At 69.1% G+C, this 228,353-nt stretch carries 202 protein-coding genes, 4 tRNA genes and 4 pseudogenes (2 of these 210 only partly in view); 132 read left to right on the top strand and 78 right to left on the bottom strand.

Going from position 1 to position 228,353, the window contains the following annotated elements:
• Positions 1-10 carry the 3' end of an acetyl-CoA C-acyltransferase gene (locus KVY00_RS08215; RefSeq protein WP_223042515.1) on the top strand. 1,229 nt of this gene lie to the left of the window's left edge, so 10 of the gene's 1,239 nt are visible here — the last part of the coding sequence; its start codon lies beyond the left edge, outside the window; its stop codon occupies positions 8-10.
• A gap of 1 nt (position 11) precedes the next feature.
• Complete coding sequence (locus tag KVY00_RS08210) at positions 12-413, top strand: PaaI family thioesterase (RefSeq protein WP_223042514.1); 402 nt, start codon at positions 12-14, stop codon at positions 411-413.
• A 165-nt stretch (positions 414-578) separates the two neighbouring features.
• Here the strand turns inward: KVY00_RS08210 and KVY00_RS08205 are convergent, their stop codons facing one another.
• Positions 579-1,598: a dihydrodipicolinate synthase family protein gene (locus tag KVY00_RS08205; protein ID WP_223042513.1), complete on the bottom strand. Its 1,020-nt coding sequence runs from the start codon at positions 1,596-1,598 to the stop codon at positions 579-581.
• Positions 1,599-1,614: 16 nt separating this feature from the next.
• Positions 1,615-2,628: an ornithine cyclodeaminase family protein gene (locus tag KVY00_RS08200; protein ID WP_223042512.1), complete on the bottom strand. Its 1,014-nt coding sequence runs from the start codon at positions 2,626-2,628 to the stop codon at positions 1,615-1,617.
• Positions 2,629-2,765: 137 nt separating this feature from the next.
• Between KVY00_RS08200 and KVY00_RS08195 the strand changes: the two genes are divergently transcribed.
• The 11 genes from KVY00_RS08195 (at position 2,766) to KVY00_RS08145 (ending at position 15,330) form a co-directional block, all read left to right on the top strand.
• Positions 2,766-3,689 (top strand): LysR family transcriptional regulator, encoded by a 924-nt coding sequence (locus KVY00_RS08195; RefSeq protein WP_223042511.1) that lies wholly within the window; start codon positions 2,766-2,768, stop codon positions 3,687-3,689.
• Between the two features lie 84 nt (positions 3,690-3,773).
• The gene (locus KVY00_RS08190) at positions 3,774-4,817 is read left to right on the top strand and encodes a VOC family protein (protein WP_223042510.1); all 1,044 of its coding nucleotides are present in this window, start codon (positions 3,774-3,776) and stop codon (positions 4,815-4,817) included.
• 98 nt (positions 4,818-4,915) lie between these two features.
• The gene (locus tag KVY00_RS08185) at positions 4,916-6,418 is read left to right on the top strand and encodes a bifunctional 3-(3-hydroxy-phenyl)propionate/3-hydroxycinnamic acid hydroxylase (RefSeq protein ID WP_223042509.1); all 1,503 of its coding nucleotides are present in this window, start codon (positions 4,916-4,918) and stop codon (positions 6,416-6,418) included.
• 30 nt (positions 6,419-6,448) lie between these two features.
• Positions 6,449-7,462: a fumarylacetoacetate hydrolase family protein gene (locus KVY00_RS08180; RefSeq protein WP_223042508.1), complete on the top strand. Its 1,014-nt coding sequence runs from the start codon at positions 6,449-6,451 to the stop codon at positions 7,460-7,462.
• Positions 7,459-8,295 (top strand): ABC transporter substrate-binding protein, encoded by an 837-nt coding sequence (locus KVY00_RS08175; RefSeq protein ID WP_223042507.1) that lies wholly within the window; start codon positions 7,459-7,461, stop codon positions 8,293-8,295. The genes KVY00_RS08180 and KVY00_RS08175 overlap by 4 nt, the downstream gene beginning before the upstream one ends.
• Positions 8,296-8,334: 39 nt before the next feature.
• A complete protein-coding gene (locus KVY00_RS08170) occupies positions 8,335-9,540 on the top strand; it encodes an FAD-dependent oxidoreductase (RefSeq protein WP_223042506.1) in 1,206 nt (401 codons plus the stop codon).
• 131 nt (positions 9,541-9,671) lie between these two features.
• A complete protein-coding gene (locus KVY00_RS08165; protein ID WP_223042505.1) occupies positions 9,672-10,685 on the top strand; it encodes a fumarylacetoacetate hydrolase family protein in 1,014 nt (337 codons plus the stop codon).
• A gap of 5 nt (positions 10,686-10,690) precedes the next feature.
• On the top strand, positions 10,691-11,299 hold the full coding sequence (locus KVY00_RS08160; protein ID WP_223042504.1) for a cupin domain-containing protein: 609 nt from the start codon (positions 10,691-10,693) through the stop codon (positions 11,297-11,299).
• Positions 11,296-13,281: an acetoacetate--CoA ligase gene (locus KVY00_RS08155; RefSeq protein ID WP_223042503.1), complete on the top strand. Its 1,986-nt coding sequence runs from the start codon at positions 11,296-11,298 to the stop codon at positions 13,279-13,281. Before KVY00_RS08160 ends, KVY00_RS08155 begins: the two co-directional genes overlap by 4 nt.
• Before the next feature lie 52 nt (positions 13,282-13,333).
• Positions 13,334-14,716, top strand: coding sequence for an MFS transporter (locus KVY00_RS08150; protein WP_223042502.1), 1,383 nt, complete (start codon positions 13,334-13,336; stop codon positions 14,714-14,716).
• 32 nt (positions 14,717-14,748) lie between these two features.
• Positions 14,749-15,330 carry a TetR/AcrR family transcriptional regulator gene (locus tag KVY00_RS08145; protein WP_223042501.1) on the top strand — a complete coding sequence of 194 codons (582 nt, stop codon included), beginning with the start codon at positions 14,749-14,751 and terminating at the stop codon, positions 15,328-15,330.
• Between the two features lie 61 nt (positions 15,331-15,391).
• On the opposite strand, the gene KVY00_RS08140 is transcribed toward KVY00_RS08145, so the two are convergent.
• Positions 15,392-16,768, bottom strand: a complete 1,377-nt coding sequence (locus KVY00_RS08140; RefSeq protein WP_223042500.1) for an MFS transporter — start codon at positions 16,766-16,768, stop codon at positions 15,392-15,394.
• 117 nt (positions 16,769-16,885) lie between these two features.
• Entirely contained in the window at positions 16,886-17,809 is a 924-nt protein-coding gene (locus KVY00_RS08135) for a LysR substrate-binding domain-containing protein (protein WP_223042499.1), read from the bottom strand.
• A gap of 114 nt (positions 17,810-17,923) precedes the next feature.
• Between KVY00_RS08135 and KVY00_RS08130 the strand changes: the two genes are divergently transcribed.
• The gene (locus tag KVY00_RS08130; RefSeq protein WP_223042498.1) at positions 17,924-20,899 is read left to right on the top strand and encodes a cytochrome P450; all 2,976 of its coding nucleotides are present in this window, start codon (positions 17,924-17,926) and stop codon (positions 20,897-20,899) included.
• A gap of 123 nt (positions 20,900-21,022) precedes the next feature.
• On the opposite strand, the gene KVY00_RS08125 is transcribed toward KVY00_RS08130, so the two are convergent.
• Positions 21,023-22,216, bottom strand: a complete 1,194-nt coding sequence (locus tag KVY00_RS08125; RefSeq protein ID WP_223042497.1) for an NAD(P)/FAD-dependent oxidoreductase — start codon at positions 22,214-22,216, stop codon at positions 21,023-21,025.
• A gap of 1 nt (position 22,217) precedes the next feature.
• The gene (locus tag KVY00_RS08120) at positions 22,218-22,538 is read right to left on the bottom strand and encodes a 2Fe-2S iron-sulfur cluster-binding protein (RefSeq protein ID WP_223042496.1); all 321 of its coding nucleotides are present in this window, start codon (positions 22,536-22,538) and stop codon (positions 22,218-22,220) included.
• A gap of 130 nt (positions 22,539-22,668) precedes the next feature.
• Here KVY00_RS08120 and KVY00_RS08115 point away from each other — a divergent pair, with 130 nt between their 5' ends.
• From KVY00_RS08115 to KVY00_RS08105, 3 genes are all read left to right on the top strand, one after another.
• The gene (locus tag KVY00_RS08115; RefSeq protein WP_223042495.1) at positions 22,669-23,637 is read left to right on the top strand and encodes a LysR substrate-binding domain-containing protein; all 969 of its coding nucleotides are present in this window, start codon (positions 22,669-22,671) and stop codon (positions 23,635-23,637) included.
• Positions 23,638-23,775: 138 nt separating this feature from the next.
• Positions 23,776-24,978, top strand: a complete 1,203-nt coding sequence (locus tag KVY00_RS08110) for a cytochrome P450 (RefSeq protein ID WP_223042494.1) — start codon at positions 23,776-23,778, stop codon at positions 24,976-24,978.
• Positions 24,979-25,042: 64 nt separating this feature from the next.
• A complete protein-coding gene (locus tag KVY00_RS08105) occupies positions 25,043-26,419 on the top strand; it encodes an MFS transporter (protein WP_223042493.1) in 1,377 nt (458 codons plus the stop codon).
• A 125-nt stretch (positions 26,420-26,544) separates the two neighbouring features.
• Here KVY00_RS08105 and KVY00_RS08100 read toward each other — a convergent pair whose 3' ends face one another.
• Positions 26,545-27,210 carry a potassium channel family protein gene (locus KVY00_RS08100; protein ID WP_223042492.1) on the bottom strand — a complete coding sequence of 222 codons (666 nt, stop codon included), beginning with the start codon at positions 27,208-27,210 and terminating at the stop codon, positions 26,545-26,547.
• Complete coding sequence (locus KVY00_RS08095) at positions 27,203-28,576, bottom strand: TrkH family potassium uptake protein (protein WP_223045237.1); 1,374 nt, start codon at positions 28,574-28,576, stop codon at positions 27,203-27,205. Before KVY00_RS08095 ends, KVY00_RS08100 begins: the two co-directional genes overlap by 8 nt.
• Positions 28,577-28,813: 237 nt before the next feature.
• On the opposite strand from KVY00_RS08095, the gene KVY00_RS08090 reads away from it, so the two are divergent.
• From KVY00_RS08090 to KVY00_RS08075, 4 genes are all read left to right on the top strand, one after another.
• Positions 28,814-29,296: an ArsR/SmtB family transcription factor gene (locus KVY00_RS08090; RefSeq protein ID WP_223042491.1), complete on the top strand. Its 483-nt coding sequence runs from the start codon at positions 28,814-28,816 to the stop codon at positions 29,294-29,296.
• 112 nt (positions 29,297-29,408) lie between these two features.
• Positions 29,409-29,507: a 30S ribosomal protein bS22 gene (locus tag KVY00_RS08085; RefSeq protein WP_005504750.1), complete on the top strand. Its 99-nt coding sequence runs from the start codon at positions 29,409-29,411 to the stop codon at positions 29,505-29,507.
• 133 nt (positions 29,508-29,640) lie between these two features.
• On the top strand, positions 29,641-29,931 hold the full coding sequence (locus tag KVY00_RS08080) for a glutaredoxin family protein (protein WP_223042490.1): 291 nt from the start codon (positions 29,641-29,643) through the stop codon (positions 29,929-29,931).
• A 115-nt stretch (positions 29,932-30,046) separates the two neighbouring features.
• Positions 30,047-30,349: a Dabb family protein gene (locus KVY00_RS08075; RefSeq protein ID WP_223042489.1), complete on the top strand. Its 303-nt coding sequence runs from the start codon at positions 30,047-30,049 to the stop codon at positions 30,347-30,349.
• 16 nt (positions 30,350-30,365) lie between these two features.
• Here KVY00_RS08075 and KVY00_RS08070 read toward each other — a convergent pair whose 3' ends face one another.
• Positions 30,366-31,169: a helix-turn-helix transcriptional regulator gene (locus KVY00_RS08070; protein WP_223042488.1), complete on the bottom strand. Its 804-nt coding sequence runs from the start codon at positions 31,167-31,169 to the stop codon at positions 30,366-30,368.
• 122 nt (positions 31,170-31,291) lie between these two features.
• Between KVY00_RS08070 and KVY00_RS08065 the strand changes: the two genes are divergently transcribed.
• The gene (locus KVY00_RS08065; protein WP_223042487.1) at positions 31,292-31,795 is read left to right on the top strand and encodes a VOC family protein; all 504 of its coding nucleotides are present in this window, start codon (positions 31,292-31,294) and stop codon (positions 31,793-31,795) included.
• 111 nt (positions 31,796-31,906) lie between these two features.
• Here KVY00_RS08065 and KVY00_RS08060 read toward each other — a convergent pair whose 3' ends face one another.
• The 8 genes from KVY00_RS08060 to KVY00_RS08025 form a co-directional block, all read right to left on the bottom strand.
• The gene (locus tag KVY00_RS08060) at positions 31,907-32,377 is read right to left on the bottom strand and encodes an SRPBCC family protein (protein WP_223042486.1); all 471 of its coding nucleotides are present in this window, start codon (positions 32,375-32,377) and stop codon (positions 31,907-31,909) included.
• On the bottom strand, positions 32,374-32,736 hold the full coding sequence (locus KVY00_RS08055) for an ArsR/SmtB family transcription factor (protein WP_223042485.1): 363 nt from the start codon (positions 32,734-32,736) through the stop codon (positions 32,374-32,376). The genes KVY00_RS08060 and KVY00_RS08055 overlap by 4 nt, the downstream gene beginning before the upstream one ends.
• Before the next feature lie 60 nt (positions 32,737-32,796).
• Complete coding sequence (locus tag KVY00_RS08050) at positions 32,797-33,258, bottom strand: hypothetical protein (protein WP_223042484.1); 462 nt, start codon at positions 33,256-33,258, stop codon at positions 32,797-32,799.
• An 87-nt stretch (positions 33,259-33,345) separates the two neighbouring features.
• A complete protein-coding gene (locus KVY00_RS08045; protein ID WP_223042483.1) occupies positions 33,346-33,975 on the bottom strand; it encodes a hypothetical protein in 630 nt (209 codons plus the stop codon).
• 153 nt (positions 33,976-34,128) lie between these two features.
• Entirely contained in the window at positions 34,129-34,530 is a 402-nt protein-coding gene (locus tag KVY00_RS08040) for an arsenate reductase ArsC (RefSeq protein ID WP_223042482.1), read from the bottom strand.
• Positions 34,531-34,625: 95 nt separating this feature from the next.
• Positions 34,626-34,907 (bottom strand): YetF domain-containing protein, encoded by a 282-nt coding sequence (locus KVY00_RS08035; protein ID WP_255572852.1) that lies wholly within the window; start codon positions 34,905-34,907, stop codon positions 34,626-34,628.
• Between the two features lie 208 nt (positions 34,908-35,115).
• Positions 35,116-35,754 (bottom strand): CueP family metal-binding protein, encoded by a 639-nt coding sequence (locus KVY00_RS08030; protein ID WP_223042480.1) that lies wholly within the window; start codon positions 35,752-35,754, stop codon positions 35,116-35,118.
• A 108-nt stretch (positions 35,755-35,862) separates the two neighbouring features.
• Positions 35,863-36,420 (bottom strand): helix-turn-helix domain-containing protein, encoded by a 558-nt coding sequence (locus KVY00_RS08025; RefSeq protein ID WP_223042479.1) that lies wholly within the window; start codon positions 36,418-36,420, stop codon positions 35,863-35,865.
• Positions 36,421-36,487: 67 nt separating this feature from the next.
• Between KVY00_RS08025 and KVY00_RS08020 the strand changes: the two genes are divergently transcribed.
• Complete coding sequence (locus KVY00_RS08020; protein ID WP_223042478.1) at positions 36,488-38,110, top strand: bifunctional NAD(P)/FAD-dependent oxidoreductase/class I SAM-dependent methyltransferase; 1,623 nt, start codon at positions 36,488-36,490, stop codon at positions 38,108-38,110.
• A 38-nt stretch (positions 38,111-38,148) separates the two neighbouring features.
• Here the strand turns inward: KVY00_RS08020 and KVY00_RS08015 are convergent, their stop codons facing one another.
• The 6 genes from KVY00_RS08015 to KVY00_RS07990 all read right to left on the bottom strand — a co-directional run bounded on the left by KVY00_RS08015 (position 38,149) and on the right by KVY00_RS07990 (position 45,069).
• Complete coding sequence (locus KVY00_RS08015; RefSeq protein WP_223042477.1) at positions 38,149-40,122, bottom strand: choice-of-anchor G family protein; 1,974 nt, start codon at positions 40,120-40,122, stop codon at positions 38,149-38,151.
• Positions 40,119-40,868 carry a hypothetical protein gene (locus KVY00_RS08010; protein WP_223042476.1) on the bottom strand — a complete coding sequence of 250 codons (750 nt, stop codon included), beginning with the start codon at positions 40,866-40,868 and terminating at the stop codon, positions 40,119-40,121. Before KVY00_RS08010 ends, KVY00_RS08015 begins: the two co-directional genes overlap by 4 nt.
• Entirely contained in the window at positions 40,865-41,521 is a 657-nt protein-coding gene (locus KVY00_RS08005) for a signal peptidase I (protein WP_223042475.1), read from the bottom strand. The genes KVY00_RS08010 and KVY00_RS08005 overlap by 4 nt, the downstream gene beginning before the upstream one ends.
• Positions 41,522-41,550: 29 nt before the next feature.
• A complete protein-coding gene (locus KVY00_RS08000; RefSeq protein ID WP_255572556.1) occupies positions 41,551-42,252 on the bottom strand; it encodes an acyl-CoA dehydrogenase in 702 nt (233 codons plus the stop codon).
• A 345-nt stretch (positions 42,253-42,597) separates the two neighbouring features.
• A complete protein-coding gene (locus KVY00_RS07995; protein WP_223042474.1) occupies positions 42,598-43,914 on the bottom strand; it encodes a flavin-containing monooxygenase in 1,317 nt (438 codons plus the stop codon).
• Between the two features lie 213 nt (positions 43,915-44,127).
• Positions 44,128-45,069: a LysR substrate-binding domain-containing protein gene (locus tag KVY00_RS07990; protein WP_223042473.1), complete on the bottom strand. Its 942-nt coding sequence runs from the start codon at positions 45,067-45,069 to the stop codon at positions 44,128-44,130.
• Between the two features lie 165 nt (positions 45,070-45,234).
• Here KVY00_RS07990 and KVY00_RS07985 point away from each other — a divergent pair, with 165 nt between their 5' ends.
• The 9 genes from KVY00_RS07985 to KVY00_RS07945 all read left to right on the top strand — a co-directional run bounded on the left by KVY00_RS07985 (position 45,235) and on the right by KVY00_RS07945 (position 56,836).
• Positions 45,235-45,666: a RidA family protein gene (locus KVY00_RS07985; protein WP_223042472.1), complete on the top strand. Its 432-nt coding sequence runs from the start codon at positions 45,235-45,237 to the stop codon at positions 45,664-45,666.
• On the top strand, positions 45,663-46,343 hold the full coding sequence (locus KVY00_RS07980) for a DUF1028 domain-containing protein (protein ID WP_223042471.1): 681 nt from the start codon (positions 45,663-45,665) through the stop codon (positions 46,341-46,343). The genes KVY00_RS07985 and KVY00_RS07980 overlap by 4 nt, the downstream gene beginning before the upstream one ends.
• Complete coding sequence (locus KVY00_RS07975; protein WP_223042470.1) at positions 46,336-47,484, top strand: M20 family metallopeptidase; 1,149 nt, start codon at positions 46,336-46,338, stop codon at positions 47,482-47,484. The genes KVY00_RS07980 and KVY00_RS07975 overlap by 8 nt, the downstream gene beginning before the upstream one ends.
• A gap of 50 nt (positions 47,485-47,534) precedes the next feature.
• On the top strand, positions 47,535-48,926 hold the full coding sequence (locus KVY00_RS07970) for an MFS transporter (RefSeq protein ID WP_223042469.1): 1,392 nt from the start codon (positions 47,535-47,537) through the stop codon (positions 48,924-48,926).
• The gene (locus tag KVY00_RS07965; protein WP_223042468.1) at positions 48,923-50,413 is read left to right on the top strand and encodes an aldehyde dehydrogenase family protein; all 1,491 of its coding nucleotides are present in this window, start codon (positions 48,923-48,925) and stop codon (positions 50,411-50,413) included. Before KVY00_RS07970 ends, KVY00_RS07965 begins: the two co-directional genes overlap by 4 nt.
• 203 nt (positions 50,414-50,616) lie before the next feature.
• Positions 50,617-52,053 carry an aspartate aminotransferase family protein gene (locus KVY00_RS07960; protein WP_223042467.1) on the top strand — a complete coding sequence of 479 codons (1,437 nt, stop codon included), beginning with the start codon at positions 50,617-50,619 and terminating at the stop codon, positions 52,051-52,053.
• 141 nt (positions 52,054-52,194) lie between these two features.
• Positions 52,195-53,601, top strand: coding sequence for a purine-cytosine permease family protein (locus tag KVY00_RS07955; RefSeq protein WP_223042466.1), 1,407 nt, complete (start codon positions 52,195-52,197; stop codon positions 53,599-53,601).
• A gap of 30 nt (positions 53,602-53,631) precedes the next feature.
• Positions 53,632-55,263, top strand: a complete 1,632-nt coding sequence (locus KVY00_RS07950) for an amidohydrolase (RefSeq protein ID WP_223042465.1) — start codon at positions 53,632-53,634, stop codon at positions 55,261-55,263.
• A gap of 184 nt (positions 55,264-55,447) precedes the next feature.
• Positions 55,448-56,836, top strand: a complete 1,389-nt coding sequence (locus KVY00_RS07945) for a purine-cytosine permease family protein (RefSeq protein ID WP_223042464.1) — start codon at positions 55,448-55,450, stop codon at positions 56,834-56,836.
• Positions 56,837-56,944: 108 nt separating this feature from the next.
• On the opposite strand, the gene aspS is transcribed toward KVY00_RS07945, so the two are convergent.
• Positions 56,945-58,288: an aspartate--tRNA(Asn) ligase gene (gene aspS / locus KVY00_RS07940; RefSeq protein ID WP_255572554.1), complete on the bottom strand. Its 1,344-nt coding sequence runs from the start codon at positions 58,286-58,288 to the stop codon at positions 56,945-56,947.
• Positions 58,289-58,615: 327 nt separating this feature from the next.
• On the opposite strand from aspS, the gene KVY00_RS07935 reads away from it, so the two are divergent.
• The 17 genes from KVY00_RS07935 to resB all read left to right on the top strand — a co-directional run bounded on the left by KVY00_RS07935 (position 58,616) and on the right by resB (position 75,688).
• A complete protein-coding gene (locus KVY00_RS07935) occupies positions 58,616-58,864 on the top strand; it encodes a hypothetical protein (RefSeq protein WP_223042463.1) in 249 nt (82 codons plus the stop codon).
• A 124-nt stretch (positions 58,865-58,988) separates the two neighbouring features.
• Positions 58,989-59,846 (top strand): MurR/RpiR family transcriptional regulator, encoded by an 858-nt coding sequence (locus KVY00_RS07930; protein WP_223042462.1) that lies wholly within the window; start codon positions 58,989-58,991, stop codon positions 59,844-59,846.
• Between the two features lie 199 nt (positions 59,847-60,045).
• Positions 60,046-61,257, top strand: coding sequence for an ABC transporter ATP-binding protein (locus tag KVY00_RS07925; RefSeq protein ID WP_223042461.1), 1,212 nt, complete (start codon positions 60,046-60,048; stop codon positions 61,255-61,257).
• A 72-nt stretch (positions 61,258-61,329) separates the two neighbouring features.
• On the top strand, positions 61,330-62,682 hold the full coding sequence (locus KVY00_RS07920) for an ABC transporter substrate-binding protein (RefSeq protein WP_223042460.1): 1,353 nt from the start codon (positions 61,330-61,332) through the stop codon (positions 62,680-62,682).
• Positions 62,683-62,787: 105 nt separating this feature from the next.
• Entirely contained in the window at positions 62,788-63,543 is a 756-nt protein-coding gene (locus KVY00_RS07915) for a tyrosine-protein phosphatase (protein WP_223042459.1), read from the top strand.
• A 103-nt stretch (positions 63,544-63,646) separates the two neighbouring features.
• Positions 63,647-64,561 (top strand): metallophosphoesterase, encoded by a 915-nt coding sequence (locus tag KVY00_RS07910; RefSeq protein WP_223042458.1) that lies wholly within the window; start codon positions 63,647-63,649, stop codon positions 64,559-64,561.
• Positions 64,561-65,562: a carbohydrate ABC transporter permease gene (locus KVY00_RS07905; RefSeq protein WP_223042457.1), complete on the top strand. Its 1,002-nt coding sequence runs from the start codon at positions 64,561-64,563 to the stop codon at positions 65,560-65,562. The genes KVY00_RS07910 and KVY00_RS07905 overlap by 1 nt, the downstream gene beginning before the upstream one ends.
• 9 nt (positions 65,563-65,571) lie before the next feature.
• A complete protein-coding gene (locus tag KVY00_RS07900; protein WP_223042456.1) occupies positions 65,572-66,471 on the top strand; it encodes a carbohydrate ABC transporter permease in 900 nt (299 codons plus the stop codon).
• 444 nt (positions 66,472-66,915) lie between these two features.
• On the top strand, positions 66,916-67,776 hold the full coding sequence (locus KVY00_RS07895; protein WP_223042455.1) for a transporter substrate-binding domain-containing protein: 861 nt from the start codon (positions 66,916-66,918) through the stop codon (positions 67,774-67,776).
• 4 nt (positions 67,777-67,780) lie between these two features.
• Positions 67,781-68,626 carry an amino acid ABC transporter permease gene (locus tag KVY00_RS07890; protein ID WP_223042454.1) on the top strand — a complete coding sequence of 282 codons (846 nt, stop codon included), beginning with the start codon at positions 67,781-67,783 and terminating at the stop codon, positions 68,624-68,626.
• Positions 68,623-69,384: an amino acid ABC transporter ATP-binding protein gene (locus tag KVY00_RS07885; RefSeq protein ID WP_223042453.1), complete on the top strand. Its 762-nt coding sequence runs from the start codon at positions 68,623-68,625 to the stop codon at positions 69,382-69,384. The genes KVY00_RS07890 and KVY00_RS07885 overlap by 4 nt, the downstream gene beginning before the upstream one ends.
• Before the next feature lie 10 nt (positions 69,385-69,394).
• The gene (locus KVY00_RS07880) at positions 69,395-70,591 is read left to right on the top strand and encodes an LLM class flavin-dependent oxidoreductase (protein WP_223042452.1); all 1,197 of its coding nucleotides are present in this window, start codon (positions 69,395-69,397) and stop codon (positions 70,589-70,591) included.
• On the top strand, positions 70,588-71,799 hold the full coding sequence (locus tag KVY00_RS07875) for a GNAT family N-acetyltransferase (RefSeq protein ID WP_223042451.1): 1,212 nt from the start codon (positions 70,588-70,590) through the stop codon (positions 71,797-71,799). The genes KVY00_RS07880 and KVY00_RS07875 overlap by 4 nt, the downstream gene beginning before the upstream one ends.
• 65 nt (positions 71,800-71,864) lie before the next feature.
• On the top strand, positions 71,865-72,509 hold the full coding sequence (locus KVY00_RS07870; protein ID WP_223042450.1) for a histidine phosphatase family protein: 645 nt from the start codon (positions 71,865-71,867) through the stop codon (positions 72,507-72,509).
• Positions 72,510-72,523: 14 nt separating this feature from the next.
• The gene (locus KVY00_RS07865; RefSeq protein ID WP_223042449.1) at positions 72,524-73,261 is read left to right on the top strand and encodes a TlpA family protein disulfide reductase; all 738 of its coding nucleotides are present in this window, start codon (positions 72,524-72,526) and stop codon (positions 73,259-73,261) included.
• A 5-nt stretch (positions 73,262-73,266) separates the two neighbouring features.
• Positions 73,267-74,040, top strand: a complete 774-nt coding sequence (locus KVY00_RS07860) for a cytochrome c biogenesis CcdA family protein (RefSeq protein ID WP_223042448.1) — start codon at positions 73,267-73,269, stop codon at positions 74,038-74,040.
• Positions 74,024-75,688 (top strand): cytochrome c biogenesis protein ResB, encoded by a 1,665-nt coding sequence (resB, locus tag KVY00_RS07855; RefSeq protein WP_223042447.1) that lies wholly within the window; start codon positions 74,024-74,026, stop codon positions 75,686-75,688. The genes KVY00_RS07860 and resB overlap by 17 nt, the downstream gene beginning before the upstream one ends.
• A gap of 55 nt (positions 75,689-75,743) precedes the next feature.
• On the opposite strand, the pseudogene KVY00_RS07850 reads toward resB, so the two are convergent.
• Positions 75,744-76,538 (bottom strand): annotated as a pseudogene (locus KVY00_RS07850) (ISL3 family transposase); the annotation flags it as partial.
• A 119-nt stretch (positions 76,539-76,657) separates the two neighbouring features.
• On the opposite strand from KVY00_RS07850, the pseudogene KVY00_RS07845 reads away from it, so the two are divergent.
• Positions 76,658-77,904, top strand: a pseudogene (locus KVY00_RS07845) (IS256 family transposase).
• A gap of 53 nt (positions 77,905-77,957) precedes the next feature.
• On the opposite strand, the pseudogene KVY00_RS07840 reads toward KVY00_RS07845, so the two are convergent.
• Positions 77,958-78,476, bottom strand: a pseudogene (locus tag KVY00_RS07840) (transposase family protein); the annotation flags it as partial.
• 171 nt (positions 78,477-78,647) lie between these two features.
• Between KVY00_RS07840 and KVY00_RS07835 the strand changes: the two are divergent.
• Positions 78,648-79,895, top strand: a complete 1,248-nt coding sequence (locus KVY00_RS07835) for an IS256 family transposase (RefSeq protein ID WP_223042444.1) — start codon at positions 78,648-78,650, stop codon at positions 79,893-79,895.
• Between the two features lie 408 nt (positions 79,896-80,303).
• Positions 80,304-81,551: an IS256 family transposase gene (locus tag KVY00_RS07830; RefSeq protein ID WP_223042444.1), complete on the top strand. Its 1,248-nt coding sequence runs from the start codon at positions 80,304-80,306 to the stop codon at positions 81,549-81,551.
• Between the two features lie 48 nt (positions 81,552-81,599).
• Here KVY00_RS07830 and KVY00_RS07825 read toward each other — a convergent pair.
• Positions 81,600-82,124, bottom strand: a pseudogene (locus KVY00_RS07825) (transposase family protein); the annotation flags it as partial.
• A 171-nt stretch (positions 82,125-82,295) separates the two neighbouring features.
• Here KVY00_RS07825 and KVY00_RS07820 point away from each other — a divergent pair.
• Positions 82,296-83,543 carry an IS256 family transposase gene (locus tag KVY00_RS07820; protein ID WP_223042444.1) on the top strand — a complete coding sequence of 416 codons (1,248 nt, stop codon included), beginning with the start codon at positions 82,296-82,298 and terminating at the stop codon, positions 83,541-83,543.
• Between the two features lie 60 nt (positions 83,544-83,603).
• Here the strand turns inward: KVY00_RS07820 and KVY00_RS07815 are convergent, their stop codons facing one another.
• Both KVY00_RS07815 and KVY00_RS07810 read right to left on the bottom strand, forming a co-directional pair.
• The gene (locus KVY00_RS07815; protein WP_223045107.1) at positions 83,604-83,801 is read right to left on the bottom strand and encodes a hypothetical protein; all 198 of its coding nucleotides are present in this window, start codon (positions 83,799-83,801) and stop codon (positions 83,604-83,606) included.
• Between the two features lie 42 nt (positions 83,802-83,843).
• Positions 83,844-84,788 carry a hypothetical protein gene (locus KVY00_RS07810; RefSeq protein ID WP_223045106.1) on the bottom strand — a complete coding sequence of 315 codons (945 nt, stop codon included), beginning with the start codon at positions 84,786-84,788 and terminating at the stop codon, positions 83,844-83,846.
• 52 nt (positions 84,789-84,840) lie between these two features.
• Between KVY00_RS07810 and KVY00_RS07805 the strand changes: the two genes are divergently transcribed.
• Positions 84,841-86,088, top strand: coding sequence for an IS256 family transposase (locus KVY00_RS07805; protein WP_223042444.1), 1,248 nt, complete (start codon positions 84,841-84,843; stop codon positions 86,086-86,088).
• Between the two features lie 25 nt (positions 86,089-86,113).
• Here the strand turns inward: KVY00_RS07805 and KVY00_RS07800 are convergent, their stop codons facing one another.
• Both KVY00_RS07800 and KVY00_RS07795 read right to left on the bottom strand, forming a co-directional pair.
• Entirely contained in the window at positions 86,114-86,296 is a 183-nt protein-coding gene (locus KVY00_RS07800) for a hypothetical protein (protein WP_223045105.1), read from the bottom strand.
• Positions 86,297-86,961: 665 nt separating this feature from the next.
• Positions 86,962-87,597, bottom strand: coding sequence for a CHAP domain-containing protein (locus KVY00_RS07795; RefSeq protein ID WP_223045104.1), 636 nt, complete (start codon positions 87,595-87,597; stop codon positions 86,962-86,964).
• 189 nt (positions 87,598-87,786) lie between these two features.
• On the opposite strand from KVY00_RS07795, the gene KVY00_RS07790 reads away from it, so the two are divergent.
• From KVY00_RS07790 to KVY00_RS07780, 3 genes are all read left to right on the top strand, one after another.
• Positions 87,787-87,874: transfer RNA gene (locus KVY00_RS07790), tRNA-Ser, on the top strand.
• A gap of 295 nt (positions 87,875-88,169) precedes the next feature.
• Positions 88,170-90,455 (top strand): ABC transporter substrate-binding protein/permease, encoded by a 2,286-nt coding sequence (locus KVY00_RS07785; protein ID WP_223045103.1) that lies wholly within the window; start codon positions 88,170-88,172, stop codon positions 90,453-90,455.
• A gap of 8 nt (positions 90,456-90,463) precedes the next feature.
• Entirely contained in the window at positions 90,464-91,240 is a 777-nt protein-coding gene (locus KVY00_RS07780; protein ID WP_223045102.1) for an amino acid ABC transporter ATP-binding protein, read from the top strand.
• A gap of 234 nt (positions 91,241-91,474) precedes the next feature.
• Here the strand turns inward: KVY00_RS07780 and KVY00_RS07775 are convergent, their stop codons facing one another.
• The 5 genes from KVY00_RS07775 to KVY00_RS07755 form a co-directional block, all read right to left on the bottom strand.
• Positions 91,475-91,843: an FAD-dependent oxidoreductase gene (locus KVY00_RS07775; RefSeq protein WP_255572851.1), complete on the bottom strand. Its 369-nt coding sequence runs from the start codon at positions 91,841-91,843 to the stop codon at positions 91,475-91,477.
• Between the two features lie 59 nt (positions 91,844-91,902).
• Positions 91,903-92,712, bottom strand: a complete 810-nt coding sequence (locus KVY00_RS07770; protein WP_223045100.1) for an ABC transporter permease — start codon at positions 92,710-92,712, stop codon at positions 91,903-91,905.
• Between the two features lie 16 nt (positions 92,713-92,728).
• The gene (locus KVY00_RS07765) at positions 92,729-93,613 is read right to left on the bottom strand and encodes an ABC transporter permease (RefSeq protein WP_223045099.1); all 885 of its coding nucleotides are present in this window, start codon (positions 93,611-93,613) and stop codon (positions 92,729-92,731) included.
• A 101-nt stretch (positions 93,614-93,714) separates the two neighbouring features.
• Positions 93,715-94,902 carry an extracellular solute-binding protein gene (locus tag KVY00_RS07760; protein WP_223045098.1) on the bottom strand — a complete coding sequence of 396 codons (1,188 nt, stop codon included), beginning with the start codon at positions 94,900-94,902 and terminating at the stop codon, positions 93,715-93,717.
• A gap of 45 nt (positions 94,903-94,947) precedes the next feature.
• On the bottom strand, positions 94,948-95,961 hold the full coding sequence (locus KVY00_RS07755; RefSeq protein WP_255572830.1) for an ABC transporter ATP-binding protein: 1,014 nt from the start codon (positions 95,959-95,961) through the stop codon (positions 94,948-94,950).
• A 371-nt stretch (positions 95,962-96,332) separates the two neighbouring features.
• On the opposite strand from KVY00_RS07755, the gene KVY00_RS07750 reads away from it, so the two are divergent.
• The 3 genes from KVY00_RS07750 (at position 96,333) to KVY00_RS07740 (ending at position 98,960) form a co-directional block, all read left to right on the top strand.
• On the top strand, positions 96,333-97,148 hold the full coding sequence (locus KVY00_RS07750; protein ID WP_223045097.1) for a FadR/GntR family transcriptional regulator: 816 nt from the start codon (positions 96,333-96,335) through the stop codon (positions 97,146-97,148).
• A gap of 23 nt (positions 97,149-97,171) precedes the next feature.
• Positions 97,172-97,882, top strand: coding sequence for a cache domain-containing protein (locus KVY00_RS07745; protein WP_223045096.1), 711 nt, complete (start codon positions 97,172-97,174; stop codon positions 97,880-97,882).
• 244 nt (positions 97,883-98,126) lie between these two features.
• Positions 98,127-98,960, top strand: coding sequence for an endonuclease domain-containing protein (locus KVY00_RS07740; RefSeq protein ID WP_223045095.1), 834 nt, complete (start codon positions 98,127-98,129; stop codon positions 98,958-98,960).
• Positions 98,961-99,052: 92 nt separating this feature from the next.
• Here the strand turns inward: KVY00_RS07740 and KVY00_RS07735 are convergent, their stop codons facing one another.
• Positions 99,053-100,183, bottom strand: coding sequence for a mannose-1-phosphate guanylyltransferase (locus KVY00_RS07735; protein WP_223045094.1), 1,131 nt, complete (start codon positions 100,181-100,183; stop codon positions 99,053-99,055).
• 228 nt (positions 100,184-100,411) lie between these two features.
• Between KVY00_RS07735 and sdhC the strand changes: the two genes are divergently transcribed.
• From sdhC to KVY00_RS07700, 7 genes are all read left to right on the top strand, one after another.
• Positions 100,412-100,828: a succinate dehydrogenase, cytochrome b556 subunit gene (gene sdhC, locus KVY00_RS07730; protein WP_223045093.1), complete on the top strand. Its 417-nt coding sequence runs from the start codon at positions 100,412-100,414 to the stop codon at positions 100,826-100,828.
• 16 nt (positions 100,829-100,844) lie between these two features.
• Positions 100,845-101,291 carry a succinate dehydrogenase hydrophobic membrane anchor subunit gene (locus KVY00_RS07725; protein ID WP_223045092.1) on the top strand — a complete coding sequence of 149 codons (447 nt, stop codon included), beginning with the start codon at positions 100,845-100,847 and terminating at the stop codon, positions 101,289-101,291.
• Between the two features lie 45 nt (positions 101,292-101,336).
• Positions 101,337-103,169, top strand: coding sequence for a succinate dehydrogenase flavoprotein subunit (gene sdhA / locus KVY00_RS07720; protein WP_223045091.1), 1,833 nt, complete (start codon positions 101,337-101,339; stop codon positions 103,167-103,169).
• Between the two features lie 3 nt (positions 103,170-103,172).
• Positions 103,173-103,964, top strand: a complete 792-nt coding sequence (locus KVY00_RS07715; protein WP_223045090.1) for a succinate dehydrogenase iron-sulfur subunit — start codon at positions 103,173-103,175, stop codon at positions 103,962-103,964.
• 35 nt (positions 103,965-103,999) lie between these two features.
• On the top strand, positions 104,000-104,998 hold the full coding sequence (locus KVY00_RS07710) for a YihY/virulence factor BrkB family protein (RefSeq protein ID WP_255572829.1): 999 nt from the start codon (positions 104,000-104,002) through the stop codon (positions 104,996-104,998).
• A gap of 77 nt (positions 104,999-105,075) precedes the next feature.
• The gene (locus KVY00_RS07705; RefSeq protein ID WP_223045088.1) at positions 105,076-106,380 is read left to right on the top strand and encodes a thymidine phosphorylase; all 1,305 of its coding nucleotides are present in this window, start codon (positions 105,076-105,078) and stop codon (positions 106,378-106,380) included.
• Positions 106,381-106,501: 121 nt separating this feature from the next.
• Complete coding sequence (locus KVY00_RS07700) at positions 106,502-106,777, top strand: DUF2277 domain-containing protein (RefSeq protein WP_223045087.1); 276 nt, start codon at positions 106,502-106,504, stop codon at positions 106,775-106,777.
• A gap of 24 nt (positions 106,778-106,801) precedes the next feature.
• Here the strand turns inward: KVY00_RS07700 and KVY00_RS07695 are convergent, their stop codons facing one another.
• From KVY00_RS07695 to KVY00_RS07680, 4 genes are all read right to left on the bottom strand, one after another.
• Positions 106,802-107,737 carry an ADP-dependent NAD(P)H-hydrate dehydratase gene (locus tag KVY00_RS07695; protein ID WP_255572828.1) on the bottom strand — a complete coding sequence of 312 codons (936 nt, stop codon included), beginning with the start codon at positions 107,735-107,737 and terminating at the stop codon, positions 106,802-106,804.
• A complete protein-coding gene (locus tag KVY00_RS07690; RefSeq protein ID WP_223045086.1) occupies positions 107,734-109,602 on the bottom strand; it encodes a phospho-sugar mutase in 1,869 nt (622 codons plus the stop codon). The genes KVY00_RS07695 and KVY00_RS07690 overlap by 4 nt, the downstream gene beginning before the upstream one ends.
• Positions 109,603-109,876: 274 nt before the next feature.
• Positions 109,877-111,025 carry a PucR family transcriptional regulator gene (locus KVY00_RS07685; RefSeq protein WP_223045085.1) on the bottom strand — a complete coding sequence of 383 codons (1,149 nt, stop codon included), beginning with the start codon at positions 111,023-111,025 and terminating at the stop codon, positions 109,877-109,879.
• 47 nt (positions 111,026-111,072) lie between these two features.
• On the bottom strand, positions 111,073-112,338 hold the full coding sequence (locus tag KVY00_RS07680; protein WP_394358276.1) for a flavin monoamine oxidase family protein: 1,266 nt from the start codon (positions 112,336-112,338) through the stop codon (positions 111,073-111,075).
• Positions 112,339-112,604: 266 nt separating this feature from the next.
• Between KVY00_RS07680 and KVY00_RS07675 the strand changes: the two genes are divergently transcribed.
• Genes KVY00_RS07675 through KVY00_RS07660 form a run of 4 tightly spaced genes read left to right on the top strand, consistent with a single transcriptional unit; the run spans position 112,605 to position 116,607 of the window.
• Positions 112,605-113,735 (top strand): extracellular solute-binding protein, encoded by a 1,131-nt coding sequence (locus KVY00_RS07675; protein ID WP_223045083.1) that lies wholly within the window; start codon positions 112,605-112,607, stop codon positions 113,733-113,735.
• A 3-nt stretch (positions 113,736-113,738) separates the two neighbouring features.
• The gene (locus KVY00_RS07670) at positions 113,739-114,638 is read left to right on the top strand and encodes an ABC transporter permease (RefSeq protein WP_223045082.1); all 900 of its coding nucleotides are present in this window, start codon (positions 113,739-113,741) and stop codon (positions 114,636-114,638) included.
• A complete protein-coding gene (locus KVY00_RS07665; protein WP_223045081.1) occupies positions 114,635-115,420 on the top strand; it encodes an ABC transporter permease in 786 nt (261 codons plus the stop codon). The genes KVY00_RS07670 and KVY00_RS07665 overlap by 4 nt, the downstream gene beginning before the upstream one ends.
• 5 nt (positions 115,421-115,425) lie before the next feature.
• Positions 115,426-116,607 carry an ABC transporter ATP-binding protein gene (locus tag KVY00_RS07660; RefSeq protein ID WP_223045080.1) on the top strand — a complete coding sequence of 394 codons (1,182 nt, stop codon included), beginning with the start codon at positions 115,426-115,428 and terminating at the stop codon, positions 116,605-116,607.
• A gap of 156 nt (positions 116,608-116,763) precedes the next feature.
• Here KVY00_RS07660 and KVY00_RS07655 read toward each other — a convergent pair whose 3' ends face one another.
• Entirely contained in the window at positions 116,764-118,173 is a 1,410-nt protein-coding gene (locus KVY00_RS07655; RefSeq protein WP_223045079.1) for an MFS transporter, read from the bottom strand.
• Positions 118,174-118,480: 307 nt separating this feature from the next.
• Between KVY00_RS07655 and KVY00_RS07650 the strand changes: the two genes are divergently transcribed.
• The 4 genes from KVY00_RS07650 to KVY00_RS07635 are packed head-to-tail and all read left to right on the top strand — an operon-like array spanning position 118,481 to position 123,162.
• Complete coding sequence (locus tag KVY00_RS07650; RefSeq protein WP_223045078.1) at positions 118,481-119,851, top strand: NAD(P)/FAD-dependent oxidoreductase; 1,371 nt, start codon at positions 118,481-118,483, stop codon at positions 119,849-119,851.
• 35 nt (positions 119,852-119,886) lie between these two features.
• Positions 119,887-120,243, top strand: a complete 357-nt coding sequence (locus KVY00_RS07645; RefSeq protein WP_223045077.1) for a cupin domain-containing protein — start codon at positions 119,887-119,889, stop codon at positions 120,241-120,243.
• Between the two features lie 11 nt (positions 120,244-120,254).
• The gene (locus KVY00_RS07640; RefSeq protein WP_223045076.1) at positions 120,255-121,421 is read left to right on the top strand and encodes an FAD-dependent oxidoreductase; all 1,167 of its coding nucleotides are present in this window, start codon (positions 120,255-120,257) and stop codon (positions 121,419-121,421) included.
• 40 nt (positions 121,422-121,461) lie between these two features.
• On the top strand, positions 121,462-123,162 hold the full coding sequence (locus tag KVY00_RS07635) for an amidohydrolase (RefSeq protein WP_223045075.1): 1,701 nt from the start codon (positions 121,462-121,464) through the stop codon (positions 123,160-123,162).
• Between the two features lie 52 nt (positions 123,163-123,214).
• On the opposite strand, the gene KVY00_RS07630 is transcribed toward KVY00_RS07635, so the two are convergent.
• The 5 genes from KVY00_RS07630 to KVY00_RS07610 all read right to left on the bottom strand — a co-directional run bounded on the left by KVY00_RS07630 (position 123,215) and on the right by KVY00_RS07610 (position 129,163).
• Entirely contained in the window at positions 123,215-123,643 is a 429-nt protein-coding gene (locus KVY00_RS07630; protein ID WP_223045074.1) for a PIN domain-containing protein, read from the bottom strand.
• Positions 123,640-123,912: a FitA-like ribbon-helix-helix domain-containing protein gene (locus KVY00_RS07625; protein WP_223045073.1), complete on the bottom strand. Its 273-nt coding sequence runs from the start codon at positions 123,910-123,912 to the stop codon at positions 123,640-123,642. Before KVY00_RS07625 ends, KVY00_RS07630 begins: the two co-directional genes overlap by 4 nt.
• A gap of 114 nt (positions 123,913-124,026) precedes the next feature.
• A complete protein-coding gene (locus tag KVY00_RS07620) occupies positions 124,027-125,346 on the bottom strand; it encodes a flavin monoamine oxidase family protein (protein ID WP_223045072.1) in 1,320 nt (439 codons plus the stop codon).
• A 150-nt stretch (positions 125,347-125,496) separates the two neighbouring features.
• A complete protein-coding gene (locus KVY00_RS07615; RefSeq protein ID WP_223045071.1) occupies positions 125,497-126,303 on the bottom strand; it encodes a purine-nucleoside phosphorylase in 807 nt (268 codons plus the stop codon).
• Positions 126,304-126,313: 10 nt separating this feature from the next.
• A complete protein-coding gene (locus KVY00_RS07610; protein WP_255572825.1) occupies positions 126,314-129,163 on the bottom strand; it encodes an aminotransferase class I/II-fold pyridoxal phosphate-dependent enzyme in 2,850 nt (949 codons plus the stop codon).
• Positions 129,164-129,426: 263 nt separating this feature from the next.
• On the opposite strand from KVY00_RS07610, the gene KVY00_RS07605 reads away from it, so the two are divergent.
• Together KVY00_RS07605 and KVY00_RS07600 are read left to right on the top strand one after the other, a co-directional pair.
• On the top strand, positions 129,427-130,863 hold the full coding sequence (locus tag KVY00_RS07605; RefSeq protein ID WP_223045070.1) for an NAD(P)H-quinone dehydrogenase: 1,437 nt from the start codon (positions 129,427-129,429) through the stop codon (positions 130,861-130,863).
• 86 nt (positions 130,864-130,949) lie between these two features.
• Positions 130,950-131,333 (top strand): cupredoxin domain-containing protein, encoded by a 384-nt coding sequence (locus tag KVY00_RS07600; protein ID WP_223045069.1) that lies wholly within the window; start codon positions 130,950-130,952, stop codon positions 131,331-131,333.
• A 147-nt stretch (positions 131,334-131,480) separates the two neighbouring features.
• On the opposite strand, the gene KVY00_RS07595 is transcribed toward KVY00_RS07600, so the two are convergent.
• The 3 genes from KVY00_RS07595 to KVY00_RS07585 all read right to left on the bottom strand — a co-directional run bounded on the left by KVY00_RS07595 (position 131,481) and on the right by KVY00_RS07585 (position 134,264).
• A complete protein-coding gene (locus tag KVY00_RS07595) occupies positions 131,481-132,809 on the bottom strand; it encodes a class I SAM-dependent RNA methyltransferase (RefSeq protein WP_223045068.1) in 1,329 nt (442 codons plus the stop codon).
• A 60-nt stretch (positions 132,810-132,869) separates the two neighbouring features.
• A tRNA-Gly gene (locus KVY00_RS07590) sits at positions 132,870-132,943 on the bottom strand.
• A 70-nt stretch (positions 132,944-133,013) separates the two neighbouring features.
• Positions 133,014-134,264, bottom strand: coding sequence for a serine hydrolase domain-containing protein (locus tag KVY00_RS07585; protein WP_223045067.1), 1,251 nt, complete (start codon positions 134,262-134,264; stop codon positions 133,014-133,016).
• Positions 134,265-134,386: 122 nt separating this feature from the next.
• On the opposite strand from KVY00_RS07585, the gene KVY00_RS07580 reads away from it, so the two are divergent.
• A complete protein-coding gene (locus KVY00_RS07580) occupies positions 134,387-135,340 on the top strand; it encodes a biliverdin-producing heme oxygenase (RefSeq protein ID WP_223045232.1) in 954 nt (317 codons plus the stop codon).
• 9 nt (positions 135,341-135,349) lie between these two features.
• On the opposite strand, the gene KVY00_RS07575 is transcribed toward KVY00_RS07580, so the two are convergent.
• Together KVY00_RS07575 and KVY00_RS07570 are read right to left on the bottom strand one after the other, a co-directional pair.
• Positions 135,350-136,645 (bottom strand): ATP-dependent DNA helicase, encoded by a 1,296-nt coding sequence (locus KVY00_RS07575; protein ID WP_223045066.1) that lies wholly within the window; start codon positions 136,643-136,645, stop codon positions 135,350-135,352.
• Between the two features lie 24 nt (positions 136,646-136,669).
• Positions 136,670-138,013 (bottom strand): MFS transporter, encoded by a 1,344-nt coding sequence (locus KVY00_RS07570; RefSeq protein ID WP_223045065.1) that lies wholly within the window; start codon positions 138,011-138,013, stop codon positions 136,670-136,672.
• Between the two features lie 243 nt (positions 138,014-138,256).
• Here KVY00_RS07570 and dnaK point away from each other — a divergent pair, with 243 nt between their 5' ends.
• The 9 genes from dnaK (at position 138,257) to KVY00_RS07525 (ending at position 147,546) form a co-directional block, all read left to right on the top strand.
• The gene (gene dnaK / locus KVY00_RS07565; protein ID WP_223045064.1) at positions 138,257-140,107 is read left to right on the top strand and encodes a molecular chaperone DnaK; all 1,851 of its coding nucleotides are present in this window, start codon (positions 138,257-138,259) and stop codon (positions 140,105-140,107) included.
• 2 nt (positions 140,108-140,109) lie between these two features.
• Positions 140,110-140,808 carry a nucleotide exchange factor GrpE gene (locus tag KVY00_RS07560; RefSeq protein ID WP_223045063.1) on the top strand — a complete coding sequence of 233 codons (699 nt, stop codon included), beginning with the start codon at positions 140,110-140,112 and terminating at the stop codon, positions 140,806-140,808.
• The gene (locus tag KVY00_RS07555) at positions 140,801-141,763 is read left to right on the top strand and encodes a DnaJ C-terminal domain-containing protein (protein ID WP_223045062.1); all 963 of its coding nucleotides are present in this window, start codon (positions 140,801-140,803) and stop codon (positions 141,761-141,763) included. The genes KVY00_RS07560 and KVY00_RS07555 overlap by 8 nt, the downstream gene beginning before the upstream one ends.
• Positions 141,764-141,770: 7 nt before the next feature.
• On the top strand, positions 141,771-142,193 hold the full coding sequence (locus KVY00_RS07550; RefSeq protein ID WP_223045061.1) for a heat shock protein transcriptional repressor HspR: 423 nt from the start codon (positions 141,771-141,773) through the stop codon (positions 142,191-142,193).
• Positions 142,181-143,380, top strand: a complete 1,200-nt coding sequence (locus KVY00_RS07545) for a class I SAM-dependent methyltransferase (protein WP_223045060.1) — start codon at positions 142,181-142,183, stop codon at positions 143,378-143,380. The genes KVY00_RS07550 and KVY00_RS07545 overlap by 13 nt, the downstream gene beginning before the upstream one ends.
• Positions 143,381-143,418: 38 nt before the next feature.
• Positions 143,419-144,669: an MFS transporter gene (locus KVY00_RS07540; RefSeq protein WP_223045059.1), complete on the top strand. Its 1,251-nt coding sequence runs from the start codon at positions 143,419-143,421 to the stop codon at positions 144,667-144,669.
• 121 nt (positions 144,670-144,790) lie between these two features.
• Positions 144,791-145,969 carry a glycosyltransferase gene (locus KVY00_RS07535; RefSeq protein ID WP_223045058.1) on the top strand — a complete coding sequence of 393 codons (1,179 nt, stop codon included), beginning with the start codon at positions 144,791-144,793 and terminating at the stop codon, positions 145,967-145,969.
• A gap of 2 nt (positions 145,970-145,971) precedes the next feature.
• The gene (locus tag KVY00_RS07530; RefSeq protein ID WP_223045057.1) at positions 145,972-147,234 is read left to right on the top strand and encodes a glycosyltransferase; all 1,263 of its coding nucleotides are present in this window, start codon (positions 145,972-145,974) and stop codon (positions 147,232-147,234) included.
• A gap of 220 nt (positions 147,235-147,454) precedes the next feature.
• Positions 147,455-147,546 (top strand) — tRNA-Ser (locus tag KVY00_RS07525).
• Between the two features lie 144 nt (positions 147,547-147,690).
• Here KVY00_RS07525 and KVY00_RS07520 read toward each other — a convergent pair.
• Entirely contained in the window at positions 147,691-148,104 is a 414-nt protein-coding gene (locus KVY00_RS07520; RefSeq protein ID WP_223045056.1) for a hypothetical protein, read from the bottom strand.
• A 256-nt stretch (positions 148,105-148,360) separates the two neighbouring features.
• Between KVY00_RS07520 and KVY00_RS07515 the strand changes: the two genes are divergently transcribed.
• The 3 genes from KVY00_RS07515 (at position 148,361) to KVY00_RS07505 (ending at position 151,259) form a co-directional block, all read left to right on the top strand.
• Complete coding sequence (locus KVY00_RS07515) at positions 148,361-148,639, top strand: hypothetical protein (protein ID WP_223045055.1); 279 nt, start codon at positions 148,361-148,363, stop codon at positions 148,637-148,639.
• Complete coding sequence (locus KVY00_RS07510) at positions 148,636-149,832, top strand: baeRF2 domain-containing protein (protein ID WP_223045054.1); 1,197 nt, start codon at positions 148,636-148,638, stop codon at positions 149,830-149,832. The genes KVY00_RS07515 and KVY00_RS07510 overlap by 4 nt, the downstream gene beginning before the upstream one ends.
• A gap of 185 nt (positions 149,833-150,017) precedes the next feature.
• Complete coding sequence (locus tag KVY00_RS07505; RefSeq protein ID WP_223045053.1) at positions 150,018-151,259, top strand: carboxylate-amine ligase; 1,242 nt, start codon at positions 150,018-150,020, stop codon at positions 151,257-151,259.
• A 28-nt stretch (positions 151,260-151,287) separates the two neighbouring features.
• Here the strand turns inward: KVY00_RS07505 and KVY00_RS07500 are convergent, their stop codons facing one another.
• Positions 151,288-152,676 (bottom strand): aldehyde dehydrogenase family protein, encoded by a 1,389-nt coding sequence (locus KVY00_RS07500; RefSeq protein WP_223045052.1) that lies wholly within the window; start codon positions 152,674-152,676, stop codon positions 151,288-151,290.
• A 159-nt stretch (positions 152,677-152,835) separates the two neighbouring features.
• Between KVY00_RS07500 and KVY00_RS07495 the strand changes: the two genes are divergently transcribed.
• Positions 152,836-153,804, top strand: coding sequence for a zinc-binding dehydrogenase (locus KVY00_RS07495; RefSeq protein WP_223045051.1), 969 nt, complete (start codon positions 152,836-152,838; stop codon positions 153,802-153,804).
• 234 nt (positions 153,805-154,038) lie between these two features.
• Here the strand turns inward: KVY00_RS07495 and KVY00_RS07490 are convergent, their stop codons facing one another.
• From KVY00_RS07490 to KVY00_RS07465, 7 genes are all read right to left on the bottom strand, one after another.
• Positions 154,039-156,381: an FAD-dependent oxidoreductase gene (locus KVY00_RS07490; RefSeq protein WP_223045050.1), complete on the bottom strand. Its 2,343-nt coding sequence runs from the start codon at positions 156,379-156,381 to the stop codon at positions 154,039-154,041.
• 179 nt (positions 156,382-156,560) lie between these two features.
• Entirely contained in the window at positions 156,561-157,610 is a 1,050-nt protein-coding gene (locus tag KVY00_RS07485; protein ID WP_223045049.1) for a LacI family DNA-binding transcriptional regulator, read from the bottom strand.
• Between the two features lie 73 nt (positions 157,611-157,683).
• Positions 157,684-158,985, bottom strand: a complete 1,302-nt coding sequence (locus KVY00_RS07480) for an ABC transporter substrate-binding protein (protein ID WP_223045048.1) — start codon at positions 158,983-158,985, stop codon at positions 157,684-157,686.
• 29 nt (positions 158,986-159,014) lie between these two features.
• Positions 159,015-159,893: a carbohydrate ABC transporter permease gene (locus tag KVY00_RS07475; protein WP_223045047.1), complete on the bottom strand. Its 879-nt coding sequence runs from the start codon at positions 159,891-159,893 to the stop codon at positions 159,015-159,017.
• Entirely contained in the window at positions 159,890-160,810 is a 921-nt protein-coding gene (locus KVY00_RS07470) for a carbohydrate ABC transporter permease (protein WP_223045046.1), read from the bottom strand. Before KVY00_RS07470 ends, KVY00_RS07475 begins: the two co-directional genes overlap by 4 nt.
• A 261-nt stretch (positions 160,811-161,071) precedes the next feature.
• Positions 161,072-161,206 carry a hypothetical protein gene (locus KVY00_RS15560; RefSeq protein ID WP_255572824.1) on the bottom strand — a complete coding sequence of 45 codons (135 nt, stop codon included), beginning with the start codon at positions 161,204-161,206 and terminating at the stop codon, positions 161,072-161,074.
• Positions 161,207-161,793: 587 nt separating this feature from the next.
• Positions 161,794-161,867: transfer RNA gene (locus KVY00_RS07465), tRNA-Arg, on the bottom strand.
• 211 nt (positions 161,868-162,078) lie between these two features.
• On the opposite strand from KVY00_RS07465, the gene KVY00_RS07460 reads away from it, so the two are divergent.
• The 4 genes from KVY00_RS07460 to KVY00_RS07445 all read left to right on the top strand — a co-directional run bounded on the left by KVY00_RS07460 (position 162,079) and on the right by KVY00_RS07445 (position 168,846).
• Positions 162,079-162,618, top strand: a complete 540-nt coding sequence (locus KVY00_RS07460) for an adenine phosphoribosyltransferase (RefSeq protein ID WP_223045231.1) — start codon at positions 162,079-162,081, stop codon at positions 162,616-162,618.
• Between the two features lie 39 nt (positions 162,619-162,657).
• Positions 162,658-165,819 carry a hypothetical protein gene (locus KVY00_RS07455; protein WP_223045045.1) on the top strand — a complete coding sequence of 1,054 codons (3,162 nt, stop codon included), beginning with the start codon at positions 162,658-162,660 and terminating at the stop codon, positions 165,817-165,819.
• Positions 165,820-165,839: 20 nt separating this feature from the next.
• Complete coding sequence (locus tag KVY00_RS07450; RefSeq protein ID WP_223045044.1) at positions 165,840-167,573, top strand: AMP-binding protein; 1,734 nt, start codon at positions 165,840-165,842, stop codon at positions 167,571-167,573.
• A gap of 64 nt (positions 167,574-167,637) precedes the next feature.
• The gene (locus KVY00_RS07445) at positions 167,638-168,846 is read left to right on the top strand and encodes a cobalamin-independent methionine synthase II family protein (protein ID WP_223045043.1); all 1,209 of its coding nucleotides are present in this window, start codon (positions 167,638-167,640) and stop codon (positions 168,844-168,846) included.
• A gap of 152 nt (positions 168,847-168,998) precedes the next feature.
• On the opposite strand, the gene KVY00_RS07440 is transcribed toward KVY00_RS07445, so the two are convergent.
• Complete coding sequence (locus KVY00_RS07440; RefSeq protein WP_223045042.1) at positions 168,999-170,156, bottom strand: o-succinylbenzoate synthase; 1,158 nt, start codon at positions 170,154-170,156, stop codon at positions 168,999-169,001.
• A 38-nt stretch (positions 170,157-170,194) separates the two neighbouring features.
• Here KVY00_RS07440 and KVY00_RS07435 point away from each other — a divergent pair, with 38 nt between their 5' ends.
• From KVY00_RS07435 to KVY00_RS07415, 5 genes are all read left to right on the top strand, one after another.
• Positions 170,195-170,545, top strand: coding sequence for a TfoX/Sxy family protein (locus tag KVY00_RS07435; protein ID WP_223045041.1), 351 nt, complete (start codon positions 170,195-170,197; stop codon positions 170,543-170,545).
• Between the two features lie 201 nt (positions 170,546-170,746).
• A complete protein-coding gene (locus KVY00_RS07430) occupies positions 170,747-171,706 on the top strand; it encodes a 1,4-dihydroxy-2-naphthoyl-CoA synthase (RefSeq protein ID WP_223045040.1) in 960 nt (319 codons plus the stop codon).
• Between the two features lie 294 nt (positions 171,707-172,000).
• Positions 172,001-173,425 (top strand): MFS transporter, encoded by a 1,425-nt coding sequence (locus KVY00_RS07425; RefSeq protein WP_223045039.1) that lies wholly within the window; start codon positions 172,001-172,003, stop codon positions 173,423-173,425.
• 45 nt (positions 173,426-173,470) lie between these two features.
• A complete protein-coding gene (locus KVY00_RS07420; protein ID WP_255572823.1) occupies positions 173,471-174,757 on the top strand; it encodes an AMP-binding protein in 1,287 nt (428 codons plus the stop codon).
• A complete protein-coding gene (locus KVY00_RS07415) occupies positions 174,754-175,707 on the top strand; it encodes a 1,4-dihydroxy-2-naphthoate polyprenyltransferase (protein WP_255572822.1) in 954 nt (317 codons plus the stop codon). Before KVY00_RS07420 ends, KVY00_RS07415 begins: the two co-directional genes overlap by 4 nt.
• Positions 175,708-175,844: 137 nt before the next feature.
• Here KVY00_RS07415 and KVY00_RS07410 read toward each other — a convergent pair whose 3' ends face one another.
• Both KVY00_RS07410 and KVY00_RS07405 read right to left on the bottom strand, forming a co-directional pair.
• A complete protein-coding gene (locus KVY00_RS07410; RefSeq protein ID WP_223045038.1) occupies positions 175,845-177,599 on the bottom strand; it encodes a bifunctional 3'-5' exonuclease/DNA polymerase in 1,755 nt (584 codons plus the stop codon).
• Between the two features lie 159 nt (positions 177,600-177,758).
• Positions 177,759-178,136, bottom strand: a complete 378-nt coding sequence (locus tag KVY00_RS07405; RefSeq protein ID WP_223045037.1) for a DUF4229 domain-containing protein — start codon at positions 178,134-178,136, stop codon at positions 177,759-177,761.
• A gap of 260 nt (positions 178,137-178,396) precedes the next feature.
• On the opposite strand from KVY00_RS07405, the gene KVY00_RS07400 reads away from it, so the two are divergent.
• From KVY00_RS07400 to KVY00_RS07390, 3 genes are all read left to right on the top strand, one after another.
• Positions 178,397-178,801, top strand: a complete 405-nt coding sequence (locus KVY00_RS07400; RefSeq protein ID WP_223045036.1) for a PLDc N-terminal domain-containing protein — start codon at positions 178,397-178,399, stop codon at positions 178,799-178,801.
• On the top strand, positions 178,798-180,621 hold the full coding sequence (gene menD, locus KVY00_RS07395; RefSeq protein WP_223045035.1) for a 2-succinyl-5-enolpyruvyl-6-hydroxy-3-cyclohexene-1-carboxylic-acid synthase: 1,824 nt from the start codon (positions 178,798-178,800) through the stop codon (positions 180,619-180,621). Before KVY00_RS07400 ends, menD begins: the two co-directional genes overlap by 4 nt.
• Before the next feature lie 81 nt (positions 180,622-180,702).
• Complete coding sequence (locus KVY00_RS07390) at positions 180,703-181,572, top strand: PPK2 family polyphosphate kinase (protein WP_223045034.1); 870 nt, start codon at positions 180,703-180,705, stop codon at positions 181,570-181,572.
• Positions 181,573-181,629: 57 nt separating this feature from the next.
• Here the strand turns inward: KVY00_RS07390 and KVY00_RS07385 are convergent, their stop codons facing one another.
• A complete protein-coding gene (locus tag KVY00_RS07385) occupies positions 181,630-182,931 on the bottom strand; it encodes an isochorismate synthase (RefSeq protein WP_223045033.1) in 1,302 nt (433 codons plus the stop codon).
• 220 nt (positions 182,932-183,151) lie between these two features.
• Here KVY00_RS07385 and ubiE point away from each other — a divergent pair, with 220 nt between their 5' ends.
• From ubiE to KVY00_RS07370, 3 genes are read left to right on the top strand one after another with little or no spacing between them, the layout of a single operon-like run.
• Positions 183,152-184,006, top strand: a complete 855-nt coding sequence (ubiE, locus tag KVY00_RS07380) for a bifunctional demethylmenaquinone methyltransferase/2-methoxy-6-polyprenyl-1,4-benzoquinol methylase UbiE (RefSeq protein ID WP_223045032.1) — start codon at positions 183,152-183,154, stop codon at positions 184,004-184,006.
• Positions 184,007-184,047: 41 nt separating this feature from the next.
• Complete coding sequence (locus KVY00_RS07375) at positions 184,048-185,061, top strand: polyprenyl synthetase family protein (RefSeq protein ID WP_223045228.1); 1,014 nt, start codon at positions 184,048-184,050, stop codon at positions 185,059-185,061.
• A gap of 2 nt (positions 185,062-185,063) precedes the next feature.
• On the top strand, positions 185,064-186,440 hold the full coding sequence (locus tag KVY00_RS07370; protein ID WP_223045031.1) for an FAD-dependent oxidoreductase: 1,377 nt from the start codon (positions 185,064-185,066) through the stop codon (positions 186,438-186,440).
• A 15-nt stretch (positions 186,441-186,455) separates the two neighbouring features.
• Here the strand turns inward: KVY00_RS07370 and KVY00_RS07365 are convergent, their stop codons facing one another.
• Entirely contained in the window at positions 186,456-187,208 is a 753-nt protein-coding gene (locus tag KVY00_RS07365) for a FadR/GntR family transcriptional regulator (RefSeq protein ID WP_223045030.1), read from the bottom strand.
• A gap of 85 nt (positions 187,209-187,293) precedes the next feature.
• Between KVY00_RS07365 and KVY00_RS07360 the strand changes: the two genes are divergently transcribed.
• Positions 187,294-188,190 (top strand): carbon-nitrogen hydrolase family protein, encoded by an 897-nt coding sequence (locus KVY00_RS07360; RefSeq protein WP_223045029.1) that lies wholly within the window; start codon positions 187,294-187,296, stop codon positions 188,188-188,190.
• Positions 188,191-188,249: 59 nt separating this feature from the next.
• Positions 188,250-189,608: an APC family permease gene (locus KVY00_RS07355; RefSeq protein ID WP_223045028.1), complete on the top strand. Its 1,359-nt coding sequence runs from the start codon at positions 188,250-188,252 to the stop codon at positions 189,606-189,608.
• 51 nt (positions 189,609-189,659) lie between these two features.
• Here KVY00_RS07355 and KVY00_RS07350 read toward each other — a convergent pair whose 3' ends face one another.
• Positions 189,660-190,586 carry a LysR family transcriptional regulator gene (locus KVY00_RS07350; RefSeq protein WP_223045027.1) on the bottom strand — a complete coding sequence of 309 codons (927 nt, stop codon included), beginning with the start codon at positions 190,584-190,586 and terminating at the stop codon, positions 189,660-189,662.
• 84 nt (positions 190,587-190,670) lie between these two features.
• Here KVY00_RS07350 and KVY00_RS07345 point away from each other — a divergent pair, with 84 nt between their 5' ends.
• A complete protein-coding gene (locus KVY00_RS07345) occupies positions 190,671-191,714 on the top strand; it encodes a YeiH family protein (protein WP_223045026.1) in 1,044 nt (347 codons plus the stop codon).
• On the opposite strand, the gene KVY00_RS07340 is transcribed toward KVY00_RS07345, so the two are convergent.
• Positions 191,695-192,612: a LysR family transcriptional regulator gene (locus tag KVY00_RS07340; RefSeq protein WP_223045025.1), complete on the bottom strand. Its 918-nt coding sequence runs from the start codon at positions 192,610-192,612 to the stop codon at positions 191,695-191,697. The two genes, KVY00_RS07345 and KVY00_RS07340, sit on opposite strands and share 20 nt — an antisense overlap.
• On the opposite strand from KVY00_RS07340, the gene KVY00_RS07335 reads away from it, so the two are divergent.
• From KVY00_RS07335 to KVY00_RS07325, 3 genes are read left to right on the top strand one after another with little or no spacing between them, the layout of a single operon-like run.
• Complete coding sequence (locus KVY00_RS07335) at positions 192,613-193,707, top strand: MFS transporter (protein WP_255572821.1); 1,095 nt, start codon at positions 192,613-192,615, stop codon at positions 193,705-193,707.
• A 38-nt stretch (positions 193,708-193,745) separates the two neighbouring features.
• Positions 193,746-194,966: an FAD-dependent monooxygenase gene (locus KVY00_RS07330; protein ID WP_223045023.1), complete on the top strand. Its 1,221-nt coding sequence runs from the start codon at positions 193,746-193,748 to the stop codon at positions 194,964-194,966.
• A complete protein-coding gene (locus KVY00_RS07325; protein WP_223045022.1) occupies positions 194,963-195,583 on the top strand; it encodes an NAD(P)-binding domain-containing protein in 621 nt (206 codons plus the stop codon). Before KVY00_RS07330 ends, KVY00_RS07325 begins: the two co-directional genes overlap by 4 nt.
• On the opposite strand, the gene KVY00_RS07320 is transcribed toward KVY00_RS07325, so the two are convergent.
• The gene (locus KVY00_RS07320) at positions 195,553-196,908 is read right to left on the bottom strand and encodes a PucR family transcriptional regulator (protein ID WP_223045021.1); all 1,356 of its coding nucleotides are present in this window, start codon (positions 196,906-196,908) and stop codon (positions 195,553-195,555) included. The two genes, KVY00_RS07325 and KVY00_RS07320, sit on opposite strands and share 31 nt — an antisense overlap.
• Before the next feature lie 83 nt (positions 196,909-196,991).
• On the opposite strand from KVY00_RS07320, the gene lysA reads away from it, so the two are divergent.
• Positions 196,992-198,329: a diaminopimelate decarboxylase gene (gene lysA / locus KVY00_RS07315; protein ID WP_223045020.1), complete on the top strand. Its 1,338-nt coding sequence runs from the start codon at positions 196,992-196,994 to the stop codon at positions 198,327-198,329.
• Positions 198,330-198,339: 10 nt separating this feature from the next.
• Here the strand turns inward: lysA and KVY00_RS07310 are convergent, their stop codons facing one another.
• Entirely contained in the window at positions 198,340-199,176 is an 837-nt protein-coding gene (locus KVY00_RS07310) for a Sir2 family NAD-dependent protein deacetylase (protein ID WP_223045019.1), read from the bottom strand.
• A gap of 284 nt (positions 199,177-199,460) precedes the next feature.
• Between KVY00_RS07310 and pyrE the strand changes: the two genes are divergently transcribed.
• Positions 199,461-200,015, top strand: coding sequence for an orotate phosphoribosyltransferase (pyrE, locus tag KVY00_RS07305; protein ID WP_223045018.1), 555 nt, complete (start codon positions 199,461-199,463; stop codon positions 200,013-200,015).
• A gap of 83 nt (positions 200,016-200,098) precedes the next feature.
• Here pyrE and KVY00_RS07300 read toward each other — a convergent pair whose 3' ends face one another.
• The 4 genes from KVY00_RS07300 to KVY00_RS07285 form a co-directional block, all read right to left on the bottom strand.
• Positions 200,099-201,022 (bottom strand): arginase family protein, encoded by a 924-nt coding sequence (locus tag KVY00_RS07300; protein WP_223045017.1) that lies wholly within the window; start codon positions 201,020-201,022, stop codon positions 200,099-200,101.
• 8 nt (positions 201,023-201,030) lie between these two features.
• Entirely contained in the window at positions 201,031-201,834 is an 804-nt protein-coding gene (locus tag KVY00_RS07295) for an amino acid ABC transporter ATP-binding protein (protein WP_305069219.1), read from the bottom strand.
• Positions 201,831-202,640, bottom strand: a complete 810-nt coding sequence (locus KVY00_RS07290; protein WP_223045016.1) for an amino acid ABC transporter permease — start codon at positions 202,638-202,640, stop codon at positions 201,831-201,833. The genes KVY00_RS07295 and KVY00_RS07290 overlap by 4 nt, the downstream gene beginning before the upstream one ends.
• Positions 202,641-202,701: 61 nt before the next feature.
• Positions 202,702-203,583, bottom strand: coding sequence for an ABC transporter substrate-binding protein (locus tag KVY00_RS07285; protein WP_223045015.1), 882 nt, complete (start codon positions 203,581-203,583; stop codon positions 202,702-202,704).
• A gap of 279 nt (positions 203,584-203,862) precedes the next feature.
• On the opposite strand from KVY00_RS07285, the gene KVY00_RS07280 reads away from it, so the two are divergent.
• The 3 genes from KVY00_RS07280 to KVY00_RS07270 are packed head-to-tail and all read left to right on the top strand — an operon-like array spanning position 203,863 to position 206,947.
• Positions 203,863-204,585 carry a FadR/GntR family transcriptional regulator gene (locus KVY00_RS07280; RefSeq protein ID WP_255572820.1) on the top strand — a complete coding sequence of 241 codons (723 nt, stop codon included), beginning with the start codon at positions 203,863-203,865 and terminating at the stop codon, positions 204,583-204,585.
• Entirely contained in the window at positions 204,582-206,120 is a 1,539-nt protein-coding gene (locus KVY00_RS07275; protein WP_255572819.1) for a gamma-glutamyltransferase family protein, read from the top strand. The genes KVY00_RS07280 and KVY00_RS07275 overlap by 4 nt, the downstream gene beginning before the upstream one ends.
• Positions 206,121-206,173: 53 nt before the next feature.
• Positions 206,174-206,947 carry a sulfite exporter TauE/SafE family protein gene (locus tag KVY00_RS07270; RefSeq protein ID WP_223045013.1) on the top strand — a complete coding sequence of 258 codons (774 nt, stop codon included), beginning with the start codon at positions 206,174-206,176 and terminating at the stop codon, positions 206,945-206,947.
• Positions 206,948-206,962: 15 nt separating this feature from the next.
• Here the strand turns inward: KVY00_RS07270 and KVY00_RS07265 are convergent, their stop codons facing one another.
• Positions 206,963-207,952, bottom strand: coding sequence for an Lrp/AsnC family transcriptional regulator (locus tag KVY00_RS07265; protein ID WP_223045012.1), 990 nt, complete (start codon positions 207,950-207,952; stop codon positions 206,963-206,965).
• 176 nt (positions 207,953-208,128) lie between these two features.
• Here KVY00_RS07265 and KVY00_RS07260 point away from each other — a divergent pair, with 176 nt between their 5' ends.
• The 3 genes from KVY00_RS07260 to KVY00_RS07250 are packed head-to-tail and all read left to right on the top strand — an operon-like array spanning position 208,129 to position 211,355.
• Positions 208,129-209,550, top strand: coding sequence for an amidase (locus KVY00_RS07260; RefSeq protein WP_223045011.1), 1,422 nt, complete (start codon positions 208,129-208,131; stop codon positions 209,548-209,550).
• Positions 209,551-209,601: 51 nt separating this feature from the next.
• Positions 209,602-209,910: a hypothetical protein gene (locus KVY00_RS07255; RefSeq protein ID WP_223045010.1), complete on the top strand. Its 309-nt coding sequence runs from the start codon at positions 209,602-209,604 to the stop codon at positions 209,908-209,910.
• Positions 209,907-211,355 carry a sodium:solute symporter family protein gene (locus KVY00_RS07250; RefSeq protein ID WP_223045009.1) on the top strand — a complete coding sequence of 483 codons (1,449 nt, stop codon included), beginning with the start codon at positions 209,907-209,909 and terminating at the stop codon, positions 211,353-211,355. Before KVY00_RS07255 ends, KVY00_RS07250 begins: the two co-directional genes overlap by 4 nt.
• Positions 211,356-211,468: 113 nt before the next feature.
• Here the strand turns inward: KVY00_RS07250 and KVY00_RS07245 are convergent, their stop codons facing one another.
• Positions 211,469-212,449, bottom strand: a complete 981-nt coding sequence (locus tag KVY00_RS07245) for an AsnC family transcriptional regulator (protein WP_223045008.1) — start codon at positions 212,447-212,449, stop codon at positions 211,469-211,471.
• A gap of 168 nt (positions 212,450-212,617) precedes the next feature.
• On the opposite strand from KVY00_RS07245, the gene KVY00_RS07240 reads away from it, so the two are divergent.
• From KVY00_RS07240 to KVY00_RS07205, 8 genes are all read left to right on the top strand, one after another.
• Positions 212,618-213,631, top strand: coding sequence for an ABC transporter substrate-binding protein (locus KVY00_RS07240; protein WP_223045007.1), 1,014 nt, complete (start codon positions 212,618-212,620; stop codon positions 213,629-213,631).
• 22 nt (positions 213,632-213,653) lie between these two features.
• Positions 213,654-214,445, top strand: a complete 792-nt coding sequence (locus KVY00_RS07235) for an ABC transporter permease (protein WP_223045006.1) — start codon at positions 213,654-213,656, stop codon at positions 214,443-214,445.
• A 1-nt stretch (position 214,446) separates the two neighbouring features.
• Complete coding sequence (locus KVY00_RS07230) at positions 214,447-215,298, top strand: ABC transporter permease (protein WP_223045005.1); 852 nt, start codon at positions 214,447-214,449, stop codon at positions 215,296-215,298.
• 40 nt (positions 215,299-215,338) lie between these two features.
• Complete coding sequence (locus KVY00_RS07225; RefSeq protein ID WP_223045004.1) at positions 215,339-216,148, top strand: ABC transporter ATP-binding protein; 810 nt, start codon at positions 215,339-215,341, stop codon at positions 216,146-216,148.
• A 9-nt stretch (positions 216,149-216,157) separates the two neighbouring features.
• Positions 216,158-217,570: an amidase gene (locus KVY00_RS07220; protein ID WP_223045003.1), complete on the top strand. Its 1,413-nt coding sequence runs from the start codon at positions 216,158-216,160 to the stop codon at positions 217,568-217,570.
• Between the two features lie 72 nt (positions 217,571-217,642).
• Positions 217,643-218,854: an amidohydrolase gene (locus KVY00_RS07215; protein ID WP_223045002.1), complete on the top strand. Its 1,212-nt coding sequence runs from the start codon at positions 217,643-217,645 to the stop codon at positions 218,852-218,854.
• A gap of 101 nt (positions 218,855-218,955) precedes the next feature.
• On the top strand, positions 218,956-220,146 hold the full coding sequence (locus KVY00_RS07210; protein ID WP_223045001.1) for a CaiB/BaiF CoA transferase family protein: 1,191 nt from the start codon (positions 218,956-218,958) through the stop codon (positions 220,144-220,146).
• Positions 220,143-221,693 (top strand): carboxyl transferase domain-containing protein, encoded by a 1,551-nt coding sequence (locus KVY00_RS07205; RefSeq protein ID WP_223045000.1) that lies wholly within the window; start codon positions 220,143-220,145, stop codon positions 221,691-221,693. Before KVY00_RS07210 ends, KVY00_RS07205 begins: the two co-directional genes overlap by 4 nt.
• Positions 221,694-222,070: 377 nt before the next feature.
• Here KVY00_RS07205 and KVY00_RS07200 read toward each other — a convergent pair whose 3' ends face one another.
• Positions 222,071-222,316 (bottom strand): FtsB/FtsL family cell division protein, encoded by a 246-nt coding sequence (locus tag KVY00_RS07200; RefSeq protein ID WP_223044999.1) that lies wholly within the window; start codon positions 222,314-222,316, stop codon positions 222,071-222,073.
• 143 nt (positions 222,317-222,459) lie between these two features.
• The gene (locus KVY00_RS07195) at positions 222,460-223,257 is read right to left on the bottom strand and encodes an HAD-IIA family hydrolase (protein ID WP_223044998.1); all 798 of its coding nucleotides are present in this window, start codon (positions 223,255-223,257) and stop codon (positions 222,460-222,462) included.
• A 242-nt stretch (positions 223,258-223,499) separates the two neighbouring features.
• On the opposite strand from KVY00_RS07195, the gene pgm reads away from it, so the two are divergent.
• The 4 genes from pgm to KVY00_RS07175 form a co-directional block, all read left to right on the top strand.
• Positions 223,500-225,149 (top strand): phosphoglucomutase (alpha-D-glucose-1,6-bisphosphate-dependent), encoded by a 1,650-nt coding sequence (pgm, locus tag KVY00_RS07190; protein WP_223044997.1) that lies wholly within the window; start codon positions 223,500-223,502, stop codon positions 225,147-225,149.
• A 48-nt stretch (positions 225,150-225,197) separates the two neighbouring features.
• The gene (gene pheA / locus KVY00_RS07185) at positions 225,198-226,160 is read left to right on the top strand and encodes a prephenate dehydratase (RefSeq protein WP_223044996.1); all 963 of its coding nucleotides are present in this window, start codon (positions 225,198-225,200) and stop codon (positions 226,158-226,160) included.
• 130 nt (positions 226,161-226,290) lie between these two features.
• Entirely contained in the window at positions 226,291-227,028 is a 738-nt protein-coding gene (locus KVY00_RS07180) for an SDR family NAD(P)-dependent oxidoreductase (RefSeq protein ID WP_223044995.1), read from the top strand.
• Positions 227,029-227,053: 25 nt separating this feature from the next.
• Positions 227,054-228,353, top strand: partial view of a peptide MFS transporter gene (locus KVY00_RS07175; RefSeq protein ID WP_223044994.1) — the 5' portion only. The gene runs 218 nt beyond the window's last position; 1,300 of the gene's 1,518 nt are visible here — the first part of the coding sequence; the start codon lies at positions 227,054-227,056; its stop codon lies beyond the right edge, outside the window.

The following is a 228,353-nucleotide window of genomic DNA, read 5'->3' as shown; positions in this document are numbered from 1 at the left end:
GCTGGCGTGAGATGAGCATCGATCCGTACGTGCAGCAGCTGCTGGCGGCCGAGCGCAGCGGCCAGTCCCTCGGCCTGAAGGTGACGAGCGCGAGCGGAGGGCAGGCGACCGCCGAGCTGGTCGTCTCGGCCGAGATGGCGAACGGGCACGGGGTCGCGCAGGGCGGATACACGTTCACGCTCGCGGACCAGGCGTTCGCCTGCGCGGCCAACTCGCTGCTGCCGGGCGCCGCGACGGCGGAGGCCTCCATCACCTATCTCGCGCCGGCGGAAGTGGGCGCCACCCTGGTGGCCGAGGCGTCGACGTTCTTCGTGGACGACCGCAGGATGGTGGTCGACGTGATCGTGCGCGCCGACGGTCGGGAGATCGCGCTGTTCCGGGGCACGGGGCGCGTGATGCGACCGAGAGTTTAGTCCACGGGCGGGGGTCTGAATCCGCCGAAGGTATGGGATCTGCCGTAGATATGCCGGATCACGCGGATCCGGCATATCTACGGCAGATCCCATACCGTTTGCGCGTCTCACAGGCGGCAGGTCGCCGGTGCCGCTACGCCGCGGTGCCGCTACGCCGCGGTGCCGCTACGCCGCGGTGCGCCCGCGGACGAACTCTTCGTCGAGGGAGTCGGTCACCGGCAGCCCTGAGGCGATGAGCGCCTGGCGAGCCTGCTTCATGAAGCGATCCGGCATCTTGGACGACGGCGGCCGCAGGGCGCCGCCGTTGAAGCCCGCCAGCCACTCCTGGTACTTCCACTGGGTGCGGTTGATGGTGCTGGTGCCGGGCGTCGAGGTGCTGGAGATGGCGGTGTTGGCCTGGCGGGCCGGGTGCACCTGCCAGTACAGCTTCATGGCCTCCTCCCAGCGCCCGGTGCGGGCCAGCTCGAACGCGCGCGGATAGTAGTCGCCCATCCAGTTGGTGTTGCTGGTGCCCGAGAACTGGAAGTCGAGCACCGACATGAGCGGGATCGTCTCGGCCTCGATGGGGCAGGAGATCACGACCTCTTCGTGGAAGTGGTGGTACATCTCCATCACGCCGGGGATGCCCGGGTAGCCCTGTTCGGCCTTGATCGCGACGATGCTGGGCAGTTCGTCGAGCACGCGGCGCACGAACTCGACGCTCATGCCGGCGGGGTGGATACGCTCGAAGCCCCACGCGGGAAGCGGGAAGAGCATGGTGGCCAGGTCGGTGCCCTCGGTGAAGGCCCTGGTGTACTCGAACACCTCGTCGTACGACGTCGGCCAGAACGCCGCGGGATAGGCGAGCAGCGCGCGGTCGGCGCCGGCCGTCGTGGCGAGGTTCGCGGCCCGGATGTTCTCCTCGAGCGTGCCGAAGATCGCGTGGAAGAACAGGGCGAAATCGGGTCCGGCGGCCTCGCGCGCGACGGCCGTGATCCGGGCGTTCTCCTCGGGGGTGACGTTGACCTCCGCCACGATCAGGGTGCCGGCGAAGCCGAGCTCCTTCAGCCGGAGGACGTCGTGGCGGATCGCGTTCTCGTTGATCCCGCTGAAGTCCGGTGTGTACGAGGGGTGCGTCACCGCCACCGTGCCGCGGAAATTCTGCCGCGCCCAGGCCCGGGCCTCTGCTTTGGTGTAATCGACCATCTGCGTTCTCCTTCGTTCATTTACGGCTGGTCACGATGCCCACGGGCAGGCGGGTGCCGGTTCCGGCCCGCTGCGCCCGCTCGACGAGCATCTCGGCGACAGCGATGTCCTGCAGCCCCGAGCCCGTCGACTTGTAGATGCGGATGCCCTGCTCGGGATCGACGCGCTGCGTCTCCGTGAGCACCGCGTTCAGGGTGACGGTCTTGTGCTCGACCGCCACTCCGGCTTCGGCGGCGGCGAGCATGTCGCCGCTGCCGTGGACGACCTCGTCGAACGTGTCGACGACGATCGTCGCGGCGCGCTCCAGGAGTTCGACGGGCAGTTCTCGCTGCGCCGGCGTGGTGGAGCCGATGGAGAGGACCGTGGCGGAATCACCCACCCACTCGGCCTGCACGGTCGGGCTCTCGTCGCGGGACCTGGCGGCGCACAGCAGCAGGTCCGCGCCTCTCGCGGCGGCCTCCGCGCTGGCGACCGCCCAGGCCGGAGCGCCGTAGGCGCCGTCGACCTCGGAGGCGAAGCGCTCGCGGTTCGCCTCCGTCGGGCTGAAGATCCGGATCTCCGAGACTTCGAGCACGCGGGAGAGCGCCTCGAGGTGGGATCTCGCCTCGAAGCCCGAGCCCACGATCCCGATGCTCAGGGGGCCTCCCGGTGTGATGGCGGCCGCGGCGACGGCGGTCGTCGCCGCGGTGCGGAGCCCGGTGACCCGGTTGCCGTCGATCAGCGCGACCAGTGCGGCGTCCGACTTGTCGAAGAGGGAGATCAGGTAGCTCACCTGCAGGCCGTCGGCGAACGAGCCGACGATCGCCTTCGAACCGAACAGTCGCCCGCTCGCGGGGATCGACGGCATGATGCGCGTCCACTCCCGGGAGGTCTGCGCGAAGATCCGCCCGGGGGTGCGCCCGTCGTCTTCGGGGGCAGCGTACGCGGCGCGGATGGTGGCGATCGCGTCGTCCCAGTCGGACAGCTGCTGCACGTCCGCATCGGTGAGGAAGAGCGGCGGCGCGGGCGGTGGGGTATCTTCTGAACTCACGGCACTCCTTTGTGGTGCTCCGCCCCGGGTTGCGCGGATGCCTGCGAGTCTATCCTATCCGAAACGGATCGTATCTAATAGACTCTACCGGATAGAACGTCCGTCTCTCGAGCGTCGGGGTAGCTACGATCATGAGCATGGTCAGTGTCGACTACAACCTGCTGCGCCCACTGCGCGCGCTGCTCGAGGAGCGCAGCGTGACGCGGGCCGCCGAGCGGCTGCACGTCGCGCAGCCCACCATGTCCATATCGCTCTCGCGTCTGCGATCCCACTTTGGCGATCCGCTGCTCGTTCGCAAGGGCCGGCAGCACGAGCTCACCGTGCTCGGCCAGCAGCTGCTGGCCGAGCTGCCTGCGATGATGGGCGAGCTCGACCGGGTGCTGCAGCTGGAGGCGACCTTCGACGCGGCCGCGAGCACCCGCACGTTCGAGATCGCCGGCGTCGACTACGCGATCGCGCGGATGGCGCCGGCGCTGAACCGCATCGTGACGGCCGAGGCGCCCATGATCCGCCTCGAGTTCGTGCCGGCCTCGTCGCAGCTGGTGAACGAGCTCCCCGACTCCCTCCGCTCGATCGACGGGCTGATCCTGCCGCACGGATACCTGGCGGACGAGGATCACCTCGACCTGTACGTCGAGGACTGGGTGTGCATCGTCGACGCGGAATCGGAGATCGGCGAACAGGTCACCGTCGAGGAGTTCTCGCGGCGGCGCTGGGTGCACACGCTCGCTCCGCGGGACGGAATGACCCCGGCCCGTCGGCAGCTGCAGGCCCAGGGGGTGGATCTGACGACCGCGGTCGTGACCCCGCACTTCCTCGTGGTGCCGTCGCTCGTGGCGGGCACGGACCGGGTCGCCCTGCTCCCAGACACGCTGGCGCGGCAGGCCGAGGCGCGGGGAGAGGGGGTGCGGGTGGTGAGGCCGCCGGAGCCGCTGGACCCCATCCGGGATGCCTTCTGGTGGCATCGGGACCGCTCGCACGACGCAGGGCATCTCTGGCTGCGCGAGGTGCTGAAGCGTGCGCATGACGACACTATTGCGAAACACAATATTCATCATTGACAGGTCGGGATTCCCCGCATCATCTTGTTCGATCAGAGTGGAGCACGAGGCACGAAGTCGTGCACCTGAAGAAAGGGAATGTCGATGAAGACGTTGAATCTGCTGTCGCAGCTCACCCACCTCGAGATCTACGCGCTCGACCTCGAGGAGAGCGTCCGCTACTACGTGGAGGAGGTGGGCCTCCGGGTGATCGACAAGGACGATGAGAAGGTCTACCTGCGCGCCTGGGGGGACTTCTACACCTACAGCCTGGTGCTGAAGAAGGGCGTCGCGCCCGGACTCGTCTCGATGGCGTGGCGCACGACCAGCGACGAGGCGCTCGACGAGGCGGTCGAGCGGATCGAGGCCGCCGGCTACGGGGGCGAGTGGAAGGAGCCGGGGGCGCACCTCGGACGCTCCTACGTCTTCACCGGACCGTTCGGTCACACGATGCAGCTCTTCTGGGAAGCCGAGCGGTATCACGGCACGGGCGAGTTCGCGTCCGAGTTCCCCGACCGTCCGGAGAAGCGCCGCGCGGTGGGAATCGCGGCCCGTCACCTCGACCACGTGACCATCGCCTCGCGAGACGTCGAGGGGTTCGCGAACTGGTACAGCGAGACGCTGGGGTTCCGGCGCATGGGATACTCCGGGTTCGAGATCGAGGGCAAGGATGTGACCTTCTTCGGCGTGCTGACCACGAACGAGAAGTCGCACGACCTCGGGATCCTGCTCGACGGATCGAACGACGGCTCCGGTCGCATCCACCACTACGCGTGGTGGGTCGATACGCGCGCCGAGCTCGACCGGGCCGCCGATCTGCTGATCGAGCGCGGCACTCCCATCGAGTACGGCCCCGGTGTCCACGGAGTGGGGGAGCAGGCCTTCCTCTACTTCCGCGAGCCGAGCGGGCTCCGCATCGAGCTGAACACCGGCGGCTACCGCAACTACGTGCCCGACTGGGAGCCCTTCCGCTGGCACCCGTCGCAGGGCAACGACGACTTCTACCGCAACCGGGTGCTGCCGCAGACGATGCTCGAGGCGTTCCCCCCGGCGTCCGGCCCGACCGCCACCGAGCAGGGCCTGGTCGAGGGCTCGGAGGAGGCGATGGTCGCCGCTGCGGTGCGCGTGAGCGATCCCGACCAACGCTGAGAGACGCCCCTCGGAGGCTCGCGGACAGCAGTTGTCAGCGGGCCTCAGGGCGGTTATCATAATTACGATACGATACGTACTGCACACAAAGGAGTGACATGCGGGAAATATTCGACGCCGACGTCATCGTGGTCGGCGCGGGGCCGGTCGGCACCGTGGCTCTCGGTCTGATGGGACGAGCGGGGCTGCGAGCGATCGGGATCGACAAGGACCAGCAGATCTGGCCCACGGCCAGGGCCGTGCACTTCGACGGCGAGACCTTCCGCACCCTGCAGTCGCTCGGCGTCACCGACGAGTTCCGCAAGGTCACCATCCCGATGGCCTCGATGCACATGGAGAACGAGGCTCGCGAGATCCTCCTCAGGCTCCCGACCGGTCAGTTCGGCTCGCAGGGGTGGCACGACGATCTCAACTTCCACCAGCCCGACATCGAAGCGCTGCTGCGCGACGTCGTCGACGGCCTTCCGAACGTCGACCTCCGCGTGGGAGTGGAGGCGCTCGCGGTGCGCAACACCGACATCGGGGTCGAGGTCGACATCCGTGACGCCGACGGCTCCGAGACCACGCTGCGAGCGCGCTGGGCGATCGCGGCCGACGGCGCCAGATCCGCCGTTCGCCAGTCGTTCGGCATCGAGGCCGACCGGTTCGGCGAGGACCGGCAGTGGGTCGTCGTCGACGGTCACCTCGTCGACAGCCCGGGGTACGAGGACGACATGATCTTCCTCGGACACCACACGCGCCCGGCGCTCTGGGTGCGGCTGCCCGGCAGCCGCGTCCGCATGGAGTTCATGGTCATGCCGGGGGACGACCCCGAGGAGATCGTGACGCCGGAGGGCATCGAGCGCATCAGCCACGGCGTGCTCCCGGCCGACAGGTTCACCCCGGACCGCCAGGTGCTATACACCTTCCGCGGCCGCATCGCCCGGCAGTGGCGGATCGGCAACGTCTTCCTCGCCGGAGATGCGGCGCACCTCGCTCCGCCCATGTTCGGGCAGGGGCTGTGCGCGGGGATCCGCGACGTCGCCAATCTCTCGTGGAAGCTCGACCTCGTGGCGCGGGGGCTCGCCGACGACGGTCTGCTCGACACCTACGAGACGGAGCGCAAGCCGCACGCGCGCGCCTGGGTGGAGCAGGCGGTGCAGGCCGCGCTGTACGTGCAGACGACCGACCCGGCCGTGGCCGCCGAACGGGACGCGGTGATCCGGGCCAACCCGGCCTCGCTCGCACCCGTCTCGCCGCGCCTCGGTCCGGGGATCCACACCGGCGACGTCGACGAGCGCGCCGGCGCGCTCAGCGTGCAGCCGATCCTCGAAGACGGCACGAGGCTCGACGACCTCGTGGGGAGGCGCTTCGTCGTCGCCGCCGCGCGGGAGGCGTACGATGCGCTGGACCCCGATCTCAGGAGCCGGCTCGAGGACGATCGCGACGTCGCCGTGCTGCTCGACGAGTCGCAGACGCGTGGGCTGCTCGAGGCCTCGGGCGGGCTCGGCGTGGTGGTGAGGCCCGACAGGTACGTGCTCGGGGTCGCGGATTCCGCCGCGGAGCTCGCGGCGCTCATCCAGCGCCTCCCCTCCCAGAGTCGGCCGGCCGTCGCCGTCTGATGAACAACCACGAACGCTCGGAGCTGCCCCATGGTCGATAACGTGAACGCCCCCTTCGTGCTCGGCACCGTCGGGATCGGCGGTGAACGGGTGCCCGTCGCGGTGGCCGGAGACCAGCGGTACGACCTCCGCGGGCTGCTCCCCGGCATCGTGCAGACCTCGGATCTCTTCGAGGATTGGGACGCGAACCTCGACCGGATCGAGGCCGCGCTGGCGGATCCCGGCGCGCGTGGCCGGATCCCCTCCGGACCCGTGGACTCCGGCAGGATCCTCCCGCCGGTGCAGCCGATCGGTCCGATCCTCGCCGCGGGCGCGAACTACCGAGAGCACATCCTCCAGATGAGCGTGGCGCACAGGCTCGGGAGACCGGGCGCGAACGACGCGGAGCTCTGGGCCGAGGCGGCGAAGGAGAACGACGAGCGCCGGGCGCACGGCGATCCCTACGTCTGGACCGGCATCCCCTCGGCGGTGAGCGGCGCCTTCGACGACGTGCAGCTCCCCGAGGTCGGCGACGACATCGACTGGGAGCTGGAGCTCGGCGTGGTGATCGGCCGGGCGGGCCACCACATCCCGATCGAAGAGGCCTTCGACCACATCGCCGGGTACACGATCGTGAACGACGTCTCCGCGCGCTCGCTGATCCCGCGCCCGGACGTCGCCAACATCGGCACCGACTGGTTCCGCGGCAAGAACCAGCCGACCTTCTTCCCGACGGGGCCGTGGCTCGTGCCGGCGCGCTACGTGGAGGATCCGGGCGATCTGCGGATCACGCTGAAGCTGAACGGCGACGTGATGCAGGATGCGAGCACGGACGACCTGATGTTCGACGTGCCGAGCCTGATCTCGTACGTTTCGTCGTACGCGATCATCCAGCCGGGGGATCTGCTGATCACCGGGTCGCCCGCGGGCAACGGCTCCCACTGGCAGCGGTTCCTCCGAGACGGGGACGTGATGGAGGGCGCCATCACCGGACTCGGCTTGCAGCGCACTCCCGTTCGCGGTGCGAAGGGCGTGCCGCCGCCCTGGCAGCGCTCCCGGCGATGACGCTCCGGCAGAGCCACTTCGTCGAACCGGTCCCGCTCGTCGTGGCCCGGGAGCGGGGTCTGCTCGCGGGCCTCGACATCGGCCTCGAGCGGACCAGGGGCAGCGCCGCTCAGCTGCGGGGCCTGCTGAGCGGCGAACTCGACCTCGTGGTCTCGGCGATCGACAACCTCTTCGAGTGGACGGCCGCCGGAGCCGATGTGCGGCTGGTCGCCCAGATGGAGCGCACCACGCCGCTGCACCTGTACGCGCGCCCGGGGCTCGACGCGCTCGAGGCGCTCAGCGGTGCCGGCTTCGCGGTCGACGCCTACGCGAACGGGTTCTCGCTCATCGCCCGGAAGCTGTTCGCCGACGCCGGCATCGACGTGCGGTACGAAGAGGTCGGGGGCGTGCAGGAGCGCATGGAGGCGCTGCTCGCCGGGGACGTCGACGCGACGCTGCTCGGCCCCCCGTTCGATCTCCTTGCGGCCGAAGAAGGGGCGGTGCGGGTGCTGGACCTCTCCGAGCGGTTCCCGGAGCTGCCGGGCCAGGGGCTCATCGTCCGCACCGAGCTCGTGCGCTCCCCAGAACTGCTCGACTACCTGCGCGCGCTCGTGCGGGCCGTGCGGCTCGCGGAGTCCCTGCGTACCGAGGCGGGCGTCGCTCTGATGGAGCGGGCGGGATTCGGGGCTGCGGCCGCGTCGCACTGGGGCGCGCGTCCGCTCAGCCTCGACGTCGAGCCGCGCGGTCTGACGTTCGTGAGCGAGGTGCGGCGAGGGCTCGGCCTGCTGCGGGGCGCCCCCCTCGACGAGCTGCACGATCCCGAACCGATGCGAGAGGCGCGAAGAGGCGTCTGACAGCGGTGCGACGACGCACCACCCGAAGGGAGCGGAAGTATGGCGAAACACACCAAGACACCGAGGGCGGGGATCATCGGCGCCGGTCCGGCGGGACTCGCGGCCGCACTCGCCCTGACCAGGCTGGGCTGGGAGGTGCGGCTCTTCGAGCGGTATCCGGAGATCCGCGCGGCGGGCAACATCCTCAATCTGTGGCCCGCGCCGCAGAAGGCGCTCCGCGCGCTCGGCGTGGACGTCACCGAGCTCGGCGCCCCGGCGTTCACCCAGCTCCGGCGCCACGATGGTCGATTCCGAGCCGAGTTCTTCGTCCCCGACGACGTCGCCGCGGAGTACAACGGCGGGTTCATCGGGCTGATCCGGTGGGGCCTCTACAAGCGCATGGTCGACGCGCTCGCCGACGGCGTGCTGCAGCTCGACCGCAGGTTCACCGAGTTCGTCGACCGCGGCGACAGCGTGGAACTGCGCTTCACCGAGGGCGAACCCGAGCACGTGGACCTGCTGATCGGCGCCGACGGCGTCGAGTCCGCGGTGCGAACGCAGCTGTGGGGGCCGTCTCCGAAGCGGTATCACGGTATCCACCTGCTGGGGGGCTGGTTCCTCACCGACGAGGAGATCGGCACTCGAGGAGTGTTCGCCCACGATCGCAAGGTGCAGGGCTCGTACACCCCCATCAGGCACGAGGGTCGGGACGGTTACGAGTGGTGGGTGATCGAGAAGTGGGAGCCCGGAGCCCCCTTCGAGGTCGAGGACATCCGCTCCTACGCCCTGAACCTCGTCGGCCACTTCGACGAGCCGCTGCCGAGCTTCATCGCGCGGACCGAGCCCGAGAGCACGCACCGCTGGGAGATCCTCGATCGCAAGCCGATGGAGCAGTGGTCCAAGGGCCGGGTCACGCTGATCGGGGACGCCTCGCACGCGACCTCCCCCTACGCGGCGTACGGCGCGGGAATGTCGATCGAGGACGGGTACTTCCTCGCGCGTCATATGAAGGGCGTCGACATCTCGGATCTCGCCGCGGTGCGGAGCGCGCTGCAGGCGTTCGAGGACGAGCGCAAGCCGCACACGACCGCGGTGAAGGAGCAGGCCTACTTCACGGGCAAGATATTCCATCACGTGCCCGCACCGCTGCGGGATCTGGTCTTCGACCACACGAAGTTCCTGCAGAAGAACCAGGGCGACGGCACGATGAAGCAGACGCTCTCCCAGCTGGCCGATATCGGCGACGGGAGCGAGATCACGGCGTAGCCGCGCTGGAAGCGCCGATCTCCGGAGGCATTCCGGAGATCGGCGCTTCGTTTCCCGGCGGAGTGGACACTCCGATGGAATCTCTATACGATACTAAACGTACCGTATGCAAAGAAGCCTAAGGAGGCCTCATGAAAATCGGACGGATCTCGGTTCCATCGCCCGACGGCGAAGTGACGCGGGTCGTCGCGGTCGAGCCCGAGGCCGGGCGCGTCATCGACCTCGCCCGCGCCTACTCGCTCGCGCTGCAGCGCAACGGGGCCACGCCCGACCGCGCGCGCGAGGTCTCGCTCGCGCTCTTCCCGGCCAGCCTGTCGAACGCACTGGCGGCGGGAGACGCCTTCCTGGACAGGGCCCACGAGGCCCTCGCCGCCGCCGACGACGCATCCGCCCCGATCGACTCCGTGTCGTGGCGAGCGGCGATCGATCCGCCGGTGATCCGCGACGGCCTCACCTTCGGCACCCACATCGAGAACTACTTCAAGAACGTGGTGCACGGCAAGCCGGTGCGCGCCGTCTACGAGCGCCCCGGGTTCTTCAAGGGCAACACGGCGACGGTGTACGGGCACGAGGAGGAGGTGCCGTATCCGAGCATCTCCGAGAAGCTCGATTACGAGCTCGAGATCGGCTACATCATCGGAAGGCCCGGCCGCAATCTCACTCCGGACGACGCGCTCTCGCACGTGTTCGGCATCACGATCTTCAACGACTGGAGCCTGCGCGACGTGCAGGCGCTCGAGAGCCCGATCGGCATGGGGGCCCAGCACAGCAAGGACTTCGCCTACGGCATCGGCCCGTGGATCACCACCCTCGACGAGATCGAGTCGATCGAGGGGCTGACCGGTCAGGTGCGGGTCAACGGCGAGGTGCGATCCGATACCCGCGTGGAGAACTTCGTCTACACTCCGGCGGAGCTGGTCGCCTACGTCTCGCTCTACGGGCAGCTGCAGGTCGGAGACCTCATTGGCTCCGGGACCATGGGCTTCGGCGCCGGTGTCGAGATCAACCGCCTCATCGAACCGGGCGACGTCGTCGAGCTCGAGCTCGAGGGCGTCGGCACGCTGCGCAACCGGCTCGCCGGCCAGAAGGAGACGACTCCCTGGTGGCCGGAGCCGCGCCCCTACCCCTACGAGGACGGGGAGTGAACCCCGTGGCCCGCGCAGCCGTACGCAGGGTCGTCACCGGTCACGACGACGACGGGAAGGCCGTCATCCTCTTCGACGGGCCCGCCCCGCACCATTTCGAATCGGACACCATCCCCGGCTTCGGGGCGACCGTGCCGTGGATGACGCTCGACCCCGAGATCGACCACGTCACGGACGTCGACGCGGCGGCGGGCGACGCCGAGGTGCCGTCGTTCCCGGGCCCCGGGCAGACCATCCTGCGCATCGCGGACTTCCCGCCCGACTCGGTGTATCCCGACGACGCGAGCTCGGTCATCTTCACCGAGCTCGACGGTCACGACGAGGCCCGCGCCGGCCACGACAGCAGCGGCGGCAAGCACTTCTGGTTCCACCGCACCGACTCGCTCGACTACGCGGTGGTGCTCGACGGCGAGGTCGTGCTGATGGTCGACGATGGCGAGACGGTGGTGCGGCCCGGCGACATCGTCGTGCAGCGCGCGACGAGCCACGCCTGGTCGAATCGCACCGACCGGCCGGCGCGGATGCTGTTCGTGCTCATCGGCACCCCGGCCCTCTCCGCCGGCGAGATCGCCGAGCGGCGTCGGGCCGGGGCCACCGCCCGGAGCGTCGCGTGATCATCGACCCCGCGGCCGGCGACGGCGAGGTGATCTGGGCTCCGGATGACGCGACCGCGGCGGCCGCCCACGTGACGCGCTTCGCCGGGCTCGCGAGAGCGCGGGGCGCCTCGTTCGGCGACGGCTACGACGAGCTCTGGCGCTGGTCGGTCGACGAGCCGGAGGCGTTCTGGGAGCTGTTCGCGGAGTACGCGGGGGTGGAGCTCGCGGGCGAGGCAGGGCCGGTGCTGCCGGACCCCGCCATGCCGGGGGCGCGGTGGTTCCCCGGCCGCACGGTGAACTTCGCGCGGCACCTGCTCGCCGGGCGCGACGGCGTCGCGCTCATCGCGGTCGACGAGAACGGGACGACCACTGAGACGAGCTGGGAGGAGCTGCGCCGCCAGACGGCCGCGCTCGGTGCGTATCTGCGCAGTCAGGGCGTCGGTGCCGGGGACCGGGTCGTGGGGGTGCTGCCCAACGTCGCTGAGGCGGTGGTGGGGCTGCTCGCCACCGCGGCGCTCGGGGCCACCTGGTCGGTGTGCGCACCCGAGTTCGGACCCGGTGCGATCATCTCGCGGTTCGCGCAGCTGGATCCGAAGGTGGTGATCGCCGCTCCCGGCTATCGGCTGTCGGGTCGGGATCGCGACCGTCGGACCGAGTTGGGCGAGGTGCTCGCGGCACTGCCCGGGGTCGATCGCGTGATCTGGGCGACGGGGCACACCGAGGTGCCGCCGCCCGCGACGGCGCAGCCGAGCGTCGTGTGGGAGGAGGCCGTCTCGGGTCATCACGAGCTGCGCTTCACCGATGTCGAGTTCAGCCATCCGCTCTGGGTGCTCTTCTCGTCCGGTACCACCGGCAAGCCGAAGGGGATCGTGCACGGCCACGGCGGAGCCCTGCTCGAGACTCTGAAGATGCTGCTCATCCACTCGGATCTGAGGCCGGGGGACCGGTACCTGAACGTCGCGTCGACGAGCTGGGTGCTCTGGAACTCCCTGGTCTCCTCCCTCGGCGTCGGCGCGACCGCGGTGCTGCTCGACGGCAACCCCGTCTACCCCTCGGTCGACCACGTCTGGGAGGTCGCCGCCGAGACGCGGGCCGCCGCCGTCGGGGTCAGCGCAGGGTTCATCCACGCGTGCGCGAAGACGGAGCTGCGTCCCAGCGAAGACCACGATCTCTCGGCGCTGCGCTGCGTGCAGGTCACCGGCTCCCCCCTGTCGAGCGACGGGTACCGATGGGTGTACGCGAACGTCGGGGACGTCTGGCTCAGCTCGATGAGCGGGGGAACCGACATCGCCTCGGTGTTCGTCGGCGGCACGCCGACGCTCCCCGTGCGCGTGGGGTACATCCAGGCCCCGGCGCTCGGGGTGCGGGTCGAGTCCTGGGACGAGAACGGGCAGCCCGCGCGCGGCAGGGGCGAGCTCGTCGTCACGGCGCCGATGCCGTCGATGCCGCTCTTCTTCTGGGATGACCCCGGATCCGAGCGCTACCGCGCGAGCTACTTCGAGACGTACCCGGGCGTCTGGCGTCACGGGGACTTCGTCGAGTTCGCGAAGGAGGGAATCCTCATCCACGGCAGAAGCGACTCGACGCTCAACCGCAACGGACTCAGGCTGGGCTCCGCCGACATCTACGCGATCGTCGAGGCCCTGCCCGAGGTCGTCGAGGCGCTCATCGTCGGCGCCGAGATCGGCGACGACGGCTACTACATGCCGCTGTTCGTGAGACTCGCCGAGGGCGTCGACGAGTCGGCGGCGCGAACCGCGATCGTCGCGGCGATCCGCACGCATCTCTCGCCGCGGTACGTGCCCGACGACATCGTCGTCATGCCCGGGATCCCGCACACCCGGACCGGCAAGAAGCTCGAGGTCCCGGTGAAGCGGCTGATCCAGGGGGCCTCCCTCGCCGAGGTGGCCGACCTCGGGGCCGTCGACGATCCCGCACTGCTCTCGGCTTACGCGCGCTTCGCCGAGGAGCGGGAATCCGCGGTGCTGCCCGCGAGCTGAACGACCCGGCGATCCCCGTCCACGACATCCTTCGACGAAGCAGGAGACCCCCATGACGCACACCGATGCCCAGCGACTCACCGGCACCCGCGGCTCTTCCGGAGACCCGCGACTCACCCCTCGCCAGTGGGTGGCGTTCCTTCTCATCGCGCTGGTGCTGCTCGCGGACGGCATGGACGTCACCATCGTCAGCCACATCTTCCCCTCGCTCATCGAGCAGTGGGGCGTGTCCATCGGGGGCGGGATCGCCGCGCTCGTCTCGGCGGGGTTCATCGCGATGGGGGTAGGTGCGCTCGTGGCCGGTCGGGCGGCCGATCGCTGGGGGCGCAAACCCGTGCTGGTGACGACCACCCTGCTCTTCGGGGCGGGCACCGCGCTGGGGGCGAGTTCGACCGACTTCGCGTCCTTCTCCGCCTGGCGCCTGCTCGCCTGCCTCGGGATGGGAGCCGCGATGGCGACGGGCAACACGCTCCTCGCCGACCTCATGCCGCCGAGGCGCCGGTCCGCCATGCTCGCGACCGCCTACGCGTTCGTGGGCCTCGGCACCACCGTCGGCGCGACGCTCGCCGCCGTCATCATCCCGACCGCTGGGTGGGAGGGGCTGCTGATCGCCGGAGGCGCGATCCCGCTGGTCATCGCCGTCGTGCTGGCCCTGGTGGTGCCGGAGGCCCCGCCCTTCCTCGTCGCCCGAGGCGATCTCGAGAGGGCGGCGCGAGCCGCGGCCAGGCTGGACCCCCGCTCGGTGGGAGCCCTGTTGGAGGGAGCGGCGCAGCCGAGAGGGACCGCGGATCACGGCGCCTGGCGGCAGCTCTTCTCGAGGCGCTTCGCCCCGCGGACGATCCTGCTCTGGGCCTTCGGGTTCTTCTCGCTCGGCACCCAGCTGATGGTGGTGCAGTACCTGCCGACCATGCTGCAGCTTCCCGAGCCGGGACTCGATACCGTGCAGAGCAGCACCATCGTCGGGGCGTACGGCTTCACCAGCGTGCTGGGCGGTCTGCTGCTCGGCGTCGTCCTGGTGCGGGCCTCGCGGTTCGCGACGATCGGGATCGCGCTCGCGCTGACGGCGATGGCCGTGCTGGTGATCGGGCTCGCGCCGTCACCGGGCTACGGCGCGCTTCTGGCGCTCCTCTCGGTCACCGGCTTCCTGCTGCCCTCGGCCTGCGGCCCGACGCGCTCGGTGCTGGCCGCGGCGGCGTATCCCACCGACGTGCGCGGCACCGGGGTGGGATCGACCGAGTTCAGCGGGCGGCTCGGATCGGCGGCGGGCGGTGCGGCGGGCGGAGCGCTGATCGGCGCGGGCCTCGGTCTCAGCGGGTTCTTCTCAGCGCTGCTCGTGCCCGTGTTCATCCTGCTCGCCCTGCTCGCCGGCCTCCGCGCCGTCTCCCGGCACTCGGATTCGGCGGTCGAACCGCAACCCGCCGGGGCCGCGGCCTGAGCCGGGGCGCCGAAAGCGCGTATCCTCGAGAGATGGCAGTACGAAGCGAGCAGAGCCATCGCGCGATCCTCGAGGCGACGATGAGCCTGCTGGACGAACACCGGCCCGATGCGCTCAGCGTGCGAGAGCTCTCCATCGAACGCATCGCCCGCGAGGCCGGGGTGAGCAAGACCACCATCTACCGGTGGTGGCCGAGCAAGACCGAGCTGATCATCGACACGTTCCTCGACAATCACGTGGCGCGCACCGCGATCAGGGAGGATCTCCCGGCGATCGACGCGCTTCGAGAGCACATGGTGTCGCTCGCCGAGATCTATTCGGGGCACGAGGGGCGCCTGATCGCCCAGCTCGTCGCCGAGTGCCAGTTCCAGAGCGCTGCCATGACCGCGTTCAAAGAGCGGTTCTGGTACCAGCGGAGAGACGTCGTTGCCGAGCTCATCCATCGGGCGGTGCGCGAAGGCAGCCTACGCGATGATCTCCGACCCGATGAACTCGTCGAGATGCTGTACGCACCGATCTACTTCCGTCTGCTCTGGCACGAGGGCGAACTGGACCGTGCGACAACGGAGCGTCGCCTCTCCTCGGCGCTGGAGGGCATCCGCGCCCGACCTTGAGGCCGATAGGCGCCCGGAGCAAGAGGGGTGCGGAGCCGGGTCGGCTCCGCACCCTTGCCGGTCAGCCCTTGGCGCCGTAGATCGGCATCCTGGCCTGCTCCTCCTCGTTGTCGGGCCCGAGGGGGATGCCCATGCGATCCTTCACCAGCAGCGTCGAGATGAGCGCGAGCACCACGATCGTCGACAGGTAGATCTGCACCGACACCGTGGTGCCGGTCGCCTGGACGAGCGCGGTGGCGATCATGGGCGCGAACGCCCCGCCCACGATCGCGCCGATCGCGTACGAGATCGACACGCCGGAGAAGCGGACCGAGGCGGGGAACAGCTCCGAGTACAGGGCGGCCTGGGGACCGTAGGTGAGGCCGAGGCCCAGGGTCAGGAGCGCCAGCCCCAGGAACAGCATGCCGATGCTGCCGGTGTTCACGAGCGGGAACAGCGCCGCGATCCCGATCAGCAGCGAGACCCAGCCGATGATGTAGGTGGTGCGGCGGCCGATCTTATCGCAGAGCCAGCCGCCGACCCACGTGAAGATCAGCCAGGTGGCGGCGGAGCCGGTGACCGCCAGCAGCACCGGCGCGGGCTCCATGCCGAGCGGACCCTCGGGGTCGGTCGCGTAGCGCTGGATGTACCCGCCCGTCGACATGTAGCCGACCGCATTGTTGCCGGCGAAGATGAGGGCGGCCAGGATGACGAGCGGGGTGTAGCGGCGGAAGAGCTTGCCGACCGGGTTCTTCGTCGCCTCCGCGCGCTCGGCGATCTCGGTAAAGACCGGGCTCTCCTCGACGCGGCGCCGGATGTAGAAGCCGATCAGGATCAGCACGAAGCTGAACAGGAAGGGGATGCGCCAGCCCCAGGAGAGGAAGAACTCCTGCCCGGGAAGTGCGACGAGCGCCATGACACCCGACGCGAGCAGCATGCCGAGGGGCACGCCGATCTGCGGGGAGCAGCCGTAGAGACCGCGCTTGGTCTTCGGTGCGTGCTCCACGGCCATCAGCACGGCGCCGCCCCACTCGCCGCCGGCCGAGACGCCCTGCAGCACGCGCAGCAGGATCAGCAGCACGGGAGCGGCTGCTCCGATGGTCGCGTATGTCGGCAGCAGGCCGACCAGCGTGGTCGCCGCACCCATCAGGATGAGCGTCCACATGAGTACGACGCGCCGGCCGTACTTATCGCCGAAGTGACCGGCGAGGAACGCCCCGAGCGGACGGAACAGGAAGCTGATGCCGACGGTGAAGAACGACAGGATCTGCGCCATCCCCGCCCCGGCCGGCTCGAAGAAGAGCGCCGCGAAGACGAGGGCGGCTCCCTGCGCGTAGATGAAGAAGTCGTACCACTCGACGGTCGTGCCGACCACGGTGGCGAAGACGACGCGTCGTCTGTCGGTCTCTGTGGCGATCGTTCCCGTCGGTGTGAGACTCGATTCTGCGGACGTACTCATATCGATTCGACTCCTTCGTCTATCGTGATCGAGGGCAGGCTCTGAGAAGCGCGCTTGCCGAGCATGTTACTTGCCCGGAGACCCCGACGCGCGACAGGGTGCTCGCGGGGGCCCTTCTCACGACGGCCAATCGACCCCTCGAGCGAACTCGATCAGCGCTCGGGTTCGCGCGGGCACCGGTCTGTCGACCGCCCAGACCATGTCGACCGCCACGGGTCGCACCTGCGGCACGATCGTCTTCGCCACCAGCGGCAACCCCTCGTAGCTGTTCGGATTCGCCACGCGGGAGACGAGGACGCCGTAGCCCAGGCCGCGTGCGACGAGTGTGCGCACCACCTCGTAGCTCGCGGTGCGGTGCTTGATGCGGGGGCGGAGGCCCCGCTCGGCGAACACCGAGAGGGTGTGCTCGCTGGATGGCGGCGCGTCGAGCAGGATGAGGTCGTCGCCGGCCAGATCCTCCAGCTGCACCGTCTCGCGCGCGGCCAGCGGGTGACCGGCGGCGAGCAGTGCGTGGGCCTGCAGTTCGTACAGTCTGGCGCGTTCGGTGTCGACCGGCACGAGCATGTCGTAGACGACCGCCACATCGATGCGGCCGGATGCGAGGTCGTGGGCCAGACGGTCCTGCGTGGACTCCCGGATCGAGAGCTCGATGCCGGGGTGGAGCGCGGCGAAGTCCTGCAGCAGCGGGGGAAGGATCGTGGGGGCGAGGGTGGGGTAGCAGCCGAGCACGACGGGGCCCGAGAGCCGCCCCTCGCCTCCCACGGAGCGGTGCAGCTCCTCGGCCTCTGCCAGCATCCGCCTGGCGTGCTGCACGAGTCGGCGGCCGGCCGGGGTGAGCGTGAGGCCGTGGGCGCGCCGACGCACGCAGAGCCGCTCGCGCATCGCGGACTCGAGTTCCGTGATGGCGTCGGACATGGCCGAGGGTGAGACCCGGAGCGTCTCCGCCGCGCCCGTGATGGTGCCCTCGTCGGCGGCCGCGACGAAGTACGCGAGCTGCCGCAGGGTGAACGACGGCAGCGGGGCGGAGGAGTTCGCGGGCATGCGGCAATTCTCACACGTATCCGAATAATCAATGCAGATAATTCCGTTTTTGTTTCGTTATGCACCGCGCGCATACTCGAAGACATACTGCAGTTCAGAACAACGAGGTGTGCAATGACGAGCAACGAGGCTCCGGTCGCCGACTGGGTCACCATTCCCGACCTCTACCGCGATCCCTTCCCGATCTACGAGCGGCTCCGCGCCGAGGGCGGCGTGCACTGGGTGCCGCAGGTCGGCCGTTACCTCATCACCTCCTACGAGGCGGTGCACGAGACCGAGCTCGATCAGCAGATCTTCTCGGCCGATGAGCAGGGGTCGCTGCAGATCCGGGCGATGGGCCACTCGATGCTGCGCCGGGATGATCCCGAGCACTACATCGAGCGGAAGGCCTGGCAGCCCGCGCTCCGGCCCGGCGCGGTGCAGCGCATCTGGAAGGCGAAGTTCCAGCGCAACGCCGAGCGCTACCTCGAAGAGCTCATCGCGAAGGGGCCGGGAGCGGATCTGATCTGGGATTTCTCGGCGCCCTTCGCGGCCGAGAGCCTGCGCGAGCTCATCGGCCTGCACAATGCCACGCAGCAGGATCTGCAGCGCTGGTCGCAGACCATGATCGACGCGACCGGCAACTACGCCGACGATCCGGAGGTGTGGGCGCTCGGCAAGCAATCGTTCGACGAGGTCGACGCGGCGCTCGACGAGATGCTCGCGTGGCACGCCGCGAATCCGAACGAGTCGCTGCTGTCGCAGCTGCTGCAGATCCCCGACTACAAGATGCCGATCGAGCGGATCAGGGCCAACGTGAAGATGACGATCGGCGGCGGTCTCAACGAGCCGCGCGATGCGCTCGGCGTGGCGGCCTGGGCGCTGCTCACCCACCCCGAGCAGCGTGCCGCGGTCGAGCGGGACCCCTCGCTCTGGCAGGCCGTCTTCGACGAGACGATCCGCTGGGTCGCGCCGATCGGGCTGTACTCGCGCCAGGTCACGCGGGACACCGAACTCGCGGGTGTGCGCCTTCCCGCCGGCGCCCGGCTGGGCATCTGCATCCTCTCCGCGAACCGCGACGAGCGAGTCTGGAACGATCCCGCGGCCTTCGACATCCGCCGCGAGGCGAAGCCCCACCTCGCCTTCGGCAAGGGCGTGCACGTCTGCCTCGGAGCCTGGGCCGCGCGGGCCGAGGTCGCCGAGGTGGCGCTCCCGCTGCTCTTCTCGTCGCTGGAGGGACTGTCGCTCATCGACGAGGATCCGGCGGAGATCGGCGGCTGGGTGTTCCGTGGCATGCTGAAGCTGCCCGCGACGTGGAGCGGGCGTCGATCAGGATCCGGAGTCTCCGACAGCCGGGCCGCCGAAGCGCGCACCGACGACGCCCCCGCGCCCCGCGTGGCGATCGTGGGATCCGGACCCGCCGGCAGCTTCACCGCGCAGGCTCTGCGGCGCACCTTCCCCGCTGCGCCGATCGAGGTGTTCGACGAACTGCCCACGCCCTACGGGCTCGTGCGCTACGGCGTGGCGGCCGACCACCAGGGCACGAAGGCGGTGGCCCGGCAGTTCGATCGGCTCTTCACCGAGGAGGGCGTGCGGTTCAGGGGCAACTGCCGCCTGGGAGTCGACTTCGCCCTCGAGGAGCTCGAACGGGCCTACGACGTCGTGGTGCTCGCCACCGGTATGCACCGCGACGCCGAGCTGCCGGTGCCCGGCGCCTCGCTCCCGCGCGTGCGCGGTGCGGGAGCGGTCACCCGATTCCTCAACACCCACCCTGACGAGCAGGCGCCCGAGCCGCTGGGGGAGAGCGTGGTCGTGGTCGGGCACGGCAACGTGGCGATGGACGTCGCCCGCCTCGTCGCTCGAGACGCCGCGGGCCTCGAGGGGTCCGATATCGACGATGCCGCCCACCGGCGCTTCACCGAGCGGGTGCGCACACTGCATCTCGTGGGGCGCAGCGCCCCCGCGTCGGCGAAGTTCGACCCCGTGATGGTGCGCGAACTGGCCGGGCTGCCCGGGGTGCGGCACGTCGTGCACGGCGCGGGAGAACTGCCCGACGACGGACGCGACGCGCGCATCGACGCGGTGCGGGCGCTCCTCGCGGATCCCGTTACCGACCCGCGCGTCACCCTGGAGTGGTGGTTCGGCCTCTCGCCCGAGCGGCTGGAAGGGATGGAGCGGGTCGAGGCCGCGGTGTTCAGCGGCGCGGAGGGGGAGGTGCGGATCCCCACCTCCGATGTGATCACCGCAGTCGGATTCGCCTCCGACACCGGCGCCCCCGTCGAACCGGGCGCCCACCCCGACGGCCGGGTGAAACCGGGCCTCTACACCGCGGGCTGGCTGCGCCGCGGGCCCCGCGGCACGATCCCGGATCAGCGGGCCGACGCACGGGACCTCGCGCTCATCGTTGCCGCGGACCTGCAATCGGGCGCCGTGACGGCCTCCGCACCCGGTTTGCCCTCGATCGACGGGGAGACCGACTTCGACGGCTGGCGCCGCATCGACCTGCGGGAGCGCCTCACCGCTGCCCCCGGCCGCGAGCGGGCGAAGCTGCAGAGTCGCGAAGCCCAGCTCGAGGCCGCGGGCGACGCGAGTCTCGAACTGCCGCCGCTCGACGCGGGCGGCGTCGCGGAGATCGGAGCGGAGGTGCCGACGACGATCCTCTTCGGCACCGAGTCGGGTGGTGCGGAGCTCGTGGCCGACGAGCTCTCGCGCCTCTTCGGGGAGGCGGCGGATGTGCGGGTGCGGGACCTCGGAGACGTGCGCGCCGACGAACTCGATCCCGCGCGGATGCACCTCATCGTGTGCTCGACCTACGGAGACGGCGAGGTGCCGAGCTCGGCCCAGCCGTTCGTGCGCCGACTGCTCGAGGAGCGCCCCGACCTCGCGGGTGTGCGCTATGCGGTGTTCGGCATGGGCGACCGCAGCTACGAGCGCACCTACTCGCGCGGCAGCGAACTCGTCGACGAGGCGCTGCAGGCGTGCGGAGCCTCGCGGCTGGGGGAGTACGGCCGGCACGACGCAGGCGGGTCGATCCCGGCGGCGGAGGCGGCCCGCGACTGGGCGGCGGGCGTCTTCGCCGAGGTGGCGGCCGCGACGGTCTCCCGCGCGTGAGGGGCCCTCGGGCCGGCGTCGGGCGGAAACGCGGAGTCTCAATCTGCTGTCTCACCCATCGGTGAAGCAGCAGATTGAGACTCCGCGTTCAAGCAGCGGGCGATTCGGGACGCGAACCCGAGATCAGGTGACCGCGGCGGCCGCAATCGCCTGATCCGGGAACGCCGCGAGTGCCCGGCGCGCACGCATGTGGGCGCCGGGCGCGTTGATCGTCTCGACGGCCGATACGCGACCATCGCGCACCCGCTCGACCACGAGTTTGCCTCCGTCGCCGCGCTCGACCACTCGCGCGGCATCTCCCGGCATTGCGATTCCCGCGATCTGCAGCCGCCGTTCCCCCTGCGTGCTCCAGAACCAGGGCACCGCACGGTATCCGCTCTCCGGCCCGCCCGTCAGCAGACCGGCGACGTAGCGCGCCTGGTCTGTGGCGTTCTGCACCGATTCCACGCGCATTTCGCACTCCGCGAAAGGGCTGGGATAGCGTGCGCAGTCGCCGATCGCGAAGATTCGGGGATCGCTGGATCGCAGGTTCACATCGACCTCGATCCCGCCTGCGATCCTGATCCCCGCCTCCCGCGCGAGTTCGTCGCGCGGTTCTGCGCCGATCGATACGACGACTCGTGAGGCGGGGATCGCGGTCCCGTCCTTCAGCTCGACCGCACTGACGCGGCCTCGGTCGCCCGTGATTCCGGCGATCTCGACTCCGCAGCGGATCTCGATGCCGAGGCCCGAGTGAAAGTCGGCGAGGGCCTCAGCGCTCTCCCGGCTCAGTACACGACCAAGGATCTGGGGTGCGACCTCGAGTATCGTCACTCGGCCGTGCTTGGAGGCTTCTGCGGCTACTTCTAGGTTCAGGAAGCCTCCGCCGATGAATACGGTATCCCCGCCGCGCTCGAGGTCCTTGCGCAGGGTGTCGGAGTCTTGCACGGTGCGGACCGAGTGGATGCCGGAGAACTCGCTCCCGGCCAGCGAAAGCCGCCTGGGTGTGGATCCCGTCGCGAAGATCAGAGCGTTGTAGGCGAGTGCCGTCCCATTGCTCAGCGCGACTCGCTGTCGCACGGTGTCGAGCGACACCGCCGCGACACCCAGGTGCGTCGCAATCTGATCGCGTTCCAGCGATTCAAGGCTTCTGAGCAGCAGATCATGCTCAGATTCGACACCAGAGAGGTATCCCTTCGACAGCGGTGGGCGCTGATACGGCGCGCGGTTCTCCTCTCCGACGAGATGGATCGCGCCGACCCAGCCGCGCTCTCGCAGCGTCACTGCCGCAGTGAGGCCTCCCTGGCCCGCCCCCAGGATCACGGCGTCGCCGTTCACGTCACACCTGCCTCTCGGGGAGGCGCACCACGAGCTCGTCGAAGTGATCACCGGCGCGCAGCTGGCATCCGAGGCGGCTGTTCTCGAGGCGCTCGTCGGCGGTGCACTCCAGCATCTCCTCCTCGTCGTCGCCGACCTCGGGCAACTCGCCATCGGTGCGCTCCACGAAGACATGGCAGGTGGCGCACATCGCCTGTCCGCCGCACTCTCCGATGATGCCCTCGACGCCGTTCAGGATCGCGGCGCGCATCACCGAGACCCCCGGTTCCACCTCGACGTCCCGGGAGTCCCCGGCCGGCTCCACGTAGCTGATCCTCGGCATCCTTGCCTCCTTCGATCGTCCTGTCACGACCCGCGCTGCGGGCGTCTCCACCGATGATGACGGATCGCCTACCCCTATGGAAGCGGAAAAAGTCGTAGTGCTTCCCCGGCTAACCCGGGATAATGCCGTCATGGATACTCGTGAAGCGCTCGACCTCTCTCGCCGTCTTCCGTCGCTGCCCTTCACTCTGCGTCAGATCGAGTGCTTCCTCGCCGTCGCCGACTCCGGTTCGATCTCGGGTGCCGCTGCCGCCCTGCACGCCTCCGACTCGGCGGTTTCCGACGCGCTCACGGCAATGGAGCGCGCGCTCGGCGCCTCGCTCTTCAAGCGGCAGAGATCGCGCGGCGCCACCCTCACCTCGGACGGGCTGACGATCCTTCCGCTGGCCCGAAGAATCGTTACGGACGGTGCAGAACTCACCGCTTCGGTCGGGCGCGAGCAGTCCTCGATCGTCGGCCCGGTGCGTATCGGCCTCATCAATACGCTCGCGAGTCTCATCCTCCCGCGTCTGCTCATCGCGACCCGCCAGAACTACCCCGGTGTCCACATCGAGTACCGGACAGGCGATCTGGGCACGATGCTCTCTGCAGCCGAGGGTGCTGAACTCGACCTGGTCGTCACCTTCGACATCGAGGTCCCGCCGGAGTACGAGCGCGTCGCGCTCACCACCACCGAGGCGATGCTCGTCGTATCGGAGGAGCATCCGCTCGCATCCCGCGACAGCGTCGATCTCTCGGAGGTCGCGGAGGAGCCGATGATCATGCTCGATATCGCGGCCAGCCGCACTCACACGCTCGAGATCATGTCGAGCCGGGGCATAACCCCTCGCATCGCTCACCGGACCGCCGATTACGAGCTGTGCCGAGCGCTCGTGGGGCGCGGGCTGGGGTACACACTGCTGATGCGGCGCAATGTCTCGCCCGAGACGTGGGACGGACGCCGTGTCGTCTACCTGCCCATCGTGCCGGCTCCCAGACCCGTCGAGGTGCTCGTCGCCTGGCCGCAGAACCCTCTGCCCCCCAGGGTCGCCGCGGTGGTCGACTGCGCGAAGCAACTGCGAGGAGAGATGATGACGAGCTTGGGCGACCGTCTGGGGTGAGGATGCCGGCTGATGGACTCGACGAGGCAATCCCCGGATTATCCGTGATCAAAGACCGGAAAGCACCGTTTGAGGCGAGGTTGTTTCGTATGCAGGATGATCCGTGAGCAACGAACACGGATCTGCAAAGGAGCAGCCATGCCCGGCACTGCACTCGCCGCCGTCGAAGTCCCGGTGGCCGACTGGTTCGATCCGCGGGAGGCGATGCGCGATCCATACCCCAGCTACGAGCGGCTTCGAGAGACGGGACCAGTGGTCTTCGCGCCCGCCGTCCAGCGCTACTTTCTCACCACGCACGCGGCGGTGAGCTGGGCCGAGCAGCACCCGGAGCGCTTCAGCTCCTACTCGGAGCAGAACCTCACCATGATGCGCGCGCTCGGCGGGCGTCCGATGCTGAGGAAGGACGATCCGGCTCACGCGGCAGAGCGCTCCGCCATCAACCCCACTCTGCGACCCAGGGCCATCAAGGAGGTGTGGTCGCCCAGCTTCGAGAAGAACGTCGACCGCTGGATCGCTCGGCTGCTGGAGATCGGCCCGGCGCACGCCGATCTGAACCGCGACTTCGCGGCGCCGGTTGCGAGTCAGAACCTCATCGACCTGCTGGGCTTCCCATCGGACGTGCACGTCGACGACATGCGCCGCTGGTCCACCGACTACATCGCCGGAATCGGCAACCTGCTCGACGACGCCGATATCTGGCGGCGCTGCGATCGGAGCCAGGCGGAGGTGAACACGATCCTCGATTCGCTGCTGCCGGTGCTGCGCCGCACCCCCGACGGGTCGATCACCTCCCACCTGCTCCAAGTCGGTCTCCCGGAGGAGACCGTACGCGCGAACGTCCACCTGACGATCTCGGGCGGGATGAACGAGCCGCAGCACATGATCACGAACATCGTCTGGGCGCTCTCCACGCACCCGGACCAGCGGGCCGAGGTGCTGGCGGGCGAGGTCGCCTGGGGCGACGTCTTCGAGGAGACCGTGCGCTGGCAGTCGCCGATCGGAATGATTCCGCGTGAGCTCGTCGACGATACCGAGCTAGAAGGATTCTCGCTGCCCGCCGGCGCGAACATGGGTCTCCTGCTCGCGAGCGCCAACCGTGACGAAGCGGTGTTCCCGCACGCAGCGCACTACGACGTGCGCCGGCGTGCGCGCGGACACCTCGGCTTCGGCGCGGGAGTGCACATGTGCGCCGGCCGCTGGGCCGCCAAGACCGCGGTGGGAGAGTACGCCTTGCCGCGCCTCTACGAGCGGATCCCCGGTCTCGAACTCGCGACCGACCGCGACACCCGCTGGGACGGCTGGGTGTTCCGCGGGATCACGGCCCTGCCCGTGACGTGGTGACGGATCCCGTACCAATCCGCCGCGTCTTCTCACCCACCCAACCATCAGACAAGGACGTCGAACTATGACCAGCACCGCCTCAGCCGACCTCGGAACCGAGAGTACCGGCCGCGAACGCCGCAAGGTCGTCGCGGCATCGATGATCGGCACCACGATCGAGTGGTACGACTTCTTCATCTACGCCTTCGCCGCGAACCTCGTGCTGGCGAAGCTCTTCTTCGAACCCGCAGGCCCGGGCATGATGCAGATCCTCTCGCTCGTGACCATCGGCCTCTCCTTCCTCTTCCGCCCGCTCGGCGCGTTCCTCGCCGGGCACTTCGGCGACAAGCTCGGGCGTCGGCCGATGCTCGTCATCACACTGCTGCTGATGGGGGTCGCGACGGTCGGGATCGGACTGCTGCCCACCTACCAGACCATCGGGATGGCCGCTCCCGCGATCCTCATCTTCTTGCGCATCCTGCAGGGCATCTCCGCGGGCGGCGAGTGGGGCGGCGCCGTGCTGATGTCGGTCGAGCACGCGCCCACGGGCAAGCGCGGTCTGTACGGCATCTTCCCGCAGCTGGGTGTGCCGTTCGGCATGCTGCTCGCCTCCGCCATGCTCGCGCTCATGGGGGCGATCGCTCCGGGAGAGGCGTTCGAGGTGTGGGGTTGGCGCGTGCCGTTCCTGTTCTCGGTCGTGCTGATCGTGGTGGGCTTCGTCATCCGCCGCACCGTCGACGAGTCGCCGGTGTTCAACGAGATCAAGGAGACGCGTCAGCAGGAATCGGCGCCGATCGTGCAGGTGCTGAAGCAGCACCTGCCGCTCGTGATCGTCAGTGCGCTGTTCTTCGCGGGCAACAACGCCGTGGGCTACATGCTCACCGGAGGCTACGTGCAGGGACTCGCCTCGCGCCTCGAGGATCAGGGCGGCCTGGGCTACAATCCCGTGCACGTTCAGCTCGCGGTGCTCACCGCTGCCGTCGTCTGGGCGGCCTCCACTCTCGCGGCGGGCGCTCTGACCGACAGGTTCGGCCGTAAGCCCGTCGTGACGGTCGGTTGGTTCGTGCAGGCCGCGGGCATCATCCCGCTGTTCCAGTTCGTCTTCAACGGCGGCGTCGGCGGAGTGCTCGTCGGTACGTGTCTACTCGCCGTCGGCCTCGGGCTCACCTACGGGCCGCAGGCCGTGTGGTACTCCGAGACCTTCCCTGCATCCGTGCGCTATTCGGGCATCTCGATCAGCTACGCCCTCGGCGGAGTGCTGGGCGGCGCGTTCGCTCCCACGATCGCGCAGATCCTGCTGCAGTCCTTCGGCACCACCTGGGCCATCGTCGTCTACCTGCTCACCATGACGGCGATCGGGCTGCTCGCGACGTCGCTGCTGAGAGATCGTACGGGTGTCCCGCTCGACCTCGACTTCGAGCGGAGCGGCGAGTGGAAGGACTGGAGGCCGGCGAAGCGCTAGCTCCGGGCTGAGCTCGTCTCTCGAAAGGTGGGAGTCGCGACACGCGGTCTCGTGTAGCGCGAGTGCGCTGCGAGGCAGCATGTCGCGACTCCTGTTCCGCGCCTCGGCGACTCGGGACGCGAACCTCAACCGATCGTCGCGAAGCGCTCCACATCGGCGGCCGTACCGCTCACGATGATGAGGTCGTGCGGCGACACCACCGTGTCCTGAGTCGCGTGGGTGAACGGCTGACCCGGAGTCTTCACACCGACCACCGTGACGCGGTAGCGGGTGCGCACCCCGCTCTCGGAGAGCGAGCGACCGCGGATCGAGCGGGGCGGGTACATCTTCGCGATCACGTAGTTGTTGTCGAACTGGATGAAGTCGAGCATGCTGCCGCTCAGCAGGTGTGCGACGCGCTCGCCGGCCTCCCGCTCGGGATAGATGACGTGGTTCACGCCGATCCGCTCGAGGATCTTGCCGTGCGAGAGCGAGATCGCCTTCGCCCAGATCTGGGGGATGCCGAGATCAACGAGGTTCGCGGCGATCAGCACGCTCGCCTCGATCGATGCGCCGGTGGCGACGACCGCGATCTGGAACTCGTCGGCGCCGATCTGGCGCAGCGCTTCCATGGAGCGGGCATCGGCCTGCACGGCGTGGGTCACACGATCCGCCCACTTCTGCACGAGCTGGGGATCGGTGTCGACGACCAGCACCTCGCGGTCCTGTCGGTCGAGCTGTCCTGCGGTCGCGGCGCCGAACCGGCCGAGGCCGATCACGATCACCGGGGCGTCACTGCGAATATCAACCAACGATCGGCCTTTCCTCGGGGAGTTTGAACAGGCGGGAACGGCTCGACGCCGCAACGGCCGCGGCAAGCGTCACCGTTCCCACGCGGCCGGCCCACATGGTGGCCGCGAGAATGTATTTGCCGGGATCCGAGATCTCGCTCGACAAGCCGGTCGATAGCCCGCAGGTGCCGAACGCCGAGATCACCTCGAAGAGCACGATGTCGAGCGGGCGGCCGGTGAAATGCAGCAGCGCGACCGTCGAAACGAGGATGATCGTCGCCCCCCAGATGAGGATCGACACCGACACGCGCAGCACCTCGTCGGGGATGCGGCGGTCGAAGACCTGGATGTCGCGGTACCCGCGAGCCTCGGCGTAAGCGGCGAGGAACAGCACGGCGAGCGTGGTGACCTTGATGCCGCCGGCGGTCGACGCCGATCCCCCGCCCACGAACATCAGCATGTCCATGGCCAGCAGCGTCGATCCGTTCATATCGACCGGGTCGATGATGCCGAGGCCGCCCGAGCGCGTCATCACCGACATATAGCCGGAGCTGAGCAGCGTCTCCCAGAACCCGTGACCGCCCAGCGTGTCGGGGTTCGCGAACTCGAGCCCGCCGATGGCGACCCAGCCCACGATCACGAAGATGAGGGTGGTGGTGAGGGTGAGCTTGGCGTGCAGGCCGAGGCGCTTGTGCGCGCGCCAGCCGCCGCCCGTCACGTAGCGGTAGAGCGCGAAGATGACGGGGAAGCCGATCGCGCCCAGGAACACGCCGATGGCGAGCACGGTCAGCAGGTAGACATCGGTGTCGAAGGGGGCGAGCCCCCCGGGCAGCGGTACGAAGCCGGTATTGGTGAAGGCGGATGCGGCGAGGTAGAAGCCGTTCCAGAGGGCGTGCCAGAAGTCGTATCCGGCGACCATCAGCCGCGGTGTGATGAGTATGGTGAGGGCGGCCTCGATCACCACGAGGCTCGCCGCCACCGCGACCAGCAGGCCGCCGATCTCGCCGAGACCGACGGCCTGGCTCTCGGATACGTCGCGGCCCATGCGCATCGGGTTGGTGTCGCCTGCGGCGAGCAGTCGCTGCCGCAGGCCGAGGCGGCGGGTGACGGTGAGGCCGAGGATGCTCGCGAGGGTGAGCACGCCGATGCCCCCGATCTGCAGGCCGGCGAGGATCACCAACTCGCCGAACAGCGACCAGTTCGATGCCATGTCGACTGTCGAGAGCCCCGTGACGCAGATCGCCGAGACGGCGGTGAAGAGCGCGTCGGCGAGCGGGGTCATCGTGCGCGAGTTGCTCGCGATCGGCAACGAGAGCAGGGCCGTCCAGAGCAGGATGAGGCTGGTGAAGACCATCAGCGCGAAGCGGGCGGGCGAGGAGTGGATCATCGCGTTGATCCAGGATTTCTGCGGGAGCGGGGCGGCAGCCCGACGGCTCAAGGCGCGTGCCCTCACGACTCCTTCTTTCCCTGCTTCGTTCCCTGGGACCCGCGGCGCCGGACGATGCGCCGGACCGCTTTCAATAGCAGTCATGCTACACACGCCGGGCCGTTCCGGCACGGGGTAGACGAGCTCCGGCTCGGCACGGGCGGGCGAGAAACGCCCTGGCCGACTAACCTTGAGGCTATGCCAGATATTTTCGGAGTCATCGCCGACGCGACCCGGCGCGATATTCTTCGTGTGCTGCTCGAGCGACACCAGCAGGACGCCGAGATGAGCGTCTCCGAAATCGTCGCCCAGTTGGAGATCAGTCAGCCGACGGTGTCGAAGCACCTGAAGGTGCTGCGCGAGGCCGAGCTGGTGACCGTGCGCGAGGAGGGACAGCATCGCTTCTATGCGCTCGATCCCGAGCCGCTCGAGATGGTCGAGGACTTCGTGATCCCGTTCCTCTCGGCCGGTTTCGACACCGAGGTGACGGTCGAGTATCTCTCCGAGGACGGGGATCGGGTGCCCGGCCCCGACGGGGACGACCCGTTCGGCGACCCCCTCGACGAGAGCGAGGTGCTCTCGGAGGAGACCGCCGCGGCGGCCGAGCGGATCGGTCGCGCCGCGGCCCGAGCCGAGCATCGGGTCAAGGAGCTGGTGGCACGCTTCAAGCTCCGTTCGTAGGGCTGTCGGGCGACGGGGTCGCCGGTCGTTTCGCGCTCATCGGCCTGACAGAGTAATATAAGTGTTTTGTGGGCCGCGATACCTTCGGCCCGAGAGACGTTGTGAGGTAACCGTGGGTTCAGTAATTAAGAAGCGCCGCAAGCGCATGTCCAAGAAGAAGCACCGCAAGCTGCTTCGCAAGACGCGCCACCAGCGCCGCAACAAGAAGTAATCGCCCCCTGCGCTGCCGTTCCCTTGGCCGCGCAGGAGCGCGAGGTACGGAGGGCACCGGGCTGCGCCCGGTGCCCTTCCGTCTTTTCGCTGACGCGCGGTTCCGCGTGCGCGGCCTCGTAGAATGATCGATCGTGACGAACGTCGAGCTCACCCTCATCGGCAAACCCGGTTGCCACCTCTGCGACGATGCTCGCGAGGTGATCGCCGCTGTACGCGGTGAGCTGGCGGAGCGCGGGATCGCCACCTCCCTCCGGGAGCTCGACATCTTGCAGGACCAGCAGCTCGCCAGGCTCCACTCCGAGAACATCCCGGTGGTGTTGATCAACGGCCGCCGCCACGCGATCTGGCGCGTCGATCCCGACCGGTTCAGCGCCGCAGTGGAGAAGGCTTCGCGTCGACCGCGGCTGTTCTCGCGTAAGTGAGCAGGACGCAGCGCAGCGCAGTGTTCTCGCCATCCCGCTCGCACCCGGCGTCCTGCGTGCAGTCGCAGGATCTCAGTCGACTCCCCTGCCGGCCCGTTCAACCCGAAGGAACCCCATGACCCTGCGCCACATCGTGAGCTGGAAGTTCGCCGGCGAGACCCGTGACGAGCGCGACGCCCAGGCAGCCCGAGCCGTCGACCTCATCGAACCGCTGCGGGAGCGCGTCGCCTCGGTGCGCGCCCTCACCCTGCACCGGAATGAGCTGTTCGACGGCGCCAACTACGACCTGACCCTCATCGCCGACTTCGACGACGCCGAAGGCCTGGCCGCGTACGCGCAGCACCCCGAGCATCTGCCGGTCGTCGACTACATGAAGACGGTGACCTCGGCGCGCGCCGCGACCGATTTCACGGTCTGAGTGATCGGAGGCGGCTTCACGGTCGCGTTCCCGCTCTCGCGCGGTACTCGCTCGGGGTGACACCGAGCAAGCGCCTGAAATCGGTTGTGAAGTGCGCGTGATCCGCGTAGCCGAGTTCGTTCGCGAGTGCGGCGATGGTGAGTTCGGGCTGCTCTCGCAGGCGCTCAGCGCCCTCCTGGATGCGCCGCCGCCGGATCATCGAGTGCAGCGAGAGGCCGAAGAAGCGATCGGCGACGCGCTGCAGGGTGCGGACCGAGACGTGCAGACGATCCGGAAGCTGGTCGACGCGCGTCAGCGCGGGATCCCCGAGTTCCTCCGCCAGTCGATTCGCGAGTGCGCCGTCACCCGGTGTGCTCGGTGCGGGAATTCGCTCCCGGATCCACTCCGAGAGCAACGAGACAGCCCGCTCGCGGCGTGCGGCGCCGGAAGACTCGGGATCCTCCATCGCTCGGTTCACCTCGGCGAGCAAGCGCGGAGCTTCGACGATGCGAGTGGCGTCGCGGATCGTCGCGGGATCCGGCGCCAACGACGGCACCGCAGCGGGTCTGAGCAGCGCTCCCACCGCCCAGCCGCGCCCCGTCAGCACTCGCTCTGAGCGCCGCGTCGCCGGACCGACCGCGGTCACCGCTGCGGGCTCCACGACCAGATTGCAGACGGGAAAGGGCAGCAGCTCTTGCCGGGACTCCTCACCGTCGGCGAGATCCCACTCGGGGATCCAGAACCAGCGCACCGCGTGCTCCAGTTCGCGGCGCGGTGGCATCCGATGGAACTCGGGCAGGCGGTGCGGGTAGAGCACACCGCGCCGTTCCTCGTCGACCATTCCTGTGCCCGCCCTTCCGACCGCTCCGGCGCGTCAGCCCGTCCCCGCGACCCGGCCGCGAACCGGCGCGATCTGGCGCGAATCTGCAAGCCGTTCGCGAGGCACGATCCTACGCTGAGGGCATGAACGCACATGAGAGCCGCGCCGCGAACGGCGCGCACACGACGGACGGAATGCCCCACGGCTCGACCAGTCTCACTCCCTTCCTCGCGATCCCGAGGGCGGGCGAGGCGATCGAGTTCTACCGCGATGTCTTCGGCGCCCGGGTCGTCGACGTGACCGAGATGGGCGGGGTGGTGGCGCACGCCGAGCTCGACTTCGGCAAGGGGCACCTGCAACTCGGTGAGCCGGTGTCGGACTATCACCTCGTCGCCGCGCCGGAGGGCGAGGACGACTGCTACTCGATGGGTCTGTACGTGCCCGACGTGGACGCGGTCGTGGAACGCGCGGTCGCGGCCGGTGCCGTGGTGCGCGAGGCGCCGAGCGACTTCGTCTCGGGTGACCGCTTCGCGAGCATCCGCGATCCGTTCGGTGTGCGCTGGTCGGTGATGACGCGCGTCGAGGATCTGTCGGAGGAGGAGAGCGCCGCCCGCGTGAGGGAATGGGCGGGATCCTTTGAAGGTTGAACGCGGCAGCGTTCAACCAAGGATCGCGCTGGCCCCACAGGGTCGGGAATTTTCAGATCTGAACGCGGAGCGTTCAGCAAATTCTGCGCCGGGCCTACTGGCCCGTAGACCTCAGCCCAGCTCTTCTCCGGCGAGATGGCGGCCGAAGTTGGTGAGGGCCTCGTCCCAGCCGTCGTAGACGAAGCCGTCGCTGGGCTTGCCCTCGATGCCGCGCAGGTGGAAGACGAGTTCGGTGCGCTCTCCCTGCGGGGTGAGGGTCAGTGTGATGACCGGAGCGGTGGCGACGGCGGCGTCGGGCTCGCCCCAGGTGAAGACCAGTCGTTCGAAGGGCTCTACCTCGAGGTACTCGCCTCCGGTCGGGTACTCCTCGCCGGTCTCGTCATTGGTCATCGTGTACCGGTAGCGGCCGCCGACGCGGACGTCGAAGGAGACGCGGTCGGTGGAGACCCCGAAGGGGTGCAGCCAGTGCGCGAGTTCGGCTTCCTCGGTCCAGGCGCGCCATACGAGTTCGGGCGGGGCGTCGAAAACGCGGGTGATCGAGAACTGAGGGGCCTGCGCGGTTGAGGTGTCGGTCGTGTTCATGATGCTGTTTCTTGTCTGTTGTCGGTGCTCGGACGGGTCTTCATGGTCTGCAGGTGCTCCTCGAGGGCGTCGAGGCGCAGGTTCCATTCGCGGCGTTGCCGCTCCACCCAGGCGGAAGCCTGGTCGAGGGGCTCGGCCCGCATCGTGAGGGTCCGCCACTGAGCCTGGGTCGTGCGGGTGACCAGCCCCGCGCGCTCCAGCACTTTCAGGTGCTGAGAGATCGCGGGAGCGCTGACCGCGAACGGCTCGGCCACCTCGCCGACGGTCGCCGGGCCCTGAGCGAGCCGCGAGACGATCTCGCGCCGTGTCGGGTCGGCGAGTGCCGCGAATACGAGGCTCAGGGGGTCCGATGCAGGCATTTCAACTCTTTCTTAATTAAGGAATAACTTTATTAAGCCACAACACCGAGCGCCAGAGAGTCAGCTCTCCTTCTGGCGCCACCTGAAGAGCCCCGATCCGGCATCCGGTTCCTGCTGCTCCCAGACCGCGGGCTCATCCCAGACGCGCACTCGATCCGTGAGCCAGAACGTCTGGTCCGGATTCCAGCCGGCGATCACGCTCGCCCGTGGGTTGTGGGCGGGATCCGGGGCCGAAGGATCGCCGAGGTCGATCGCGCGCCCTGCCGCGGTGAGGTAGGCGTGCGTCGTCAGATGCACGCCGTCGTAGTGCCCGGCGACCTGCTCCCAGTCGGGCATCACCCATTCCCCGGCGCGGCCGGTCGTGCGGTACCAGTCCTGCCGCTTCTCCGCGGTCACGGCGAGCGGGAACTCCCGGCAGAGATCGGCCCAGTCGTCAGCCGTGCGGATGACAGCGATCTCGAGCCCCGGAGGAATCCCCACCGGGCGCGCGACTGCGCGATCCCACCCGAAATCGTCCTCCACCAGGTACAGGCCGACAGGCCCGAATCCGTCCAGCTCGCGGGTCGAAGTGGCGAGATCGTACGGAGGGACCGACCACCACTCCCCGCTTCAGTTCGCCGCCGGATCGAGTGGCCGCTCCCGGCGCGACCGCTCCTCGCAGGCGCGCACGTGCTCGCCCCACTCCCGCAGGACTCCGGAGACGGGACGCTGCACGGGTCCGGTACCGTGATGCGCCTCGTCCTCCCAGCCCACGGCCCACTGCCGCGGTGGCCCCGATCCTGCATCGCCGAAGGCGTCGAGCCACCAGGCTACGGCGGGCGATGCGACGATGGCCCCGGCGGCGCGCAACAGGGGCCCGCGCAGCTCGGGGTCCGCCGCGAGCATGTCTTCACCGTCCGGCGGTTGCCAGTAGGCAGCGCGACTCACCGTCATCGTCAGCGCTGCCAGCAGGTCGGCGTCGCCGAGCCGGGCCAGCGGTATTCCGGTCAACGCGTCCGCCGGTGAACCGGTGCTGCTCTCCCGGCGCGGCCGGGGCATCTCGCGAGCGCCCCAGCCGAAGTACGCGCGGGCGACCGGCCTGTCGGGATCAGCCTGACGGGCGGCGTGGCGAACGGTGCTCGCGCGCCATTGCTCGCGCGCATCCGCCTCGATCATGCGCTCGACCGCCGCCATCGCGACCTCGAAGCACAGCCTGCGACCGCGCGGGCCGGCGAGCAGTGTGTCCGGCTCGAAGAACATGCCCTCAGCCTAGGCGAGGGCTACGAGGCTTTCGTCATCGAGATGACGCTTCCGGCCCTTCGCCGGTGCTGACGAAGGCCGTAGGTGTCATCTCGATCACGCGGAGCGCTGGGGCGCGGGCGCGGGTGAGCCCTCTCGCCGCAGCGACCCCGATCACTGCGGCGAGAGCTCCGCGATCAGAGCTTCGACCCGGCTCTTGATCTGGTCGCGGATCAACCGCACCGTTTCGACGCCCTGCCCCGCGGGGTCGTCGAGCTTCCAATCCTCGTAGCGTTTACCCGGGAAGAAGGGACACGCGTCGCCGCACCCCATCGTGATGACGACGTCCGAGGCCTGCACCGCCTCCGGCGTGAGCACTTTGGGCTGCTCGGTCGTGATGTCGATGCCCTCCTCGAGCATGACCTCGACGGCGACGGGATTGATCCGGTCCGCCGGCACGGAACCCGCCGAGCGGACCTCGATGCGGTCGCCCGCGAGCTGCCGGAGGTACCCGGCCGCCATCTGAGAGCGCCCGGCGTTGTGAACGCACACGAACAGTACGGAGGGTCTGGTCATCGGGGGCTTCTTTCGTCGATCGAGTGAGCGTGGCATCGAGCTTACGGGCCCGGAACTCGGGCTCATCGCGGATTGGGAGACCTGTCACCGATTGTTCATCTCGCCCCGGTTGACCCCGTGGGCTCCGCGCCCGAACCGAACAGGTGCTCGTCTGCTCCGGCGATGTGGGCGAAGAGCTCGGGATCGAGCGGGGCTCCGGTTCGGATCACGGAGTAGTCGCCGTGCGGCTCGAGGATGATGCACTGCACCTTGGATGGGTGGCCGATCCCGGCGCGGCGCATCGACGAGTGCAGGTCGGCCTGGGAGGTGTGCGTTCTGCGGCAGGCGGCCTCGATCGACCGACCGTGCGCGAACACGAGCGTGGGCTGGGCGCTGATGAGCTTGCGCGAGGCCCAGGTGCGTTCGATCGCGCCGAAGATGGCCTCTTCTCGCCGAGACGGCCTCTTTTCATCGAGCAGGGCCGAGATTCGCGCGAATTCTAGGCCGACTCGACGCTTCCAGGCCGACTCGATATCCGGCGATGCAGAGGCCGGCGTCGGCCGTGAGGGCCTGGGGCTGTTCGGCAGCTAAGTCGATGCCCCCTGGTCAGGCGAGCTCGAGGGTGGTGAGGCAGGTGGGATCCTCGCCGCCCGTCGAGAGCTGCGCGGTCGCGGTCCGGCCGTCTCGCTCGACGGTGAGCGTGGCGTCGATGCCGCGGGGGAGCCAGACGCCCGCGAAACCGTTGTCGTAGGTCTGCCGGCTCTCATCGAGGATCACGCTGCCGTCGGCCTCGTCGGTGACGGTGATCTCGATGTCTTCGCCGCTGAGCTCGCCCAGGCAGGTGGTCAGGCTGTGGAAGTAGCAGTCGTGGGTCTGGTCGACGTAGGGAGCGAAGGAGACGTAGAACTCGTCTTCGGGCATCTCGAATACCGTCTCGTTCTCGGCGGTGTCCGTGAGGAGGAGGGTGTCGGGCTGAACCGAAGCGATGAGCCCCGCGGGGCGCTCGGCGACGGGCATCGTGTCGAGGCGCTCGATGATCTCGCGTGCGTCGAGCCCGTCGAGGTCGTATTCTTCGAGCCAGGATGCGGAGGCCTCGGATCCGGAGCTTCCGGAACCTCCAGAGCTCGTGACGTCGCTCCCCGGCCTCCCCGGCGCCGCCGTGCCGACCTGTGTGCAGGCGGTAAGCAGCGCGATCGCGCTGAGCGTCGCGAGGGCGGCGGAGAGGGGGCGTGCGATGGTGCGCAAGGGCGTTGCTCCTCGGGGTCGGAACGCGAGTCTGCGCAGCAGCTTACCGGCCGTCGCTGACCGCCGCCGGTCTGCTCGGAAGGGTCGGAGCGTGTGCTCGCGGCACCCCTACTCCGCATCCCACGAGCGCAGATGCAGGCGCTCGCCCACCGTGTTGAAGATGCTGATCACCTCGGCTGGTCGATTCCCGGCTGCGCGCATGCGGTGCGGGGTGGTCGTGTCGAACTCCGCCGCCTCGCCTCGTGAGAGCACGAGCTCCTGCTCCCCGAGGGTGAGCCGCAGTCTCCCCGACATCACGTAGAGCCACTCGTGCCCGTCGTGCGTCTGCGGGGCGCACTCGAGGGCGTGCGGGTGGTAGGTGATCTTGAACGCGCGCACCTCTGATTCTTCGCGGGTGAGCGGCGCGATGGTCATGCCCTCGCGGCGGATCGTGTCGCGGTGCACGCGCGGGTCGCGATTACGGGGCTCGAGGAGATCATCGATGCGGATCCCGAGCTGCCTGGTCAGCGGCAGCAGCAGCTCGAGGCTCGCTTGGCGCTTGCCCGATTCGAGTCGGGAGAGCGTGCTCGCCGACATGCCGGCGCGCTCCGCGAGGTCGTCGAGCGTCCAGCCCCGTTCCTGCCGGGCCGAGCGCAGTCGTGCCCCGAGCTGCCGAAGTTCGTCCATGGCGCAACTCCTTGCTATTTTTGCAAACTGTATTGCAAGTATCGCATAACGGGACGAACATGGTCCCATGACTCATACCGCTTCTCACCGCTGGGACGCCATCGTGATCGGCGGCGGCGCCGCCGGACTCAGTGCGGCTCAGGCCCTCGGGCGCTCCCTGCGCCGCACTCTCGTGATCGACTCGGGCAGCCCACGCAACCGGTTCGCCTCGCACATGCACAACGTGCTCGGGCTCGACGGCACACCACCGGCCGAGCTGCTCGCTCGCGGCCGCACCGAGGCCGAGCGCTACGGCGTGGAGTTCCGCCGCGGATCGGTACGAGACGTGCTCGAACCCGAAGAGTCGGAGACGGGTTCGGGATCGCCGAATCCCGTGCGCATCGTGCTCGACGGCGGTGAAACGCTCGACGCGCGCGCTCTGGTCATCGCGACGGGCATCACCGACGAGCTGCCGCCGATCGCCGGACTCGCGGATCGCTGGGGGAGCACCGTGCTGCACTGTCCCTACTGCCACGGATGGGAGGTGCGGGGCCGGCGCCTGGCGGTGGTGACCACGTCACCGCTGGGGATGCATCAGGCGAGGCTGCTCAGGCAGTGGACCGAGGATCTGACGGTCTTCACCGCGGGCCTCGGCGAGCTGAGCGACGAGACCCGACGCGAGTTCGGGGCGCGAGGTGTGCGGCTCATCGACGATCCGGTCACCGAGATCGTGGGCGACGGATCACGGATCTCCGCAGTACGCACGCTGCGCGAGGAGATCGAGGCGGACGCGATCTTCACCGCGGGCGCGCTCGTGCCGCACGACGGCTTCTTGCAGGGGCTCGAGCTCGATCGCTCGGAGACGCCGATGGGGTCGTTCATCGCTGTCGACGCCACGGGGCGCACGAGCCACCCGCGCATCTGGGCCGCGGGCAACGTCGTGAATCCGGCGGCGACGGTGCCCATCGCGATGGGCAGTGGCACGCTCGCCGGGGCGGCCGCGAACGCGGCGCTCGTGGAGGAGGACTTCGCGCTCGCCGTCCACGGCCCGGCTGCGCATACGCCGAAGCCGGGCGAGGATCCGGCCCTTTTCTGGGAGCGGCGCTACGCGGGTGCCGACGCGGGCCGGATCTGGTCGGGGCGGGTCAATCGAACGCTCGCGGACGTCGTCGATTCGCTTCCGACGGGCCGATCCCTCGATCTCGGCTGCGGGGAGGGCGGCGACGTGATCTGGCTCGCGGAGCGGGGTTGGAAGGCGGTCGGGATCGACCTCTCCGAGACCGCGATCGCCCGGGCGGTGCGGTCGGCGGAGGACAGTGGGATCCCGCATGCACGGTTCATCGCCGCGGATCTCGGTGAGTGGGCCCGTGATCCCGAGCGGATCGACGGCTCCGAGCGGCGCTTCGACCTCGTGACAGCGAGTTTTCTGCAGTCGCCCGTGGAGCTGCCGCGGGAGCGGATCCTGCGCGCCGCAGCCGAGCGGGTTGCGGTGGGCGGCCGGCTCGTGGTGATCTCGCACGCAGCCCCGCCGCCGTGGGCGCAGGGGCATCACTGCGAGTTCCCGAGCCCGGAGAGCGAGCTGGTGCTATTGCGGCTCGACCCCGAGCACTGGGAGGTGAAAGCGGATGTGCGCCGGCGCCCGGGCACCGGACCCGACGGAGTCGAGGCCATGCTCGACGACACCGTCGTGGTCGCCCGCCGCCTCGGGTAGTGCCCAGGCCCAAGCGGTGAGTCATGGGCGGGATGCGCTCAGTACCCCGCGCACCCGCCCGCCGCGGCTTCGGCCGGCGAGCAACCGGGACCGACCGATGCGCGCCCGAGATAGAGGCGCACCCCGTTGGGGCCGAGTCCGTCGAGCACCCCGATGCGCAGCGCCGCGACCTCGTACTGACCCTCTGGCGGTGCCGTCGGCTGGCCCGGCGCCCAGTCGGGAGGCGGGGGACCGCCCGTTGCCGGGGCGTTCTGCGCGTTCACCGTGATCGAGACGATATTCGAGAGGAACAGCCCGTTGTAGAGCCGGGAGACCAGTGAGATCAACGGGGCCGTCACCATCGTCAGCTTTGCGGGAAGGCCGGTCACGGCCGGAAGGACGCCGTCGACGACGCCGCTCACGACTCCGCCCACGCCGGTGAGCAGGGTGTTCAGCAGCAGGTCGAGCACCGGTTTGAGGAGTCCCTTGGTGAGGAGATCCGTCAGCGCACCGAGCAGACCGCTGAGCAGCTTCACCTCCGTGCTCACGGTGCCGGGTTTGTTGGCGCGCAGCTCGGCGAGCGTTCCGTCGATGGAGACCGCGATGTGCCCGACGTCGATGAACGGGGTGATCGCGAGAAGGCGCGCGCGGAGGTCGATCGACAGCGTCGAGGTGATCCGGATCCCGTCGACGGCGGCGACCAGCTGACTCTCGACATGGCTCAACCACTCGGTGAGCGCCCCGGTCAGGCTCTGAGTCAGAGCGTTCAGGATCGCCTCATCGGCGAGCAGATTCGTGTTCGGAGGGAGGCCGTTGAGACCGTCACCGAAGCGGTCGGGGTAGGCCTGTTGCAGCAGCGCGCTCGTGTCGACGGAGACGGTCCCTGCGGTCGCGTCGATCGTGAGTACTCCACCGCTATCCGAGAACTCCGTGTCGATGAGCGCACGCACCGGTGCCAGGTCGATATTGGCGGTGAGCGTGTTGAGGCGGATAGCGCCCAGTGTGAGGAGGGGGTTGTCGAGCACCGCATTGAGCAGATTCGCGACACCCGACTCGATGCCGGTCTTCACCCCCTGCGTGCCGAGGAGGCCGTTCACGGTGCCTTCGAGCCCGCCCAACAGGTTGTTCAGCTCCCCGGAGAGCGCTCCGACCGTGGGTGAGGAGAATGTGAGGTCGGCCGACGCCGTGAGGTATCTCCGGTCGAGCCCGGCAACGATGTCTTCCGCGGCCGACGCCGCGACCGAGCGCTGGGCGACGGCGGTGCCCTCGCCCCATGCTTCTGCGCAGGTGTCGAAGCTCGCCTGGCCGGCCACCGCTCCGACCTCGAGCTCGAGGTCGGAGACGCCCGAGAGGGTATCGCCGAGGCCGATGTCTCCGAGCAGCGGCGAGTTCAACAGGTTCGAGAGGCGCAGCGTCGCGAGCCCCGGGTACTCACCCGTCTGATCGTCGGCGAGGTCGATGCCGCCGGAGTTGTCGACGTAGCCGCTGGCGCCGAGAGCCTCACCGGTGCTCCGAGCCTGACCGAACTGGCCGACGACCCCCGTGCTGTTGTCGGCCGGCAGCTCGAGCAACCCGGTGAGGGGGAGCTGGATCGCCGAGAGCGCGTTCACCGTGAGCGGATCGGCGAACGCCGAGTCGATGCCCGTCACCGGTTGGCCGGCGGTCGCGGTCGCGGTGCTGCCGTCATTGGTGACCTGCACGCCCTCGGCCTCGGCCAGCGTGTCGAGATTCACGCCGAGCAGGTTGCCGCTGAGCGCGCGCCCCTCGGCCCGGTTGAGGAAACCGGCACCGTCCGGCCCGCACTCCGAAGTGCCGACCGCGGGTGCGTGCGCCCACTCCGTGTCGTTCCAGCTCGCGTCGGTGGTGATCCCGCCCTGGGTGACGAGCGCGCTCGACACCAGCACCGCGGCGGCGGTGGCGCCGATCCCGCGCCGCCTCAGGGCGTCACCCGGAATCAGCCCGCGCTTCGCTCCGCCCGTTCGCGAGTGCGAAGCGGCGGAGTGCCTGCCGCGACGAGATCCCCACCACTTCATCGGGGGTCTCCCGGGAGCGATGCGTCCGCGGTCGACGTGCGGGAAACGGCGCGGGATCGGGCGCGCCCGCGCAGCGCGGCGGCCGCACCGAGCCCGGCGAGCCCGGCGGCGAGCAGGCCGAGTGCGAGAGCATCGGAGCCGGTCACGGGGAGCGGGGGGCGCTCGGCGGGCGGCACCGGGGTGACGGAGGCGTCGCCGCCCGCCGAGTGCACCCCGAGCCCGACGTTCGCTGTGCGCCCCTCGACCGCTGCCGCGGAGGTGGTCGAGGGGATCCCGAGCGTCACCAGCACCTCTCGCGGCTCGCCGCTGCGCAGCTCCGCGAGTTCGTACAGCGCCCCCTCCTGCGCGACCCGCGCGAGCGGGGTAGCGGGCAACACGGTGGTGCGGGATCCGCCGCACCGAGCCGGCGCGGCCGAGAGATCGAAGGATCCCGAGCAGGCCTCGACCTCTGCCGTCATGCCGGACGCGGCGACCAGGTCGCCGTCGGCGCGCAGCTCGACGGCGAGGGTGCCCGCGTCGGCGTCGCGCAGCGAGGCCTGCACCAGCCAGCGCATCGACTGACCGGGTTCGAGTTCGGCGCGGAGCGCGGACTGCGAGTCGAGCGCGAGCGTGAGGTAGCCCGGGCGGCCGGTCTCGGAGAGCTCGTGGAACACCGCCGAAGCGCGGGCGGCGGTGAACCCGATGCCGGCGCACGTCACCGCTGCGAACACGAGGGCGAGGGCTCCGGAGACCGCGCGGGCGCTCATCGCAGCACCCCCTCGGCGTGGCGGGGTTCGGCGTGGCGGGGCTCGGCGTGGCGGGGGCGATGATCGGCGCCGTCTTCGGCGTTCGTCTCTGCAGCGTCTTCCCCCGTAGCCCGCGGCCAGAACGCCCAGACGACGAGCGCGCCGACCAGCAGCACGAGCGCCCCCATCGCGATCGGGGTCTGCACCATCATGAGCGCGGTGCCGAGGTGCGGAACCGCGAACACCACCCTGCGCGCATCGGTGAGGGCGTAGGGCAGTTGGTCGGGGGTGTCGTTGTCATCGCCCTGCATGACGATCTGGCGCGCTGCGGGGCTGTCGAGATCGGGTGGGCCGGATCCGGGCGCGGACGCCCTGATGTCGGCCGCGTTCTCGGCCTGCGGCTGCACCGGGCCGATCTCGACGATGCGATGCGTGACCGGCATGGACTCGCCGGCCCTGCGCACCGTGACGACATCACCGACCTCGAGCTCGGAGGCCTGCGCCGGCACGGTCACCGCGACCGCGCCCTGCGGCATGGTCGGGCTCATCGAACCGGTCCGGAAGGTGATGAGCGTCGCCCCGGTCGTCGCCGCAAGCACGAACCAGCAGGCAAGGCCGAGCGCCGCCACGACCACGAGGGTCGTGACGGCGCCTCCGGCGATCCTGCGGATCATGAGCGGGGGACTGGGAGCGCGGTCGAAGCTCAGTCGGACTCTGCCGCGAACTCCCAGGCCGGTGCGATCGTGCGGCCCTGGAGGTCGACCCCCGCGGACTCGGCGACCTGCTGCGCATCATCGGGGAGCGCGATCACGAAGCAGTAGTGCTGCGGCGCACCCGGATCGGTGGTCGTCGCCGCGGCAAGGGTCTGCGCGCCCGTGCCCGGCGTCGCACCGGTGCCGAGCGGGGAGGAGCCGATGCCGGGCACCGCGGTCCAATCGCCGGCCGTGACCGCCGCTGCGGAGCAGCTCGGTGCGGTCGCGTCGGCCGAGGTATACACCGAGAGCGCGACCGCGTCCCAGAGCTCGTTGCCGGCGTCCTCGACGGCGACGCCGGCTGCTGCGACCGCGCCCTGGAGCTCGACGGAACCGCCGATGGAGTTGGTCTTCGTGCGCAGCGACATCGGTGCGTACACCGTGTCCCCGGGAGTGAGGGCGAGCGCGGCCGTCGTGAAATCGAGCGCGCCACCCGGGTTCGTCTCGTCGTCGTGCCAGGCGCCCTCGGTGAACTGCTCGACGTCGAAGCGCTCGGTGCCGATGCCCGGCCCGCCGTCGGCGCCGCCCCAGACCCACTCGGAGTCGTTCCAGGTCGCGAGCGTGTAGGTGGCGCCGAGGCCGACCACGAGGGCTCCCGCGGCGATGGCGGCGATCTTGCGGGTCTTCCGCGATGAAGTGTGCTGCTTGGACAATGTCGTCCCTTTCCCCTGAATCCGCGGGTTCGACCGTGTATGCGTGAGCACGATCGCCCCCTGCTCGGCATCCCCCTGTGACCTCCGTGACCGCTGAGAAACACTCGTCGGTTAGTCCACGGTGAGCACACGATAACAGGAGAAAAACTCCTGACCAAAAGCGCTCTTCTCGTTATCGGGGGGTGTGGGGACAGAGTTCAGTGAAGGACGCTTCGAAATTCAGTAGGCAACAACCGAAACGCAGTAGTCCGTGCTCTCCGGAGTGGAGAGCACGGACTACTGGAGGACCGCATCCGCCGCGATGACGGGCACGGTGTCTGGGCCGCTGTACCTGGGCCGCCGCGCCTAGGCCGCCGTGAGTCGGGCCGTCGGCCGCGCCGGCAGCCCCGCCTTCGGGGTGCCGTCTCCCTCGTAGGCGAGGTAGCTGCGCTGGATCTCGATCTTGTCGGCGATGAACTTCGCGTCGTGCCACACGCCCCAGATGAACGTCGAACCGCGGTGGGACTGCCAGGGCAGGCCGAGGAAGTAGACGCCGGGTTCGGCCGAGACGCCGCGCACCTGCTTCGGGCGACCCTGCTCGTCGAGCGCGTCGACCTGCAGCCACGAGTAGTCGGAGCGGAAGCCGGTGGCCCAGATGATCGAGGTGATGCCCGCCTCGGCGAGGTTCAGCTCGAGGATCGGGTCGGTGACGCAGGCGGGCTCGGGGCCGAGCTCGCGCGCCTCGGGCTCCTCGGGGAGGTCGATCCCGGTGCGGGCGACGTAGGCGTCGGCATGGTCGAGCACAGAGAGGTAGTTCTCGTCGCCCCGGCGGATGTTCGCGGCGAGGTCGTCGCCGAAGCGCATCACGCCGTCGTCGTAGGCGTTGGCCCGGCCCACGAGGGTGATGCCGTCGGCCGCGAGGTTGCGGAAGTCGATGGTGTGACCGCCGTGCGCGCCGCTCACCGCGATGGTGACGTGCTCGGCGCCGGCGGCGGGGGTCGTCTTCTCCCACAGGCCCAGGGTGCCGAGCCACCACACGAAGCTGCGCCCGCGATAGCGCTGCGGGGGGCGGTCGTGCGGGCCGACCGCGAGGAAGACCTCGCGCCCCGACTGGCGCAGCTCGTCGGCGATCTGGACCCCCGAGGAGCCGGCGCCGACCACGAGCACGCCGCCCTCGGGCAGCTGCTCCGGGTTGCGGTACTGGCTCGAGTGGAGCTGCTCGATGCCCGCGTCCGGCGGCACGATGGGCGGGATGGACGGGAGCTGGAAGGCGCCCGTCGCCGCGACGACGTAGCGCGCCTCGACGGGGCCGGCGCTCGTCTCGGCGCGGAAGAAGCCCGGCCGCTGCGGATCGCGGCGCACGGAGGTCACCTCGACGCCGGTGCGGATGGGGAGGCCGAACTTCTCGGCGTAGGCCTCGAAGTAGGCGGCCACGCGCTCCTTTGGCGCGAACTCATCAGGGTCGAGGTCGTCGAACTCGAGGCCGGGGAAGCGGTCGTGCCACGCGGGGCCGTTGGCGACGAGCGAGTCCCAGCGCTCCGAGCGCCAGCGCTCGGCGATGCGGTGCCGCTCGAGCACGACGTGCGGGATCCCGCGGGCGGTCAGGTGCTCGCTCATCGCGACGCCGGCCTGGCCGCCGCCGACGACGAGAACCTCGGTGGTCTCGGGTGCTGGGCTCGACATAGACTCTCTCCACTCCGCTCTGATGGGGCTCCCAGGGCGCGGGTGCGGGTGCGGTCTCGCCGATCCGTCGACTGCGACGGGCGGCGGCCGTGCGGCCCGGCCGGGGTATGACCAGCAAAGCTCATGGAGCGCTCGGAGCGCCAATAGTGCTTCGCGCTGTTATCTATCTGAAATCGAGATTCAGTGGGTGGTTCGAATCTGAATAGGGCATGACTAGTCGTGGCGCGGTGCGCGGGAGAGGCCCGGCTGCTCGGCGATGATCTCGTGCACGGCGGAGGCGACGGCGTGGGCGCGAGCCGAGCGGTTCACCTGCGCGAGCGACGAGATCACCATCTCGAGCGCCGGCACGTCGTCGCTGATCTCGATGGCGGCCAGCTCGGCGCCGGTGTAGCTGCCCGAGATGCGCGGGCGCTGGTTGAGGATCGAGTAGCCGAGCCCCATCGCCACCATCGATCGGACCGTCTCGTAGCTCGAGGCGCGGTACTTGAGCCGGGGCGCGATGCCCGCGCTGCGCAGGATGTCGAGGAAGTAGCCGCGGCTGTCGGGGAGGTCGAGCAGTACGAGGGGCTCGTCGGCGAGCTCGGCGAGGGCGATGGTGCGGCGTCCCGCGAGAGGATGGTCGGTGCTCAGGACGACGTGGGGCGGCACATCGCCGACGTGCTCGCTGCTGATGCCCTCCGGGTCGCTGAGGCGGTAGTTGACGGCGATCTCGGCGCGCCCGCTGCGCAGGGAGGTCAGGGTCTCCTCGTGGTCGCCCTCGATGAACTCGACCGAGAGCTCGGGGTGTCGCTCCTGCAGGCGGCCGATCAGCAGCGGCAGGAGGAACGGTGCGAGCGTCTTGAAGCACGCGACCGTGACGGATCCGCGCACCTCGCCCCCGTCGGCGCGGATCGAGTCGATGCTGTCCGAGAGCATGCCGAAGATGCGGTGCGTGTCCTGCAGCAGCTGCTCGCCCGTGCGGGTGAGGACGAGGCCCTTCGCGTGCTGGCGGATGAAGAGCGAGGTGCCGAGCGTGCGCTCGAGGTGGGAGATCGCCGTCGAGATGGCCGACTGCGCGACGTGGAGCTCCTGGCTGGCGACCGTCATGTTGAGCCTCTTCGCGCACTCGGCGAAGTAGGTGAGCTGGGTGAGCGTGATCGCGAAGCGCTGGGCCATGCCGGTTCCGTTTCCGCGGCCGGGCGCCCGCCCGACCGCCGGTGAATCTGTTTCGACGATTGTGGTGTTTGTTTTTGTCTATTTTACAGATGCGGACGCGCCGCCGAACAATGGTGCAGAAGGCGCACGCCGCGCGTTCCCGCACTCGATGAGGAGAGATCTATCGTGACCGAGCCGACGCACCTCCGACTGAGGAAGTTCAACACCAAGGACACCTACCCCGAGCAGAACCTCGACAACGACCTCTGCCAGGCCGTCGTCGCGAACGGCGTCGTCTACCTGCGCGGGCAGATCGGTCAGGACCTCGAGACGCGGGAGTCGGTCGGGATCGGGGACGTCGCCGCGCAGACCGAGCAGGCCATGGCCAACATCAAGATGCTGCTCGATGAGGCGGGAAGCCGGCTCGAGGACATCGTCAAGGTCACCATCTACATCATCGACCCGCGCTACCGCGAGGACGTCTACCGCACCGTCGGGAAGTGGCTGAAGGGCGTCTACCCCGTCTCGACCGGGATCGTGGTGCAGGCGCTCGCTCGCCCCGAGTGGCTCGTCGAGATCGACGCGACCGCCGTGATCAGCGAGCGGAGCGAGTCGTGACCTTCTCGCTCCTCCTCCGCGACCCCGAGACCGGCGAGTTCGGATCGGCGATCTCGTCGTCGTCGCCCGCCGTCGCGGCGCGCTGCGTCAACCTCGCCGACGGGGTGGGCGGGGCCCACTCCCAGAACGTCACCGATCCGCGCCTCGGTCCCCGACTCATCGAGGAGCTCCGGGCGGGCCGCGCGGCGCAGGAGGCGATCGACGCGGTCGTCGCGGCGGCCGATCCCGCGACCATCGGCTACCGCCAGCTGCTCGTGCTCGACGCCGCCGGCCGCGCCGCCGTCTACTCGGGCGAGCGCGCGCTGGGCAACTTCGGCGCCGCGACGCGCGAGAACGCCGTCGCCGGCGGCAACATGCTGGCGAGCCTCGACGTGCTCGACGCCCTCGTCGACACCGCGCTCTCGGCGACGGGCCGGATCGAGGAGCGGCTGTACGCCGCGCTGCGGGCCGCCGTCGCCGCCGGCGGCGAGGAGGGACCGGTGCACTCGGCGGGGCTCGCGGTCGTCGGATCGGCCGGTTGGCGGATCACCGACCTCCGCGTCGACTGGGCCGAGGAGGACCCGATCGAGGCGCTCGGCCGAGCGCTCGAGGTGTGGCTGCCGCAGCGCGACGACTACGTAAGCCGCGGTCTCGACCCGTCCGCGGCCCCCTCCTACGGGGTGCCCGGCGATGAGTAGCGAGGCGCTGAAGCGGCAGATCGCCGAGCGCCGGGCCGAGGTCGACGCCGAACTGGTCGGCCTGTCGAACGAGCTGCACGGAGACCCCGAGCTGGGCTGGCAGGAGTTCCGCTCCTCCGCCCGCGTCGCTGGCGTGCTCGGGCGGCACGGCTTCGCGGTCGAGCAGCCCTATCTCGGCCTCGACACCGCCTTCCGCGCCGTCCGCAACCCCGGCGGCCGGTTCACCGTCGGCTTCCTCGCCGAGTACGACGCGCTGCCGGGGCTCGGGCACGCCTGCGGCCACAACCTAATCTCCGCCATGAGCGTCGGGGGCGCGATCGCGCTCGCCGAGGTCGCCGACGAGCTCGGCATCACGGTCGAGGTGATCGGCACCCCCGCCGAGGAGGGGTACGGCGGCAAGATCGAGCTGCTCGACCGCGGCGCGTTCGCCGAGCTCGACTTCGCGCTCATGGCGCACCCGGCGCCCGTCGACGTGGCCGAGGCAGAGCCGTTCGCGGTGGCGCACTGGCACATCCGGTACGACGGCCGCGCGGCCCACGCCGCCGCCTACCCCGAGCGCGGCGTCAACGCCAACGACGCCTTCGTGATCGCGCAGACCGCCATCGCGCTGCTGCGCCAGCAACTGCCGCCCAGCGTGCGCGTCCACGGCGTGCAGACCCGCGGCGGCGAGGCGCCCAACGCGATCCCGGAGCGCACCGAGGGACGCTGGTACGTACGGGCCGAGACCACCGAGCAGCTGCTCGAGCTCGAGCGGCGCGTGCTCAAGTGCTTCGAGGCCGGCGCGCTCGCCACCGGCGCCGAGCTGACGGTCACGCCCGAGGGCAGCCGCTACTCCGAGATGCGCACCGACCTCGAGGCGCAGGAGCTCTACCGCGCCAACGCGATCGCGCTCGGACGCGACTTCGACGTCGATCCCGTCGCCGCCACGATGAACCGCGCCTCGACCGACATGGGCAACGTCTCGCAGGTCGTGGCGGCGATCCACCCCTACATCGGGGTCGGCGGCGAGGCGAGCAACCACCAGCCCGCCTTCGCCGAGGCCTGCGTCGGCCCGGCGGCGGAGCGGGCGCTCCGCGACGGGGCGACCGCGCTCGCCTGGACGGCGCTCGACGTCGCGCTGCTCCGGACGGCCCCGGCCTGATCCGGCCGCGCCGACCCTCCATCTCACCCCGCATCGTAAGGAATCCGTCAATGCCGACTGCCGAACAGCCACGCGAACTCGCCGACCTCGTCGACCGGAAGAGCCTGCGCAAGAGTGTCGTCGCGGGATCGATCGGCGTGCTCGTGCACTGGTTCGACTGGGCCGTGTACGCCTACCTCGCGAGCACCCTCGCCGTCGTGTTCTTCCCCGAGGAGAACGCGACCGCCGGACTGCTGGCCACCTTCGCCGTGTTCGCGGTCTCGTTCCTCGTGCGCCCCCTCGGGGCGATCCTCTTCGGGCGCCTCGGCGACCGGCTGGGCCGCAAGCAGACGCTGTCGCTCGTCATCCTCGCGATGGCGCTCGCCACCCTCGTGCTCGGGCTGCTGCCCGGATACGACGCCATCGGTCTCGCGGCGCCGATCCTGCTCATCGCCACCCGCATCGTGCAGGGCCTCGCCGCCGGCGGCGAGTTCGGCAGCGCCGCGGCGTTCCTCGGTGAGTTCTCGCCGGCGCGGCGCCGGGGCTTCGGCGTGAGCTGGCTCGAGTTCGGCAGCCTGCTCGGCTTCCTGCTCGCCTCGTTCGTCGTGTTCCTGCTCAACCAGGTCTACAGCCACGACGAGATCGTGGCGTGGGCGTGGCGCATCCCGTTCCTGATCACGGTGCCGCTCGGCTTCATCGGCCTCTACATCCGGCGCAGGATCGAGGACACCCCCGAGTTCGAGCAGCTGAAGGAGCTCGAGACCGTCTCCCACGCCCCGGTGAAGGAGGTCTTCCAGCGCAACTGGCGCGAGTTCCTGCAGACCAGCGGCATGGAGATCTTCATGAACGTGACCTTCTACGTCGTGCTGGTCTACCTGCTCACCTACCAGGAGATCTACATCGGCTTCGACCCCGGTCGGGCCGCCCTGCTCTCGACCCTCGCTTCGGCTCTCGGCCTCGTCGTCGTGCCGCTCGCCGGCATCGCCTCCGACCGGGTCGGCCGCAAGCCCGTGCTGATGGCCGCGGCGATCGCGCTCACGGCGCTGTCGGTGCCGCTGTTCTGGCTGATGTCGATCGGCGAGGACTGGGCGGTCTTCACGTCGACGCTCGGCCTCGCGCTGATCCTCGCGATCGTGCTCGGTACGCACGCGGTCACCGTCGTCGAGCTGTTCCCGACGCGCACCCGGCAGACGGGACTCTCGATCGCCTACGCCGTCACGGCCGCGCTGTTCGCGGGCACCGCGCCCTACGTGCTCACCTGGCTCCTCGACGCGACGGGCAATCTGCTCGTACCCGGCTTCTTCCTAGGCGTCGTGGGACTCGTCGGGATCGCCACCGTGGTCTCGATACCCGAGACCCGCGGGATTCCGCTCATCAAGGCGCAGGACCTCGAGACCGCGACCGTCACCATCCCCGAGGCGCTCACCCGCGCCCAGCACCCCCGACAGGAGAACCGATCATGACCCGCAGCTACGAGGACTGGAAGGCCGCGGCGGCGGCGCTCGAATTCGACGGCCGCCCCGTCATCGGCGGCGCGCGCGTCGAGGCGCGCTCGGGGCGGACCATCGAGAAGACCAATCCGGCGACGGGCGAGATCCTCTCCCGCATCCACGCCTGCGACGAGGCCGACGTCGACACGGCCGTCGCCGCGGCCCGCGAGGCCTTCGAATCCGGATCCTGGTCGCGCGCCGGTGCCGGCTTCCGCCGCGAGCGCCTGCTCGAGTTCGCGCGCCTCATCGAGGAGCGCGCCGACGAGTTCGCGCTCTACGACTCCCTCGACATGGGCAAGCCCGTGCGGGAAGCGGCGACGATCGACGCTCCGGGATCCGCAGCCCTCTTCCGCTTCTACGGCGAGGCGATCGAGAAGACGGAGGACCTGATCCCCGTCACGCCGCCGGGCTCCACGGCGCTCGTCACCCGCGAGCCGGTGGGGGTCGTCGCCGTGATCGTCGCCTGGAACTACCCGCTCGAGATCGCCACCTGGAAGCTCGCCCCCGCGCTCGCCGCCGGCAACACGGTCGTGGTGAAGCCCCCGGTCGAGGCCTCGCACTCGACGCTGCTGCTCGCCGAGCTGGCGCTCGAGGCGGGCATCCCGGCGGGGGTGCTCAACGTGGTGACGGGCCGCGGCTCGACGGTCGGCCGCGCGCTCGGGGTGCACGGGGACGTCGACATGCTCGCCTTCACCGGCTCGACCGAGGTGGCCAAGCAGCTGCAGCAGTACGCGGGGCAGTCGAACATGAAGCGCCTCGCCCTCGAGGCCGGCGGCAAGAGCTCGAACCTGATCTTCGCCGACTGCGACGACCTGCGCGCCGCGGCCGAGAAGGCCGCCTTCGGCAGCTTCTACAACCAGGGCGAGGTCTGCTCGGCGAACTCCCGCATCTTCGTCGAGCGCTCGGTCTTCGAGGAGTTCTTGACGCTCTACGCGGAGGCGGCGAAGGCGTACGCGCCCGGCGACCCGCTCGACCCCGCGAGCGGCACGGGATCCCTCGTCTCCGAGGCGCACGCCGACACCGTCTGGGCCGCGATCGAGAGCGCGCGGAGCGACGGTACGATCGTGGCGGGCGGCACCCGCCCCGAGATCAACGGCTCGCGGGCCTTCATCGAGCCGACGATCGTGACGGGGGTGCCCGACGACCACGAGGTGCACACCCGCGAGATCTTCGGGCCGGTCGCCGTGGTGACGCCCTTCGACACCGAGGAGGAGGCGATCGCCCGGGCCAACGAGACCCCCTACGGCCTCGCGGCCTCGCTGTGGACGGGCAGCCTCGCGCGTGCGCACCGGGTCTCGCAGCGCCTCGTCGCGGGCACCGTGTCGGTGAACACCGTCGACGCGCTCGGCTTCACCACGCCGTTCGGCGGGTTCAAGCAGTCGGGGTTCGGTCGCGACCTGTCGGTGCACGCGCTCGAGAACTACACGGACTACAAGACCACCTGGATGCAGTGGGGCTGAGCTCGCCGGGGCGGGGCGGCGGCTTCGGCCCGGCCGCGCGAGGGGCCGCCCCGGCCCGGCGGCCCGGCGCAGTCGCTTGCATCTGTTTGCAAGATGCAAGCTCTCCTCAACAACTATTTTACTGAAACAAGTCACGATGTGACGATGAGTGGGCAACGGCTCCGTTGCCCGGTCAGAGCCGACTGAGAGGACACAAGGAACCCATGACTCTGCAGCATGACACCATCGACGTGGCGGACGCCGTCGCCGAGACCCCGAGCGGCCTGGCGGAGATCGCCAAGCGCCACCTGGTCATGAACTTCACCCCCGCGGGCAAGTATCGCGACGAGGAGCTGCCGGTCTTCGTGCGCGGCGAGCACTGCTCCGTGTACGACGAGAGCGGCCGCCGCTTCTTCGACGGGCTCGCGGGGCTCTTCTGCGTGCAGCTCGGATACACCCACGGGGCCGAGGTGGGCGACGCGGTGCGGGATCAGCTCGCCGCGCTGCCGTACCAGACGACCTGGAGCGTCGCCCACCCGCCCGCCGCGCTGCTCGCACAGAAGATCGCAGAGCTCGCTCCCGGCGACCTCAATCGGGTCTTCTTCGCGTCGGGCGGCGGCGAGTCGAACGAGGCCGCCATCAAGCTCGCCCGGCAGTACCACATCACCCGCGGCGAGGGCACCCGCTACAAGTTCATCGCCCGTCGCGTCGCCTACCACGGCACCAGCTTCGGAGCCATGTCGCTCAACGGCATGACCGACGTGCGCAAGATGTTCGAGCCGCTCATGAACGGCGTGCGCCACACGCACAACACGAAGCGCTATCGCCGCCCTGACGGCGAGACGCCCGAGCAGACCACCGCGTTCCTGCTCGGCGAGCTCGAGTCGCTCATCGTGCAGGAGGGCGCCGACACGATCGCCGCCATCATCATGGAGCCGCTGCAGAACGCCGGCGGAAGCCTCACCCCGCCCACGCCTGAGTACTTCGCCGGCGTGCGGGCCCTCTGCGACAAGTACGGCATCCTGCTGATCGCCGACGAGGTCATCACCGGCTACGGGCGCCTCGGATCCTGGTTCGGCTCGATCCACTACGGCTTCCAGCCCGACATGATCACCTTTGCGAAGGGCATCGCCTCGGCGTACATGCCCCTCGGCGGCGTGATCGCGAGCGACCGCATCATCGAGACCGTGCTCGACGGCCCGCTCGGCATGTTCAACCATGCCCTCACCTACGGCGGGCACCCGGTCGCCTGCGCGGCCGCCCTGAAGAACCTCGAGATCATGGAGCGCGAGGGCGTCGTCGAGAACGTGGCCGAGCTGAGCCCCTACCTCGCCGAGAAGCTCGCCGAGGTCGCCGAGAAGCACGCGAGGATCGTGGGCGACCTGCGCGGCGACGGCTTCCACCGCAGCTTCGAGCTCGTCACGGATCACGCGGCGAAGCGCTGGGAGGCCGAGCCGATCAGCGCGGGCGACTTCGTGGGCAAGCACCTCAACCCGGCGCTCGCCGAGGCCGGTCTGCTCTGCCGCGTCGCCATCGATGCCGAGGGCAACCCGCTCGTGCAGGTCTCGCCGCCGCTCGTGATGACCCGCGCCGACATCGACGAGCTCGCGGAGCTGCTCGATCGCGCCTTCACCGCGGCGACGGCCGGCGCCGGCCTCTGAGGTCCATTGCGGGGCGGGGGCGCTCGCTGCGCCCCCGCCCCGCGCCGGAACGCGCCGACCCGCGGTCCCACGACCGCACCACCCCGATGCGAATCGCTCGGGCCCACTGAGCTGCACCGACTGTCGCGAAGGAGCGCCGTCATGAGTGAAGACCACCCCAACCTCAGCGCCTCGACCACGAGGATCATCACCTTCGAGCGCCGACACATTCGGCCCATCCCCGAGAGCGAGCGCCACGGCACCACGCGCGGACTGTTCTTCGTCTGGCTCGGCATCAACATGCTGCCCCTCACGGTCGTCACCGGCGCGCTCGGACCGAGCCTCTTCGGGCTTTCACTCGGGTGGACGATCCTGGCGGTCGTCATCGGTAATGTGATCGGAGGATTCGGCGCTGCGCTCCACGCCTCGCAAGGGCCGCAGCTCGGGATTCCCCAGATGCTGCAGGCCCGCGGCCAGTTCGGCTACTACGGCGGCAGCTTCCTCGCGATCATCGCAGTGCTCATGTTCCTCGGCTTCTTCGCCTCGAACCTCGTGGTCGCGGCGCAGAGCTTCGCGGCCATCTTCCCCCTCCTCTCGGTGAACACCGGCATCGTGATCTGCGCCGCGGTGGCCCTCGTGGTCGCCATCTTCGGCTACGACCTCGTGCGTAAGGCGATGGGAATCTTCTCCGTGTTCATCGGGGTCCTCGTGCTCGCCTCGTTCGTGATCCTCGTGAGCAACCCGGCGACCTTCGAGACGACGATCGAGCTCGGCTACAACACCGCGGGCTTCTTCGGCATGCTCGCCGTCGGTGTCACCTGGCAACTCGCGTATGCGCCCTATGTATCCGACTACTCGCGCTACATGCCGAAGGAGGGCGGGGCCAAGCAGGCCTTCTGGGCGACCTACACGGGTCTGGTGCTCGGCACCGTGCTCGTGATGGGGCTCGGGGCGCTCGTCGGCCTGAACCTGGCCGACGGCGACGCGATGGCGGTGCTGGGAGGGCTGCTCGGCGGCTTCGGCCCGTTCGTGCTGTTCGGTTTCGGCGCGGCGTCCGCCGTGATCAACTCGGCCAACATCTACTCGGGAGTGATGTCCTCGCTCACCGCGCTCGAGTCGCTCTCGGGAAAGATCAGGATCAACACCAACATGCGTCTCGTGATGACCGTCGTCTACGCGCTTATCGCCATGTTCGCGGCAGTGTTCGGCAAGAACGACTTCCTGCTCGTCTTCAAGGATTTCGTCTTCATCCTGCTCTACGTGCTCATCCCCTGGTCAGCGATCAACCTGGTCGACTACTTCATCCTGCGCAAGGGCCACTACCGGGTCGGAGACATGTTCCGCCGCGATGGTGGAGTCTATGGGCGTTGCGACGTCGCGGGTGTCGTCAGCTACCTCGTGGGCATCGTCGTGCAGATCCCTTTCATGGTGACGACGCTCTACACGGGACCGCTGGCGGAGCCGCTCGGCTTCGTCGACCTCGCATGGGTGGTCGGGTTCATCGTGCCGGGCGTGCTCTACATCGCCTGGAAGCGAGCGCAGGGCGCCGGCCCCGCCATCGACTCCTGAGACCAACGCTGATCACGAGGAGCAAGCACTGTGACCCGACCCGATCTGATCATCCACTCCGCCCAGCTTTGGACGCCCGAGGCGACGGCGGCTACTGCGCTGGCTGTCGAGCGCGACCGGATCACCGCGGTGGGCGGCGACGAGGTCCTCGCCCTCGCCTGCGAATCCACGGAGGTCATCGATGCCGCGGGCGCTGCGGTGCTGCCGGGCTTCCATGACGCCCACATCCACGCCCAGGCCGGCGGTCTCGGTCTGCGCGGCTGCGACCTCGACGCCGAGCACTCCGTGGAGGGGTACGGTCGTCTCATCCGCGAGCATGCGGCGCAGAGCGACGCCGAGTGGGTCGTCGGCGCCGGCTGGTTCGGAGACGCATTCCCCGGCGGCATGCCCACGCGTCATCTGCTCGACGAGATGGTGCCGGACCGCCCGGCAGTGCTCACCAGTCATGACGCGCACGGTGTGTGGGTCAACTCCCGGGCTCTCGAACTCGCCGGGATCACGAGGGAGACCCCCGATCCCGCAGCCGGTCGCATCCTGCGCGACGAAAACGGTGAGCCTACGGGGATGCTGCTCGACGCCGCCGGGGAGTTGGTGACACGACTGATCCCGCCGCACGGTCCCGAGGACCTGCGCGCCGCATTGCTCTCGGCGCAGGAGCGGCTCTTCTCCCTCGGCGTCACCGCCTGGCACGATGCGATCCTCGGTTCCTACCTGACGCTGCCGGACTGCCTGCCGAGCTATCTTGAAACCCTTGCCGACGGCTCACTGCGAGCGAGGGTCACCGGCTCCATGTGGTGGCCGCCCGCAGCCGGTGTCGGGTACCTCTCAGAGATGCTCAGCCGCATCGATTCCGCGCGCGAGGCCGGTTTCGCGGTGCGCAGCGTCAAGATCATGCAGGACGGCATCTGCGAGAACTGCACGGCCGCCCTCATCGAGCCCTACTGCGGAGTGCAGCCGGAGACGCGTGGTGATTCGGTCATTGCGCCCGACGATCTGTGCACCATCGCCGCCGCCCTCGATGCAGCGGGGCTGAGCGTTCACTTCCACGGCGTGGGTGATCGAGCGGTGCGAGAGTGCTTGGACGCGATCGAGTTCGCGCGGGAGCGCAATGGAGTCGGAGAACGGCACCAGATTGCGCACCTCGATGTCGTGGACCCGGCAGACCTGCCTCGATTCGCCGCGCTCGGCGTCACGGCGAACCTGCAGCCGCTGTGGGCGCGCAACGACCAGGAGATCCTCGAGCGCAAGTTCCCGCTGATCGGCGAGAACCGGGCCCGATACCACTTCCCGTTCGGTTCGCTGCATCGAGCCGGGGCGCACCTCGCGATGGGCAGCGACTGGCCCGTCACCAGCCCCGACCCGCTCTGGGGCCTGCATACGGCATGCACGCGCACCGCACCTGCCGCCGATGTGCACGCGCTCAACACGGAGTCCCATATGCCTGCACAACCGCACGAACGGCTGGACGTGGAGACGGCCCTGCGCGCCTACACCCTTGGTCCGGCGGAGGTGTCGGGCACGGCCCACGATATGGGCAGTCTCGAAGTAGGGAAGCTCGCAGACCTGGTGATGCTGACCGGGCCGATCGGTGAGCCGGAGGGTTTTGACGCGGTGCGTGTCGCGCGCACGGTGCTCGGGGGAAAGACCGTCTACCGGCGATAAGCCCTCATACATTCCGCTGAAGAGAGACCTCAATACCTTTGCTTCTGCTCAGACGCTGCGGCGCATGCCATGCGACCGTTCGCCGCCGAGCAGAAGCGCCACCCGCTGGAGGATGCATCGTACGGTGGCCGTTTTGCGGCCTCCCACGGCTGTCTCGCAGCATCCACTCGAAGGAGAGAGATACATGACGCACGAGCCACCGCCCGTCACCCAGACGTTCGCCCGATTCGAGCAAGAGCACATCATGCCGATCCCGGAGAACAAGCGCACGGGCACCAACTGGTCGATCTTCGCCATCTGGGTCAGCCTCAACATGATGCCCCTCGCGGTCGTCACCGGCGCCGTCGCGACCGGCGGCTTCGGGCTGCCGCTCGGCTGGAGCTTCCTCGCCGTCTTCGCCGGCAACATCATCGGCGCGTTCGGCGCCGCCCTGCACGCGTCGCAGGGACCCACGCTCGGGATCCCGCAGATGCTGCAGGCCCGCGCCCAGTTCGGCTACCTCGGCGCGAGCGTCTTCGCGTTCATCGCGTTCGTCATGTTCATGGGCTTCTTCTCCAGCATCCTGCTGGTGGCGAAGGACGCCCTGGCCGAGGTGATCCCGGGCTTCAACGGCACGCTCGCGATCGTCGTCTTCGCCGCGATCGGCATCGCGCTCTGCGTCTTCGGCTACGACCTGCTGCGTCGCACCATGGTGTGGCTGTCGATCCTCATCGGCGTGGCCGTCGCGGTCTCGATGATCATGCTCGCGCTGCAGCCGAATGCGCTCACCGCGCGCGACGACGTCGCCATGACCCCCGAGGGCTTCTTCGCGATGCTCGCGATCGGCATCGTGTGGCAGCTCGCCTACGCCCCCTACGTCTCCGACTACTCCCGCTACCTGCCGAAGAAGACGGGACCCAAGACCGCGTTCTGGAGCACCTACTTCGGACTCGTGCTCAGCTCCGTCTTCGTGATGGGCCTCGGCGTGCTGCTCGGCGCGATCGCTCCCGATAACCCGCTCGGCGCGCTGGGCTCGGTGCTCGGGCCCGTGGGTCTCGTCGTGCTGGTCGTCTTCGCCGTGAGCTCGGCGCTCATCAACGGCGTCGAGCTCTACTCGGCGGTGATGAACGCGCTGACCGTGCTGCAGTCGAACTTCAAGACGCGCATCACCACGCGGGTGCGGGTGTGGACCACCATCGTGTCGGGCGCCATCGCGACGGGGATCGCCGTGCTCGGCCAGGGCGACTTCATGACCATGTTCATCGGCTTCCTCGACCTGCTGCTCTACGTGCTGATCCCGTGGTCGGCGATCAACCTGGTCGACTTCTTCATCGTGCAGAAGGGCCATTACAACATCGCGGCGATGTTCGACCCCTCCGGCGGCGAGTACGGCAAGTGGAACGCGGTCGGGCTGGTGAGCTACGGGATCGGGCTCCTCGCGCAGCTGCCGTTCATGGACATCGCGATCTTCACCGGTCCCCTCGCGGGCTCGATCAACATCTCGTGGCTGGTCGGCTTCGCGGTGACCGCGATCGTCTTCCTCGTGATGATCCGCTTCTCGAAGAAGCCCGCGCCGGTGGCCGTCGAGGCCTGACGCGGCAGCGGCGGCGGCACCGGCCGCGGTCGCCGCGGGCGTTCCCGCCGCACGACGGAGCCCCCGCGCCTCTCCGGAGAGGCGCGGGGGCTCCGTCGTGCGCGATCCCTACGGCAGGAGGCGGTTCGGGCCGCGGAACAGGTAGGTGACCTCGCGGATCGACGACTGCTGCAGCATGAGCATCAGCACGCGGGCGAGGCCCATGCCGAACCCGCCGTGCGGGGGCACGCCGTAGCGGAAGAAGTCGAGGTAGAAGCCGAGCTCCTTCGGGTCCATGCCCTTCTCGACCGCCTGCGCCTCGAGCACCTCGATGCGGTGCTCGCGCTGCGCGCCCGTGGAGATCTCGGTGCCGCGGTAGATGAGGTCGTAGCTGTTGGTGAGGTGCGGGTTCTCAGGGTGGCGCATGTGGTAGAACGGGCGGATCGACGCGTCGTAGTCGGTGAGGAAGACGAAGTCGCTGCCGTACTTCTTCTTCACGTGCGCGGCGATGCGGCGCTCGCCCTCGGGGTCCATGTCGGCGTCGGCGCGCGGCACCTCGTAGCCCTCGGCCTTCACGATCTCCTTCGCCTCGGCGAGGGGGATGCGCGGGAACGGTCGGGCGGGCACCTCGAGCTCGATGCCGAAGAGCTTCTGGATCTCCTCGCCGTGCTTCTCCTTGACGGCCGAGAGGCCCGCGACGATGAGCTCCTCGTGCAGCTCCATGACGTCCTCGTGCGAGTCGATCCAGCTCAGCTCGGTGTCGACCGAGGTGAACTCGGTCGCGTGGCGCGAGGTGAACGAGGGGTCGGCGCGGAACGCCGGGCCGACCTCGAAGATGCCGCCGAAGCCCGCGGCCTGCGCCATCTGCTTGAAGAACTGGGGGCTCTGCGCGAGGAACGCCTGGCCCTCGAAGTACTCGACCTCGAACAGCTCGGCGCGCGACTCGCTCGCGCTCGCCATGAGCTTCGGGGTCTGGATCTCGATGAAGCCGCGATCGACCCACACGTTGCGGAGCGCGTGCAGGAACGTGGTCTGGATGCGGAAGATCAGGTTCTGCTCGGGGCGGCGGAGGTCGAGGAAGCGCCAGTCGAGGCGCACGTCGATGCCGCTGTCGGCTGCGATCGGGTTGTCGGGGAGCGCCTTGCTGATGACCTCGATCTCGTCGATCTGGATCTCGACGCCGCCGAGCTTCACGCGCTCGTTGTGCTGCAGCTCGCCCTCCACCGTGATGAAGGTGCCGTGGGTGAGCTCGCTGATGGTGGTGGTGCGGGGAACGAGGATGTCGGATCGCGGATTCTCGGGATCGGGCTCGCGCAGCACGCCGCCGTTCACCAGCTGCACCGCGCCGGTCTCGTCGCGCAGCACGACGAACTGCACGTACCGCTGGTCGCGCACCTTCTCGACCCATCCGGAAACGCGCACGGGGCCGTCTTCGCGGGCGGCCAGGTCCTTGATCAATACACGCTCAGTCACCCGCACAGTCTACCGGGATGCGGACTGCGGGCGGTCTCCGCTCCGGTCCCCGGATCGAGATGACGCTCGTGGCCCTTGCGGCGCCGGTGATGGGCCGAACGCGTCATCTCGATCCAGGGGTCGGTGTCGAAGGCCCGAGCCGTCGCGGCGCAGGGCCGCCTCGCCAGAGGCTGTTGTGCTTCGAGATCTTGAACTTCTCGGCCTCGTACACCCAGCCCTGCCCGTGGAGCTCCCACGCGGCGGCGTGCGAGCCGCGCCCGAGGAGCGTCAGCAGTAACGCCCATCCAGTCGGCGCTCGCCGCATTCACCGACGCCGACCTCGATCGCGTGTGGACGCCCCGAGAGAGCGCGGACTACGCGCGGATCGGCGGCGACGGCCCCGTCATCGTGGGTTCGGCCGCGACGGTCGCCGACACGATCGAGGAGATCGTCGAGGAGACCGGGGTCTCGGGCTTCAACCTCGCCGCGGTCTCGCAGCCAGAGACGCGGCGCGGGTGCGGATCGCCGGCGAGTAGCGGCAGCGGGGTCGGGTCGGGCGGTGTCGAGCCAGCCTGTCTGTGTCGAGTCGGCCTATAAGTTGCGCGAATTTCGGCGGTCTCGATAAGAATAGGCCGACTCGATCGGGGGCCGGCCAGCGCCGGTGACGGGTGCGGCACCCGCCGGACACCTGCCGGACAGCTTGCGGTGATAGGAACTGCGTATGAACGACGTAGCCTCGCCCCCGCTCGGCGGCACCCGCTCCCTGCTGCAGTCCCAAGTGCCGGCGCTCGTGCCGAGTGAGCGCAGGGTGGCGCAGGTGTGCATCGACGCGCCGCAGCTGGTGGCCGAGATGTCGGTGGCGGATCTCGCCGAGCGAGCCGAGGTGTCTCCCGCGACGGTTGTGCGGGCCTGCAAGAGCATGGGCTTCGGAGGGTTCCAGCGGCTGCGGGAGCTGTTGATCCGGGATCAGGCCGCACAGCCCGCCGGCCCGGTACCGGAGGCGGGGGTCCATCTCGTCGAGCGGATGTTCGAGCGCGCGATCTCGGGCATCCGCGGTGCGCTGGGCGCACTCGACTTCGAGGCCTTCGATGCGGCGGCCAGGGGGATCCGCAACTGCTCACGGCTGCTCATCGTCGGCAACGGGGCGTCCCTCGCCGCCGCCCAGTCCATCGCGCTGCACTTCCTCACGAGCGGCAAGCTCTGCGAGAACCCCGTCGACATCGTGACGCAGCACATCGCGGCGAAGCTGCTGAAGCCGGGCGACGTCTGCCTGGCCGTGAGCGACAGCGGCATGAATCACTTCACGCTCCGCTCCGCGAAGCTCGCGGCCGAGAACGGCGCCACGGTCGTCGCCATCACGAGCTACGGACGGTCGGATCTCGCCGACGTCGCCGACCACGCGCTCGTGGCGGGCGCCGACTTCCACAGCTGGAACGACAGCAGCCTCACCGGCAACATCGTGCAGATGCTGCTGCTCTCGGCGCTGCACTCGGCGGCGCTCGGCTCGGCGCCCGACGCGATCGCCTCGCGAGCCGAGGCAGCCGATGAGGTGCTCACGATGGTGAGTCCCGAGGTCTGATCGGCTCCTGTTCCCCTCGCCTGGCTGAAGAAGGGGGACATGCGCCGCCCCTGTTCCTCCGTCGCGGCGGAGAGTTCGCGAAGCCGGTGCCGCGCATTCGCCTCGACGACGCGAATCGTTCACCTAAGCCGCTCAATCTGGAATCAAGCATTTCCTGAGATCCGAGATTCAGGAAACCTGATTTCCTAGGAGGTGGCCGATGGCCAGACTCGTGCTCGACCAGATCACCCGGGAGTTCGGCGATTTCGTCGCGACCGACCGCATCTCGCTCACCATCGAGGACGGCGACTTCCTCGTGCTGCTCGGCCCCTCGGGCTGCGGCAAGACCACGCTGCTGCGCATGATCGCCGGTCTGCTCGAGCCGACGAGCGGCAGCATCAGGATCGACGACGAGGACATCACCGCGCTGCCCGCCCGCAAGCGCGACCTGGCGATGGTGTTCCAGAGCTACGCGCTCTACCCGCACCTCTCGGTCGAGAAGAACCTCGCCTTCCCGCTCAAAGCCCGGAGGACTCCCAAGGCCGAGATCGAGACGCGCGTGCGAGCCGCCGCCGAGTCTGTCGAGATCGACCACCTGCTCGACCGCAAACCCAAGGAACTCTCGGGCGGTCAGCGTCAGCGCGTCGCCGTCGCGCGCGCTCTCGTGCGCGAGCCCAAGGCCTTCCTCATGGACGAGCCGCTCTCCAACCTCGACGCCAAGCTGCGCACCGCCACCCGCCGTGAGCTCGCGGCCCTGCACCGCAAGCTCGGAGCCACCTTCGTCTACGTGACCCACGACCAGATCGAGGCGATGACGATGGCCACGAGGATCGCGCTGCTCAACGGCGGGCGGATCGAGCAGTACGGCACCCCCGAGGAACTCTACGACGCCCCGAGCTCCGTCTTCGCCGCCGGGTTCATCGGATCCCCGGCGATGAATCTGCTGAACGCCTCGCTCACCACGACCGACGGCAAGATCACCGTGCTCGCCCCCGGCGTCGAGGCCGTGCTCTGGGAGGGCGCGACCGCGGAGCGCGACATCGTGATCGGCGTGCGGCCGGAGCACCTCAGCATGCACGCGGGCGGCGCCCCCGAGGCGGTGCCCACGGCGGGCGTCGCCCTGCGCGGCACCGTCGACCTCGTCGAGAATCTCGGCCGCGAGCAACTCGTGCACTGCATCGTCGGCGAGGATCGCGTCACCGTCTCGTGCCCGCGCGAGGAGCGCTGGAGCGCGGGCGACCTCGTCGTGCTCGCCGCCCCCGTCGCCCGCGTCCACCTCTTCGACCGCGCGAGCGGTCGCCGCCTCGAATGGCGGGCCGACGCCGCAGACGACGCGGCCGCCCCGAACGGCGCAGACGCGTCGATCGCATCGCCGGTGTCGTCCGCGGCACCCGCGGCGCTCGCCGCGAGCGCGGGCCCGGCCGTTCGCTGACCCCTCCCACCCGCCTCGACGATCCAACCCGAGTCACCGCTTCGAACACATCCCGAAAGGATCACTCCGCACATGCGACTCCGACGTTTCGCCGCCACCGGCGTCATGGCCGCCATCGCCGCCATGACCCTGGCCTCCTGCTCCTCGGGGGCGGCAGCCCCCGAATCCGCCGCCTCCGTCGTACCCGAGCTCGCAGCCGACCAGAAGGTCGAGGTCGTCTTCGAGACCTACAACCTGATGCAGGCCGGCCCCTGGACTGACACCGTCAACCAGCTGATCGACGAGTTCGAGGAATCCCACCCCAATATCAGCGTGAAGGCGCAGGCGCCGCAGGGCGACACCGCCAACAACGTCTACGTCGGCAGCCTGCAGACGCAGATGCTCGCCGGCTCGGTGCCCGACGTCGCGCAGATCACCTTCGACTCGCTCGATTTCGCCGTCAATCAGCTGAACGCCAAGCCGATCTCGGACCTCGTGAGCGAGGAGGAGCTCGCCGAGCACTTCGGCGGCGAGCACCCCATGCACCCGAACGCGGCCGTGCTCGCCGACTGGGACGGCAAGACCTACGGCATGCCCTACGTGTTCTCCACCCCGGTGCTGTTCTACAACGCCGACATGCTGCGCGACGCCGGCATCACCGACCCCGACTTGAGCGACTGGGACAAGGTGCAGGAGATCGCCGCGAAGGTCACCGCGCAGACCGGCAAGCCCTCGCTCGACGTCACCTGCGTCGCCAAGGGCGGCAACTGGTGCATGCAGGCGCTCTTCCGCTCGAACGGCGCCCAGGTGCTCTCCGACGACCGCAGCACCATCGAGTTCGGCTCACCCGAGGCCCAGTCCACGGTCGAGCGCTTCGCCGAGATGACCGAGGCGGGTGTGCTGCGCTCGGCGACCGCGGCCGACCAGATGGAGGGCCTGCCGAAGGGCGACGTGGCGATGATCCTCACCACCTCCGCGCTCCAGGGAGCCTTCATGGGTGCCGCCGAGGCCGGCGGTTGGGAACTCGCCGCGGCCAAGATGCCGGCGTTCGCGGGTGAGGAGGCCGTGCCGGTGAACTCGGGATCCGCCCTCTTCATCCTCAGCGACGATCCCGCGAAGCAGCGCGCCGGCTGGGAGCTCACGAAGTTCCTCACGAGCGACCGCGCCTACGAGATCATCTCGAGCCAGATCGGCTACCTGCCGCTGCGCCCGGGTCTCGTGGAGGAGGGTGGCGCGCTCCACGACTGGGCGCAGTCCAACCCGCTGCTCGCCCCCAACCTGGAGCAGATGGACACCATGAAGCCCTGGGTGTCGTACCCCGGCAACAACTTCGTGCAGGTCGACGACATCCTTGGCACCGCGATCGAAGAGGTGGTGTTCTACGGCAAGCCCGCCGAGGAGACCATGACCGACGTCGCCGAGCGCGCGCAGGAACTCATCGGCTGACGCAGCGTCGCGCTGACGCAGCGGCGCGCCGCTGCGCCGGCGACGCTCGGGCGGGGCATCGCGGTGCCCCGCCCCGCCGATCCAACAGAAACGGAGAACACACCGATGGAACTGCTCACCACCGCCCCCGAAGCCGCTCCGGTGCTCGACCTGCCGGGCACCTACAACTTCCGCAGCACCGCGGGGTACCGGGCCGCCTCCGGGACGCTGCGCGAGGGCGGGCTCTTCCGCTCCGATGCGCTGCACCGGCTGGGCGAGGACGGCAACCGCCGGTTCGGCGCCCACGGCATCTCCCGCGTCATCGACCTACGCGACGCGGGCGAGCTGGAGGCCGCGCCGAGCGCGCTCGCCGCAGGCGGCGCCGAGACCGTGCACCACCCCATCTTCGATGCTCCGGCCGGCCTGCCCGAGCTCGAGAGCCCCTACTCGATCGCCGCCGTGTACCGGCACATCGTCATCGAGCGCGCCGACCGCGTGGCGGGCGCCGTTCGCCTCATCGCCGACGCCCCCGAGGGCGGAGTGCTCGTGCACTGCACCGCGGGCAAGGATCGCACGGGCATCGTGGTCGCTTCGGCGCTCACCGCGGTGGGCGTGCCCCGTGATCAGGTCGTGGCCGACTACGCCGCCAGCGCCCGCAACCTCGCCGGGGAGTGGGCGGATCGCATGCTCGCCGGCGCCGAGGAGCGCTTCGGCGCGCTCGACGACGGAGTCCGGGAACTCATGATCGGCAGCCCGGCAGAAGCCATGGACCGCACCCTCGACCTCATCGATGAGACCTACGGCGGGGTCGAGCGCATGCTGCTGCAGCACGGCTTCGACGGCGACGCGCTCGACCGTCTGCAGTGCCGACTCGTCGCCTGACGTCGCGCCACCCCGTCAGCCTGCGCGGAGTTCCCGCCATCCTGCGCGCAGCCGCAGGATCTCAACCCCTCCCGAACATCGCACCTCCCGAAAGGAACCCCTCATGACCGCATCGCAGCACCCTCCCGTCGAGCACTTCATCCTCCATATCAGCGACACCCACTTCGTGGGCGGCGCCGACCTGCTGCACGGCAAGGTCGACAGCGACGCCAACCTGAAGCGCCTCTTCCGGGACTTCGCCGAGACCAAGGCCCGCCCCGAGGCGATCGTCTTCACGGGCGATCTCGCCGATACGGGCGACGCGGACGCCTACCGTCGCCTCCGCGCGCTCGTGGAGCCCGCCGCCGAGGCCATCGGAGCCCAGGTGATCTGGGTGATGGGCAATCACGACACCCGCACTCCATTCCGCAAGCACCTGCTCGACTCCGACGAGGGCGAGAAGAGCGTCGACATGGTCTACGACGTGAACGGCCTGCGCGTCATCGCCCTCGACTCGACCGTGCCCGGATCCCACCACGGCGAGATCTCCGAGGAGCAGTACGCGTGGCTCGCCGAGGTGCTCTCGACTCCCGCGCCGCACGGCAGCGTCATCGCGCTGCACCACCCGCCGGTGCCCTCGCTGCTCGAGCCCATCGAGGTCGTCGAGCTGCGCGACCAGGCCCGATTCGCCGAGGCGCTCAGGGGCACCGACGTGCGCGCCGTGCTCGGCGGCCACCTGCACTTCAACACCTTCAGCGACATCGGCGGCGTGCCGGTGTCGGTGGCCTCGGCGACCTGCTACACGCAGGACCTGAACGTGGAGAGCGGCGGCATGCGGGGCCAGGACGGTGCGCAGGGCTTCAACCTCGTGCACTTCTACGACGACCGCGTGATGCACACGGTCGTGCCGATCGGGGAGTTCTCGACGGTCTACAGGATCACCGCCGAGCAGCTGCGCTCCTGGACCGCGCTCTCGCTGGAGGAGGTCGGCGCCGAGATGGCGATGACCGCCGTCGAGTCCGAGCCCGCGCTCGCCTGATGTTCATCGAGGTACTTCCGCAGCAGGCCGCGCACGCGACGCAGCCTGTCTCGGAGCGGGCCCCGCACGGGGCCCGCTCCGCACCCGGCGAAGCGCCGGAGGATCCGAGGCGCCGCATCAGGCGCCGATTCGACGCCGCCCCGTACCTGTACGTGCTGCCCGCGGTGATCCTGCTCGTCGTCTGGACCTACTGGCCCCTGGCCCAGACCTTCGAGCTCTCGTTCTACGACTGGAATATGCTGCCCGCGCAGGAGAAGGTGCCCGTCGGCTTCGAGAACTACGCCACGGTGCTCACGCTGCCCGAACTGCACCAGGCGCTCCTCAACACCGGCCTCTACATCGGCGCCTTCCTGATCCTCTCGGTCGCCCTGCCCGTGGTGTTCGCCCTGATCTCCCGCCGCGTGGCCGGCAGGGCGAAGACGATCTACCAGGCCCTCATCTTCGTGCCCTTCCTCGTCACCCCGGTGGCGACGAGCGCGATCTGGCGCTGGCTCTTCGCGCCCGAGGGCGGCACGATCCCCGCCGTCGCGCGCACCCTCGGCATCGAGATGGGCGACGTCTTCCGCAGTCCCGACTCGTCGATGACCGCGGTCGTCGTGATCGTGGGCTGGCAGATGCTCGGCTTCGGCGTGCTCGTCGTCTCCGCTGGTCTCTCGGGGATCAGCCCGGACTACGCGCACGCGGCCGGGGTCGACGGCGCGAAGCCGTGGCGGATCACCTGGGGCATCACACTGCCGCTGCTGTCGCCCTCGCTCGTGTTCCTCTCGCTCATGACGATCCTGCTCTCAGCGCAGTGGACCTTCCCGATCATCGACCTCACCACCCAGGGCGGGCCGAGCGGCAGCTCCACCAACATCTACTACCTGCTCTACCAGTTCGGCTTCCGCAACTTCGACGCCGGCATGTCCTCGGCCGCCGGCGTGCTGTTCTTCATCGGCTTCGGGCTGATCGCGTTCGTGTTCGTCGAGCTCAGCGAGCGCCTCAGCTTCCACGACAACTAAGGACCTGACATGACCTTCACCCTCGTCGCGCCGCAGCAGGTCGCCCCCGGCTCCGGGGAAGGGCTCGAGCAGGCCGCCCGCGCCCTCACCCGGGCCCGCACCAAGCGGCGCATCGGCCTGATCCCGGCCTTCGTCATCCTCACCGCGCTCGCCGTGATCTCGATCTTCCCGATCTACTGGATGTTCGTCACCGCGTTCAGGCCGGCCGATCAGATGCTCTCGACCAGCCCCGTGCCGGGGCCGTTCAGCCTCGAGAACTTCGACTACGTGTGGCAGACGATCCCGATGCTCGGCATGCTCGGCAACACCTTCGGCATGGCGCTCGGCCTGGCCGTGGGGCAGCTGGCCATCGCGATCCTCGCCTCCTACGGCTTCGCCCGCTGGAGCTTCCGCGGGCAGAAGATCCTCTTCCTGCTCTTCGTCGGCTCGTGGCTCGTGCCCTTCCAGGTGACCATGATCCCGAACTACGTGCTGATCTCGAAGATGGGCCTGCTCAACACGGTGCTCGGCGTGATGGTGCCGCAGCTCGCCGCAGCCTTCGCCGTGATGATGCTGAAGCAGCACCTCGACTCGTTCCCGCGCGAGCTGCTCGACGCCGCCGACATGGACGGCCGCGGATCCTGGCGCACCCTCTGGGAGGTCGTCGTGCCGAACCTCAGGCCCGCGCTCGCAGCCCTCGGCATCATGCTGTTCATCAGCGCCTGGAACGAGTATCTCTGGCCCGCGCTGATCCTGCGCCAGTCCGACGCGCTCGTGCAGATCGGCATCCGCAGCTTTCTCGGGGCCGAGGGTAACAACTGGGGCGCGGTCATGGCCGCGAGCGCCCTCGCGTGCCTGCCCATCTTCCTGATCTACATCTTCCTGCAGCGCTACGTGGTCGACGCCTTCGTGCGCTCCGGGCTGAAGTAGGGAGGGATCCGGATCCCGAGCCGTCGCTCCCCGGCCTCGCCGAGGGGTCGGGCGGCGTCGAGTCGGCCTGCTTGTGCCGAGACGGCCTGCTGACGCCGAGACAGCCCGTTTGTGTCGAGTCGGCCTTTAAGTTGCGCGAATTTTGGGCGGTCTCGACAGGAATAGGCCGACTCGATCGGGGCGGGGTGATCGACGGAGCCGGCCGGTTGGTGGTGCCGGGCCGGTCGACGGAGCCGGGCCGGTTGGTGGTGCCGGGCCGGCCGGCGGTGCCGGGCCGCTCGGCGGAGCCCGGGCCGACTGGATGAGGGTGGCGCACGGCGTGCGACGGCGGATCGAGTCATAAAGAGAAACAATGTGACACATCATTTGCGGTTATGTGTGTGCGGTTCCTACGCTGGCTGAGTATCCAAGCGGCGCACCCGCGCCCTCCCGAAAGGAACCGCCATGACTCGCATCACCCGCACGTCGCTCGCCATCGCCGCTCTCGCGGTCGTCGCGATGGGGGCCTCGGCCTGCTCGGCGGGCGCGGGCGACGCGGCTCAGGCAGCCGACGCCGGGGGCGCTCAGAAGGTGCTCGTCGCTACGGGCGCCTCACCGAAGCCCTACACCTTCCTCGACGAGAACGACGAGCTCACCGGCTACGACATCGAGATTCTCAAGGAGATCGACGCCCGCAACGACGAGCTCGAGCTCGAGTTCCAGGTGGCCGAGTTCCCTGCGCTCTTCGCCGGGCTCGACTCCGGGCGCTTCGACGTCGTCGCCAACAACCTCAGCGCCACCGATGAGCGCCGCGAGAAGTACGACTTCAGCGATCCCTACATCGAGGCGCAGTTCGGCATCATCCAGAAGGAGGGCGCGAAGCCCGTCTCCACCCTCGATGATCTCGCCGGCAAGAAGACCTACGGCGAACCCGGCCTCAACTTCACGAAGGTGCTCGAGGCCTACAACGAGCAGCATCCCGACGCGAAGATCGAGATCGAGTACACCGAGCTCGACCTGCAGTCGCAGTACAACGCGCTCGCGGCGGGCCAGGTCGACTTCCTCTTCAACGAGCTCGTGGTCTTCAACGGCTACGGCGGCGACGCGGGCCTGGGCCTCGAGTTCACCGAGCTCGACGGCGGCTACCTCGCCGACACCTTCGGCACGAACCTCTACTCCGCCTACGCGATCTCGCGCCAGGCGCCCGATGCCGAGAGCATCGTCGAGCAGCTCGACGCCGGCCTGGCCGAGCTGCGCGAGGACGGCACCCTCGTCGAGCTCAGCAAGGAGTTCTTCGACGGAGTCGACGTGACCCCGAAGGACTGATCGCATGTCCATCATCGATTTCGATGCGATCTGGCAGTACACGCTCGCGCTGCTGCCCTACATCCCGATCACGCTGGCCCTCAGCATCGTGGCGACCTCGCTCGGCACGGTGCTGGGCCTCGTGATGGCGCTCATCAAGATGGCGCGCGTGCCGGTGCTGAGCCAGCTGAACGCGGTGCTCGTCTCGTACCTGCGCGGCACCCCGCCGCTCGTGCAACTGCTGCTCAACGTCAACGCGGTGCCGATCGCGATCCTCTACATCAACCACCGCTTCGGCACGGAGTGGGACGCGATGGCGCTGTCGCCGTTCATCGTCGCCGCATTCACCTTCGCGCTGACCGAGGCCGCCTACAGCTCGGAGACGATCAGGGCCGCGCTGCTCTCGGTGGATCGCCGGGAGGTCGAGGCGGCGCACTCGCTCGGCATGACACCGTGGCAGACGCTGCGCCGCATCACCGTGCCGAACGCCTCGGTCGTAGCGTTCCCGACCCTCGTCAACCACTTCATCGGCATGCTGAAGCAGTCGTCGCTCGCATTCGTGGTGTCGGTCGTCGAGATCACCGCCTACGCGAAGATCCTCGGCGGGCGCGACTACCGTTACTTCGAGGCCTATCTCGCGACCGCGATCATCTACTGGCTGCTCACCGTGATCGTCGAGCAGGTCGCCCGAGTCGTCGAGGCGCGCATGCAGCGGCCCCGGACCTCGCGCAACCGATCGCGGCCGGGGCCCGCGGGCCCTGCGGGCCCCGCGGGCGGGAACGGCCGCGCTGCCGGTGATGCGGACCCGGTCGCCTCCGAGCAGATCCGCGCCGTCGAGCGGGCTCAAGCCGTCGAGGAGGCCCGCGCATGATCGCACTCGAGAACATCTCGAAGGCATTCGGGGAGCGCAGGATCCTCGACGACCTCTCGCTCACGTTCGAAACCGGCGAGGTGACCGCGATCGTCGGCCCCTCGGGCGCCGGCAAGTCGACACTGCTGCGCTGCATCGACTTCTTCGAGCGCCCCGACAGCGGGCGGATCGTGCTGGGCGACCTCGTGGTCGACGCCGCCGCTGCCACGCGAGCCGAGATCCTGCGCCTGCGCCGCAGCACCGCGATGGTGTTCCAGCAGTTCCACCTGTTCTCGCGCAAGACCGCGCTCGAGAACGTGGCCGAGGGGCTGCGGGTGATCCGCGGTCTCGAGCGGCGGGACGCGGATCGCGAAGCGCGCGAGCAACTCGCCCGAGTCGGCCTGTCGGCGCACGAGGGCCACTACCCGGCCCAGCTCTCGGGCGGTCAGCAGCAGCGCGTCGGCATCGCTCGGGCACTCGCCATGAAACCCCGCCTGCTGCTGCTCGACGAGCCGACGAGCGCGCTCGACCCAGAACTCGTCGGCGAGGTGCTCGCCTCGATCCGCGCCATCGCCGCCGAGGGGCAGACCATGGCGATCGTGTCGCACGAGATGAATTTCGTGCGGCAGGTCGCCGGCAGGGTCGTGTTCCTCGAGGGCGGGCGGATCCTCGACGACGCCGCCCCCGAAACGTTCTTCGGCCCCGACACGAGCGACCGCACCCGCGCCTTCCTGCGCGAATACCACCTGGCCCTCGGCGGCCCCGAATACCAGATCTGACAGGAGCACCATGACCAGCACGCCCCGCCCGCTGCGGCATCTCGGGTTCATCCACCTCGTGCCCTTCGACCGCGACGACCCCCGCCGCGGCCTCGAAGAGGGCATCGAGCTCTTCGAGTACGCCGAGCAGCTCGGCCTCGACAGCGGATGGGTGCGCACGAGGCACCTGCAATACGGACTCTCTTCGCCGGCCGCCTTCTTCTCGGCGGTCGCGCAGCGCACCGAGCGCATCGGGCTCGGCACGGCCGTGATCCCCGTCGGGCACGAGAACCCGTTCAAGCTCGCGGAGGATCTCGGCACCGCCGACGTGCTCTCGGGCGGCCGCCTGCTGCCCGGCCTCAGCGTGCACGCTCCCGGATACCCCGACGACGCGGTCAACGACCTCGTGCACGACGCGGGCTGGCGCGAGGAGGATTACGGATACGGCCGCATCGAGCGCCTGCGCAGCCTGCTCGCCGGCGAGCGCGTGCGCGACGTGCCCGAGTACAACGGCATCGGCGGCGACTTCGACTCGGAACGGGTCGAACCTCACAGCCCCGGCCTCTCCGAGCGCCTCTGGTACGGAGGCGGATCCCTGCGCTCGGCCGAGTGGGCCGGCAGCGCCGGCGTCAACTGGCTCGTCAGCAACATCAGCTCGGCTGAGAACGGCGTCACCGACTTCTCCGCGGCGCAGCGTGCGCAGATCGACGCCTTCCGCGCGGCCCACCCCGCCGGGGAGCGCGCCCGCGCCACGGTCGCCCGCGTGATCGTGCCCACCGACGGCGCCACCGCGGAGCAGCAGGCGAAGTATCATGCCTACGCCGAGGCGCGCACGCCCCGCACTCGCAAGGTGCACGGCAAGAACACGATCATCGCGCTCGACGTGCTCGGCTCGCTCGACGAGATCGTCGATTACATCCGCGGCGACATCGCCTTCCAGGCGGCCGACGACTACCTGTTCGAGCTGCCCTTCGAGTTCGAGCTCGACGACTGGAAGCAGATCCTGCACCAGCTCGCCACCCGCATCGGCCCAGTCCTCGGCTGGCGCCCGGCGGGGGAGCGCGCTGCCGAGGGTGCTGCGGGCGCTGAGGGCACGGGCGCTGCCGAGGGCGCTGGCGCTCAGTCCGCGGATGACCGTCATGCGCCGAGCAGTCCGGATCGGGGCGGGGCCGCCGACGGCGAAGCCGAGACGCTCTCGCGCGAGCAGCGGGAGGAGATTCGCGCATGAGCCTCGAAACAGCGGTGCAGGCGGGACCGGTGCAGGCAGGCTCTGCGCAGGCGGGGCCGGTGCAGACGACAGTGCCGACAGCGCCGACAGCGCCGACCGTGCCGGTAGAGCGGTCGGCGGCGAACGGGCATGCCGATCCGACGCCCGCCTCTTTCACCCTCAGACGAGTTCGCAGCGATGAGTACGAGGCCGTCGACCGGCTCATCGCAGAGGCGTACGCCCACGACTACGGCGAGAGCGACGAGAGCGGCGACCCCATGCGCAGCTCGGCCGTGCGGGATCGCACCCACGAGGTGTGGGTGGCGGTCGACGCCGACGGCGAACTGCTCGGCAGCGTGACCTTCCGCGCCGCGGGCGGACCGCCGCTCCACGAGGACTTCGCCGAGCACGAACTCGATCTGCGGCTGCTCGGAGTCTCGCCGCGCGCTCGCCGCCGAGGGGTCGCGGCCGCACTCATGCGCCTGGTCGCCGAGGAGGCCGAGCGGTCCGGATTCACCGCGGTGGCTCTTAAGACCGCTCCGAACATGCGCGGCGCTCACGCCCTCTACGAAGCCCTCGGTTTCGTGCGCGCCCCCGAGCGCGACGGGCTGTGGATCGGCGGCGAAAAGCTGCTCGATCTCTACACCTACATCCTGCCGCTGCCCAGTCTCGCCACGGAGAGCGTGGTAGATCCGACGGCCGCCCGTTCGGTGCTGGGGCGGTTCCCCTCGGGCGTCGTGGCGATCACAGCTGCGCTCCGCTCGGCGCAGGGCCGGCCCGCGGCGCTCGTCATCCAGTCGTTCGTATCGCTCTCGATCGACCCGCCTCGCGTGCTGCTCTCGGTGGGGAAGGCCTCGACCAGCTGGCCCCGCATCGCGGAGAGCGGCAGCTTCGCGGCGACCGTGCTCTCCGAGACGCAGGGCCCGCTCGCGAGAAGGATCGCCAAGCCCGGGGCTCCGGGCAAACTCGAGGGGGTGCCGACGGCACCGTCCCCGCAGCACGGGCACCCCGTGCTCATCGAGGGCGCCGCCTGGTTCGAGTGCGAGATCCGGGAGGAGTTCGACGGAGGCGATCACCGCATCGTCATCGCCGACGTGCTCGGCTTCGGTGCGCTGCACCGCCCGGAGCGTCCGCTCGTGTTCGCCGGATCCCGCTTCGCGGGCGTGCGCCCGGTCGCGACGGCTCCGGCCGCGGCGGCCCCGACCGCGCCGGCCCCGGCCGCGCCTTGACCCTCGGCCCGTGAGGCGCCCCGCCGCACGGGAACTCCCAGACATCGCGACCGTAGAATGGAGCCGTGAGCGACAAACTGCTGCATCTGGTGCGCCACGGCGAGGTGCACAACCCGGATCGAGTGCTGTACGGACGCATTCCAGGCTTCCGCCTGTCCGAGCTCGGGCACCGCATGGCGGAGGCCGCCGCGCTCGAACTGGCCGGCAGCGACCGCCTGGTGGCCAAGTTGATCGCCTCGCCGCTCGAACGGGCCCAGCAGTCGGCGCGCCCCATCGCGAGCGCGCTGAGCCTCGAGATCGCCACGGACGAGCGCATCATCGAACCCACCAATGCCTTCGAGGGCATGGTGAAGTCGGGTGGCGGGTCGGCGTTCAAGAATCCGCGCTACTGGCATCGCTTCGTGAACCCGCTGCGCCCTAGCTGGGGCGAGCCCTACCGGCAGATCGCATCGCGCATGCGCGACGCGATGGACGAAGCCTGGGAGAACACCCGCGGCGGCGACATCGTGATGGTCTCGCACCAGGCCCCCATCTGGATCGCGCACCTCGACATCGTCGGCAAGCCGCTCGCGCACAACCCCGCGAAGCGCCGCTGCGACCTCTCGAGCATCACGACTTTTGAGAAGCGCGGAGAGCGCTGGTTCGAGGTCGACTACCGAACCCCGGCCGCCGGCCTCACCGAGGACGCGGTCGACGTGGGGGCCGTATGAGCCGCGCGGACCGTATGAGGGATGAGGACCGCGCCAATCGCGCGAGCGGTCAGGCGCACGGCCGTGCCCGCACCCGCCTGGCGGCGCTCGCCCTGCCGCTCGCGGGCGCGCTGCTGCTGGCCGGCTGCGGCGGGGGCGGCGAGAACCTCTCGAAGCAGTGGAGCGAGTCGAGCGAGAAGGGCTATGTCGCGGGCGACGGATCGTCGGTGAGCATCGTCCCCTCCGAGCGCACCGAGCCCGTCGAGTACTCCGGGGAGATCGAGACCGGCGAGACGTTCGGATCCGACGACACCATCGGCGGTGTCACGGTGGTCAATTTCTGGTACGCGGGCTGCGCGCCGTGCCGGGCCGAGGCTCCCGATCTCGTCGCCGCCTACGAGGAGTTCGCTCCGCAGGGTGTGCACTTCGTCGGTGTGAACACGCGCGACCAGGTGGAGCAGGCGCGACAGTTCTCGGAGCAGTTCGGCATCGAGTACCCGTCGATCATGGACAGCCCTGGCGGACGCGAGGTGCAGCGCGCCTTCGCCGGCCAGGTGCCGCTCAACGCGGTGCCCACCACGCTCGTGCTCGACACCGAGGGGCGCGTCGCTCACCGCGTGCTCGGGCAGCTCGCCGGGGAATCCCAGCTGCGCACCCTCATCACGGAGACCCTGGCCGAGGGCGCCGAAGACGCCGAGAGCGCGGGGGACGGATCCGGATCCGGATCCAGCCCCGCCGAGTCCCCCGCCGCCGACGAGACCCCGGCCGAGTAGCGCCGGTGGGTCTGCAGGACATCGTCGCCGACGGGCAGCTGCTCGTCGCCTCGCTGATCGCCGTCGCCGCCGGACTGCTGTCGTTCCTGTCGCCCTGCGTGCTGCCGTTGATCCCCGGCTACCTCGCCTACGTCTCGGGAGTCGCGGGCACGGGCACGGGCAGCGCCGCCGGCGCCGACCCCGCGCGCGCCCGCCGCTCGGAGCGCCGACGCATGGTGATCGGCGCTTTGCTGTTCGTGCTCGGCTTCACCGCGGTGTTCCTGGCTCTCTTCGTGCTGCTCGGCGCTGTGGGCATGTGGATCTGGGAGTGGGAGGAGATCATCACGCGCGTCGCGGGCGTGGTGGTGATCCTGATGGGTCTGGTCTTCATGGGCGCGTTCTCCCGCCTGCAGCGCACGAGCCGCATGAAGCTCAAGCCGCGGGTCGGCCTGGTGGGCGCGCCGCTGCTGGGAATCGTGTTCGCGGTGGGCTGGGCGCCCTGCATGGGGCCGACCCTGGGCACCATCGGCCTGCTCGCCGCGCAGCAGGGCTCGATCGCACGCGCCGCGATCCTCGCCGTCGCCTACTGCCTCGGCCTCGGCCTGCCGTTCATCCTCGCGGCCTTCGGGTTCGGGTGGATGACGCAGACCATGACATTCTTCAAGCGGCATATACGGGCCGTGAATCTGATCGGCGGCGCGCTGCTGATCCTCATCGGTCTCCTGCTGGTGACCGGACTCTGGAGTCGGATGATGTTTGCACTGCAGGCGGTGATCGGCGGATATGTCACGCCCCTCTGATTACGACGACGGCACGGGCGCGGGTGGGTCGCTCCGGGCGGAATCACCCGAAATCGGGTTCGTCGGCTGGATGCGCTGGTTCTGGCGGCAGCTCACGAGCATGCGGGTCGCGCTGATCCTGCTTCTGCTGCTCGCCGTCGCGGCGATCCCCGGCTCCCTCGTGCCCCAGCGCAGCGCCGACCCCAACGGCGTGGTGCAGTACGAGCAGGATCATCCGAAGCTCTTCCCGATCCTTGACGCCTTCCCGATCCAGGCATTCGACGTGTACGGGTCGGTGTGGTTCTCGGCCATCTACCTGCTGCTGTTCATCTCGTTGATCGGCTGCGTGCTGCCCCGCCTCGTGCACCACTGGCGGGCATGGCGCGGGCAGCCCCCGAAGACCCCAGCTCGCCTGCAGCGCATGGCCGGTTACACCGAGGTGCGGGTCTCGAATCCCGAGGCGAGCGAGGAGGATCGCGCGGCCTTCGCCGAGCGCGCCGTCGCCGAGGCCGCGGGGGTGCTGAAGAAGCTGCGGTACCGGGTGCAGGTGCAGCGCGCCTCGCGTCGCGGCGTGGAAGAGGTGTCGGTGTCGGCCGAGCGCGGGTATCTGCGCGAGACCGGTAATCTGCTCTTCCACGCATCCCTGCTCGGAGTGCTGATCAGCGTCGGTATCGGCGGCGTGTACACCTTCAACGGGCAGAAGGTGATCATCGAGGGCGAGACCCTCATCAACCAGCTGATCGACTACGACACCGCCACCTCGGGTCGCGCATTCGACAGTTCGAGCCTGGAACCGTTCAGCCTGCGGCTCGACTCGCTCGATGTCACCTACAACACCCCCGACGACGGCAACATAGATGCGATCGGCCTCGTGAAGGACTACGTCGCAAACGTCACGCTCACCGATGCCGACGGCACGCAGACCGAGGACAAGGTACGCGTCAATCACCCGCTGCGAGTGCACGGCTCGCCCATCTACCTGATCGCCAACGGTTACGCCCCGGAGATCACGATCCGCAACGCGGAGGGCACGGTGGTCTACAGCGAGGCGATGCCGTTCATTCCGCAGGACAACCTCAATATGACGTCGCTCGGCGTGGTGAAGGTGCCGCACGGCATCGTCGACGAGTCGGGCGAGCAGACGCAGCTCGGGCTGCGCGGATTCTTCTACCCCACGCAGACTGAGCTCGACACCGGGGCCTACACCTCGAACTACCCCGACCTCGAGAACCCGGTGCTCACGCTCGACGTGTTCACCGGTGACCTCGGCATCGACAGCGGGGTGCCGCAGTCCGTGTACGTGCTCGACACCGAAGGCATGGAGCAGCTGACCGGTCGCGCCGTCGACCGCGACTCGCTGGAGCTCAGGCCAGGCGAGACCAAAGACCTGCCGAACGGGCTCGGTACCATCTCGCTCGACTCTGTGCCGCGGTACGCGTCGTTCGACGTGATGCAGAACCCCGCGCAGACGTGGGTGCTCGTGTTCGCGCTGCTCGCGCTCGGGGGCCTGCTGTGGTCGCTGTTCGTGGCGCGCAGGCGCATGTGGGTCAAGGCGGTGCTCACCGAGGACGGCGTCGTGCTGCAGTACGCCGGTCTGGCGCGCGGCGATGACCCGGCGCTGGAGCGCGCGGTCGAGGAACTGCGGGATCGCCACCGCGAGCTGCTGTAGTCGGTGTGGGGGATCCTGCCCTTTCTTCTTTTTTCCTTTCTTTTCCTTTCTTGGCTCATCGGAATTGAGGGTGTAGGCGGGTTCTGAACCCGCCGGTCTCGAGCAGTGATCTCGCGATGTAATGGGTCAGGTTCCGGAACCCCAGCGCAGAACCGCGGAGATGCTCGAGCCTCCCGTTGATCGCTTCGGTTGGCCCGTTGGAGGTCCTCGGGTGATCGAAGTACGCGAGGATGTCCGGGCGTCTTCGGTCGAGGGTGTACGCGAGTTTCCGGAGTTCGGTGAACCAGGTCGGGGTCGTCGCTTTCAACGTATCGATCAGTTCGCGCAGCCGCTTCCTCCCGAGACCCGAGTGCTTCTCGCGGTACGCGGCCACGACCTGCTGATAGGCCCGCCATGCCCGCCACACATCCGCATGCGCGGGGTCAGCGAACACGGCATCGAGTCGGGCCTGCTGCTTCTCCGTCAGGAACCCCTCGCCTGTTCTGAGTATCCGCCGGGCCTGGTAGAGCGGATCCCCGCGCCGCCCGCGATGCCCGAGGGTCTCCTGCTGCACCCGCTGCCTGACGCGGTCGAGTGCCTCGCCGGCGAGTTGGACTACGTGGAAGGGATCCATTACCTCGGTAGCGTCGGGAAGGTGCTCCTTCGACGCGGTCTTGAACCCAGTGAACCCGTCCATCGCGACGACCTCGATCCCGGCCCGCCAGGCCGGTGTTCTCGCCGCGAGCCAGTCCGAGAACACCTGCTTCGATCTCCCCTCGATCATGTCGAGCAACCTGGCCGCACCCCGGTTCTCACGTACCGGGGTGAGATCGATGATCACCGTCACGTATCTGTCGCCACGGCGGGTATGCAGTAATGCCCCGTAAAGTGGTGTAGCGCACGGTGGCCAGCACGTCGTAGAACGTGGACGCGGTCACCGTGTGATCCTTCGAGGAATCTCCTACAACCCACTCGAAAGGCATCAACACGATGACCGCTCCTACTATTGTCGACCCTGCCGGCCTGCTCAGCGAAGCTCTCACCGACGCGTCCCCGGATCTGATGCGCAGTCTGTTGCAGACCATGATCAACGCGCTCTTGTCCGCGGACGCGGACGCCGTGGTCGGCGCTGAATGGGGCAAGCCCTCATCCGACCGGATCACGCAGCGCAATGGCTACCGACACCGCGACCTCGACACCCGGGTCGGTACGATCGATGTCGCGATCCCGAAGCTTCGGCAGGGAACCTATTTCCCCGAATGGCTGCTCGAGCGCCGCAAACGCGCCGAGACCGCGCTGATCACCGTCGTCGCCGACTGTTACCTTGCCGGCGTGTCCACACGCCGGATGGACAAGCTCGTCAAGACCCTCGGCATCCATTCCCTGTCGAAGTCGCAGGTGTCCCGGATGGCGGCGGAGCTCGATGCACACGTCGAGCAGTTCCGACACCGACCGCTCGACGACGCCGGTCCGTTTACCTTCGTTGCCGCCGACGCGCTCACCATGAAAGTTCGCGAGGGCGGCCGCGTCATAGGCGCAGTGGTGCTCGTCGCGACCGGCGTCAACGGCGACGGGCGCCGCGAGGTGCTCGGCCTGCGCGTGGCCACCAGCGAGACAGGGGCGGCCTGGAACTCGTTCTTCGCCGACCTCGTCGCCCGCGGTCTCGGAGGCGTCCGCCTCGTCACCAGCGACGCCCACCAAGGACTCGTCGAAGCAATCGCAGCGAACCTGCCCGGTGCTGTTTGGCAGCGCTGTCGCACGCACTACGCGGCGAACCTGATGAGTGTGACACCGAAGGCCATGTGGCCGGCGGTGAAGGCGATGCTGCACTCCGTCTACGACCAGCCCGACGCCGCCGCGGTCCACGCTCAGTTCGACCGGCTCCTGGACTACGTCGACGGGAAACTGCCCGACGCTCACGAGCACCTCGACGCGGCCCGCGCCGATATTCTCGCCTTCGCGCAGTTCCCGGAAGGCCTGTGGCAGCAGATCTGGTCCAACAACCCCAACGAGCGTCTCAATCGGGAAATCCGCCGCCGCACCGACTCCGTCGGGATCTTCCCGAACCGGGACGCGATTATCCGCCTCGTCGGCGCGGTCCTCGCCGAGCAGACCGATGAATGGGCCGAAGGACGCCGCTACCTCGGCCTCGACGTTCTCGCGAAGAGCCGCCTCACCCTCGTCACAGACAACGACGTCGAGGGGTGATCGATACCGTTCTCGAGCTCAGCGCCTGACTCCATCACCACGAAGGACCAACCGTTACACCACCACCCGGGACTTGACCGGGATGCCGCCAGACGTGCTCATCCACCCCGATGGTCGTGACCCCCTCGAAGCGGTGAGGATCATCGATCAGCCCCTGCTGCCCCTCAGCAAGGATCGCGGTGTTCGCGGTATGCCACGACACCCCAAGATTCGCGGCAGCACGAGCAATGGTGAGATGGTCGAGCACGAGCGCTTCGAGCGCCCAACGAACCCCGGCGCGGGAGATCTTTGCCCGCACTGGCGCGGCCCGGCTGGTGTCTTCGCGCCACACTTTCCGGCAGTACGCGCAACGGTATCTGCGCACCCTGATCTTCAGCACCGTCGGGCGATGCCCGAATGGTTCATGCGCGAGGTTCCGGATAACCGTGTCACGGGGAGTGCTCGCGGCTCCGCACCTGCGACACCACGGATCGGGTTCGCTCACTCGGCACCAGATGGTCGCCCGGTCTGGCTCCAGGGACTGTCCGATCGCTTCGAGCCCGAGCTCGTCGAGACGGCAAAACGTGGTCAAATCAGGGGCATGGAAGGTAGCGTGGGACACATCGAGGTCTTTCGGATGGGCGGTGTAGGAACTCCCATCATCGAAAGACCTCGCGTAGTGCCCCGTAAAGTGGTGTAGCGCACGGTGGCCAGCACGTCGTAGAACGTGGACGCGGTCACCGTGTGATCCTTCGAGGAATCTCCTACAACCCACTCGAAAGGCATCAACACGATGACCGCTCCTACTATTGTCGACCCTGCCGGCCTGCTCAGCGAAGCTCTCACCGACGCGTCCCCGGATCTGATGCGCAGTCTGTTGCAGACCATGATCAACGCGCTCTTGTCCGCGGACGCGGACGCCGTGGTCGGCGCTGAATGGGGCAAGCCCTCATCCGACCGGATCACGCAGCGCAATGGCTACCGACACCGCGACCTCGACACCCGGGTCGGTACGATCGATGTCGCGATCCCGAAGCTTCGGCAGGGAACCTATTTCCCCGAATGGCTGCTCGAGCGCCGCAAACGCGCCGAGACCGCGCTGATCACCGTCGTCGCCGACTGTTACCTTGCCGGCGTGTCCACACGCCGGATGGACAAGCTCGTCAAGACCCTCGGCATCCATTCCCTGTCGAAGTCGCAGGTGTCCCGGATGGCGGCGGAGCTCGATGCACACGTCGAGCAGTTCCGACACCGACCGCTCGACGACGCCGGTCCGTTTACCTTCGTTGCCGCCGACGCGCTCACCATGAAAGTTCGCGAGGGCGGCCGCGTCATAGGCGCAGTGGTGCTCGTCGCGACCGGCGTCAACGGCGACGGGCGTCGCGAGGTGCTCGGCCTGCGCGTGGCCACCAGCGAGACAGGAGCAGCCTGGAACTCGTTCTTCGCCGACCTCGTCGCCCGCGGTCTCGGAGGCGTCCGCCTCGTCACCAGCGACGCCCACCAAGGACTCGTCGAAGCAATCGCAGCGAACCTGCCCGGTGCTGTTTGGCAGCGCTGTCGCACGCACTACGCAGCGAACCTGATGAGTGTGACACCGAAGGCCATGTGGCCGGCGGTGAAAGCGATGCTGCACTCCGTCTACGACCAGCCCGACGCCGCCGCGGTCCACGCTCAGTTCGACCGGCTCCTGGACTACGTCGACGGGAAACTGCCCGACGCTCACGAGCACCTCGACGCGGCCCGCGCCGATATTCTCGCCTTCGCGCAGTTCCCGGAAGGCCTGTGGCAGCAGATCTGGTCCAACAACCCCAACGAGCGTCTCAATCGGGAAATCCGCCGCCGCACCGACTCCGTCGGGATCTTCCCGAACCGGGACGCGATTATCCGCCTCGTCGGCGCGGTCCTCGCCGAGCAGACCGATGAATGGGCCGAAGGACGCCGCTACCTCGGCCTCGACGTTCTCGCGAAGAGCCGCCTCACCCTCGTCACAGACAACGACGTCGAGGGGGTGATCGATACCGTTCTCGAGCTCAGCGCCTGACTCCATCACCACGAAGGACCAACCGTTACGACCTTTTCCTCTTTTCAGCTTTCCGGCTCCATCACCACGAAGGACCAACCGTTACACCGGTCCGTCGAAGCGTCCGATCCACACTCCGCACGTGGATCTCGGCCTGCAGCTCCAGTTCCGGCCGGGACTTGACCGCCGGCCGTAGTGTGCGGCGACAGGAATCCAGTCCTCTCCCTCGGGCACCAGCATGGGTATTCCGGAGCATCCGTCGAACGTGGCACCGATCGGTGTGAACCGAGCGCTTCGGTGAGGGTGCCGGCCGTAGTGCCCCGTAAAGTGGTGTAGCGCACGGTGGCCAGCACGTCGTAGAACGTGGACGCGGTCACCGTGTGATCCTTCGAGGAATCTCCTACAACCCACTCGAAAGGCATCAACACGATGACCGCTCCTACTATTGTCGACCCTGCCGGCCTGCTCAGCGAAGCTCTCACCGACGCGTCCCCGGATCTGATGCGCAGTCTGTTGCAGACCATGATCAACGCGCTCTTGTCCGCGGACGCGGACGCCGTGGTCGGCGCTGAATGGGGCAAGCCCTCATCCGACCGGATCACGCAGCGCAATGGCTACCGACACCGCGACCTCGACACCCGGGTCGGTACGATCGATGTCGCGATCCCGAAGCTTCGGCAGGGAACCTATTTCCCCGAATGGCTGCTCGAGCGCCGCAAACGCGCCGAGACCGCGCTGATCACCGTCGTCGCCGACTGTTACCTTGCCGGCGTGTCCACACGCCGGATGGACAAGCTCGTCAAGACCCTCGGCATCCATTCCCTGTCGAAGTCGCAGGTGTCCCGGATGGCGGCGGAGCTCGATGCACACGTCGAGCAGTTCCGACACCGACCGCTCGACGACGCCGGTCCGTTTACCTTCGTTGCCGCCGACGCGCTCACCATGAAAGTTCGCGAGGGCGGCCGCGTCATAGGCGCAGTGGTGCTCGTCGCGACCGGCGTCAACGGCGACGGGCGCCGCGAGGTGCTCGGCCTGCGCGTGGCCACCAGCGAGACAGGGGCGGCCTGGAACTCGTTCTTCGCCGACCTCGTCGCCCGCGGTCTCGGAGGCGTCCGCCTCGTCACCAGCGACGCCCACCAAGGACTCGTCGAAGCAATCGCAGCGAACCTGCCCGGTGCTGTTTGGCAGCGCTGTCGCACGCACTACGCGGCGAACCTGATGAGTGTGACACCGAAGGCCATGTGGCCGGCGGTGAAGGCGATGCTGCACTCCGTCTACGACCAGCCCGACGCCGCCGCGGTCCACGCTCAGTTCGACCGGCTCCTGGACTACGTCGACGGGAAACTGCCCGACGCTCACGAGCACCTCGACGCGGCCCGCGCCGATATTCTCGCCTTCGCGCAGTTCCCGGAAGGCCTGTGGCAGCAGATCTGGTCCAACAACCCCAACGAGCGTCTCAATCGGGAAATCCGCCGCCGCACCGACTCCGTCGGGATCTTCCCGAACCGGGACGCGATTATCCGCCTCGTCGGCGCGGTCCTCGCCGAGCAGACCGATGAATGGGCCGAAGGACGCCGCTACCTCGGCCTCGACGTTCTCGCGAAGAGCCGCCTCACCCTCGTCACAGACAACGACGTCGAGGGGGTGATCGATACCGTTCTCGAGCTCAGCGCCTGACTCCATCACCACGAAGGACCAACCGTTACACCACCACCCGGGACTTGACCGGGTATGCCGCCAGACGTGCTCATCCACCCCGATGGTCGTGACCCCCTCGAAGCGGTGAGGATCATCGATCAGCCCCTGCTGCCCCTCAGCAAGGATCGCGGTGTTCGCGGTATGCCACGACACCCCAAGATTCGCGGCAGCACGAGCAATGGTGAGATGGTCGAGCACGAGCGCTTCGAGCGCCCAACGAACCCCGGCGCGGGAGATCTTTGCCCGCACTGGCGCGGCCCGGCTGGTGTCTTCGCGCCACACTTTCCGGCAGTACGCGCAACGGTATCTGCGCACCCTGATCTTCAGCACCGTCGGGCGATGCCCGAATGGTTCATGCGCGAGGTTCCGGATAACCGTGTCACGGGGAGTGCTCGCGGCTCCGCACCTGCGACACCACGGATCGGGTTCGCTCACTCGGCACCAGATGGTCGCCCGGTCTGGCTCCAGGGACTGTCCGATCGCTTCGAGCCCGAGCTCGTCGAGACGGCAAAACGTGGTCAAATCAGGGGCATGGAAGGTAGCGTGGGACACATCGAGGTCTTTCGGATGGGCGGTGTAGGAACTCCCATCATCGAAAGACCTCGCGTAGTGCCCCGTAAAGTGGTGTAGCGCACGGTGGCCAGCACGTCGTAGAACGTGGACGCGGTCACCGTGTGATCCTTCGAGGAATCTCCTACAACCCACTCGAAAGGCATCAACACGATGACCGCTCCTACTATTGTCGACCCTGCCGGCCTGCTCAGCGAAGCTCTCACCGACGCGTCCCCGGATCTGATGCGCAGTCTGTTGCAGACCATGATCAACGCGCTCTTGTCCGCGGACGCGGACGCCGTGGTCGGCGCTGAATGGGGCAAGCCCTCATCCGACCGGATCACGCAGCGCAATGGCTACCGACACCGCGACCTCGACACCCGGGTCGGTACGATCGATGTCGCGATCCCGAAGCTTCGGCAGGGAACCTATTTCCCCGAATGGCTGCTCGAGCGCCGCAAACGCGCCGAGACCGCGCTGATCACCGTCGTCGCCGACTGTTACCTTGCCGGCGTGTCCACACGCCGGATGGACAAGCTCGTCAAGACCCTCGGCATCCATTCCCTGTCGAAGTCGCAGGTGTCCCGGATGGCGGCGGAGCTCGATGCACACGTCGAGCAGTTCCGACACCGACCGCTCGACGACGCCGGTCCGTTTACCTTCGTTGCCGCCGACGCGCTCACCATGAAAGTTCGCGAGGGCGGCCGCGTCATAGGCGCAGTGGTGCTCGTCGCGACCGGCGTCAACGGCGACGGGCGTCGCGAGGTGCTCGGCCTGCGCGTGGCCACCAGCGAGACAGGAGCAGCCTGGAACTCGTTCTTCGCCGACCTCGTCGCCCGCGGTCTCGGAGGCGTCCGCCTCGTCACCAGCGACGCCCACCAAGGACTCGTCGAAGCAATCGCAGCGAACCTGCCCGGTGCTGTTTGGCAGCGCTGTCGCACGCACTACGCAGCGAACCTGATGAGTGTGACACCGAAGGCCATGTGGCCGGCGGTGAAAGCGATGCTGCACTCCGTCTACGACCAGCCCGACGCCGCCGCGGTCCACGCTCAGTTCGACCGGCTCCTGGACTACGTCGACGGGAAACTGCCCGACGCTCACGAGCACCTCGACGCGGCCCGCGCCGATATTCTCGCCTTCGCGCAGTTCCCGGAAGGCCTGTGGCAGCAGATCTGGTCCAACAACCCCAACGAGCGTCTCAATCGGGAAATCCGCCGCCGCACCGACTCCGTCGGGATCTTCCCGAACCGGGACGCGATTATCCGCCTCGTCGGCGCGGTCCTCGCCGAGCAGACCGATGAATGGGCCGAAGGACGCCGCTACCTCGGCCTCGACGTTCTCGCGAAGAGCCGCCTCACCCTCGTCACAGACAACGACGTCGAGGGGGTGATCGATACCGTTCTCGAGCTCAGCGCCTGACTCCATCACCACGAAGGACCAACCGTTACACCACCACCCGGGACTTGACCAGACCTCGATCTATTTCCTCATCGCCACTCCGGGCACCACCTCTACACCCTCAATTACGAAGAGCCCCTTTCTTTTCCTTTCTTTTCCTTTCTTTTCCTTTCCTTTCCTTTCCTTTCCTTTCCTTTCCTCCTTTCCTCCTTCCCTCCCTGCTAGTCCCTCGGTCCCCGTCGAGATACGGATCTCGCAGCTCGAGTCGCGATCCCGCATGCGAGATCCGTATCTCGACGGGGTCGTTGCTGCCCCGCGGGGTCAGCCGAGCTTCGGCTGCGGGCGGATCTGGATCGCTGACTCGGCAACGCGCCCGAAAGTCTCGTCGAGCAACCGCGCGAGCCCTGCGGGAACACGACGTGCAGTGCGCCCGCTGAACCGGAGCATGCTCTGCCCGGCCGCGAGCAGATCCCGAGTCAGATCTTCGTGATACAGGACCCGGATCCGCCAGCCGGCGTCGCGAGCCCCCTGGTGCTTGCGCGCGTCACGCTTCCGCTGCTCACGCGAGAACAGGTGCTGGTCACCGTCGTACTCGAAGAGACTGCGGCTCTTGCGGTCGACGGCGTCGAAGCGTCCGATCCACACTCCGCACTGGTCGTGGATCTCGGCCTGCAGCTCCAGTTCCGGCATTCCGGCGCGGGCTCCCGCTAGCCTCATCAGCGTCTCCATGCGCGATTCGGCTCCCACGCGGGCGAGGGCTGCGGCAGCGCGGAAGCGGATCACCCCTCTCCCGGATGCGGTCTTCGCGAACTCCCGTAGTTCCTCGGGGAGCACGAGCAGGTGCGGATCGTAACGGTGGGGGTCCTTTCGCAGCAGGTGGTCGAGGGCGACCACGAGCTCGCGGAACGGGAGCCTCGTCGCTGCTTGCAACACCGCCTGCAGCGGTGCGGCGACGGGAATCCAGTCCTCTCCCTCGGGCACCAAGCATGGGTATTCCGGAGCATCGATGGTGTGCCGGTGCCCCGCTGCGCCGATGCACTCGACCCGCGCCGATCGAGGAGGCGAGGATACGTCGACCGGCGCTCCACGTGGCACCCAGATCGGGCACCCGAGCAGTGCAAGAGCGGTAGTGTGGCTGAACCGATCACCCGGGCGCAGCCGGGGCAGGTACTCGAGAGCGCGTCCGTAGAGGGTGCCGGCCGTAGTGCCCCGTAAAGTGGTGTAGCGCACGGTGGCCAGCACGTCGTAGAACGTGGACGCGGTCACCGTGTGATCCTTCGAGGAATCTCCTACAACCCACTCGAAAGGCATCAACACGATGACCGCTCCTACTATTGTCGACCCTGCCGGCCTGCTCAGCGAAGCTCTCACCGACGCGTCCCCGGATCTGATGCGCAGTCTGTTGCAGACCATGATCAACGCGCTCTTGTCCGCGGACGCGGACGCCGTGGTCGGCGCTGAATGGGGCAAGCCCTCATCCGACCGGATCACGCAGCGCAATGGCTACCGACACCGCGACCTCGACACCCGGGTCGGTACGATCGATGTCGCGATCCCGAAGCTTCGGCAGGGAACCTATTTCCCCGAATGGCTGCTCGAGCGCCGCAAACGCGCCGAGACCGCGCTGATCACCGTCGTCGCCGACTGTTACCTTGCCGGCGTGTCCACACGCCGGATGGACAAGCTCGTCAAGACCCTCGGCATCCATTCCCTGTCGAAGTCGCAGGTGTCCCGGATGGCGGCGGAGCTCGATGCACACGTCGAGCAGTTCCGACACCGACCGCTCGACGACGCCGGTCCGTTTACCTTCGTTGCCGCCGACGCGCTCACCATGAAAGTTCGCGAGGGCGGCCGCGTCATAGGCGCAGTGGTGCTCGTCGCGACCGGCGTCAACGGCGACGGGCGTCGCGAGGTGCTCGGCCTGCGCGTGGCCACCAGCGAGACAGGAGCAGCCTGGAACTCGTTCTTCGCCGACCTCGTCGCCCGCGGTCTCGGAGGCGTCCGCCTCGTCACCAGCGACGCCCACCAAGGACTCGTCGAAGCAATCGCAGCGAACCTGCCCGGTGCTGTTTGGCAGCGCTGTCGCACGCACTACGCGGCGAACCTGATGAGTGTGACACCGAAGGCCATGTGGCCGGCGGTGAAAGCGATGCTGCACTCCGTCTACGACCAGCCCGACGCCGCCGCGGTCCACGCTCAGTTCGACCGGCTCCTGGACTACGTCGACGGGAAACTGCCCGACGCTCACGAGCACCTCGACGCGGCCCGCGCCGATATTCTCGCCTTCGCGCAGTTCCCGGAAGGCCTGTGGCAGCAGATCTGGTCCAACAACCCCAACGAGCGTCTCAATCGGGAAATCCGCCGCCGCACCGACTCCGTCGGGATCTTCCCGAACCGGGACGCGATTATCCGCCTCGTCGGCGCGGTCCTCGCCGAGCAGACCGATGAATGGGCCGAAGGACGCCGCTACCTCGGCCTCGACGTTCTCGCGAAGAGCCGCCTCACCCTCGTCACAGACAACGACGTCGAGGGGGTGATCGATACCGTTCTCGAGCTCAGCGCCTGACTCCATCACCACGAAGGACCAACCGTTACACCACCACCCGGGACTTGACCGTGCCGGCTGGCGGGGCACAGCTGCGCACCCCGCTGAACGGGCGATGCCAGCGCGGGTGCGCGAGGGCGCCACGGCCCCAGCCCTGCTCCATCGCATCCCTGACGAGGAACGGCCGGTCGGGTAGGGCGAGGCGGGGAAGCTCTAGAAGGGAAGTCATGCTTCATACTCGCGCGCGGGCCGCTGCCCAGAGGGCTTGCTCACAGGCTTTCGCGAGTTCCGAGGGAGACTGTGCGATTTCTGCTGCCTGTGAGCGAAGTAGGGCCGCCGATACTTCGCGAGTTACATGGCCTCGAAAGGCGGAAATCGCAGGGCAACCGTGGGCGCGGCATGCAAGATCCGTATCTCGGTAGCTCGCGGTGGGCTCGCGCGGTTGTTCGACGAGACTTTCGGGGCGATGCCGAGTCTGCGATCCCGATCCCGAGTCCGCGATGCCGATCCGCGATGCCGAGTCCGCGATACCGGGTCCGCGACCCCGAGTCCGCGATCGCGAGCCCGATCCCGATCCGCTGGCCGCATGATGTCCTTGGCGCGCCTGGGCCCTCCAATGGCCCCGTCGAGATACGGATCTCGCATGCTGAGTCGCGAATGGAGCTGCGAAAGTCGTATCTCGGCGGGGTTCATCCGGACATGGGTGCCGTCGGAGCGGGCACTGGGTGGGCGGGCGTCGGGACGGTGCGCATCGGGTGGGCAGGCATCGGGTGGGCGGGCACCGGGTGGGCAGGAATGCGGGACGGCAGGGCGCGACGGGGCACGGGCGGCCGGGAATGCGGAAGGCGGGGTTCGGGATCGCGATCCCGAACCCCGCCTTCCGCGGGAAGAAGCCTAGAAGCGCCAGACAGCGGCTTCGAAGCCGGCCGGGGGCGAGGGCGTCCAGTGCTCGTTCTTGCCGACAAGGCCCGATCCGCCGGGGTTGTTCGACTCGATGATGGTGAAGGTGCCGTCGTCGTGCACCTCGGTGATGAGCACCGTGTGCACGCCGGTGACCCACGAGGTGGGGGAGTCGATGTACTCGTACTGGATGATGTCGCCGGGAGCAGCCGTGGCCAGTGTCATACGGGTCGCGTTGTCGTAGTTCGAGACGGGGTTACCGCCCCCGCCCCAGTTGCCGCCGCCCGCGCGGATCCAGCGCTGAGCCGACATAATGCACTCGCCGGGCGCGCTCCAACCGGTGGGGCGGCTCGTGCCGACCTCGCTCTCGGCAAGCTCGATCGTGGCGGCCACGTCGAAGTTGTGGGGGACGGTCGCGACCTCGTCGATGGCGAGAACCGCGTCGATCGATGCGCCGGCGATGGCGTCCTCGCCCGTGGTGTCGAGCGTCTGCGAGAGCTGAGTGGCCGGCTGCACCGCAGCGACCGAGAAGTCTTCGACAGGAGCACTCGCGACAGCTGGGGCGGCGCCGAAGGCGAACGTGACGGATGAGACCAGGCCGACTACGAATGCCTTGGCGGATACTCTCACGCGATACTCCTGGGTTGTCCAACAAAAAGCGCCCGGCATTGGCCCGAGCGCCTCATCTAGTATGCGTTACCAATCCGTTACTTTCAAGTGCATGTCTGAGAATGTTTTCAGTTTCGCGTTTCAGGCCCGGTTTTCGATGCACGGGATGAACCCGCTAGACTGGGAACGTTGGCCTTTCGAGACCAGCGAGGAGGATTCGCCTAGCGGCCTATGGCGCACGCCTGGAACGCGTGTTGGGTTAACGCCCTCGGGGGTTCAAATCCCCCATCCTCCGCCAAAGCCCCCATTGCTCCGCGATGGGGGTTTTCGCGTCGTCACGGGGGATTTCCTGAGAACCCCTGAACTGGCGCCGAGGGCGGCACCAGCGGCGTGGCCGCGCAACGCTGGCGCGTTGCTTTGAGCGGCAGGCCGGGGTTCAAATCCCCCATCCTCCGCCAAAGCCCCCATTGCTCCGCGATGGGGGTTTTCGCGTTCCCGAGCCCCCTCGAGGCCCGCCCGTCGCCTCGCGTAGGTTGGAGATGTCGCTGCAACACGCAGCTGAAGCAAGAAGTCAACGACGACAAGAGGACTCAATGACTCTCACCACACAAATCGCGGCCTGGTGGCGCGAGCACCGGGCGTTCACCCTGGCGAGCATCACCGCGCTGTTCATCCTGCTGTTCACGGTCGGGGGCGCGGTGGGCGCCGCCAACGCGCTCATGCAGACGAAGAGCGATGTGAAGGGCAAGACCTTCACCATCGCGACCGACACCACCTGGGCGCCCTTCGAGTTCCAGCGCGACGGCGAGCTCAGAGGCATCGATATCGACCTCATCAACGCCATCGCCGAGGATCAGGGCTTCGACGTCGAGATCGACGTGCTCGGCTTCGACGGGGCGCTCGCGGCGGTGCAATCGGGTCAGGCCGATGCCGTCATGGCGGGCATGTCCATCACCGACGAGCGGAAGGAGACCTTCGACTTCTCCAACCCGTACTTCGACTCCGGAATCCAGATGGCCGTCGCCCAGAACGACGACTCGATCAAGGGCTACGAGGACCTCGAGGGTCAGACGGTGTCGGCGAAGACCGGCACCGAGGGGTTCGCGTTCGCCGAGGCGCTCGGCGATGAGCACGGCTTCACCGTCACGGGCTTCCAGGACGCCGCGGACGCGTACGGCGACGTGACCGCCGGCAACTCGGCCGCCGTCTTCGACGACTACCCGATCCTCGCCTACGGAATCGTCACGGGCAACGTTCCCCTCAAAACGGTCACCGAGCAGGAGAAGGCCTCCAGCTATGGCATGGGGGTGAAGAAGGGCGAGAACGCCGAACTGCGGGAGGCGTTCAATGAGGGCCTGAAGAACCTCATCGACGACGGAACGTACCAGGCGATCCTCGACGACTACCTCGGCGAGGACGCGCCCGATGCGGCGACGATCGGCGGCGGCAAGGCCGCGCTCGGCAACGAGAAGATCGACCCCGGCGAGCCGGGCGATCTGCCGAAGCACCCGGGTTTCGCGACCGATACCCCGAAGACCAACGGTGAGTTCGTCATCGCGACCGACACGACCTTCGCGCCATTCATCTACCAGCTCGACGGCAAGAACGTCGGCATCGACATGGATCTGCTGCAGGCGATCGCCGCGAACCAGGGTTTCGAGGTCGAGGTGAAGACGCTCGGCTTCGACGCGGCGCTGCAGGCCGTGCAGGCGGGCCAGGCCGACGGCGTGATCGCCGGCATGAGCATCACCGATGAGCGCAAGCAGGTATTCGACTTCTCCGACTCCTACTACGAGTCGGGTGTGCAGATGGCGGTAGCCGATAACAGCGACATCACCTCGTACGAGGATCTCGAGGGCCAGACGGTCGCGGTGAAGACCGGCACCGTCGGCTACGACTTCGCGCGGGAGCTCAGCGAGAAGGTGGGCTTCGAGGTCAATGCCTTCCAGGATTCGGCCGACATGTACAACGATGTCGCGACCGGCAACTCGGCCGCGACGTTCGAGGACGCCCCCGTGCTGCAGTTCGGCATCGCATCGGGCAACGTGCCGCTGAAGATCGTCACCGATCCCGAGCCGGGCGCCGACTACGGCTTCGCGGTGCTCAAGAGCCAGAACGCCGAGCTGCTGCAGATGTTCAACGACGGCCTGCAGAACGCGAAGGACACGGGCGTCTACCAGATGATCATCGACCGCTACCTCGCGATCGACGAGGCGGAGGGCGGCGGCAGCTCCTTCTGGAGCCTGATCGGCGCCTCGATGCCCACGCTGCTGCACGGCCTGCTGCTCACGCTGCTCGCGACGGCGCTCGCAATCTTCTTTGCGATGATCCTCGGCATCGTCTTCGGCATTCTCAAGCTCTCGAGAAACGTCGTGCTCAGACAGCTCGCCTCCGCCTACGTCAATATCTTCCGAGGCACACCGGTGCTGGTGCAGGCGTTCTTCTTCTACTTCGGTGTTCCGGCCGTGACCGGCCAACCGCTCGACGCGCTCACCGCCGGCGTGATCACGCTCTCGCTCAACGCCGGTGCCTATATCACCGAGGTCGTGCGAGGCGGCGTGCAGTCGGTCGATCCGGGCCAGATGGAGGCCGCGCGCTCGCTCGGCATGGGATGGGGCGCTTCGATGCGCCGCGTCGTGATGCCGCAGGCGTTCAAGATCATGACGCCCAACCTCATCAACCAGTTCATCATCACGCTGAAGGACACGTCGCTGCTCTCGGTGCTCGGCTTCGCGGAGCTCACCTACCAGGGCCGCATCGTGATCGCCTCGACCTTCCGCTCCTTCGAGATCTGGATCGTGGTCGGCGCCATGTACTTCATCGTGATCTGGCTGCTCACGGTGCTGTCCAACTGGTTCGACCGGAAGTTCAATAAGTAGGGATGATCATGACGAACAACGAACCCAGGTACACGCGTCCGGTCGCCACGGTCGACAACCCGATCGAGGTGCGGGATCTCCACAAGTCTTTCGGCAAGAACGACGTGCTGACCGGCATCGATCTCTCCATCGCGAACGGCGAGGTCGTCGCCGTGATCGGCCCCTCGGGGTCGGGCAAGTCGACGCTGCTGCGCTGCCTCAATCGCCTCGAGGAGGTCACGAGCGGCGAGGTGCTGATCGTCGGCGAGAACATCGCGACGGCGACGGGGAAGGATCTCGACACCGTGCGCCAGCGGGTCGGCATGGTGTTCCAGCACTTCAACCTGTTCCCGCACATGACGGCGCTCGAGAACGTGATGCTGGCGCCGACGGAGCTGCGGAAGCAGAGCAAGGCCGAGGCCCGCGCCCGCGCGCGCGAACTGCTCGAGCGCGTCGGCCTCGGCGATAAGGCCGACGCCCGCCCGGCCTCGCTCTCGGGCGGTCAGAAGCAGCGCGTCGCGATCGCTCGCGCGCTCGCCATGAGCCCGGAGATCATGCTCTTCGACGAGGCGACGAGCGCTCTCGATCCTGAGATGGTGGGCGAGGTACTGCAGGTGATCCGGGATCTCGCCGCCTCCGGTATGACGATGGTGCTCGTGACCCATGAGATGGGCTTCGCCCGCGAGGTCGCCGATCGCGTCGTGTTCATGGCCGACGGCAAGGTCGTCGAGAGCGGCGCGCCGGCCGATATCTTCGACCACCCTCGCGAGGAGCGCACGCAGGACTTCCTCTCGAAGGTCCTGTGATCGGGGGATGGGCGATCCCGATCTCCTGTTGAGGAACCGGGATCGCCCCGCCCCGCCGTCCCGCCCCTCGGCAGGCGCAGGGGGCGCAGGATCCGCGGCCCCGACCTCGAAGCTGAACCGCGGATCACGACCCTGCGGTGCGCATACACCGCAGGGTCGTGCCGGAGCGGCGGGCTCACCCGCGGCTCCGGCACACGCACCGGGTATCCCCGGTGCAGTCTTCGCATCTCCCGGTCAGAGGGACTTCAGGATCTGCTCGGCGGCTGCGAGGCCGCTCGAGTGCGCGGCGCCGACACTGCTCTTGATCGCTCCGCACCAGAAGACCGTATCGTTGATCGGCCGGTACAGAACCTCCTCGTTGCGCGGACCGGTCGCGTAGGCGCCGTACGCGAACTCATCCTCGCGCCAGTGGTAGTTGGAGGCGTTCACGTAGTCGATGCCCTCGTCGCCCACGATCTTGCGCACGCCGGCGAGCGCTGCATCGAACCGCTCCTGCTCGGGCAGTGCCAGCAGCTCGCGCGCACGGTCCCCGGTGTCCCAGGCGACGATCACGTGGCCGGGGTGCGCCTCCTGTTCTCTTCTGGTCGGGGCCGGGGTCGGTATTCGGGTATCGGGGTATGTCTCCCCGAGGACTGCGGCGAGCGGATCCCGCCCGCTCTCGCCTACTTCACGTCGCCCGCCGCGGCGGCCTTCTGCGAGAAGTAGACGGGGATGAGCGACAGCAGGATCATCACGGTGGCGACCACGTTGACCTGGTTCACCTCGTTCGGTCGCGCCATCTGGTTCATGATCCACAGCGGCAGGGTCTCGACTCCGGGCGGCGCTGTGAAGATGGTCACCACGATCTCATCGAACGAGAGCGCGAAGGCGAGCAGGCCGCCGGCGATGAATGCGCTGCGGAACTGCGGGAAGGTGACGAGCCGGAACGTCTGGCCGATCCCGGCTCCGAGATCCATCGAGGCTTCTTCGAGATTGGGGTTCATGCGGCGCAGCCGCGCGATGACGTTGTTGAAGACCATCACCACGCAGAATGTGGCGTGCGCGATGATCATTCCCCAGTAGCCGACGTTGATCCCCATCGGCTTGAGCACCTGGTGGAAGGTGTTCGACAGTGCCACACCGGTGACGATGCCGGGCAGGGTGATCGGCAGCACGATGAGCAGGTTGACGGTGTTCTGGCCGAAGAACTTGAAGCGCTGCAGTGCGAAGGCGGCGAGGGTGCCGAGCACGAGCGCGAATGCCGTGGCGACGCCGGCGACGATCACCGAGTTGAGCAGCGCGGCGTGCACGGCCGGGTTGCCGAGCGCCTTCCCCCACCACTCGAGCGAGAAACCGGGGATGGGCCAGCCGGCGACCCTGCCCGAGTTGAACGAGTTCATGACGATCACGAACAGCGGGATGTACATGAAGCCCATGATGATGAGCGTGATGACGGCCAGCGCGATCTTGGTGGCCCGGTTCAGGCGAAGCATGTCGGTCTCCTTCGGCCTACAGGTTGTTGAGCGCGCCCGTGCGGCGCACGGCGGCGAGGTAGATGACCACCAGCACGATCGGCACGACCGAGAAGGCTGCGGCCAGCGGCGGGTTGAGGTTGATGTTCTGCGCGATGATGCTGCCGATCATCTGCGTGGACCCGCCGACGTACATGGCCGCGATGTAGTCGCCGAGGCTCAGTGAGAAGGTGAAGATCGAGCCCGCGATGAGGGAGGGCAGCAGCAGCGGGGCTACGACGGTGCGGATCGTGCGGAAGCCGCTGGCACCGAGGTCCGACGAGGCGTCGAAGAGGTTGGCGGGGATCTGCGATACGGCTGCGTAAACCGGGATCGCCATGTACGGGAACCACAGATAGACGAGGGTGAGGATCACGGTCAGCTGGCCGAGGCCCGGCCCCTCGACGCCGAGCGGCGAGAGCGACCAGTTGAAGAAGCCGTTGTCGGTCCAGACGAGACGCATCGCGATGATCTTCACGAGGTAGCCGGCCCAGAGGGGCAGCGTCACGAGCACGGCGAGCACGGCGCGCAGCTTCGGCCCCGCGATCTTCGCCATGAACACGGCGAGCGGCACCGAGAACACCGCGCAGATCGCGGTCACGGCGAGGGCGATACCGAGTGTGCGCAGCGCGGTGTCGCGGAAAGCGGCGACGCTCACGATCTGCTGGAAGTTCTCGAGCGTGAAGCCCGGCTTGACCCGGGAGGTGAAGGGATCCGTCGTCCAGAACGCCGTGATCAGCAGCAGCGCGAGCGAGAGGATGTAGACGCCGACGAGCCAGGTCATCGGCAGGGTCAGCAGGGAGGCCAGGCGGCCTCTCGGGTGCCGGTAGAGCGCGGTCGAGAGCGGCTTCGGGCGGCGCTCGAGAACATTCTGGGAGGTCATCGGGGGTCCTCGCTCACGTGGGGCTGCGGGTGGTGGGATGCGGGGGGATCGGGGCGGATCCCGGCGCTGCGCCAGGATCCGCCCCGCGGGTCAGGGCCTGCTCAGCCCTTCACCGTCGCCCAGGCGCTGGTCCAGTCCTGGTAGTTGGTGCACTGCACATCGGTGCGACCGTCGAGGCACTGATCGATGGGGGTGGTCCAGAACCACACCTTCTTGTAGTACTCCTCGTCGGTGGCGTTGTAGTAGTCGCAGTGCTCCTTGGCCTCGTCGCTCGTCTCGCAGAACGCCGCGTTCGCGGGGGCCATGCCGAAGTTCATCGCGATCTGGCCGTTCACCTCGGGCGAGCTCGTGTAGTCCATCCAGGCGTACGCGCAGTTGGGGTGCTTGGCGTCGGCGGCGAGCATCCAGGCGTCCGACCAACCGGTCGAGCCCTCCTGGGGCAGCACGCTCTTGAACTTCTCGTCCTGCGTCGCCTTGCGCAGCACCTCCCACGAGGTGCCGATGACGGAGTTGCCGCCGGTGAACGAGGTGACGTTCGTCGCGGGCGACCAGTACTCCGAGACCATCTTGTTCTGCTGCTTGAGCAGGTCGACGGCGGCCGCGAGCTGCTCCTCGTCGAGCGCGTAGGGGTTCTCGATCCCGAGATCCGGCTGCGTCTCCATGAGGTAGATGGCTGCGTCGGCGATGTAGATGGGGCTGTCGTAGGCGGCGATCTTGCCGGCGTAGGGGCTGTCCTCCTCCCACACCACATCCCAGCTCGTGGGCTCCTCGGTCACGATCTCGCTGTTGTACTCGAGGATGTTCGCGCCGCGCCCGATCGGGATGCCGTAGACGTTGCCGTTGAGCGTGTCGTAGAGCTGGCCCTTCATGCCTTCGACGATGTCGTCGCCGAAGGTCGGGATCAGCTCGGTGTTGAGGGGCTGCACGTTGCCATCGACGATGAGGCGAAGGCTCGCATCGCCCGATGCGGAGACGAGGTCGTACTCCCCGGTGCGCATGAGCTGCACGGCCTCGTCGCTGGTCGCGAAGATCTTGCGGTTGACCGTGCAGCCGGTCTCGGCCGTGAACTGATCCGCCCATGCCGGCTCGACGAAGCCGGACCAGGCGAGGATGTTCACCTCGTTCTCGGTGTCGCCGAGCTCCTCCATCATGGGGACGTCGGGAACGTCGATCTGCAGGCCGCCGGCCTCTTCGCCTCCGCCTCCCGTGCCGCCGTCGCTGGCGCAGCCCGAGAGCGCGAGGCCGACCGCGGCTGCGAGGGCCGCGGGGATGAGCAGTTTCTTGTTCATCGTTACTCCTTTGTAGTGCGGGTTCTTGGTGGTGGATGGGGCGGATCAGACCCGAGCGGGTTCGCCGGGAACCGCCACGGCGTGATCGCGCTCGAATTGGAGGCTGACGCTGTCGCCGCGCCGCACGCTCGGGTCGGTGCGCGGGGTCTGGTTGTTCTGCTTCTCCGCGATGAAGCGCATGCCGCTCTCCGTTTCGACGAGATAGCGGGTGTGGGCGCCGGCGTAGACGGTCTCGAGCACTCGACCCGGCAGCGAGACCGTGCCGGCCGCGGCGGGGGCGGTCGGATCGGCGAGCTGCACCCGCTCGGGACGCACGCTGTGGGGCGACGAGTCGCCCAGGATCGCGAGGGCGGTGTCGCCGGCGAGCAGGTTGGTGATGCCGAGGAACCGGGCCACGAACTCGGTCTGCGGAAACTCGTAGACCTCGCGGGGGCTGCCGACCTGCTCGATCTTGCCGTCGTTGAACACGGCGACCCGGTCGGAGAGGGTGAGCGCCTCCTCCTGGTCGTGGGTGACGAAGACGAAGGTGATCCCCACGTCGCGCTGGATCTGCTTGAGCTCGAACTGCATCTGCTCGCGAAGCTGCTTGTCGAGTGCGCCGAGCGGCTCGTCGAGCAGCAGCACCTTGGGGCGGAGGATCAGCGCGCGCGCCAGGGCGATGCGTTGGCGCTGGCCTCCCGAGAGCTGCGAGGGGCGACGCTCGGCCACGTGCGAGAGTTGCACCTGCTCGAGGGCTTCTCCGACGAGGCGTGCTCGCTCGCCCTTGGATACGCCGCGCACCTTCAGGCCGTACGCGACGTTCTCGGCGATGCTGAGGTGCGGGAACAGGGCGTAGTCCTGGAATACCGTGTTGACCTCGCGGTCGAAGGGAGCCGAGGCTGTGACGTCGTTGCCGTGAAGCAGGATCCTGCCCGAGGTCGGCTCCTCGAACCCCGCGATCATGCGCAGCACCGTCGTCTTGCCGGATCCCGACGGGCCGAGCATCGAGAAGAACTCGCCGGCGCGGATGTCGATATTGAGGTCCTTGACCGCGACGAGGTCGCCGAACTGCTTGTGCACGCCCTGAACTGAGACGGCGATCTCACCGGGCTGAGGGGGTTCCGGCGTGGCCGGGGCGGCTGTGTTCGCCGCCCCTGCGGATCCTTCAGGAGATGTGGTGTGGCGCATGGTGCGGATGCTCCTCAACGTCGTTGTCGAAACTGGGGGGTTCTCAGGAACCGATAGTTGAAACATAACATATGGGTTTATAGGTTTAAAAGCTCTCGGGAGATACGAATGTCACGTTTCGGTCACGTTGCGATCCGCCTGGCCCGCCTAGCGGCAGGCCCGCGGCGGGGTGAGAGGACGTTACGGGATCGCCGCGCCTCAGCGAATCCTCACTCGTGGCGTGGGAAACTCTTCACGGATCCGCAGGAAGATCGGAGGTGTCGGTGACCGGTTCACTCACGCAGTCGCCCCCGAGTCGCCTCCGGACGGCGGCCTTCGCCCCGATCGGCGAGGAGGGCCGCACCGAGCAGGTCGTATCGCGCATCGTGCAGGCGATCTCGGTCGGCGCCTTCACCGAGGGCGAGCGGCTGCCCAGCGAGACGGAGCTCTCCGGTCTGCTCGGTGTGGCCGTGGTGACCGTGCGCGAAGCGCTGGGAGCGCTGCGTCATCGCGGTCTCATCGAGACTCGACGCGGTCGGCACGGCGGCAGCTTCGTGCGCTCGAGCCATGGCTCGGTCGAGGAGGTGAACGCGAGAACGCTCGCCGCGATGCCCCGTGTCGCGCTCGCCGACCTCGGGGTGCACTACGAGGTGATCGTGAGTGCCTGCGCCGACTACGCCTGCCTCCGCGCCACCCCCGACGAACTCGACGTGGCGCGGGGCATTCTCGACGCCGCCCGCGACCTGCCCCCGCAGCTCTGGCGCCGCCGCATCACGGAGGTGCAGCTCGAGCTCGCCGCGCTCAGTCAGTCGGTGCGGCTCACGACCGAGCACGTGCGAGTGCAGACCGAGTTCACGCCGCTGCTCGCGCTGCAGGATCACGACGACTCGGCGCGCCTGACGACGCATGACGCGCTCGTCGCCCAGATCGACGCGACCAGGGTTGGCGACTCCTCGAGGACCCGTGAGGTCGTGCGCGAGAGCGTGCGCGGCTCGGTGCGCTGGCTGGTCGCATTCCGCGCCGACCTCCTCGCCAGTCCGCACGAAGAAGCGTTTCGTGCCACACTTGAGTCACGACGGGCGGACGACCGCTCCGGATAACGGCCTCGAGAGGGAGGGACTGAGTGGGCACGGCAGCGGATCGGGCGCTCGAGAGCGGGATCGAAGCGGTCGACGAGTTCTTCGACGGCGTTTTCGCGCCGCTCGACGCCTGGCTGCCCCGGTTGAGCGCGCAGCTGCACGAGCACCTGCGGGGCGGCCCGATGACCGGTGCGCAGCTCGCGGCGCTCGTCGAGGCGGACGCGCACGCGATCCTCGATCACTCCGGACGCCCGCTCTACGGCGCGGGCTACTGCGCGAGCGAGGCGGTCGTCTCGGAGGGCAACCCGCTGGCCTGGTGGCAGGGGCCCGAACGCAGCCTGCTCGCATCGTCCACGTTCGGGCCTGGTCAGGCGGCCATCGATCTTGTGCGCCTCGAGTGGTATCGGGTGCCGCAGGCGACGGGCGAACGCCACGTGGCCGGGCCCTTCGTCGATTACCTCTGCTCGAATGAGATCACGGTGACGTCGTCGATCCCGGTGATGCTCGACGGCCGGTTCTCGGGGGTGGTCTGCGCCGACGTGCTCGTCTCCTCGCTCGAGGGTGCGCTGCTGCCCAGCGTCGGGGAGCTTCCCGAGGCCACTCTCGTGAATGCGAGCGGCCGAGTGGTGGTGTCGAGCGATCCCGAGTATGAGACGGGCGACCGCTTCGCGGGCGGCGAGGTGGATGCGCTCGAGGGCTCGGTGCGGGTGGCCCGGTCGAGCCGATACCCCTTCGCGCTCGTCGTGCCGCGGTAGGCGTTCTTCCACCTCCTTTCTCCTTCTCCTTCCTTCCCTCCTGTCGCCGACGCGCAGAACTCCGGTGATCCGCCGGAGGCCGATAGAAACCCGTCGATATTGCCCGGTGACACGCGAATTGCCGGAGTTCCGCGCTACCGCAGACTTCGCTCACAGGGGCCGTGAATCCGAAACCGTGACTGATCTATCCCCAGTTCGTGTGATCGGCCCGATCCGGCCTCCTTCTGGCGACCACTATGGACGCATGTCGATCGAACATGAACTGCGCAGGGCTGGCGGGGTCCTGCCCTCCTCCGAGCTGCTCGCACGCGGATTCTCCAGGTACGACGTGTCCAGGGCGATCGCCGAGGGGGCAGTGATGCGGCCGAGAAACGGTTGGTTGGCGGTGAGGAATGCGGATCCCCAGCTGGTCTACGCCGCGCGTCATCGAGTGGTGCTCAGCTGTATCACCCAGGCCGCCCGGCTGGGGCTGTGGGTCCTGCGGCATGCGGAACCCCACGTCGCCGCCCATCTGACTTCGAAGAAAGCTGCGGCTCCCGGTGCTGTGGTGCATTGGAGGCGGCCGCTGGTCCTGCGTCCGCCTGCCATGCTCGCCGACCATCTGGAGAACGTGCTCGATTGCGTGGCGTCCTGTCAGCCTCGTGACGCGGCCCTCGCGATCTGGGATTCTGCCCTCCGGAAGAAGCTGATCGATTACCCGTCCCTAGAAACGCTGCCGTTCCGAGGCGTTGCACGGGCGCTGCTGCGGGAGTGCACGCCGCTCGCAGACTCGGGCACCGAGACGCTGTTCCGCACCAGACTGGGGTGGTTGCGCATCCCGATCCGTCCTCAGGCCTGGGTGCTCGGGCATCGCGTCGACTTCCTGATCGGCGATCGCCTGATCGTGCAGATCGACGGGGTACAACACGGAGAGGAGCAGCAGAGCCAGATCGACAAACGACATGACGCGGCTCTCGGGGAACGCGGGTACTACGTGATCAGGGTGACCTACGCGCAGGTGGTGCATCACTGGCACGAGGTCGAGGAGCTGGTTCTCAAGGCCATCGCGCGCGGCAAACATCTTCCAGCGCGCCGTTGATGCAGAATGACGGTGATCCGAGTGGGGACGGAGGAGAATGCGTGAAAGCCGCCGGTTTTGTGCGGATCGCCGGGGTTTTGAGGAGCAGCAGGCTAGAGCAGGTGCCCGCCGCCCGCGACCTTCATGCGGTTGACGAGGTTCTTGACGTCCTGCGCGCGGCTCTTGGTGGTGACGAGCAGCACATCGGCCGTGTCGACCACCACCACGTCCTCCACGCCCACGAGCGCCACGAGCCGCTCGCTCTCGGAGACGACGATGCCGCTCGACGCGTCCGAGAGTACCTGCGCCCCGTCGCCGAGCACCGCGAGGTCGCTGCCGCGGCCGCGGGTCAGCAGGTTCGCCACCGATGCGAAGTCGCCGACGTCATCCCAGTCGAAGTGGGCTGCGACGCACACCATCTTGCCCGCGGCGGCGGCGGGTTCTGCCACGGTGTAGTCGATCGCGATCTTCGGCAGTGCCGGCCAGAGGCGCTCGCGCACCTCGGCGCCCCGGTCCGTATCCCAGTTCGCGGCGATCTCGCGGAGCGAGCTCACGAGGTCGGGATCCGAGAGCGCCATCTGATCGAGCAGCACCGAGGCGCGTGCGATGAACATGCCCGCGTTCCAGAGGTATCCGCCGTGCGCCAGGTACTGCTCGGCCTGCTCGGAATCGGGCTTCTCGACGAACTCGGACACGTCGTAGACGTCGAACGCAGCCAGGTCGCCCCGGGCGTCGCCGCACGAGATGTAGCCGAACCCGGAGGCCGGGTGGGAGGGATGGATGCCGATCGTGGCGATGTAGCCGCGGTCGGCCGCCTGAACCGCCGTGGTGACGGCGCGCTGGAAGAGCACATCGCCTCGGATCACGTGGTCGGCTGCGAAGGATCCGAGGATGGCGTCGGGATCGCGCAGTTCGAGCAGCGCCGCGGCGAGTCCGATGGCCGCTGAAGAGTCCTTCGGCTCGCTCTCGGTGATGAGGTTCTGCGGCAAGAGCTCTGGGAGCTGCTGCTGCACCGACTCCCGATGCGAGACTCCCGTGACGACCATGAGGCGATCCGCGGGTGCGAGAGGCGCCAGGCGATCCCAGGTGGCGCGCAGCAGGGAGTCGCCCGAGCCGGTGAGATCGAGCAGGAACTTGGGTGCGTTCGACCGGGAGAGCGGCCAGAGCCGGGATCCGACGCCTCCGGCCGGGATCACGCAGGTGAGGCGCTCGATAGCGGGGCGCGGCGCATTCGCGTCAGACATGACTACAAGACTAGGCCAGTAGGCTCGAAGAATCGGTTCGGAGATCACCGAATCATCAGATGAATCCGCGTATCCGGGCCGCTTTCGTCGTGCAGGGCCGTCGGCGAAAAGGTGCCATAATGGGTGCGCAGCGGATTCTCAGTTTGAGGCGCCCTCGGGTGCGCTCGCCGGGGCCGCACCGTCAGCCGTCGAGCAGTGCTCGTCGAAGCAGGACCAAGGAGGAAGCCCGTGTCAGCCCAAACGGCAGAGGCCGCACCCGCGGCGAAGAAGAAGAGTCGCCCGGGTGGCACTCTCTACCGCGGCAACGAGGGCATGTGGTCGTGGGTGCTGCACCGTATCACGGGCGTCGCCATCTTCTTCTTCCTGCTCGTGCACGTGCTCGACACCGCGCTCGTGCGTGTGAGCCCCGAGGCTTACAACGCCGTCATGAGCGTCTACAAGACTCCCATCATGGGTCTCGGCGAGGCCGCCCTCGTCGCCGCGATCGTGTTCCACGCCTACAACGGCATCCGCATCATCCTGGTCGACTACTGGCGCAAGGGTGCGCAGTACCAGCGCACGATGTTCTGGATCGTGGTGGCCGCTTGGGTCATCACGATGGCCGGCTTCCTGCCGCGTCACCTGATGAACGTGTTCGGGCACTAGGCGAGGAGAGACAGACATGACGATGACCATCGAATCCCCGCGCTCGCAGGCCCCCGCCAAGAAGCGCACCAATTGGGAGAAGTGGGGCTGGATCTACATGCGCGTCTCGGGCGTTCTGCTCGTGGTGCTCGTGTTCGGACACCTCTTCTCCAACCTGATCGCGACGCCCGGCGGCGTCCACGCGATCGACTTCGGCTTCGTGGGCGGCAAGCTCGCCAATCCGTTCTGGCAGGTGTGGGACGTGCTGCTGCTGTGGCTCGCCCTCATTCACGGCGCCAACGGCATGCGCACCATCGTGAACGACTACGTCGTCCGCCCGGGTCTCGCGAAGACCTTCAAGGTGCTGCTGTTCCTGTCGGCCGCGCTGCTGATCCTGCTCGGCACTTTCGTGGTGTTCACGCTCGATCCCTGCCCCGCGGGTGCCGATCCGTCGCTCGTCGCATCGTTCTGCACCGCGTCGTAGCGGCGCCGGCAGCTCAGGCTTACAGACTCGAAGAATAGGATTCACGTGACCACAGACATCCATCAGGGCGAGGAAGTCACCGTCAAGGACGGTGTCACTTACCATCAGTTCGACGTCGTCATCGTCGGAGCGGGCGGGGCGGGCATGCGCGCCGCGATCGAGGCCGGCCCCAAGGCGAAGACCGCGGTCATCACCAAGCTGTACCCGACGCGCTCGCACACGGGAGCGGCGCAGGGCGGCATGGCGGCGGCCCTCGCGAACGTCGAGGACGACAACTGGGAGTGGCACACCTTCGACACGGTCAAGGGCGGCGACTACCTCGTCGATCAGGACGCGGCTGAGATCCTCGCGAAGGAGGCCATCGACGCGGTCATCGACCTCGAGAACATGGGTCTGCCCTTCAACCGCACGCCCGAGGGCAAGATCGACCAGCGGCGCTTCGGCGGCCACACGCGCGACCACGGCAAGGCGCCCGTGCGTCGCGCCTGCTACGCAGCCGACCGCACCGGCCACATGATCCTGCAGACGCTGTTCCAGAACTGCGTGAAGCTGGGCGTCAACTTCTACAACGAGTTCTACGTGCTCGATCTGGTGATGACCGGCGAGGGCAAGAACCGCCGCCCGGCCGGCGTCGTGGCCTACGAACTCGCCACCGGCGAGCTGCACGTCTTCCAGGCCAAGTCGATCGTGTTCGCCACGGGCGGTTTCGGCAAGATCTTCAAGACCACCTCGAACGCCCACACGCTCACGGGCGACGGCGTCGGCATCATCTGGCGCAAGGGCCTGCCCCTCGAGGACATGGAGTTCTACCAGTTCCACCCGACGGGGCTCGCGGGACTCGGCATCCTCCTCACCGAGGGCGCCCGAGGCGAGGGCGCGATCCTGCGCAACGCGAGCGGCGAGCGCTTCATGGAGCGCTATGCGCCGACCATCAAGGACCTGGCGCCGCGCGACATCGTCGCCCGCTGCATGGTGCAGGAGGTGCTCGACGGCCGCGGCGCCGGCCCGCACAAGGACTACGTCTACCTCGACTGCACCCACCTGGGCGCCGAGGTGCTCGAGACGAAGCTGCCCGACATCACGGAGTTCGCCCGCACCTATCTCGGTGTGGATCCCGTGACCGAGCCCGTGCCGGTGTTCCCCACGGCGCACTACGCCATGGGCGGCATTCCGACGAACAACGCCGCCGAGGTGCTCATGGACAACGAGACCGTGGTCCCCGGCCTCTACGCCGCGGGCGAGTGCGCCTGCGTCTCCGTGCACGGCGCAAATCGTCTCGGTACCAACTCGCTGCTCGACATCAACGTGTTCGGCAAGCGATCCGGCAACAACGCCGCCGACTACGCGCAGACCGCGAGCTTCGTCGACCTCCCCGCCGACCCGGCGAAAGAGATCCGCGAGCTGGTCGAGCGCTTCCGCACGGGCTCCGGCACCGAGCGCGTTGCAGACATCCGGCGCGAGCTGCAGGAGGCGATGGACCGCGGCGCCCAGGTGTTCCGCACCGAGGAATCGCTGACCGAGGTGCTCGGCGTGATCCACGATCTGCGCGTGCGCTACATGAACGTCGGAGTGCAGGATCGCGGCAAGCGGTACAACACGGATCTGCTCGAGGCGATCGAGCTGGGCTTCCTGCTCGACCTCGCAGAGGTGCTCGCCTACACGGCGCGCAACCGCAAGGAGAGCCGTGGCGGGCACATGCGCGACGACTACCCGAACCGCGACGACGAGAACTACATGAAGCACACCATGGCGTACCTCTCGGGTGATCCCCACTCCGCCGACCCCGAGGACCACATCCGGCTCGACTGGAAGCCGGTGGTGTTCACCAAGAACGAGCAGGGCGAGTTCAACTACCCGCCGATGGAGAGGAAGTACTAGGCCATGAGCACAGCTACTGCCGAGGCTACGTCCGTCGAGTCCTCCGGGGCCGCCGGCGGCGCACCCGATGCGCCCCAGTCGTTCACCGTCACCCTGCTGGTGCGCCGCTACAACCCCGAGTCGGGTCGCGATGCGTACTGGGAGGATTTCGATGTCGAGATGTACCCGACCGACCGCATCCTCGACGCGCTGCACCGCATCAAGTGGGATCAGGACGGCAGCCTCGCCTTCCGCCGATCCTGCGCGCACGGCATCTGCGGTTCCGACGCGATGCGCATCAACGGCAAGAACCGGCTCGCCTGCAAGACCCTCATCAAGGATCTCGACATCACGAAGCCGATCTACGTCGAGGCGATCAAGGGCCTGCCCCTCGAGAAGGACCTGATCGTCGACATGGAGCCGTTCTTCGCTGCGTACCGCGCGGTCAACCCGTTCCTCATGGCCGACTCGGCACCGCCGGCCCCCGGCCAGGAGCGCCTGCAGACGATCGAGGATCGCGAGCGTTTCGACGACACCACGAAGTGCATCCTGTGCGCGGCATGCACCACGAGCTGCCCGGTGTTCTGGACCGACGGCCAGTACTTCGGTCCGGCCGCGATCGTCAACGCGCACCGCTTCATCTTCGATTCGCGCGATGACAACGCTCAGGTGCGCCTCGACGTGCTGAACGACACCGAGGGCGTGTGGCGCTGCCGCACCACCTTCAACTGCACCGACGCGTGCCCTCGCGGCATCCAGGTCACCAAGGCAATCGCCGAGGTGAAGGCCGCGATCCGCACCGGCAAGACGAAGTAGCCCGAGCTCGGCGCCGGGTGACTCCGCTCGACGACATGACGACGCCCCGCGATCCTCGCCCCTCCTCGGAGGGGCGGGATCGCGGGGCGTTTCGCGTCTCCGCGGCCGGTCGCGAACTCGTGCAGCAGGGGCAGGGCGTCTGGTCGCGGGTCAGGGATTCGCGTCCGCTCCGATCGTTCTTCCACTTCACCGATGTCGGCGGGTCGGTGCTCGCGGCCGGCATGAGCTATCAGGCAGTGTTCGCCGTGTTCGCGGCGCTGTGGATCGGCTTCAGCGTGTTCGGGATCGTGCTGCGCGGGCGGCCCGAGCTGCTCGACTCGCTGATCGAGCAGCTCAACCTGCTCGTGCCCGGACTGGTCGGCACGGGCGACGGCGGTGCGGTGTCGCTGACGACGCTGCTGCAGGGCCGCACGCTCGACTGGAGCAGCGCCGTCGCGGGCGTCGCCCTCGTCTACGTCGCGGTCACATGGTTCACGGGCACGCGTCGCGCGATCCGCATCATCTTCGGCCTGGAGGTGCGGCAGTACCGCAATGTGCTGCTGCTGAAGCTTCGCGATCTGGTGCTCGCGGTGGCCTTCATGCTGGCGATCATGGTGTCGGCGGCACTGACGGTGTTCAGTTCGAACCTCACGACCCTGCTGCTGTCTTGGATCGGCGGGGATCCGGACGGCTGGCTCATGAGCGGTCTCGGCACGATCGCGCGTTACGGCGCGATGTACGTGTTCGACACGCTCGTGCTCGTCGCGATCTTCAAGTTCCTCGCCGAGGTCCACGTGCCGCGGTGGAGTCTGGTGCGCGGTTGCGCGCTCGGCGGATTGGCGCTGTTCGGGATCAAGGTGCTGGGCGCCTCGCTGCTGGGCGGGGCCTCGAACAATCCGCTGCTCGCCTCGTTCGCCGTGCTGGTGGGCCTGCTGATCTGGTTCAACGTGATCTGCCGCACGCTGCTGCTGACGGGCTGCTGGATCGCGGTCGGGCAAGACGCGGATCTGGGGCGGCCCGACCCCGAGCGATCACGCCTCCTCGACGTGTTCTGAGGCGCGCCGTCGCCCCGAGCTCAGTCCGGAGACGCTCATCGACCGAGAATGTCGGTGGCTCCGCCTAGGCTGTTGTCATGGAGCAGCTCAGGGATCCCGAACCTTTCGACGTCGTCGACTTGATCACCCGCAAGCGATTCGCGGGGGTGCTCACCCGAGCCGAGATCGACTGGCTGGTCGACGCGTTCACCCGAGGTGCTGTGGCACCCGAGCAGATGAGTGCGCTGCTCATGGCGGTCGTGATCCAGGGAATGGGGCGCGACGAGATCCGTGATCTGACCGCTGCGATGATCGCGAGCGGCGAGCGCATGAGTTTCTCGGGGCTGGGGCGCCCCGCGATCGATAAGCACTCGACGGGCGGTGTGGGCGACAAGATCACGCTGCCGCTGGTGCCGCTCATGGCCTCGCTGGGGGTCGCGGTGCCGCAGCTGTCAGGGCGCGGGCTGGGGCACACGGGCGGCACCCTCGACAAGCTCGAGTCGATTCCGGGTTGGCGGGCCGCGCTGTCCAACGATGAGATGGAACGCATGCTGCGCGACGTGGGCGGTGTGATCTGCGCTGCGGGGTCGGGTCTCGCGCCGGCGGATCGTGCGATGTACGCGCTGCGCGATGTGACGGGCACTGTCGCCTCGGTCCCGCTGATCGCCTCCTCGATCATGAGCAAGAAGATCGCCGAGGGCGCCGACGGGCTGGTGCTCGACGTGAAGTTCGGTTCGGGCGCGTTCCTGCCGTCGGTCGACGATGCGCGGGATCTCGCGGAGACGATGACCAGGCTGGGCGCCGATTCGGGCCTGCGCACGGTGGCGCTCATCACCGACATGGACGCACCGCTCGGACGGGCGGTCGGAAACGCGAACGAGGTGCGCGAGGCGGTCGAGGTGCTGTCGGGCGGCGGGCCGGCCGATGTGGTGGAGCTGACGCTGGCGCTGGCGCGGGAGATGCTGGAGCTCGCCGGGCGCGGAGATGCGGACCCCGAGGCGGCTCTCGCCGACGGTCGGGCGATGGACGCGTGGCGGAGACTCATCGCGGGGCAGGGCGGTGACCCCGATGCGCCGTTGCCCGTCGCGCACGAGACGGAGACCGTGCGGGCGGTGTCCGAGGGGATCGTGCAGCGCGTCGACGCCCGCGCCGTGGGCGTCGGAGTGTGGCGCCTCGGCGCAGGCCGCGCGCGGCCGGGTGATCCGGTGGACCATGCGGCCGGGGTCGAGGTGCTCGTGAGGCCGGGCGATCGGGTGCGGGCCGGCGACCCGCTGTTCGAGGTCTCGTGCGATTCTCCGGGGCGGATGGCGCGAGGCATCGAGTCGCTCGCTTCTGCGGTGGAGATCGGAGAGGGGGTTCCGGATCCGCGTCCCCTCGTCGTGGAGCGCGTGATCGCTGACTGAGGCCTATCGTTCCCTGAGCCTGTCGAAGGGGACTGAGACGGCGTCGCGCACCCTTCGGCGAGCTCGAGGAGTCCCGCGAATGAGGCTCGACCGGCACGCGGGATCGGCGTAGCGTGTCGGTATGTGTCGCAGCATTCATACCCTTCATAACTTCGAGCCCGCAGCAACGAGCGATGAGGTCCACGCCGCCGCGCTTCAGTACGTGCGGAAGATCGCGGGAACCACGAGGCCCTCGAAGGCGAACGCGCCCGCCTTCGAGCGTGCGGTGGCCGAGATCGCCCACGCCACGCAGCACCTGCTCGACGAGCTGGTCGCCACGACGCCGCCCAAGAGCCGAGAGGTCGAGGCCGAGAAGAAGCGGGCGCGCGCCATCTCGTCCGGCCGCTACGACCGCTGACGCTCAGGGCCCGGCCGGGCCCGCTCAGGCGAGGGCTGCGAAGGCCTCGGGAATCGCGTCCGCGACGTCGAGGGCGGCGATCGGGCGACCGCAACCCGTGGCTTCGAGATCGTGGGCCGCGACCCGCGCCGCTGCGTCGTGGAGCAGCGCTGCGGTGGCGCCCAGGGGTCCGAGCAACTCGGGATTCCGCCGCACCGCCTCGGAGTGAGCCGCGACGAGCGCACCCAGGATGCCTCCGAGAACGTCGCCGGTTCCCGCGGTCGCGAGCCAGGGAGTGGCCGGCCCCGCGGCCAGGTGCTCACCGTTCGGCGTCACACACAGTGTGATCGAGCCCTTCAGCAGCACCGTCGCCCTCAGCCGTTCTGCGAGCCGGCCGGCGGCAGCGGCGCGCGCTTCCGGGTCGCCGCCGCGGGGATCCCAGCCCTCCGGCAGTCCGCCCATGCCCGCGGCCTCCCACAGCCGCTCGAACTCGCCGCCGTGCGGTGTGAGGATCGTCGGAGCGGTGAGCCTGCGGGCGGCACCGGATCCCGCCTCTCCGTCGACGGTGACGAGATCGAGTGCGCCCGCATCGATCACGACCGGTGCCTCGCCGCGCAGCAGTTCGAGCAGGGCCGTCCGCTCGTCGGGCGAGCGGCGGCCGGGATCGGTGCCGGAGCCGACGACCCAGGCGTCGCAGGGGCGGGATCCGGGTTCGCCGAACACCGTCTCGGGGCGCGCCGCCAGCACCGCGGCCGACGGAGCGGGCAGACCGTACGGTGCGGGGGAGTCGTCGGTGGGTGCCACGTAGCGCACCATGCCGACGCCCGTACGCCACGCGGCGGAGACGCCGAGCACCGCGGCCCCGGGGTAGTGCGCCGAGCCGGTGCGCATGCCGAGCACTCCTCGCCGGTACTTGTCATCGCCGGCACCCGGGCGCGGCAGCCACTCCGCCGCGCGATCCCGTGTCCAGCGCTCGGTCACGATGCCTCGGCGCCGTTCTCAGCGCTGTGCGGGGAATCGGATCCGGATTCCCTCTGCAGCCCGTCGAGGTACTCCCGCACTGCGGCCTCGAGCGTCTCGAGCGCCTGCTCGGCCGTCTCACGGCGCCGCTGCGCGGATCCCTCGTCGCTGAAGGTGTCGAGATAGATCTTGAGCTTCGGCTCGGTGCCGCTGGGTCTGATCATCACACGTGATCCGTCGGCGAGATCGTAGCGCAGCACGTCCGCGGGAACCTCCGCGAGGCCGGGCATCAGCAGGTCCTGAGTCGATTCGATCTCGATGTCGCCGAATGCCCGAGGGGGTTCCTGTCTGACGCGGGCGGCGAGTTCGGATGCCGCAGCCATCGACGGAAGGCGCAACGTGATCTGCCCGCTCGCGAAGTGACCGAAGCGCTCGCCCGCGTCGTCGAGCAGGTCCCACAGCGTGCGTCCCTCGGCCGCGGCCTCGCGCGCCATCGCGATCGCGTCGGCGCTGGCCGAGATGCCGTCCTTGTCGCGCACGATATCGGGGTGCGTGAGGTAGCCCAGCGCCTCCTCGAACCCGAAGACGAGTCCTGGCACTCGCGATACCCACTTGAAGCCCGAGAGGGTCTCTGCGTAGCCGAGCCCGTACCCGCGAGCGACGGCGCGCAGCGCGGGGGAGGAGACGATCGTGCAGGCGAGGGCGCCCGAGACCGGGGTGCCCGCGAGCGATGCCCTGACACGCTCGCGCTCCGCGGCCCGCCAGCCGAGCAGCAGCCCGAGCTCGTTGCCGGTGAGGCGGCGGTACCCCGAGGGCTCATCGGGGTGCGGCAGCGCGAGCGCGAGGCGGTCGGCGTCGGGGTCGTGCGCGACCACGAGGTCGGCCCCGAGGCTGCGTGCCGTGCGGAAGGCGAGATCGAGCGCCCCCGGCTCCTCCGGGTTCGGGAAGGAGACCGTGGGGAACTTGCCGTCGGGCGCGTCCTGCTCGCGCACCGGGACCACCCGGGGGAGGCCTGTCGACATGAACACGCGCTGCGCGATCGCGGATCCGACGCCGTGCATCGCGGTGTACACGATCTTCAGGTCGGTGTCGGCACCGACGGTGACCCCCGGCGCTTCGGGGCGCTGGGGAAGGCCCGCGAGTACGGCCGCCGAGGTCTCGGCGACGTAGGCGTCGGCGACGCCTCGGCCCAGCACCGTGTAGGCGGTCGAGCGGGGGAGTCGCGAGACGGGCCCCTGCGCGCGCTTGTCGATGTGCGCCGCGATGAGCCCGTCGACGGGAGGAACGATCTGCGATCCCGCGTCCCCATCGCCGAGGTACACCTTGTACCCGTTGTCGCGCGGCGGATTGTGGCTCGCCGTGATCATCACGCCGGCCGAGACGTCGAGATGGCGCACGGCGAAGGCGGTGAGCGGCGTGGGGCCCGCCTCCGGCAGCAGGAAGACGCGAACACCGGCGCCCTCCATGATCTCGGCCGTGTCGCGCGCGAAGACGTCGGAGTTCACGCGGGCGTCGTAGCCGATGACGACCGACGGAGCGGCGCCCGTGCCGTCTGCCGCCGCGCGCTCGAGCAGGTAGTCGGCGAAGCCGGCGCTCGTCTGCGAGACCACCACCCGGTTCATGCGGCGGGGGCCGGCGCCGAGCCTGCCGCGCAGCCCGGCAGTGCCGAACGCGAGCCTGCCGTCGAACGCGTCCGCCAGCTCCGCGGCGGCGGTCTCATCGCCGCCCTGCGCCGCTGCGACGAGGCGCCTCGTCTCGGCCCGGGTCGCCGGGTCGATGTCGTGCTCGGCCCAGACCTCGGCCTCGGCGACGAGCGCGCGCAGCGCTTCATCGGCACGCGCGGATGCTCGGCCGCTCTTCGGCGTCCCACTGTCAGGCTGTGCCATCGCGGTCCCTCCCTTCCGCGGCGGGTGCCGCGGTGTTTTCAAGCTACCATTCCGCACCCGGTCGAAGGCTGCGGCGCCCTGACCGCCGACCCTGCGGCACCGATCTGCCTTCCAGCACACTGAAACCCGCGATTCGGTGTGCTGGAAGGCAGATCGGTGCTGCAGGGGCGGCAGGGCCGGCCCGGGGCGGGGGTGACGGAGCGGGCGAGGCGCGGAGGCGGCGGAGCGGACGGGGCGCGGACCCGGCGAGGGCGGATCACAGCAGCCCCAGCCCTCATCCCTCGGCCGGGGCCGCCGCGTCGTCGGGCTCCAGATCCCCGCAGCCGATCGCGGCCTGCACGGCGAGCCAGCACTCGGCCGTGTCCTCGATCGACGAGAGGTCGCGGTCGATGATCTTCTCGATGCGTGAGATGCGGGCGATGAGCGTCTGCCGGTGCACGAACAGCCGCTCGGCGGCGCGAACCCAGCTGCGGTTCTCCTCGAGGAACACGCGCAGGGTCTGCGTGAGCGACGTGCCGCGCTGCTCGTCGTAGGTGCGCAGCGGGCCGAGCACCTGGTTCGCGATGCGGCGCAGCTGTTCGGCGCTGCTCGGGAGGAACAGCGAGGTGGTCTCGTGCTCTCCGAAGTGCAGCACCCCGCTGGCGAGATGGTTGCGGATCAGCGCGCTGCGCGCCTGCAGCAGCGCGTTCGGCACCTCGTCGAACTCGTCGAACGGGGCGCTGGTGCCCACGCGGGTCGTCCCGGTCGCGACGGCCTCGAGCGCCGCCTCGAGGGCGTCCCCGGCCTCCGCGAGCATCAGCACCTGGTCCCCCTCGACCCTGGTGAGCGAGGGCAGGAGCCGCTGGGCGAAGGCCGCGCGCACGTGCAGGTGCAGGGCTTCGGGATCTCGATTCTGCGCGACCGCGACCAGCGCGGGGCGTCGCACGCCGTGCGGCTCGACCAGCCGCGCGGCCGTATCGGCGGGCAGCGATCCGGTGCACAGTTCCGCGAGCAGCAGGGCACCGTAACGCTGCTCGGTCTCCTGGACGAGCTTGTCGCGACTGCGCTGCACGGCCTCGGCGACGGCCATTGCGAGAGCGACGTACGGCACCTCGTGCTCCGTCGACAGCACCGGGAAGCCGATGTGCGAGGCATAGGCGAGCGCAGGCTCGGTGAACGGCGCACTCATCATCTGCTCGTCGACCGCGACGGCCGCGATCCCGACCGCCTGCATCCCCCGCAGGTACCCGCACTGCTCGTCGGTCGTGCGCGGTACGCCGATCCCGGTCGTCATCACGAGGGCTCCGTCTCCGAGCCATCGCCACGGGTCGGGCAGTTCGCACACGTGGGCCCATGTGATCGCGCGGTCCTCCCCGACGCCGGGGGTCAGCGACCTCGTGCGTACGGCTGGCAGGTCGAGCAGCGACCTCACGGTGAAGGTCATGGCTCAAGCGTACATTCGGGCGCGCGGTGCGGCGGCCGTCGCCGCGCTCACCCGCTGAACTCGCGCTCGATCGCAGCGGCGGCCCGGTACCCCGATGCGACCGCTCCCGACAGCGACTGCGCGAGACCGGTGTGCTCGCCGGCGATGGCGACGCGGCCCGCGGTGCGCTCGAAGACGTGCGCATCGGCGGCGCTCCAGTGCAACCCGGGAGCGCTGTACGAGCCACGGGCCCATGGGTCGTCGGCCCAGGTGGTGAGCAGCACGTCTCCGTCGATCTCGAGGCGGGGCCGCATCTCGTGCAGCGCGCGCACCCAGTCGTCCGGGCCCGCCTCGACTCGGAGCGCCTCGAGCGCGAACGGGCCGCCCGCGAACGAGGAGAGGGCGTCGATGCGGTGCTCGCCGTCGACCGACAATGAGCGCCACGACCACCAGGTGTGCTCGGCGTTCTGCAGCGCGATGTCGTCGTCGACCCGGGAGAGGGGCACGCCGAGCTTCGCGGCGACGCCCATGAACCGGTGGTCGAGCGCGCGCTGCTGATCCTCGGGCAGTTCGAACCCGAGCCGCAGTTCGCGCAGGATCGGCAGAGGTACGGCGAGCACCGCCGCGTCGGCGTCGATCCGCGCTCCGTCGTGCAGCGTCACCTGCACGCCCGTGGCCGACTGGTCGAGCGCCGAGATCGGATGCTCCAGGCGCACCCGGTCGCCGAGACGACGCGCGAGCTCGAGCGAGAGCGACTGGTTGCCGCCGACGAAGCGGCCGCCGTCCTCGATGTAGCCTCCCACGGTGGATGACTCGTGCAGCAGCACCGCCTCGGCGCTCACGAGGGCGGGATCGGCCGCCGCCGACGTCGTGGTGCGACGGTAGACGGGGTCGAGGCGGTAGTCGGCCCCCAGCGCTTCGGCGAACGCCCGCTCCAGAGACACCTCGCGCTCGCCGTCGTCGAGCATGCGGGCGAGCGTCGATCGCACCCGCTCGCTCGTCTCGCCCAGCTCCTCGAACGAGATCACACGTCCGTTCACGGTCCGCCTGCCGTAGCGAACGTTGTGCGACATGATCGGCACGCCCACCTCGGCGGAGAGGCGGCGGATCGCGAACTCGGTCGGGAAGATGTACTCGCCGCCGCGCTCGGTCACCTCGCCGTTGCCGAGACGCTCCGACCAGGTACGGCCGCCCACACGATCCCGAGCCTCGAGCACGGTGCACCGATGCCCGGCCTTGCTCAGCTCCCACGCGGCGGTGAGCCCGGCGAGCCCGGCTCCGACGACGACGATGTCCATTGCGTTCCTCCTCGAACGAACAGCTGATGCGGGCACTCCTGCCCGCCACCCATGCTAGGGACCGACGCGCGTCGCCGGACCCCCTTGACCGCTACTCGTGCGCGAAACCTTATGTTCGTACCACGTCGCCCGGCCTCGCCATACGAATCTATGAAAGATGCCGCCGGGCGGTAACGAAGGCGTAACGGGCCGTATGGATGTCGGAGGTGCCAGCTAGGTTCGGGAAGCGGCAGGGCTGAGATCGACCATCTCGACGATGGCGCGAGTCTGGCCACCACCATCACGATGAAGTGAGGAAGTACATGTCAATTCTCAAAGACACCAAGACGCGGCGGGGTGTTTCGCTCGTCGCAGGATCGGCGGCGCTCGCACTCGCGCTGGTCGGCTGCAGCGGCGGGGGCGGTGACGAGGAGCCCGCGCCCGAGCGCGATCTCGGCACCCCGGTCGCGGGCGAGATCAAGGAGGGCGCACTCGAAGGAGTGACGCTCACGTTCGCCGGATCCGGCGGCGTGTTCCAGGACGGGCAGACCGAGGCGCTGTGGAACCCGTTCGCCGAGGCATCCGGCGCCGAGTTCAATCAGGACGCGTTCGATGCAGGCAAGCTCAAGGCCATGGTCGACAGCGGCAATGTCAGCTGGGACATCGTGAACACGACCCAGTTCGACACCGCGCGCGGCTGCGGCACGCTCTACGAGAAGTACGACTACTCGCAGATCGACACCTCGAAAATCCCCGAGGGCACCATCACCGACGACTGCATGGTGCCGCAGATCCTCTACGGCCTCGTCCTCGTCTACAACACCGACAAGTTCGGCGACAATCCGCCGACGAGCGCGGCCGACTTCTTCGACACCGAGAAGTTCCCGGGCAAGCGCACCGTGAGCCAGTCGACCTACGTCGATCCGCAGACTGTCGAGTTCGCGCTGACCGCCCAGGGTAAGGACGTGAAGAATCTGAAGCCCGAGGACATCGAGGGCGCCTTCGACATGTACCGCGACCTCGGCGACGACGTGATCGGCTGGACCACGGGCGCGCAGGCGCAGCAGCAGCTCGAGGCGGGCGAGGCCGTGATGGGTCTCGTCTGGTCGGGTCGCGGCTATGGCGCAGCCAACGCCGGGGCGCCGGTCGCTCCGATGTGGGACGAGTGGATGATCATGGTCGACTCGAACGGCATCCCCAAGGGTGTCAAGGACAAGCAGGCCGCCTTCGCGGCGGTGAACTACTCGATCGGCGCCGAGCAGCAGGCGAAGATGACCGAGCTCACCTCCTACGGCGGGGTGAACGTCGATGCGAAGCCCGAGATGGACGAGCTGCTCACCCAGTGGATGACGACCGAGCACCTCGACACCGGCATCGCGCCGAACGTCGACTTCTGGGTCGAGAACTACGACGCGCTCGCGGCCGCCTGGGCCGGTTGGGCGACCGGGAACTAGCCCATGAGCGAGGGCACCGTCACCGAGGCCATCGCGGTCTCCGGTGCGGATGCCGGGCGGCGGAAGCGGGGGCCGAGGAATTGGCGCCCGCTTCTGCTGCTGATCCCGGCATTCGTGATCGTCTCCCTGTTCTTCCTGGCGCCGTTGGTGGATGTGTTCATCCGCTCGATCACGGATCCGCAGCTGGGAGCGCAGAACTACGTCTGGCTGTTCACCACTGAAGCCAACCTCAACGTGGTGCTGCGCACCTTCGGCACCGCGATCCTCGTCACCATCGTGTGCCTGCTGCTCGCGTACCCGTACGCCTATCTGATGACCATCGTGTCCGATCGCACGCGCAACGTCATGCAGCTGTTCATCATGATGCCGCTGTGGACGTCGATCCTGGTGCGCACGCTCGCCTGGATGGTGCTGCTGCAGGACACGGGCCCGATCAACGGGCTGCTGGCGGCGTGGTTCGGGATCGGACCCATTCCCCTGATCCGCACCACCTTCGGCGTGGCGCTCGGCATGTGCCAGGTGCTGCTGCCGTTCATGGTGCTGCCGCTGTACTCGTCGATGGCGAAGATCGACAAGCGGCTGCTGCCGGCCGCGTCGAACCTGGGCGCGAACCCGGTGACGGCGTTCTTCACCGTGTATCTGCCGCTCTCGCGGCCCGGCATCTTCTCAGGCGGGGTGACCGTGTTCATCCTCGGCCTCGGCTTCTACATCATCCCCGCCCTGCTGGGCTCTTCGAAGGAGATCATGATCTCGGCGCTCATTCAGCAGCAGATCAGCGTGTTCCTGATGTGGGGCCAGGGCACCGCGCTCGGCATCTTCCTGCTGGTGTGCACGATCCTCATCCTCGTCGTCGTCTCGAGATTCAACCGGGGCGGCAGCCTCTTCCCGGGGGTGAACCGATGACTTCCAAACGCATCCTCGGGGCGTTCTCGGTGCTGATCGTACTGTGGCTGATCGTGCCGACGCTCATCATCATCCCGATGTCGTTCAACGAGGCGTCGTCGTTCAACTTCCCGCCGAAGGGGTTCTCGACGCGATGGTACGAGAACTTCGTCACCGACCCGTCGTGGCTGCAGGCACTGGGATCATCGCTGCAGGTCGCCGTGCTCACGATGATCGTGGCGACCGCGGTGGGCGTGCTCGCAGCGCTGGGCCTGTCGAAGGTGAAGTTCAGGGGCAAGGGGCTCATGGAGGGCTACTTCCTGCTGCCGTTGATCGTGCCCGGCATCGTGCTCGCCGTCGGCCTGTACTCGCTGTTCCTGCGCATGGATCTGCTGGGCACGCTGCCCGGATTCGTGCTCGCGCACACCATCGTGTCGATGCCGCTGGTGATCACGAACGTGATGGCCTCGCTGCAGGGCCTGGATCCGCGGCTGGAGCAGGCGTCGGCGACCCTGGGCGCGGGCCGGGTGCGCACGTTCTTCAGCATCACCCTGCCGCTGATCGCGCCGGGTGTGACGGCGGGGGCGCTGTTCGCGTTCGTCACCTCGTTCGACGAGGTGATCCTGTCGCTGTTCATCCAGTCCCCGACCTTGCAGACGCTGCCCGTGAAGATCTTCAACAGCGTCACCCAGACCAATGACCCCACTGTGGCCGCGGTGGCGGTGATCACGATGTTCACCTCGGTGATCGTGATGCTCGTCGCGCAGTTCGCCACGAGGAAGAGAAAGCGACCGGTAGCGTGAACGCTATGACTCACAACGAGATCCCCGTGCCCGACGAGCACGAGCAGCAGCTGAGGGCCGGGGGGTTGAACACCTCGGCGATCCACCAGATCGGCGACGCCGGCATCAGCCTGAACGGGGTGACCAAGCGCTACGGCGACAAGGCCGTCGTCGACGAGATCGATCTCGTGATCGAGCCGGGGGAGTTCATGACCTTCCTCGGCCCCTCGGGTTCGGGCAAGACGACGACCCTCAACATGATCGCCGGGTTCACCTCGGTCACCGAGGGGCACCTGCACATCTACGGCAAGCCCGTGGCGAAGCTGCCCCCGCACAAGCGCGACATCGGCATGGTGTTCCAGAACTACGCCCTGTTCCCGCACAAGACGGTGGCCGAGAACATCGCCTACCCGCTGCAGCGCCGCAAGATCGGCAAGGAGCAGCAGAGGAAGATGGTGGCCGACGCCCTCGGCATGGTGCGCATGGGCGACTACGGCGACCGCTACCCGTCCGAGCTCTCGGGTGGTCAGCAGCAGCGCGTCGCCCTCGCGCGAGCGCTCGTCTACGAGCCGCGGGTGCTGCTCATGGACGAGCCCCTCGGCGCCCTCGACAAGAAGCTGCGCGAGTGGCTGCAAGGCGAGATCAAGCGCATCCACCGGGAGGTGGGCTCCACGTTCGTGTACGTCACGCACGATCAGGAGGAGGCGCTGTCGATGTCGGATCGGATCGCCGTGTTCAACAACGGCCGGATCGAGCAGGTGGGCACGTCCGAGGACCTGTACGAGGCGCCGCAGACGCTGTTCGTCGGGCGCTTCCTCGGGGAGTCGACCGTGCTGCTCGGCAAGGGCGTGAAGGAGGGAGACCGCCGCACCGCGATCGAGGTCGCCGGTCACCGCGTGGTCGCCGACGGCCAGTCCGAGCACGAGGATCTCGCGATCCTCATCCGACCCGAGAACCTGCGCCTCGAGACCGCGGGCACCCCCGTGGGCGAGAACGAGAACTCCATCCCGGTTACGATCACCGATGTCACCTACCTGGGGGCGTCGCGCCGCTACTCCGTGCGCCTGCCCGACGGCACCGAGGGTGCGGTGCGGCTCGGGCAGGAGGCGAGGATCCACAACCGCGGCGACGAGGTCGCGATGATGTGGAGCATCCCCGCGGGGGTGCTGCTCGTGGACACCGGCGAGGCAGGCGAGTCGACGACGTAGCTCCAGGCGGGACACCGCTCGCTGAGCTTGCCGCAGGGAGCGGAGTGGACAGGCGGCGTTCCAACCGGCTCAGGATGCGCCGAAAGGCGGATTTCGCAGGTGCTTCTCGAAGATCACCTGCGAAATCCGCCTCTCGACGCCTATGAAGGGGGCGGATCAGGCCTCCATGTCGACGTCCTTGGTCTCCGGCGTCAGGATGAGCGAGATGAGCGTCAACACCGCCGCCCCGGTGAGGTAGAAGCCGACCAGCACCGGGCTGCCGTCGGCGAGGCCCCACAGCCACACCGCGACGATGGGGGCGAGTGCCGCGCCGAGGATCGACGAGACGTTGTAGGCCACGGCCGATCCCGTGTACCGCACGTTGGTCGGGAACATCTCGGGCAGGAACGCCCCCATCGGGCCGAAGGTGAGGCCCATGAGCGTGAAGCCGAGCGCCAGGAAGAACATCACGGTCGCCGTGCCGCCGCCCAGCAGCGGCACGAAGGTGAACCCGAAGAGCGCGATCGCCGCGGTGACGGTGATGAGGGTGCGGCGCCGCCCGAAGCGGTCGGCCAGCGGACCCGAGACGAGCGTGAAGATGCCGAAGAAGACGACCCCGAACACGAGCATCAGAATGAACTCGTTGTAGCTGTAGCCCAGCCCCGGCACGTAGTCGGCCGCGTCGAAGGGTGCGCCCGCCGCTTCAGCGGCGCTCTGCGCGGCTTCGAGACCGGGGCGCGTGCCGAAGGTGAGCGTGTACGACGTCATCAGGTAGAACAGCACATAGGTCGCGAGCATGGCGAAGGTGCCGAGGATGAGGCCCCGCCAGTGGTGCTTGAAGGCCTCGGCGAGCGGCATGCGCGTGACCTTGCCGCTCTGCTTGGCGCTCTCGAATGCGCTCGACTCGACGAGGCGGAGTCGCACCCAGAGGCCGATGATCACCATGATCGCCGAGAACAGGAAGGGCACCCGCCAGCCCCAGCTGAGGAAGGCCTCGGATGCGACGCCCGGGTGCGCGGGATCGGCCAGCGCGTTGTTGATCACGAAGAACAGCATGTTGGCGATGATGAAGCCGAGGGGCGCGCCCAGCTGGGGGAAGGTGCCGTACCAGGCCCGCTTGCCCTGAGGCGCGTTCTCCGTGGCGACGAGTGCGGCGCCCGACCACTCCCCGCCGATGGCGAAACCCTGCGCGAGGCGCAGTACGAGCAGCAGCACCGCGGCCCAGACCCCGATGTTCTCGTGAGTCGGCAGCAGCCCGATGAGGAAGGTCGCGATGCCCATGGTGAGCAGCGACGCGACGAGGGTGGTCTTCCGGCCGAGCCGGTCGCCCAGGTGCCCGAAGAAGACGGCGCCCACCGGGCGGGCGAGCATCGCGGCGCCGAAGGTCGCGAAGGAGGCGATGAGCGCGGTGGTGTCGTTGCCCGTGGGGAAGAAGAGGACCGGGAACACGAGCACGGCCGCGGTCGCGTAGACGTAGAAATCGTAGAACTCGATCGTGGTGCCGATGAGGCTTGCGAGGACGACGCGCGACGGCTTGTTGCGGGGCGCGGCGCCCGGTCGAGTGGGTGTGGCGGAGGTGGCGGACAAGATTGGAGCAGCTTTCGATTGCGGTGATGCGCCGGCCACGCAACGTCGTTGTGGTGTCGATGGCTCAGCGCCATTGACTGTGCAGCGCCCTTGTGAGGAGCCGGAAACCAGTGTACGCCCCGTCGAGAGGGGAAATGGGATAGGCATTAGAAACGGGGATTGTTGACAATATCGTGAGCGCCCGACCGAAACGCATACTGAATCCGTTGCGAAAGATGCTCCAGGGGAGCCGGATCGGTATCGTGGAGATCGCGGGTCCAAAGCATTTCTTGGATCCGACGCACTCGCGAGCGATGGAGTATCGAAGATGATCAACGGCAACGTGTCCCACTGGTGGCAGCAGATCGGCGCCCCGAAGCCGCGCCCGGAGCTGCCGGGGAACCTCACCGCCGACGTGGCGATCGTGGGCGCCGGCTACACCGGCCTCTGGACCGCGTACTACCTCAAGCAGGCCCGGCCCGAGCTTCGGGTCGTGATGCTCGAGCAGCGCCACGCCGGGTACGGCGCCTCCGGTCGGAACGGCGGCTGGCTCACGGCTGCGATCACCGGGGGCCGTGAGCAGTACGTCAAGACCCACGGGCGCGACGCCGCGGAGCGCTTCCAGCGCGCCATGAACGAGACCGTCGACGAGGTGATCCGCGTCACCGAGGCCGAGGGCATCGAGGCCGACATCAAGAAGGGCGGCGAGTTCAACGTCGCCTACACGCCGGCCCAGGAAGCGCGGATCCGCGCGTTCGCGGAGGCCGAGCAGACCTGGCGGTACACGGACCTCGAACTGCTCGAAGCGCCGGAGGCGCAGGCGAAGATCAATGTCGCGAACACTCGCGCGGCGGTGTGGCACCCGCACGCCGCGCGTATCCAACCCGCGAAGCTCGCCGCCGGGCTCGCCGACGCGGTCGAGCGGTTCGGAGTCGAGATCTACGAGCGCACCCGCGTCGTCGAGATCGAGCCCCACCGGGTGCGCACCACGCACGGCACGGTTTCCGCCGAGTACGTGGTGCGGGCGACCGAGGGGTTCACCGCCAATCTCAAGGGCCTGCACCGGCTCTGGCTCCCCATGAACTCCTCGCTCATCGCGACCGAACCGCTCTCGGCCGAGGTGTGGGAGGAGCTGAACTGGAGCCGGGGCGAGGTGCTCGGCGATTTCGCGCATGTCTACATGTACGCGCAGCGCACGGCCGACGACCGGATCGCGATCGGCGGGCGCGGCGTGCCCTACAAGTTCGGCTCGAAGACCGACACCGACGGCCAGACCCCGCTCGTGACTGTCGACACGCTGAGCGAGATCCTGCACCGCTTCTTCCCATCGACCCGGGGTGCGGCCATCGACCACGTCTGGTCCGGTGTGCTGGGCGTGCCGCGCGACTGGGCCGCGACGGTCGGGCTCGACCGCGAGACCGGCATCGCGTGGGGCGGAGGCTACGTCGGCACCGGTGTGACCTCGACCAACCTGGCAGGTCGCACCATCACCGATCTCATCCTCGGCGACGACACCGAGATCGCCTCGTTGCCCTGGGTGAACCACCGCGTGCGCAAGTGGGAGCCGGAGCCGCTGCGCTGGATCGCGACGAAGGGCCTCTACGCGGCCTACGGCGTCGCCGACCGTGCCGAGCTCGCGGGTCGCGCGAAGACCTCGCCCATCGCGCACGTCGCCGACGTCATCACCGGCCGGCACTGATCCGCCGCCGCCCACCAAGAGACCCGAAGGAACCCATGAGCCACACCGTCCTCACCCACGCTGCCCACGACACGGCCGCAGCCGATCTCGGCGCCCACGCACCCAAGCCGACAGCCCTCACCGACGCCCTGACAGAGGCCTCGACGACCATCTGGTCGGGAGACCGCATCGACACGGGCCTCTGGGAGTGCACGCCGGGTGTCTTCACGGCCGAGCGCAACGGCTACACCGAGATCTGCACGATCCTCGCGGGTCGGGTCACGATCGAGGTCGAGGGGCAGGCGCCCGAGGAGTTCGGCCCGGGCGACGTGATGGTCATGCCCTCCGGATGGAAGGGCGTCTGGCGCGTGCACGAACCGCTGCGCAAGCACTTCACCACGATCGACGACTGAGGACGCGGATCATGAGCAATCGCGCGATCGTCGTCGGCGGGGGAGCCTGGGGCCTGCCGGCCGCGCTGCAACTGCAGGATCGGGGCTGGGATGTCACGCTGCTCGAGCGCTTCGAGCCGGGCGGCCCGTACGCCTCGAACGGCGGCAGTTCCCGCCTGTGGCGTCTCGCCGACACGCAGGTGTGGCGCGCCCGCGCGATGCTCGGCACGCTCGCCGCGATGGAGCGGCTGAGCGAGCGGCTGGGCGAACCCGTCTTCCGCCGCGCCGGGCTCCTGTGGCGCGATGACCTGTCGCTGCCCGCGGTGGCAGAGGCGCTCACGGCGATCGACCAGCCGGTCGAGCAGATCGAGGCTGAGCGCGTCGCCGAAGCCTTCCCGGGGCTGCGGCCGGACGGGCGCGACGCGCTGTTCGTCGAGCAGGGCGGCGTGGTGCACGCCGATCGATTGCTGCGGGGCGCGCTCGCGGCATTCGTCGCGGCGGGAGGCGACTACCGTCCTCGCTCCCGTGTGGTCGGGATCGCGCCCGCGGAGCGCTCGGTGCGCGTCGATCTCGCCGACGGGGAGAGCATCGAGGGGGATCAGGCTCTCGTCAGCGCGGGCCCGGGCACGGCCGAACTGCTGCCCGGCCTCGACCTCTCGCTGCCGCTCACGCCGTACATCGAGCAGGTGGTGTACCTCGGCGATCCGCGGGTCTCGCCCCCGGCCCCGGACCTGCCCGGCCTCGTCGACTGCCCCATCGGCGACGAGCCGGGCATCTACGCGATGCCGAACGGCGACGCCGGGTACAAGGTCGGTCTCGATCACCCGCTCCGCCGGCTCCACGACGGCACCCTCGGAGACGATCTCGACCGGGAGGAGCGGCCGGAGCGCACCGAGGTGATCCGCGCCCGCGTCGAGCGCGACCTCACCGCGATCACGCCCCGCGTGCTCGGCGCACAGGTCTGCACCTGGACCGACTCGGGCGACGGGGACTTCGTCATCGGCCGCACCCACCCGAGCGTTGTGCTCGCCTGCGGCGATTCGGGCGAGGGCTTCAAATACGCGGCGTTCATGGGGGAGTACCTGGCCGACCTCGTCGAGGGAGGGACGGGGGATGCGGAGTTCCAGCAGCACTGGAACCCGCTTCGCTTCGGAGACATGGCGCCCCGCGAGGGTATCAGCGCCATCGGCAGGCACTGAGCTCACTGATCCACCGCCCCAGCACACGAAAGGACCATCGATGACCGCCACCGCAGGGGGAGACCTCGCCATTGTCGGCGCGCGATTGCGCACCAACACGGATGCCGATTCCGACGCCACCGCGATCCTCGTCAGGGACGGCCGGATCGCGATGATCGGCGACGACGAGACGATCCTGGCGGCTGCGGCTGCGGCTGCGGCCGCCGATGCCGCCGCATCCGATGCCGGCATCGAGGTGCGCGATGTCGCGGGCGCGACCGTGACCCCCGGCCTCTTCGACAGCCACACCCACCCGCACTGGGCGGCCGACGTGACAGCCGGGATCGACCTCGGCGGGCTCGGCACCATCGCCGAGCTGCGCGCAGCGATCGCCGCCGAGCACGCGCGCCTCCCCGAGGGGGCCTGGCTGCGCGGCTGGAATCTCGAGTACGAGGCCTTCGAGCACGGAGACGAGGGACCGGGGGCCGGTGAGCCGGCCGGTCTGCGAGGCGATCTCCTCGAGGACGCCGCCCCGGGCCGCCCCGTCGCGCTCATCTGCTACGACCTGCACACCGCTCTCGGAACGGCCCCCGCGCTCGCCGCGGCGGGCATCACCGGCCCCCGCGACTTCGACGACGCGAGCGAGATCGTCGTCGACGCCTCAGGGATCCCGACCGGAGAGCTGCGCGAACCCACGGCCTACAACCTGCTCTTCGACGCCGCCCCGAAGCCGTCGCACGACGAGGAGCGCGACGCGCTGCGGGACATGTTCCGCAGGCTGGCCGCCGCCGGGCTCACGGGCGGGGCCATCATGGACGGCAAGGATCGCACGGTCGAGCTGCTGGCCGAACTCGAGCAGCGGGGAGAGCTGGATCACCGCGTCACGGTGCACCACTGGCACGCCGTCGGCGACACCGACGACGACGTGGCCCGCGTCATCGCGGCGAAGGATCGTTGCGGGCGTTTGTGGCAGACGGGCGCGATCAAACTGTTCAGCGACGGAGTGATCGACACCGGCACGGCCTGGCTGCACGAGCCCGACACGTGCGGCGACGGGCGCTCGGCGTTCTGGCCGTCGTGGGAGCGCTTCGGCGACGTCGTGCGCGCCTACCACGACGCCGGCATGCTCATCGCGACGCACGCCGTCGGAGACTACGCGGTGAGCCGGGTGCTCGACGTCTACGCCTCGCTGCCCGCGCGAGACGGGCTTCCGTTCCACTCCATCGAGCACCTCGAGGTGCTCTCCGATGCTGACGTGGATCAGCTGCGCGCGGTCGCGAGCAGCGGCGCCGGAGTCGCGGGGGTCACCGCTTCGATGCAGCCGCTGCACATGCAGTGGCGGGCCGCGGACCACAGCGACAGCTGGGCGATGCGGCTCGGCGAGGGACGCGACGAGACCGGCTACCGCGTGCGCGACGTGCTCGATGCCGGTGTCACGCTCGTGCTCGGCTCCGACTGGCCCGTTGCGCAGTGCGATCCGCGGCTCGGCATGGCCTGGGCGCGCGGGCGGCACACCCCCGGCGATGCCTCGGCGCACGTGTTCGAGCCTTCGCAGCGCCTGACCGGCGAGGAGGCCCTGCTGGCCTACACGCTGTGGCCGGCGCGGGCGCGGGGCCACGCGGATCGCGGCGTGCTCGCACCCGGCGCCGTCGCGGATCTCACGGTGTGGGGAGCCGACCCGGTCTCGGTCTCGCCCGACGAGCTGCCCGAGGTTCCGATCCGTCTCACCGTCGTCGACGGCCGCGTCGTGCACGAGGGGTAGGGGCTCCGCTTTCTGCGCCTGTCGAAGGGGCGGAGCCGCCTGCTCGGTCGCCCTAGGTCGGGACTTGGAACACCTCGACCGGGTGGGCGAGAGCGGAGATCGAGAATCGTCGGTCGAGAGTCGCGAACACCGCACCGTGCTGCTGGGTGAGGAGAGCGAGATACGTATCGGTGACCTGCCCCGGGCCGTGAAGGCGGCGGACGTCGATGTCCGGGCTCAGTAAGGAGACATTGTCGGGGACGTGCTTATGCCTGCCGAACGTCATCAGCGTGCGGAGCGCCTCAACTGTGACATGCGGAGGCTGGCTTCGGGAGTATCGCGGCAAGGAGATGATACGGACCGCGCCATTCTCGGTGATCGGGCAGGTGAGCCAGTGTCGGTCGGGTTCGGAGAAGAACCAGGCACTTACCTCGGAGGCGAAGGTCTGGTCAGGATCGAGTAGCGCGATGAGAACATTCGTGTCGAGGAGATGCGCTGTCATACAAACTCATCGATCAGAGCTTGGGTCTCTTCGAACGTGATAGCTCGACCGGGGCGGTTCTTCGGCAGCATCTTCACTCCGAAGCGCTCGAAGATCGCCTCGGGCGAGTAGGGGCCCTCGTACTCGACCACGATGTTCTCGGCCGATTGGATGAAATCCACCAGGATCTTGCGGGCTTCAGCTTCCATCGACCGCCCGTTGCTCTTGGCGCGCTCGCGCAGGCTCTCCTTCACCTCGTCGGGCAGATTGCGGATCAGCAGCTGTGCCACGGGGATCACCTCCCTCGAGTGATATCGTTCCGTGGGAAGACGATATCACTGGATAGAGTGGTACGGCCAGCCCTGATCTCACTCGCGCCGACGGCGCTGAGCGCGCCCTCGCGCTCAGTGGGGCTTGATGGCTTCAGCGACGCGTCGGGCTTCGCGGAGACCGCTCTCGATCGCCCCGTCGATGAATCCGCCCCAGAGGTTCGCATTGTCGGTCGTCGCGAAGTGCAGCACGCCGTCGGGCTGCTGCAACTCGGCGAGGTCGCGGGTGAGCTGGCCCGGGCGGTGGGTCATCCAGGTGTTGCCCGCGAGCGGATCCGTCATCCAGTCGTGCGCGGTCACCTCAGTCACGGTGATGCCCGGCCTGCACGCGTCGACGGCGGCCTGCACGCTCGCCACGTCGTCGAGCTCAATGCGGGTGTGATCGGGGCCGAAACCGACGAGGATCGTGTAGTCGCCGCGCTCGTCCGTGCAGTAGAACTCCGCTTTGAGCACCGAGATGGGGTGGTGCTGGCTGGCGTAGGCGAAGAAGCGGGGCACGTGGCCCTCGGCGCGGATCCACACCTTCGTGCCCTGCGAGGCCACGGTCTCGGCGTTCTGCCGCTGCCAGGCGTCGGGGAGGGGCGGATCGAAGCGGATGCTCGCGATGGCGTTGACGGGCAGTGTACTCACGACGCGCCGGGCGCGGATCCGCTCCCCGTCGGTCGTCTCGACGATCGCGTGCGCGTCGGCGCCGTCCCCCTCCTGCGTCACCGAGGCGACCGCCGTGTTCAGGCGGATCTCCCCCGGAACGTCCGCGGCTATCGCGTCGGTGAATCCCCGCATCCCGTCGACGACGCGGAACGTCGCCGAGGCCTCATGCATGAGCTGCCAGTGCCCACCCGTGGCCGATACCCAGCGCAGGGCGCTCGACAGTCCGACCTCGCCGAGGGGGGCGTTCACGTGCCCGACCCACACCGACTCGTTCGCGGCCCGAGCCTCGGGGTCGAGCCCGAGAGCGTCGAAACGATCCTGGATGCTCAGCGAGTCGAGCTCCGCGATCCGGCCATTGAGCGGTTCCGAGCCCCGCGGCATGACGTCGCGCACATCGTCGATGACCAGCTGCTGTCCCTCTTCGATGAGCGCCATGAAATCGGCGAGCGTGCCCTTGCGGGAGGTTCCGTCGGCTCCGTGCCAGTAGGCCTCGTCCGCGGCGGGGCTGCGCACGATCTCGCGGCCGTAGCGAGTCGCCTCGGCCCATACGTGAGGCTGCACCCAGTGGATCCAGTTGGCGCCCATCTCGAGGTCGTGACCGAGTCGGTAGTCGGTCCAGGTGCGGCCGCCGATCCGATCCCGAGCCTCGAGCGTCACCACCTCGAACCCCGCTCTGCCCAGCTCGCGAGAGGCCACGAGGCCCGCGAATCCGGCACCGATGACGACGACGTCGACCGACTGCATATGCTCTCCTTCAGGTGGCGACACTGCCTGCAACACCCCTCAGCTTATCCAGCGGAACGGCGCGGCCGCGGCAGACGTTCCCACCGAATCGGACGCCGGTTTCATACGAACGTATGCGATCAGCGCGTCGGCTCCGATGAGCGCCAGCGCCTACAGCCGGGCGACCACCCGCGAGAGCAGGTCGGCGAGCCTCGGCTCGGCCGCCTTGCCCTCGGCGAGCACCTCTTCGTGGCTCAGCGGATCCTCGCCCAGACCCGCAGCGGGGTTCGTGATGAGCGAGAGCCCCAGCACCTCCATCCCGGCCTGCCGCGCCGCGATGGCCTCGAGCGCGGTCGACATGCCCACGATCTGCCCGCCGATCGTGCGCAGGTAGTGGATCTCGGCGGGCGTCTCGTAGTGCGGCCCGGGCAGCTGCACGTAGACGCCCTGCTGCAGCGACGGCTCGACGTCGACGGCCAGCGCGCGCAGGCGCGAGGCGTACAGGTCGGTGAGATCGATGAAGTCCGCACCCTCGACGGGTGACGTCGCGGTGAGATTGAGATGATCCGAGATGAGCACCGGCTCGCCGGCCTTGAACGCGGGGTCGATGCCTCCGGCGCCGTTGGTGAGGATCATCACCGAAGCGCCGGTCGCCGCGGCCGTGCGCACGCCGTGCACGACCGCGCGCACCCCCCGGCCCTCGTAGAAGTGGGTGCGCGCGCCGATCACGAGCGCGTGCTTGCCGCCCGCGAGGCGGATCGAGCGCAGCGTGCCCGAGTGGCCGGGCACCCCCGAGACGTGGAATCCGGGAACTTCCTCGGCGGGGATCACCGCGACGGTCTCGCCGATCACGTCGGCGGCCCTGCCCCAACCGCTGCCGAGGGTGAGGCCGATGTCGTGCCGTTCGACGCCGGTGAGGCGCGCGATGGTCTCGGCGGCCGCCGACGCGAGGGCCGCGGGATCTTGCTCGTTACTCATGCCCCCAAGCTTATGAGGTCCTGTCGGTCGCCGGGTTCTGCGCGGGAACTACGGTGCTCTGCGCATCGCCCGTCGTGCTCTGCATGGCGCGCAGCACGCGGTAGCCGCGCTTCGGGTCGTAGCCGTGGATCTCGCGGGTGTCGAGCACGGCCATGAAATCGAGGACCTCGGCCGTGATGATCTGACCCGGCACCAGCACCGGGAAGCCCGGCGGGTACGGGGTGACGAAACCGGCAGAGACGGGCTGCTCGCCGCGGGCGACGCGCTCGCGCAGTTCACCGGGCAGCACGTGCTCGATGTGGCGGCGCTGCTGGCCGCGGAAGAATGCGGCGCGCACGTCGCCGTCGGGCAGGCCGGGGGCGTCGTACCCCGGGGCGAACGCGCTGAAGTCGGGCAGCGGCGGCATGGGCGCCTCGGCGGCGAGGGCGGCCGCCGCGAGCTCGGGATCTCGCTGCGCCCGCTCCTCCTCGAAGCGTTCGGCGAGTTTCACGAGCACCTCGATGAGGTAGGCGACCGCCGATCTTGTGGTGCCGATGTTGGTCATGAAGAGCACGGTGTTGCGGCTGGTCTTGTTGACCTGGATGCCGTAACGGTTCATGAGATGCTCGTGCTTGAACGTGTCGCCGTCGACCCCGGTCCGGGTGATCTCGACGGTGATGCGCGACGGGTCGATCACGAACTCGTCGGTGGCCCACGCCTGCCACATGGAGGCGAGGCCGTCGCGCAGGGGCATTGGCCGGCGGGTCTCACGGTGCTCGGCGGGGATGAGCTCGTTCGCGGTGAGCACGCGGTAGGTGCGGCGCAGCAGAGGGTGGCGGGCGATGGCCTGGGCGAGACTCGTGGCGAGGTCGAGCTGGCGCTGCACGAGGGTGAAGCCCTCGAGCTCGACCTGCCGCCTGCCGAGGTCGAGGGAGGCGAGGATCTGGTAGTTCGGCGAGGTCGAGGTGTGCGTCATGAAGGCCTCGTGGAACGGCTCCTCGGCCTCGCGCACCCAGTCCTGGTCGTAGACGTGGATCATGGATCCCTGCCGCAGTGCGGTGAGCGTCTTGTGGGTGGAGTGGGTCGCGTAGACGCGGATGCGCGCTTCGGGGCTGGGGATCAGCCGTTCCTCGAGCCACACCTCGTCGGGAGCGGGGGTGCCGTCGGCGTCGTAGAGGCGCGCCTGCTGGGCGCGGTAGGCGGAGGCGTGCGCTCCGGTCTTGAGGCGCTCCTCGAGCCGCTGTGCCGAGGCCATCGCCGTGCGGCGGCGGGTGACGGGGTGGAACGCGGCGAAGGCGAACCAGGCCTCGTCCCAGAGGAACACGAGGTCGGGCTTGATGGCGAGGCACTCGGCCATGACCCGCTCGGGGTCGTAGACGATGCCGTCGAAGGTGCAGTTGGTGAGGGTGACCATGCGCACCTCGTCGAGCCGACCGGCGGCGCGATAATCGAGCAGCAGCTGCTTGATGCGGTCGAGCGGTACGGCGCCGTAGAAGGCGAAGTCGTTGAGCGGGTAGGCCTCGAGGTAGGCGGCGCGTCCGCCGGTGAGCATCATCGCGTGGTGGTGGGACTTGTGGCAGTTGCGGTCGACGAGCACGATGTCCCCCGGGGAGACGAGGGCCTGGTGCACGATCTTGTTCGCGGTCGACGTGCCGTTGGTCACGAAGAAGGAGTGCTTGGCGCCGAACGCGCGCGCGGCGAGATCCTGCGCCTTCTTGATCGCGCCCGTGGGCGCGAGCAGCGAATCGAGACCGCCGGAGGTCGCGCTGGTCTCGGCGAGCAGCAGGTTCATACCGTAGAAATCGGCGAGATCGCGGATCCACTTCGAGTTCATCACCGAACCGCCGCGGCCGATGGGCAGCGCATGGAACACGCCGACGGGTCGGCGGGCGTGGTCCTGGATCGCCGAGAAGAACGGGGTGTCGTAGAGGTGGGAGACCCGGCGCAGCAGCGACAGGTGGAGCTCAAGCTGATCCTCGCGTCGGAACACGCGACGGAAGCGACGGGTGAGCGCCCCCGCGAGATCCTCGATGTGCGCGCCGGCCATGAGGTACAGGTCGAGTTCGGGCCGGAGCGCGGCCAGGGTGTCGGCGAGGCCCAGCACCCGCTGCACCGACGCGAGCGAGGATCGCTCGGAGGTGCGGCCCGTGTGCACCTCGGAGCGGGCGAGGCGGATCGTCTCCAGCAGTTCCCGGCTCAGCCGCTGCCTCGTGCGGTCGCTGAACCCGGGACGCACGACGCAGGCGAGGATGTTCGGATTGGTGAGCACGGCGGCCACGGCGTCGTCGGCAGAAGGGACGACCACGAACTCGTAGATGAAGGCGTCGGCGGGCGCCCGCAGGCGGAGCGCCTCGGTGCGCATCGTGTCGCGATCCGCCGGTGTCGTCTCGTCGATCACCAGCACCTCGAAGCGGGGGCGGGAATCGACATCCGAGACCTGTTCCGCGCGTTCCTGCTCGTCGAGGTGCTCGTCGCGGGGCTCATCGGGGATCGTGTCGCCGCGAAGCCGGTTGACCACCCTCCCGATGCGGTCGAGCGCCGTTCGGTAATCACCGGTGTTCAGCAGTTCGCCGATGCTCTGCACGTAGCGCTGCCCGAAGCCGGCCCAGTACATCTCGATGGTCTCGAGCGCCCGCAGGTTGCGGTGGATCTCGCTGTCGCTCGCAAGCGCGTCCGAGTCCTCGCCGCTCAGAGCCAGCCGCTTCACCGCGAAGCGCAGATACTCCCACGCGTCGCTCCGCAGACGCCAGGTGCTCGAGGGCATGCCGGGATCGCGCTCGAGAGCGGCTGTTCCGGCGCTGCGCGGCAGACTGGAGGTCTTCTCGGCGCTGATCCGACTCGACGGCTCACTCGTGGGGCTGCCGGGCTCGATCCTCGTCATATGCGCTTGTCCTTCCAAACCTCTTCGTTCCACCGGCGCCGCGGAGCGCTCCATCCCTTGATCCTAGAACCTTCCGCGTGCCCGAATCGGCACGTTGTCGCGACCGGCGGTCGAGTCCCCGAAACGCAACGGTTCCCTCTTCTTCGGGGTCATTTCTCTCGGTTTTCCGTTGCAGTGCGACGCAGGTCGTGCGTAGCAGCCCGCCGTTTCCACGAGCGACGAGGAGGCCGCTGCCTGCCGCGCGACCTTCTAGGATGGAGGACATGGCGAAAGCGAATGAACGGAAGCATCGCATCGCGGTGCTCGGCGGCGGTCCCGGCGGTTACGAGGCAGCCCTCGCGGGCGCTCAGCTCGGTGCGGATGTGACGCTGATCGAACGCGCAGGCGTCGGCGGTGCGGCAGTGCTCACCGACGTCGTGCCGTCGAAGAGCCTCATCGCGACCGCGGGCGGAGTGCAGGCCGTACGCGATGCCGGGCGGCTGGGCGTGCAGGCCTTCGTGCCGGGCGGCGACGGCAAACCGGTGCGACCCGAGATCGCGCTCAACCTCGCGGCGGTCAACAAGCGGCTGCTCGCGATGGCCGGCGCGCAGTCCGTCGACATGCTGCGATCGCTCGAAGAGGCCGGCGTGCGGGTGGTGCAGGGGGAGGGCCGTCTCGACGGACCCGACGCCGTACTCGTGTCGACCGCCGCGACGGGCGGAACCGACTTCGACCGCATCGAGGCCGACACGATCGTTGTCGCAGTTGGAGCGAGCCCGCGCGAGCTCGATTCCGCCAAGCCCGACGGCGAGCGCATCCTCACGTGGAAGCAGCTCTACGACCTGCCCGCCATTCCCGAGCACCTCATCGTCGTCGGTTCCGGTGTCACCGGCGCAGAGTTCGCCAATGCGTACCGCACCCTCGGGTCGGAGGTCACGCTCGTGTCGAGCCGCGAGCAGGTGCTGCCCGGGGAGGATCCCGACGCCGCCGCCGTGATCGAGCGCGAGTTCAAGCGTCTCGGCATGCGCGTGATGTCGAAGTCGCGCGCGGACTCGGTCGTGCGCACCGACGACGGCGTGCTCGTCACTCTCTCGGACGGGCGCACCATCGAGGGATCCCACTGCCTCATGGCGGTCGGATCGATCCCGAACACCGAGGGGCTCGGCCTCGAAGAGGCCGGGGTGCAGCTCACGGAGAGCGGCCACATCCGCGTGAACAAGGTCGCCCGCACCGGGGTGCCCTCGGTCTACGCCGCCGGCGACTGCACCGACTTCTTCCCGCTCGCCTCGGTCGCCTCAATGCAGGGCCGCACCGCGATCATGCACGCGCTCGGCGACTTCGTGCGGCCGATCGATCTGCGCAACGTAGCGGCGAACGTCTTCACCTACCCCGAGATCGCGACCGTCGGGTGGAACGAGCACAGCCTCGCCGATTCCGAGGGGCTCGCGCAGCACGTCACGCACACGGTTCCGCTCAGCGTCAACCCGCGCGCGAAGATGATCGGCTTCACCGACGGCTTCGTCAAGCTCTTCGCCTGGAAGGCGTCGGGCACCGTGATTGGCGGTGTCATCGTCGCGCACCGGGCGAGCGAGCTGATCTTCTCGCTCGCGCTCGCCGTCGAGCACCGCCTCACGGTCGACCAGGTCGCCTCGGCGTTCGCGGTGTACCCCTCGATGACCGGCGCGATCACCGACGCCGCGCGAGCCCTACACCAGCACTGAGCCGCGTCGCTCGCCAGCACTGCGTCGCGTCACCCATCAGCGCTGCGTCGCGTCACCCGTTCGATGATCTGAAGGAGCCTCACACGATGACCCCGGAGATTTCACGCCGCAGCATCGTCGGCGGTGCGCTCGGCGTGCTCGGACTCGGATCCCTCGCGGGGCTGACCGGGTGCTCCCCGGCGAAGCCGGATCCGGTGCCCTCCGACGAGAATGTGAAGGCCGCGATCACCGTGCGGGCGTTCGATAACGCCTACGATCCGCCGGAGGTCGAAGTCGTTCCCGGCGAGGCCGTGCGCTGGGTGTTCGAGGGGCCGGCCGAGCACGACGTCGTCGCCGAAGACGGCAGCTTCGTGAGCGAGCTCATGACGAGCGGCAGCTACACCCACCTCTTCGAAGAGGAGGGCGACTTCGCCTACGACTGCTCGGTGCACCCCGAGATGACCGGCGTGGTGCGCGTGCGCGCGCTCTGAGCCGGCTCCGGCGCCGGGGCGCTCCCTGTTTCTGGGCTTTGCCGTGCGCCGGTGCAGACCTCCGGCACCGGTGCAGACCTCTCGTGCGGTGCGGGAGGTCTACTCCGGTGCGAGAGGTCTGCACCGGCGGGCGGCGGGTGCCCGGGGTTATGCCCGCTGGAAGGTCGCCAGGGTCTCGAAGTGGTGCGTGTGCGGGAAGATGTCGAACGCGCGCAGCGCCGTGAGCTCGTACCCCGCCTCGCGCAGCGACTTCGTATCGCGGGCGAGCGCGACCGGATCGCAGGCCACGTAGACGACGTTCGCGGGGGCGAGCTCGGTCAGCTGCTTCGTCACGCCGCCGCCCGCACCCGAGCGGGGCGGATCGAGCACGACCGTGCCGCGGCGCAGCCGATCCCGAACGGGGGCCGACGCCTTCAGCAGCTCGGCGAGGTGCCGATCCACCCGCGCGGTCAGCGCGAGCGCGCCCACCAGCTCCGACAGGTTCTCGGCCGCGTCGTCGGTCGCGCGGGGCTCGGCCTCCACCGTCGTCACCTTCACACCCGGGCCCGCGGCCTCGGCCATGGCCGCCGCGAGCAGTCCCGCGCCGCCGTAGAGGTCGAGATTGCCGGCCGCGGGATCGAAGCGGCCCTCGTCGATGAGATCGACGATCGCATCGCGCACGGCGGTGAACAGCACGGCGGGGGCCTCGCGGTGCACCTGCCAGAACCCGCCGGCGCGAACGATGAAGCCGCGATCCTCGACCAGCTCCTGGATCGCGTCGTTCTCGCCCGCGCGAGTCTTCTCGCCCACCAGCCCGAGCAACATGCGGGGATCATCGGCGGCGGGATCGATCAGGTCGACCGTCGCCGCGCCCGGCATCACGTCGCCGAGCGGGGCGATCTGGCCCACGCCCTCGGTGGCGAGGGGGAGAGAGGCGACGGGGATCACGCGGCGGCTGCGCGCCGCATACGGCCCCACCGCGCCGGTGTCGGGATCGACGTGCAGGCGCACGCGGGTGCGATAGCCGAGACCGTTGTTCTCGTCGTCGCCGGGAGCGGGCTCGACCAGCTCTGCCAGCGCATCGGCGAGATCCTCACCCTCTTCGGCCGCGAGCTCGACAGCGCCGAAGCGTCGCATCGCGTCGGTCAGCACCTCGGCCTTGAGCGAGCGCTGGCGCTCGAGCGCGATGTGCCCGAACTCGGCGCCGCCGGCGCGGTCCTCGGGGTCGCGATCCATCGCCGCCTCGGCCCAGACGTGGTCGCGGCGATCCTGCGAGGCCTCGAGTACCTCGACCGTGGTGGCGCGCGCGAACGACTTCTTCTTCGCGTCCGTGACCCGGGCGCGCACCCGCTCGCCAGGGATCGCGTCGGCGACGAACACGACACGGCCTTCGTGCCGGGCGACGCTCACCCCGCCGTGGGCGATACCCGTGACGTCGAGCTCGATCGTCTCTCCGATCTCGAGCGGCGTGCTGGCGGAGTGCGCGTGTGAAGACATGAGGACTATTCTCCCATCCAGAAACGGCAGAAGGCCCGCCGGAGGCAGGCCTTCTGAAAGTGGAGGGACCGACGGGAATCGAACCCGCGTTCTCAGCTTGGGAAGCTGATGTCTTACCATTAGACGACGATCCCAGGGCGATAGCGCCGCACCAACTATAGCAGGGCGCGGGGCACTCGTTGATACACGCCGCCCGGCGATGCCTTACTGGCAGACCGCCGCATTGCGGAGGCGTTCGGCCTGGTAGTCGACGGTCCACGGGATCTCGGGCGCGGCGCCGGCCTCGGAGGAGAGCGCCGCGATCTGGAACGCGAGCGACTTCGCGAAGCCCGCGCCCGCCGACGAGTTGTTGAGTGCGACCACCACGGAGAAGTCGGACTCGGGATCGTGGTAGGCGGCGGTCAGGGTGCCGGTGATCGCGCCGCTGCGGCCGTACAGCGGGCCGACCTTCTCGACGCCGAAGCCCCACTGGTCGCCGGACTCGGTGTCGACCTCGCTGGTGGGGTTGCCCTCCTCGTCGCGCTCCGGGTTCTTGACCGGGATGGTCTCCGTGACCTGCTTGCCGGCTTCGCCGCCGAAGGCTCCGTCGAGGTAGCGCGCGTAGAAGTTCTTGAGATCGGTGACCGTCGTGACGGTGCCGCCGGCGCCGCCCAGCATGGACGGCGAGACCTCGAGCTTCTCGGCCGGGCCGGCATCGCAGACCGGCTTGCCTCCGCTCGAGGGGTAGGCGAGGCCCGAGAGTGCGTCATCGGCCGTGGTGGACGTGGGAGCGGGGAAATAGCTGGATCCCATGCCCGCCGGGCCGAAGACACGGTTCTTCAGCAGTTCGGACATGTCATCGCCCGTCTTGACGTGGATCGCTCGGGAGAGCACGAGCGCGTTGGTGTCGGAGATGTGCACGTCGAGGCCCGGCCACGAGAGCGGGGAGCGCGTCAGCCCCTGCGCGATCAGCTCCTGTTCGGGCCAGGGGCGCGTGGGGTTGTTGACGAAGATGTCGGCGAAGCCGTCCTTGTAATCGGCGAGGCCGGAGCGCATATCGCAGAGCTGCCCGTAGGTGATGCCCTCAATGCCGGACTGCCGCTCGAGATCCTTCTCCACGGCGCGGCCGAGCTTCACGGTGCCGTCCTCGACGAGGTCGAGCAGTAGTGCGCACATGACGGGCTGGGTCGCCTGGGCCCCGCGGATCCGCGTCGACCCGTCCACGCCATCGCCGAAGCCGCGCACATATGCGTCATCACCCGACCAGACGCCCACAACGGCTTCGGAAGAGCCGCTCAACTCCATCGCAGAGGCGACGGCGTCGTCGATGCTGCCCGAGAGGCCCTTGTCGAGGGTCGCCACATCCCCTCCGGAGGTGCCCGTCGCGCCACCGGTGCAGGCGGTCAGGCCGAGGACGGCGGTCGCGATGAGTGCGACGGCTGCGAAGCGGGTGCGCTGTGCAAGTCTCGGGATCAAACTCGACCGCCAATCTCGGCTGGAAACACGATAAAGAACAACCGAGATTCTAGTGCCCGAGTCTGGGAGTGGTGCTCGGGTGGTTACGAAGGTAAGGCTATCCTGAGTAAGATGGCACGGTGATGAGCTTTGCACACGATGTCGTCGCCGGAGTGACCGGTCATATGAACGGCGACCACCCGGAGGACAACCTGCTGATCGCCCGCGCCTTCGGCAACCCGAATGCGGTGTCGAGTCGTATGGTGGGGCTGAACGGCGAGGCGGGCGTCTGGCTCGTGGCCGATGCCGACGGCGAGCGCGAGGTGTCGATCCCGTGGCCGGGTGGCACCATCTCGGAGCGCCCCGCGATCCGTCGCGAGGTGGTCGCCCTCTACAGGGCGGCGTGCGAGAAGCTCGGTGTGCCGGCGCGCGACGAGCACAGTCAGAAGCCGTTCTCCACGGTGATCCGCGAGGGCTCCTGGTCGGATCACTCCGACAGCGAGGGCGCCACTTTCATGGAGGACATCATGCGCGGCAAGGGTACCCTCCAGGACTACATCGATCTCGTGGCCCAGCACTACTACATGTACGAGGCGCTCGAGGAGGGCGCTGAGCTGCTCCTCGCCGATCCCGCATTCGCTCCCTTCCACTCGCAGGCGCTCGTGCGCATGCCCGCGCTCGAGGCCGACCTGGCGCACCTGATCGGCGACGACTGGCGCGACCGCATCGCGCCCGTACCCGCGACGGCCGCCTACGCGGCACGCATCCGCGAGGTCGCCGAAGAGGGCTGGGTCGCCGGCCTGGTCGCCCACCACTACACGCGCTACTTGGGCGATCTCTCGGGCGGCCAGATGATCGCGAAGCGGGTCGCGAAGCAGCACGGGCTGGATCGCGAGGGTATCGCGTTCTACGACTTCAGCGAGCTGGGCTCGCTCGTCGATTTCAAGAACGAGTACCGGGTGGCGCTCGACGGGTTCGGCGCGGGGCTCACCGATCAGGAGCGGGATCGCATGCTCGAGGAGGTGCGCGCCGCCTACGCCTTCAACACGGCGGTCTTCGTCGATCTGGGCCGGGCCCGCGACGCCGCCGCGGCTTAGCGATCCGGCTCAGCCGACCGCGCCCGAGTCTCCAGGGCCGCCGTTGCGTTCGTTGATGAACCGCACGACGTTGGGATCGACGATCACGTCGCGCGGCTGCAGCGGGCGCTTCAGGTAGAGTCCGTCGAGTGAGCGCACCCGGCTGAGCGCCACGTACGTCTGGCCTGCGCTGAACGCACGCGGGCCGAGGTCGACGACCGCGGCGTCGTAGGTGTGCCCTTGCGACTTGTGCACGGTCACCGCCCAGGCCAGGCGCAGCGGGAACTGCTCGAACTCGGCCACGACCTCCTTCTCGAGCTTCTTGGTCTCGGCGTCGTAGCGGTAGCGGTAGCGCTCCCACACGGTGGGCTCGACCTCGAACTCCTCGCGATCCACCTCGACCCAGACGGTCCCGTCGACGCGGGAGACCGTGCCGATCGTGCCGTTCACCCAGCGCCCGTCGGGGTCGTTGCGCAGGAACATGACCTGCGCGCCGGGCTTGAGCTCGAGCACCTCGTCGGCGGGGTAGGTGTTCTCGCGGAACTCGCCGTTGACCTCGGCGACGGCGCGCAGCGCGGATCCACGGATCTCGGCGAGCCGTTCGGCGTTGATTCGGTTGACGACGGCGTTGGTGGTGGCGAGGGTGATGACGTCGCGGGGCGCGGATCGGGATCCCGCAGCGTTGAGCTCGTTCGCCTGGTCTTCTTCGACGACGCCGTGGCGCACCGCTCCGAGGATCTGCTTGAAGCGGTCGTCGCGCTGCCGGTGCACCTCGCTCAGCTCGATCACCGCCATCGGCGTCGTCGACCAGACCTGCGCGTCGAAGAACCACAGGGAGCGGTAGGTGTCGGCGAAGTAGGCGCGCTCGTGCGGATCGCGAGGAGGCACGGGCGGCAGCTGGAAGGGGTCGCCGAACATGATGATCTGGGCGCCGCCGAAGGGATCATGCTTCTTGCCGCGCGCGAGCCTGAGGGAGCGGTCGATCGCGTCCATCAGGTCGGCCGACACCATCGAGATCTCGTCGATCACGAGCGTGTCGATCGAGGCGAGCATCTTCTTGAGCTCGGCCGGCTGATCGAGGTCGTGGTCGGCGATGATGCCGGTCGGGAGCCGCAGGAGGGAGTGGATCGTCTGGCCGCCGACGTTGAGCGCGGCGACGCCGGTGGGCGCGCAGACCGCGATGATCTTGCTCGTGTTCCAGGAGAGGTGATTCAGGATCGTCGACTTGCCCGTGCCCGCCCGGCCGGTCACGAAGATGTGCTCGCGCGTGTGCTCGATGCGCTCGTAAACGGCGAGCTGCTCGGGGGAGAGTTCGGGGCGTGCCACCCCGCAAGGATACTGCGCTTCCCGCTACCCTGCGCTCCCCGCCGCGGTCGCAGGCACCCGCACCGGGAGCAGCAGCGCGAGCCCGACCAGCAGTACGAGCCCGATGCCGAGGGTGCCGAAGATGGTCGCTCCGCCGATCGCAACCGAGGCGGTGAAGGCCGCGGGTGCCAGGAACGAGACGGCGCGGCCGGTCGTGGCGTAGAGGCCGAACATCTCGCCCTCCCTGCCGGGAGGGGCGAGGCGGGCGAGGAAGCTGCGGCTCGACGACTGCACCGGCCCGACGAAGATCGTGGAGAACAGACCGACGGCCCAGAACGCGGGGGCGCCGAGGGGCGCGAGTGCGAACATGAGGATGAGCCCGACGACCAGCAGCACCAGCGAGACGGTCATGATGTTCTTGGCGCCGAAGCGATCCTCGAGCAGACCGCCGAAGATGGTCGCGATGCCGGAGATGACGTTCGCGGCGATCGCGAACATGATGACGGTCGCCGGATCGAAGCCGAACGAGAGCGAGGCGACGACGCCGACGAAGGTGAAGATGCCCGCGAGGCCGTCGCGGAAGACCGCGCTCGCGATGAGGAAGAAGAGGGTGTGGCGGGAGGTGCGCCAGAGGCCCGCGATGCTGCTGAAGATCGCCCGGTAGCCGGCGATCACGCCGACCACTCGGCGGTCGTCGTCGGCGGGCACCTCGGGCACGGCGAAGAACGTGGGGATCGCGAACACCGCGAACCACAGCGCGCACAGCACCATCGCGATGCGCACGTTCCAGCCGCCCTCGCTCGAGACGCCGAACCAGCCGGCGTCGGGAAGGATGAAGCCGACGAGAACCAGGGTGAGCAGCACGATGCCGCCGAGATATCCCATGCCCCAGCCGAATCCCGAGATGCGGCCGATGTTGCCGGGCGTCGACAGCTGGGTGAGCATCGAGTAGTAGTTGACGCTCGCGAACTCGAAGGCGATGTTGCCCACGGCGAGCAGAACGAGACCGAGCACGAGGTACTCGGGGGCGGGCGCGACCAGCACCATGAGGGCGGTGCAGGCGATGACGATGCCCGTCGTGACTGCGAGGGAGTGCTTGCGGCGGCCGGTTGCATCGGTGAGGCGCCCGAAGAGCGGCGCGAAGACCGCGACCGCCACACCCGCGATGGAGAGGGTGGCGCCGAGGGCGACCGAGGTCTCGTCTTCGGGGCCGAACGCGGCCGAGGTGATGTAGACGGAGAACACGAAGGTCGTGACGACGGCTTGGAAGGCGGCGGATCCCCAATCCCAGAGCGACCACGCGAAGACGGAGCGCTTCTTGACCCTCGGCGGCGCGGGTGCGCTCAGATGGCCGTCGGTCGCTGCGGGCTCCGATGCGGTGTCGCTCATGGGGGTCACTGTAGTCGATCGGGGAAACGCCCGGGTGTCTTTGCAAACCCTGAGAGTTGAGCGTATGCGGCTCAACTTTTGCCACGAGGACTTGACGGAGGCGACGCTCGCGGTAAACTTGAGTCCATCAGGCTCAAGGTCTGCTCGGGGTTCCGGGTCGGCGAGAGCATAGGCCACGGATACCGGCCCTCGATCCCCGGATCGCATCGGCGGGCTCCGATCAACAGTAATGAAGGAGAACACATGTCACGTGCAGTAGGCATCGATCTCGGCACCACCAACTCGGTCGTCGCCGTGCTCGAGGGCGGCGAGCCCACCGTCATCGCGAACGCGGAGGGCTTCCGAACGACCCCCTCGATCGTCGCGTTCACCAAGGACGGGGAGGTGCTCGTCGGCGAGACCGCGAAGCGCCAGGCCGTCACCAACGTCGATCGCACGATCGCTTCGGTCAAGCGCCACATGGGCACCGACTGGAAGAGCGACGAGGTCGACGGCAAGCGCTACACGGCGCAGGAGATCAGCGCCCGCACGCTCATGAAGCTGAAGCGCGACGCCGAGACCTACCTCGGCGACAAGGTGACCGACGCGGTCATCACCGTGCCCGCCTACTTCAACGACGCCGAGCGCCAGGCCACCAAGGAGGCCGGCGAGATCGCGGGCCTCAACGTGCTCCGCATCATCAACGAGCCGACCGCTGCGGCCCTGGCCTACGGGCTCGACAAGGGCAACGAGGACGAGCTGATCCTCGTCTTCGACCTCGGCGGCGGCACCTTCGACGTCTCGCTGCTCGAGGTGGGCAAGGACGACGACTTCTCGACGATCCAGGTGCGCGCGACCTCGGGCGATAACCGCCTCGGCGGCGATGACTGGGATCAGCGCATCGTCGACTGGCTGATCACGCAGTTCAAGAACTCGTCGGGCGTCGACGTCTCGAACGACAAGATCGCGCTGCAGCGCCTCAAGGAGGCCGCGGAGCAGGCGAAGAAGGAGCTCTCGAACTCGACGAGCACCCAGATCCAGCTGCCCTACCTCTCGCTCACCGAGAACGGCCCGGCGAACCTCGACGAGACGCTGACCCGCGCGAAGTTCGAGGACCTCACCAAGGATCTGCTCGAGCGCACCCGCAAGCCCTTCGAAGACGTGATCAAGGAGGCCGGCGTCAAGGTCTCCGACATCGCGCACGTGGTGCTCGTCGGTGGTTCGACCCGCATGCCCGCCGTCACCGAGCTCGTGAAGAAGCTCACCGGAGGCAAGGAGCCCAACAAGGGCGTGAACCCCGATGAGGTCGTCGCCGTGGGCGCCGCGCTCCAGGCCGGCGTGCTGAAGGGCGAGCGCAAGGACGTGCTGCTGATCGACGTCACCCCCCTGAGCCTCGGTATCGAGACCAAGGGCGGCATCATGACGAAGCTGATCGAGCGCAACACCGCGATCCCGACCAAGCGCAGCGAGACCTTCACCACGGCCGAGGATAACCAGCCCTCCGTCGCGATCCAGGTCTTCCAGGGCGAGCGCGAGTTCACCCGCGACAACAAGAACCTGGGCACCTTCGAGCTGACCGGTATCGCCCCGGCTCCGCGCGGAGTGCCGCAGATCGAAGTCACCTTCGACATCGACGCGAACGGCATCGTGCAGGTCTCGGCGAAGGACAAGGGCACCGGCAAGGAGCAGACGATCACCATCTCCGGCGGCTCGACGCTGTCGAAGGAGGACATCGAGCGCATGGTGCGCGAGGCCGAGGAGCACGCCGCCGAGGACAAGAAGCGTCGCGAGTCGGCCGAGCAGCGCAACAACGCCGAGCAGCTGGCCTACTCGGTCGAGAAGCTCATCTCGGAGAACGAGGACAAGCTGCCCGAGGACGTCAAGACCGAGGTGCAGGGCGATCTCGATGAGCTGAAGCAGGCGCTCGCCGGCGAGGACGACGAGGCCGTGAAGACCGCCGCCGACAAGCTGGGCCAGAGCCAGACCAAGCTGGGCGAGGCCATCTACGCGGCGGCGCAGGCCGAGCAGCCCGCTGCCGACGCCGATTCCGCGGAGTCGAACGATGACGACGTGGTCGATGCCGAGGTCGTTGATGACGACGAGGAGAAGAAGTAACCATGGCAGATCAGGAACAGCGCACGCCGGGCGAAGAGCCGAACCGCGACGGTGTTCCTGCGGAGCCGGCTCGGGATGAATCGCGAAGCGATTCCTCGACGGGGCCGGCCGGCTCACCAGCCGAGGGGCCGGAGGCGAACGCTTCCGGCCCCGCGCCGCAGGAGGGCGGATCCGACGAGGGTCTGACCGTGGATGACATCTTGAACTCGGAGCAGAGCGCCGAGGCCGCCGGAGCCGACACCGGGTCGACGGGCGGCGAGTCCGAGACCGCGGGCGGCGGCGAGGAGAATCCCTACCTCGAGGACCTGCGCCGGCTCACGGCGGAGTACGCGAACTACCGCAAGCGCACCGAGGCGAACGCCGCACTCGAGAAGCAGCGCGCGATCGCCGCGGCCGTCACGCCGCTGCTGTCGGTGCTCGACGACATCGATCGGGCTGAGCAGCACGGCGATCTGACCGAGGGCTCCGCGTTCTCGACGATCGCGCAGAAGCTGCGCGGCACGGTCGAGAAGCTCGGCGTCGTCAGCTTCGGCGAGAAGGGCGAGGCCTTCGACCCGCAGCTGCACGAGGCGATCGCCCAGGTTCCTGTTCCGGGCACCGAGCAGCACACGGTGCTCGACGTGATCGAGCGGGGGTACCGAGTCGGCGATGTCGAGCTGCGCCCCGCCAAGGTAGCGGTGGCGGTGGGAGCAGATGGCTAGTCAGGATTGGCTCGAGAAGGATTTCTACGCGATTCTCGGCGTCTCGAAGGACGTGAGCGACGATGAGCTGAAGAAGGCCTACCGCAAGCTGGCCCGGAAGTATCACCCGGACTCGAACCCCGGTGACGCCGTCGCCGAGGCGAAGTTCAAGGAGATGAGCGAGGCCTACTCCGTGCTCTCCGACAAGGAGCAGCGCGCCGAGTACGATCAGATCCGCGCCATGGGGGCGGGCGGCGCCCGTTTCACGGCCGGTGGCGGCGGCGGACAGGGCTTCGAGGACATCTTCGGGGGCATGTTCGGCGGCGGTCGAGGCGGTTCGCACTTCAGCTACCAGGGGGGCTTCCCCCAGGGCGGTCAGGGGTACGAGGACATCTTCAACCTGTTCGGCGGCGGCCCCAGCGGCCCGCAGCCCGGGCGCGATGTGCAGGCCACGACGACGCTCGACTTCGAGACGGCCGTGCAGGGCAAGACGGTCACGCTGCAGACCCCGAACGGCACGGTCAAGGTCAAGATCCCGGCCGGCGTCTCGGACGGGCAGAAGATCAAGGTGCGCGGCAAGGGCGATCCCAGCCCGAACGGCGGCCCCGCGGGCGATATCATCCTCACGGTGAGCGTGCGCAAGCATCCCGTCTTCGAACGCGACGGCCAGAATCTGCGGCTCAAGCTGCCGGTCACCTTCTCGGAGGCCGCGCTCGGCGCGACCGTGGAGGTGCCCACGCTCGGCGGCGATCCGGTGCGCCTGAAGGTGCAGCCGGGCACGCCCAGCGGTCGTGTGCTGCGGGTCAAGGGTCGCGGCGTGAAGAGCTCGAAGGGCACCGGCGATCTGCTCGCCGAGGTGCAGGTGGTCGTGCCGTCGCACCTCTCCGAGCAGGCGCGCGACGCGCTCGAGGCGTTCCGCGAGGTCGAACCGAAGGAGAATCCGCGCGAGGATCTCCTGGCACGCGCACGGGGCTGAGCCGACCATGGCCGAACCCCAGATGGATCGCTTCACCCCGGTCTTCGCGATCGCGGCGGCGGCCGACCTCGCCGAGATGCACCCGCAGACGCTCCGGCAGTACGACCGTATCGGTCTCGTATCGCCGCAGCGCACGCGGGGCAACACCCGCCGGTACTCCCTGCACGACGTGGCGCGACTGCGCGAGGTGGCGCGCCTGTCGGCCGAGGGTCTGAGCCTCGAGGGGATCCGGCGGGTGCTGCAGCTCGAGGATCGGGTTCGGGATCTCGAGGAGCGCGTGCGCGATCTCGAGCACGCGCTCACCGAGGAGAGGTTGCAGCGCCCCGAGCGGCGCGTCTTCGCGGCCGGCGCGGCAGGGGGCGAGGTCATCACACTGCGGAGGGGCACACGGGTGCGGCGCAACGCCGAGGTCGTCGTGTGGAAGCCCTAGCCGGGCTCTTCGCGGGTCTCTCGCGCGAGCCCGACTTCGAGGCGCCCGAACTGCAAGCCTACGATGCGGCCGACGAGCTGATCCTGGAGACCGCGGCTGCCTCCGTGCGGGAGGCGGATCCCGGTGAGCTGGTGGTGATCGGGGATCGGCACGGCGCGCTCACTCTCGGTGCGGCGGCGGTGCTCGGGGCGCGCGGGATCCGGGTGCATCAGGATCCGCTGCTCGGGCAGCGCGCCCTCGCCCGCAACGCTGAGCGGGTGTTCCCGCCTGCCGATCCTGCGCTCCCCTCGGCCGCCGCGGCGGAGGCGGAGGATCGAAACCTCTACACCTCGCACCCGCTCGACGAGTCCCTGCTGCGCGGCGCGCGAACCGTGCTGCTGCAGCTGCCGCGCGGGCTCGAAGCCCTCGACGAGATCGCCTGGTCGATCGCGCGCTGGGCGGATCTGGCGGTGCGGGTGTTCGCCGGCGGCCGGGTGAAGCACATGACGCGCACGCAGAACGAGGTGCTCGGGCGGTACTTCGGCGAGGTCTCCGCGGGCCTCGGGCGACGCAAGGCGCGGGTGCTCACCGCGAGCGGACCTGGGGAGCCGGGGCCCGCTCCGTTCCCGCGGTGGGGTGAGGATCCGGCGCTGCCATTCCGCGTCGCGGCGTACGGGGCGACGTTCGGCGGCCCGACCCTCGACCACGGCAGTCGCCTGCTGCTGGAGGGGCTGGGCGACGCCGGAGGGGGCCGCACCGCCCCGGCGGCCGCTCCGTCGCGCATCGTGGATCTCGGCTGCGGCAACGGCGTGCTCGCGGTGTCGGCCGCGCTGCGGTGGCCCGGTGCCGCGGTGATCGCGACCGATCAGTCGGCTGCTGCCGTCGCCGCCACGCGACTCACCGCCGGTGGGGCGGGGGTGGAGGATCGCATCGCGATCCACCGTGCCGACGCGCTCGAAGCGGTGGAAGACGAGTGGGCCGATCTGATCCTGCTCAATCCGCCGTTCCACACCGGCTCGACGGTGCACACAGGGGTCGCGCATCGGCTGATCCGCGCCTGCCGTCGCGCCCTCGCCCCGGCCGGCGAGCTGCGCCTCGTGTTCAACTCGCACCTGCGTTACCGACCGCTCGTGGAACGGGAGATCGGACCGGTGAGAGAGATCGCGCGCAACCGCACCTTCACGGTGCTGGCTGCGACCCGGCGCTGAGCGTCCGCGCCGCCCGGCGGGCGTACGCTTGAGGCAACATGACGAACCCGGCCCGAACCCTGCTGCTGCGCCTCGCGCCGGTCATCTACGGGCCCACGATCCTGTTCACCCTCGGCGCCTACGCGATGCTGCCGATCGTGCCCGTCATCGCGGTCTCGCAGGGCGCGAGCCTCGGCCTCTCGGGCGTGATCGCCTCCGCGGTCGTCGTGGGGCGGCTGCTCGGCAATCTGCCGGCGAGCTGGATCGTATCGCGTGCGGGGGAGCGGATCGCGATGCTCGTCGCCTCGGCGGTCGCGTTCGCCGGGGCGGTGGGCGTCGCACTCGCGCCCGGGCTCGTCGTGCTCGGGGTGTCGGTCTTCGTGATCGGTTTCGCCGAGGCCGCGTTCGCCCTGGCGCGGCACTCGCTCATGACCACGCGGGTGCCCGTGTCGTTCCGGGCTCGGGCGCTCTCCCTGATCGGAGGGTCGCACCGATTCGGGCGGTTCGCGGGGCCCTTCCTGGCGGCCGGCCTGCTCAGCGTCACCGACGCTTCGACGGCACCGGTCTGGGCCTTCGTCGTGTGTCTCGCGCTCGCGGCGCTGCTCGTCGGATTGGCGCCGGATCCCGAGCGCCTGCTCCCCGCCCAGCCCGCGACCGGGGTCTCGTCCGCGGCCTCCGAGGTTCCGGCGGCTGCCGCGCCGGAGCATCCCGGCGGCGTGCTCGCCGCGATCCGCGCCGGGAGGAAGCCCCTGCTGCGCATCGGCGGATCGGCCGCGATCCTCTCGGGCCTGCGCTCCGTGAAGGACGTGCTGCTGCCGCTCTGGGGCGTCTCGATCGGCCTCGACGCGACGGGCGTCGCGCTCGTGGTGGGCATCTCGGGCACGATCGACTTCGCCCTGTTCTACGCGAGCGGTCAGGTGATGGACCGCTTCGGGCGGCTTTGGGCCGCGCTGCCGGCCACCGTCGCCATGGCGCTCAGCTTCCTCGTGCTCGCCGCGACCCACGATCTGCCCGGAGCGATGTGGTGGCTGGTGGGCTGCTCGGTGGTGATCGGGATCGGGAACGGCCTCTCGAGCGGGATTCTGCTCACCCTCGGCGCGGATCTCGCTCCGCGCGACAATCCCGCCCCGTATCTCGCGGCCTGGCGCACGTTCACCGACTTCGGCGGGGCGGCGGCACCGCTCGCGATCTCCGCGATCGCCGCGGCTTCGCTGCCGCTCGCGAGTGCGGTCACCGGAGTGCTCGCGGTGCTGGGGGCCGCCGGGTTCGCGCGATGGATCCCACGCTACATCCCACGGGAGCGCCTGTAGTTCCGAGCCGCCTGCCGGCGACTCCGCGGTCCGCTCCGCGGTTTCCGAGGTATTCCTGAATACACTGGAGTGCGCTCGCCCACCGGCCAGCGCCCCACCGACCGAAGGACTCCCGCACACCGTGAGCACCACCGATCGCCAGCCTCCCCTCCGCATCCTCATCGGATGCGATACCTTCTCGCCCGACGTCAACGGCGCCGCCCGCTTCGCCGAACGCCTCGCCGCCGGACTCGTGGGGCGCGGGCACGACGTGCACGTGGTCGCACCCTCGAAGCGGGTGAACCGCACGGGCAGCTTCGCCGAGACGATCGAGGGCGAGTCGATGACCGTGCACCGCTGGACGAGCTGGCGGTGGTACCCCCACGACTGGCTGCGCTTCGTGCTGCCCTGGCGCGCCCGCTCCTACGCGCGCAAACTGCTCGACAGCGTGCGCCCCGACGTGATCCACATCCAGTCCCACATCGTCGTCGGCCGCGCCCTCGCCAAGGAGGGCGCCAAGCGCGGCATCCGCATCGTCGCCACCAACCACGTCATGCCCGAGAACGTGCTCGATTTCACCCTGCTGCCCGAGCGGGCCAAGCGCATCTTCGTACGCTGGGGCTGGAACGACGCCGACCGGGTACTCACGCGCGCCGCCGCCGTCACCACCCCCACCCGCCGCGCCGCCGACTTCCTCGAACGCAACACCCACCGCCGCGGCGTGCTCCCGGTCAGCTGCGGCCTGCGCGCCTCCGACTACACCGCCGACCTCGAGCCGCGCACCTCGAACAGGCTCGTCTTCGTCGGCCGGGTCACGCTCGAGAAGGAGATCGATGTGATCCTGCGCGCGATCCCGCGCATCGATCCTCAGCTCGACGTGAGCCTCACGATCGTCGGAGACGGGGACCAGCGCAAGAACCTCGAGAAGCTCGCCGGTGACCTGGGCATCGCGCAGCGGGTGCACTTCACCGGGCGGGTCAGCGACCAGCAGTTGCGCGCCCACCTCACCGAGGCGAGCGTGTTCGTCATCGCGTCGATCGCCGAGCTGCAGTCGATCGCGACCATGGAGGCCATGGCCTCGGGCCTGCCGATCGTCGCCGCGAACGCGATGGCGCTGCCTCACCTCGTGCACGAGGGCGAGAACGGGTACCTGTTCCAGGCGGGCAACGACCGCGAGCTCGCGGATCGCGTCGAGAGCATCCTCAAGCTCCCGCCCGAGCAGTACCGGCGCATGCAGCAGGCCTCGCTCGAGGCCGTCGAGGTGCACGACATCGACCGCACGCTCGACACCTTCGAGAAGCTCTACCGGGGCGACGCCTGACCGTGCACGTGCTCATCGTCACCGACCAGCACCCCGAATCGCTCGGCGGTGTGCAGGTGGCGATCCGCCTGCAGCGCCGCTATCTCGAGCGGCTCGGGCATCGCGTCACGATCGCGGCTCCCGCGCTGCACCGCCCCGGGTACGCGCCGACCGAGGAGGATCGCGAGGCGTACATCGACCTGCCGTCATGGCCGATCACCCGGGATCGCGAGTACGGGATCACCTGGCCCGGAGCACGCGCTGATCGCGCGCTCGCGGCGGCGCTCGCCGCTCTCCCGCCCGTCGATCTCGTGCACGTGCAAGGGGACTTCTGGGGGGCGATGATCGGGCTGCGGGCCGCGCGCGGGCTCGGAGCCGCGCGCGGACTCGGTCGGGCGATCCCGACCGTGATCACGATGCACAACCACGTCGACGAGGGAACCCGCGCAGTCACCCCTCTCGCGCCGCTGGCCTTCCAGGGACTGCGCGCGTGGCGGGGTCTCGCACTGGGGCCGTGCCGGGGGGCGGTCGCTCGCCGTGCGCGAGGAGCCTGGCGGTATCTCGCCGAGCTTGCGGCAGAGGCGACCGCGGTGACCGCGCCATCGCAGCACTTCGCCGACGAGCTCGAGCGGCACGGAGTCGCCGACGAGGTGCTCGTGACGCGCGGCGGCGTCGACGACGAGGCCATCGCGCAGGTGCGCGCGCTGCCGCGGTCGCCGCGCAGCCGGCCCCGGCTCGTGTGGCTCGGGCGCATGAGCCACGAGAAGCGCGTGCTCGAGTTCATCGATGCCGTGGCCGAGTCGCGGATCGATGCCGACGTCGTACTGCACGGTGCGGGGCTGCTGCTGACGCGGGTGCGCGAGCGGATCGTGCGCTACGGGCTGGAGGATCGCGTCACCGTGGCCGGGCCCGTGCCCTACCGCGACGCACTCGCCGCGATGCGCGACGCCGACGCCCTCGTGCAGACCTCGATGGGTTTCGAGACGCAGGGGCTCACCCCCTTCGAAGCCGCGGCGCTCGGCACGCCCACCGTCTTCTGCGATCACGAGATCGCCGACGACGTGGCGGCCTCGGTGGAGTGGAGGGTCGCCGACGGCAGCGTGGGCGAGCTCGCGCGCACGCTGCGTGAGGCGGTCGAGCAGCTCGCCGCGGCGGCGCGGGGCGCGGACGGCGGATCCGCGGATCCCGAATCCCTCCGCGTGCCCGAGGAGGAGGGCAGACGGTTCCTCCAGTCGGCCCAGACGGCGGGCATGGTCGAGATCTACGAGCGGGCGCTGCTGGGCTGAGGTGTCCCGGAGCCGGGTGGTGACGCCGTGGGGCCCGTCGGTCCCGAGGGTTCCGAGGTCCCCTCGAGAGGCGGATTTCTCGCGCCCCAGTGCGTCTTTCCCTGCAATATCCTCATCTCGCCACACATAACCCCGCATCCTGCCCTTGCGCGAGGAGAACGGCGCGCGATTTCCGATGGGCCGCTTCGTCCGGTTAGAATGGGTGACGTTGTTCTCGTATGGAGACGTGCCGGAGCGGCCGAACGGACTTCACTGCTAATGAAGGGTCGGGCTAAAACCTGACCGGGGGTTCAAATCCCCCCGTCTCCGCCATTCGAACAACACCACGAAGCCCCGGCTTCCCTAGCAAACACAGGGAAGCCGGGGCTTCGTCGTCGCCGAGGCTCGGCGCCGCCGGTGCGTTCGCCCGCATTCTGCCCACGCGCGATGCGCGGTGGATGAGTGCGCAGAGAGAACTCAATCGGGGGTGTCGAGGGTGATCTGATCCTCGTCGCGGCGCTCCGGGCCGCCGGCGCGGGTGCCCTCCGCGGCGTCCGCGTGCGTTTCGAAGGCATCAGCGCCCTCGTTGGCGTCGCGCTCGGGATCGTCGTCGGTCGACTGTCCCTCTGCAGCCGACTCTGCGCCTGAACCCGTTCCCTTCTCAGCCTCGTGCTTGTTCGCCGCGCGCGGCGGGTCGGCGGCGTCGGTGCCGGTCTTGCCCGCATCCTCGGCCGTGGGAACCGAGCGATCCACCGAGTCGGGCGCAGTGGCGGTCGGCCGCTCGGGTTGCTCTCCCCGGCGCGCCTCGGGCGACGGGACGTTGGCGTGCTGATCCGGCTGATCGCGCCGGCCCTCCTGGCCCTGCTGGTTCTGCCGATCCTGCTGCTCCATCTGGGCACCGCCTTTCATGTCGTCGGGTGCCCGACGTTACCTCCCGGGGCCGCCCGCACGGCAGGCCTTGTCGCACGCCATGGTCTCTGCTACCAGAGGCCGCTAGCGGCCCATCCGCGACGCGTCAACCCGCTCCCGCACGTCTGCGGCCCGACCTATCGTGGCACGGACAACGACGATCGCGAGGAACGCGATCACGGGAAACGCCGATCGCGGCACGACACCGATCGGCAGCAGCGACCGGGAGGAGAAGGCGATGCATGCTGAACGCGGCAACACGAAGCACGGCCCCCAGCTGGATGAGCAGCTCGAGCAGGAGACGAGAGGAATGGTGCAGGGGCGCGGCGGTTCCCCGCACGTGGAACCCTTCCGGGAGAGCGAGCCGCTTCCGGACGACACGGACGACCCCGAGGTGGAACGGGCGTACCGCGGGGGCGCCGGGAAGATCGACGAGACGGGTCAGGCCGACGGCGTAGGCGGGGTGGACGACTCAGACCCTGCCGGTCGGCCCGACAAGACGGAGGAGGACGTATGAGCGACTACAGCGACGTGACGGAACTGCTCGCCGGCGAGGGACCGTGGACCTTCGCCTACGTCGACGGCCCCGGCGCCGAGCCGCAGGTGGTCGAGGAGGCGAGGAGGGATTCGGTACGAGACCGGCTGCTCGAGCTGGGCGCTCCCGAGGATGATGCGCGGGCGGTTCTGCGGGCGATGGAGCAGCCGACCGGGGCGCCGAGCCCCTCCGCGCGCTACCTCCTGGTGCGCGGCGGCGAGGTGGCACTCGACGCGAGCTTCGCCGAGCCGAGACGCGGGCCCGAACGGCTCGGGCACGGCAGGCTCCCCGAGATCCTGCCGCTGGTGCGCCACCGCTCATCGGCGGAACAGTATGTGGTCGTGGAGACAGGGCGCGAGGGCGCGAGCGTGCGCCTCGAATGCGCTGAGCGCGCGGTGGCCGAGCAGACGGTGGAGGTCGAGGGGCGCGACGACAGCCTGCCGAAGGTGCAAGCGGGAGGCTGGTCGCATGCCCGTTATCAGCGCCACTCCGAAGAGATCTGGAAGCAGAACCAGGGAGAGGTCGCCGAGGTCGTGGATCGCCTGGTGCGCGAGGAGCGCCCGGCACTCGTGGTGCTCGCGGGCGATGTGCGGGCCCGGCAGTTGCTGCGGGATCAACTCGCGCCTGCGAGCCGGGGCCTCGTGATCGAGGTCGAAGCGCACACGCGGGCGGCCGGGGCGGACGAGCAGGCGCTCGACGAGGCGATCTCCCGGGCGCTCACGGAGCATGCGCACAGCGAAGTGCAGCGGGCGCTCGATCGACTGGCGTCGGACGGCGGCGGCCTCGGCGCCCGCGGCGTGGACGAGGTCGTCGAGGCGCTGCAGCAGGGGAGGGTGGACACCCTGCTGCTCGATTCGAAGGCTCTCGAAGCGGGAAACGGCGAGGCTCGCCGAGGCGGGGACGATGGTCGCGGGGAGGACGCGCGCTCGCGAGCGGACACGCTCGAAGCGCTCGACGCCCCGCCGTGGGTGACGCACGGCGGCATCCCCGCTGAGGCGTCGAGTCTCGGCCTGATCCCCGTCGCCGAGGCGCTGGCGCGCGCCGCGATCCTCACGGGAGCGCGAGTGCGGGTGCTGGAAGAGGAGCACGCCTCCGAAGACGAGCCGCGTTCGAATCGGCCGCCGCGGGAGCCCGTCGCCCTGCTGCGGTGGTCGGAGGATGCCGTCCCAGCCTGAGGCGACCGGCTGCGATGTCAAGGGGGTGACCGGCGATCGAGCTCTCCTGGAAGCTGGAGGGACTCCGGTTCGTCGGCGGCGCGGCCGACGAACCGGAGCGGAGCCGGCAGGGAGCCGGCCTCCGCATCCGGTGCTCGGAGCCGGTGCGCGATGAGGTGCGCGGTGACGGCGGACGGGAGAACGAGATGGGTACGAGGGGTACGGAATTCGCGATCCGCACGGTCGGGGTGGAGGAGGAGCTGCTGCTGGTGGATCCCGCCTCGGGCCGCCCGGTGCCTGCGGTGGAATCCGCGCTCGCGGCGCTGCCGTCGGATGAGGGAGCCGGCCGGAGCCACGGGGGCGGCGCGGAATCCCACTCCGGGGGCCTGTCCGAGATCGATCCGGGATCCGGAGCTGTCTTCTCAGCCGGAACCGCACCCGCGCCGGGGCTCGCGCGCGAGGCGAAGCTGGAGCAGATCGAGATCGTCTCGCCCCCATGCGAGACGATCGACGACCTCGCGCGGATGGTGCGGGAGGGGCGCCGGACGGCCGACGAGGTTGCGCGAAGCGTCGGCGCGCGGGTCGCGGCGCTGGGGACGAGCGTGTTCCCCGTGTCGTCCCACGTCACGCATGACCCCCGATATGACGCGATCGGCAAGCGCTTCGGCGTGACGATGCGCGAACAGCTGACCTGCGGCTTCCACGTGCACGTGGCGGTCGTGGACGAGGCCGAGGGGGTTGCGGTGCTCGACCGGATCCGTCCGTGGCTGCCGGTGCTGCTCGCCCTGAGCGCCAATTCGCCGTTCTGGGCGGGAGAGGACACGGGGTTCGCGAGCTACCGCTACCAGGCGTGGGGGCGCTGGCCCTCGGCGGGGGCCTACGACCTCTTCGAGTCGCCGGAGCGGTATCGTCGGCTCGTGAGCTCGCTCATCGCGAGCGGCGTGGTGCTCGACCCCGGTATGGTCTACTTCGACGCCCGGCTGAGTGCGCGTTACCCCACCATCGAGGTGCGGGTGGCAGATGTCTGCATGGAGGCGGAGCACGCCGTGACCATCGCAGCGCTGGTGCGGGCGCTCGTGGAGACATCCGCGCAGGAGTGGCGGGCCGGCGTGGCCCCGCTCCCGGTCGACACCGCGATGCTGCGCGCCGCCATGTGGTCGGCGAGCCGGTTCGGGATCGCCGGATCCGGGCTCGTCGACCCGTTCCTCGGCAAGCCGCGTCGCACCCGCGCCGCGGCCGCCGCGCTGCTCGCGCACGTCGCCCCCGCACTCGCCGATGCGGGGGATCGCGAGCGCGTGGAGCGCGGTGTGGAGGCCATGCTCACCCGGGGCGGCGGGGCCGGACGCCAGCGCGCCGTGCTGCGGCTGACCGGAAGCCGCCGGGCGGTGGTCATGGACGCGGTGGAGGTCACGAATCGCCAGGCCGTCCCCGCCGCGTCGGCGGCGTAGGGGTTCCCCGGTCCGGCGGTTCCGCCCCTCAGCGGGTCACGGCGGGGGCGAGGTGCACGACCTTCGTCGTGGTCATCTCGTCGAGGAGCTCCGGGCCGTAGCCGAAACCCGAGCCGCTCCGGCCCCGCGGCTGAGCCGAGCCGCCCGGAGCGCCGCCGAAGACGGCGTTGACCTTGACCGTGCCGACGGGCAGGCGGTCGATCGCGTAGTGGGCGTGCGCGATATCCGCCGTGAGCACCGTCGCGCTCAGACCGTACTCGTCGTGAGCGGCCCGCTCGACGGCCTCCGTGAAACCCTCGACCGCGAGCACGGGGGCGACCGGTCCGAAGGTCTCCTCCGAGAAGAGTCGCATGTCGGGTGAGCAGTCGGAGAGCACGGTCGCGGGGTAGTGGCTCCCCGGGCCGGCCGGCACCGCGCCGCCGACCACCACCCGCGCTCCCGACGCGATGGCCTCCGCGACCTGGGCGTGCACCGACTCGCGCATCCGCTGGTCGACGAGCGGGGCGACGAGGCCCTGGTCGTTGCGCTCCGACGCTTCGGCGGTCAGCGCTTCCACGAACTCGTCGGCGATCCCCCGATGCACGATGATGCGCTCCACCGAGGTGCAGATCTGGCCGCTGTTCGCGAACGCCCCGATCGCCGCCTGCGCCGCCGCCCAGCGCGGGTCGACATCGGCGTCGACGATGAATGCGTCGTTGCCGCCGTTCTCACGGATGAGGTGCGCCCCCGTGAGTGCCACCGCGCGTGCGATGCGCTCTCCGGCGACCGTGGAGCCCACGTGGGCGACGACGTCCACCTCGGGGAAGGCGACCAGCGCTTCCCCCTCGCGTGCGTCTCCAATGACGGTCGAGAGCACTCCGCTCGGGAAGTGCGGCTCCAGCACCTCCCCGAGCAGCCGGCCCAGGTGCGGGCAGCGCTCGCTCGGCTTGTGCACGACCGTGTTGCCCGTGCCGAGCGCGGCGCCGATGAGCCCGACGCTCACGGCGACCGGATCGTTCCAAGGTGTGACCACCGCCGCCACCCCGCGGGGCTCGGGGCGCATCAGATCCACCGCCTCGTTCCCGCCGAGCAGGCTGCGCCCGCGGTGGAGGGGAGCGAGTTCGGAGATCTGGAGCAGCGTGTCGATCGCGGCACGCACTCCCTCGAGCGCCTCCTCACGGTGGCGACCCGTTTCGCGATGGTTGAGGTCCGCGAGCGCGTCCTCCTGAGCCGCGAGCCCGAGCGCCGCACGGCGCAGGGAACGCCCTCGTTCCGCAGCGGGAGTCGCCCGCCAGGCGGGGAAGGCCTCCCGCGCCCGCTGCACGGCGGTGCGGATGTCGGCCTCGGTGGCGATCGGCACCGTGCCGACAATGGTTCCGTCGTGCGGATCCGTGACCTCGATGCCGTCGTCCGTTCCAGCGGTGTGCTCGGTCGTCATGGTGCTCGCTCCTCGTCCGTCGCTCGTCTCGTTCGGGTCTCCTCTCCCTCTACCCGGTTGAGGCGGAGTTCACGCGGGAATCCGGGATCGGGCCTCTCGGGCGGCCATCGGAGCCCGCGGGTATACCCGATTCCGAGAGCAGTGCTCTACGGTGGACGCATGCGCGCCGTGACCAATCCCGATAAGAACCGTCTTGAGCTCGTGGATCTGCCGGAGCCCGAACCGGCGGCGGGCGAGGTGCTCATCGACGTCGTCGCGGCGGGGGTGAATCGCGCCGACCTCGCGCAGGTCGCCGGCGTGTATCCGCCCCCGTCCGGAGCGTCTCCGCTCCCCGGCCTCGAGGTCTCGGGATACCGGCGCGACACCGGTGAGCCGGTGGTCGCGCTGCTCGCGGGCGGCGGATACGCCGAGGTCGTCGCCGTGCCCGAGGTGCAGGTGCTGCCCGCGCCCCCGTCGCTGCCGCTCGCCGAGGCGGCGGGGCTGATCGAGGTCGCCGCGACGGTGGTCTCGAACCTGGTGATCGAGGCCGGGCTGGATGCGGGCACGGGAGGGGCGGAGCCGCAGACCGTTCTGATCCACGGCGGCACGGGCGGGATCGGCACCTTCGCCATCCAGTTCGCCCACGCCCTGGGCGCGCGGGTGCTCACCACGGTCGGCTCGGACGAGGCCGTCGACACGGTGCGCTCGCTCGGCGCCGACCTCGCGTGGAACCGCCGCACCGCCGACGTACCGCGCGCGGTACGGGAGGCGGGCGGCGCCGACATCATCCTCGACATCGTCGGCGGCCCCGCGTTGAACGACAATGTCGGCATGCTGCGGGAGTTCGGGCGTCTCGTGATCATCGCCACGCTGGGCGGGGAGAGCGGCCTGCTGAACGCGGGCGCGCTCATGCGCAAGCGCGGACGCATCATCGGCACGACTGTGCGCTCACGGGCGTCGTGGGACAAGCAGCGGATTCTGGAGCGCACGCGCGAGCTGGTCTGGCCGATGCTCGAGGAGGGCAGGATCCGGATCCCGATCCACGCTCGCGTGCCCCTCGCGGAGGCCGCGCGCGCCCATCGCGTGCTCCTCGACGGCGGGCACCTCGGAAAGGTGATCCTCGACGTGGCCGACGCCGCGGGTGCGTAGCGGGCGCGCCCGGTCCGCGCTCGCCGGGCCGGCGCTGGAAGTAGCGCCTCGGGTCGCACCCCTCGCCCGCGGTCTGTGTCTCCGAGATGCATCAGACCCCACAGGGTCGCAGACGGCCGAGCTTCTTGCTCGGCGATGACCGAAGCCGGGTGTCAAGTGTGCCGCGCACACGCCGAAGCGGCGCCTCGGACCTGGAGTGAAAGGTGATCCGGGACGCCGCTCCTACGACATAGTTCAGTTGCTCTGGTACGTGGGGGTGCACCTCCGCTCGTCGTAGCAGCGGATCTCATAGATCCCCGCCGCGTCATCACCGTTGGTCGCCTGCACCACCACGCGCAGCCGATCGGTGGTCACCGCGTCGAAGTCGTGCACCACGCGATTCGAGTAGTTGTGCGACTCGGAAGCGACGGTGACCCAGTCGCCGTCGACGAACGCCTGCAGGTCGTAGGCTCTTACGGACTGCGGGTCACGGTGGAGCGGTGGGTAGGCATGGTACTCTCGCAACAGGTTACCGGCGAAGGTGAGCTGCACCTGCGAGACCTGCTGCGGTGCGTCCCACGCGAGCTCGATCCAGTGTGGCAGCGGCGACGACGGGTCGCTGCGCCACTGGTTCGCGGCGCGGTGCGGGCGGGTAGCCCCCGAGATCACGTTCTCGGGGCCGTAAGGCGTCTGCGGAGGGTCGACCTTGAAGCTCAGCGTCTGCCCACCGCCGAAGCGGCGGTAGCGGCCGGGCGAGTTCTCGTAGGCCGCGATCTGGCCGGGCAGCACGTGCGGGCTGACAACCCATTCGACGTCGTCAGTGGCGGCGAGGTCGATCCTGACGTAGCCGGGGGTGTCGCCGAGCGCGTCGGCGTCGAGGTCGACGTTCCAGTCGACCCAGTGCGGGCCGCCCGCCGCGACGGTCAACGTCGTCGTCGCGATCGGCTCGCCCGGGTCGGCATCGTACGACCATATGTGGTCGACGTGGTGAAGGGTCGCGGGCACAGAGATCGGCGCATCCGAGGTGTTCTTCAATGCGAGGGAGATCGTGCGCAGTTCGCGGTCGCCGCCGTGGGCGATCCACTGCGCCGTGCGGCTGCGCAGTGCTCCCGTGAACGGGTAGACCGGGTAGCCCCGCCACTGATCGATGCTGCCAAGCCGGTTCGGTGTGTTCGGGCCGACGCCGCTGACGTGGTCCTCGCTCGACGCGGTAACGGTGGCCTTGCGGGCGAGGTCCTCATCGTCCTCGTTCACGACCGACGGCAGGAAGCAGCCGTCGCGCAGCAGGATCTGCTGCACGTCGGTCACGAGGCCGGGTACCTCGGCGCGCAGGTCCGGTTCCGGGGTGTCGATGAGCGCCGCCGCGGTGCCAACGGCCTGGCCCATCGCAGCCGCGGTTCCCATGACGCGGGTCGAACCGAGCGCGACGCGGGTGGTCGAGATGTTGCGACCGGCGAAGAATAGGTTCGAGAGGTCCTTCGACACGAGCGAGCGCATCGGCAGGCCGAACGGACCGACATACTCCGCCGAGCCCTGCGCCGTCTCGGGATTCTTCAGGCGCGCGGCGGTCACGGGCTCACCGACCGACTTGAGCAAACCGCCGATCGTGTGCAGGTCGACGTACCAGCCACCGAACGCGACCTCGTCCTCGAAGGGGTCCGAGCGGCGCAGGTCGTTCTCGGTGACAACGTACTCGCCGAGCAGGCGGCGGCTTTCGCGCTTACCGGGTACCTGGCCCACCCAATCGAGCGCGAGGTTTCCCGCGTGCTGCGACCAGTAGGGATCCCGATTCTTCAGGTAGTCCCAGATTCCGAGCACGTGGCGGGTGAGCTCGTGCCGAATCTCCTCGTTCTCGTAGAGGGTGTCCCATGGGGTGCCGATCTCGATCCACCAGTACCCGCTTTCGAGGGTCGGGATCAGGCGGCCGCCGTCGGTGAAGAACTTGGGATCGTCGTACCTGACGGCCCAGTCGGGGGCGTGGAACTCGACTGGGCGGCCGACGTCGACCGTCTTGAAGTGCAGCGAGCTGCCCATAGAGCCGTCGCCGCGCTCCTTTGGCGCGAGCGGCTCGTCGAACTCGCTCGAGGCCTCCTGCCCGCGCATCCACTCGGCGCCGGCGAGCGCGCCGAGCGTACCGTCTCCCGTGCAGTCGACGAACATGCGACCCTCGAGCCGCAGGTCGACCTCGGCGTTCAGCACCTTCGCGAGCGCCGCGACGATGCGGCCGTCCCTGACCTCGGCGCCGAGGACGGGGGTGTTGAGGTGGAGGGTGAGGTTCTCGGTGCGCTCGGCGAGGTCGTAGAGGATCAGATCCCACACGCTGTTCGTCCAGCCGTTCTCGCGGATGATCGCGTGGTTCTTGGCGCGGTCCTCGACGAGCACCTCGGCGATGATGCCGGTCTCGCGTGCGTAGCCGTGGAAGGCTGCGGCGCCGTGCGGGGTGACGCGCACCTCCGAGGAGGAGTTACCGCCGAGCACCGGGCGGTCCTGCACGAGCGCGACCTTTGCGCCGTGACGTGCCGCGGCGATGGCTGCGGAGAACCCCGCAAGTCCGCCGCCTGCGACGACGAGATCGTATGTCTCGGTGATGGATTTCAATGTTCGCCTTTCGTTGGGTTTCGAAGCACCAGGCTGTGATCACTTCGTTGTGGACCGTTCCACAGATGCTACGCTCGCGAAGTTGATCTTGTCAAACGGTCCACAAGATCGGGATCCCCGGCGTCCCGAGCACGCTGGCACCACAGCTCCCCCCGCGCAGCACCACCGTGGCAGGCAGATCAGGCGGTGCGGCGCACCACAAGCGCAGGCTCGACGAGCACCTCGCGCCGCTCCGCGGGCGCGGCCTCGGCGCCGTTGCGTCGGGCGACGTGGCACTCCTCGGCTCGCAACAGCTCGCTGACGGCCACCCGGCCGATCTCACCGTTGTGCGCACGCACGGTCGTCATTTGCGTCAGGCGATAGCCGGCGATCTCGGTGTCACCGTAGCCCGTGACCGCCACGCCCGGGTGGTCGGCGACCGCCGCGAGCGCCCCCACCGCCGTCAGATCTGTGACCGTCGTGATAGCGGTCGGCGGCTCCGCGGAGCGCATGAGGCGTTGCGCACCCAGGTATCCCGACGCCTCGGAGAAGTCGGCTCGCTCAACGCGAATCTCCGCGCCGAGCCCCGCGGCCTCCATCGCGCGCGCGTACGCGGCCGCACGGGCCTCGCCGACCGGCCCGCCGAGCCCGCCCAGGTGCGCGATGCGCGTGTGGCCCTGCTCGCGGAGGTGCTCGACGAGCAGGCGCAGGCCGGCATCGTGGTCCGTGCGGACGGTGGCAGCAAAGGGTAGCTCCTGGTTGATACCGCCGGCGAGGACCGTCGGGATGCCCTCAACGAGTGGCGCGAGCGACGACATGTCGGCGAGCGACCCGACAACGAGCAGGCTGCGCGGGCGCAGGTCCCCGAAGAACCCGAGGGTCTCGCTGTCCATCCCGATGTCGTCGGATGCGCCGCTCTCCGCTCCGACCGGGTTGGCCGAGGTCATGAGCGCGATGCGGTTGATCGCGCGGAGCTCGGTGCGGGCGTAGTCCACGAGCCGCGCGAACGGCGGCGAGTGGAGATCGGCCAGCAGGATCCCGGTGAAGCCGCCGTCGCCCGAGTTGATCGTGCGCGCGGCCCAGTTCGGCCGAAAGCCGAGCCGTTCGGCAGTGTCGAGCACGAGCTGCCGGTTCGCTTCGCTGACGCGGCCGGGGTTCGAGTAGACGAAAGAGACGGTCGACTTCGACACGCCAGCCGCAAGAGCGACGTCACGAATCGTGACGGGACGATCCTGCCTCTGGCCTGCCATTGCCACCTCCTGTGCCTCCCTAGTCTAAATCACGGGTCGGCACAGCGACTCGCACTGCCCGGGGTCGCCCGCATCACCCGGCCTCAACCGCGAGCAGCTCGGTGAGCACGTCGCGGCAGTCCGCTAGCGTCTGCTTCGTCGAGGCGGATCCGCGAAGGCCCTGCTCGACCGCCTCGTCGAGGGCACGCTGTGCGCTCGTCGCGATGGGGAACTCCCAGAGTGGGTTGCGGCGCGCGTTCGACGCGATCGTCTCCGTCCACTTCGCCTGGAACTCGATGCCGGCAAACCAGTTGGCCTGGAGCGCGGTGATCGTCGTGGGGGGCGATCCCTGCCCCTCGAACACGATCTTCTGCGATTCGAGGTCGGTGCTGAAGAACTCGAGCGCCCCCAGTGTCTGGTCGCTGTCGTCGAGCGCTACGAGCGGCTGGCTCCACACGAGGTTGGCGCCCTGACCGTTCACGGCAGGCCGTGCCATGCACGACATCTTGCTCCGCAGATCGGGATCGTTCGACATCGGGGGCACGATCCCGTACGACTGCGGAGCATCGTCATAGATCGGCACGCGGCCCTGCGCGAACAGGGTGCGCGAGCTCTCGCGGTTGATACCGGCCTGGATCAACCCTTCGTCGAGCAGCATCTTCCAGTAGTCGAGCGCCTTCTGCGACGGCTCGTCGCCCAGAGTGACCTTGGTGCCGTCGAAGACCTCACCGCCGAAGGACCAGACCCAGGGGATGAAATCCTTGAGCTGCGTGACGTCGGTGCAGGGCGCGTAGGGCAGGATCGAGCTGTCGCTCTTCTTGACCTGCCGCAGCATCGCGGTGAAATCATCGATAGAACGTACCCCATCGGGATCCGCGCCCAGCTCGGCGAGCATCTCCGCGTTGGTCACGAGCCCGATTGCCGACTGCGTCCACGGCATGCCGTACCGCGTGCCGCGATAGGAGCCGGCCGACCGCACGAACTCGGGATACAGCGACTCCTCGAACACTCTGTCGACGGGCTTGATGACGTTCGCCGTGGCGAGCGTGCTCATGAACTCCTCATCGATGTGCACGATGCCCGTCATGCGGCCGCCGCGGGCGGCGAGCACGAGCTGGTTCAGGTACTTGTCGAACGGGTAGACCTTCGTCTCGATGGGCACGCCGGTCTGCTCGCTGTAGAGCTCGGCCGCCTGTCGCACGGGCCCCACCGTTCGGCCGGCGAAGGTCCACGAGGTGAAGGCCAGGGCGTCCTTGGACTCGTGGCCGGACCGCGCGCACCCCGCCAGGAACGCGAGGACGGCGCTGGCTCCTGCCGCCTGCAGTAGGCCACGCCTGCCGAGTTGAATCCCGGCCAGCCCAGAGGCGCCGCGGGTGCTAGGCATGTTGCTCTTCATGATTCCTCCTTCAGCGCGCTGCGCCGGGCTCACTTGACGGCTCCGGTCAGCGCGCCGCTGACGAAGTGCTTCTGCAAGACGAAGAAGATGATGACGACGGGAAGCGACGTAATGATCGAGGCGGCCATCATCTCTCCGTACGCGTTCTGGAACTCGCCGGTAAACATAAGCGAGAGGCCTGCGGGGAGCGTCTGACGCTCGGTATCCACGAGCGTCAGTGCGAACGGCAGGTCGTTCCAGGCGCGGATGAATGAGAACAGGCAGACCGCGATCATCGGCGTGCGCACCGCGGGCATCATCACGCTGAACATGGTGCGCAGCTCGCTCGCACCGTCGAGCCTCGCGGCCTCGAGCAGTGCGTCCGGCAGCGCGTCGAACGAGTTCTTCATCATCATCACCGAGAGCGGGAGCGTGAAGGTGGTGTACGAGATGATCAACGCGAGGTAGGTGTCGAGCATCCCGACGCGGTCAAATGCCGTGTAGAGCGTGACGAGCAGGAGGACCTGCGGCACCATCTGCGCCGTGAGGATCAGGAACATCATCGTCGTGCGCCCACGGAACCGGAACTTCGAGAAGGCGTATCCCGCGAAGAAGCCGACCAGCAGGCTGCAGAAGCAGGTAACGAAGGACACGAGCAGGCCGTTCGCAACGAAGCCGAGCAGGGTCGGGTCGGTCAGCACGAACCAGTAGTTGCTGAGCGTATACTCACGCGCGAGGGACTGCGGGAACTGGAAGACGTCGGCTTCGGAGGTGGCCGCGGTCACAATCATCCAGGCGACTGGGATCAGCGCGAACGCGCCGACGATCGCGAGCGCCGTGTAGGGGGCACCCATGCCCCACTTCGTTCTAGGGGCTGGGAGGCGCTTGCGCTTCTTGTCGCCCAGCAGAATGATTCTGGTGGTGGTCATCGCTTTGCCTCCTGCTCCTGGCGTGATGTATAGATGAGATAGACGACCACCAGGATGGACATCAGAGCGGTCCAGACGATGCCGATGCTGCCGGCCTCGCCGAGGTCGAAGCGCTCGAACGCGGCCTGGTAGAGCTCGACGGCGAGTGTGGTGGTGGAGCCCACCGGGCCGCCGCCCGTCATGACGTAGGGGATCTCGAAGTGCTGGAAGCCCCAGATCGCCTCGAGAAGGAGTGTCAGCGCGATGGCGGGCTTGATCTGAGGCAGGATCACATGCCACTGCTTCTTCCAACCCTTCGCTCCGTCGACCGCCGCGGCGTCGTGCACCTCCTCGGGCACGCCCTGAAGGGCGGCCAGCAGAAGCACGGCCATCCAGGGGAACGTGGTCCAGATCTTCGCGATCACCACGGCGATCATCGCGAACGTGGGAGAGTCGAGCCAGTTGGTGTCGCCAGCGCCGCCGAACCAGGCGATGACGCCGTTCAGAAGTCCGTAGTTCGTGTTGAAGATCCAGGCCCACAGGAACGACACGACCACGCCGGGCAGCAGCCACGGGATCAGCAGCGCCGAGCGCCATGCCGAGACGGCTCGGATGCGGGTGTTGAGTGCCATCGCCATCGCGAGCGCGAGGATGAAGGAGCCGCCCGTCGTGCCGGCGACGAAGATGAGCGTCTGCCCGACTACGCGCCAGAAGGCGACGTCGGAGAGGAGCGCTGTCAGCCCGGTGAGGCCGATGATCTCACCGCTCTCGGTGAGCAGGCTCGCATTGGTGAAGCCGTATGCGAGGGCCTGTACGAGCGGATAGGCGATAACCAGAATGAAGAGGATCATTGCGGGCGTTGCCATGAGGTAGGCGAACTTCCGATGGCCCGCGTCTCCTCGGCCGCGCTTCGTCGCGGCGGCGGTGGATAACGTCACGTGACAATCCTTTCAGTCAGTGGCGGCGCACATCGGCCACTCCAATGTGGACCAGTCCACATAGCGTAGGGGCGACGGCCCTCAGTCGTCAACCCCCGATTTGGAACGGTTCAAGATCGCCGGGCCGTTCGGCGGAATCCTGGCCCGAGCGCCTGCGCACACCCGCGCAGAGAAGAGACATCCCAGGATTCTGTTTTGAGCGCCGCAGATGCAGCTTCGCGGGAACCGAGCACCTCGGACCCCGCGAAGCTGCATGAGAGGCTAGCCGCGACGCGTGAGCGACCCGATGCGGTCGCCCGTCTCGACATGGAACAGGTGCACACGCTCCGGTGAGGGCTGCACGATGACCGTTTCCTCCTCTTCGGGGTGGTCACGGCCGTCGACGCGCACGACCACCGCAACATTCTCGCCGACGAGCGGTGCTGAGCCGAGCAGGTAGCCGTCGGCGCCGAGCTCCTCGATGAGGTGGCGGTGACACTGAGGCCCTCGCTGCCCGCGGGATGGACTGTGAGGTCCTCGGGGTGCACGCCGACGGTCACGCGGTCGCCCTTGATCGCGGCACGCACCTCGTCGGCGACGGGAAGCACGAGGCCGCCGAAGGCGATCCCGTCGTTGGTGACCTTCGGGCTCCCACTCCGATCCCTCGATGTGCTGCCCCAGCGGCTCGAACGGAGCCGGCTGTTCCGCACCGACCACCCACTGCTCAGGACTGCGCACGATCACCGCTGCTGCATACGCCGCCGGGTTCCCTACCCGCTCGCCGCGAGCAGCAGCACGGATCACCGTCTCCTCGACAGCGCGCACAACATCGACCTTGGCGAGATCGACTCGCCCATTGACCTCCCGGGCCACTGAACGAAATGCGAGCAGCGGCAAAACTGCTGAGTACTTCGGTCGCGTTCCTGCTCGGCGAAGTTGATTACGATGGAGTCTTGGTGCAGCAAGAAGCCCCCGCCGCTATCGCGACGGGGGCTTCAGATCTGCGCGCCCCGAGGGATTCGAACCCCCGACCTTCTGATCCGTAGTCAGATGCTCTATCCAGCTGAGCTAGGGGCGCATTGTCGGCTTTACCAACCAGAAGAACATTACACGAGTCGGGTCTGCTCCTCAAATCAGGGTCGGCCGATCGTGTCGCGCGGGCGTGTCGCGTCTTTCCTGGCGGACCGGGCCTCCCAGTTCGAGTCAGCGACTCGCTCTGCTCGCGCCGACCGGCCGCTCCACCGATTACCCTGGTTCACGTGCCGGAGATCCAGAACGACCATCTCAACATGCCCGCCTTCCCCGCTTCGAGCGCCGAGCTCGAGCGAGCGGAGTCGCTGATCCTCGAGATCCCCGACTACCCGAGCGCGGGGATCCTCTTCCGCGACATCACGCCGCTGCTGGCCGATGGTGCTGCCTTCCGGGCCACCGTCGACGCTCTCATCGCACCGTTCCGCGGCATGTTCGACGTGGTCGCCGGCCTCGAGGCCCGCGGCTTCCTGCTGGCGAGCGCGGCCGCCTACGCGAGCGGCGCCGGGCTCATGCCGATCCGCAAGGCGGGCAAGCTGCCGCGCCCCGCCGCGAATGTCGGATACTCGCTCGAGTACGGCATCGCCGAGGTCGAGGCGCACGCCGATTTCCCTCGCGGCTCCCGCGTGCTCGTGATCGACGATGTGCTCGCGACGGGCGGCACCCTGGCCGCCGCGCATGAGGTGCTCCGCAAGCTCGACTACGAGGTGGCCGGCACGGCGGTGCTGTTCGAGATCGAGGGTCTCGGTGGGCGCGACGCGATCGCCGACCGTCGGCTGCACACCGTCTTCCGCAGTTGAGACGCGAGCGATGTCGGTGGTCGTCGCTAGGCTCGGATCATGCGCGGAGCACGGGGAGCGAGCAGCGAGGGGCGGCATGAGTCCGATCCCTTCGACCTGGAGGGGTCCGATCCCGAGCTGCTGAACACGGGCCGGATCCCCGATCCGCAGCCCGAGCACACCGCGCTGTTCAGATGGCTCGCGGGCGTGCTCACCGCCGTCGAGGCGAGGCTGCGCGCGGTGGGCGGGGTCTCGCTGCGATGGATGATCAGGATCGCCTGCGGTCTGATCGGGGCGGTCGGCGTCTTCCTGCTGGTGGGCCCGGTCATCAACGAGCCCATGGACTTCGACGATGTGATCGCCTCGGCAGAAGTGGACGAGGTCGACTGGATCGCGCGCGACGTCGAGATCGACTACGTCGTCGAGCGGGATGCCGACGGCGCGTTCGCGTCGCGGGTGGAGGAGAGCTACACGGCCGACTTCCGCAACGGACCCGAGGCCGCGGTCGAGCGCACGATCGTCACCGAGTTCCGGGGGCACGACGTCGAGTTCGAACTCGGCGCCGTCACTGTCGATGGCGAGGAGGTCGAAGCCGAGGTCGAGCGCGCCGCGACCACGACCACGGTGCGCATCGAGCCCGCCGACGGCGGTCGCTTCGAGGGGGAGCCGCGGATCGCGATCGCGTATGAGCTGCACCATCTCATCGCGCCGGAGACCGACGAGGCGACCGGTCGCACTGTCGACAGTCTGTCGTGGCCGCTCTTCGCGCCCACCTGGCCGCAGGCGACCAAGGGCATCGACGTCTCGCTCACTCTGGCTCCCGAGCTCGACGAGGCTCTCGTGCGCCAGCCTCGCGCGTATGTGGGGTGGCTCCTGGTCAGCGGCACCGCGTGGCTGTCTCCCGAGGGCGAGTCAGCGGCGGGGGTGCGCTACTCCTTCAGCAACGACGACTCCCTTCCGCCCAACGCCGACATCTGGATCGACGCGAGCTTCCGCGAGGGCACCTTCGCGCAACCGCCGAAGACGACGCTGTTCTGGGTGCAGAGCTACGGCCCGCTGCTGCCGCTCGCGGTGCTCGGCTTGCTGCTGCTCTTCTCCCTCGCCGCGAGGCGCATCGTCTGGGCCGACAGCGCGGGCGAGGCCTGGTACGTGCCCCGAAGCGAGCCGCCCGACGACCTCTCGCCCGAGCTCGCGGCGCAGCTGCTGGGAAGACCGCGGCACGCGGAACTGGTCGATGCCCTGGCTGAGCGGCCGACGGCGCGGCGACGCGGCGGCGGGAAGCGAGCCCCCGGCGCGGAGGAGCGCGCCCGCCGGATCGCGGGAGCGGCTCGGGCCGGCCGACGCGCCGGCAGGTGGGGGAACACCCCGTCGGCATGGCGCTGGACGAGACGGTGGAGGGTCGGCGGCGAGGTCGAGGCGCGGGGCCTGAGATGGGTGCCGGACAGCTACGTGCGCGACGTCTTCCTGCTCGCGCCTGTCGCCATCACGCTCGTGCAGTGGGGGCTCCTGCGGCAGCTGTCGCACCAGGTGATCCTGCTGGTCGTCTGGTGGCCGGTGGCCTTCGTCGTGGGCTCGACGCTGCTGGCCGTCGCGACGGTGGCGGCCGTGCGGCGACCGCGACCGCTCACCCGGGAGGGCGCGCTCAGCGTGCAGCAGCTCAAGGGCATCGAGGCGTACGCCCGCGCGGTGAGGCTGCGGGATCGGGGCCCGCTCGACGACCCTCTGCTGCCGTACGCGCTGCTTTTCGAGAGTCCCCGTGATGCGGGGCGCGCGGTGGTGGACCAGGCCGCGCGCGAGTCGGGCGATCCCGATCCGGCCGGCGGCTGGCGCACGGACCACTTCGTCTCGGTCCCCGCGCTGCTCGCGCTCGCCGCGGCGGTCGCGGTGCTCGCCGGATCCGTCATCGCGGTTTCCACGCAGCCGCCGCCGTACGACAGCTCCGTCGACCCGGTCACCAGGCACGACGAGCTGCCCGGCACCTTCTACTCGGAGGTGCAGGGCTTCGAGATCGAGGCCGAGCTGTCGCGGTCGAGCGACGGCCGTGCCGAGTTGCAGGTCACCGAGACCAGTACCGTGCGCTTCGACGGTTCGGGATCCCGAGTGCCGCAGTTCGCTCGCGAATGGCCGGAGAGGAGATTCGGACAGGATCTGGGGCTCGAGGTGGGCGGGGTGCGCGTCGACGGCCGGCCCGCCCCGTTCCGCGAACTGCCGCAGCGCGAGAGCCTGGCCGTGGTCAGCCAGTTCGAGGAGGTGCTCGACGGATCGCACGAGGTCGAGGTCGAGTACACGCTGACGAATGCGGCGGTCGATGCCCCCGGAGCGGCGAACTCGAACGAGCAGGTGCGATGGGCCGCCTGGTACTCGTTCTGGGAAGACGAGTTCTACACCACGGCCGGGGAATACTTCGAGGGGCGCTCTCCCGTGAGGCCCGTGCGGGTGCAGCTCACGGTCGCTCCCGACCTGGTCGGCGAGATCGTCGACGCGGGGTGGATCGCCTCCGATCACGAACGACGCAAGGACCCGGGAGAGCACGGCAACTGGATGCGGCCCTGGGTGTATGAGAACCGGGTCTACGACGATCACGGTGATGCCTTCGACCTGCGGATCGGCTCCGAGGAGCAGCGCGACGACGGCGCCCTCGTGGTGACGCTCGACGTCGACGAGGTCGGCTCTCGCCCAGGATCGCAGAGTGCGGCTGGGGAGTCAGGGGAGCCGTTCGAGGTCGATCCGGAGGTGAACTCCTGGCTCGGCAAGCACGAACTGAGACTGAGCTCCGACCTCGGGGCGCGGATCGACTTCGTCCCGGGCACCTTCGCGGGACTCGACACGGGCGCGTACGATCGCTACCTCACCGGATACCGGCTCCCATTCACGATGTTGCTGGGTCTCGCGGGCGCCGTCATCGCCGCATCGATCGGGGTCATCGCATACGTCGTGCGCACCTCCCGCCGGGCCGGCCTCTCGCTCGCCGCGACCGCCGTCGTCGCGATCCCTCTCGCCGCGGTCGCGCAGTGCGTGCTCTTCTTCTGGACGGTGCCCACGATGAGCGGCAGCGATGCGCGAGGCGGGCTCGGGATCGCTGTGGGCGGTCTGATGCTCGCGGCGGTCATCACGCAGGCCGTGCTCGTGCTCAGACGCCGAGCCTCGGAAGCCGATGCGCGAGAGCTAGGTGCGGATGTCGGAAGCGGATCCCGTGCCCGTGCGGCTCGGAGGAAGCGCTGACGAGGGGCAGAATAGAGACCATGACTGACATCGACGCCACGCGCGCCTTCTTCTCGGCCCGCGACCAGTTGCTCGACCTCGCGGGAGATCCTGCTCGTGCCCGCTCCGAATTCCGCTGGCCCGATGTCGGTCCGCGCTTCAACTGGGCGCACGACGTATTCGATGCGATCGCCGAGAACAACGACCGGACGGCGCTCTGGATCTCCGAGGAGGACGGCTCCGAGACGAAGCGGAGCTTCGCCGAGCTGAAGCAGCGCTCGGATCAGGTGGCCAACTGGTTGCGGAGCATCGGCGCGAAACCGGGCGATGTCGCGATGCTCATGCTCGGCAACCGCGTCGAGCTCTGGGAGATCATGCTGGCCGCACTGAAGATCGGCGTCATCATCCTGCCGACTTCCGTGGTGCTCGGCTCGCACGAGCTGCAGGACCGCGTCGAACGGGGTCGAGTGCGCTGGGTCTTCGCCGAGGCGGAGGACGCGGCGAAGTTCACGGAGGTTCCCGGCGAGTATCGCGGAGTGGGTGTCGGCCTCGAGAACGCGTCGCGAGATCACCGCGCACTGCTCTTCGACTGGATGCGCTATGAGGAATCGCGATCCGCGTCGCTCGCCGCGATCCGCAAGACGACCGCGAGCGACGACCCGGCGCTGCTCTACTTCACGTCGGGCACCACGAGCCTGCCCAAGATCGTCGTGCACTCCCACACCAGCTACCCGCTCGGCCACCTCACCACCATGTCGTGGCTCGGTGTGCGCCCCGGCGACGTCCACTCCGTCATCAGCGCACCCGGCTGGGCCAAGCACGCCTGGTCGAGCTTCTTCGGGCCGTGGCAGGTCGGGGCGACCGTCTTCGTGGCGAACCAGGCGCGCTTCGACCCCGAGGCGCTCGTCGCCGAACTCGATCGCGCCGGCGTCAACACCTTCTGCGCACCGCCGACGGTGTGGCGCATGCTGATCCAGCATCGCCTCGATCGGAAGCCGCGCGGCCTGCGCGAGCTCGTCTCGGCCGGCGAGCCGCTCAATCCCGAGGTCATCGCTCGCATCCGCGAGTGGTGGGGCCTCGACATCCGCGACGGCTACGGCCAGACCGAGACGACCTGCCTCATCGGCAACATGCCGGGCGACCCGATCGTGCCCGGCGCGATGGGGAGCCCGCTCCCCGGGGTGGACGCCGTGCTCGTCGACCCCCTGACCGGCGAGGAGGCCGCCGAGGGCGAGATCTGTCTGCGGCTCGCCTCGGAACCGGTGAACCTCATGCCCGGGTACTTCGGCAACCCCGAGGCCACGGAGAAGGCCACAGCCGGCGGCTTCTTCCACACCGGCGACGTCGCGCAGCGGGATCCCGAGACGGGCGTGCTCACCTTCGTCGGGCGCACGGACGACATCTTCAAGTCGAGCGATTTCAAGGTATCGCCCTTCGAGGTCGAGAGCGCGCTCATCGAGCATGAGCTCGTCGCCGAGGCGGCCGTCGTGGGTGCCCCTGACAGCACCCGACTCAACGTCACGAAGGCCTATGTCGCGCTCGCCGCCGGCGCGACCGCCGATGCCGAGACGGCGCGCGCGATCCTCGCCCACGCCCGCGTCGCGATGCCGCCCTACATGCGCGTGCGGCGCGTCGAGTTCTTCGAGCTGCCGAAGACGACCTCGGGCAAGATCAGGCGCGTCGAGCTGCGGCAGCGCGAAGAGGCGGCGCACGCCGCGGGCGAGCGCATCGCGACCGAGTGGCGTGAGGAGGATTTCCCGGGCCTCAAGGGCTGAAGGCTCCGAGTCATCTGTCGTCATACTCGCCCTGAATGTCGGTGGCCTCGTTTAGATTGGGAGCATGAGCACCATCGAGACGACCACCGCGGGCAGCCTGCCCCGCACCCGTGCCCTCATCGAGGCGAACGCCGCCCGCGAGTTCGAAGACGACGGCTTCACCCTGAAAGCCACGCCCGAGTTCGACGCGCTCGTCACCGAAGCGGTGCGCGACGTGGTCGAGCGGCAGCGCGAACTCGGCATCACGCAGCCGGGCGACGGCGAGTTCGGCAAGGCCATGTCGAACGCCGTCGACTACGGCGCCTGGTGGGGCTACTCGTTCCAGCGCGTGAACGGCCTCTCGCTGACCGAGGTCAACGCGTTCAATGAGCCGCCCCGCCGGTCCGAGCCCGGCAGCATCCGGCTCACGTCGTTCCTCGACCGCCGCGACCGGCAGATCTTCGCGGAGGCCTACGGCGACCCCGAGAGCGGCATCGCCACCGGCCGCAACGCCACGGCGTTCCCGACCACGACCGGTGAGATCAGCTACCGGGGGCAGCAAGCGGTGGCCGCCGACACCCGCAACCTCCGCTCGGCGCTGGGGGAGGGCGAGACCGGCTTTCTCACGGCGATTGCTCCGGGCTCAGCGGCGCGCGTGCGAAACGACTTCTACGAGACCGAGCAGCAGCACATCGATGCGTGGGTCGAGGCGCTGCGCGAGGAGTACCGCGCCATCACCGACGCGGGGCTGATCGTGCAGCTCGACGACCCCTCGCTCGCCGAGAACTGGGATCAGATCAACCCCGAGCCGAGCGTCGAGGAGTACCAGGCCTTCACGCAGATCCGCATCGACGCGATCAACGAGGCGATCAAGGGCCTGCCCAAGGAGCAGGTGCGTCTGCACCTCTGCTGGGGCTCGTGGCACGGCCCGCACACGACCGATATCGAGCTGAAGCACATCCTTAAGACCGTGCTCGGCGCGAACGTGGGCCAGATCTCGTTCGAGGCGGCCAACGCCCGCCACGAGCACGAGTGGTCGGTGTGGGAGGAGAACAGCGACCTGATCCCCGACGATCTGATCCTCGTGCCCGGCGTGGTCGGCCACTCGACCAACCTCGTCGAGCACCCCGACCTGGTGGCGCAGCGCATCGAGCGTTTCGCGAGGATCGTGGGCCCCGAGCGCGTCATCGCAGCGACCGATTGCGGCCTCGGCGGGCGGGTGCACCCGCAGATCGCGTGGGCGAAGCTCGAATCGCTCGGCGAGGGCGCCCGGCGCGCCGCGACTCGCGTCTGAGCGGGTGCTGCCGGCGCGGCGCCCCGTGCTCGCACCCAGGCGCTCTGCATCAGCACCCAGGCGCTCTGCTCAGCACCCAGGCGCTCTGCTCAGCACCCGTGAGAGGTCGAAAAGGGCCGCGCTTTCTTTGACGATGCGCCCTTATTGACCTCTCACAGGGCGGCGAGGAGCGCGTGGCAGCGCGCCACGCGCTCCCGCCACCATCGTTCGCGCTCGGGAGGCGCGGCGTGTCGATCGAGCAGCGCGGCATCCAACGCGGGGCGCCGCACTTCGATCGAGCCCTCGCGGGGGATCAGGGGATCGGCGGTCACGTCTCCCTCCAGCAGCGCGACCGTGCCGAGACCGCAGGCGCCGTGCAGCACCCCGGCCGCTCCCGAACCCGCCGCGGACCCTGCGCCGCCGGCTGATCCTGAGCCTCCGCCGTTCCCCGCAGCGGGCAGCGCCGCCGCGAGATGCAGCCCCATCGAGATGCCGACCGAGGTGTCGAGCGCGCTCGACACGACCACGGGCAGGCCGGCCTGCTCCACGATGTCGAGCGCTTGCCGGATCCCGCCCAGCGGTTGCGCCTTCACGATGAGCAGGTCCGCGGCGCCCGATCGGGCCACCGCCAGCGGGTCGGCGGCCTTGCGCACGCTCTCGTCGGCGGCGATGCGCACGAGGGGGGCTGGGCAGCGGACTTGTAATCCGTGGGTCGCGGGTACGGTCTCATCGAGTCCGCTCGAACCGTGCACCCGCTGATCAGGAGTCAGCCTGCGCCGCACCTCGACCAGCTCGGTGACGCTCGCGCACGGCTGCTCCGCGTAGTCGAGATCGAACTCGGCGAGGGCCCGCAGCGCGGCCTCGGCCTCCTCGACCGACCAGCCGCCGTTCGCGTCCACCCGAACCAGAGCGTCGGCGCCCATCGCCTCGCGCACTGCGCGCACCCGCGCGACGTCGTCGGCGAGGGACTGGCCGCGCTCGGCCACCTTCACCTTGGCCGTGCGGCAGCCCGGGAAGCGGGCGAGGATTCCGGGAACCTCCCCCGCCGGCACCGCGGGCACGGTGGCGTTCACGTCGATGCGATCCCGCACCGGCGCCGGCTGCTCGGCCCACCCGAAATCGAGAGCGGCCGCCAGCCACGCCGCCGCCTCCGCGTCCCCGTACTCCGGGAACGGCGAGAACTCGCTCGCGCCGAGGGGAGCATCGAGGATCACGGCCTCGCGCACCGAGATGCCCCGGAAACGGGTACGGGTCGGGATCGAGACCACACGCATCGATTCGAGCACCTCGGTGAGGGGCGGAAGAGCGGATCCTGGTCTCGAGAAACTCATGCCTCGATCCTGCCACCGAACCCGGCTACTCTGGCCGCATGAGCACTCGCGCGGAGACCATGGAGTTCCTTCTCGACCAGCTGAGCGCGCTGCCGGGGGTCCGCAGCCGCAAGATGTTCGGCGAGTACTGCGTCTATTACGACGAGAAGCCCGTCGCCTTCGTGTGCGATGACGAGTTGTTCGTGAAGCCCACCGAGGCCGGCCGCGGCTACATCGGCGACCCCGACGAGGCGCCCGCCTACCCCGGCTCGAAGATGTACTTCCGGGTGAGCGGCGACCGCTGGGAGGATCGCGAGTGGCTCGCGGGGCTCATCGACCTCACCGCCGCGCAACTGCCGGCTCCGAAGCCGAAGAAGCCCAAAGCGTCGAAGGCGCGCACCGCTCTTTGAACCTGTCGAGGGGAGCCTGCTGAAGGGAGCCCGTCGAAGGGAGTCCCGGGATGCAGGGCCCATCCACCCCTCGAGATACGGATTTCGCACGCCGATTCGCGGTGCAGCGAGCGAGATTCGTATCTCGGCGAGGTACGAAGCGGGTGGGAAGCGCGCGGGTGACGAGGGCGCTCACGGACGCGAACTCCTATGCTGGATCGCATGACGCAGCAGGATCCGCACCCCGCCCATCCCCGCGAGACCGAGCAGCCCGAGCTGGTCTCCGATCTCTTCGATCCCGCAGAGTGGGAGGCGGCCCCCGGCTCGGCCGACTACACCGACATCACGGCGCATCTCAGCCGCGACGGCCGCATCGCCCGTGTCGCATTCGATCGACCCGAGGTGCGCAACGCATTCCGCCCCCACACCGTCGATGAGCTCTACGACGCGCTCGAGCGCGTGCGCGTCAACCCGCGCGTGGGCGTGGTGCTGCTGACGGGCAATGGACCCTCGCCGCGCGATGGGGGCTGGGCGTTCTGCTCGGGCGGCGACCAGCGCATCCGGGGGCGCGACGGCTACAAGTACAGCGACTCGGAGACGCAGGTCGGGCCCGATGCGGCCGCGCGGGCCGGGCGCCTGCACATCCTCGAGGTGCAGCGTCTCATCCGCTTCATGCCGAAGGTCGTCATCGCGCTCGTGCCCGGGTGGGCCGCGGGCGGCGGGCACTCGCTCAACGTGGTCTGCGACCTCACGATCGCAAGCCGTGAGCACGCGAGGTTCAAGCAGACCGACGCCGATGTCGGATCGTTCGACGCCGGTTACGGCAGCGCGTACTTCGCACGCCAGGTCGGGCAGAAGAACGCCCGTGAGATCTTCTTCCTCGCCCGCGAGTACTCGGCGGATCGTGCGCGCGAGATCGGGGCGGTGAACGAGGTGGTGCCGCACGCGGAGCTCGAGCGCACCGGCATCGAGTGGGCGCGCGAGATCCTCGGCAAGTCGCCGACGGCGATCCGCATGCTGAAGTACGCCATGAACGCGGTCGACGACGGGCTCGTAGGGCAGCAGCTCTTCGCCGGCGAGACCACGCGCCTCGCGTACGGCACCGACGAGGCCGTCGAGGGGCGGGATTCGTTCCTCGAGAAGCGCGACCCCGACTGGGCGCCGTTCCCGTACTACTACTAGGGGTTTCACTCCCCGCGCGAGGGCGGGCCGGCGTTCCGGCCTGCCCTCGCGCCCCGCACACCACGCCTGCCTCGCGCACCGCACACCACGCCTGCCGCACCGATCGACGTTCACGCACCGCATTCAGGTGGATCGGGGTGCGTGAACGTCGATCGGTGCGCTTGGGGCGGGGAGATCAGGCATCAGGCATCAGGCTGCAGGCACCAGGCACCAGGCACCAGGCATCAGGCACCAGGCACCAGGCGGCACCCGGCCTCGCGCCGCGGGAACCGCACGGGTGTAGCATCGCAGGTGATGACGAGGCTCAACAGACGACCACCTGGCTGGGCGACTGTCGCCGCACTCGCGTTCGCGGGGCTCACCTCCGCCTTCATGTTCACGCTGGTCGTGCCGCTCCAGGGCGAGTTGCCCGAACTGCTCGACGCATCGCGCGAGGACACCACCTGGGTCGTGACGGTCACGCTGCTCGTGGCCGCGGTCGCGACGCCCATCTCGGGCCGGCTCGGTGATATGTACGGCAAGCGGCGCGTGGTGTTCGTGCTGCTCATCGCGCTGATCGTGGGTTCGCTCGTCGCCGCCCTCTCGTCCTCGATCGTCGGGGTGATCATCGGGAGGGGCCTGCAGGGCATGACGACCGGGGTGATCCCGCTCGGTATCGCGATCATGCGCGACGTGCTGCCTCCGGCGAGACTCGGCACGGCGGTCGCGCTCATGAGCGCGACGATGGGCGTCGGCGGAGCGGTCGGTATGCCGCTCGCCGCATTCATCGCGGAGACCTCCGACTGGCACGCGCTGTTCTGGATGTCAGCCGGCCTGGGCATGATCTGCATCGTGGCGGTGGTGTTCGCGGTTCCCGAGGACACGATGATCTCGGGCGGTCGCCTCGATGTCCTCGGGGCGATCGGGCTCGCCGTCGCCCTCACGGGCCTGCTGCTCTTCGTCTCCCGCGGCGCTGAGTGGGGGTGGGGTTCCCCGCTCGCCCTCGGGTCGGTCTCGGTGGGTGTGATCGTGCTGCTGGTCTGGGGCGCCTATCAGTTGCGCGCGAAGGATCCGCTCGTCGACCTGCGGGTAGCCGCGCGCCCGACGGTGCTGCTGACGAACCTCGCGGCGATCGGCATGGGTTTCTCGCTCTTCGGATCCAACGTCACCTTCCCGCAGCTGCTCGAGATGCCGCCCGAGACGGGGGCCGGCTTCGGCCTCACCATGATCGAGGCGGCGATCTGCATCATGCCGTCGGGCCTCATCATGATGGTGCTGTCGCCCCTCTCGGGCAAGCTCGAGCGGGTCTTCGGGCCCCGCCCGCTCTTCACCATCGGTACGTCGTCGATCGTGGTGGCCTACGTGTTCGTGCTGCTCTGGTCGAGTGAAGTGTGGCACATCGTGGTGGCGAACGCGATCATCGGTGTCGGGATCGCTTTCTCGTTCGCGGCGATGCCGATGATCATCATGGGTGCGGTCCCCGCGCACGAGACCGGGGTGTCGAACGGGCTGAATGCGCTGTTCCGCTCGGTCGGCACCTCGGGAGCGTCGGCGGTCATGGGCGGCGTACTGGCGGCGATGAGTTCGGAGCATGCGGGACGGGTCGTGCCCACCGCGGACGCCTACGCGGTCTGCTTCTGGATCGCGATCGCGGCGGCGGCCGTCGCGACGGTGCTCACACTCTTCATTCCGCGAGGTCCGTGCTCGGAGCCGCGCCCCTCTCTGCCTCCGTCCCGCTGAGCCGGGCCGGATCCACTCGTCAGACCCGGGTAGTAACCTGGACCGGTGACTGCGTCTCATGGACTCCGCGCCATCCCCACCGAGGATCGAGCCTGGCTCATGGCCGCGCTCGGCGACGCGCTGAACGGCGGTGCGCCCGTTCTGCCGGTCCCCGGCGGGCAGTTCGAGGACGAGGCCGTGCTCGCCCTGCAGCAGGCCGAGCTGCCAGAGGGCACCGCGGTGGTGGTGCGCACCTCGGGGTCGAGCGGCGTGCCCAAGTCGGTCGCCCTGTCGGCCGCGGCACTGCGAGCCGGGGCGGAGGCGACGCATGTGCGGTTGGGCGGAGCGGGGCAGTGGCTCGTGGCGCTTCCCGCGCACCTGATCTCCGGGCTGCAGATGCTGGTTCGCAGCGAGGTGGCCGGCATCGCGCCGCGCTTCTTCCCGACTGCCGAGGGATTCGATCCCGGTCGGCTGCTCGAGGAGGCCGAGCATCTCGAGGCCGAGCGGCGGTATGTCTCGCTGGTGCCGGTGCAGTTCTCGAGGCTGCTCGATCTGGCCGAGCAGGATCGCGACGCCGCCGACGCGCTGCGACGGTTCGATGCGGTGCTCGTCGGCGGGCAGGCAGTGCCGCTGCTGATGCGGCGCCGCGCGTTCGAGCTCGGGGTTCCGCTGAAGCGCACCTACGGCATGACCGAGACCGCGGGCGGTTGCGTCTACGACGGGGTCGAGATCGGCGACACCCGGGTGCGCATTCGCGAGGGCGAGGTGCAGCTCGCCGGGCCGTCGCTGGCGCTCGGCTACGTCGGCGATCCCGAGCTCACCGCGGAGCGTTTCATCGAGGACCGCGACCGCGACGGCACCGCGACCCGCTGGTACCGCACGGGCGATGCCGGTGAGCTGCTCGGCGGAATGCTGACCGTGACCGGGCGTCTCGACCGGGTCGTCATCTCGGGCGGGATCAACGTGTCGCTCGACGAGGTCGAGCGCGTCGTGCGTGATTTCGATGGCTGGTCGAGCGCCGTCGCGGTGGGAGCGCAGCACCCCGAGTGGGGGGAGCGGGTGAGCCTCGTCGTCGAGGCGGATCCAGGTGCGGTCGCATCCCCCGAACCTGTCGAAGGGGGCGAGCGCCCCGCGCGGGGCCGGGCCGCCACCCGGGCGAGCTTCGACGAGGTGAGCGCCGCGGTGCGGGATCGCCTCGGTGTCGCGGCGGCGCCCGTGTGGGCCACTGAGACCGACAGCATCCCGAGACTCGCGGGCGGCAAGCCCGATGTGCGAGCGGTCGAGGAGTGGTTGGAGCGTCTGCGGGCGAGCTTCCGCGAGACGCGGATCGCCGCGGGGGAGGAGCAGGAGTGAGCGCGAAGGATCGGCGCAGGTCAGGCAACCCGGCCGTGCGGGCCGCGGCCGAGCGGCAAGTCCAGGCCGGTGAGACGCCGAGGATCACCTGGCGCAGCTGGGTCGGCGGAGCGCGCCTGCGCACGCTGCCGCTCGCGGTCGCCCCGGTCGCCGCCGGATCCGGGATCGCGCATATGGTGCAGGGCTTCTCGCTGCCGCTCGCACTGCTCGCGCTCGCGGTCGCCGTCTTCCTGCAGATCGGCGTCAACTACGCCAACGACTACTCCGACGGCATTCGCGGTACCGACGAGTTCAGGGTCGGACCGGCCCGGCTCACGGGTTCCGGCCTCGTGAACCCCAAGAAGGTGCTCGCGACCGCCCTCGTGTTCTTCGCGCTCGCCGCCGTGGCTGGGCTCGTGGCCGTGGTCATGAGCGGACGCTGGTGGTTCCTCGCGCTCGGAGTGCTCGCGATCATCGCCGCCTGGTTCTACACGGGCGGCAGGCGCCCCTACGGGTACGCCGGCCTGGGCGAGGTGATGGTGTTCATCTTCTTCGGGCTTGTCGCGACCGTCGGCACGGTCTACCTGCAGACGGAGATCGAGACCCAGGAGGCCTGGGTGACCGGTGCCGCGGTCGGGTTCTTCGCGGTCGCCGTGCTCGTCGTCAACAACCTGCGAGACATCCCCACGGACCGCCTCGCGGGCAAGAAGACGCTCGCGGTGAGGATGGGGGATCGCGCCTCGCGCGCTCTCTACATCGTGTGCGTGCTGCTGCCGTTCGCGGTGCCGGCGCTGTACGGGCTCGTGAACCCCGGCATGGTGCTCGTGTGGTTCGTGCTGCTGATCGTGGCGCCCTGCGTGCTCATCGTCATCACCGCGAAGACGCCGCGCGAGCTGATCCTCGTGCTGCAGCTCACCAGCCTCGCCGCGCTCGCCTACGGAGTGCTCGTCGGTATCGCCTTCGCGTTCTAGCCGGGGCGCCGTCCCGCTATTCGGAGCTCACCCGTCTTTCGGATCGATCCGCGGGTTCTCATCCGAGATACGGGTGAGCTCCGAAGTCGTGGCCGGCTCGGCGGGCCCTCCCCGGGTGAAGCCCGGCACTGCGGGGGTCACTCCTTCGTCGCCCGCTCGGAGATGCGCACATCGAGCGGGAAGTCGACCGGGGCGCCGCCGAAGAGCAGTCGCCCCGCAGCCTCGGCCGAAGCTCGGACCGCGTCAGCGGCGGTTTCGGCCTGAGACGCCGGCGCGTGCACGATGACCTCGTCGTGCAGGAAGAACACGAGATGCGGGCGGCGTTCGAAGGCGGGGCCGGAGGCGGAGGCGGGATCGATGCGCTCATCGAGCGGCAGCGCGGCGAGCCGCAGGCGCAGTTCGGCCAGCCAGGCCAGAGCCCACTCGGCTGCGGTGCCCTGGACCACGAAGTTGCGGGTGAACCTGCCGAACTCGCGGGCCGCGCGCCGCGCTGCGCCCTCGTCGCGCGAGGTGGCCCCGGGAAGGCTCGCGCGCGATTGCAGTTCCGCCCACTCGGAGCTCGGCGCGGGGGAGGACCGGCCGAGCCAGGTCGACACGATACCGCCCTGCTCACCGACCTCGGCGGCGCGATCCACGAGCCGCATGGCGGCGGGAAACCCCTGTCTCAGCCGGGGCACCAGGCGGCCGCTGTCGCCGGTCGTGGAGCCGTACATCGCCCCGAGCACGGCGATCTTCGCCTCCTGCCTGGTGGCGACGATGCCGCTCTCCATGAGGCCCGAGTAGAGATCCTTCCCGTATCCGGCCGCGGCCATCGCGCGGTCTCCGGCCATGGCCGCGAGTACCCGAGGCTCGAGCTGCGCGACGTCGGCCGAGACGAGCATCCAGCCCGGGTCGGCCCTGAGCGCCGGACGCAGCGCGCGGGGCAGCTGCAGCGCGCCCCCGCCGCTCGACGCCCACCGGCCGGTGACCACCCCTCCCGGCACGTACACGGGGCGGTACCGGCCCTCGTGCACCCACTCGTCGATCCAGCTCCAGCCGTTCGCGTTCAGCAGCCGCGACAGCTTCTTGTAGCGCAGCAGCGGTTCGATCGCGGGGTGCTCGAACTCCGCGAGTTCCCAGCGCGAGGTCGAACCGGCGTCGATGCCCGCCCGCCTCAGGGCGCGAAGCAGCCTCGGCGGAGAATCGAGGCTCGCCTCGCGATCCCCGAGCGCCGCGCGCACCTCGTCGGCCACGGCCTGCATCTTCGCGGGCTTGAAGTCGCCCGGCGGCCGCGGGCCGAGGGCCTCGGTGAGCAGGCGATCGTGCTCGGCGGCATCCCACGGCACGCCCGCCGCCCGTAGTTCGACCGCGACGAGCGCGCCGGCCGATTCTGCGGCGAGCAGCAATCGCAGGCGCCCCGGATCGGTGCTCGCCGCGATCGCCTCGAGCTGCCGGTCGAACTCGGCGCTCACGGAGGCGGTGCCGTGCGGCACTGTGCTGGCAGGCCCGCTGGGTTCGTCGAGATCGAAGAGCGCGGTATCGGCCGACGGGCCCTCCGGCTCGGCCGTCGGTGCGGCATCCCACTCATGGGCGGCGAGCAGTGGGCCCCGATCCCGCACCAGCTCCGACTGCCGCAGGATCGCGTGCCCGAGCCGCAGATCGTGGCAGCGCTTCACGCGCACCCCGGCCGCGAGCAACTGCGGATACCAGCTCGGTGCGTCGCTCCACACCCAGCGCGGGGCAGATCCGCCTCGCTCCCGCTCCTCGACGAAGTCGGGCAGCGCCTCGCTCGCGAGACCCACCGATTCGCCGCGGGTGCCATCGGCGCGCACGTCGACGGCGGTCACTGCCCCGGTCCCATCGCGCCCCAGCAAGCACCACCGGGGTGCTGCGGTCGCGGTCGTCTCAGTCACAGCTCAACGGTACTGCGCACCGCCGGCATTCCCGCCCCGGCGGTCGCAGCGGCCGGGCCTCACCCCGAGAGGTCGAAAAGGGCTCCGGATCGCGAGAACCCGAGCCCTTTTCGACCTCTCGGCGGCTCGGCGTCCGCCCCGATCCCGATCAGCCGCGGATCACTCCGAGCGGGTGGGAGGGATGTGCTCGGATCCTGCCGGTCGATCCCGAACCGCCTCGGCACTCTCGTCAGCGAGATCCTCGTCAGCGACTGCCTCGACCGCGTCGACGGACTCGTCCTCGACGATGTCGTCGGCCGTGCGATCCCGATTGCGCCACTCGTAGATGCTCTCCGAGGCCGCCTCGCGCGGTTTCGCCAGCAGCAGCACCGAGAGCGACACGCTGATGAGCGCCGCGAGCACCGCCGCGATGAGCGCCGAGAGCATCATCGAGAACCGCAGCGACAGGCCCAGCACGTAGATGAGCGCGAACGGCACGGCGAAGAAGAGCAGACGCAGTGCGGTGTAGGTGATCCAGGCGGAGCGGGGGGTCTTCACCCGCCCGAGTGTACCGAGGCAGCCTGAACCGCTCCTGGCCGCCGATCCGCTGTCTGCCTCTTGAGCGGACCGCTATCTGCCTCTCAAACGCGGAGTGCCGAACTGCTGCAACCCCGACAGGTGATGCAGCAGTTCGGCACTCCACGTTTGAAGGGACTCGATCTTGCAGGATCCAATCTCGCAGGGTCCGGATCGGACTTCGGAGCACCGGGCCGGGAGACGGCCGGGATTGGTCCAGTTGGAATCGGTACGATGGGTATATGGTGCGGTTCGTGATTATCGGGGTCGTCATCGCCGTCGCGTTCACGCTGTATGCGCTGGTCGATGCGGCGATGACCGACGGATCGCGCGCCCGCGGCGTTTCGAAGCCCGTATGGGTGGTGCTCGTGGTGCTGCTGCCCGTGATCGGGGGCGTGCTCTGGTTCCTGATCGGCAAGGGCGCCACGCCCGCGAAGCGCCCGGTCGCTCCCGACGACGATCCTCGGTTCTCGGGAACCCGCATGTCCAAGGACGATCTCGACCTGCACATGCGCGACCTCGAGCAGCGCCTGCGCGAACTCGACGACGAGAGGTTCCCGGGCGAGGATCAGCCGCGCTCCGACAACGATCCCGACTCCACGGGCGAGGAGCAGGCGGGCCCCGACGACGACCCGGCTCAGAAGTGAGCGCGGCACCCTCCTCGGTCTTCGCGGTCGAGCTGCTCGGCGAGCTGATCCGCCGCGGCGTGCGAGACGTCGTCGTGTGCCCGGGATCGCGTTCTCAGGCGCTCGCGCTCGCCGCTGCAGCAGCGGAGCAGGCCGAGGCGATCCGCTTGCACGTGCGTCTCGACGAGCGCTCCGCCGCGTTCTTCGCGCTCGGGGTTGCATGTGAAACCGGTCTGCCGGCCCCCGTGATCGTGACGAGCGGCACGGCGGTCGCGAACCTGCTCCCGGCCGCGCTCGAGGCTCATGAGTCGCGGGTTCCGCTGCTGCTCCTCACCGCAGACCGGCCGGATGAACTGCGCGGTATCCGCAGCAACCAGACCACCCGTCAGGCGGGGCTCCTCGGGGCTGCCGCCCGTCTCGCGCTCGATGTTGCCTCGCCCGAGTTCGGTGCGGACGGAGATCTCGCCCGGGATCCGGATCGGGATCCCGCAGCTCTCGCCCGCCGCGCGCTGAATGCGGCCCTCGGAGAGCCCGGCGCGGCTCCGGCGGGGCCGGTGCAGCTCAATCTCGCGTTCCGCGAGCCGCTGTCGGGCACCCGGGGGTTCGAGGCGATGATCGGCCGCGGGTTCGCCGCCGCGGCCGAGGAGGGGGCGAAAGCTCGGGCGGATCGCGCGGAGCGCCGACGCGATGCCGGCTCGGGCGGCGATCCCGGTCCGGATAGTGCTCGCGGTCCTGGCAGCGACACCCACGTGCACCGCGGTGACGCCCTCGCCGTGGTCATCGCGGGCGAGGGCGCCGGTCTCGAGGCCGAGGCGTTCGCCCACGCGGCAGGTCTGCCGCTGCTCGCCGAGGTCGTGAGCGGAGTGCGTTTCGGGCGGGAGGCGATCTCGGGTTACGCGACGCTGCTCGACGCGCCGCGATCCGACGGTCCGCCGCTCGGCGAACTCGTCGAGCAGGCCATCGTGTTCGGGCACCCCACGCTCACCCGGCAGGTGCCGGCACTGCTGCGCCGCGACGACGTCGAGGTGGTCGTGGTCGATCCTCACCCCCTCGCCGAGCACTACGACCCGGGCCGCGATGCTCGCGTCGTGAGGGCGGCCGTCGTGGCCGAGGATCACGAGCCTCGGGCGCTGCGGCGCTGGCTCGGGGCCTGGGTCGTCGCAGACCGAGAGCTGCTGCGCGAGCGCACCACGGTGCACGAACCCGACCTCGACGCCGCCCTCGCGACGGGCTACAAGGAGCGCAGCGCCTACGCGCGCGCCGAGGTCGCGGTGATGCGCGAGCCGGTCTCGCGCGATCTGCTCGTCGAGAGCGTCTGGCGCGCGACCTGGCCGCACGACCGCCTGGTGGTCGCGGCCTCGCGGCTGGTGCGGGTGCTCGACGGGCTCGCCGCGCCGCGCCGCGTCGACGTGCACGCGAATCGAGGGCTCGCCGGTATCGACGGAACGATCGCGACCGCACTCGGGATCGCCGCTGCGAGCCAGGGCGACGACGACCCGGCGCGCGCCGCGGGTACTACCCGGGTACTCATCGGCGACCTCGCTCTGCTCCACGACGCCGGCTCGCTGCTGCTGCCCGAGGGCGAGGAGCACCCGCGGATCCAGCTGTTCGTCGGCAACGACGGCGGCGGAACGATCTTCGACGGGCTCGAGGTCGCGGGGGCCTCCGATCCCGAGCACTTCGCCCGCGTGATGCGCACCCCGCAGCGCGTCGATCTCGAGTCGCTCGCCGGTGCTTACGGGTGGGAGTACCGGAGCGTGGTCAACCGCGGCGAGCTCGAGAGACTGCTCACGGAGCCCGTCGCGGGACCGACCCTCGTCGAGGTGCCGCTCGCGGGGTAGGGCCCGCAACGGCTGCAGCAGGCATCGATCTTTCGGGGCGGACTACCCTACAGTTGGTGAGAGACCGACGGAGGGAACGGCATGCCCAGCGAATTCTGGATCGAGGATCCGTCCCGCCTGCTGCGGGTCGGCGCCGGCTTCGACCTGCGCGCGGTGGACCCCGACGCGAAACCGGGCACCGCGGCCCGCAAGGCCGAGGGCGCCGCCGAGCTGGCTCGCGCGGCGCAGGAGCTGCGCGGCCTGCAGGAGAAGCTCTTCGCGCAGAGCCGGCTCGGGGCTCCGGACCGCCTGCTCGTGGTGCTGCAGGCCATGGACGCCGCGGGCAAGGGCGGGATCGTCAACCATGTCTTCAGCCAGGTCGAACCGTACGGTCTCGCGCTCTCGGCGTTCAAGGCGCCGACCGAGGAGGAACGGGCGCACGATTTCCTGTGGCGAGTCGAGCCTCGGGTTCCGACGCCGGGGATGATCGGCGTGTTCGACCGTTCGCACTACGAGGACGTGCTGATCCAGCGGGTGCGCGGTTTCGCCCCGCCCGAGGAGATCGAGCGTCGCTACGGAGCGATCGTGGACTTCGAGCGCCGATTGGCGGAGGACGGCGTGCGCGTCGTCAAGATCATGCTGCACATCTCGCCCGAGGAGCAGGCCGAGCGCCTGCTCTCCCGCCTCGACGACCCCGAGAAGCACTGGAAGTACAACCCGGGCGACGTCGACGAGCGCGAGCTCTGGGCCGAGTACATGGAGGCGTTCAGCATCGCGATCGAGCGAACCGCCGCCGAGCACGCACCCTGGTACGTGGTGCCCGCGAATGCCAAGTGGTACGCGCGGGCGGCCGTGCAGCGCATCGTGATCTCGGAGCTGCAGCGGATCGACCCGCAGTGGCCCGAGGCCGACTTCGATGTGGCGGTCGAGCGATCCCGCATCGAACGGACGTCCGATCTGAGCTGGCCCTGAGTCGCGGGCTCCGTCCGCCCCTTCGACAGGCTCAGCGGGCGACCCCGCGGGCTCCCGCTACGCGGCGAACGCCTCGGTGATGGGGCGCAGCTTCGACACCGTCTCGCCGAGTTCGTGCTCGGGATCGGATCCGGCCACGATCCCGCCGCCGGCGCTCGCGATCACGGCCCGCGATCCCGACCCGTCCTCGGCGTCTTCGAGCTGCGCGCAGCGCAGCGCGATCACCCACTCGCCGTCGCCGGCCGCGTCGATCCAGCCGACGGCTCCCGAGTAGCGCCCCCGATCGAACGGTTCGAGTTCGGCGATGAATGCCACGGCGGCCGAGGTCGGCGTGCCCGCGACGGCGGCGGTCGGGTGCAGCGCGCCGACCAGCTCGATCGCGGAGCTGCGCTCGTCGAGTGCGGCACCGAGGTCGGTCGCGAGATGCCAGACGTTGGGCAGGCGCAGCGGGAAGGGCTCCTCGCTGGTGCTCAGATCCCGCACGTGCGGCGAAAGCGCCGTGACCACGCTCTGCACCGCGAAGGCGTGCTCGTGCTGCTCCTTGGCGCTCGTCAGCAACTCTGCGCGGGCGCGGGCGTCGCGCTGCGGGTCCTCGGGGTGCCGGGCCCGAGTGCCGGCGAGCACGCGTGCCGACACCGCGCCGCCCGTCGAGCGGATCAGCGTCTCGGGGCTCGCGCCCACGAGGCCGTCGACCGCGAACGTCCAGCAGTCGAGGTAGTGCTCGGCGAGGCGCCGCAACGGCACCCGCAGATCGGCGTCCGCGTCGATCCGCCCCTCCACCTGCCGGGAGAGCACGATCTTCTCGGCCTCGCCCCGAGTGATGCGACGACCCGCCTCGCGCACGCCGGAGATGTAGGCCTCGACTGATCCGCGTGCCGCACCCGTGCCGCCCTGGGCGGGATCATGCGGCTCGAATGCGGTGCCGAGCCATCGCCCCGGTTCGGCAGGGGCCGGTGCCGAAGGATCCGCAGGTGCCTCGTCGAGCGGTGAGATCTCGGTGACCCAGGAGATGCCTCGGTGGCGCGCGACGATGGTGCGCGGCACGATCAGTACGCTCTCGGCGGCACTGCGGTCATCGAACGCGAACGTTCCGAGCGCCACGAGGCCCGTGCCCGGCATGCGCACGGGATCGTCGATCTCCGCCGCTTCGGCGATGCGGCGCCAGTGCTCGGCGGCGTCGCGGAAGCGGTGCGGGCCGCGGAAGCTCAGTCGGAGCACCTCGCCGACTCCCACCAGGCCGCGGTCGTCGCGGTGCCAGAGCATGGGATGTCGGGGATCCGCGAGCGAGAGCAGGTCCAGCGGCTCCGCGAGGCTGCGCGTCACCGCGCGCAGCCGGGGCACCTCGGGCTCGTTCGTCACCCGCACCAATCTACCGGCTCGGCCTGTGCGCCGTCGCGACGCTCCCGTCTCCCTGGCCTGCACCCCGCCCCACCCGTCGCCGAGACCGACTGTTTCAGCGAGCACTGTTTCAGGGCCTCTGAAACGCTCGGTTTCGCTGGAACAGTCGGTCTCGGCGCGGGGACGCTGCGGCCCACGGGCGCCATGCGAGCTCTGAGGAACGAAGAGCTAGCATGGAGGGGTGACCCGACCCGACACCGAGACCAAGCGCGCCGCCGACGTTTCCACCATGTTCGACGAGGTGTCCCCTCGCTACGATCTGATCAACGACGTGCTGACCGTGGGCAACGATCGCCTGTGGCGCATCGCCACCACGCGAGCGGTCGCACCGCGCAAGGGCATGCGGATCCTCGACCTCGCGGCGGGCACCGGCACCTCGTCGGCCGCCCTCGCGGCGCACGGCGCCCACGTGACCGCCGCCGACTTCTCGGAGGGCATGCTGGCGGAGGGGCGCAAGCGGCACGCGGGCAACGAGCTGATCGACTTCGTCTGGGCCGATGCGACGCAGCTGCCCTTCGAAGACGACAGCTTCGACGCCGCCACCATCTCCTACGGGCTGCGCAACGTGAGCGATCCGCGCAAGGCGCTCGCCGAGATGCACCGCGTCGTGAAGCCCGGCGGCCGGGTCGTGATCGCGGAGTTCTCGACGCCGCCTTCGACGCTGATCCGCCGCCCCTATCAGCTGTACGGCCGTCACGTGCTGCCGCGCATCGCGGGGCTCATCAACCGCGAGGCGGCCGAGGCGTACCGCTACCTCAACGATTCGATCGAGGCGTGGCCGGATCAGGATGAGCTCTGCCGCTGGATGCGCGGGGCCGGGTTCGAGCGGGTTGCGTACCGCAACCTCACCTTCGGCATCGTCGCGCTGCATCGCGGCTTCGTCTCGAAGCCGGCGACCGCTGACGCGAAGCGGGGTTCGAAGCCGGCGGGCGCTGCTTCACAGACCCGGGGATCGAAACCGGGTACCTCGAAGACTGATACCTCGAAGACCGACAGTCCGAAGACCGACACCTCGAAGGGCGGAGCCACCCAGTGAGCCGTTCCATTGCCGAAGACACGGCCACCCAGGCGTTGCCCATGCGCCTGTTCAGGGGGGCGCAGGATCGTCGTCACGCGAAGGAGCTGCAGGAGCAGCTCGAGCAGATCGAGGTCGAGCTGACGGAGCACCTGCGCTTCGCCTCGCCCGTGGCCGACGCCCCCGCTCGCTATCTGATGGAGGCGGGCGGCAAGCGGATCCGCCCTATGCTCACCCTGCTCACGAGCGAGCTCGGCAGCGGCCCGAACGATCAGGTGCGCCGCGCCGCGCAGGCGATCGAGATGACGCATCTCGCGTCGCTGTACCACGACGACGTGATGGACGACGCGAAGCTGCGCCGCGGTGTGCCTGCCGCGCAGACGGTGTGGTCGAACTCGGTGGCGATCCTCGCCGGCGACCTGCTCTTCGCGCGCGCGTCCTCGCTCGTGTCGGGGATGGGCGAGGAAGCGATCCTGCTGCAGGCCCGCACCTTCGAGCGCCTCTGCCTGGGCCAACTGCACGAGACGGTGGGCCCGCAGGAGGGCGATGAGCCGATCGCCCACTACATCCAGGTGCTCGCCGACAAGACCGGCGCGCTCATCGCGACCGCGGCCCGTATGGGGGTGATGTTCGGCGGGGCTCCCTCCGAGTACGCCGATCCGGTGATGGAGTACGGCGAGCGCATCGGTGTGGCCTTCCAGCTCATCGACGACGTGATCGACCTGTCGCCCAAGAAGGAGCAGACGGGCAAGCGCGCGGGCACGGACCTGCGGGCCGGCGTGGCGACGCTGCCGCTGCTGCTGCTGCAGCAGAGCGCCGCCGCGGGCAATCCCGCCGATGCCGAGCTGCTCGGGCGGATCGACGCCGGAGTCGCGGCGATCCGCGAGGGGGCGGATCCCGGCGTGCTCGATCCCGAGGTCGAGCAGCTCCGCGCGCACGAGGCGACGCGCGAGACCGAGGCCACCGCGCACCGCTGGGCCGAGGAAGCGAAGTCGGTGCTCGGCGTGCTGCCGAAGTCGTCGGTGCGGCGCGCACTCGAGCGCATGGCGGATTCGATCGTGAACAGGGAAGGCTGAGAATGAGCAAGATGCGACTGGCGATCGTGGGGGCGGGCCCGGCCGGGATCTACGCGGCCGATCTGCTGCTGAAGGCGGAGCGCGACTTCGAGGTGGAGATCGACCTCTTCGAGCAGCTGCCCGCGCCCTACGGTCTGGTGCGTTACGGCGTCTCGCCCGACCACCCGCGCATCAAGGGCATCATCACGGCTCTCCGAGAGGTGCTCGACAGCGGCGACATCCGCTACTTCGGCAACGTGCGGTACGGGCAGGACATCACCCTGGCGGATCTCAAGCGGCACTACAACGCGGTGATCTTCGCGACGGGGGCGATCCGCGACGCCTCGCTGAACATCCCCGGGATCGACGCCGAGGGCTCCTACGGCGCCGCCGACTTCGTGAGCTGGTTCGACGGGCACCCCGATGTGCCGCGCACCTGGCCGCTCGAGGCGCAGTCGGTCGGTGTGGTCGGCAACGGCAACGTGGCGCTCGACATCTCGCGCATGCTGATCAAGCACGCCGACGATCTGCTGCCGACCGAGATCCCCGACAACGTCTACCAGGGGCTCAAGCAGAACCCCATCGAGGAGCTGCATCTCTTCGGCCGTCGCGGCCCGAAGTACGTGAAGTTCACCCCGCTCGAGCTGCGCGAGCTCGGCGAGGTGCGGGACGTCGACATGGTGATCGACGAGCGCGACTTCGACGTCGACGACGCCTACGCCGACGAGACTCTGTCGAAGAACAAGCAGGTCGTGGTGATGACCCGCATCATGGACAAGTGGCGCGCCGAGCAGCGGCAGCGCGAGGCCGGGGAGACCGAGGCCTCGTCGCGGCGCCTGCACCTGCATTTCTGGTCGAAGCCCGTCGAGGTGGTCGTCGAGGACGGTCGCGTGGCGGGGCTCAAGATCGAGCGCACCGCGCCCGACGGGCAGGGCGGGATCGTCGACACGGGCGAGTTCGAGGTGATCCCCATGCAGTCGCTCTACCGGGCCGTCGGCTACTTCGGATCGCCGCTCGACGAGATCCCCTTCGACGACGCCCGCGGCGTGATCCCGAACTCGCAGGGGCGGGTGCAGGATCTCGAGGGCGAGCAGATCCCGGGCGTCTACGCGACGGGCTGGATCAAGCGCGGCCCCGTGGGGCTCATCGGTCACACCAAGAGCGACGCGATGGAGACGCTCGAGTGCCTCATCGAGGATCGCGAGAGCTGGTGGCAGCCGGAGGCCCCCGAGATCGAGGCGATCCCCGAGCTGCTGCACGCGCGCGAGGTGCCCTACACCACGATCGAGGGCTGGCACCGGCTCGACGAGCACGAGCTCGGGCTCGGCGAGCAAGCGGGCCGCACCCGCATCAAGGTCGTGCCTCGCGACGAGATGACCCGCATCGCCCGCGCGGAGTAGGGCGCGTCCGGGGGCTCAGCGCTGCTGGAGCCCGACGAACATCTCCCGCCGCAGCGAGCCGACGTGCGCCCGGGTCACCGCCACCGCGGCCACCGGATCGCGGTCCCGGAACGCGGCGACGAGCGCGCGGTGCTCATCGCGGCCGGTTTCGAGCTGCTCCTGAGGGTAGGGGACGAAGTACCGGAGAAGCGCCTCATACACGGCGAGGTAGGCCGGCACCTCCTGGATTCCGCTCATCTCCGCGACGAGATGGTGGAATCGGACGTCGGGCACGTGGTGCTCCATCCAGTCGGCGGCCCGCTGCGACTGGTCGATCAGGGCCTCGAGCTCATCGCACTGCTCGTCTGCGGCGCGCAGTGCGGCCTCGTGCGCGATGGCGCTCTCCATGAGGCTCCGCTGGTCGATGAGACTCCGGATCGCTTGCTCGTCGGCCCGATACGCCGAGACGGACGAGTCCTGCAGGCGCGGGGGGGCATCCGAGACAAAGGTGCCGCCACCGCGCCCTGGGCGACGCACGAGTACGCCGTCCGTGACGAGGCTTTCGAGCGCGCGCCTCGCCGTGATCGAGCTGACTTCGAGACCTGCGGCGATCAGCTCCGTGCGGGGAAGCCGGCTTCCCGGAGCGAGCAGCGCGTGCTCGATCGAGAGCAGAATCCGCGCGCGGACGGTCTCCACCGCCGACAAACGCGTGACGGCGGCCGCGCCGGGCGCCGTGAAGAGCGCGAGGTCGACGGCATCGTCGTTGGAAGCGGAAGGGGCGACGGGCATGGCTTGAGTCTACCGAGCCGGCCACATATACTGATCAAACTGATCAAGTTCAAGTTGATCAATTCACATATCAGGGAGGCCGGCGATGGACCGCGGAGTGCTTGTGATCGGGCTCGCTCAGCGGGCACCGCTCCCCGTCGGTCGGAGCCTCGGTGCTTTCCGCGACGATGTCGCGCGCACGCTCGGGGCCCATCCGGAGATCGAGATGCTCGTCTACCCGGAGATGCACCTGCACGACGCGGGGCACCTCCCAGAGGCCGAGCGCGCCGAGGTGCTCGAGGCCGCCGCAGTAGCCCTCGATGACCCGTTCGTCACGGAACTCGGGTCCGTCGCCGCCGAGCATGGCATCTGGCTCGTCCCGGGCAGCATCGGCGAGCGCGCGGGGGACGGATACTTCAACACCGAGCTGCTCTTCGACCCGGAGGGGACGCTTCGGGCTCACTATCGCAAGATGTTTCCCTGGCGTCCTTTCGAGCCCCACCGGCCCGGTACGGACTTCGTGGTGGCCGAGCTCGAGGACGGCGGCGGCTGCCACGGGTCGATCGGGCTCTCCAACTGCTATGACGCCTGGTTCCCAGAGCACAGCAGACAGCTCGCCTGGCTCGGGGCCGACGCCATCGTCAACGTCGTGAAGACGACGAGCCAGGACCGCGAGCAGGAGCTGGTGCTCGCCAGGGCGAACGCCATCGTCAACCAGGTGTACGTGTTCAGCGTGAACTGTGCGGAGCCCGTGGGCCGAGGCCGCAGCATCGCGGTGGATCCTGAGGGCTGGGTCATCGGCGAGGCCGGCCTGGGGGAGGACACCCTCGTCGTCCGCTTCGACCCCGACCGTGTGATCGGCGTGCGTCGCGACGGCACGAGCGGCACGAACCGACCGTGGGCGCAGTTCCTGCCCGGCGACGATCCCGTCCCGCTGCCGATGTACGAAGGACGGATCGATCCCGGGCGCTGGGCGCCCGGATCCGGGTCCGCATCGCATTGACCTCTCCCGGCCGTCCAGGCCAGGGAGCCACCCCCCCCGATTGGAACAACGGAGTACCCATGTCGACATCCGCCGCTGCACCGCCGAGCCTCAGCCGCACCCTGCGGTTGCCCTCGCTCGTCATCTTCGGACTGGCCTACCTCACCCCGCTCATCGTGCTGGGCATCTTCGGTGTCATCGCCTCGGAGACTGGAGGCGCGAGCGCGAGCGCCTACCTGTTCGCACTCGTCGCCATGCTCTTCACCGCGAACAGCTACGGCCGGATGGCCGCGGCGTTCCCCGTGGCGGGCTCGGCGTACACCTACGTCCGACGCACGATTGACGGCCGCGTCGGGTTCCTCGTCGGCTGGGCGACCATGCTCGACTACCTGTTCCTGCCGATGGTGATCTGGCTGATCGGCGGCTCGTACCTCCAGGCGCAGTTCCCGGCCGTGCCGATGCCGGTCTGGATCATCGCGTTCATCATGATCACGACGGTGCTCAACGTGATCGGTATTAAGGTGGCCGACCGGGTGAACCTCGTGCTCATGAGCTTCCAGATCCTCGTCATCGTCTTCTTCGTGGTGCTCGCGTTCGCGGACGTCGCGCGCACCGACGGCGCGGCGGGGCTCGTGAGTGCCACGCCGTTCACCGGGATCGACGCCGGTGCGGCCGGAATCGCGGGCGGCGCGGCGATCGCCGCCTACTCGTTCCTGGGCTTCGATGCCGTGACCACGCTGACGGAGGAGGCGATCGAGCCCCGGCGCACTGTGCCGAAGGCGATCATGCTCATCGCGCTCATCGGAGGCGGCATCTTCGTGGTCGTCTCGTACGCCGTGCAATTGGTCCACCCGGGCGGCGCGTTCGAGAACCCCGACGCCGCCGCGTTCGAGATCGCGAACCGCATCGGCGGCGCCTTCTTCGGAGCGGTGTTCCTCGCGGCTCTCGTGATCGCGCAGTTCACCTCCGGCATCGCCGCGCAGGCTGCGGGGAGCCGCCTGCTCTACGCCATGGGCCGCGACGGCGTGATCCCTCGCTCGTTCTTCGGTCGGTTGCATCCGCGCTTCCGCACCCCCGTGCTCAGCATCCTCGCCATCGCCGCGGTGGGGCTCATCGCCATCTTCATGGACGTCGCCACCTCTACCTCGTTCATCAACTTCGGGGCGTTCCTCGCCTTCATCATGGTGAACCTCTCGGTCATCGCCTATTGGATGCGGGAGCGGCGCGAGGGCCGCGCGCACAGCGTGCTGCTCTACGTCGTGTGCCCCGCGATCGGCATGATCGTGATCGCATATCTGCTGACGCAGCTCGACGTGCACGCGATCATGCTCGGCTCGGCCTGGCTGGGGGTCGGGATCGTGATCCTCGCGATCGCGACCCGAGGGTTCCGCCGGCAGCCGCCAGAGCTCGCGGTCGACGCCGTGGACGCCGCCGAATAGCGGCCGGGCGGCGCGATCGCGGGCTCAGCCGTGCCGGTCGACGACGGCCGTTCATACGTCGGAGCCGTCGTACGCAGCCGCGATCGCGACGAGCTCGCGCCTGACACCCGAGAGGTCGCGGCGGGATCCCCGCCAGATCGCGGTGAACGGTCGCCGGATCGGCCCCGGCGCGATAGGAATGGCGCGGATGCGCCCGAGCCTGACATCGTCGTGCACGGTGAGCTCACTGAGCACGGCGGGTGCGACCCCTCGGGCGACGGCCGAGCGCACCGCGGCCTCCGTCGCGAGCGTGACGAGCGGGGGATTCGGTTCGCGGCCGAGTGCGCGCACGACCGCCTCCTCGAACGCCGCGCGGGTGCCGCTGCCGGATTCGCGCGCGACGAGCGCGATCGTCGCGAGGTCGGAGAGAAGGATCGAGGCGCGCTCCGCCCACGGGTGCTCGGGGGCGACCGCGGCGACCATACGATCGTGCCGCACGGCGACCGCCCCGAGGTCCGCGGGCGCTTCAGGTGACTCGATGAAGCCGAGGTCGGCCTCGCCGCCGCGCACGAGCGCGACGACATCGCTGCTGTTCGCCGTGCGCAGCGCGGTTTCCGCGGGGGTCCGACCCGCAATGCTCTGCGCGTTCCTCAGCTCGACGAGCCACCCGGGGAGCAGGTGCGCGGCGATCGTCTGACTCGCCGCGACCCGCAGCGTGCGGCCCGGTGCGCCGCGGAGCCCCGCGAGGCCCTCGTCGAGCCGATCGGCGGCCGCCAGCACGTCCCGCGCCCAAGCGAGCACGGCGTCCCCGTCGGCGGTCGGCACGACACCGGCGGGGGAGCGTCGCACGAGCTCGACACCCGCGAGCCGCTCGAGCCCCCGGATCCTCGAGGAGACCGCCTGCTGGGATATGCCGAGCTCGCGGGCGGCCGCCGAGAAGCTGCCGAGCCGCACGGCGCTGTCGAGGAGACGGAGCTCGGCGAGTGTGGGGCTGGGCATGATGCCCCAGGGTACAACCTCCGATTGTGGCCGGCAAGCGCCTGTCGGCTACCCGCAGGCACCCGGTGAGGGCAGGCTGGAGGCATGCAGCTCACTCCCGTCTCGACACTCCCGGTCCGGCTCGTAGCGCGTGGGCGCGAGGTGCTCCCGGGCGCGCTCGTCTGCGCCGCGATCGCGGTCGTCGCGACCGTCATCGGGCAGGCCGTCCCCCTCCTCGGCTCGGCCATTCCCGCTGTCGTGATCGGCGTCGCGGTCGCGTGCGTGCGCCGGCCATCGGCTCGTTTCGCGCCGGGAGTCGGCTACGCGGGCAAGTTCGTGCTGCAGTGCGCGGTCGTGCTGCTGGGCGCGCAGCTCTCGCTCGCGAGCATCGTCAGGGTCGGCGCCGAATCGCTGCCGGTGATGCTGAGCTCGCTCGTCGTGTGCCTCGCCGCGGCGTGGGGGATCGGCCGAGCCATGCGGGTCGACCGGGACCTGCGGATCCTCATCGGCGTCGGCACCGGGATCTGCGGTGCCTCGGCCATCGCGGCCGTGTCGCCCGTGATCCGGGCGCGCAGCTCCGACATCTCCTATGCGATCTCGACGGTCTTCCTCTTCAACGTCATCGCCGTCGTGGCCTTTCCCGCGATCGGCCGGGCCTTCGGCATGACGCCGCACGCATTCGGGCTCTTCGCGGGCACGGCGGTCAACGACACGAGCTCCGTGGTGGCGGCCGCGAGCGTGTTCAGCGCCTCGGCGCTCGGCTTTGCCGTGGTCGTGAAGCTCGTGCGCACCCTGATGATCATCCCGATCAGCGTGGGGCTCGCGGTCGTGGAGGCGCGCCGCGGCGGTGAGGGAGGCCGGCGGATGACGCCGGGCCGTGCGTTGCTGCTCGTGCCCTGGTTCCTCGTCGGCTTCCTGGTCGTCGCCGCCGTCTCCTCGACGGGCGTCGTCCCGCCGTCCGTCGTCGACACCCTGACGACGGTCAGCGTGTTCCTCGTCGCGACGGCGCTCGCGGGCATCGGTCTGTCGACGGACCTGCGCGCGATCCGGACCGCCGGCATCAGGCCGCTCCTGCTCGGCGCCGCGCTCTCCCTGCTCGTCACGGCGACGACGCTCGTCGCGATGACGCTCACCGGCTCTCTGGGGTGAGGGCGCCGAGTCGCTCCTCGGCGAAGTCGAGCAGGGACGATGCGCGCGGAGTGAGGTTCATGTCCTCGGGCCAGATGCCCACCACGTGGGTGACGGTGACGGGCGGGTCGAGCGGTCGCACGACCACCGGTCGGCCCTCCGGGCTCATCGGAAGCGTGTTGGGCCGCCACATGAGCAGCCCGTACCCGACTCCGCGGCCGACGAGCGCCTCGACGAGGCCCATCTCCGTGACCCGGGCCTCGATCGTGGGCTCGAGCCCGCGGGCGGCGAAGGCATCCGTGACGTTGACGGTGCCCGGGGTCGCATCGAACTGGATGTATGGTTCGGCGGCGAGATCCGGGAGATCCACGGTGTCGGCGGATGCGAGCGGATGTTCCGGATGCAGGTGGACCTCGAGCTCGGTCGGGTAGATTCGGCGGCGCCGGTATCCGACGGGCAGGGACACGTCGTAGACGAGCGCCACGTCCAGGCGGCCCGCCTCGAGCGCGGAGAGCAGTTCTTCATTGGTGCCGACCATGACGTCGACGTGTACCCCGGGGTGCCGCTTGGGGAAACCCTCGAGGAGCTCCGGTACCACGTTCGTGGCGAAGGTGTAGTAGCAGCCGAGCTTCACCGGCCCCCGTAACTCCTGACCTCGCCCTGCGCCCAGCACCAGCTCCTGCGTGTCGGCGACGATCCGGCGCGCCTGCTGGGCGAACTGCTGACCCGTCGGCGTGAGGGTGAGGCCGCGCGCCTTGCGGCGCACGCACAACTGCTCTCCCACCGCTCGCTCGAGGCTCGTGATGGCCTGCGACAGCGCGGACTCCGAGATGTGCAGATGCGATGCCGCAGCGCTGAGGGTGGGGAAGTTGGGGAGGGCGGCGAACAGCTCCAGCTGCCGCAGGCTCACGTCGACCATATGCCCTCACCCGCGACGACGCTCATCGGCCTGCTGCCGACCTACGCTCAGATCGGCGTCACGGCACCGATCCTGCTGCTCATCCTGCGCATCCTGCAGGGCCTCTCCGCCGGCGGGGAATGGGGCGGCGCGGTGCTCATGGCCGTCGAGCACGCGCCCGCGAATCGCCGCGGCCGGGCCGGGTCGTGGCCGCAACTCGGGGTTCCGCTCGGCTTCCTCCTCGCGTCGGGCATGACGGCTCTCATGACGGGCCTCGTCTCCCCGGGCGAAGCGTACCTCCAGTGGGGGTGGCGAGTGCCGTTCCTCGTGAGCATCGTGCTCATCGTCGTCGGTTTCGTCATTCGCCGCTCGGTCGATGAGAGCCCCGTCTTCGCCGAGATCGCGGAGCGCGGCAAGCAGACTCGGGTTCCGATCCTGACGCTGTTCAAGCACCACTGGCACCTCGTGATCCTCGCTGCGCTGGTGTTCGCGGGCAACGGCACCCTCGGCTACATGACGACGGGCGGGTTTCTCAACAACTACGCGATCAACGCGCAGAGCCTCGACACCACCTCCGTGCTCGTCGCAGCAGCGGTCGCGGCCGCCGTATGGTTCTTCTCGACGCTCATCGCCGGACGCCTCTCCGATGCGATCGGCCGGCGGGCCACGTTCCTCATCGGCTTCGCGCTGCAGGCCCTCGTCGTCTTCCCGGTCTTCTGGCTCGTCGACCACGGAGGTTTGCCCGGCCTCTACGCCGCGCTGATCCTCATCTCGACCAGTCTCGGTCTCACGTACGGTCCGCTGGCCTCCTGGTACTCCGAGATATTTCCCGCCTCCATCCGCTTCTCGGGCGTCTCGATCACCTACGCGATCGGGGCGATCCTGGGCGGTGCGTTCGCACCGATGATCGCGCAGATGCTGCTCGACGCCACCGGCACGACCGCCGCGGTCTCGGGGTATCTCCTCGCGGCCTCCCTTCTCGGCGGCGCGGCGACGCTGTGCCTGCGGGATCGCTCGGGGATTCCACTGGGTCCCGATCACGAGGCCGAGCAGGCGAGTGGAGCCACCGTGTTCGCGTCGCGCACCCCGGTCCCCGAGTTCGCAGGAACCCGATAGGGATCGTGCATGCTGCGCAATCCAGACAAGGAGAAGCAATGGTAAGTCAGGCCACCAGAATCGCGATGATCGGCGGGGGGATGGGCGGGCTCACCGCCGCGATCGCTCTGACGAGGATCGCCGGCGTCCAGGTCACCGTGTTCGAGCAAGCCAGCAGGCTCGGTGAGGTCGGGGCCGGCGTCACGGTCGCCCCGAACGCGGCGCGCGTGCTCGACAGGCTCGGCGTGCTCGAGAAGATCAGGCGGGTGGGAGCGGTCCCGGACGGGCACGGCGTCTATCTGGACGCGATGGGCAACCTCGTCACGGATGCGGCCTGGGAGGATTCGGGTCGGCAGTACCGGAACATCGGCATGTACCGGCCGGACCTCATCGATGCCCTCGCCGGCGAGGTCGACCCCGACACGGTCCGCCTCGGCCACCGGCTGACGTCGGTGGAGACGCTGGATTCGGGCGTTCGCGTCGAGTTCGACAACGGTGTGCAGGAGGTCTTCGACGCGGTAGTCGGAGCAGATGGCATCCACTCGGTGGTGCGGAAGGCCGTGGGACAGCATCCGGAGCCCGTCTACTCGGGATACCTCGTCTACCGCGGTGTGGTCGACGCGTCCCGCCTGCCCGACGACTGGCCCATGATCAGCCAGGTCTGGATGGGGAACAGCCGGCACTTCATGTGCTACCCCCTGCAGCAGCGCAAGCTGTTCAACTTCGTCGCCGGCATTCCGAGCGACAGGCCGCTCCACGGACCCTGGTCGGGGCCCGCGGAAGTGAGCGAACTCGCCGCCGAATTCGCGGGTGATGGCTGGGATCCGAGGCTCCAGCGCTTCATCGGAGCGATCGAGAAGACCTTCTGGTGGGGTCTCTTCGATCACGAACCCCTCACCAACTGGTCGCGCGGACCCATCACCCTGCTCGGCGACGCGGCGCACACCATGCTGCCGCACCAGGGCCAGGGCGTGAACCAGGCGATCGAGGACAGCATGGCCCTCGCCACCTTCCTCGCGGCTGCTGAAAGCACCGCTGATATCCCGGAGGCGTTCCGGCGCTACACCGCGGTGCGTATGCAGCGCACGGCGATTCTGCAGAACGGCTCCCGCAGGGCCGGGGCCATGTTCGACGCGCAGTACGAGTTCGCGAACCTCGAGAAGCGCGACGCCGACATCCGCGTCGGCCGAGATTTCCGCCGGAGCGCGGTGTTCGACTACGACGCCCAGAAGGTCGCAGAGCAGGCACTCAACCGATTCAGGAGGACTCCGGTCGCATGACATCGATCAGCATCATCGGCAGCGGCAAGATGGGCGCGGCGATCGCCGAAGTCGCCGCACGAGCCGGTTCGAACATCCAGATCATCAAGCGCAGCGCCGCGAGCGCGTCGGCCGCGCGCCCCGGGTTCGAGTACGGGGTCATGGGCGACGACCTGACCGGCGATCTCGTCGTGCTCGCCGTCCCCTATTCGGCGTATCCGAGCATCCTCGAGCTCTACCGGGATCAGATCGGTGAGAGGGTCGTCATCGACATCAGCAACCCGATCGACTTCTCCACGTACGACGCGCTGAAGTCGCCGCCCGACTCCTCGACCGCCGCCGAGCTCGCTCGTCAACTCCCCGAGGGCGCGGCCGTCGTGAAGGCGTTCAACGTCAACCTCGGCGACACGCTCGTCTCCGGTACGAACGGCACCACGACCACCACCGTTCTGTTCGCCGGCGACTACGCCGACGCGAAGGAGGCCGTCAGGGAGCTCATCGAGGCGGCGGGAATGCGGGCGGTCGACGCCGGCCCGCTGACGCGCGCACGCGAACTCGAAGCGATGGGCTTTCTGCAGATCATCATGGCCGCGCTCGGCAAGACGCGTTACGAATCGGGATTCACCCTGCTGCCGTGAGCGCTGCGCAACTGCAGCCAGACGACGAGCAGCTCGTCGGGATCCTCGAGGGCGACGCCGTAGTGCTCGCGCGCGCGGCCGAGCCGGTAGCGCACGGTGTTCTCGTGGATCCCGAGCTCTCGCGCCGTGCGCGCGACGTTGCCGAAGCAGCCGCACCAGACCGCGAGCGTCTCGGTCACTGACGGATCCTCGATGCGCATGCGCTCGAGCTCGGGCGAGCGCAGCTCGGGCGCCTCCTGGAAGAGCGCAGAGACCCGCTCGAAGACGAGTTCGGGGCGTAACGCCTCGACCGTGAGGAGCCGGCCGGCGGCTCCCTTCGACGGATCCGAACGCGGATGAGGATCGGCTCTCGCGTCGGAGCGCGCGGGATCGACGGCGAAGAGGCGATCCGCGAGTGTCCGCAGCGGCGCGACCTCGGCCGGACGATGAGCGATCCCCGGGAGCGCGACGCGCACGCCGTCGCCGAGCAGGCGACCGATGACCGGCAGCAGGGGCTCGATGAGCTCAGCGGGGGAGCGGGTGCTCTCCCTTTCGACCAGTGCGTAGACTCGGCCGGCACGCGCGGCCGTGACGGTCTCGGGTCGATGCAGTGCGAGGTGGCGGTGCACCGAGGACCGCAACTGGGCAAGGACCGACGGGGGCGCGTCATGCGTCGTCGCGAACGCGAGGAGCACACCCCCGCGCTCCTCGGAGATGCCGAGTTCTGCGAGTTCCGAGCCGGTGACGCCGGAACCGGTGACCCCCGCGCCGTCGAGCAGCGCCAGCAGCCGATGCTCCCGAGGCTGCTGCGCTGCATGGCCGAGGCGCAGATCCTCGAGCATGTACGAGGCCGCCAACTCGGCCGCGGCACGCAGCCGGGTGCGCTGCTCAGGTGTGATCCGCGCCTCTCCCGAACCGTCGATCGCCCAGATACTGCCGAGCGGCAGGCCGCCCGCTCGGATGGGGTAGGCGATCCGCGCCTCCTCATCGTCTGTGCGAGGATAGAGCACCGGTTCGTTCGCCCGCAGCACCGTGCGGTACTGGTCATCGTTGAGGGGCGAATCGGGCACGCGCCGGGTCAGGATCCCCTGGGTGCGCAGATCGTCGATCACCTGACCCGCCACCGCCGAGTATGCGACGATCCTGCGGCCCAGATCCTCGATCGCTACCGAGCCCCCGAACAGCTCCGCCAATTCGTTCGCGAGGGCGAAGAGCGGCTCCGAGCCGCGGTCGAGAGGGGCGCCGGCCGCACGGTCGTCGTTCAGCAGCCTCGTGAGGAGGGCATCGAGGAGGGCATCGGGCGGTACCGCACCCTCGAGCTCACTGAGAGAAAACCCTTCATCCATCCGATCAAGATATACGAAAACTCCAAACTTTCAGCCTCGTAAGCCTCATAGGGTGGTTGCACACCCGCAGAAAGAGGACGCCCGTGACCCACGATCCCACGCCCGCAGACGCAACCCGCCCCGCTCCCGAGGGAACCCGACTCGGCGAACTGTGGAGCATTCTGCCCGAGGATTCGACTCGCATCGACGGACCGGCCGGCGGCGAATTGGCCATCGGCGGAGTGGGCGTCACCGAACTCGCCGAGCGGTACGGCACCCCGCTGCACATCATGGACGAGGCCGGCCTGCGCAGGCAGATCCGCCGGTTCGTCGACGGAATGCGGGATCGCTGGCCGGGATCGGAGGTGCTGTTCGCATCGAAGTCGCTGCCGGTGCCCGGCATGTACCGCATCGCGCATGAGGAGGGTCTGTCGGTCGACGTGGCGGGCGGAGGAGAGCTGCAGCTGGCGCTCGCCGCCGGGGTGCGCCCCGAGAAGCTGCATTTCCACGGCAACGCCAAGACCGACGCCGAGCTGCGGATGGCGCTCGATGCCGGCGTCGGCGCGATCATCGTCGACAACGAGGATGAGATCGACCGCCTCGAACGTCTGCTCGAGCGGCCTCAGAAGCTGCTGCTGCGCGTGATCCCCGGTGTCGATGCGGAGACGCACGCCTCGCAGGCGACCGGCGGTGCGAAGTCGAAGTTCGGGCTGCCGGTCGAGCAGGCGGTGCGCGCGATCGAGCGCATGCGGGCGCACCCGCTCATGGATTTCGAGGGCGTGCACCTGCACATCGGATCCCAGATCCTCAACACGCATCAGTTCGCCGAGGCGGTGGCCAAGATCTCGACGGTCGGGGAATTCGGCACCTACGACGTCGGCGGCGGCCTCGGTGTCAAGTACACCTACGACGAGACGCCTCCGACCGTGGACGAGTACCTCGACGCGATCGTCGCCGCGGCGCGCGAGCACCTGCCGGCCGGAGCCCGCATCATGATCGAACCCGGGCGCTCGATCGTGGCCCGCGCCGGTGTCACGCTCTACCGCGTGGTGACGGTGAAGCGCACGGGTGACGTGTTCGTCGCCGTTGACGGCGGCCTCGCCGACAACCTGGACATCGCACTCACGGATCAGCGTTACGAGGCACTGCTGGCCGATCGCATCGACGAGCCCTGGACCGAGACGGTGCAACTCGTGGGCCGCCAGTGCGAGTCGGGCGACCTGTTCATCGATGGGGCTCCCATGCCGCCGGCGAAGCCCGGCGATCTCGTGGTGATGCCCGGCACCGGCGCCTACAATTACACGCTCGCGAACAACTACAACGGGGCACTCAAGCCCGCCATCGTGTTCGTGCGCGACGGTGAGGCGCGGCTCGTCACGCGGCGGGAGACCTACGAAGATCTACTCCGGCTGCACGCGCCGCTGCTCGAGAGCGGGCAGTAGCCGCGCGACTTCAGCCGAGTGCGGCGGTGAGGGCGGCGAGCGTCTCGCTCGTGCCGCCCTCGATTCGCACCCGCGTCGATTCGCGGCGATCCGCCGATGTCGGGCCCCGGTTGATCACCGCGACCGGGATCCCGCGCCGCTCCGCCCGGTGCACGAGCCGCACGCCGGTGTTCACCGCGAGAGAGGTGCCGACGAGCAGCAGGGCGCTCGCGTCGCGCACGAGAGTCTCCGCCACGGCGAAGACCTCGGGCGGCACGGTCTCGCCGAAGTAGACCACGTCGGGGCGCAGGATCCCGCCGCACACGGCGCAGCTCGGCACCTCCACGCGATCCGTGTCCGAGACCCTGGCGTCGCCGTCGGGAGCGATCTCGGCCCCCGCGTGCTCCTCCGCGAAGCCGGGGTTGAGATCGTCGAACCAGCCGAGCACCTCGGCGCGGCTCCACCGGTTGCCGCAGTCCACGCAGCGGATCACGCTGCCGTTGCCGTGCAACTCGACGACGGTGCGCGATCCCGCCCTCCGATGCAGGTTGTCGACGTTCTGGGTGATGACGCCGTCGATGCGTCCCGCGGCCTCGAGCCGTGCGAGCGCGAGGTGCCCGGCGTTCGGCGCGACGCTCGCCGAGCGCAGGAACCCGACGCGCGCACCGGCCCAGAATCTGCGGCGGTAGGCCTCGTCGTGCATGAACTGCGAGATGCTCATCGGCGTGCGCGGCGGCATGCCGGCGCCGCGGTAGTCGGGGATGCCGGAGTCGGTGCTGACCCCCGCCCCCGTCAGCACGGCGGCTGGGCCATGCTCGAAGAGCGCGGCGAGCGCGTCGATCGGATCCTGCGGCCCCTTGGTCCCCATGGCCACCACGGTACCTCAGCGCCGGCATCCGGCCGTGCGGCAGCGGCCATCCGTCATCCGGAATCCGCCAGGGAGGCGATCGTCTCCCATGCGGTCCTTTCCCGGCAGATTCGCCCGCCTGAAACGCGATCGCCTCCCTGGCGGCGGGTGGGTTGGCGACGGATGGGTTGGTGTCTGCTGGGGTGGCGGCGGGTGGGTTGGCGACGGGTTGGCGGCGGATGGGCTGGCGGGTAGGGAATGGGCTGGGCCGTCTGGCTGGGGTGGCGGCGGATAGAATCGATCCCATGACGACTGCGCGCGAACAGCTCATCGACCTCATCACGAGCGAGGCCGTGTTCCACGGCGACTTCACGCTCACGAGCGGCAAGAAGGCCACCTACTACATCGATCTGCGCAAGCTGAGCCTCGACCACCGTGCGGCTCCGCTCATCGGACAGGTGATGCTCGATCTCATCGACGACATCGACGGTGTGGTCGCGGTCGGCGGCCTCACCATGGGGGCCGACCCCATCGCCTCAGCGATCATGCACCAGGGCGTCGCGCGCGGCAAGGTGTACGACTCGTTCGTGGTGCGCAAGGAGCCGAAGGACCACGGCCGCGGGCGTCAGGTCGAGGGCCCCGACCTCGAGGGCAAGCGCGTCGTCGTGGTCGAGGACACCTCGACCACCGGCGGGTCGCCGCTGAAGGCCATCGAGGCGCTGAAGAAGGTGGGTGCCGAGATCGCGGCGGTGGCCGTGGTGGTGGATCGCCAGGCCCCGGCGAAGGCCCGCATCGAAGAGGCGGGCTACGAGTACCGCTACGCCATCGGCCTCGACGACCTGGGGCTGCAGCCGCAGTAGCCGCCGTCCTCGCTCCGAAGGGCGGAAAGCGCATGTGATCCGCACGGACCGCATGCGCTTTCCGCCTTTCGGGGGAACTCAGGTCACAGAGCTCGAGCCGTCGCCGCCTTCAGGAACTCGAGCACGACGTGTGCGGCCAGGCTGCCGGTCTGGTCCCTGAGATCGTGCGTGGGCGAGACCGTGTTGACGTCGAATACGACGACATCGAGCGCGGCCAGACCGCGGAGCAGCTCGAGGCCCTCCGTGATCGTGACTCCGCCCCAGGCGGGGGTGACGACCCCCGGAGCCACGGAGGGGTCGAAGACGTCCATGTCCCAGCAGAGGTAGACGGGGCGTGATCCGACCGCCTCACGAATGTCCGAGAGAAGCGCGGCGACACCCTGTTCGCGAAGCGCCCGCATCGGGAGCACCCGATACCCCAGCTGCTCCGCGAAGCCGATGACGCCGGGTTCTCCGGCCAGCTCCGTATCCCTGATGCCGACATGGAACGATCTCCCCACATCGATGATGCCCTCGCGGGCTGCGTGGACGAAGGAGTTGGCGTTGTTGAACTCCTGGGGCTCGAAAAGGTCGTAGGCATCGGTGTGCGCGTCGAGGTGGATCAATACGAGCTCGGGGTGACGGCGGTGCGCCTCGCGGAGCTGTGGGAGCGTGACGGCTCCGTCTCCGCCGAGGGTGACCGGGATCGCCCCCTCGTCGAGCATCGCCCCCACCTCGGCGGCGATACGCTCGAAGGCCTGCTCGACCTGACCGGGAACCACATCGACGTCGCCGAGGTCGACGAGTCCGAGGAACTCGATGGGGTTGATCCCGAGATCCTCGGCGCTCTCCGCGACCAGCAGGGAGGCGGCACGGATATGAGCCGGGCCTCCCCTCCCGCCGATGCGCGAGGGGTGCGAGCCCATGTCGAAAGGCACTCCGAGCACGGCGGCCTTCGCCCCTGCCGCTGTAGCGGCGGGGCGCACGCCGAAGAGCGTCCCGGATGGACGACGGTGCATGGTACTCATGGCGCGGCTCACAGCACCTTCGACAGGAACTGCCGGGTGCGCTCGTGCGACGGGTTCGTGAAGACGAGCTCGGGATCTCCCTGCTCGATGATGGCGCCGGCGTCCATGACGACGACGCGATCCGCGACCTCCCTGGTGAATCCCATCTCGTGGCTCACGACGATCATGGTCATCCCCGCCGCGGCAAGATCCTTCATCACCTGCAGCACCTCGCCCACCATCTCGGGATCGAGCGCGCTCGTCGGCTCGTCGAAGAGCATGAGGGCGGGACGCATCGCGAGCGCCCGGGCGATCGCGACGCGCTGCTGCTGACCGCCGGAGAGCGACCTCGGGCGCACATCCGCCTTGTCGGAGAGCCCCACCCTGGCGAGGAGCTCTCTCGCGTACGCCACCGCGTCGGCTTTCTTCTCACCCTTCACCCGCACCGGCGAGTGCCAGATGTTCTCGAGCACGGTCATGTGCGGGAAGAGGTTGAAGTGCTGGAAGACGAAGCCGATATCCGAGCGCTGCTTCGCGAGTGCTTTCGCGGAGATCTCGGTCGTCTTGCCGTCGCTGCGAACCCTCTCGCCGATCCGCTGGCCGTTGACGTAGATCTCGCCGCTGTCGATCGGCTCGAGCCGGTTGAGCGCGCGCAGGAAGGTCGTCTTGCCGGCACCGGACGGGCCGACGAGTACGACGACCTCGCCACGCTCGATCTCCAGCGACACATCCGTGAGGATATGCCGATCGCCGAACCACTTGTTGATGTCGACGGTGCGGACGATGGGGCCGTCCGCGATCGAGACGGGAGCGGTGTAATCCGTAGCGCTCATGCTGCGGCTCCTTCGAGATCGGCGAGCGGGTTCTTCGGGGCGACCCGGTCGCGTTTGCTGCGCATGCCGAAGAGGCGCTTCCAGACGGACTCGGCCTTCGGGAGACCGGCCTTCGCGTTGAGCCAGTTCTCGATGAGGGTCTGGATCACGGTCCAGATGGTCGTGAGCAGCAGGTAGTACAGCGCCACGACGATGAAGATCTCGAACGCCTTGAAGGTCGAGGAGGCCATCGTGCTGCCGATCTGGAACATCTCGGCGACACCGATGATGGACAGGATCGACGTGCTCTTCATGAGGCCGTTGAACGAGTTGCCCAGCGGGGGCACCATGACGCGGATGGCCTGCGGCACGATGATCCACCGCATGGAGCTGAGCGGCGTCATGCCGAGCGAGAGGGCCGCCTCGGTCTGCCCCTTCTCAATGGATTCGAGCCCGCCGCGCACGATCTCGGAGATGTAGGCGCTCTCGTTGAGCATGAGACCGATGATCGCCGCCTGTACCGCGCCCTTGATGAGGAAACCGATGGTGACATCCTCGAAGCGGAAGATGTTCGCCGCGGCGAAGCCGGTATAGAGGATGACGAGCTGCACCAGGAGCGGCGTTCCGCGGATGATCCAGATATAGAGGCTCGCGATGATGCGCAGGATGAAGAATCGGCTGCGGCCCATGAGAGCGATGATGAGGCCGAGGATCAGCGCCAGCGCCATCGCCACCACCGAGATGGCGATCGTGAGGGCCAGGCCGTTCAGGAAACTCGAGCTCGGGGTGAGCAGGCTCTGCCAGAAGTAGTCCCAGTCGAATGTCATAGTGATGCGTCCTTGAGGTGTCGGTGCGTGGTGAGGGGAGGCCCCTCACCACGCAGAAGGGCTACTCAGGCTTGGTGATGTCGTTGCTCTCGACGCCCCACTCCTCGAGGATGGCCAGATAGCTGCCGTCGTCGACGAGCGTCTTGAACGCCTCGTCGAGCGCGGTGTTGAGCTCTGCGTTGTCCTTCAGGGTGGCCGCGCCGATGCGGATCTTGCCCGTGGGCTCACCGACCATGCGGAAGGTGCCCCCCGACTGCTCTTCGTAGAAGCTCATGATCTCCGAGGTGTCGATGAATGCGTCGACCTGACCGGCGATGACCTGCTGCACGGCGCTGGTGCCCTCATCCACCAGGGTGATCTCGAGTGCGGGCTTGCCGTCCGCCTCGCACTTCTTCGAGAGCTCCTCCGCGCCGTTGCCGCCGGTCGCACCGGTGATGGCGACGACGTTCGCGCCGCAGAGGCTGTCGTCGAACCCGGTGATCTTCTTCGGGCTCTTCTCGTTCACGCCGACCCCGGTGCCCGAGTAGAGGTAGGGCACGAAGTTCGCGATCTCCTCGCGCTCGGGCTTGATGTAGAGCGAGCCCATGATCACGTCGCACTGCTTCGCCTGCAGCGCCGGGATCAGGCCGGAGAATGCATACTCCTCGAAGGCTGGTGCGAGCCCGAGCTGGTCGGCGAGGGCCTTCGCGATATCGATCTCGACGCCCTGCAGCTCGTTGTTCTCGTCGTAGAAGATGTTGGGCGGGGTGTCACCGGTGCAGACGGTGAGCTTGCCCTCCTTGATGATGGTGGGCGGCGCGACGGATGCCGACCCTTCGGCCTTCCCCTCACTCGAGGGCTCCGGCGCAGCCTGGCTGCATCCGGCGAGTGCCAGGGCCGAGGCTGCGATGAGCGCGGTGAATGCCCCGGTGAGAGCTCTGGTGTTGTTGCGGGAGGAAGCCACGGCGGTTTCTCCAATCGATAGTGATCGCGGGTTGTCCTTCTTCGATGAAGGAGTATGCTGACAACAGCTGGCAGATGGTCTGACCAACTGTCTAAGCTGTGATGGACGATACTCTGGTCCCTCATCCTCGTCAACCGCGTAACAGAACCGAGACATAGGCTTTTCGCGTGTGACACAGTTCGGCGGCGGCTGCACTGGACCAGTGTGGGCAGAATGAGGATCTGATGGACGATCCAACGGAAAGGGGTCGATATGGACTGGGCGGCAGTAGGGCGAGCCATGACCCTCTCAGTGCCCGACCGGCTCTCGGTCGACCTCGAGCGGCTGATCCTCGAAGGCAGGCTGGCGCCCGGCGAGAAGGTGCCGCCGGAGCGCGAGCTCGCCGAGTACTTCGGAGTATCGCGGCCATCGGTGCGCGATGCCCTCCGTGAACTCGAGAACCGCGGTCTGGTCGACCGCAGACCGGGGAGGGGCACCATCGTGCTGGCTCCCGGTGAGCGCGCGAACGTGCCCGAGGACGCCCTGGCGATCGTGGAGTCGTTGCGCCCCGAGCTGCACCACATCATGGAGCTCCGTTCGATCATCGAGCCGCCCATCGCGCGCATCACGGCGGCTCGCGCCACGCCGCGGGATATCACCCAGTTGCGTGAGCTCGTCGAGGCGATGGAGAAGGACGTGACGAAGGAGCGCTACGCGGAGCTCGACCGAGCCTTTCACCAGGCCATCGCGCAGTACGCCCACAACCCGCTTCTCGCGCTCATCAACGAGCAGATCGCGCAGCAGATCTCGCCGAGCCGCGCGAGTCGGTACCAGACGCGCGAGCGACGCGCGGCATCGAGTGCCGCCCACCGCCGCATCTACGAGGCGATCGCCGCCCACGACGGAGAGCGGGCCGAGGCGGAGGCCAGGGCGCACGTGCTCGACATCAGCAAGCAGATCGCGCTCGCAGTGACGAGCGCGCAGGCCAAGGACACCGGGGACCAAGGGGAAGGACGGCGATGAAGCCCATGAATCATCCGCGCGGAGCGATCTCGACCTCGCATCATCTCGCCACCGAGGCGGGAGCGGCGGAGCTCGAGGCCGGCGGCAACGCGATCGACGCGGCGCTCGCCGCAGCGGCGGCGCTGTGCGTCGTGTATCCGAACAACGTGGCGCTCGGCGGCGACCTCGTCGCGCTCGTGCGCAGCCCGGAGGGCGAGATCCGCTTCCTGAACGCGACGGGCACCGCGCCGGCGGCGCAGTCGCTCGACGCGCTTCGCGAGGCCTACGGAGAGATGCTTCCGCTGCGGGGGATCGACACCGTGACCGTGCCCGGGGGCGTGCGCGGTTGGGCGGCGCTGCACGAGTTCGGCGCCACCCGCAGCTGGGCCCAGCACTTGGAGGCCGCGATCCGCTACGCCGACGAGGGGGTGCCGACGGCCCGGTCGGTGGCAGCGGCCATCGTCTCGGAGCGCGAGGTGCTCGACCTCGATCCGGGGTGCCGCAGCGTGTTCATCCCCGACGGCCTCCCGCTCGTGCAGGGGCAGCCCCTCGTGCAACCGGCGCTCGCAGACTCGCTGCGTCGCCTGGCGGAGCGCGGAGCCGACGAGTTCTACGAGGGCGAGCTCGCGCAGCGCTGGGTGGCGGGGCTGCAGGCGCTCGGCTCGAAGATCTCGCTCGAGGACGCGGCCGGGTACACCGCCTTCTGGGACGAACCGCTCGAGGGCGGCTTCGACGGTCACCGCGTCATCACGGGTCCGCCGAACACCTCCGGGTTCATCCTGCTGCGCGCGCTGCAGGACATCGCGCGCGGGATCGACGACCCGCTGGGCGAGGGTGCCGGCGCCCTCGCGACGGCGTTCCGCGACGGCAACGCGGTGCGCGCGACGTACCTCGCCGATCCCGCCGCCGGCGGCCCGACCGGAGCCGAGCTCATCGCGATGCGTCGGCCCGAGCACCCGCCGCCGCGCGAGGCGAAGCCGAGCGGCGACACAGTCGGGCTGAGCGCCGTCAGCGCCGACGGCTGGGCGGTGTCGCTCATCAACTCGGTGTACTTCGGATTCGGGGCGGCGGTGCTCGAACCCGAGACCGGCATCCTGTTCCAGAACCGCGGCACGTCGTTCTCGCTCGACCCGGCCTCGCCGAACGCGTTCGCCCCCGGTAAGCGCCCGCGGCACACGCTGATGCCCGTGCTGATCCTGCGCGGCGACGAGCTCGCGTGGGTGCCCGCGACGATGGGCGGATCGGCGCAGCCGCAGATCCACACCCAGCTGCTGCTGCGCTCTCTCGCGGGTGCCACGCCGCACGAGGCCACCCATGCGCCGCGCTGGATCGTGGAGGAGCCCGGCGCCGACGGCGTAGTGCGGGTGCTCATCGAGGACGACGTCCCCGACGCCGCTCGCGAGGCCATCGCCGCCCGGTTCGAGCTCAAGACGGTTCCCGCGTACACGGAGGATCTGGGGCATTCGAACCTGATCCGCGTCACCTCGGAGGGGTACGAAGCGGCGAGCGACCCGAGGTCGGACGGCTCGGCGATCGTGGTTGACGGCGCGGGTTGAACGGCGCCGCCGCCTCCGCTCAGCCGAACCGCCCTCTCCTAGAAACGATCTCCATGACTCAATCCATCCGTCCCAGCATCATCGTCCTCGCGCTGCTCGGCGCCGCCACGGGCCTGCTCTCAGGCCTCTTCGGCATCGGAGGCGGTGTGGTGCTCGTGCCGATGCTCGTGATGTTCCTCGGCTTCGAGCAGCGTCTCGCCGCCGGAACGTCGGTCGCCGCGATCCTCCCCGCCGCCGTCGTCGGCGGTATCGGATACTCGCTCCAGGGCAATGTCGACTGGATCGCGGCCGTGCTGCTCGCCGTCGGCGTGGTGATCGGCGCGCAGATCGGCAGCTACCTGCTCTCGAGGGTTCCCACCGGCTTCCTGCGCTGGATGTTCATGGCCTTCCTGCTCGGAGTCGTGATCAGTCTGTGGTTCGTGATCCCGCAGCGAGACGCCGAGATCGACATCACGCTGCTCACCGGATCGCTGCTGGTGCTGACCGGTCTGATCACCGGTGTGCTCTCGGGGTTGCTGGGCGTGGGCGGCGGTGTGATCGTCGTGCCGGTGCTGATGTTCTTCTTCGGGTCGAGCGACCTCATCGCGAAGGGCACGTCGCTGATCATGCTCATCCCGGGATCGATCTCGGGCACACTCGGCAATGTGCGCCGCCGCAACGTCGACCTCAGATCCGCCGCAGTGCTGGGCATCGCCGCGAGCGTGCTCTCCCCCCTCGGCTCGGTGATCGCGACGCATATCCCGCCCTTCTGGTCGAACGTCGCGTTCTCGATCCTGCTCGCCTTCATCCTGGGCCAGATGCTCTTCAAGGCGCTGCGCAAGAAGTAGCCGACGGCGCGAGGTTCAAGAACTCCGGATCGCCGGCGGCAGCACGACGTCGCTGCGCTTGTACATGGTGAGCAACCGCTCGGTCTCGACGGTGAGCCGGTCGTCGGCGAACCTGGCCGCGAGGTCGGAGACGGCGGACGGCACCTCGCCGCTGTTCCGGCAGGCGAGCATCGCCCGCACCGACCCGTCGGCCGTGGTCTCGGCCACCCATCGGGCGCGGGAGTCGGCCGCGATCAGCTCGGCGAGCTCGTCGAGTCGTGAGAGCGGCGCGCGCGCGGTGAGGAAGATCTCGTGCGGGAACCCGAGCAGGGCCGGTTCGAGCACCGCTCTGATGCTCACGCGGTCCGAGTGCTGCATGAGCTGGATGCGGCGGCGCACCGTCGCCTTCGCGAGGCCGAGCTCGGAGGATATGGCGTCGATGCTCATGCGGCCGTCGCGGATGAGGAGGTCGAGGATCTCGCGGTCGACCTGATCGAACTCGTCGAGGGGCCCCTCCGAAGCGTTCAGCGCCGAGGTCTCGTCCTCGCCGAGCACGGCGAGCTGCCCCCGGTCGAGGATGTCGGGCTGCCAGCCGCGCACCGTGCGCCGGTAGTGGTGCAGCGGCGCGAAGGAGTAGTCGGTCACGTCCCGGAACGGCAGCTCGCGCTCGATGAAGGCCGCCTGTTCCTCGGGGCGGATGAAGCACTCGGCCAGCACAGCGCTCTGCGACATGAGCGTGGAGACCCACAGGGTCTCGGGCCGGTGCGCCAGCCATCGGGCGACGTGCGGCATCTGCTCGGGGCGGCAGCTGAACCGGGCGAGGAACGCGTCGCCGCGGCCCGCGAGCAGCGGGTGCGCGAAGGCGGTGACCCGCACGAGACCCTGCTCGAACAACCGGGTCGCCCGTCGGGAGACGGTGCGCTCCTGCAACCCCGTCGCCTGAGCGATGAGCCGCCAGGGTGCGCGGCCGTTGCGCAGCAGTGCCGCGCAGATGCTCCGGTCGGCCTGGTCCAGCGTTTCGGTCATGAGGGTCATGCGCGCTCGCTCTCACTGTTTCGGTCGCAGCTTGCCCCTCAGTGTAGCTTTTTCGACAGCTGGTCGGCCCTGTGTTGACAGAATGGCCACATGGGGTCATTATCTAGAGAGAAAATGACAAGGGGGCCGCGCAGTCTGCCCGTTCTCTGCGTCTCGAGGAGGAGAGAGTGACCGTTTCGGACAGCGGCCCCTGCCGGTGGAGCGCGACCGAGCAGCTGGGGGCGATGCGGCGCGGCGAGCTGAGCTCCGTCGAACTGCTGCAGGAGACCCGCGCCGCCTTCGACCGGATCAACCCGCGGATCAACGCCGTGGTGACGGTCGACTTCGAGGCGGCCGAGCGCGCGGCTCGCGCTTCGGATGCGCGCCGGGAACAGGGGCTCGCGCCGCGGCCGCTCGAGGGGCTGCCCGTGGCCGTCAAGGACCTCGAGGACACCGCGGGTCTGCGCACGACCTACGGATCCCTGCTGTACGCGGACCACGTTCCCGAGCAGGACGCGCTCATCGTGCAGCGCATGCGCGCCGCGGGCGCCGTGATCTACGGGAAGACCAATACCCCCGAGCAGGGCACCGGATCCCACACCTACAATCGTGTGTTCGGCACCACCACCAACCCGTACGCGACCGACCGCAGCGCCGGCGGTTCGAGCGGCGGGGCCGCATCGGCGCTCGCCGCGGGGCTCACCTCGGTGGCCGACGGCTCCGACATGGGCGGATCGCTGCGCAACCCCGCCGCGTTCTGCAACGTGGTCGGCATCCGTCCGACGATCGGGCGCGTGCCCGATCGTCCCGTCTCGGATAGCTGGGACACCCTTGCGACGGGCGGACCCATGGCGCGCACCGTCGCCGATACCGCTCTGCTGCTCTCGGTGCTCTCGGGAGAGGATCCCCGCTCGCCGCTGTCGATCCCCGAGGCCGTCCCCGCAGAGGTGCCGCAGCTCGAGGGTCCGCTGAGGGTGGGGTGGAGTCGCACGCTCGGAGGCCTCGAGATCGAGCACGGGATCTCTGAGGTGCTCGACGGCTCCGGGCTCCCCGCGCTGCGTGAACTGGGTCACCTTGTCACCGAGGTCGAGCCGGATCTCGCCGAGGCCGATCCCGCCTTCCGCACCCTCAGGGCGTTCGGCTACGCGCGGAGCTTCGGCGCTGCGCTGCGGAGCGACCGGGATCGCCTGGGCGTCGAACTCATCGAGAACACCGAGGCGGGCCTGCGCCTCGGGATCGACGACCTGCAACTGGCGATGGCGCAGCGCGAGCGCGTGCTCCAGCGCATGATGAGCCTGTTCGACGACATCGACGTGCTCGCCGCCCCGGTCACCACCGCGCTCCCGTTCCCCGCCGAGACCTCCTGGCCGCGCGAGATCAACGGCGTGAGCCAGTCCGATTATCTCGAGTGGATGCGGGCCGCGACCCGCATCTCGATCACCGGCTTCACTGCGCTCAGCGTGCCCTGCGGGTTCACGCCCGAGGGGCTCCCCGTCGGGCTGCAGCTGATCGCCCCGCCCCGTCGCGAGGGCAGGATCCTCGCGCTCGCCGCCCAGATCGAACGCCTGCAGCCGCACTGGCTCCGCACGCCCGCGGTGCTCGTCGACTGACCTCGGCTCTATCCCCAACCTGACACCAGATGTGAAGTGCAAAGGAGCATCATGAAACCGAAATTGTTGACGCCGGGAAGGGCCGTGATCGCGGCCATCCCGGTGGCGGGGTTCTTCGCGACCCCGTTCCTCCCGTTCGCGAACGAGCCCACCCTGTGGTTCGGGATCCCGGCCGTGCTCGTCTGGACCGCGGCGCTCGTCGTGCTGACGGTGCTCAGCCTGCAGCTCGTCGAGTCGCTCTACCTGCGTAACGGCGGGCGCGAGCACGACCGGTCGGAGCGCGAGCGCCTCGCCACCGAGCAGATCGAGGCGCTCCGAGCCGAGCGCATCGCCGCCGAGAAGGAAGAGGGTCTGCGATGACCGTCACCGTCATCATCGTTCTGGGGTTGCTCGTCATCGGGGCGCTCGGCATCGCCAGCCGTCAGCGCCAGAAGAGCATGAGCAACTGGACCGTCGGCAAGCGCGACATCCCCAAGTGGACGTCGTGGTTCCTGCAGGCGGGGGAGTCCCTCACCACCTTCAGCTTCCTGGGGCTCGCCGGTATCGCGTTCGGCGGCGGCGTGAGCGCGGTCTTCGCGGTCGGCTACCTCACGATGTCGTGGTCGATCCTCTACTTCGTGGCCCCGCGGATCCGCGAGCTCGGACAGCGCCGCGGCTATCTCACGATGGCCGACTTCTTCGAGGATCGCTTCCGCGCCCGCTGGCTCGGCAAGGTCGTCGCGATCATCGGCGCGCTCGCCCTCATCCCGTATCTCCAGCTGCAGATCACCGGCCTCGGCATGGTGGTCGAGCTCGCGACCGGCAGCTCGTCGGCCCGAGGCCTCAGCATGGTGATCGCGAGTGTGCTCGTCGCGATCTTCGTCGCCTGGTCCGGGATCAGGGGCATCGCCCGCGTCGCGATCCTGAAGGACATCCTCATGGTGGTCGCCCTCGCCGTGGTGATCGCGGGCGTCGCCATCAGCTTCGGCGGCATTCCCCCGGTCTTCGCGGAGGTCGCCGAGCGCACGCCCACGCTGCTGACGCTCCACGCCGAGGGGTACGACACGACGTTCTTCATCACCGCGATGCTCGTCACCGTGATCGGCTCGGGCTTCATGACGCTGCCGCACCTGTGGCCGCCGAACCTCGCGGCGAAGAGCGGCGAGGTGCTGCGGAGCAACGCGAAGTGGCTGCCGATCTACCAGCTCGTGCTGTTCATCCCGATCCTGGTCGGCCTGTCGGCGACGCTGCGACTGCCGGGTGACACGGTGGGCAATGCCGTGCTGCTCACGATGAGCGGCGAGATCATGCCGGACTGGCTGCTCGGCCTCGTCGCCGTCGGCGGAGCCTCCGCGGCGATGGTGCCGGCCGCGGCGATCGTCATGGGCATCTCCACCCTCGTGAGCACGAACGTGATCGGCGGAGTGCGGCCGGCGAACCGCATGGCGATCAACTACGTCGTGATCGTGGTGTCGATCGGCCTCGCGCTCGCGTTCGGACTGGTGCGCTCGGATATCGGCGCGCTGCTGCTGCTGACCTACGGCGGCACGACCCAGTTCGCCCCCGGTGTGCTGCTCGCTCTCACGCGCCGGGTGCGGGTGGGGGCGTGGCCGATCGGTCTGGGCATCATCGCCGGCACCGCGACCGTCATGGTGATCACCTTCGCGAACATTCCCATCGGCAGCTGGGACTCCGGCCTGATCGCGCTCGCCCCGAACCTCATCGTGCTGGTCGTCGCCGAGGCGATCCGCCGCGCGCGAGGGGGCAAGGACGTCGAGCAGATCGACTTCGAGGAGGAGGCGGCGCTGAGCGCCGCGTCCCGTTGAGTCGGATCCGGCCCCGCGCATCGAAACCGGCGCTTTCAGCGAGACTGACTGTTTCAGGGCCTCTGAAACAGTCAGTCTCGCTGAGACGCTCGGGTTCGGTGGCGCGCGAGGGATCAGTCCTCGTCCATGCGCACACCGCTGCGCTTGAGCGCGTGCAGCACCATCGATGTGTCGACCTCGACCGCGTCCTCCGTCCAGTCGGAGCGCATGAGGAAATCGGCGAGGGTGTCATGGCCGGTGCAGGCGATGTTCACGAAGAGTTGGTACCGGCCCGTGGTGAAGGCCAGGTAGCGCACCTCGGGCACCCGGGTGAGCTGCATCGCGACGGACTCGGTGCGGCCGGGCAGCGTGCGGATCCGCATCGTCGCCTCGACCGGGAAGCCGAGCGCGGCGGGCTCCACCACGGCCCGGTCGAAGAGGCGACCGCTCGCCTGCAGGTGCGCCAGGCGTCGCCTCGCCGACGCCGGGGAGAGGGCGGTCGCACGGGCCAGCTCCTCGATGGTGGCCCTGCCGTCGGCGGCGAGCACGCGGGCGATCTCCTGCTCCTCGCGGCTGAGCGGCGCGAGTTCGACCGAGCCGGTCGGTTCCCAGCTCTGCTCGTGATCGATCAGCGCGGTGACCTGCTCGTCGGTCAGCAGCCCGGGAAGCCACTGGTGGGTGCCCTTGTAGAGCTTGAGGATCGTGGCGGTCTCGACCCCCGCCGCCCCGGGCATGCCCGGGATCTCGTCCACGAGCGTCGCCAGGGAGCGCGAGCGCTCGTTCATGAGCTCGAACACGCAGTCGGCCTCGCCGGTCGTGAGGTACGTGAACACCGAGTTGGAGCGCGCCGCGGCCGCCGCCGCCGTGACCCGGTTCATGCCGGCCACGCAGCGCACGTTGATGATCGAGCTGTCGAGCACCCCGCCGCGGGGCAGGAGCGTGAGGCCGGTCATGCGCACCTGGCGGCTGCGCAGCAGCTCCGCTCCGCGAGCCGCGACCGTGCGCTCGGCGACATCGAGCACGTGGGCGATGCGCCGCCACCCCGCGCGTCCGTTGACCTGCAGTGCGGCGACGATGCGGCGGTCGAGGTCATCGAGCACGGGAATGGAGATCATGGCACGATTCTCTGCTGAAATCTCCAAAATGGCAATCACTGTTCAGTACACCCTGCATTCGAGCTTATGGTTAGTGCTGATTCAGCCAGAGACGTCTGCGAGTTCGAGAACTCGGGCATCGGCGCTCCGACGGATCCCTCCCACACTTCGAAAGAAAGATTGCTATCAATGAAGATTCGCAAGTTGGCCTTCATCGGCCTCGCAGCCGCCGCGGCGGTCTCCCTGGCAGCCTGCTCGTCGAGTGCGCCCTCGGGTGAGGGTGCCGCGAACAGCGACGAGCCGATCAAGATCCGCATCCAGTCGCAGGCGTCGATCGCAGCTGAGCCCATGTACATGTGCGTGGAGGACGGCACCTTCGAGAAGGAGGGCCTCGACGTCGAGGTCACCGAGCTGCCCGACCTGCCGGCCGCGACCGCTGCGCTGCAGGCGGGCAAGCTCGAGCTCGCCTTCGTGCCGACCATCTCGGCGCTCACGATGGCCCGCCAGAACGTGCCGATCACCATGATCGCCGCCGCCGACGGCATCAACCCCGCCGCCGCCGACGCCTCGCTCGAGGAGCAGCGCGAATACACCTCGGTGGGCGTGTACGTGAGCAAGGGCAGCGGCATCGAGAGCATCGAGGACATGGGCGGCGACACCAGCATCGCCGTTCCCGAGCTCAAGGGCCAGCCCGACGGCACCATCACCTCCGTGCTGCACGAGGCCGGCGTCGACACCGCCGACATCGAGTGGCTGAAGCTCGGCTTCCAGCCCGCGCTCGACGCGCTGAAGTCGGATCAGCTCGACGCCGCGTTCCTCGTCAGCCCCTTCTCGATCGAGGCCGACGAGGCCGGCCTGAAGCGCGTCATGAACCCGAGCGTCGAGTTCTTCCCGAAGGGCTCCGCCACGACCTCCTGGGCCGGCAACACCGAGTGGGTCGAGAAGAACCCCGAGGCCGTCGAGCGCTTCCAGACCGCGATCCAGAAGTGCAACGCGGCCGCCAACGAGAACCTCGACGAGGTGAAGCAGCACGTCATCGATCGCGCCGGTCTCAAACTGTCGCCGGCCGACATGCCGCAGTCGTACTTCCCGGAGACGATCGATCCGGATCAGCTGGCCGAGGTCGATCAGAAGCTCACCGACATCGAGTTCTTCCCGGAGACGATCGACGTCACGGAGATCCTCTCCGTCCCCGGCAAGTGAGCGCGCGAGGAGGAGGACGAGTATGAAATCAACTGCTAGAGGCGGTCGCAGCGCGGCCGCGCCCATCCTCTTCGGAGTGCTCGGCATCGTCCTCCTCCTCGCCGCCTGGCAGTGGGGCTCGACGCAGGTCACTTCGGAGGGTTCGCTGCCGGGCGTTCCCGTCGTGGCGGAGGCGCTCGTGAGCCTGTTCGGTCAGGGCAGCTTCTGGACAGAGGTACTCACGACGCTCGGGATCGCGCTGTTCGGCTGGGCGATCGCCGCCGTGGCCGGCGTCGGCCTCGGCGTGCTGGTCGGCACCTCCGACATCGCCCACGCCGCGACGCGCGTGGTGCTCGAGTTCCTGCGCCCGATCCCCGCCATCGTCATCCTGCCGCTCGCGATGCTCGTGCTCGGCCCCACGACCGAGATGGGTGTGTTCCTCGTGGTCTTCGGCGTGATGCTGCCGATCACGGCGCAGACCGCCGCCGGCGTCGAAGCGGTCGATCCGGTGATGCGCAACACCGCCCGCTCATTCGGCATGAAGCCGGGGGAGATCCTCTGGCGCGTGATCCTGCCCGGCGCCTCGCCCTACATCGGCACCGCGATGCGCGTCGCCGCTCCCGTCACGCTCATCATGACTGTCGTCGCCGGCATGCTGGGCGGCGCCCCCGGTATCGGCAGCGCCCTCACCGTCGCGCAGACCTCAGGGCGCAGCGACCTCATCTTCGCCTACGTCGTGGTGCTGGGTCTGCTCGGCCTGCTCGTGCAGACCGCCGCGGGCCGCACCGAGCGCCGCCTGCTGCACTGGCACAGCTCCTACCGGAAGGAAGGCTGACATGTCGACCGCCCAAGACTCCGGCGCGCCCAGCACCACGGTGCTGCGCACCGCTGCCGCCGCGCGTGCCAAGCGCATCAACCGCCGCCCGCTGCTGCTCGCGCTCGAGATCGGCGTGCCGGTGCTGCTGCTGGCCCTCTGGTGGTTCGGGTCGTTGAACTCGAGCGATCCCTTCTTCCCGCCCCTCAAAGACATCGTGATCGAGTTCCAGCGGCTCTGGCTGTTCGACAAGTTCGCGAGCGATGTGCTGCCGAGCGTCGGCAACTTCCTCATCGCCTACGTCATCGCGTGCGTCGTGGGCATCGTCCTCGGCATCCTGCTCGGGCTCGTGAAGCCGCTGTTCTGGATCCTCGATCCGATCGTGCAGTTCGTGCGCTCGATCCCCGCCGTCGCCCTGCTGCCGATCTTCATCGCGACCATGGGCTTCGGCAACGAGGTGCGCATCTTCGCGATCGCGCTCGCCTCGCTCTTCCCCGTGCTCATCTCGACGATCGACGGCGTGCGCGCCACGGAGCCGCTGCTGCTCGAGACCGCCCGCGTCTACCGCCTCACCCGCTGGGAGCGGCTGCGGAGCATCTACATCCCGGCCGCCTCGCCCCAGATCTTCGCCGGCGCCCTGGTGAGCCTGCAGGTCGCGTTCATCGTGATGATCACGAGCGAGATGATGGGCGCGGCGCGCGGCATCGGCGCTCTCACGCTGCTCGCGCAGGGCAGCTTCGACGTGAAGGGCATGTGGGCCGGCATCCTGCTGCTCGGCATCCTCGGCTACCTCGCCAACCTGCTCTTCACCCTGACCCGCCGGCGGGCTCTGGCCTGGTACCTCGGCGCCCAGAAGGCGGCGTCGGCCGACTGAGCCGGGGCCCGTCACTCTGAAAGAACTTACGGAGAACATCATGACCAACACCCAGCTCGTCGTAGAGCATCTCTCGAAGTCGTACGCCGTGAAGGGCGACGAGGTGCAGATCATCGCGGACCTCACCTTCGACGTGGCCGCGGGCGAGATCGTCTCGATCGTGGGCCCGTCGGGGATCGGGAAGACGACCCTGCTGAAGTGCCTGACCGGGTTGCAGTCGATCACGTCGGGTTCGGCGCGGATCGATGGCAAGCAGATCGATGGGCCGCCGGAGGAGATGGCGCTCGTGTTCCAGGAGTACACGCGCTCGCTCATGCCGTGGCTCACGGTCGAGAAGAACGTGCGCCTGCCCCTGCAGCACCTCAAGCTCTCGAAGGCCGAGGCCGACCAGCGCGTGAACGCGGCGCTCACGTCGGTGGGCCTCTCGCACGCCCTCGACCGCTACCCGTGGCAGCTGTCCGGCGGCATGCAGCAGCGCGTCGCCATCGCGCGCGCCCTCGCCTACCGCCCCGAGGTGCTCGTCATGGACGAGCCCTTCGCGTCTGTGGACGCGCAGACCCGCTTCGAGCTCGAAGACCTCTGCATCAAGATCCGCGACGAGTTCGGCATGACCATCGTGCTCGTCACCCACGACATCGACGAGGCCGTGTACCTCTCCGACCGCGTCGTCGTGCTCGGCCACCGGCCCGCGATCGTGACCCGCATCGTCGACATCGACCTGCCGGCGCCCCGCGACCAGATCACCACCCGCTCGCTCCACGAGTTCGCCGAGCTGCGCACGGAGATCTTCGAGCTCATCCGGGCGGGAGCGATCAACACGCAGACCGGTCAGTCGGGCGCGGCGGCGTAGGGGACGGGTATGGCCAACGAAGAACTGAGGTGGATGTCGGCGGGGGATCTCGCGCGGCGCATCCGATCCGGCGAGCTCTCGGCCCGTGAGGCGCTGCAGGCGCACTGGGACCGGATCGATGCGCTCAATCCCGCGATCAACGCCGTGATCTACGAGGATCGCGAGATGGCCTGGGCCGACGCCGAACGGGCGGATGCGAGGCAGGCCGCGGGCGAGACGCTCGGTCCGCTGCACGGCGTGCCGATGACCAACAAGGACAGCAACGACACCGCGGGCATGCCCAACACGTGGGGTTCCCCGCTGCTGCAGCACGTGGTGCCGAAGCGCGACAGCCTCATCGTGGGGCGGCTGCGGGCGGCCGGCGCGATCATGACGGGCAAGAACAACGTGCCCGAGTTCGCAGCGGGCGCCCACACCTTCAACGAGGTGTTCGGCACCACCGGCAACCCCTACGATCCGACGCGCAGCGCCGGCGGTTCGAGCGGCGGCGCCGCGGCCGCGATCGCCGCGGGCATTCAGCCGGTGGGTGACGGATCGGACATGGGCGGATCGCTGCGCATCCCCGCCGCGTTCTGCAACGTGCTGGGTCTTCGGCCCTCGCTCGGCCGGGTGCCGGGCCCGGGCGCCAACTCCTGGATGTGGCTCGGTCGCACGGGCCCGATGGCCCGCGAGGTCTCGGATCTCGCGCTGATGATGAACGCGATCTCGGGCCCGGATCCGAGCGTGCCGACGTCGATCCAGGAGTCGGACGTCGACTTCCGGGTCGGGCTGCGTCGCGGTGTCGCCGGGCTGCGGATCGGCTGGTCGCCCGACGTGGGGCTCGGGATGCCGATGGATCCCGAGGTCGTCGCGGTGGCGGAGCGCGCACTCGCGGTGTTCGCCGACGCCGGCGCGATCGTGGAGGAGGCCTCGCCAGACATCGCCGAGGCCGACGAGGTCTTCAGGCAGACGCGAGCCTTCGACTACGAGTTCGGGTGGGGCGAGCTGGTGCGGTCGAACCCCGACCGGGTGAAGCCCGAGGTCATCGAGAACGTGGAGGTCGGTGCACGCCAGACCGCGGCGGACCTGCACGAGCTCACCCGCGCACGCACCCGCCTCGAGCAGCGCACCCGGGAGTACTTCGATCGCTACGATCTCTGGATCACGCCGACGGCGCAGGTGCTGCCGTTCCCCGGCGAGCAGCGGTGGCCGACCGAGATCGCCGGGCACCGCATGGGCGACTACCTCGACTGGATGCGCTCGGTCTGCGTGGTCTCGGCGATGAGCGTGCCCGCCCTCTCCGTGCCGGCCGGGTTCTCGAAGTCGGGGCTGCCGGTCGGCATCCAACTGGTCGCACCGCAGGGCGCCGACGCGCTGCTGTTGCGCGCCGCGCACGCCTACGAGGAGCGCACGCGGTGGGCGCAGATGCACCCGCGCCTCTGAACGGCGGCGTTCGCGGCCGTCGCCCCATGAGAGCATGAAGCAGCTGCCAGATCCCGAGCGAAAGGACCTCTCATGCTGGATTCGCGCCTCTCAGACGACGAGCGGAACGCGTTGCACGAGACCTACGAGCACCTGCATCGCAACCCCGAGCTCTCGATGCAGGAGCACCGCACGGCGGAGTTCATCGAGCAGCGGCTGGACGCGCTCGGGATCGAGCACTTCCGCTGCGGCGGCACCGGCGTCGTCGGCGTCATGCGCAACGGTGAGGGCCCGGTGATCGGGTTCCGCGCCGATACCGACGGGCTCCCGATCCAGGAGGCGACCGGGGCCGCGTACAGCTCGACCGCCACGGGCACGCTGCCCGACGGGAGCACCGTGCCCGTGATGCACGGCTGCGGCCATGACACCCACATCGCGACCGCGCTCGCCGCGGCGGCGCTGCTGCGGCGCCAACCCGAGGCCTGGGCGGGCACCGTGCTGTGGATCTTCCAGCCGGGCGAGGAGACCGCGGCCGGCGCCGCCGCGATGGTCGCCGACGGCCTGTGGGATCGCGTGCCGAAGCCCGAGGCCGTGCTCGGTCAGCACGTGTTCCCCTCCGTGCCGGCCGGCAGCATCGGGCTGACGACCGGCTCTGCGATGGCGATGGCCGACTCGCTGCGCATCACCGTGCACGGCAAGCAGTCGCACGGGTCCCAGCCGCAGGACTCGATCGACCCGATCGTGCTCGGCGCCCACATGGTCACCCGCCTGCAGACGATCGTCTCACGGGAGCTGCCGCCGCAGTCGCCCGCGGTCGTCACCTGCGGCACCTTCCACGCGGGTCTGAAGGAGAACATCATCCCCGACCGCGCGGAGTTCACCCTCAACATCCGCACGCTCACCGAGGAGGTGCGGGAGCGGGTGCTCTCGGCCATCGCGCGCATCGTGAACGCGGAGGCGGAGGCGTCGGGCGCCCCGCGGCCGACCGTCGAGGAGATCTACCGCTTTCCGCGCCTCTACAACGACGACGAGCACGCCGAGCAGGTGCGGGCAGCACTGCAGCGGGAGCTCGGCGAGGATCGTGTGGTCAGCCTGCCGCCCGCGATGGGGTCGGAGGACTTCGGCACCCTCCCCGACAGCATCGGCGTACCGGGCGTGTACTGGTTCTTCGGCGGGTTCTCGGCTGAGAACGAAGCGCCCCCGGTGAATCACTCGCCCTTCTTCCTGCCCGATCCCGAGCCGACGCTCAGCACCGGGGTGCGCGCGGCGGTCGTGGCGCTGGGACACTATCTGGGGAAGGCGTAGGGGTCGCGCCGGGAGAAGCGCGGGGTCGCGCCGGCGGGTGCCGCCCGGCAGAGCACCTGAAGGATCGAAGCTTCGATGAAGGAAATGATGGAGGAGAGACGATGAGCCAGGGTTCGTTGGACGGTGTGTTGGTGGTGGATCTGTCGCGTGCGCTCGCGGGTCCGCACGCGGGGCAGATGATGGGGGATCTCGGCGCTCGCGTGATCAAGGTCGAGGCGCCGGGGTCGGGCGACGACACCCGTTCCTGGGGCCCGCCCTTCGTGGCGGGATCCGACGAGCGCGACTACTCGACGTACTTCCTGTCGTGCAACCGCAACAAGGAGTCGATCGCGCTCGACCTGAAGAGCGACGACGGGCGGGCGGTACTGACCGAGCTGCTGGCGCGGGCCGACGTGCTGATCGAGAACTTCCGCACCGGCGTGATGGATCGCCTCGGGTTCGGCACGGCCGCGCTCGCGGAGCTGAACCCGCGCCTGGTGCAGCTGTCGATCACCGGCTTCGGGCACGACGGCCCCGAGGGCGGCCGCGCGGGCTACGACCAGATCGTGCAGGGCGAGGCCGGCCTGATGTCGATCACGGGCTCCGGGCCGGAGGACCCGCAGCGCGTGGGCACGCCGATCGCCGACCTGCTGGGCGGCATCCACGGCGTGGTGGGCGTGCTCGCGGCGCTGTACGAGCGTGAGCAGACGGGCAAGGGTCGGGTGGTGCGCACCTCGCTGCTCTCCTCGATCGTGGGGGTGCACGCCTTCCAGGGCACACGGGTCACGGTGGCCGGTGAGACGCCGCACGCGCAGGGCAACCACCACCCCTCGATCGCGCCGTACGGGCTGTTCAAGTGCCGCGACGGGGCGGTGCAGATCAGCGTGGGCAACGAGCGCCTGTGGCAGGCCTTCTGCGCCGAGTTCGGGCTCGACGCCGAGACGCCCGGCCTCGAGACGAACCCCGTGCGGGTCGCGCATCGCGCCGAGACGATCGCGTTCGTGGAGGCCGCGTTCGCCGACCAGGACGCCGAGGCGCTGCTGGAGCGACTGCGCGGCGCCGGCGTGCCCGCGGGCAAGGTGCGGGATCTGACCGAGGTGTACGAGTGGGATCAGGTGCGCTCGCAGGGCCTCGTGGTGGACGTGGATCACGCGGCCCTCGGCAGCATCTCGCTGCCCGGGCCGGCGATCCGCTTCTTCGACGTCGATGAGACCGGCGAGACCGAGCGCGCCCGCAGCGAGCACACCGCGCCGCCGCTGCTCGACCAGCACGGCGACCTGATCCGCGCCTGGCTCGCCGGGGAGCGGGCATGAGCGGGGCGCCTGCGGTGGCCGGTCCTGGAGCTTCGGGAGCGAAGCCGAAGCGGCTGACCGCTCGGGAGCTGATCGATCTGATCGCCGATCCGGGGAGCTATCTCTCGTGGGATCGGGATCCCGCAGAGCCCGACCTGGGGGAGGCCTACCGCGAGGAGCTGGCGGCCGCGGCCGAGAAGTCGGGCGTCGACGAGTCGATCATCACCGGCGAGGCCCTGATCGACGGCCGGCGCGTGGTGCTGATCGCGTGCGAATTCCGCTTCCTGGCCGGCTCGATCGGCGTCGCCGCCGCGGAGCGGTTCGTGCAGGCGATGGAGCGGGCGACCGCCGAGCGCCTGCCGGTGCTCGCGTCGACCGCCTCGGGCGGCACGCGCATGCAGGAGGGCACGGTCGCGTTCGTCGCGATGGTGAAGATCGCGGGCGCGGTCGCCGCGCACCAGGCCGAGGGTCTGCCGTACCTCACCTACCTGCGGCATCCGTCGACCGGCGGCGCGCTCGCGTCGTTCGGGTCGCTCGGGCAGGTATCGGTGGCGGAGCCGGGCGCGCTGGTCGGGTTCCTCGGACCGCGCGTGTACGAGGCGCTGTACGGCGAGAAGTTCCCCGAGGGGGTGCAGTCGGCCGAGAACCTCGCGAAGCACGGCGTCATCGACGGGGTGCTGCCGCCCGAGGAGCTGCGCGACATGATCCAGCGGGTGCTGCGCCTGCTCGATCCGCCCACCCGCGCCGAAATCATCGCCCGGGCTGCCGACCCGGGACGGGCGGGGGAGGAGTCTGCGGGCTCGAGCGATACGTGGGCCTCGGTGCTGCGCACGCGGGACCGCCGCAGGCCCGGGCTGCGGGAGTTGCTGCGGTACGCGGCGACCGACGTCGTGCCCCTGTCGGGCACGGGGCAGGGAGAGCGGGATCCCGGGCTGTCGCTGTGCCTGGCGCGCTTCGGGGGGATCCCGGCCGTCGTGGTGGGGCAGGATCGCCGGATCCAGCGCTCGCACGCGCCCCTCGGGCCGGGCGGGCTGCGCGCGGCCCGGCGGGCGATGCACCTGGCGGAAGAGCTCAAGCTGCCGCTGGTGACCGTGATCGATACGCCGGGTGCGGCGCTCTCCCAGACCGCGGAGGAGGGCGGCCTCGCGAGCGAGATCGCGCACTGCCTCGCCGACCTCGCGACGCACCGCGGCGCGACGCTGTCGGTGCTGCTGGGGGAGGGCACCGGGGGCGGGGCCCTCGCGATCCTGCCCGCCGACCGCACCCTCGCCGCCGAGCACGCGTGGCTCTCGCCGCTGCCGCCGGAGGGCGCCTCAGCGATCGTGCACCGCGACACGGAGCACGCGCCCGAGCTCGCCGAGCAGCAGGGCGTCGCATCGGCGAACCTGCTGGCCAACGGTATCGTCGACCGGGTCGTGCCCGAGCTGCCCGACGCGTCGACCGAGATCGAGGCGTTCTGCGCGCGCATGGGCGACGCCATCACCCAGGAGCTCGCCGCGCTCAGCCTGCAGCACCCCGATCGGCGCCGGATCGCGCGCCACGACCGCTACCGCAGGATCGGGCTGTAGGCGGGGCGGGGTGCCGGTGCGCCGCGCCGGGGCTCCGATGCGGGGCGCCGCGCCGGGGCTCCGGGGCGCCGGTGCAGACCTCCCGCACCGATGTCGACCTCGCGCACCGTATCGCGGGTCTGCATTGGTGCGGGAGGTCTACGCCCGCGGCATGCCAGCGTTCGCTTCGACGGCGCTGGGATTCACCCGGAAGGCGAACGCCCGCGCGGCATGCCAGGCTCGGACCGGGCTCACAGCGGGCCGGGCCTGCCCGCCGGGCTCGGCGCGAGCGCCCCACCGGGTCCGGGGTCGGCGGCACCCCGCCGGGCTCGGTCCGGGCGCCCCGCCGGCCCGGGACCGGCGACACCCTACCGGGCTAGACCCGAGCGCTCGCCTGGTTACTCCCCGAAGACCCGCTTCGCGATGGCCTGCACGTCGCGATCGAGGTTATCGACGCGGGCCTCGAGGCGCTCGAAGCGCGCTTCGAGCTTGGTTTCGACGATCTCGATCTTGCTCGTGATCTGCGCGACGTGCCCGGCCAGCGCGCGCATGAACGAGTAGCCCATGAAGGTGAGCAAGCCGAAGAGCGCGGCGGCGAAGACACCGATGATGGTCCATATCTGAGGATCGTTCAAGCTGCTCACATTCCCATCTTGTCGTGGAATCGGTCTGGGGTACAGCCGATCCTGACAGAGGGCAGACCCTTGCCGGCCCTGGATCCGGAATCTGTGGACAACTCGTTGAGAACCGGGCCTAAGCCGCGATTGTGAGCGAAGTGTCGCGCGCCCTACTCGCCGGGCAGCAGATCCGCGACGGAGGAGAGGATCTCGTCGGGGCGGAACGGGAACTTCTCGATCTCGCGGCGATCCGAGATCCCGGTCATCACGAGCACCGTGTGCAGCCCCGCCTCCATGCCGGCCACCACATCGGTGTCCATGCGGTCGCCGATCATGCCCGTGTTGTGCGAGTGCGCGCCGATCTGGTTGAGCGCCGAGCGGAACATCATGGGATTCGGCTTGCCCACGATGTAGGGCACCTTGCCGGTCACCTTCGTGATGAGCGCGTTGATCGCGCCGGTCGCGGGGAGCGGGCCATCGGCGCTGGGGCCGGTCGCGTCGGGGTTCGTCGAGATGAACCGTGCGCCGTTCATGATGAGCCGCACCGCCTTGGTGATCGCCTCGAACGAGTAGTTGCGTGTCTCGCCGACCACCACGAAGTCGGGGTTCGACTCGGTCATCACGTAGCCTGCGTCGTGCAGGGCGGTGAGGATGCCGGCCTCGCCGATCACGAACGCCGACCCTCCCGGCTTCTGCTGCTTGAGGAAGGCGGCGGTGGCGAGCGCGCTCGTCCAGATCCGCTCCTCGGGCACGTCGATGCCCGAGGCTGCGAGCCGCGCGCTGAGGTCGCGGGCCGTGAAGATCGAGTTGTTGGTGAGTACGAGGTAGGGGATCTCCTCGTCGCGCCAGTGCTGGATCAGCTCGGCGGCGCCCGGGATCGCGCGCTCCTCGTGCACCAGCACCCCGTCCATGTCGGTGAGCCAGCACTCGATCTCGTCGCGCCTGGTGGTGATCACGCTCTCGTCCATGCCTCCAGCGTAGCCCCGCTCTGTGAACGAGCGGTATCGCCTCTTTCCCTCTCGCGGCGGAGCCCTCCGCCGTCTCAAACGCACCGATCGACGTTCAAACACACCGAATCAGGCGATTGGTGTATTTGAACGTCGATCGGTGCGCGGGAGAAGGGGGAGGAAGGCGAAGCGGAATGGAAGCGGAGAAGGGCGGAGCGGTAGCGGGGAGTGCGGGCGAGGAACGGGGCTGGCACACTGGAGACATGCATGAGAGAGCAGGGCAGCCCGCGCAGCAGCAGGATCTCATCGATGTCGAGGCGCTCCTCGCCGCGTACACGGAGGTGGTGCCGGATCCCGCCGATCCCGCCCAGCGGGTCGTGTTCGGCACCTCGGGGCACCGCGGGTCCTCGCTCAAGGGCTCATTCAACGAGGCCCACATCGTCGCGATCAGCGCCGCGATCGCCGAGTACCGAGCCGCGCAGGGCATCGAGGGGCCGCTCTTCATCGGCTCCGACACGCACCCCCTGTCGGCTCCGGCCGAGCACACGGCGCGCGAGGTGCTCTCCGCGGCCGGGGTGCACGTGCTGGCGAAGGCCGGCACGGGCGACGAGGTCTTCGTGCCGACCCCCGCGGTGAGCCACGCGATCCTCACCCACAACCGCGATCGCGCCGTCGACGACTCCGGCCGTGCCGACGGCATCGTGGTCACACCGAGCCACAACCCGCCCGCGGACGGCGGGTTCAAGTACAACCCTCCCCACGGCGGGCCCGCAGACACCGACGCGACCGATTGGATCGCCGCCCGAGCCAACGAGTTGCTGGAGGGCGGGATCGACGCGATTCCCCGTGCAAGCGAGGACGGGATCGGCGGCGAGCCGGTCGGCCGCTACGACTTCCTCGGAGAATACGTCGAGGCGCTCGGCGAGGTGATCGACGTCGAGACGATCCGGAAGGCGGGTGTGCGTCTCGCGGCTCATCCGCTCGGCGGGGCGAGCACGGCCTACTGGGCGGCGATCCGCGACCGCTACGAACTCGACCTGACCGTGCTCGGCCCGGGGGTCGACCCGCAGTGGGGCTTCATGCACCTCGACTGGGATGGGAAGATCCGCATGGATCCCTCCTCTCGCCACGTCATGTCGACGGTCGCCGACGCCCGACCGCTCTACGACCTCGTGACGGGCAACGACGCAGACGCCGACCGCCACGGCATCGTGACCCGCGACGGCGGCCTGATGAACCCGAACCACTACCTCGCGGTCGCCATCGACTACCTGCTGACGCATCGCCGCGACTGGCCCGCGACCGCGAAGATCGGCAAGACGCTCGTGTCGTCGGCGCTCATCGACCGCGTCGTCGCCGCGCACGGGCGCGAGCTGCTCGAGGTGCCCGTGGGCTTCAAATGGTTCGTGCCGGGCCTCTCGTCGGGCGATGTGGTGTTCGGCGGCGAGGAGAGCGCGGGGGCCTCGTTCCAGCGCTTCGACGGCAGCGCGTGGAGCACCGACAAGGACGGCATCCTGCTCGCCCTGCTCGCCGCCGAGATCCAGGCCGTCACCGGGCAGTCGCCCTCGGAGCGCTATCGCGAGCTGACCGAGCGCTTCGGCGAGCCCGCGTACGCCCGCGTCGACGCGGCCGCCACCCCGGAGCAGAAGCGCCGCCTCGGAGCGCTCGCCCCCGACGACGTCACCGACACCGAGCTGGCGGGCGATCCGATCACCGCGATCCTCACCCGTGCACCGGGGAACGACGCCCCCATCGGGGGTCTGAAGGTGCAGACCGAGCACGCCTGGTTCGCCGCGCGCCCCTCGGGCACCGAGGACGTCATGAAGATCTATGCCGAGTCGTTCCGCGGGCCCGAGCACCTCGCGCTCGTGCAGGAGGCGGCGCAGGCGCTCGTGGCTCGCGTGCTCGGCTGAAAGCGAATACGCGGCTCGGCGAGGCTGCGGCGCGGTACTCTGGACATCATGTCGCAGAGCCCCGCACCCGTCCGTCGTTACTCCTATCTGGGGCCGGCGGGGACGTTCACGGAGGCGGCGCTCAAGCAGGTGCCCGAGGCCGCCGGTCAGGAGTGGAACCCGGTCGCGAACCTCGGCGAGGCCCTGAACGACGTCGTCACCGGATACAGCGATGCGGCGATGATCGCGATCGAGAACTCGATCGACGGCGGGGTTACAGTCGCGCAGGATGCGCTGGCGACGATCCCGGGTCTGCGCATCGTGGGCGAGTACCTGGTGCCGGTGCGCTTCGTGCTCGTCGCGCGCCCGGGCACCGGTCTCGAGGACATCGCGGTCGTGTCGGGCCACCCGGTCGCCTACGGGCAGTGCCGGGCCTGGCTCGACGACCAGGTGCCGAGGCACCGTCACCTTCCCGCGACGTCGAACGTGCAGGCGGCTGCCGACCTCTTCGACCTCGAGAAGGGTATCGATGCCGCGATCGCTCCCCCCGGCATCGAGGATCACTACGACGTCGAGGTGCTCGCCGAGGGCATCGCCGAGAACCCCGATGCGGTGACTCGCTTCGTGCTCGTCAGCCGCACCGCGCCCGTCGGCGAACCGACCGGCGCCGACAAGACCAGCCTCATCGCGGAGCTGCCCGAGGATCGCGCGGGCGCCCTGCTCGAACTGCTCGAGCAGTTCGCGACGCGCGGGGTCAACCTCACGCTGCTGGCGTCGCGGCCGATCGGCGACCGCATGGGTCGATACCGCTTCGTCATCGACGCCGAGGGGCATGTGAAGGACGAGCGGGTGGCCGACGCCCTGCTGGGTGTGAAGCGGTTCAGCCCGCGCGTGGTCTTCCTGGGGTCGTACCCGCGAGCGGATCGTGTGGCCGCGAGCATCCGCACCTCTTACGACGACGAGGCCTTCAGAGACGCCCGCGACTGGCTGCGCGGGGTCATCGAGGGCACGCCCGATGGCGAGGACGTGTAGCGGGCGACCGGTTCAGCGCTTCGAGCCCGAGGTACTCGGTGATGCGCCCGAGATTCTCGGTGGTGCGCGCGAGGCGACGAGGCGCGATCCGCAGGCGAGCGGAAGCAGAGTTCACAGGGAGAAAGGGCGCATGCGGGGACTAGCTGAAAAGGTCGTCGTGATCACCGGAGCGGCCGGTGCGATCGGTACGGCAGCGGTGACGAGGTTCATTGAGGAGGGGGCGAGAGTCGTCGCCGTCGACTTCGACGCGCAGGGGCTCGAAGGCCTCGCCGGGCGGCACCCCGGGATCGAGGCGGCGTTCCAGCTCGACGTCACCGTGCCCGAAGCCGTCGCCCGCGTCTTCGACGAGATCGCCGAGCACTGCGGCAGGATCGACGTGCTCATCAACAACGCCGGCATCAACGCGCGGTTCCCCTTCGAGGAGATCCCGTTCGAGAGCTGGCGCCGGGTCATGGACACGAACCTCGACGGCGCCTTCCTCGTGGCTCAGGCCGCCTCGCGCCACATGCTCGCCGGGGCGGGCGGATCCATCGTGCACACGGCCTCGACCAACGGCCTCGTCGGCTACCGCAACCACGCGCTCTACAGCACGGGCAAGGGTGCGCTTGTCGAGCTCACGCGCTGCATGGCACTGGATCTCTCGCCCACCATCCGGGTCAATGCGGTTGCGCCCGGGTACATCCGCACCCCGCTCATGACAGCCGGGGACGAGCAGGCCGCGAGCATCCCGCTCGGCCGCTTCGGCCGGCCCGACGAGGTCGCCGGTCTGTTCGCCTTCCTCTCCTCCGACGATGCCTCGTACATCACCGGCCAGACCTATGTCATCGACGGGGGCGAGACCACCGGCGGTCTGCTCAGCGGATTCTGAACGCACCATCACGAAACGGATCATCATGGAGCATCTCATCTCAGCGCCGATGACGACCGTCACCACTCCGCTGCCCGTGGGCAGATACCGCAGAACCCAGCCGAAGCACTTCTGGAACCTCGCATTCACCGAGATGTGGGAGCGCTTCAGCTACTACGGTCTGAGCGCGGTACTCACCTACTACCTCATCTACACCGTGGCCGAGGGCGGTCTCGGCATGAACGAGACCGCCGCAGTCAGCATCGTCGGCGCCTACGGCGGCGCCCTGTACCTCGCGCAGCTGCTCGGGGCATGGCTCGCTGATCGGGTCGTGTCGGCCCGCCGCCTCGTGTTCTGGGGAGCGGTGATCATCACCGCGGGCCATGTCTCACTGGCGCTGCTCCACGGCATTCCGAGTCTTGCGCTCGGGATCGTGCTCATCGCGGTCGGAACGGGGCTGCTGAAGACGAACATCACCTCGATCATCGGGGTGCTCTTCGGCGGCTGGTCCCGAGAGGCCCGCGACTCCGGTTTCTCGTACTTCTACCTCTCGATCAACCTGGGGGCGATCCTCGGCCCGCTCGCGACCGGCTGGCTCCAGTCGAACCTCGGCTTCCACTGGGCCTTCGGGATTGCGGCTGTCGGCATGACCGCGGCCCTCATCCAGTACTCGGTGCGCATGCGCGCGCTGCCTGCCGAGAGCGACGTCGTGCCGAACCCGATCGCCAAGCCTGGACTGTTCAAGGCCGCGGCCTGGGCGCTGCTCGGCCTCGTGGTGGTGGCGCTGCTCGCGGTCTGGGGCGTGATCCGCGCCGACAACCTCAACTATGTGGTCGGCGTCATGATCGCGGCCGCTGCGATCTCGTACTTCGCCGTGATCCTCTCCTCGAAGCACATCGACGGGAACGCCCGGAAGCGCGTGCGCGGCTACATCCCGCTCTGGCTCGCCGAGACCCTCTACTACGGCTTCTACCTGCAGCTGTTCACGACGGTGCCCCTCATCGTGACCGCGCGCGTGGATCTCGACCTCAACGGGTGGATCTTCCCCGAGGGCTGGTTCTCGGTCGTCGGCACCATCGCGCTCGTGCTCATCATCCCGCTGATCGCGACCGTCTGGAAGGAGAGCTGGATCGGCCGTCTGCTGCCCGCCCAGAAGTTCCCGCTGGGATTCCTGTTCATCGGCTCGGCGTACCTGCTCCTCATCACGACCGCCTTCTCGACCGGGAAGACGGTGCCGGTGTGGCTCATCATCGTCGCACTCGTGCTCGCGGGCATCTCGGAGGTCTTCGTCGGGCCCATCGGATTCTCCGTCGTCACGCGCATCGCACCCGGCCGCTTCAAGACTC

This window comes from Leucobacter tenebrionis (assembly GCF_019884725.1).
GTDB lineage: Bacteria > Actinomycetota > Actinomycetes > Actinomycetales > Microbacteriaceae > Leucobacter > Leucobacter tenebrionis.
This window is presented reverse-complemented; position numbering and strand designations above follow the sequence as displayed.

Excerpts from the sequence above, each read along its gene's own strand:
- KVY00_RS07275 (WP_255572819.1), top strand. The coding sequence starts at position 204,582 with ATGAAGCCCATGAATCATCCGCGCGGAGCGATCTCGACCTCGCATCAT.
- KVY00_RS08120 (WP_223042496.1), bottom strand. The coding sequence starts at position 22,538 with ATGCCGAGGATCAGCTACGTGGAGCCGGCCGGGGACTCCCGGGACGTC.
- KVY00_RS08210 (WP_223042514.1), top strand. The coding sequence starts at position 12 with ATGAGCATCGATCCGTACGTGCAGCAGCTGCTGGCGGCCGAGCGCAGC.
- KVY00_RS07310 (WP_223045019.1), bottom strand. The coding sequence starts at position 199,176 with ATGGGGACCAAGGGGCCGCAGGATCCGATCGACGCGCTCGCCGCGCTC.
- KVY00_RS07255 (WP_223045010.1), top strand. The coding sequence starts at position 209,602 with ATGAAACCGAAATTGTTGACGCCGGGAAGGGCCGTGATCGCGGCCATC.
- KVY00_RS07435 (WP_223045041.1), top strand. The coding sequence starts at position 170,195 with ATGAGCACTCGCGCGGAGACCATGGAGTTCCTTCTCGACCAGCTGAGC.
- KVY00_RS07225 (WP_223045004.1), top strand. The coding sequence starts at position 215,339 with ATGACCAACACCCAGCTCGTCGTAGAGCATCTCTCGAAGTCGTACGCC.
- KVY00_RS07400 (WP_223045036.1), top strand. The coding sequence starts at position 178,397 with ATGGTGCGGTTCGTGATTATCGGGGTCGTCATCGCCGTCGCGTTCACG.
- KVY00_RS07965 (WP_223042468.1), top strand. The coding sequence starts at position 48,923 with ATGACCCGCAGCTACGAGGACTGGAAGGCCGCGGCGGCGGCGCTCGAA.
- KVY00_RS07340 (WP_223045025.1), bottom strand. The coding sequence starts at position 192,612 with ATGGTCGACGTGAGCCTGCGGCAGCTGGAGCTGTTCGCCGCCCTCCCC.
- KVY00_RS07920 (WP_223042460.1), top strand. The coding sequence starts at position 61,330 with ATGCGACTCCGACGTTTCGCCGCCACCGGCGTCATGGCCGCCATCGCC.
- KVY00_RS07230 (WP_223045005.1), top strand. The coding sequence starts at position 214,447 with ATGTCGACCGCCCAAGACTCCGGCGCGCCCAGCACCACGGTGCTGCGC.
- KVY00_RS07640 (WP_223045076.1), top strand. The coding sequence starts at position 120,255 with ATGAGCAATCGCGCGATCGTCGTCGGCGGGGGAGCCTGGGGCCTGCCG.
- KVY00_RS08180 (WP_223042508.1), top strand. The coding sequence starts at position 6,449 with ATGGTCGATAACGTGAACGCCCCCTTCGTGCTCGGCACCGTCGGGATC.
- KVY00_RS07820 (WP_223042444.1), top strand. The coding sequence starts at position 82,296 with ATGACCGCTCCTACTATTGTCGACCCTGCCGGCCTGCTCAGCGAAGCT.
- KVY00_RS08025 (WP_223042479.1), bottom strand. The coding sequence starts at position 36,420 with ATGGACGAACTTCGGCAGCTCGGGGCACGACTGCGCTCGGCCCGGCAG.
- KVY00_RS07240 (WP_223045007.1), top strand. The coding sequence starts at position 212,618 with ATGAAGATTCGCAAGTTGGCCTTCATCGGCCTCGCAGCCGCCGCGGCG.
- KVY00_RS07605 (WP_223045070.1), top strand. The coding sequence starts at position 129,427 with ATGGCGAAAGCGAATGAACGGAAGCATCGCATCGCGGTGCTCGGCGGC.
- KVY00_RS08110 (WP_223042494.1), top strand. The coding sequence starts at position 23,776 with ATGCCCGGCACTGCACTCGCCGCCGTCGAAGTCCCGGTGGCCGACTGG.
- KVY00_RS07620 (WP_223045072.1), bottom strand. The coding sequence starts at position 125,346 with ATGCAGTCGGTCGACGTCGTCGTCATCGGTGCCGGATTCGCGGGCCTC.
- KVY00_RS07425 (WP_223045039.1), top strand. The coding sequence starts at position 172,001 with ATGACGAGGCTCAACAGACGACCACCTGGCTGGGCGACTGTCGCCGCA.
- KVY00_RS07945 (WP_223042464.1), top strand. The coding sequence starts at position 55,448 with ATGACGCACGAGCCACCGCCCGTCACCCAGACGTTCGCCCGATTCGAG.
- KVY00_RS08015 (WP_223042477.1), bottom strand. The coding sequence starts at position 40,122 with ATGAAGTGGTGGGGATCTCGTCGCGGCAGGCACTCCGCCGCTTCGCAC.
- KVY00_RS07300 (WP_223045017.1), bottom strand. The coding sequence starts at position 201,022 with ATGAGTACCATGCACCGTCGTCCATCCGGGACGCTCTTCGGCGTGCGC.
- KVY00_RS08005 (WP_223042475.1), bottom strand. The coding sequence starts at position 41,521 with ATGATCCGCAGGATCGCCGGAGGCGCCGTCACGACCCTCGTGGTCGTG.
- KVY00_RS07440 (WP_223045042.1), bottom strand. The coding sequence starts at position 170,156 with ATGAGTTTCTCGAGACCAGGATCCGCTCTTCCGCCCCTCACCGAGGTG.
- KVY00_RS07615 (WP_223045071.1), bottom strand. The coding sequence starts at position 126,303 with ATGAGTAACGAGCAAGATCCCGCGGCCCTCGCGTCGGCGGCCGCCGAG.
- KVY00_RS08170 (WP_223042506.1), top strand. The coding sequence starts at position 8,335 with ATGGCGAAACACACCAAGACACCGAGGGCGGGGATCATCGGCGCCGGT.
- KVY00_RS07215 (WP_223045002.1), top strand. The coding sequence starts at position 217,643 with ATGCTGGATTCGCGCCTCTCAGACGACGAGCGGAACGCGTTGCACGAG.
- KVY00_RS07450 (WP_223045044.1), top strand. The coding sequence starts at position 165,840 with ATGACTGACATCGACGCCACGCGCGCCTTCTTCTCGGCCCGCGACCAG.
- KVY00_RS08010 (WP_223042476.1), bottom strand. The coding sequence starts at position 40,868 with ATGAGCGCCCGCGCGGTCTCCGGAGCCCTCGCCCTCGTGTTCGCAGCG.
- KVY00_RS07905 (WP_223042457.1), top strand. The coding sequence starts at position 64,561 with ATGTTCATCGAGGTACTTCCGCAGCAGGCCGCGCACGCGACGCAGCCT.
- KVY00_RS07760 (WP_223045098.1), bottom strand. The coding sequence starts at position 94,902 with ATGAACAAGAAACTGCTCATCCCCGCGGCCCTCGCAGCCGCGGTCGGC.
- KVY00_RS08115 (WP_223042495.1), top strand. The coding sequence starts at position 22,669 with ATGGATACTCGTGAAGCGCTCGACCTCTCTCGCCGTCTTCCGTCGCTG.
- KVY00_RS07210 (WP_223045001.1), top strand. The coding sequence starts at position 218,956 with ATGAGCCAGGGTTCGTTGGACGGTGTGTTGGTGGTGGATCTGTCGCGT.
- KVY00_RS07960 (WP_223042467.1), top strand. The coding sequence starts at position 50,617 with ATGACTCTGCAGCATGACACCATCGACGTGGCGGACGCCGTCGCCGAG.
- KVY00_RS07245 (WP_223045008.1), bottom strand. The coding sequence starts at position 212,449 with ATGATCTCCATTCCCGTGCTCGATGACCTCGACCGCCGCATCGTCGCC.
- KVY00_RS08075 (WP_223042489.1), top strand. The coding sequence starts at position 30,047 with ATGACCCTGCGCCACATCGTGAGCTGGAAGTTCGCCGGCGAGACCCGT.
- KVY00_RS07540 (WP_223045059.1), top strand. The coding sequence starts at position 143,419 with ATGACGAACCCGGCCCGAACCCTGCTGCTGCGCCTCGCGCCGGTCATC.
- pheA (WP_223044996.1), top strand. The coding sequence starts at position 225,198 with ATGTCGCAGAGCCCCGCACCCGTCCGTCGTTACTCCTATCTGGGGCCG.
- KVY00_RS07505 (WP_223045053.1), top strand. The coding sequence starts at position 150,018 with ATGGGTACGAGGGGTACGGAATTCGCGATCCGCACGGTCGGGGTGGAG.
- KVY00_RS08090 (WP_223042491.1), top strand. The coding sequence starts at position 28,814 with ATGCCAGATATTTTCGGAGTCATCGCCGACGCGACCCGGCGCGATATT.
- KVY00_RS08040 (WP_223042482.1), bottom strand. The coding sequence starts at position 34,530 with ATGACCAGACCCTCCGTACTGTTCGTGTGCGTTCACAACGCCGGGCGC.
- KVY00_RS07375 (WP_223045228.1), top strand. The coding sequence starts at position 184,048 with ATGCGCCTGTTCAGGGGGGCGCAGGATCGTCGTCACGCGAAGGAGCTG.
- KVY00_RS07900 (WP_223042456.1), top strand. The coding sequence starts at position 65,572 with ATGACCTTCACCCTCGTCGCGCCGCAGCAGGTCGCCCCCGGCTCCGGG.
- KVY00_RS08045 (WP_223042483.1), bottom strand. The coding sequence starts at position 33,975 with ATGTTCTTCGAGCCGGACACACTGCTCGCCGGCCCGCGCGGTCGCAGG.
- KVY00_RS07660 (WP_223045080.1), top strand. The coding sequence starts at position 115,426 with ATGACTCACAACGAGATCCCCGTGCCCGACGAGCACGAGCAGCAGCTG.
- KVY00_RS07390 (WP_223045034.1), top strand. The coding sequence starts at position 180,703 with ATGCCCAGCGAATTCTGGATCGAGGATCCGTCCCGCCTGCTGCGGGTC.
- KVY00_RS07685 (WP_223045085.1), bottom strand. The coding sequence starts at position 111,025 with ATGACCTTCACCGTGAGGTCGCTGCTCGACCTGCCAGCCGTACGCACG.
- KVY00_RS08065 (WP_223042487.1), top strand. The coding sequence starts at position 31,292 with ATGAACGCACATGAGAGCCGCGCCGCGAACGGCGCGCACACGACGGAC.
- KVY00_RS07635 (WP_223045075.1), top strand. The coding sequence starts at position 121,462 with ATGACCGCCACCGCAGGGGGAGACCTCGCCATTGTCGGCGCGCGATTG.
- KVY00_RS08150 (WP_223042502.1), top strand. The coding sequence starts at position 13,334 with ATGACGCACACCGATGCCCAGCGACTCACCGGCACCCGCGGCTCTTCC.
- KVY00_RS07455 (WP_223045045.1), top strand. The coding sequence starts at position 162,658 with ATGCGCGGAGCACGGGGAGCGAGCAGCGAGGGGCGGCATGAGTCCGAT.
- KVY00_RS07220 (WP_223045003.1), top strand. The coding sequence starts at position 216,158 with ATGGCCAACGAAGAACTGAGGTGGATGTCGGCGGGGGATCTCGCGCGG.
- KVY00_RS07250 (WP_223045009.1), top strand. The coding sequence starts at position 209,907 with ATGACCGTCACCGTCATCATCGTTCTGGGGTTGCTCGTCATCGGGGCG.
- KVY00_RS08105 (WP_223042493.1), top strand. The coding sequence starts at position 25,043 with ATGACCAGCACCGCCTCAGCCGACCTCGGAACCGAGAGTACCGGCCGC.
- KVY00_RS07930 (WP_223042462.1), top strand. The coding sequence starts at position 58,989 with ATGAACGACGTAGCCTCGCCCCCGCTCGGCGGCACCCGCTCCCTGCTG.
- KVY00_RS08145 (WP_223042501.1), top strand. The coding sequence starts at position 14,749 with ATGGCAGTACGAAGCGAGCAGAGCCATCGCGCGATCCTCGAGGCGACG.
- KVY00_RS07725 (WP_223045092.1), top strand. The coding sequence starts at position 100,845 with ATGACGATGACCATCGAATCCCCGCGCTCGCAGGCCCCCGCCAAGAAG.
- KVY00_RS07430 (WP_223045040.1), top strand. The coding sequence starts at position 170,747 with ATGACGCAGCAGGATCCGCACCCCGCCCATCCCCGCGAGACCGAGCAG.
- KVY00_RS07690 (WP_223045086.1), bottom strand. The coding sequence starts at position 109,602 with ATGGCACAGCCTGACAGTGGGACGCCGAAGAGCGGCCGAGCATCCGCG.
- KVY00_RS07560 (WP_223045063.1), top strand. The coding sequence starts at position 140,110 with ATGGCAGATCAGGAACAGCGCACGCCGGGCGAAGAGCCGAACCGCGAC.
- KVY00_RS07675 (WP_223045083.1), top strand. The coding sequence starts at position 112,605 with ATGTCAATTCTCAAAGACACCAAGACGCGGCGGGGTGTTTCGCTCGTC.
- KVY00_RS07345 (WP_223045026.1), top strand. The coding sequence starts at position 190,671 with ATGCAGCTCACTCCCGTCTCGACACTCCCGGTCCGGCTCGTAGCGCGT.
- KVY00_RS07595 (WP_223045068.1), bottom strand. The coding sequence starts at position 132,809 with ATGTCTTCACACGCGCACTCCGCCAGCACGCCGCTCGAGATCGGAGAG.
- KVY00_RS07330 (WP_223045023.1), top strand. The coding sequence starts at position 193,746 with ATGGTAAGTCAGGCCACCAGAATCGCGATGATCGGCGGGGGGATGGGC.
- KVY00_RS07700 (WP_223045087.1), top strand. The coding sequence starts at position 106,502 with ATGTGTCGCAGCATTCATACCCTTCATAACTTCGAGCCCGCAGCAACG.
- KVY00_RS07705 (WP_223045088.1), top strand. The coding sequence starts at position 105,076 with ATGGAGCAGCTCAGGGATCCCGAACCTTTCGACGTCGTCGACTTGATC.
- KVY00_RS08020 (WP_223042478.1), top strand. The coding sequence starts at position 36,488 with ATGACTCATACCGCTTCTCACCGCTGGGACGCCATCGTGATCGGCGGC.
- KVY00_RS07890 (WP_223042454.1), top strand. The coding sequence starts at position 67,781 with ATGTCCATCATCGATTTCGATGCGATCTGGCAGTACACGCTCGCGCTG.
- KVY00_RS07265 (WP_223045012.1), bottom strand. The coding sequence starts at position 207,952 with ATGACCGAAACGCTGGACCAGGCCGACCGGAGCATCTGCGCGGCACTG.
- KVY00_RS07235 (WP_223045006.1), top strand. The coding sequence starts at position 213,654 with ATGAAATCAACTGCTAGAGGCGGTCGCAGCGCGGCCGCGCCCATCCTC.
- KVY00_RS07670 (WP_223045082.1), top strand. The coding sequence starts at position 113,739 with ATGAGCGAGGGCACCGTCACCGAGGCCATCGCGGTCTCCGGTGCGGAT.
- KVY00_RS07800 (WP_223045105.1), bottom strand. The coding sequence starts at position 86,296 with ATGACTTCCCTTCTAGAGCTTCCCCGCCTCGCCCTACCCGACCGGCCG.
- KVY00_RS07475 (WP_223045047.1), bottom strand. The coding sequence starts at position 159,893 with ATGACCACCACCAGAATCATTCTGCTGGGCGACAAGAAGCGCAAGCGC.
- KVY00_RS08055 (WP_223042485.1), bottom strand. The coding sequence starts at position 32,736 with ATGCCTGCATCGGACCCCCTGAGCCTCGTATTCGCGGCACTCGCCGAC.
- KVY00_RS07895 (WP_223042455.1), top strand. The coding sequence starts at position 66,916 with ATGACTCGCATCACCCGCACGTCGCTCGCCATCGCCGCTCTCGCGGTC.
- KVY00_RS07365 (WP_223045030.1), bottom strand. The coding sequence starts at position 187,208 with ATGCCCGTCGCCCCTTCCGCTTCCAACGACGATGCCGTCGACCTCGCG.
- KVY00_RS07500 (WP_223045052.1), bottom strand. The coding sequence starts at position 152,676 with ATGACGACCGAGCACACCGCTGGAACGGACGACGGCATCGAGGTCACG.
- KVY00_RS07765 (WP_223045099.1), bottom strand. The coding sequence starts at position 93,613 with ATGACCTCCCAGAATGTTCTCGAGCGCCGCCCGAAGCCGCTCTCGACC.
- pyrE (WP_223045018.1), top strand. The coding sequence starts at position 199,461 with ATGACGACTGCGCGCGAACAGCTCATCGACCTCATCACGAGCGAGGCC.
- pgm (WP_223044997.1), top strand. The coding sequence starts at position 223,500 with ATGCATGAGAGAGCAGGGCAGCCCGCGCAGCAGCAGGATCTCATCGAT.
- KVY00_RS07805 (WP_223042444.1), top strand. The coding sequence starts at position 84,841 with ATGACCGCTCCTACTATTGTCGACCCTGCCGGCCTGCTCAGCGAAGCT.
- KVY00_RS08195 (WP_223042511.1), top strand. The coding sequence starts at position 2,766 with ATGGTCAGTGTCGACTACAACCTGCTGCGCCCACTGCGCGCGCTGCTC.
- KVY00_RS07630 (WP_223045074.1), bottom strand. The coding sequence starts at position 123,643 with ATGACAGCGCATCTCCTCGACACGAATGTTCTCATCGCGCTACTCGAT.
- KVY00_RS07485 (WP_223045049.1), bottom strand. The coding sequence starts at position 157,610 with ATGGCAGGCCAGAGGCAGGATCGTCCCGTCACGATTCGTGACGTCGCT.
- KVY00_RS07550 (WP_223045061.1), top strand. The coding sequence starts at position 141,771 with ATGGCCGAACCCCAGATGGATCGCTTCACCCCGGTCTTCGCGATCGCG.
- KVY00_RS07355 (WP_223045028.1), top strand. The coding sequence starts at position 188,250 with ATGTCGACATCCGCCGCTGCACCGCCGAGCCTCAGCCGCACCCTGCGG.
- KVY00_RS07910 (WP_223042458.1), top strand. The coding sequence starts at position 63,647 with ATGACCGCATCGCAGCACCCTCCCGTCGAGCACTTCATCCTCCATATC.
- KVY00_RS07370 (WP_223045031.1), top strand. The coding sequence starts at position 185,064 with ATGAGCAAGATGCGACTGGCGATCGTGGGGGCGGGCCCGGCCGGGATC.
- dnaK (WP_223045064.1), top strand. The coding sequence starts at position 138,257 with ATGTCACGTGCAGTAGGCATCGATCTCGGCACCACCAACTCGGTCGTC.
- KVY00_RS07295 (WP_305069219.1), bottom strand. The coding sequence starts at position 201,834 with ATGAGCGCTACGGATTACACCGCTCCCGTCTCGATCGCGGACGGCCCC.
- KVY00_RS08140 (WP_223042500.1), bottom strand. The coding sequence starts at position 16,768 with ATGAGTACGTCCGCAGAATCGAGTCTCACACCGACGGGAACGATCGCC.
- KVY00_RS07600 (WP_223045069.1), top strand. The coding sequence starts at position 130,950 with ATGACCCCGGAGATTTCACGCCGCAGCATCGTCGGCGGTGCGCTCGGC.
- KVY00_RS07740 (WP_223045095.1), top strand. The coding sequence starts at position 98,127 with ATGTCGATCGAACATGAACTGCGCAGGGCTGGCGGGGTCCTGCCCTCC.
- KVY00_RS08205 (WP_223042513.1), bottom strand. The coding sequence starts at position 1,598 with ATGGTCGATTACACCAAAGCAGAGGCCCGGGCCTGGGCGCGGCAGAAT.
- KVY00_RS07880 (WP_223042452.1), top strand. The coding sequence starts at position 69,395 with ATGACCAGCACGCCCCGCCCGCTGCGGCATCTCGGGTTCATCCACCTC.
- KVY00_RS07320 (WP_223045021.1), bottom strand. The coding sequence starts at position 196,908 with ATGGATGAAGGGTTTTCTCTCAGTGAGCTCGAGGGTGCGGTACCGCCC.
- resB (WP_223042447.1), top strand. The coding sequence starts at position 74,024 with ATGTCACGCCCCTCTGATTACGACGACGGCACGGGCGCGGGTGGGTCG.
- KVY00_RS07830 (WP_223042444.1), top strand. The coding sequence starts at position 80,304 with ATGACCGCTCCTACTATTGTCGACCCTGCCGGCCTGCTCAGCGAAGCT.
- KVY00_RS07925 (WP_223042461.1), top strand. The coding sequence starts at position 60,046 with ATGGCCAGACTCGTGCTCGACCAGATCACCCGGGAGTTCGGCGATTTC.
- KVY00_RS07970 (WP_223042469.1), top strand. The coding sequence starts at position 47,535 with ATGCCGACTGCCGAACAGCCACGCGAACTCGCCGACCTCGTCGACCGG.
- KVY00_RS08165 (WP_223042505.1), top strand. The coding sequence starts at position 9,672 with ATGAAAATCGGACGGATCTCGGTTCCATCGCCCGACGGCGAAGTGACG.
- KVY00_RS07665 (WP_223045081.1), top strand. The coding sequence starts at position 114,635 with ATGACTTCCAAACGCATCCTCGGGGCGTTCTCGGTGCTGATCGTACTG.
- KVY00_RS08190 (WP_223042510.1), top strand. The coding sequence starts at position 3,774 with ATGAAGACGTTGAATCTGCTGTCGCAGCTCACCCACCTCGAGATCTAC.
- KVY00_RS08070 (WP_223042488.1), bottom strand. The coding sequence starts at position 31,169 with ATGGTCGACGAGGAACGGCGCGGTGTGCTCTACCCGCACCGCCTGCCC.
- KVY00_RS07460 (WP_223045231.1), top strand. The coding sequence starts at position 162,079 with ATGCCCGCCTTCCCCGCTTCGAGCGCCGAGCTCGAGCGAGCGGAGTCG.
- KVY00_RS08060 (WP_223042486.1), bottom strand. The coding sequence starts at position 32,377 with ATGAACACGACCGACACCTCAACCGCGCAGGCCCCTCAGTTCTCGATC.
- KVY00_RS07360 (WP_223045029.1), top strand. The coding sequence starts at position 187,294 with ATGGACCGCGGAGTGCTTGTGATCGGGCTCGCTCAGCGGGCACCGCTC.
- KVY00_RS07975 (WP_223042470.1), top strand. The coding sequence starts at position 46,336 with ATGAGTAGCGAGGCGCTGAAGCGGCAGATCGCCGAGCGCCGGGCCGAG.
- KVY00_RS07715 (WP_223045090.1), top strand. The coding sequence starts at position 103,173 with ATGAGCACAGCTACTGCCGAGGCTACGTCCGTCGAGTCCTCCGGGGCC.
- KVY00_RS07280 (WP_255572820.1), top strand. The coding sequence starts at position 203,863 with ATGACCCTCTCAGTGCCCGACCGGCTCTCGGTCGACCTCGAGCGGCTG.
- KVY00_RS07645 (WP_223045077.1), top strand. The coding sequence starts at position 119,887 with ATGAGCCACACCGTCCTCACCCACGCTGCCCACGACACGGCCGCAGCC.
- KVY00_RS07815 (WP_223045107.1), bottom strand. The coding sequence starts at position 83,801 with ATGCGGGATCGCGACTCGAGCTGCGAGATCCGTATCTCGACGGGGACC.
- KVY00_RS07650 (WP_223045078.1), top strand. The coding sequence starts at position 118,481 with ATGATCAACGGCAACGTGTCCCACTGGTGGCAGCAGATCGGCGCCCCG.
- KVY00_RS07865 (WP_223042449.1), top strand. The coding sequence starts at position 72,524 with ATGAGGGATGAGGACCGCGCCAATCGCGCGAGCGGTCAGGCGCACGGC.
- KVY00_RS07180 (WP_223044995.1), top strand. The coding sequence starts at position 226,291 with ATGCGGGGACTAGCTGAAAAGGTCGTCGTGATCACCGGAGCGGCCGGT.
- KVY00_RS07325 (WP_223045022.1), top strand. The coding sequence starts at position 194,963 with ATGACATCGATCAGCATCATCGGCAGCGGCAAGATGGGCGCGGCGATC.
- KVY00_RS08175 (WP_223042507.1), top strand. The coding sequence starts at position 7,459 with ATGACGCTCCGGCAGAGCCACTTCGTCGAACCGGTCCCGCTCGTCGTG.
- KVY00_RS07885 (WP_223042453.1), top strand. The coding sequence starts at position 68,623 with ATGATCGCACTCGAGAACATCTCGAAGGCATTCGGGGAGCGCAGGATC.
- KVY00_RS07955 (WP_223042466.1), top strand. The coding sequence starts at position 52,195 with ATGAGTGAAGACCACCCCAACCTCAGCGCCTCGACCACGAGGATCATC.
- KVY00_RS07350 (WP_223045027.1), bottom strand. The coding sequence starts at position 190,586 with ATGCCCAGCCCCACACTCGCCGAGCTCCGTCTCCTCGACAGCGCCGTG.
- KVY00_RS07770 (WP_223045100.1), bottom strand. The coding sequence starts at position 92,712 with ATGCTTCGCCTGAACCGGGCCACCAAGATCGCGCTGGCCGTCATCACG.
- KVY00_RS07780 (WP_223045102.1), top strand. The coding sequence starts at position 90,464 with ATGACGAACAACGAACCCAGGTACACGCGTCCGGTCGCCACGGTCGAC.
- KVY00_RS07990 (WP_223042473.1), bottom strand. The coding sequence starts at position 45,069 with ATGGCCCAGCGCTTCGCGATCACGCTCACCCAGCTCACCTACTTCGCC.
- KVY00_RS08185 (WP_223042509.1), top strand. The coding sequence starts at position 4,916 with ATGCGGGAAATATTCGACGCCGACGTCATCGTGGTCGGCGCGGGGCCG.
- KVY00_RS07515 (WP_223045055.1), top strand. The coding sequence starts at position 148,361 with ATGCATGCTGAACGCGGCAACACGAAGCACGGCCCCCAGCTGGATGAG.
- KVY00_RS08130 (WP_223042498.1), top strand. The coding sequence starts at position 17,924 with ATGACGAGCAACGAGGCTCCGGTCGCCGACTGGGTCACCATTCCCGAC.
- KVY00_RS07710 (WP_255572829.1), top strand. The coding sequence starts at position 104,000 with ATGACGACGCCCCGCGATCCTCGCCCCTCCTCGGAGGGGCGGGATCGC.
- KVY00_RS07915 (WP_223042459.1), top strand. The coding sequence starts at position 62,788 with ATGGAACTGCTCACCACCGCCCCCGAAGCCGCTCCGGTGCTCGACCTG.
- KVY00_RS07290 (WP_223045016.1), bottom strand. The coding sequence starts at position 202,640 with ATGACATTCGACTGGGACTACTTCTGGCAGAGCCTGCTCACCCCGAGC.
- KVY00_RS07580 (WP_223045232.1), top strand. The coding sequence starts at position 134,387 with ATGAGCTTTGCACACGATGTCGTCGCCGGAGTGACCGGTCATATGAAC.
- KVY00_RS07995 (WP_223042474.1), bottom strand. The coding sequence starts at position 43,914 with ATGTCGAGCCCAGCACCCGAGACCACCGAGGTTCTCGTCGTCGGCGGC.
- KVY00_RS08095 (WP_223045237.1), bottom strand. The coding sequence starts at position 28,576 with ATGATCCACTCCTCGCCCGCCCGCTTCGCGCTGATGGTCTTCACCAGC.
- KVY00_RS07445 (WP_223045043.1), top strand. The coding sequence starts at position 167,638 with ATGAGCACCATCGAGACGACCACCGCGGGCAGCCTGCCCCGCACCCGT.
- KVY00_RS07875 (WP_223042451.1), top strand. The coding sequence starts at position 70,588 with ATGAGCCTCGAAACAGCGGTGCAGGCGGGACCGGTGCAGGCAGGCTCT.
- KVY00_RS07835 (WP_223042444.1), top strand. The coding sequence starts at position 78,648 with ATGACCGCTCCTACTATTGTCGACCCTGCCGGCCTGCTCAGCGAAGCT.
- KVY00_RS07335 (WP_255572821.1), top strand. The coding sequence starts at position 192,613 with ATGCCCTCACCCGCGACGACGCTCATCGGCCTGCTGCCGACCTACGCT.
- KVY00_RS07495 (WP_223045051.1), top strand. The coding sequence starts at position 152,836 with ATGCGCGCCGTGACCAATCCCGATAAGAACCGTCTTGAGCTCGTGGAT.
- KVY00_RS07785 (WP_223045103.1), top strand. The coding sequence starts at position 88,170 with ATGACTCTCACCACACAAATCGCGGCCTGGTGGCGCGAGCACCGGGCG.
- KVY00_RS07555 (WP_223045062.1), top strand. The coding sequence starts at position 140,801 with ATGGCTAGTCAGGATTGGCTCGAGAAGGATTTCTACGCGATTCTCGGC.
- KVY00_RS07480 (WP_223045048.1), bottom strand. The coding sequence starts at position 158,985 with ATGAAGAGCAACATGCCTAGCACCCGCGGCGCCTCTGGGCTGGCCGGG.
- KVY00_RS07510 (WP_223045054.1), top strand. The coding sequence starts at position 148,636 with ATGAGCGACTACAGCGACGTGACGGAACTGCTCGCCGGCGAGGGACCG.
- KVY00_RS07205 (WP_223045000.1), top strand. The coding sequence starts at position 220,143 with ATGAGCGGGGCGCCTGCGGTGGCCGGTCCTGGAGCTTCGGGAGCGAAG.
- KVY00_RS07520 (WP_223045056.1), bottom strand. The coding sequence starts at position 148,104 with ATGGAGCAGCAGGATCGGCAGAACCAGCAGGGCCAGGAGGGCCGGCGC.
- KVY00_RS07195 (WP_223044998.1), bottom strand. The coding sequence starts at position 223,257 with ATGGACGAGAGCGTGATCACCACCAGGCGCGACGAGATCGAGTGCTGG.
- KVY00_RS08135 (WP_223042499.1), bottom strand. The coding sequence starts at position 17,809 with ATGCCCGCGAACTCCTCCGCCCCGCTGCCGTCGTTCACCCTGCGGCAG.
- KVY00_RS07610 (WP_255572825.1), bottom strand. The coding sequence starts at position 129,163 with ATGACGAGGATCGAGCCCGGCAGCCCCACGAGTGAGCCGTCGAGTCGG.
- KVY00_RS07570 (WP_223045065.1), bottom strand. The coding sequence starts at position 138,013 with ATGAGCGACACCGCATCGGAGCCCGCAGCGACCGACGGCCATCTGAGC.
- KVY00_RS07735 (WP_223045094.1), bottom strand. The coding sequence starts at position 100,183 with ATGTCTGACGCGAATGCGCCGCGCCCCGCTATCGAGCGCCTCACCTGC.
- KVY00_RS07270 (WP_223045013.1), top strand. The coding sequence starts at position 206,174 with ATGACTCAATCCATCCGTCCCAGCATCATCGTCCTCGCGCTGCTCGGC.